The sequence below is a fragment of the Kribbella sindirgiensis genome (assembly GCF_004331435.1).
GTDB lineage: Bacteria > Actinomycetota > Actinomycetes > Propionibacteriales > Kribbellaceae > Kribbella > Kribbella sindirgiensis.
Genome location: NZ_SJKA01000005.1, coordinates 342,437 through 571,039, shown reverse-complemented (window position 1 = coordinate 571,039; position 228,603 = coordinate 342,437). Strand labels below are relative to the sequence as shown.

At 68.7% G+C, this 228,603-nt stretch carries 210 protein-coding genes, 3 tRNA genes, 1 other RNA gene, 3 pseudogenes and 1 riboswitch (2 of these 218 only partly in view); of the genes and pseudogenes, 121 read left to right on the top strand and 96 right to left on the bottom strand.

The genetic code is table 11. The features are described from left to right. Positions 1–452, top strand: the 3' end of a protein-coding gene (locus E0H50_RS17735) for a helix-turn-helix domain-containing protein (protein ID WP_131289531.1). Its footprint begins 1,075 nt before the window's first position; 452 of the gene's 1,527 nt are visible here — the last part of the coding sequence; its start codon lies beyond the left edge, outside the window; the stop codon is at positions 450–452. On the opposite strand, the gene E0H50_RS17730 is transcribed toward E0H50_RS17735, so the two are convergent. Further along, complete coding sequence (locus E0H50_RS17730; RefSeq protein ID WP_131289529.1) at positions 417–1,274, bottom strand: alpha/beta hydrolase; 858 nt, start codon at positions 1,272–1,274, stop codon at positions 417–419. The two genes, E0H50_RS17735 and E0H50_RS17730, sit on opposite strands and share 36 nt — an antisense overlap. A gap of 85 nt (positions 1,275–1,359) precedes the next feature. On the opposite strand from E0H50_RS17730, the gene E0H50_RS17725 reads away from it, so the two are divergent. Continuing rightward, on the top strand, positions 1,360–2,001 hold the full coding sequence (locus E0H50_RS17725) for a TetR/AcrR family transcriptional regulator (protein ID WP_238151029.1): 642 nt from the start codon (positions 1,360–1,362) through the stop codon (positions 1,999–2,001). Here the strand turns inward: E0H50_RS17725 and E0H50_RS17720 are convergent. Beyond that, complete coding sequence (locus E0H50_RS17720; protein ID WP_131289525.1) at positions 1,941–3,194, bottom strand: MFS transporter; 1,254 nt, start codon at positions 3,192–3,194, stop codon at positions 1,941–1,943. The genes E0H50_RS17725 and E0H50_RS17720 overlap by 61 nt on opposite strands. Then, the gene (locus E0H50_RS17715) at positions 3,191–3,733 is read right to left on the bottom strand and encodes a winged helix-turn-helix domain-containing protein (RefSeq protein WP_131289523.1); all 543 of its coding nucleotides are present in this window, start codon (positions 3,731–3,733) and stop codon (positions 3,191–3,193) included. Before E0H50_RS17715 ends, E0H50_RS17720 begins: the two co-directional genes overlap by 4 nt. Positions 3,734–3,806: 73 nt before the next feature. Here E0H50_RS17715 and E0H50_RS17710 point away from each other — a divergent pair, with 73 nt between their 5' ends. After that, positions 3,807–4,415 carry a dihydrofolate reductase family protein gene (locus tag E0H50_RS17710; RefSeq protein WP_131289521.1) on the top strand — a complete coding sequence of 203 codons (609 nt, stop codon included), beginning with the start codon at positions 3,807–3,809 and terminating at the stop codon, positions 4,413–4,415. Here the strand turns inward: E0H50_RS17710 and E0H50_RS17705 are convergent. Further along, entirely contained in the window at positions 4,399–5,124 is a 726-nt protein-coding gene (locus E0H50_RS17705; RefSeq protein WP_131289519.1) for a DUF899 family protein, read from the bottom strand. The genes E0H50_RS17710 and E0H50_RS17705 overlap by 17 nt on opposite strands. Positions 5,125–5,238: 114 nt before the next feature. Here E0H50_RS17705 and E0H50_RS17700 point away from each other — a divergent pair, with 114 nt between their 5' ends. Beyond that, entirely contained in the window at positions 5,239–6,468 is a 1,230-nt protein-coding gene (locus E0H50_RS17700) for a deoxyguanosinetriphosphate triphosphohydrolase (RefSeq protein WP_131289517.1), read from the top strand. Here E0H50_RS17700 and E0H50_RS17695 read toward each other — a convergent pair. Next, positions 6,430–8,286 (bottom strand): sialidase family protein, encoded by a 1,857-nt coding sequence (locus E0H50_RS17695; protein ID WP_131289516.1) that lies wholly within the window; start codon positions 8,284–8,286, stop codon positions 6,430–6,432. The two genes, E0H50_RS17700 and E0H50_RS17695, sit on opposite strands and share 39 nt — an antisense overlap. Before the next feature lie 99 nt (positions 8,287–8,385). Here E0H50_RS17695 and E0H50_RS17690 point away from each other — a divergent pair, with 99 nt between their 5' ends. Continuing rightward, complete coding sequence (locus E0H50_RS17690; protein ID WP_131289514.1) at positions 8,386–9,627, top strand: NAD(P)/FAD-dependent oxidoreductase; 1,242 nt, start codon at positions 8,386–8,388, stop codon at positions 9,625–9,627. On the opposite strand, the gene E0H50_RS17685 is transcribed toward E0H50_RS17690, so the two are convergent. Further along, a complete protein-coding gene (locus E0H50_RS17685) occupies positions 9,624–10,472 on the bottom strand; it encodes a TolB-like translocation protein (protein WP_131289512.1) in 849 nt (282 codons plus the stop codon). The genes E0H50_RS17690 and E0H50_RS17685 overlap by 4 nt on opposite strands. Positions 10,473–10,512: 40 nt before the next feature. Here E0H50_RS17685 and dnaG point away from each other — a divergent pair, with 40 nt between their 5' ends. Next, the gene (dnaG, locus tag E0H50_RS17680; RefSeq protein WP_131289510.1) at positions 10,513–12,432 is read left to right on the top strand and encodes a DNA primase; all 1,920 of its coding nucleotides are present in this window, start codon (positions 10,513–10,515) and stop codon (positions 12,430–12,432) included. Here dnaG and E0H50_RS17675 read toward each other — a convergent pair. Continuing rightward, the gene (locus E0H50_RS17675) at positions 12,429–13,031 is read right to left on the bottom strand and encodes a TetR/AcrR family transcriptional regulator (protein WP_238151028.1); all 603 of its coding nucleotides are present in this window, start codon (positions 13,029–13,031) and stop codon (positions 12,429–12,431) included. The genes dnaG and E0H50_RS17675 overlap by 4 nt on opposite strands. 91 nt (positions 13,032–13,122) lie before the next feature. Between E0H50_RS17675 and E0H50_RS17670 the strand changes: the two genes are divergently transcribed. Further along, entirely contained in the window at positions 13,123–14,235 is a 1,113-nt protein-coding gene (locus E0H50_RS17670; RefSeq protein WP_131289506.1) for an FAD-dependent oxidoreductase, read from the top strand. On the opposite strand, the gene E0H50_RS17665 is transcribed toward E0H50_RS17670, so the two are convergent. Both E0H50_RS17665 and E0H50_RS17660 read right to left on the bottom strand, forming a co-directional pair. Continuing rightward, positions 14,219–15,163 (bottom strand): phosphotransferase, encoded by a 945-nt coding sequence (locus E0H50_RS17665; protein WP_238151041.1) that lies wholly within the window; start codon positions 15,161–15,163, stop codon positions 14,219–14,221. The two genes, E0H50_RS17670 and E0H50_RS17665, sit on opposite strands and share 17 nt — an antisense overlap. 55 nt (positions 15,164–15,218) lie before the next feature. Beyond that, positions 15,219–15,755 carry a mycothiol transferase gene (locus E0H50_RS17660; RefSeq protein ID WP_131289502.1) on the bottom strand — a complete coding sequence of 179 codons (537 nt, stop codon included), beginning with the start codon at positions 15,753–15,755 and terminating at the stop codon, positions 15,219–15,221. 83 nt (positions 15,756–15,838) lie between these two features. On the opposite strand from E0H50_RS17660, the gene E0H50_RS17655 reads away from it, so the two are divergent. The 6 genes from E0H50_RS17655 to E0H50_RS42995 all read left to right on the top strand — a co-directional run bounded on the left by E0H50_RS17655 (position 15,839) and on the right by E0H50_RS42995 (position 24,247). Then, complete coding sequence (locus E0H50_RS17655; RefSeq protein WP_238151027.1) at positions 15,839–16,507, top strand: RNA polymerase sigma factor; 669 nt, start codon at positions 15,839–15,841, stop codon at positions 16,505–16,507. Next, positions 16,504–17,571, top strand: a complete 1,068-nt coding sequence (locus E0H50_RS17650) for a hypothetical protein (RefSeq protein ID WP_131289500.1) — start codon at positions 16,504–16,506, stop codon at positions 17,569–17,571. Before E0H50_RS17655 ends, E0H50_RS17650 begins: the two co-directional genes overlap by 4 nt. A 111-nt stretch (positions 17,572–17,682) precedes the next feature. Next, positions 17,683–19,377: a S8 family peptidase gene (locus E0H50_RS17645; protein WP_131289498.1), complete on the top strand. Its 1,695-nt coding sequence runs from the start codon at positions 17,683–17,685 to the stop codon at positions 19,375–19,377. 135 nt (positions 19,378–19,512) lie between these two features. Next, entirely contained in the window at positions 19,513–19,788 is a 276-nt protein-coding gene (locus E0H50_RS17640; RefSeq protein ID WP_131289496.1) for a YggT family protein, read from the top strand. Between the two features lie 31 nt (positions 19,789–19,819). After that, positions 19,820–20,395 (top strand): hypothetical protein, encoded by a 576-nt coding sequence (locus tag E0H50_RS17635; RefSeq protein ID WP_131289494.1) that lies wholly within the window; start codon positions 19,820–19,822, stop codon positions 20,393–20,395. Between the two features lie 366 nt (positions 20,396–20,761). After that, on the top strand, positions 20,762–24,247 hold the full coding sequence (locus E0H50_RS42995; protein ID WP_165547171.1) for a PKD domain-containing protein: 3,486 nt from the start codon (positions 20,762–20,764) through the stop codon (positions 24,245–24,247). A gap of 101 nt (positions 24,248–24,348) precedes the next feature. On the opposite strand, the gene E0H50_RS17615 is transcribed toward E0H50_RS42995, so the two are convergent. Continuing rightward, a tRNA-Ile gene (locus tag E0H50_RS17615) sits at positions 24,349–24,422 on the bottom strand. 128 nt (positions 24,423–24,550) lie between these two features. Here E0H50_RS17615 and E0H50_RS42990 point away from each other — a divergent pair. After that, a complete protein-coding gene (locus tag E0H50_RS42990) occupies positions 24,551–24,688 on the top strand; it encodes a hypothetical protein (protein ID WP_165546613.1) in 138 nt (45 codons plus the stop codon). A gap of 75 nt (positions 24,689–24,763) precedes the next feature. Here E0H50_RS42990 and E0H50_RS17610 read toward each other — a convergent pair whose 3' ends face one another. The 8 genes from E0H50_RS17610 to E0H50_RS17575 all read right to left on the bottom strand — a co-directional run bounded on the left by E0H50_RS17610 (position 24,764) and on the right by E0H50_RS17575 (position 29,937). Beyond that, positions 24,764–25,147, bottom strand: coding sequence for a hypothetical protein (locus tag E0H50_RS17610; protein ID WP_131289492.1), 384 nt, complete (start codon positions 25,145–25,147; stop codon positions 24,764–24,766). Between the two features lie 243 nt (positions 25,148–25,390). Next, positions 25,391–25,963 carry a DUF4232 domain-containing protein gene (locus E0H50_RS17605; protein ID WP_131289490.1) on the bottom strand — a complete coding sequence of 191 codons (573 nt, stop codon included), beginning with the start codon at positions 25,961–25,963 and terminating at the stop codon, positions 25,391–25,393. Between the two features lie 67 nt (positions 25,964–26,030). Continuing rightward, a tRNA-Asn gene (locus tag E0H50_RS17600) sits at positions 26,031–26,103 on the bottom strand. A 94-nt stretch (positions 26,104–26,197) separates the two neighbouring features. Next, positions 26,198–26,737 carry a hypothetical protein gene (locus E0H50_RS17595; RefSeq protein ID WP_131289488.1) on the bottom strand — a complete coding sequence of 180 codons (540 nt, stop codon included), beginning with the start codon at positions 26,735–26,737 and terminating at the stop codon, positions 26,198–26,200. Positions 26,738–26,797: 60 nt separating this feature from the next. Beyond that, positions 26,798–27,682 carry a sigma-70 family RNA polymerase sigma factor gene (locus E0H50_RS17590; RefSeq protein WP_131289486.1) on the bottom strand — a complete coding sequence of 295 codons (885 nt, stop codon included), beginning with the start codon at positions 27,680–27,682 and terminating at the stop codon, positions 26,798–26,800. Positions 27,683–27,786: 104 nt separating this feature from the next. Beyond that, on the bottom strand, positions 27,787–28,086 hold the full coding sequence (locus E0H50_RS17585) for an SRPBCC family protein (RefSeq protein ID WP_131289484.1): 300 nt from the start codon (positions 28,084–28,086) through the stop codon (positions 27,787–27,789). Next, positions 28,079–28,402 carry an ArsR/SmtB family transcription factor gene (locus tag E0H50_RS17580; protein WP_131289482.1) on the bottom strand — a complete coding sequence of 108 codons (324 nt, stop codon included), beginning with the start codon at positions 28,400–28,402 and terminating at the stop codon, positions 28,079–28,081. The genes E0H50_RS17585 and E0H50_RS17580 overlap by 8 nt, the downstream gene beginning before the upstream one ends. 47 nt (positions 28,403–28,449) lie before the next feature. Beyond that, positions 28,450–29,937 carry an amidohydrolase family protein gene (locus E0H50_RS17575; RefSeq protein ID WP_165547170.1) on the bottom strand — a complete coding sequence of 496 codons (1,488 nt, stop codon included), beginning with the start codon at positions 29,935–29,937 and terminating at the stop codon, positions 28,450–28,452. Between the two features lie 94 nt (positions 29,938–30,031). Here E0H50_RS17575 and E0H50_RS42985 point away from each other — a divergent pair, with 94 nt between their 5' ends. Genes E0H50_RS42985 through E0H50_RS17560 form a run of 3 tightly spaced genes read left to right on the top strand, consistent with a single transcriptional unit; the run spans position 30,032 to position 32,835 of the window. After that, positions 30,032–30,808, top strand: coding sequence for a uracil-DNA glycosylase family protein (locus tag E0H50_RS42985; RefSeq protein WP_165547169.1), 777 nt, complete (start codon positions 30,032–30,034; stop codon positions 30,806–30,808). Between the two features lie 31 nt (positions 30,809–30,839). After that, positions 30,840–31,709 (top strand): exodeoxyribonuclease III, encoded by an 870-nt coding sequence (locus E0H50_RS17565; RefSeq protein ID WP_131289478.1) that lies wholly within the window; start codon positions 30,840–30,842, stop codon positions 31,707–31,709. 1 nt (position 31,710) lies between these two features. Then, positions 31,711–32,835, top strand: a complete 1,125-nt coding sequence (locus E0H50_RS17560) for a hypothetical protein (RefSeq protein WP_131289476.1) — start codon at positions 31,711–31,713, stop codon at positions 32,833–32,835. On the opposite strand, the gene E0H50_RS17555 is transcribed toward E0H50_RS17560, so the two are convergent. Then, positions 32,828–33,328 (bottom strand): mycothiol transferase, encoded by a 501-nt coding sequence (locus tag E0H50_RS17555; RefSeq protein ID WP_131289474.1) that lies wholly within the window; start codon positions 33,326–33,328, stop codon positions 32,828–32,830. The genes E0H50_RS17560 and E0H50_RS17555 overlap by 8 nt on opposite strands. Positions 33,329–33,380: 52 nt before the next feature. On the opposite strand from E0H50_RS17555, the gene E0H50_RS17550 reads away from it, so the two are divergent. Both E0H50_RS17550 and E0H50_RS17545 read left to right on the top strand, forming a co-directional pair. Continuing rightward, complete coding sequence (locus tag E0H50_RS17550) at positions 33,381–34,406, top strand: aldo/keto reductase (protein WP_131289472.1); 1,026 nt, start codon at positions 33,381–33,383, stop codon at positions 34,404–34,406. Between the two features lie 4 nt (positions 34,407–34,410). Beyond that, positions 34,411–35,139, top strand: a complete 729-nt coding sequence (locus E0H50_RS17545) for a DUF5995 family protein (RefSeq protein WP_131289470.1) — start codon at positions 34,411–34,413, stop codon at positions 35,137–35,139. On the opposite strand, the gene E0H50_RS17540 is transcribed toward E0H50_RS17545, so the two are convergent. Both E0H50_RS17540 and E0H50_RS17535 read right to left on the bottom strand, forming a co-directional pair. Continuing rightward, positions 35,136–35,840, bottom strand: a complete 705-nt coding sequence (locus E0H50_RS17540; protein WP_131289468.1) for a M50 family metallopeptidase — start codon at positions 35,838–35,840, stop codon at positions 35,136–35,138. The two genes, E0H50_RS17545 and E0H50_RS17540, sit on opposite strands and share 4 nt — an antisense overlap. Before the next feature lie 38 nt (positions 35,841–35,878). Next, entirely contained in the window at positions 35,879–37,051 is a 1,173-nt protein-coding gene (locus E0H50_RS17535; protein ID WP_131289466.1) for a hypothetical protein, read from the bottom strand. 133 nt (positions 37,052–37,184) lie between these two features. Here E0H50_RS17535 and E0H50_RS17530 point away from each other — a divergent pair, with 133 nt between their 5' ends. From E0H50_RS17530 to E0H50_RS17520, 3 genes are all read left to right on the top strand, one after another. Then, on the top strand, positions 37,185–39,278 hold the full coding sequence (locus E0H50_RS17530) for a S41 family peptidase (protein ID WP_238151026.1): 2,094 nt from the start codon (positions 37,185–37,187) through the stop codon (positions 39,276–39,278). A 117-nt stretch (positions 39,279–39,395) separates the two neighbouring features. Continuing rightward, positions 39,396–40,610 carry an aconitase X gene (locus E0H50_RS17525; RefSeq protein WP_131289464.1) on the top strand — a complete coding sequence of 405 codons (1,215 nt, stop codon included), beginning with the start codon at positions 39,396–39,398 and terminating at the stop codon, positions 40,608–40,610. Then, entirely contained in the window at positions 40,607–41,011 is a 405-nt protein-coding gene (locus E0H50_RS17520) for an aconitase X swivel domain-containing protein (protein WP_131289462.1), read from the top strand. Before E0H50_RS17525 ends, E0H50_RS17520 begins: the two co-directional genes overlap by 4 nt. Here E0H50_RS17520 and E0H50_RS17515 read toward each other — a convergent pair. Next, complete coding sequence (locus E0H50_RS17515; RefSeq protein WP_238151025.1) at positions 40,967–42,166, bottom strand: MFS transporter; 1,200 nt, start codon at positions 42,164–42,166, stop codon at positions 40,967–40,969. The two genes, E0H50_RS17520 and E0H50_RS17515, sit on opposite strands and share 45 nt — an antisense overlap. Before the next feature lie 396 nt (positions 42,167–42,562). On the opposite strand from E0H50_RS17515, the gene E0H50_RS17510 reads away from it, so the two are divergent. Beyond that, positions 42,563–43,390, top strand: a complete 828-nt coding sequence (locus E0H50_RS17510; protein ID WP_202868183.1) for a phosphatase PAP2 family protein — start codon at positions 42,563–42,565, stop codon at positions 43,388–43,390. A gap of 14 nt (positions 43,391–43,404) precedes the next feature. Here the strand turns inward: E0H50_RS17510 and E0H50_RS17505 are convergent. Together E0H50_RS17505 and E0H50_RS17500 are read right to left on the bottom strand one after the other, a co-directional pair. Next, positions 43,405–45,351 (bottom strand): annotated as a pseudogene (locus E0H50_RS17505) (bifunctional SulP family inorganic anion transporter/carbonic anhydrase); the annotation flags it as partial. Between the two features lie 182 nt (positions 45,352–45,533). Then, positions 45,534–46,868 (bottom strand): nuclear transport factor 2 family protein, encoded by a 1,335-nt coding sequence (locus E0H50_RS17500; protein WP_131289456.1) that lies wholly within the window; start codon positions 46,866–46,868, stop codon positions 45,534–45,536. 129 nt (positions 46,869–46,997) lie between these two features. On the opposite strand from E0H50_RS17500, the gene E0H50_RS17495 reads away from it, so the two are divergent. From E0H50_RS17495 to E0H50_RS17485, 3 genes are all read left to right on the top strand, one after another. Further along, positions 46,998–47,378 (top strand): winged helix-turn-helix transcriptional regulator, encoded by a 381-nt coding sequence (locus E0H50_RS17495; RefSeq protein WP_131289454.1) that lies wholly within the window; start codon positions 46,998–47,000, stop codon positions 47,376–47,378. A gap of 8 nt (positions 47,379–47,386) precedes the next feature. Further along, positions 47,387–48,160 carry an SDR family NAD(P)-dependent oxidoreductase gene (locus E0H50_RS17490; protein ID WP_131289452.1) on the top strand — a complete coding sequence of 258 codons (774 nt, stop codon included), beginning with the start codon at positions 47,387–47,389 and terminating at the stop codon, positions 48,158–48,160. Between the two features lie 63 nt (positions 48,161–48,223). Further along, positions 48,224–48,613: a nuclear transport factor 2 family protein gene (locus E0H50_RS17485; protein WP_131289450.1), complete on the top strand. Its 390-nt coding sequence runs from the start codon at positions 48,224–48,226 to the stop codon at positions 48,611–48,613. On the opposite strand, the gene E0H50_RS17480 is transcribed toward E0H50_RS17485, so the two are convergent. Continuing rightward, complete coding sequence (locus tag E0H50_RS17480) at positions 48,592–49,344, bottom strand: DUF427 domain-containing protein (RefSeq protein ID WP_131289449.1); 753 nt, start codon at positions 49,342–49,344, stop codon at positions 48,592–48,594. The two genes, E0H50_RS17485 and E0H50_RS17480, sit on opposite strands and share 22 nt — an antisense overlap. 56 nt (positions 49,345–49,400) lie before the next feature. After that, a complete protein-coding gene (locus tag E0H50_RS17475; RefSeq protein ID WP_131289447.1) occupies positions 49,401–51,434 on the bottom strand; it encodes a fibronectin type III domain-containing protein in 2,034 nt (677 codons plus the stop codon). 204 nt (positions 51,435–51,638) lie between these two features. On the opposite strand from E0H50_RS17475, the gene E0H50_RS17470 reads away from it, so the two are divergent. Continuing rightward, positions 51,639–52,955: a lysyl oxidase family protein gene (locus E0H50_RS17470; protein WP_238151024.1), complete on the top strand. Its 1,317-nt coding sequence runs from the start codon at positions 51,639–51,641 to the stop codon at positions 52,953–52,955. A 132-nt stretch (positions 52,956–53,087) separates the two neighbouring features. Here E0H50_RS17470 and E0H50_RS17465 read toward each other — a convergent pair whose 3' ends face one another. Next, positions 53,088–54,608 carry an MFS transporter gene (locus tag E0H50_RS17465; protein ID WP_131289443.1) on the bottom strand — a complete coding sequence of 507 codons (1,521 nt, stop codon included), beginning with the start codon at positions 54,606–54,608 and terminating at the stop codon, positions 53,088–53,090. Positions 54,609–54,732: 124 nt separating this feature from the next. Here E0H50_RS17465 and E0H50_RS17460 point away from each other — a divergent pair, with 124 nt between their 5' ends. Next, positions 54,733–55,605, top strand: coding sequence for a LysR substrate-binding domain-containing protein (locus tag E0H50_RS17460; protein WP_131289441.1), 873 nt, complete (start codon positions 54,733–54,735; stop codon positions 55,603–55,605). A 103-nt stretch (positions 55,606–55,708) separates the two neighbouring features. Here the strand turns inward: E0H50_RS17460 and E0H50_RS17455 are convergent, their stop codons facing one another. After that, positions 55,709–56,512, bottom strand: coding sequence for a UbiA family prenyltransferase (locus tag E0H50_RS17455; RefSeq protein WP_238151023.1), 804 nt, complete (start codon positions 56,510–56,512; stop codon positions 55,709–55,711). A gap of 18 nt (positions 56,513–56,530) precedes the next feature. Between E0H50_RS17455 and E0H50_RS17450 the strand changes: the two genes are divergently transcribed. Genes E0H50_RS17450 through E0H50_RS17440 form a run of 3 tightly spaced genes read left to right on the top strand, consistent with a single transcriptional unit; the run spans position 56,531 to position 59,117 of the window. Further along, positions 56,531–57,577, top strand: a complete 1,047-nt coding sequence (locus E0H50_RS17450) for a type III polyketide synthase (protein WP_131289439.1) — start codon at positions 56,531–56,533, stop codon at positions 57,575–57,577. Then, a complete protein-coding gene (locus tag E0H50_RS17445; RefSeq protein WP_131289437.1) occupies positions 57,577–58,104 on the top strand; it encodes an isoprenylcysteine carboxyl methyltransferase family protein in 528 nt (175 codons plus the stop codon). The genes E0H50_RS17450 and E0H50_RS17445 overlap by 1 nt, the downstream gene beginning before the upstream one ends. Next, positions 58,101–59,117 (top strand): NAD(P)/FAD-dependent oxidoreductase, encoded by a 1,017-nt coding sequence (locus tag E0H50_RS17440; RefSeq protein WP_131289435.1) that lies wholly within the window; start codon positions 58,101–58,103, stop codon positions 59,115–59,117. The genes E0H50_RS17445 and E0H50_RS17440 overlap by 4 nt, the downstream gene beginning before the upstream one ends. A 218-nt stretch (positions 59,118–59,335) precedes the next feature. On the opposite strand, the gene E0H50_RS17435 is transcribed toward E0H50_RS17440, so the two are convergent. Continuing rightward, positions 59,336–60,874, bottom strand: coding sequence for a PucR family transcriptional regulator (locus E0H50_RS17435; protein ID WP_131289433.1), 1,539 nt, complete (start codon positions 60,872–60,874; stop codon positions 59,336–59,338). A gap of 102 nt (positions 60,875–60,976) precedes the next feature. Between E0H50_RS17435 and E0H50_RS17430 the strand changes: the two genes are divergently transcribed. The 3 genes from E0H50_RS17430 to E0H50_RS17420 all read left to right on the top strand — a co-directional run bounded on the left by E0H50_RS17430 (position 60,977) and on the right by E0H50_RS17420 (position 63,347). Further along, positions 60,977–62,251: an NAD(P)/FAD-dependent oxidoreductase gene (locus E0H50_RS17430; protein ID WP_131289431.1), complete on the top strand. Its 1,275-nt coding sequence runs from the start codon at positions 60,977–60,979 to the stop codon at positions 62,249–62,251. 219 nt (positions 62,252–62,470) lie between these two features. Continuing rightward, positions 62,471–62,872 carry a VOC family protein gene (locus E0H50_RS17425; protein ID WP_131289429.1) on the top strand — a complete coding sequence of 134 codons (402 nt, stop codon included), beginning with the start codon at positions 62,471–62,473 and terminating at the stop codon, positions 62,870–62,872. A gap of 40 nt (positions 62,873–62,912) precedes the next feature. Then, a complete protein-coding gene (locus E0H50_RS17420) occupies positions 62,913–63,347 on the top strand; it encodes a GNAT family N-acetyltransferase (RefSeq protein ID WP_165547168.1) in 435 nt (144 codons plus the stop codon). A 48-nt stretch (positions 63,348–63,395) separates the two neighbouring features. On the opposite strand, the gene trxA is transcribed toward E0H50_RS17420, so the two are convergent. Together trxA and E0H50_RS17410 are read right to left on the bottom strand one after the other, a co-directional pair. Continuing rightward, positions 63,396–63,785 carry a thioredoxin gene (trxA, locus tag E0H50_RS17415; protein ID WP_131289425.1) on the bottom strand — a complete coding sequence of 130 codons (390 nt, stop codon included), beginning with the start codon at positions 63,783–63,785 and terminating at the stop codon, positions 63,396–63,398. 161 nt (positions 63,786–63,946) lie between these two features. Then, a complete protein-coding gene (locus tag E0H50_RS17410) occupies positions 63,947–64,822 on the bottom strand; it encodes an aldo/keto reductase (protein ID WP_131289423.1) in 876 nt (291 codons plus the stop codon). 588 nt (positions 64,823–65,410) lie between these two features. Between E0H50_RS17410 and E0H50_RS17405 the strand changes: the two genes are divergently transcribed. Genes E0H50_RS17405 through E0H50_RS17370 form a run of 8 tightly spaced genes read left to right on the top strand, consistent with a single transcriptional unit; the run spans position 65,411 to position 75,775 of the window. Further along, positions 65,411–66,538 (top strand): conjugal transfer protein, encoded by a 1,128-nt coding sequence (locus tag E0H50_RS17405; protein ID WP_165547167.1) that lies wholly within the window; start codon positions 65,411–65,413, stop codon positions 66,536–66,538. A 49-nt stretch (positions 66,539–66,587) separates the two neighbouring features. Beyond that, positions 66,588–66,875, top strand: a complete 288-nt coding sequence (locus E0H50_RS17400; protein WP_130380595.1) for a hypothetical protein — start codon at positions 66,588–66,590, stop codon at positions 66,873–66,875. Continuing rightward, the gene (locus E0H50_RS17395) at positions 66,875–67,438 is read left to right on the top strand and encodes a hypothetical protein (protein WP_131289419.1); all 564 of its coding nucleotides are present in this window, start codon (positions 66,875–66,877) and stop codon (positions 67,436–67,438) included. The genes E0H50_RS17400 and E0H50_RS17395 overlap by 1 nt, the downstream gene beginning before the upstream one ends. Then, positions 67,435–70,620, top strand: a complete 3,186-nt coding sequence (locus E0H50_RS17390; protein WP_131289417.1) for an ATP-binding protein — start codon at positions 67,435–67,437, stop codon at positions 70,618–70,620. Before E0H50_RS17395 ends, E0H50_RS17390 begins: the two co-directional genes overlap by 4 nt. Continuing rightward, on the top strand, positions 70,617–72,653 hold the full coding sequence (locus E0H50_RS17385; protein WP_131289415.1) for a hypothetical protein: 2,037 nt from the start codon (positions 70,617–70,619) through the stop codon (positions 72,651–72,653). The genes E0H50_RS17390 and E0H50_RS17385 overlap by 4 nt, the downstream gene beginning before the upstream one ends. Positions 72,654–72,660: 7 nt before the next feature. Next, entirely contained in the window at positions 72,661–73,536 is an 876-nt protein-coding gene (locus E0H50_RS17380; protein ID WP_131289413.1) for a hypothetical protein, read from the top strand. A gap of 16 nt (positions 73,537–73,552) precedes the next feature. Next, positions 73,553–74,704 carry a VldE C-terminal domain-containing protein gene (locus tag E0H50_RS17375; protein WP_131289411.1) on the top strand — a complete coding sequence of 384 codons (1,152 nt, stop codon included), beginning with the start codon at positions 73,553–73,555 and terminating at the stop codon, positions 74,702–74,704. 21 nt (positions 74,705–74,725) lie between these two features. Then, positions 74,726–75,775, top strand: coding sequence for a M48 family metalloprotease (locus E0H50_RS17370; RefSeq protein WP_131289409.1), 1,050 nt, complete (start codon positions 74,726–74,728; stop codon positions 75,773–75,775). 232 nt (positions 75,776–76,007) lie between these two features. On the opposite strand, the gene E0H50_RS44215 is transcribed toward E0H50_RS17370, so the two are convergent. The 9 genes from E0H50_RS44215 to E0H50_RS17325 all read right to left on the bottom strand — a co-directional run bounded on the left by E0H50_RS44215 (position 76,008) and on the right by E0H50_RS17325 (position 80,099). Further along, the gene (locus tag E0H50_RS44215) at positions 76,008–76,199 is read right to left on the bottom strand and encodes a DNA glycosylase AlkZ-like family protein (protein ID WP_165547180.1); all 192 of its coding nucleotides are present in this window, start codon (positions 76,197–76,199) and stop codon (positions 76,008–76,010) included. Next, a complete protein-coding gene (locus tag E0H50_RS44520) occupies positions 76,118–76,507 on the bottom strand; it encodes a DNA glycosylase AlkZ-like family protein (protein WP_420323248.1) in 390 nt (129 codons plus the stop codon). The genes E0H50_RS44215 and E0H50_RS44520 overlap by 82 nt, the downstream gene beginning before the upstream one ends. Then, positions 76,473–76,715 (bottom strand): hypothetical protein, encoded by a 243-nt coding sequence (locus tag E0H50_RS17355; RefSeq protein WP_131289403.1) that lies wholly within the window; start codon positions 76,713–76,715, stop codon positions 76,473–76,475. The genes E0H50_RS44520 and E0H50_RS17355 overlap by 35 nt, the downstream gene beginning before the upstream one ends. Before the next feature lie 61 nt (positions 76,716–76,776). Further along, complete coding sequence (locus tag E0H50_RS43440; RefSeq protein ID WP_202868181.1) at positions 76,777–76,953, bottom strand: hypothetical protein; 177 nt, start codon at positions 76,951–76,953, stop codon at positions 76,777–76,779. Positions 76,954–77,006: 53 nt separating this feature from the next. Beyond that, on the bottom strand, positions 77,007–77,576 hold the full coding sequence (locus E0H50_RS17345) for an ATP/GTP-binding protein (RefSeq protein ID WP_131289400.1): 570 nt from the start codon (positions 77,574–77,576) through the stop codon (positions 77,007–77,009). Positions 77,577–77,643: 67 nt separating this feature from the next. Then, positions 77,644–78,000: a hypothetical protein gene (locus E0H50_RS17340; protein ID WP_131289397.1), complete on the bottom strand. Its 357-nt coding sequence runs from the start codon at positions 77,998–78,000 to the stop codon at positions 77,644–77,646. Next, positions 77,994–78,395 carry a hypothetical protein gene (locus E0H50_RS17335; RefSeq protein WP_131289395.1) on the bottom strand — a complete coding sequence of 134 codons (402 nt, stop codon included), beginning with the start codon at positions 78,393–78,395 and terminating at the stop codon, positions 77,994–77,996. Before E0H50_RS17335 ends, E0H50_RS17340 begins: the two co-directional genes overlap by 7 nt. A 559-nt stretch (positions 78,396–78,954) precedes the next feature. Then, positions 78,955–79,266 (bottom strand): hypothetical protein, encoded by a 312-nt coding sequence (locus E0H50_RS17330; RefSeq protein ID WP_131289393.1) that lies wholly within the window; start codon positions 79,264–79,266, stop codon positions 78,955–78,957. Next, positions 79,263–80,099, bottom strand: coding sequence for a hypothetical protein (locus E0H50_RS17325; protein WP_131289391.1), 837 nt, complete (start codon positions 80,097–80,099; stop codon positions 79,263–79,265). Before E0H50_RS17325 ends, E0H50_RS17330 begins: the two co-directional genes overlap by 4 nt. Positions 80,100–80,321: 222 nt before the next feature. On the opposite strand from E0H50_RS17325, the gene E0H50_RS17320 reads away from it, so the two are divergent. From E0H50_RS17320 to E0H50_RS17290, 7 genes are all read left to right on the top strand, one after another. Continuing rightward, positions 80,322–81,791, top strand: a complete 1,470-nt coding sequence (locus tag E0H50_RS17320; RefSeq protein ID WP_131289389.1) for a M36 family metallopeptidase — start codon at positions 80,322–80,324, stop codon at positions 81,789–81,791. Between the two features lie 49 nt (positions 81,792–81,840). Then, positions 81,841–82,770, top strand: a complete 930-nt coding sequence (locus E0H50_RS17315; RefSeq protein ID WP_131289387.1) for an oxidoreductase — start codon at positions 81,841–81,843, stop codon at positions 82,768–82,770. Positions 82,771–82,828: 58 nt separating this feature from the next. Beyond that, positions 82,829–84,418, top strand: coding sequence for a CocE/NonD family hydrolase (locus E0H50_RS17310; RefSeq protein WP_131289386.1), 1,590 nt, complete (start codon positions 82,829–82,831; stop codon positions 84,416–84,418). Continuing rightward, positions 84,415–85,485 carry a lactonase family protein gene (locus E0H50_RS17305; protein ID WP_238151022.1) on the top strand — a complete coding sequence of 357 codons (1,071 nt, stop codon included), beginning with the start codon at positions 84,415–84,417 and terminating at the stop codon, positions 85,483–85,485. Before E0H50_RS17310 ends, E0H50_RS17305 begins: the two co-directional genes overlap by 4 nt. A gap of 30 nt (positions 85,486–85,515) precedes the next feature. Then, positions 85,516–86,208: a LamG domain-containing protein gene (locus E0H50_RS17300; RefSeq protein ID WP_131289384.1), complete on the top strand. Its 693-nt coding sequence runs from the start codon at positions 85,516–85,518 to the stop codon at positions 86,206–86,208. Between the two features lie 79 nt (positions 86,209–86,287). Beyond that, entirely contained in the window at positions 86,288–87,118 is an 831-nt protein-coding gene (locus E0H50_RS17295; RefSeq protein WP_165547166.1) for an aldo/keto reductase, read from the top strand. 3 nt (positions 87,119–87,121) lie between these two features. Beyond that, positions 87,122–87,190, top strand: a riboswitch (guanidine-III (ykkC-III) riboswitch). A gap of 24 nt (positions 87,191–87,214) precedes the next feature. Next, entirely contained in the window at positions 87,215–87,463 is a 249-nt protein-coding gene (locus E0H50_RS17290; protein WP_131289380.1) for a CBU_0592 family membrane protein, read from the top strand. Here the strand turns inward: E0H50_RS17290 and E0H50_RS17285 are convergent. Beyond that, entirely contained in the window at positions 87,460–88,308 is an 849-nt protein-coding gene (locus tag E0H50_RS17285) for a hypothetical protein (protein WP_131289378.1), read from the bottom strand. The two genes, E0H50_RS17290 and E0H50_RS17285, sit on opposite strands and share 4 nt — an antisense overlap. 194 nt (positions 88,309–88,502) lie before the next feature. On the opposite strand from E0H50_RS17285, the gene E0H50_RS17280 reads away from it, so the two are divergent. The 5 genes from E0H50_RS17280 to E0H50_RS17260 all read left to right on the top strand — a co-directional run bounded on the left by E0H50_RS17280 (position 88,503) and on the right by E0H50_RS17260 (position 93,235). Then, entirely contained in the window at positions 88,503–89,537 is a 1,035-nt protein-coding gene (locus E0H50_RS17280; RefSeq protein WP_131289376.1) for an AAA family ATPase, read from the top strand. 29 nt (positions 89,538–89,566) lie between these two features. Continuing rightward, positions 89,567–90,529: a DUF58 domain-containing protein gene (locus tag E0H50_RS17275; RefSeq protein ID WP_131289374.1), complete on the top strand. Its 963-nt coding sequence runs from the start codon at positions 89,567–89,569 to the stop codon at positions 90,527–90,529. After that, complete coding sequence (locus E0H50_RS17270; protein WP_131289372.1) at positions 90,529–91,482, top strand: VWA domain-containing protein; 954 nt, start codon at positions 90,529–90,531, stop codon at positions 91,480–91,482. Before E0H50_RS17275 ends, E0H50_RS17270 begins: the two co-directional genes overlap by 1 nt. A 58-nt stretch (positions 91,483–91,540) precedes the next feature. After that, complete coding sequence (locus E0H50_RS17265) at positions 91,541–92,551, top strand: LacI family DNA-binding transcriptional regulator (RefSeq protein WP_131289370.1); 1,011 nt, start codon at positions 91,541–91,543, stop codon at positions 92,549–92,551. A 186-nt stretch (positions 92,552–92,737) separates the two neighbouring features. Continuing rightward, complete coding sequence (locus E0H50_RS17260; protein ID WP_131289368.1) at positions 92,738–93,235, top strand: DUF3145 domain-containing protein; 498 nt, start codon at positions 92,738–92,740, stop codon at positions 93,233–93,235. 217 nt (positions 93,236–93,452) lie between these two features. Here E0H50_RS17260 and E0H50_RS17255 read toward each other — a convergent pair whose 3' ends face one another. The 6 genes from E0H50_RS17255 to E0H50_RS17230 form a co-directional block, all read right to left on the bottom strand. Beyond that, complete coding sequence (locus E0H50_RS17255; RefSeq protein ID WP_131289366.1) at positions 93,453–94,901, bottom strand: acyl-CoA carboxylase subunit beta; 1,449 nt, start codon at positions 94,899–94,901, stop codon at positions 93,453–93,455. Positions 94,902–94,974: 73 nt separating this feature from the next. Then, entirely contained in the window at positions 94,975–96,210 is a 1,236-nt protein-coding gene (gene fabF / locus E0H50_RS17250; protein ID WP_131289364.1) for a beta-ketoacyl-ACP synthase II, read from the bottom strand. Between the two features lie 141 nt (positions 96,211–96,351). Next, positions 96,352–96,600, bottom strand: a complete 249-nt coding sequence (locus E0H50_RS17245) for an acyl carrier protein (RefSeq protein ID WP_130380551.1) — start codon at positions 96,598–96,600, stop codon at positions 96,352–96,354. Between the two features lie 75 nt (positions 96,601–96,675). Then, positions 96,676–97,665 carry a beta-ketoacyl-ACP synthase III gene (locus E0H50_RS17240; RefSeq protein WP_131289362.1) on the bottom strand — a complete coding sequence of 330 codons (990 nt, stop codon included), beginning with the start codon at positions 97,663–97,665 and terminating at the stop codon, positions 96,676–96,678. Continuing rightward, positions 97,662–98,855, bottom strand: coding sequence for an acyltransferase domain-containing protein (locus E0H50_RS17235; protein WP_131289360.1), 1,194 nt, complete (start codon positions 98,853–98,855; stop codon positions 97,662–97,664). The genes E0H50_RS17240 and E0H50_RS17235 overlap by 4 nt, the downstream gene beginning before the upstream one ends. A 78-nt stretch (positions 98,856–98,933) precedes the next feature. Then, a complete protein-coding gene (locus E0H50_RS17230; RefSeq protein ID WP_238151021.1) occupies positions 98,934–100,148 on the bottom strand; it encodes a PucR family transcriptional regulator in 1,215 nt (404 codons plus the stop codon). A 177-nt stretch (positions 100,149–100,325) separates the two neighbouring features. Here E0H50_RS17230 and E0H50_RS17225 point away from each other — a divergent pair, with 177 nt between their 5' ends. Further along, positions 100,326–101,369 (top strand): PHP domain-containing protein, encoded by a 1,044-nt coding sequence (locus E0H50_RS17225; protein ID WP_131289358.1) that lies wholly within the window; start codon positions 100,326–100,328, stop codon positions 101,367–101,369. Continuing rightward, positions 101,366–102,373: a pirin family protein gene (locus E0H50_RS17220; RefSeq protein ID WP_131289356.1), complete on the top strand. Its 1,008-nt coding sequence runs from the start codon at positions 101,366–101,368 to the stop codon at positions 102,371–102,373. Before E0H50_RS17225 ends, E0H50_RS17220 begins: the two co-directional genes overlap by 4 nt. Here E0H50_RS17220 and E0H50_RS17215 read toward each other — a convergent pair. The 6 genes from E0H50_RS17215 to aceE form a co-directional block, all read right to left on the bottom strand. Beyond that, complete coding sequence (locus E0H50_RS17215; protein ID WP_131289354.1) at positions 102,348–102,872, bottom strand: hypothetical protein; 525 nt, start codon at positions 102,870–102,872, stop codon at positions 102,348–102,350. The two genes, E0H50_RS17220 and E0H50_RS17215, sit on opposite strands and share 26 nt — an antisense overlap. 127 nt (positions 102,873–102,999) lie before the next feature. Continuing rightward, the gene (locus tag E0H50_RS17210; protein ID WP_131289352.1) at positions 103,000–104,637 is read right to left on the bottom strand and encodes a helix-turn-helix transcriptional regulator; all 1,638 of its coding nucleotides are present in this window, start codon (positions 104,635–104,637) and stop codon (positions 103,000–103,002) included. A gap of 195 nt (positions 104,638–104,832) precedes the next feature. After that, the gene (locus tag E0H50_RS17205) at positions 104,833–105,918 is read right to left on the bottom strand and encodes a flavin-containing monooxygenase (RefSeq protein WP_131289350.1); all 1,086 of its coding nucleotides are present in this window, start codon (positions 105,916–105,918) and stop codon (positions 104,833–104,835) included. Next, positions 105,915–106,223, bottom strand: coding sequence for a hypothetical protein (locus tag E0H50_RS17200; protein ID WP_131289348.1), 309 nt, complete (start codon positions 106,221–106,223; stop codon positions 105,915–105,917). The genes E0H50_RS17205 and E0H50_RS17200 overlap by 4 nt, the downstream gene beginning before the upstream one ends. Before the next feature lie 69 nt (positions 106,224–106,292). Next, positions 106,293–107,786 carry a peptide MFS transporter gene (locus tag E0H50_RS17195; protein WP_238151020.1) on the bottom strand — a complete coding sequence of 498 codons (1,494 nt, stop codon included), beginning with the start codon at positions 107,784–107,786 and terminating at the stop codon, positions 106,293–106,295. 109 nt (positions 107,787–107,895) lie between these two features. Then, on the bottom strand, positions 107,896–110,625 hold the full coding sequence (gene aceE / locus E0H50_RS17190) for a pyruvate dehydrogenase (acetyl-transferring), homodimeric type (protein ID WP_238151040.1): 2,730 nt from the start codon (positions 110,623–110,625) through the stop codon (positions 107,896–107,898). Positions 110,626–110,933: 308 nt separating this feature from the next. Between aceE and E0H50_RS17185 the strand changes: the two genes are divergently transcribed. From E0H50_RS17185 to E0H50_RS17170, 4 genes are all read left to right on the top strand, one after another. After that, entirely contained in the window at positions 110,934–111,377 is a 444-nt protein-coding gene (locus E0H50_RS17185; protein WP_131289344.1) for a DUF3052 domain-containing protein, read from the top strand. Next, positions 111,374–111,844, top strand: a complete 471-nt coding sequence (locus E0H50_RS17180; RefSeq protein ID WP_131289342.1) for a peroxiredoxin — start codon at positions 111,374–111,376, stop codon at positions 111,842–111,844. Before E0H50_RS17185 ends, E0H50_RS17180 begins: the two co-directional genes overlap by 4 nt. Positions 111,845–111,865: 21 nt before the next feature. Next, positions 111,866–111,937: transfer RNA gene (locus tag E0H50_RS17175), tRNA-Val, on the top strand. Between the two features lie 179 nt (positions 111,938–112,116). Then, complete coding sequence (locus E0H50_RS17170; RefSeq protein WP_131289340.1) at positions 112,117–112,563, top strand: hypothetical protein; 447 nt, start codon at positions 112,117–112,119, stop codon at positions 112,561–112,563. 120 nt (positions 112,564–112,683) lie between these two features. Here the strand turns inward: E0H50_RS17170 and E0H50_RS17165 are convergent, their stop codons facing one another. Continuing rightward, positions 112,684–113,769, bottom strand: a complete 1,086-nt coding sequence (locus E0H50_RS17165) for a serine hydrolase domain-containing protein (RefSeq protein WP_131289338.1) — start codon at positions 113,767–113,769, stop codon at positions 112,684–112,686. Between the two features lie 473 nt (positions 113,770–114,242). On the opposite strand from E0H50_RS17165, the gene E0H50_RS42970 reads away from it, so the two are divergent. Further along, positions 114,243–123,800: a non-ribosomal peptide synthetase/type I polyketide synthase gene (locus tag E0H50_RS42970; RefSeq protein ID WP_165547165.1), complete on the top strand. Its 9,558-nt coding sequence runs from the start codon at positions 114,243–114,245 to the stop codon at positions 123,798–123,800. A gap of 464 nt (positions 123,801–124,264) precedes the next feature. Here E0H50_RS42970 and E0H50_RS17125 read toward each other — a convergent pair whose 3' ends face one another. Further along, positions 124,265–125,194 (bottom strand): ROK family protein, encoded by a 930-nt coding sequence (locus tag E0H50_RS17125; RefSeq protein ID WP_131289336.1) that lies wholly within the window; start codon positions 125,192–125,194, stop codon positions 124,265–124,267. A 428-nt stretch (positions 125,195–125,622) separates the two neighbouring features. Between E0H50_RS17125 and nagZ the strand changes: the two genes are divergently transcribed. Then, positions 125,623–127,107 carry a beta-N-acetylhexosaminidase gene (nagZ, locus tag E0H50_RS17115; protein WP_131289334.1) on the top strand — a complete coding sequence of 495 codons (1,485 nt, stop codon included), beginning with the start codon at positions 125,623–125,625 and terminating at the stop codon, positions 127,105–127,107. A gap of 111 nt (positions 127,108–127,218) precedes the next feature. On the opposite strand, the gene E0H50_RS17110 is transcribed toward nagZ, so the two are convergent. Beyond that, positions 127,219–128,427 carry an ROK family transcriptional regulator gene (locus E0H50_RS17110; protein ID WP_131289332.1) on the bottom strand — a complete coding sequence of 403 codons (1,209 nt, stop codon included), beginning with the start codon at positions 128,425–128,427 and terminating at the stop codon, positions 127,219–127,221. A gap of 110 nt (positions 128,428–128,537) precedes the next feature. Here E0H50_RS17110 and E0H50_RS17105 point away from each other — a divergent pair, with 110 nt between their 5' ends. The 5 genes from E0H50_RS17105 (at position 128,538) to E0H50_RS17085 (ending at position 134,958) form a co-directional block, all read left to right on the top strand. Further along, positions 128,538–130,178 (top strand): glycoside hydrolase family 13 protein, encoded by a 1,641-nt coding sequence (locus E0H50_RS17105; protein WP_238151019.1) that lies wholly within the window; start codon positions 128,538–128,540, stop codon positions 130,176–130,178. 153 nt (positions 130,179–130,331) lie between these two features. Continuing rightward, positions 130,332–131,459 (top strand): Nif3-like dinuclear metal center hexameric protein, encoded by a 1,128-nt coding sequence (locus tag E0H50_RS17100; RefSeq protein ID WP_238151018.1) that lies wholly within the window; start codon positions 130,332–130,334, stop codon positions 131,457–131,459. Positions 131,460–131,520: 61 nt separating this feature from the next. After that, a complete protein-coding gene (locus E0H50_RS17095; RefSeq protein WP_202868180.1) occupies positions 131,521–132,234 on the top strand; it encodes a zinc ribbon domain-containing protein in 714 nt (237 codons plus the stop codon). After that, on the top strand, positions 132,231–133,349 hold the full coding sequence (locus tag E0H50_RS17090; RefSeq protein ID WP_131289324.1) for a bifunctional RNase H/acid phosphatase: 1,119 nt from the start codon (positions 132,231–132,233) through the stop codon (positions 133,347–133,349). The genes E0H50_RS17095 and E0H50_RS17090 overlap by 4 nt, the downstream gene beginning before the upstream one ends. A 175-nt stretch (positions 133,350–133,524) precedes the next feature. Further along, on the top strand, positions 133,525–134,958 hold the full coding sequence (locus E0H50_RS17085) for an RNB domain-containing ribonuclease (RefSeq protein WP_131289322.1): 1,434 nt from the start codon (positions 133,525–133,527) through the stop codon (positions 134,956–134,958). Positions 134,959–134,964: 6 nt separating this feature from the next. Here the strand turns inward: E0H50_RS17085 and E0H50_RS17080 are convergent, their stop codons facing one another. Further along, positions 134,965–135,519: a TetR/AcrR family transcriptional regulator gene (locus E0H50_RS17080; RefSeq protein ID WP_131289320.1), complete on the bottom strand. Its 555-nt coding sequence runs from the start codon at positions 135,517–135,519 to the stop codon at positions 134,965–134,967. A 51-nt stretch (positions 135,520–135,570) separates the two neighbouring features. On the opposite strand from E0H50_RS17080, the gene E0H50_RS17075 reads away from it, so the two are divergent. Then, a complete protein-coding gene (locus tag E0H50_RS17075) occupies positions 135,571–136,056 on the top strand; it encodes a GNAT family N-acetyltransferase (RefSeq protein WP_131289318.1) in 486 nt (161 codons plus the stop codon). On the opposite strand, the gene E0H50_RS17070 is transcribed toward E0H50_RS17075, so the two are convergent. Together E0H50_RS17070 and E0H50_RS17065 are read right to left on the bottom strand one after the other, a co-directional pair. After that, the gene (locus tag E0H50_RS17070) at positions 136,053–137,114 is read right to left on the bottom strand and encodes an alpha/beta hydrolase (RefSeq protein ID WP_165547164.1); all 1,062 of its coding nucleotides are present in this window, start codon (positions 137,112–137,114) and stop codon (positions 136,053–136,055) included. The genes E0H50_RS17075 and E0H50_RS17070 overlap by 4 nt on opposite strands. A gap of 96 nt (positions 137,115–137,210) precedes the next feature. Continuing rightward, a complete protein-coding gene (locus E0H50_RS17065; protein ID WP_131289314.1) occupies positions 137,211–137,636 on the bottom strand; it encodes a hypothetical protein in 426 nt (141 codons plus the stop codon). Positions 137,637–137,732: 96 nt separating this feature from the next. On the opposite strand from E0H50_RS17065, the gene E0H50_RS17060 reads away from it, so the two are divergent. Beyond that, entirely contained in the window at positions 137,733–138,464 is a 732-nt protein-coding gene (locus E0H50_RS17060) for a DUF899 domain-containing protein (protein ID WP_131289312.1), read from the top strand. Between the two features lie 39 nt (positions 138,465–138,503). Here the strand turns inward: E0H50_RS17060 and E0H50_RS17055 are convergent, their stop codons facing one another. Continuing rightward, positions 138,504–140,108, bottom strand: coding sequence for a TROVE domain-containing protein (locus E0H50_RS17055; RefSeq protein WP_131289310.1), 1,605 nt, complete (start codon positions 140,106–140,108; stop codon positions 138,504–138,506). Positions 140,109–140,850: 742 nt separating this feature from the next. On the opposite strand from E0H50_RS17055, the gene E0H50_RS17050 reads away from it, so the two are divergent. From E0H50_RS17050 to E0H50_RS17040, 3 genes are read left to right on the top strand one after another with little or no spacing between them, the layout of a single operon-like run. Beyond that, positions 140,851–141,831: an ABC transporter ATP-binding protein gene (locus tag E0H50_RS17050; protein ID WP_238151017.1), complete on the top strand. Its 981-nt coding sequence runs from the start codon at positions 140,851–140,853 to the stop codon at positions 141,829–141,831. Beyond that, positions 141,828–142,643, top strand: coding sequence for an ABC transporter permease (locus E0H50_RS17045; RefSeq protein ID WP_131289308.1), 816 nt, complete (start codon positions 141,828–141,830; stop codon positions 142,641–142,643). Before E0H50_RS17050 ends, E0H50_RS17045 begins: the two co-directional genes overlap by 4 nt. Next, a complete protein-coding gene (locus E0H50_RS17040) occupies positions 142,640–143,425 on the top strand; it encodes an ABC transporter permease (protein ID WP_131289306.1) in 786 nt (261 codons plus the stop codon). Before E0H50_RS17045 ends, E0H50_RS17040 begins: the two co-directional genes overlap by 4 nt. A gap of 55 nt (positions 143,426–143,480) precedes the next feature. Here the strand turns inward: E0H50_RS17040 and E0H50_RS17035 are convergent, their stop codons facing one another. The 3 genes from E0H50_RS17035 to E0H50_RS17025 form a co-directional block, all read right to left on the bottom strand. Continuing rightward, positions 143,481–144,041 carry a phosphotransferase-like protein gene (locus E0H50_RS17035; RefSeq protein WP_131289304.1) on the bottom strand — a complete coding sequence of 187 codons (561 nt, stop codon included), beginning with the start codon at positions 144,039–144,041 and terminating at the stop codon, positions 143,481–143,483. 25 nt (positions 144,042–144,066) lie between these two features. Continuing rightward, positions 144,067–144,465, bottom strand: an RNA gene (gene rnpB, locus E0H50_RS17030) — RNase P RNA component class A. Positions 144,466–144,475: 10 nt separating this feature from the next. Then, positions 144,476–144,844: a DUF952 domain-containing protein gene (locus E0H50_RS17025; RefSeq protein ID WP_131289302.1), complete on the bottom strand. Its 369-nt coding sequence runs from the start codon at positions 144,842–144,844 to the stop codon at positions 144,476–144,478. Positions 144,845–144,888: 44 nt separating this feature from the next. Between E0H50_RS17025 and E0H50_RS17020 the strand changes: the two genes are divergently transcribed. Then, a complete protein-coding gene (locus tag E0H50_RS17020; RefSeq protein WP_131289300.1) occupies positions 144,889–146,406 on the top strand; it encodes a S10 family peptidase in 1,518 nt (505 codons plus the stop codon). Here E0H50_RS17020 and E0H50_RS44515 read toward each other — a convergent pair. Both E0H50_RS44515 and map read right to left on the bottom strand, forming a co-directional pair. Beyond that, positions 146,394–146,618 (bottom strand): annotated as a pseudogene (locus tag E0H50_RS44515) (GNAT family N-acetyltransferase); the annotation flags it as partial. The gene E0H50_RS17020 and the pseudogene E0H50_RS44515 overlap by 13 nt on opposite strands. A 40-nt stretch (positions 146,619–146,658) precedes the next feature. After that, complete coding sequence (gene map / locus E0H50_RS17010) at positions 146,659–147,507, bottom strand: type I methionyl aminopeptidase (protein WP_131289298.1); 849 nt, start codon at positions 147,505–147,507, stop codon at positions 146,659–146,661. A gap of 55 nt (positions 147,508–147,562) precedes the next feature. On the opposite strand from map, the gene E0H50_RS17005 reads away from it, so the two are divergent. After that, positions 147,563–147,751: a hypothetical protein gene (locus tag E0H50_RS17005; protein WP_131289296.1), complete on the top strand. Its 189-nt coding sequence runs from the start codon at positions 147,563–147,565 to the stop codon at positions 147,749–147,751. Positions 147,752–147,828: 77 nt separating this feature from the next. Here the strand turns inward: E0H50_RS17005 and E0H50_RS17000 are convergent, their stop codons facing one another. Continuing rightward, positions 147,829–148,470, bottom strand: coding sequence for a histone H1-like repetitive region-containing protein (locus E0H50_RS17000; protein ID WP_131289294.1), 642 nt, complete (start codon positions 148,468–148,470; stop codon positions 147,829–147,831). A 295-nt stretch (positions 148,471–148,765) separates the two neighbouring features. On the opposite strand from E0H50_RS17000, the gene E0H50_RS16995 reads away from it, so the two are divergent. Then, positions 148,766–149,512 (top strand): helical backbone metal receptor, encoded by a 747-nt coding sequence (locus E0H50_RS16995; RefSeq protein ID WP_131289293.1) that lies wholly within the window; start codon positions 148,766–148,768, stop codon positions 149,510–149,512. A 63-nt stretch (positions 149,513–149,575) separates the two neighbouring features. Further along, positions 149,576–149,752: a hypothetical protein gene (locus E0H50_RS42965; RefSeq protein WP_165547150.1), complete on the top strand. Its 177-nt coding sequence runs from the start codon at positions 149,576–149,578 to the stop codon at positions 149,750–149,752. A 16-nt stretch (positions 149,753–149,768) separates the two neighbouring features. Here E0H50_RS42965 and E0H50_RS16990 read toward each other — a convergent pair whose 3' ends face one another. Further along, complete coding sequence (locus E0H50_RS16990) at positions 149,769–150,266, bottom strand: NUDIX hydrolase (protein ID WP_131289291.1); 498 nt, start codon at positions 150,264–150,266, stop codon at positions 149,769–149,771. 88 nt (positions 150,267–150,354) lie between these two features. Between E0H50_RS16990 and E0H50_RS16985 the strand changes: the two genes are divergently transcribed. Continuing rightward, positions 150,355–151,254, top strand: coding sequence for an aldo/keto reductase (locus E0H50_RS16985; protein ID WP_131289289.1), 900 nt, complete (start codon positions 150,355–150,357; stop codon positions 151,252–151,254). Here E0H50_RS16985 and panB read toward each other — a convergent pair. The 3 genes from panB to E0H50_RS16970 all read right to left on the bottom strand — a co-directional run bounded on the left by panB (position 151,251) and on the right by E0H50_RS16970 (position 156,743). Next, positions 151,251–153,758 carry a 3-methyl-2-oxobutanoate hydroxymethyltransferase gene (gene panB / locus E0H50_RS44405; RefSeq protein WP_337590382.1) on the bottom strand — a complete coding sequence of 836 codons (2,508 nt, stop codon included), beginning with the start codon at positions 153,756–153,758 and terminating at the stop codon, positions 151,251–151,253. The genes E0H50_RS16985 and panB overlap by 4 nt on opposite strands. A gap of 191 nt (positions 153,759–153,949) precedes the next feature. After that, on the bottom strand, positions 153,950–155,722 hold the full coding sequence (locus E0H50_RS16975; RefSeq protein WP_131289287.1) for an NAD+ synthase: 1,773 nt from the start codon (positions 155,720–155,722) through the stop codon (positions 153,950–153,952). 397 nt (positions 155,723–156,119) lie between these two features. Beyond that, positions 156,120–156,743 carry a GNAT family N-acetyltransferase gene (locus tag E0H50_RS16970; RefSeq protein WP_165547163.1) on the bottom strand — a complete coding sequence of 208 codons (624 nt, stop codon included), beginning with the start codon at positions 156,741–156,743 and terminating at the stop codon, positions 156,120–156,122. An 85-nt stretch (positions 156,744–156,828) separates the two neighbouring features. Here E0H50_RS16970 and E0H50_RS16965 point away from each other — a divergent pair, with 85 nt between their 5' ends. Further along, a complete protein-coding gene (locus E0H50_RS16965; protein WP_131289284.1) occupies positions 156,829–158,016 on the top strand; it encodes a DUF418 domain-containing protein in 1,188 nt (395 codons plus the stop codon). Here E0H50_RS16965 and E0H50_RS16960 read toward each other — a convergent pair. Beyond that, complete coding sequence (locus E0H50_RS16960; RefSeq protein ID WP_131289282.1) at positions 157,962–158,627, bottom strand: peptidoglycan recognition protein family protein; 666 nt, start codon at positions 158,625–158,627, stop codon at positions 157,962–157,964. The two genes, E0H50_RS16965 and E0H50_RS16960, sit on opposite strands and share 55 nt — an antisense overlap. 56 nt (positions 158,628–158,683) lie before the next feature. Between E0H50_RS16960 and E0H50_RS16955 the strand changes: the two genes are divergently transcribed. Both E0H50_RS16955 and E0H50_RS16950 read left to right on the top strand, forming a co-directional pair. Then, positions 158,684–159,154 carry a hypothetical protein gene (locus E0H50_RS16955; RefSeq protein WP_131289280.1) on the top strand — a complete coding sequence of 157 codons (471 nt, stop codon included), beginning with the start codon at positions 158,684–158,686 and terminating at the stop codon, positions 159,152–159,154. After that, a complete protein-coding gene (locus tag E0H50_RS16950; protein ID WP_131289279.1) occupies positions 159,151–160,068 on the top strand; it encodes an HTTM domain-containing protein in 918 nt (305 codons plus the stop codon). The genes E0H50_RS16955 and E0H50_RS16950 overlap by 4 nt, the downstream gene beginning before the upstream one ends. Here the strand turns inward: E0H50_RS16950 and E0H50_RS16945 are convergent. Further along, a complete protein-coding gene (locus E0H50_RS16945; protein WP_131289277.1) occupies positions 159,994–160,401 on the bottom strand; it encodes a hypothetical protein in 408 nt (135 codons plus the stop codon). The genes E0H50_RS16950 and E0H50_RS16945 overlap by 75 nt on opposite strands. 115 nt (positions 160,402–160,516) lie before the next feature. Between E0H50_RS16945 and glnA (E0H50_RS16940) the strand changes: the two genes are divergently transcribed. Continuing rightward, the gene (gene glnA, locus E0H50_RS16940; protein ID WP_131289275.1) at positions 160,517–161,857 is read left to right on the top strand and encodes a type I glutamate--ammonia ligase; all 1,341 of its coding nucleotides are present in this window, start codon (positions 160,517–160,519) and stop codon (positions 161,855–161,857) included. A 5-nt stretch (positions 161,858–161,862) separates the two neighbouring features. Here glnA (E0H50_RS16940) and E0H50_RS16935 read toward each other — a convergent pair whose 3' ends face one another. Beyond that, a complete protein-coding gene (locus E0H50_RS16935; protein WP_131289273.1) occupies positions 161,863–162,150 on the bottom strand; it encodes a YiaA/YiaB family inner membrane protein in 288 nt (95 codons plus the stop codon). Positions 162,151–162,202: 52 nt separating this feature from the next. Next, complete coding sequence (locus tag E0H50_RS16930; protein WP_131289272.1) at positions 162,203–162,697, bottom strand: hypothetical protein; 495 nt, start codon at positions 162,695–162,697, stop codon at positions 162,203–162,205. A gap of 165 nt (positions 162,698–162,862) precedes the next feature. Between E0H50_RS16930 and E0H50_RS16925 the strand changes: the two genes are divergently transcribed. Continuing rightward, positions 162,863–165,847, top strand: coding sequence for a bifunctional [glutamine synthetase] adenylyltransferase/[glutamine synthetase]-adenylyl-L-tyrosine phosphorylase (locus E0H50_RS16925; protein ID WP_131289270.1), 2,985 nt, complete (start codon positions 162,863–162,865; stop codon positions 165,845–165,847). A gap of 112 nt (positions 165,848–165,959) precedes the next feature. Next, a complete protein-coding gene (gene trmB, locus E0H50_RS16920) occupies positions 165,960–166,664 on the top strand; it encodes a tRNA (guanosine(46)-N7)-methyltransferase TrmB (protein WP_131289268.1) in 705 nt (234 codons plus the stop codon). On the opposite strand, the gene E0H50_RS16915 is transcribed toward trmB, so the two are convergent. Next, positions 166,642–169,230, bottom strand: coding sequence for a family 78 glycoside hydrolase catalytic domain (locus tag E0H50_RS16915; RefSeq protein ID WP_238151016.1), 2,589 nt, complete (start codon positions 169,228–169,230; stop codon positions 166,642–166,644). The genes trmB and E0H50_RS16915 overlap by 23 nt on opposite strands. Positions 169,231–169,384: 154 nt before the next feature. On the opposite strand from E0H50_RS16915, the gene E0H50_RS44510 reads away from it, so the two are divergent. The 6 genes from E0H50_RS44510 to E0H50_RS16890 are packed head-to-tail and all read left to right on the top strand — an operon-like array spanning position 169,385 to position 173,681. Beyond that, positions 169,385–169,483 carry a putative leader peptide gene (locus tag E0H50_RS44510; RefSeq protein ID WP_420323247.1) on the top strand — a complete coding sequence of 33 codons (99 nt, stop codon included), beginning with the start codon at positions 169,385–169,387 and terminating at the stop codon, positions 169,481–169,483. Between the two features lie 42 nt (positions 169,484–169,525). Beyond that, positions 169,526–170,443: a sulfite exporter TauE/SafE family protein gene (locus E0H50_RS16910; RefSeq protein ID WP_131289264.1), complete on the top strand. Its 918-nt coding sequence runs from the start codon at positions 169,526–169,528 to the stop codon at positions 170,441–170,443. Positions 170,444–170,473: 30 nt separating this feature from the next. Beyond that, entirely contained in the window at positions 170,474–171,541 is a 1,068-nt protein-coding gene (locus tag E0H50_RS16905; protein ID WP_131289262.1) for an ABC transporter substrate-binding protein, read from the top strand. A gap of 15 nt (positions 171,542–171,556) precedes the next feature. Further along, positions 171,557–172,330: an ABC transporter ATP-binding protein gene (locus tag E0H50_RS16900; RefSeq protein ID WP_131289260.1), complete on the top strand. Its 774-nt coding sequence runs from the start codon at positions 171,557–171,559 to the stop codon at positions 172,328–172,330. After that, positions 172,317–173,195 (top strand): ABC transporter permease, encoded by an 879-nt coding sequence (locus E0H50_RS16895; protein WP_131289258.1) that lies wholly within the window; start codon positions 172,317–172,319, stop codon positions 173,193–173,195. The genes E0H50_RS16900 and E0H50_RS16895 overlap by 14 nt, the downstream gene beginning before the upstream one ends. 36 nt (positions 173,196–173,231) lie before the next feature. Next, positions 173,232–173,681 carry a PLD nuclease N-terminal domain-containing protein gene (locus tag E0H50_RS16890; protein ID WP_131289256.1) on the top strand — a complete coding sequence of 150 codons (450 nt, stop codon included), beginning with the start codon at positions 173,232–173,234 and terminating at the stop codon, positions 173,679–173,681. Positions 173,682–173,716: 35 nt separating this feature from the next. On the opposite strand, the gene E0H50_RS16885 is transcribed toward E0H50_RS16890, so the two are convergent. From E0H50_RS16885 to E0H50_RS16875, 3 genes are all read right to left on the bottom strand, one after another. Next, entirely contained in the window at positions 173,717–174,010 is a 294-nt protein-coding gene (locus E0H50_RS16885; protein WP_130380423.1) for a WhiB family transcriptional regulator, read from the bottom strand. 239 nt (positions 174,011–174,249) lie between these two features. Beyond that, a complete protein-coding gene (locus tag E0H50_RS16880) occupies positions 174,250–174,804 on the bottom strand; it encodes a histidine phosphatase family protein (RefSeq protein ID WP_238151015.1) in 555 nt (184 codons plus the stop codon). A 38-nt stretch (positions 174,805–174,842) separates the two neighbouring features. Further along, positions 174,843–175,196: a hypothetical protein gene (locus tag E0H50_RS16875; RefSeq protein WP_131289644.1), complete on the bottom strand. Its 354-nt coding sequence runs from the start codon at positions 175,194–175,196 to the stop codon at positions 174,843–174,845. Between the two features lie 402 nt (positions 175,197–175,598). Here E0H50_RS16875 and E0H50_RS16870 point away from each other — a divergent pair, with 402 nt between their 5' ends. Then, positions 175,599–176,678 carry a 3-deoxy-7-phosphoheptulonate synthase gene (locus E0H50_RS16870; RefSeq protein ID WP_131289254.1) on the top strand — a complete coding sequence of 360 codons (1,080 nt, stop codon included), beginning with the start codon at positions 175,599–175,601 and terminating at the stop codon, positions 176,676–176,678. Positions 176,679–176,731: 53 nt separating this feature from the next. Beyond that, positions 176,732–178,816 (top strand): phosphocholine-specific phospholipase C, encoded by a 2,085-nt coding sequence (locus E0H50_RS16865; RefSeq protein WP_131289252.1) that lies wholly within the window; start codon positions 176,732–176,734, stop codon positions 178,814–178,816. Positions 178,817–179,255: 439 nt separating this feature from the next. On the opposite strand, the gene E0H50_RS16860 is transcribed toward E0H50_RS16865, so the two are convergent. Further along, positions 179,256–180,260, bottom strand: coding sequence for a LacI family DNA-binding transcriptional regulator (locus tag E0H50_RS16860; protein ID WP_131289250.1), 1,005 nt, complete (start codon positions 180,258–180,260; stop codon positions 179,256–179,258). A 157-nt stretch (positions 180,261–180,417) separates the two neighbouring features. Between E0H50_RS16860 and E0H50_RS16855 the strand changes: the two genes are divergently transcribed. The 4 genes and pseudogenes from E0H50_RS16855 (at position 180,418) to E0H50_RS16840 (ending at position 184,503) form a co-directional block, all read left to right on the top strand. After that, a complete protein-coding gene (locus tag E0H50_RS16855) occupies positions 180,418–181,416 on the top strand; it encodes a substrate-binding domain-containing protein (RefSeq protein WP_131289248.1) in 999 nt (332 codons plus the stop codon). 3 nt (positions 181,417–181,419) lie between these two features. Beyond that, positions 181,420–182,397, top strand: a complete 978-nt coding sequence (locus tag E0H50_RS16850; protein WP_131289246.1) for an ABC transporter permease — start codon at positions 181,420–181,422, stop codon at positions 182,395–182,397. Beyond that, positions 182,394–183,202: pseudogene (locus E0H50_RS16845) on the top strand (ATP-binding cassette domain-containing protein). The gene E0H50_RS16850 and the pseudogene E0H50_RS16845 overlap by 4 nt, the downstream one beginning before the upstream one ends. Next, the gene (locus E0H50_RS16840) at positions 183,199–184,503 is read left to right on the top strand and encodes a glycoside hydrolase family 32 protein (protein ID WP_131289244.1); all 1,305 of its coding nucleotides are present in this window, start codon (positions 183,199–183,201) and stop codon (positions 184,501–184,503) included. Before E0H50_RS16845 ends, E0H50_RS16840 begins: the two are co-directional and overlap by 4 nt. On the opposite strand, the gene ybaK is transcribed toward E0H50_RS16840, so the two are convergent. Together ybaK and E0H50_RS16830 are read right to left on the bottom strand one after the other, a co-directional pair. Further along, a complete protein-coding gene (ybaK, locus tag E0H50_RS16835) occupies positions 184,490–184,975 on the bottom strand; it encodes a Cys-tRNA(Pro) deacylase (RefSeq protein ID WP_131289242.1) in 486 nt (161 codons plus the stop codon). The genes E0H50_RS16840 and ybaK overlap by 14 nt on opposite strands. 9 nt (positions 184,976–184,984) lie before the next feature. Continuing rightward, on the bottom strand, positions 184,985–185,659 hold the full coding sequence (locus tag E0H50_RS16830) for a helix-turn-helix transcriptional regulator (protein ID WP_131289240.1): 675 nt from the start codon (positions 185,657–185,659) through the stop codon (positions 184,985–184,987). Between the two features lie 75 nt (positions 185,660–185,734). Between E0H50_RS16830 and folE the strand changes: the two genes are divergently transcribed. Then, positions 185,735–186,346, top strand: coding sequence for a GTP cyclohydrolase I FolE (gene folE, locus E0H50_RS16825; RefSeq protein ID WP_131289238.1), 612 nt, complete (start codon positions 185,735–185,737; stop codon positions 186,344–186,346). A gap of 22 nt (positions 186,347–186,368) precedes the next feature. Here folE and E0H50_RS16820 read toward each other — a convergent pair whose 3' ends face one another. Further along, positions 186,369–186,692, bottom strand: a complete 324-nt coding sequence (locus E0H50_RS16820; RefSeq protein WP_130380407.1) for a hypothetical protein — start codon at positions 186,690–186,692, stop codon at positions 186,369–186,371. 227 nt (positions 186,693–186,919) lie between these two features. On the opposite strand from E0H50_RS16820, the gene E0H50_RS16815 reads away from it, so the two are divergent. Together E0H50_RS16815 and E0H50_RS16810 are read left to right on the top strand one after the other, a co-directional pair. Next, positions 186,920–188,323: a 3' terminal RNA ribose 2'-O-methyltransferase Hen1 gene (locus E0H50_RS16815; protein ID WP_131289236.1), complete on the top strand. Its 1,404-nt coding sequence runs from the start codon at positions 186,920–186,922 to the stop codon at positions 188,321–188,323. Next, entirely contained in the window at positions 188,320–190,842 is a 2,523-nt protein-coding gene (locus tag E0H50_RS16810; RefSeq protein WP_131289234.1) for a polynucleotide kinase-phosphatase, read from the top strand. The genes E0H50_RS16815 and E0H50_RS16810 overlap by 4 nt, the downstream gene beginning before the upstream one ends. Before the next feature lie 179 nt (positions 190,843–191,021). On the opposite strand, the gene E0H50_RS16805 is transcribed toward E0H50_RS16810, so the two are convergent. From E0H50_RS16805 to E0H50_RS16795, 3 genes are read right to left on the bottom strand one after another with little or no spacing between them, the layout of a single operon-like run. Then, entirely contained in the window at positions 191,022–191,675 is a 654-nt protein-coding gene (locus E0H50_RS16805) for a hypothetical protein (protein ID WP_131289233.1), read from the bottom strand. After that, complete coding sequence (locus tag E0H50_RS16800; RefSeq protein WP_131289231.1) at positions 191,672–192,319, bottom strand: hypothetical protein; 648 nt, start codon at positions 192,317–192,319, stop codon at positions 191,672–191,674. Before E0H50_RS16800 ends, E0H50_RS16805 begins: the two co-directional genes overlap by 4 nt. A 38-nt stretch (positions 192,320–192,357) precedes the next feature. Beyond that, positions 192,358–192,990, bottom strand: a complete 633-nt coding sequence (locus E0H50_RS16795) for a hypothetical protein (protein WP_131289229.1) — start codon at positions 192,988–192,990, stop codon at positions 192,358–192,360. A 118-nt stretch (positions 192,991–193,108) separates the two neighbouring features. Between E0H50_RS16795 and E0H50_RS16790 the strand changes: the two genes are divergently transcribed. The 9 genes from E0H50_RS16790 to E0H50_RS16750 all read left to right on the top strand — a co-directional run bounded on the left by E0H50_RS16790 (position 193,109) and on the right by E0H50_RS16750 (position 202,881). Next, entirely contained in the window at positions 193,109–194,956 is a 1,848-nt protein-coding gene (locus tag E0H50_RS16790; protein ID WP_131289227.1) for a glycoside hydrolase family 127 protein, read from the top strand. Continuing rightward, entirely contained in the window at positions 194,956–196,653 is a 1,698-nt protein-coding gene (locus tag E0H50_RS16785) for an ABC transporter substrate-binding protein (RefSeq protein ID WP_238151012.1), read from the top strand. Before E0H50_RS16790 ends, E0H50_RS16785 begins: the two co-directional genes overlap by 1 nt. Continuing rightward, positions 196,650–197,597, top strand: coding sequence for an ABC transporter permease (locus E0H50_RS16780; protein WP_131289225.1), 948 nt, complete (start codon positions 196,650–196,652; stop codon positions 197,595–197,597). Before E0H50_RS16785 ends, E0H50_RS16780 begins: the two co-directional genes overlap by 4 nt. Then, on the top strand, positions 197,594–198,577 hold the full coding sequence (locus E0H50_RS16775; RefSeq protein WP_131289223.1) for an ABC transporter permease: 984 nt from the start codon (positions 197,594–197,596) through the stop codon (positions 198,575–198,577). Before E0H50_RS16780 ends, E0H50_RS16775 begins: the two co-directional genes overlap by 4 nt. Continuing rightward, positions 198,574–199,377 carry an ABC transporter ATP-binding protein gene (locus E0H50_RS16770; protein ID WP_131289221.1) on the top strand — a complete coding sequence of 268 codons (804 nt, stop codon included), beginning with the start codon at positions 198,574–198,576 and terminating at the stop codon, positions 199,375–199,377. The genes E0H50_RS16775 and E0H50_RS16770 overlap by 4 nt, the downstream gene beginning before the upstream one ends. Continuing rightward, positions 199,374–200,192: an ATP-binding cassette domain-containing protein gene (locus E0H50_RS16765; protein ID WP_202868178.1), complete on the top strand. Its 819-nt coding sequence runs from the start codon at positions 199,374–199,376 to the stop codon at positions 200,190–200,192. Before E0H50_RS16770 ends, E0H50_RS16765 begins: the two co-directional genes overlap by 4 nt. Further along, on the top strand, positions 200,189–201,466 hold the full coding sequence (locus tag E0H50_RS16760) for an alpha/beta fold hydrolase (RefSeq protein WP_131289219.1): 1,278 nt from the start codon (positions 200,189–200,191) through the stop codon (positions 201,464–201,466). Before E0H50_RS16765 ends, E0H50_RS16760 begins: the two co-directional genes overlap by 4 nt. A gap of 55 nt (positions 201,467–201,521) precedes the next feature. Then, entirely contained in the window at positions 201,522–202,208 is a 687-nt protein-coding gene (locus E0H50_RS16755; protein ID WP_131289217.1) for a GntR family transcriptional regulator, read from the top strand. 166 nt (positions 202,209–202,374) lie between these two features. After that, the gene (locus E0H50_RS16750) at positions 202,375–202,881 is read left to right on the top strand and encodes a hypothetical protein (RefSeq protein WP_131289215.1); all 507 of its coding nucleotides are present in this window, start codon (positions 202,375–202,377) and stop codon (positions 202,879–202,881) included. A gap of 24 nt (positions 202,882–202,905) precedes the next feature. Here E0H50_RS16750 and E0H50_RS16745 read toward each other — a convergent pair whose 3' ends face one another. Further along, a complete protein-coding gene (locus tag E0H50_RS16745; RefSeq protein WP_131289213.1) occupies positions 202,906–203,889 on the bottom strand; it encodes a carbohydrate kinase family protein in 984 nt (327 codons plus the stop codon). A 95-nt stretch (positions 203,890–203,984) separates the two neighbouring features. Between E0H50_RS16745 and E0H50_RS16740 the strand changes: the two genes are divergently transcribed. The 5 genes from E0H50_RS16740 (at position 203,985) to E0H50_RS16720 (ending at position 207,833) form a co-directional block, all read left to right on the top strand. Beyond that, positions 203,985–204,620 (top strand): O-methyltransferase, encoded by a 636-nt coding sequence (locus E0H50_RS16740; protein WP_131289211.1) that lies wholly within the window; start codon positions 203,985–203,987, stop codon positions 204,618–204,620. A 10-nt stretch (positions 204,621–204,630) separates the two neighbouring features. After that, entirely contained in the window at positions 204,631–205,275 is a 645-nt protein-coding gene (locus E0H50_RS16735) for an ABC transporter ATP-binding protein (protein ID WP_131289209.1), read from the top strand. Continuing rightward, a complete protein-coding gene (locus tag E0H50_RS16730) occupies positions 205,272–206,858 on the top strand; it encodes a DUF6297 family protein (protein WP_131289207.1) in 1,587 nt (528 codons plus the stop codon). The genes E0H50_RS16735 and E0H50_RS16730 overlap by 4 nt, the downstream gene beginning before the upstream one ends. A gap of 64 nt (positions 206,859–206,922) precedes the next feature. After that, on the top strand, positions 206,923–207,264 hold the full coding sequence (locus E0H50_RS16725; protein ID WP_131289205.1) for a PadR family transcriptional regulator: 342 nt from the start codon (positions 206,923–206,925) through the stop codon (positions 207,262–207,264). Continuing rightward, positions 207,261–207,833 (top strand): HAAS signaling domain-containing protein, encoded by a 573-nt coding sequence (locus tag E0H50_RS16720; protein WP_131289203.1) that lies wholly within the window; start codon positions 207,261–207,263, stop codon positions 207,831–207,833. The genes E0H50_RS16725 and E0H50_RS16720 overlap by 4 nt, the downstream gene beginning before the upstream one ends. Here E0H50_RS16720 and E0H50_RS16715 read toward each other — a convergent pair. Beyond that, positions 207,821–208,126: a nucleoside triphosphate pyrophosphohydrolase family protein gene (locus E0H50_RS16715; RefSeq protein WP_202868177.1), complete on the bottom strand. Its 306-nt coding sequence runs from the start codon at positions 208,124–208,126 to the stop codon at positions 207,821–207,823. The genes E0H50_RS16720 and E0H50_RS16715 overlap by 13 nt on opposite strands. A gap of 47 nt (positions 208,127–208,173) precedes the next feature. Between E0H50_RS16715 and E0H50_RS16710 the strand changes: the two genes are divergently transcribed. Beyond that, positions 208,174–209,079 carry a glycoside hydrolase family protein gene (locus tag E0H50_RS16710; RefSeq protein WP_131289201.1) on the top strand — a complete coding sequence of 302 codons (906 nt, stop codon included), beginning with the start codon at positions 208,174–208,176 and terminating at the stop codon, positions 209,077–209,079. A gap of 13 nt (positions 209,080–209,092) precedes the next feature. Here the strand turns inward: E0H50_RS16710 and E0H50_RS16705 are convergent, their stop codons facing one another. Next, positions 209,093–209,980, bottom strand: coding sequence for a peptidoglycan recognition protein family protein (locus E0H50_RS16705; RefSeq protein ID WP_131289199.1), 888 nt, complete (start codon positions 209,978–209,980; stop codon positions 209,093–209,095). A gap of 123 nt (positions 209,981–210,103) precedes the next feature. Next, positions 210,104–211,153, bottom strand: coding sequence for an LLM class flavin-dependent oxidoreductase (locus tag E0H50_RS16700; RefSeq protein ID WP_131289197.1), 1,050 nt, complete (start codon positions 211,151–211,153; stop codon positions 210,104–210,106). Positions 211,154–211,330: 177 nt separating this feature from the next. Between E0H50_RS16700 and E0H50_RS16695 the strand changes: the two genes are divergently transcribed. Then, positions 211,331–213,226 (top strand): glycoside hydrolase family 76 protein, encoded by a 1,896-nt coding sequence (locus E0H50_RS16695; RefSeq protein ID WP_131289195.1) that lies wholly within the window; start codon positions 211,331–211,333, stop codon positions 213,224–213,226. Here E0H50_RS16695 and E0H50_RS16690 read toward each other — a convergent pair. Continuing rightward, positions 213,223–214,236 (bottom strand): aldo/keto reductase, encoded by a 1,014-nt coding sequence (locus E0H50_RS16690; RefSeq protein WP_131289193.1) that lies wholly within the window; start codon positions 214,234–214,236, stop codon positions 213,223–213,225. The genes E0H50_RS16695 and E0H50_RS16690 overlap by 4 nt on opposite strands. A 109-nt stretch (positions 214,237–214,345) precedes the next feature. Between E0H50_RS16690 and E0H50_RS16685 the strand changes: the two genes are divergently transcribed. After that, positions 214,346–215,191 carry a helix-turn-helix transcriptional regulator gene (locus E0H50_RS16685; RefSeq protein WP_238151011.1) on the top strand — a complete coding sequence of 282 codons (846 nt, stop codon included), beginning with the start codon at positions 214,346–214,348 and terminating at the stop codon, positions 215,189–215,191. Here E0H50_RS16685 and E0H50_RS16680 read toward each other — a convergent pair. Further along, positions 215,188–215,778 (bottom strand): TetR/AcrR family transcriptional regulator, encoded by a 591-nt coding sequence (locus E0H50_RS16680; RefSeq protein WP_131289191.1) that lies wholly within the window; start codon positions 215,776–215,778, stop codon positions 215,188–215,190. The two genes, E0H50_RS16685 and E0H50_RS16680, sit on opposite strands and share 4 nt — an antisense overlap. Before the next feature lie 82 nt (positions 215,779–215,860). Between E0H50_RS16680 and E0H50_RS16675 the strand changes: the two genes are divergently transcribed. The 4 genes from E0H50_RS16675 (at position 215,861) to E0H50_RS16655 (ending at position 221,391) form a co-directional block, all read left to right on the top strand. Next, positions 215,861–216,742, top strand: coding sequence for an aldo/keto reductase (locus tag E0H50_RS16675; RefSeq protein WP_131289189.1), 882 nt, complete (start codon positions 215,861–215,863; stop codon positions 216,740–216,742). A gap of 438 nt (positions 216,743–217,180) precedes the next feature. Then, entirely contained in the window at positions 217,181–218,011 is an 831-nt protein-coding gene (locus E0H50_RS16670; RefSeq protein WP_131289187.1) for a hypothetical protein, read from the top strand. Beyond that, positions 218,008–220,230 carry a DEAD/DEAH box helicase gene (locus tag E0H50_RS16665; protein ID WP_131289185.1) on the top strand — a complete coding sequence of 741 codons (2,223 nt, stop codon included), beginning with the start codon at positions 218,008–218,010 and terminating at the stop codon, positions 220,228–220,230. Before E0H50_RS16670 ends, E0H50_RS16665 begins: the two co-directional genes overlap by 4 nt. A 27-nt stretch (positions 220,231–220,257) precedes the next feature. Continuing rightward, entirely contained in the window at positions 220,258–221,391 is a 1,134-nt protein-coding gene (locus E0H50_RS16655) for a hypothetical protein (RefSeq protein WP_165547162.1), read from the top strand. Between the two features lie 109 nt (positions 221,392–221,500). Here the strand turns inward: E0H50_RS16655 and E0H50_RS16650 are convergent, their stop codons facing one another. Together E0H50_RS16650 and glnA (E0H50_RS16645) are read right to left on the bottom strand one after the other, a co-directional pair. Beyond that, positions 221,501–222,697 (bottom strand): IS110 family RNA-guided transposase, encoded by a 1,197-nt coding sequence (locus E0H50_RS16650; RefSeq protein WP_202868176.1) that lies wholly within the window; start codon positions 222,695–222,697, stop codon positions 221,501–221,503. A 434-nt stretch (positions 222,698–223,131) separates the two neighbouring features. Then, positions 223,132–224,556 (bottom strand): type I glutamate--ammonia ligase, encoded by a 1,425-nt coding sequence (gene glnA / locus E0H50_RS16645; RefSeq protein WP_131289182.1) that lies wholly within the window; start codon positions 224,554–224,556, stop codon positions 223,132–223,134. Between the two features lie 190 nt (positions 224,557–224,746). Between glnA (E0H50_RS16645) and E0H50_RS16640 the strand changes: the two genes are divergently transcribed. Beyond that, complete coding sequence (locus E0H50_RS16640) at positions 224,747–225,208, top strand: RDD family protein (RefSeq protein WP_131289180.1); 462 nt, start codon at positions 224,747–224,749, stop codon at positions 225,206–225,208. Here E0H50_RS16640 and E0H50_RS16635 read toward each other — a convergent pair. From E0H50_RS16635 to lipA, 3 genes are all read right to left on the bottom strand, one after another. Further along, a complete protein-coding gene (locus E0H50_RS16635; protein ID WP_238151037.1) occupies positions 225,205–226,488 on the bottom strand; it encodes an SAM-dependent methyltransferase in 1,284 nt (427 codons plus the stop codon). The genes E0H50_RS16640 and E0H50_RS16635 overlap by 4 nt on opposite strands. Positions 226,489–226,660: 172 nt before the next feature. Then, a complete protein-coding gene (locus E0H50_RS16630) occupies positions 226,661–227,356 on the bottom strand; it encodes a DUF4191 domain-containing protein (RefSeq protein ID WP_131289176.1) in 696 nt (231 codons plus the stop codon). Positions 227,357–227,358: 2 nt separating this feature from the next. Continuing rightward, positions 227,359–228,297 (bottom strand): lipoyl synthase, encoded by a 939-nt coding sequence (gene lipA, locus E0H50_RS16625; RefSeq protein WP_131289174.1) that lies wholly within the window; start codon positions 228,295–228,297, stop codon positions 227,359–227,361. Positions 228,298–228,353: 56 nt separating this feature from the next. On the opposite strand from lipA, the gene E0H50_RS16620 reads away from it, so the two are divergent. Continuing rightward, positions 228,354–228,603, top strand: partial view of a sensor histidine kinase gene (locus E0H50_RS16620; protein WP_131289172.1) — the start only. The gene runs 1,103 nt beyond the window's last position; only the first 250 of its 1,353 coding nucleotides appear in the window; the start codon lies at positions 228,354–228,356; its stop codon lies beyond the right edge, outside the window.

Genomic DNA, 228,603 nt, shown 5'->3' with positions numbered 1-228,603 from the left:
ACGGCCGGACCCGGCTCGTCGACCTCACCACCCGGCCGTCGAAGCTGCATGCGCCGATCGACAAGATCCACCCGATGCCGTTCCCGGGCCTGAACATCGACAACCTGCCGTTCTTCGCGGTGATCGCGGCGACCGCCGCCGGGCAGACGCTGATCCACGACTGGGTCTACGAGAACCGCGCGATCTACCTGACCGACCTGAACAAGCTCGGCGGCCGGGTCAAGCTGCTCGACCCGCACCGGGTGATGGTCGAGGGGCCGACGCACTTCTCCGGCGCCGAGATCATGTGCCCGCCGGCGCTCCGCCCGGCCGTTGTCACGCTGATCGCGATGATGGCCGCGAAGGGTACGTCGGTGCTGCGCAGCGTCTACGTGATCAACCGCGGCTACGAGGACCTGGCGACCCGCCTGAACTCGCTAGGCGCTCAGATCGAGACCTTCCGGGACATCTGAGTCCTGATCGGGATCCTGGAGGAAGGCGACCGCTTCGGTGATGACCGCCGGGTCCGAGAGGATCCGGCGGTGGCCGAGGCCGGTTGTCGGCAGGAAGTGCGCGCGGGAGCCGTAGTTCCGCAGCAGGACCTGGGCCTGCGCCGGGTCCACGACCTCGTCCTCGTCGTTGTGGACCACCAGGAGGTCGAGCTTGCCGGTCGTCACCGAGAAGCGCGTCCAGATCTGGTCGTCGCCGTCGAAGTACCCGTGCTCGATCCGGCGCCGTAGCTGCTGGTTGATCTTCGGTCCCAGCCCGAGCTGGGCGCAGAACGTGTCGGCCAGGTAGCCGAAGTCGGCGACACCGCTGATCATCACCAGCCGCTTCGCCGCCACGCCCTCGCGGACGGCGTACAGCGCGAACGGGACGCCGAGCGAATGCGCGATCACGCCCTCGAACGGGCCGTGGCGTTCCTCCAGCGCGCGGATGATCCGCTGGTGGCCGAGAATCGACACGACCTCGCCATCGGAGTCGCCGTGCGCCGGAGCGTCGTACGACACCGGGCTGTAGCCGAGCTCGAGCAGCCGGGTGATGAATCCGGCGTACCGCGACGCGCGCGAACGCCAGCCGTGCACGAGGAGCACCGGGAGCTTGCCGTCACCCCACGCGTAGGTCTTCACATTGTCGACAATCTCGACGCGGGCGGCGTCGTGGACGGCCTGCTCCTCCGGGCGGACCCGGCCGCGGGCGAGCGGACGTCGCCACAGGTTGAACGCGAGCCGCCCTCCGAGCCGCGGTGACAACATTCCGATTGTCTGCAATCCGGCACTGACCAGCTTCTGCATGACATCCCCTCTGGCAAACTATACGAACGGTCGTATTATTAGTTTTGCACAGGCTGGGAGTCAACGGGACTTAGGATCGGGAATCGTGGAGTCCGGGAGCGTGGAGAAGGTCGACGGACGGTTGGCGCGGGGCGACCAGACCCGCCGGGCTGTCCTGCGCCGTGCCGTCGACATTGCGTCGGTCGACGGACTCGAGGGGCTGTCGATCGGGCGGCTCGCGACCGAGCTCGGTATCAGCAAAAGCGGGCTGTTCGCGCACTTCGGTTCCAAGGAGGAACTGCAGCTGGCGACCGTCCGGGCGGCGCGCCGGATCTACGCCGACAACGTCGTGGTTCCGGCGTACCAGATCGAGCCTGGTCTCGGGCGGGTGTGGGCGCTGAGCCGGCACTGGCTGGACTACTCGCGGAGCCGGGTGTTCCCGGGCGGCTGCTTCTTCCAGAAGGTCTCGCACGAGTTCTCGGCACGCGACGGTGCCGTGCACGAGTACCTCGCGTCCGTTCATCACGAGTGGATGGATCTGATCGAGACCGCGGTCGCCGAGGCTGTCGAGCGCGGCGAGCTGACGGCCGATCCGGTGCAGCTCGCGTTCGACCTGAACGCGTACTACGAGGCCGCGAACCTTGCGTCGATCCTGCACAACGACGACACGGGGTACGAGCGTGCGCGTCAGGCGGTGCGGATCCGGTTGGAGTCGGCGGTCGTCCCCGGTACGCCGGTGCCTTGGTGAGTCGGCAGATCGCGGCGCCGACGGATCGGTGACGCGAGCAGGACGAGACCGGCCAGCGGTACGCCGGCTGTCGTGATCCAAAGGGCCGGGGTGAGGCCGAGGGTTTGGCCGAGAGTTCCGCCGAGGAGCGCGCCGAGCGGGATGGTGCCGTAGTTGACGAAGGCGTTCGTCGCGGTCAGCCGGCCGAACAGGTCAGGTGGGCAGTAGGACTGCAGGAACGTCGCCTTCACGACATTTCCGCCGACGACGCCGAGGCTGACGCCGAACGCGCCGACCAGATAGAACCACGGGCTCGCGCCGCCCAACGGGATCAGCAACGCCAGTGTCGGCAGACCCAGTTCGCACAGCAGCAGCGCACGCGCCGTACCGAATCGCATGAACCTGCGGCCCACGAGTGCACCGAGAACACCGCCGCTGGATGCGGCCGCGATCAGGGTGCCGACCGTGCCCGCCGTGAGCCCGGCCTCGCGGACCAGGAACACGACGACGATCGCCTGGTATCCCATCAGGGCGAGGTTCGAGACCGCGCCGAAGATCGTCAACGTCCGCAGCCAGACGTCGTGTGCGACCAGGCTGACGCCCTCCCGGATCGCCCCGGCCCGCCTCGGTGTGTCCGTACGGCGTTCCCGGAAGCGGATCGCGGCGAGACAACCGAGGGCTACCAGGAAGCTGGCCGCGTCGACGAACAGTGCGTTCGCCGCGCCGGCGAACTGGACGAGGAGGCCGCCGCATCCGAGGCCCGCGATCTGCGCGGCCGAAGCGCTGCCGTGCAGTTTCGCGTTGCCCTCGGCGTGATCGGACGGATCCAGAAGCGTTGGGAGATAGGCGGTGTACGCCGTTTGGAAGACGACTGCGGCGGCTCCGACCAGGCCGGCGATGAGCAGGAGGAGCCCGATCGACAGTAGGTCGCCGGCCAGCGGGACCACGGCGAGCAGGAGGCCGGAGACGGCTGAGGAGGCGAGCATCGGCGGACGTCGACGGATCCGATCGATCCAGGCGCCGGTGGGCAGGCCGATCAGAAGCCACGGTGCCCAGGCCGCGGCAGTCAGTAGGCCGATCTCGAAGGTCGTTGCGTCGAGCATCGAAATCGCGACCAGCGGGAAGGCGACCGACGAGGTCGCGCTGCCGAACCGGTTGACCGTCTCGCCGATCCAGAACAGGCGGAAGTCGCGATGCGTGCGCAGCAGACTCATGAGCGCCGCGGAAACGATTGCAGTTGCACGATCACACGCTCAGCACCCTCTTCGGCCGAGCCGGCGTCGGTGTAGCGGTCGATGACTGCGGCGAGTTCCTCGTTGAGGGCTTGCAGTTGTGCCGGGGTCAGCCGGAGGTCTCGCCAGTCCGACAGGGCGGCCGCCTGTTGCCACTCGCCGGGCCAGTCCTCGTCGACGTACGTGCGGACGCGGTCGTAGTAGCGCTCCACCAGATCGCGCAGGTAGACGTCCAGCGCCCGCCGCGTCTCCGGGTCGTCGAGGAACTCGGACGGATCGAGGACGGTCCGGCCCGGGATCCGCCACCAACGCTCGCGCTTAGTGCCGCGGCCGGGGTCCTCCTCGAGGTACCCGTGCTCGGCGAGCAGCCGCAGGTGCCAGCTGATCGTGCCGGTGTTCTCGCCGAGCCGCGCCGCCAGCGTGCTCGACGTCGCGGGCCCGTCGAGCTCGATCGCCTCCAGGATGCGCATCCGGAGCGGGTGGGCGAGTCCGCGCAGGCTCCGGGCATCGATCCGTCGCATAAGTGCAGAGTAGTCTCTGCAGAGAAGTCTCTGCAACAAGATTCTGTCGGTGGCCGTCCCTAGGTTGGGAGACATGCGGCCTCATGTGGTGGCTCAGCTGGCGGTCTCGCTGGACGGGGTGACGTCGGGGTTCGACGTCGACCTCGCGCGGTTCTACGCGCTGGCGTCGCTGTGGCAGGAGGACGTGACGCTGATCGACGCCGGCACGATCCTCGCCCAGGAGAACGCCGTACTCGCGGCTCCCCGGCGCGGTCCGCGGGCCGAGGGTCCGCTGCTCGCGGTGGTGGACGAGCGGGCGCGCGTCCGCAGCTGGGACTCGTTGCGGGAGCTGGGCTACTGGTCCGGCGTCCTCGCGTTGTACGCCGATCAGACGCCGGAGCGCCCGCCCGACGCGACGACCCGCGAGCTGATCACCGGCTACGACCAGATCGATCTCGTCGAGGTGCTCGACGTCCTGGGGGATCGCGGTGTTCAGACCGTGCGCGTCGACACGTCCGGCGTACTGCTCCGATCCTGCCTGGCGCTCGGCCTGATCGACGAGCTCGCGCTTCTCGTGCACCCGCTGCTGATCGGCGGCGACCGCTGGTACGACACGGGACACCTCGACCTGCGGCACGCCGGCACCGAGGTCTTCAAGGACGGCGTGATCTGGATGCGCTACTGCGTCACGTCCGCCCGCTGAGATCGTCGTTGCGGTTCGCCTCGAGGCGGGACCACTGGGAGATCGGCCGTCCGTCCACTGTCAGGCCGCCGCATTCCCAGTCCTGCGGCCAGCCGGCCGGGGAATCCTCGTGCTCCTCCTGACGCCCGTAGACGGTCAGATCCATCAGCGAATAGCTGTTGTCCATCACCTCGACGCCACGCCGGGTCGTCCACCAGGTCTCGAACACGCGATCGCCGTCGCGGACGTATGACACCAGGTGCATCATGCCGGTCGTCCGTCCGACGAGGAGCTCGTCGAGCGACGGCAGAGCGGAGTACCACGGCATCGTCCAACCCATGAAGTCGCGGTAGCGAGCGCTCTCCTCGAACGGCCCTTGGCAGAACACCGCGAACGTGATGTCGCGGGAATGCAGGTACGACAGTTCGCCGACGTGGCCGGCGCACCAGGTGCAGCCCTGGCACTGCTCGGACGCGGGGTGCCCGGGATGCCACATGAAGTAGTACGCGAGGAGCTGCTGACGTCCTTCGAAGGCGTCGAGCAGGGTCAGCGGCCCGTCGGGTCCGGTCAGCTCCAGGTTCCCGTCGACCTCGACCATCGGGAGGCGCCGGCGGTCCGCGGCGAGTGCGTCACCCGCGCGGGTGTGCGCCTTCTCGCGGATGCGCAGCTCGTCCAGACGAGCCTCGAAGGTGGTGCGGTCGGTGACCTCGGGCAGGGTTCCGTGCGGCATGGTCGAACACGTCCTCTCCGTCGATTCCGCAGTACCCAGGTACGTCGGAGCCGACGCGAGCTCCTTGACATGTGTTCACGGAAATGTCGGTCGTCGCCGCTAGTGTGAGCGGTAATGAGGAAGCAGCATGAGTGGTACGACGAGCACGACGCCGAGCGGTGGGTCGCCGAGCCGGTCAAGCGGCCGGGGCGGACCGCGTTCGCTCGTGATCGCGCGCGCGTGCTGCACAGTGCGGCGTTGCGGCGGCTGGCGGCGAAGACGCAGGTCGTGACGGCGGGCAGCGACGACTTCGTGCGGAACCGGTTGACGCACAGCCTCGAGGTCGCGCAGATCGGCCGCGAGCTGGCGGCGACGCTCGGCTGCGACCCGGACATCGTGGACGCGGCCTGCCTTTCGCACGATCTCGGGCATCCGCCCTTCGGTCACAACGGCGAGCGCGCGCTGGACCAGGTCGCCGCGGAGATCGGCGGTTTCGAGGGGAACGCGCAGACCCTGCGGCTGCTGACCCGGCTGGAGTCGAAGACGTTCGACGCCGAAGGACGCAGCGTCGGTCTCAACCTCAGCCGGGCGACCCTCGACGCCGCGACGAAGTACCCGTGGCCGCGGCGGCCGGGTGAGCGCAAGTTCGGGGTGTACGACGACGACCTCGCGGTCTTCTCGTGGTTGCGCCAGGGCGTGGGGGAGCGGCGCTGCCTGGAGGCGCAGGTGATGGACTTCGCCGACGACGTGGCGTACTCGGTGCACGACGTCGAGGACGGGATCGTCGCGCACCACATCGATCTCGCCGCGGTCGACGCCGAGCCGGCGCCGTACTGGGAGACGGTCCGGCAGATGTACTTGCCGGAGGCAACCGATGCCGAGCTGGACGAGGGCTGGGCGCGGCTGAAGGCGCTGAACTACTGGCCGCGCGCCGAATTCGACGACAGCAGGCAGGCGCTGGGGGCGCTCAAGGACGTCACCAGTCAGCTCATCGGGCGGTTCGCGACCGCCGCCGAGCAGGCCACGCACGCGGTGTTCGGCCGGTCCCGCCTGATCCGGTACGAGGCCGATCTGGTCGTTCCGGACGGCATTCGCACCGAGATCGGGTTGCTGAAGGGCATCGGCATGTTCCACGTCCTCAACTCACCGGAACGCCAGGCCCGCCGCGCCACCCAGCGCGAGCTCCTCACCGAGCTCGTCGAGGCGCTGTGGAAGACCGCTCCACAACACCTCGACGTCCCGTTCAAGGCCGACTTCGCGGAGGCGACCGACGACAACGCCCGCCTCCGCGTCGTCGTCGATCAGGTCGCCTCCCTCACCGACCCCTCAGCTCTGGCCTGGCACGATCACCTTGTCGAGGGATAGGTCGAGACCCAGCCGGTTGTAGTTGGGTTTGTTGGTTTCGCGGATCTGCTGGAGCTCGCTGTCGGACAGCGCGCGGCGGTACACGCGGACCTCGTCGAGCGTCCCGCGGAAGCGGTTGACGCCATCGACCCGCTGGCCGACGTGGATGCCCTGTACACCGAACTCCTTGCCCGCCGTCACCGATCCGGCCGGTGCCGTCGTCGAACCGGCCTCGACGCCGTCGACCAGCAGCCGCAACTTCCCGCCGGCCCGCTGCAGTACGACGTGATGCCACTGGTCGTCGTTGTACGCCGACGCCGACTGGACCGTCACGTTGAAACGGTCGACCGACAGCAACGCACGGATCCGCTTGCTCTCCGGCTCCGCCCGCAACCACACCTGCGGCGTACTGCCGGAACCGGTCCGGTACGCCCACAGGATCGCGTGCGTCCCGGTCGTCGCGCCGTACTTGATCCACGCCATCATCGTGAAGTCGTCCGCGCCCAGATCGATCGACCGGTCGTACGGCACCTCGACGTAGTCGTCCACGCCGTCCAGCGCGAGCCCGTTCCCGAACTTGCCTGCGGCAACAGTCGCCCCACCCCGCACGTACGCCGGATTGTGGGCCGGCCCGGTGTCGGGCGTCAGCGGCCCGGGCGCGGGCGGACCGGGGATGCCCGGCGGCGTCCCGTTCGGCGTCGACAGATATGCCTCGTTGAACCGCGCCCAGCGGATCGACTCGTACGGGTTCGCGACGCCGGCCTCGTACAGCAACCCGGTCTCGTCACCACCCAGCCGCACCATGTCGGAGTACGCCGACGGGCCCCAGTAGAACACCTTGCCCTGCTGCCACGTGCCGAACGATCGCGCCTCGTCGTACGACGACCGCACGGTCATCACCTCGCGCGCTGCCGGATGCGCCGGTGCCGAGAACAGGATCCGGTGCTTGTCGTACCGCAGCAGCGACCCCTGGACGTCGGGCATCGCCAGCTTCGGGATGGTTCGGAACGGTGCGTCGAAGGTCGCTCCGCCGTCGCTGCTGACCGCGTACGCGCGGTTCCCGGGATCGGTGCCGCGTTCCCGGGCCAGCGCGTAGATCTGCCCGTTGTTGCGCTCGACCACGGTGACCTCCTGCGCGATCACCTTCCCGTCGTCGCGAGAGGTGGTCGCCCCGATGTGCCAGGTCTGGCCGGCGTCGTCGGAGTACAGCAGGTGGGTGCCGTAGACGTGCGGCCCGACCCCGTCGTACGTCTCGAAGCTGGCGCCGACGATCAGCCGGCCGGCGTGCGGCCCGTGTTCGAGTTGGATGCCGTGCATCGGGCCGGTCGCGTACCAGAAGTTCCAGCTGGGCAGCTTGGCGTCGGTCAGTTCGCGCGGCGCGGTCCAGGTGGTGCCGAAGTCGTCGCTGGTCTGGACGTACGGGTCGCGGTCGCACCCGTTCGTGCACGGCTCCGGACCGTTGTGTGTGGTGACGAGGACGATCCGGCCAGTCTGATTATCAACAATCGGCACCGGGTTGCCGTGCGTGCTGCCGTTGCCCTCCGACACCACCTGGAGCGGGCCCCAGGTCTTGCCGCCGTCGGTGGACCGCTTCAGCACGATGTCGATGTCGCCGTCGTCGCCGCAGTCCGCGACCCGGCCCTCGGCGAACGCGAGCACGTCGCCGTTCGTCGCGTGCACGACCGCCGGAATCCGGAAGCACGAGTAGCCCTCGGTCTTCTGCTGGAACAGCACGCTGTCGTCGACGAACGGCGCTGTGCCGGCGCTGGCCGGCGCTGTGAGGCTTGTGAACACCAGTAGAGCGGCGGCCGCGAGGCGGCCTGGTGTGAGAACGCGCATGGCTCTCCCAGGGAGGTCATAGGACGTATGATGTCCTGCGACAAGGTAGTCATCCGCGTCGTCGGCGACAAGGGGTCGTGGAGGACTATCGTTTCGGTCATGGCAGATGCAGAGCAGATCGTGATCGTCGGTGCGAGTCTCGCGGGAGCGACCGCGGCCGAGGCCCTCCGGAAGGGCGGCTGGAGCGGTGGCATCGTCCTGATCGGCAGTGAACAGGCACTGCCCTACGAGCGACCGCCGTTGTCGAAGGGCGTCCTGCTCGGCAAGGAACAGACCGAGTCGGCGCAACTCCACGACCAGCAGTGGTACGACGACAACAGCATCGACCTGCGCCTCGGCGCCACGGTCACCGCGATCGATCCGTCCGCGCACACGGTCACGCTCGACGACGGCTCCCACGTGTCCTACTCCAAGCTCCTGATCGCGACGGGCAGCCGCGTCCGCAAGCTCGACGTACCGGGGGCGGATCTGCCGGGCGTGCATTACCTGCGGACCGCCGAGGAGTCACAGGCGCTGACCGACGCGTACGCCGCGAAGGCGCGCGTCGTCGTGGTGGGCGCCGGGTGGATAGGGCTCGAGGCGGCGTCGGCTGCGCGCGAGCGTGGGTGCGAGGTGACGGTCGTCGAGCCGCAGTCCACCGCGCTGGCCGGGGTGCTCGGCGAAGAGGTCGGTGAGCTGTTCGCCGAGTTCCACCGGCAGCACGGGGTGCAGTTCCGGTTCGGGACCGGCGTGGAGGGCTTCGAGGGGACGGACAAGGTCACCGGGGTTCGCGTGGAGGGCGGCGAGGTGATTCCGGCGGACCTGGTGGTGGTCGGGGTCGGCGTCCAGCCGAACACCGAGCTCGCCGAGGAGGCCGGTATCGAGGTCGCGACGCGGGAGAACGGTTCCGGCATCATCGCCGGCGCGGACCTGCAGAGCTCGGTCGCGGACGTGTACGCCGCCGGTGACGTGGTCCGCTGGGACCACCCGCTGTTCGGGCGGTTCGTCCGGGTCGAGCACTGGCAGAACGCGAAGGACACCGGCAAGTCCGCCGCGAAGGCGATGCTCGGACAGGACGTGGCGCACGACGCGATCCCGTTCTTCTTCACCGACCAGTTCGACCTCGGGATGGAGTACGCCGGGGACATCCCGCGCGGAACGTCGTACCAGGTCGTCCTGCGCGGCGACCCGAAGTCCGGCGCCTACGTGGCGTTCTGGCTGTCCGACGACCACACGGTCCTGGCCGGTATGCACGTCAACACCTGGGGCGCGATCGACGCGGTCCAGAACCTCATCCGCTCCGGTAAGGAGGTCGACCCGGCCCGCCTGGCCGACACCTCGGTGGACCTCGCGGACGTCTAGAGCGGGTAGGCCACGTACGCGAAGGACGAGCTGTCCGGCGACCAGCTCGGCACGTTCATCGTGCCCTGGCCGCCGAACAGACTCGTCAGTTCGCGGATCTCACCGTCGTTCGTCAGGAGGTGCAGGCGGACGTCGTCGATGTCGGCCGGGTGTCCCTCGGTGCCGGGCGGGAAGCTGACGTACGCGACCGCGGACGAGTCCGGCGCCGGGTGCGGGAACCAGTTGACCCGCTCATCGGAGGTCAACTTCTCGATCGCACTGCCCTCGACCAGGACCCGGAACAGCTGGGCATGCCCGTCCCGCTCGGAGTTGAAGTAGATCCACCGCCCGTCCGGGCTGAACTCCGACCCGTCGTCCGCGAACTCGTCGTCCGTCACCTGGACGTCGGCGCCGCCCGCGGCCGGGATCGTCCACACGTTGGTGATCCGCTGCTCGCCGACCCATTCCAGCCCGATGTACGCGAGCGTCGTACCGTCCGGCGACACTCCGTGCAGGTAGTGGTGGAAGCCTTCGCCGCGATCGTTCGTCACCCGGCGGCCGGGTCCGCCTTCGATCGGTACGGCGTACACGTGGCCGTCGTTCGCCGAGACGTACACCGTCCGCCCGTCCGGGCTCACCACGTGATCGTTGTTGATCGGTGGTACGCCGCCGAGCTCGATCTCCTCGAGTTCGTCCGCCACCCGGAACAGCAGTCCGTTGCCGTTGACAACCAGAGTGCCGTCGGGGAGCCAGTTCGGCGCCTCGAACAGGACCTCGTCGGAGGTGAACACCAGCCGGTGGGTGTTGGTCGCGACGTCGACGACGTACAGCTCGGACCGCTGACCTGGGCGAAGAGTACGTGGCATACCCGCAAACCTACGTGATCGGCCCGGCTAGACTCGCGGGGTGGCAGGCCGGATCAAGGAAGAGGACATCGCGCTGGTGCGCGAGCGCGCCCGGATCGACGACGTCGTCGGCTCGTACGTGACCTTGAAGAACGCCGGCGGGGGCAACCTGAAGGGCCTCTGCCCGTTCCACGACGAGAAGTCGCCGTCGTTCAACGTCACCCCGTCCCGCGGATTCTTCTACTGCTTCGGCTGCCAAGAGGGCGGCGACGTCATCGACTTCGTCCAGAAGGTCGACCAGATCACCTTCTCCGAGGCCGTCGAGACACTGGCCTCGAAGGTCGGCATCCAGCTGCGGTACGAGGACTCCGGCGCGCCGGTGCAGCGCGGTCCGGGCAACCAGCGGCCACGGCTCGTGGAGGCGCACAAGGTCGCGGCCGAGTTCTACGTCGACAACCTGTTCGGCGCGGCCGAGGCGTCGATCGGGCGCCAGTTCCTGGACAAGCGCGGCTTCGACAAGGACGCCGCGGTGCGGTTCGGCGTCGGATTCTCGCCGCGGGGCGGCGAGGCCTTGGTGGCGCATCTGCGCGGTCGCGGTTTCACGAACGCCGAGCTGGTCGCGTCAGGCCTGGCCGCCGACGGGCAGCGCGGGCTGTACGACCGGTTCCGCGGCCGGCTGATGTGGCCGATCCGGGACGCGTCCTCGGACGTCATCGGGTTCGGCGCGCGCCGGCTCTTCGACGACGACCGGATCGAAGCCAAGTACCTGAACACCCCCGAGACGCCGATCTACAAGAAGTCCAAGGTCCTGTACGGCGTGGACCTCGCCCGCCGGGAGATCGCCAAGGGCCGGCAGGCCGTGGTCGTCGAGGGCTACACGGACGTGATGGCCTGTCATCTCGCGGGCGTGCAGACCGCGGTCGCCACCTGCGGTACGTCGTTCGGCGACGATCACGCGCGGGTGCTGCGGCAGCTGCTGCTCGACCACGACCAGTTCCGCGGCGAGGTGATCTTCACGTTCGACGGCGATGCCGCCGGCCAGCGCGCGGCGGTCAAGGCCTTCGAAGGCGACCAGGCGTTCGCCGCGCAGACGTACGTCGCGGTCGAGCCGGACGGGCTGGACCCGTGCGACCTGCGGCTGCAGAAGGGCGATGCCGCGGTCCGGGAGCTGATCGGGCGGCGCGTCCCGCTGTACCGGTTCGTGCTCGGGAACGTGCTGTCGAAGTACGACCTGGACCGCGCCGACACCCGGATCGACGCGCTGCGGGACGCGGCGCGACTGGTGATCAGCATCCGCGACCGGTCGAAGGTGGACGCGTTCACGCGCGAGCTCGCCGGGCATCTCGGGATGGACGAGGACCAGGTCCGGTCCGAGGTCTACAAGGCGGCGTCGCGGCAGTCGGCCACTCCGAGGCAGTCCGGGCCGGCTGCGCACGCGCAGCCGGCGGAGGCTTCGGGTGATGCGGGGCAGCCGGTGGTCCGGCGTACCGAGATCCCGTCGCCGCGGGACCAGCGGTTCGTGATCGAGTGGGACGTGCTGAAGGTCGCGATGCAGCATCCGGCGCTGGTCGGGGTCGCCTTCGACGAGCTCGACGACCACGACTTCACGCATCCGTGGCTGGGCGCGGTCCGGGCCGCGATGGCGAAGATCGGCGGGCCGTCAGCCGCGCCCCCCGGTGAGGCGTGGGTGGTCGCCGTCCGCGATGCCATCGGGAACGACCCGGCGGCCGCGGTCGTCGGCGCGCTGGCCGTGGATCCGCTGCGGCTGGGGCGGGAGCCCGACGAGCCGTATGCGCTCGCGTTGCTGGCGCGGCTGCAGGAGCTGACCTGCGCGCGACGCATCCAGGACCTGAAGTCGAAGCTGCAGCGGACGAACCCGATCGAGCGCGCGGACGAGTACAACCGGATGTTCGGCGAACTCATCGCGCTCGAGGCCTACAAGGCCGAACTCCGCAACCGCGCCATCTCCGGCGCGATCTAGTCCTCTTTGAGATGTGAGACCAACTTCGCCGTCTGGTCCGTGTACTCGGTGGCGAACTCCTCGCTGTCGGGGTCGAGCCCCAGGGCGCGGGCGATCTGCGGGAACACCACCGGCGCGGAGGCGAGGCCGAACAGCGCGAGCGCGGCATGCCTCGGATCGAGGTCGACGGCGAGCTCACCGAGGGCCTGCCGGCGCGTGATGTCCTCGACCATCTCCCTGAACCGCGCGCGCTGGCCCTCCTCGTCCTGGTTGTCGGGGATCCGCTCAACCGCCTGGCGCACGAGCATCCGGAGCATGTCCGGCTGCGCGATCGCGGCGCCCGCGTAGGCCCCGACGACGTCGCCCAAGGATTCCGCGTCCGCGGTGAGCTCCGGCTCGCCGGCCCGCCAGCGGTCGGCGACCGCGCGGTACAGACCCTCCTTGCCGCCGAAGTAGTACGAGATCAGTTGCTTGTTGACGCCTGCCCGGGCGGCGATCTCGCTGACCCGCGCCCCGCTGAACCCGTGCGCGCCGAACTCGACCACGGCCGCGTCCAGCAACTGCTGTTTGCTGCGCTCGGGGTCACGTTGCCGCTGCTCAGGATCCGGTGATCGCCGCACGAAAATCATCCTAGCGGACTTCCATCCGGCGTGCTAACTTAATCAACCAGACGGATGACAAAGTTTTCCACACGGATGATTGGAGTCGGAGATGAAGGTCGCGATCATGGGTGCCGGGATCGGTGGGCTGGCGCTGGCGCAGGGGTTGCTCGAGGCGGGCGTGGACGTCACGGTGTTCGAGCGCGATCCCTCCCCGCAGTACCGCAAGCAGGGCTACCGGATCCACATCAGCCCGGTCGGGGAGGAGGCGCTGGCCGCGATGCTTCCGGACGCCGTGCGGCGCCGGGTAATCGCCACGGCGACGCAGCCGGGTGACCTGGTGGCGGGCTTCGACCACCAGCTGAACCAGCAGTTCGAGCAGGTGTTCCCGATCGCCGGTCCGGACGCGGTGACGTCGGTGGATCGGTATGCGTTCCGCCGCGCGTTGATGACCGGGCTCGACGACGTGCTGCAGTTCGGCAAGCAGTTCGCGTCGTACGTCGAGACGCCCGACGGAGTCGAGATCGCCTTCGCGGACGGGACTTCCGCGGTCGCGGACGTGCTGGTCGGAGCGGACGGTGTCGGTTCGCGCGTGCGTGCTCAGCTGGTGCCGGAGCTCGACGTGCTGGACATCGGGGTGCGCTGCATCTACGGGAAAGTGCCGCTAACACCGGCCGTCCGCGAGACGGCGCCCGGAGCCTTTCTGCGCGGGTTCTGCTTCGCGAGCGACGGCGCCGGTCTCGGCGCGGCGTTCGCGCCGGTGGTGTTCCGGGAGCCGCCCGCGGAGTACGGCGACTATCTGATGGCGGTGCTGACCGGGACGAACGCGGTGCTAGGTGCGTCGGACGAGGAACTGTTCGCGATGAGCCCGGCCGAGCTGTGGGCGATCGTGGAGCGATCCGTGGCCGACTGGCATCCGACGCTCCGCGAACTCGTCGACGCGGGGGAGCCCGGCGCGGCGTTCCCGATCACGCTGCGGACCTGCATCACGGTTCCGTCCTGGTCCTCGTTGCGCGTGACGTTGCTCGGTGACGCCGTGCACCCAATGACCCCGGCCGCGGGCGCCGGCGCCAACACGGCGCTGTGGGACGCCGCGCGACTGACCCGCGCACTGACCTCGGACCAGGACCTCGTGACGTACCAGCAGGACGTGATCGCCAACTCCCAGCCGATCGTGACCGAATCCCTGCACAACGCCGAGCGCATGTTCAAGGTCTCGGTCTGAGTCGCTCCCGCAACAGGTCCTGTACGTCGGGCAGCCGCTCGAGCATCACGAGCGCGGCCTCGTGACGAGCCCGGGCGTAGAGCTCGAGCGACGGGGTCACGGCGGCGGGATCGTCGAGCGGTTCGGCCAGCGGATACGTCGACGCGAGCGTGTAGGCGCACCCCGTGGCGACCGAGGACACGAGGTCGTCGACGTGCGCCGCGGGATGCTCGTCGCGGTAGGCGAGCAGCAGTTCGGCGAGCCCGTCGATCCAGTCGTCGCCGAGCATCACGGTCCGCGGGTCGCAGCCGATCCGGGCGATCTCCCACGCGGTGAAGCGCGGGCTCGGCGGTTGGAAGTCGATCACGGCGGCGACCTCGTCGCCGCGCAGCATCAGATTCGGAGAGGCGAGATCACCATGAACGATCTGCACCGTCAGGTCCGGCAGCTCCGCCAGGATCGCGCCGGCCCGATCGAGCAGTCCCCGGCGCTCCTTGGCGGCCTCCCAGGCCCACTGCTCGAAGGGGCGGAGTCCTGCGCGGCTCGCGTACCCGTCGATGATCCGGTCGAAGGATCGCGGCGCCTTGCTGACATTGCGCACGCCGACGGCCGGTTGTCTCGTCGGCGTCGCCGCCAGATGTTCGGCCAGCCGTCGATGCAGTCGGCCCAGCACGGTGCCGACCGCCGGCCAGCGAGCACCGGCGAGCCCGCCCTCGGCCGTCACGCCGTCGACGAACTCCCACAACGACATCGGCACCCGTTCACACAGCACGTCGCCGTCGAGAGTTCGCCGTACAGCAGGCACCGGGACGTCGCCGCCGCGGGCGAACTCTGTCAGTTCGATCGCCGCGCGCTCGCGCCCGAGGTCGCCGCGGTAGATCTTGGCGAACCACCGCCGGCCGTTCTCGTCGACGACGCGATAGTTGACGGTGTTGGTGCCGGCGAGGATGTGGTGCAGTTCGGCTGCGTGGACGCCGTACGCATCGCGCAGGGCGTCCGTGATGTCAGTCAGGATCGTTTCCGGTCAGGCCGTCGACCGCCTCGCGCAGGACATCGGCATGCCCTGTGTGTCTGAGGTACTCCTCGAGCAGGTCGATCGCGATCCGCCTGCGGTTCGATGTCCAGGCCGGGTCGGGGTCCTCGACCAGGACGTCCAGGCCGCCGTCCGCACTCAGTTGTTGCCACGCGGCGCGGGAGCGCGCGGCAGCGGCGTACCAGAGCGCGTAGAGCTCGTCCGGGTCGTCGGTGACCGCGGATTCCCAGACCCACCGGTCGTTCTCGACCCAGCTGCGGGTGTCCCACGGCGGAGCGAGAGGCTGGTTGGCGGCCCGCCCGGTGAAGCCGTCCTCCACGAAAGACATGTGCTTGATGAGCCCCGCGAGCGTCATCGTCGACGGTGGATGCGTCTGCCGAAGTTGCTCGGCGGTCAGCCCGCCGGTCTTCCACGCGAACTGCCGCCGTACCCGGTCCAAGGCGAACTGCAACGTCTCCACCTCGGTGCCCCGCGGGCAATGGTCGATCGGCAGATCCTTCCAGTCCATGGCACCCCTTCGTCGACGGTGATCGGGTGAGCAGGCCCAGCATGCCGTACCCGACGGACCACGGCCCGTGCCAGACTCCGGCGATGGGGCGGGAACCGAAGTCGGCAGTGCGGGCAAGAACAGGTATGCAAACCGGTACGCAGCCTGCCGCCTCCGTGGATCCGCCTGGCGGACCGGAGCCGCCGACCGACGCCGAGCTGATCAGCGCAGCGAGCCGGGAGGAGTTCGCCCTCCTGTTCGACCGGCACGCGGCAAAGATCCACCGCTACGCCGCCCGCCGCCTGGGCACCACCGACGCCGACGACGTCCTCAGCCAAACCTTCCTCATAGCCTACGAACGCCGCCACCACTACACGCCCGCTGATCCTGGCGATGCACTCGATGGTGCGTTGCCGTGGTTGTACGGGATCGCGACCAACCTGATCCACCGACGACGCCGCTCCGAGGTGCGCCAGTACCGCGCTTACGCACGCTCCGAACCAGCCGGACGCCACACCCACGACGACCCACTGGCCGGCGAGGTCGCGTCCCGCGTGGACGCCGAGGCTGCCCAGCGAACTCTCGCCCGCGCACTGGCCCGCCTCCGCCCACCGGAACGCGACGTCCTACTTCTCTACGCATGGGAAGACCTCGGGTACGCCGAGATCGCCGCCGCTCTGGACATCCCGATCGGCACGGTCCGCTCCCGCCTCCACCGAGCCCGCAAATCCGTCCGCGCCACCCTCGGCCCAGCTTTCGAGGAGCAACCATGACCGACCTAGACCTGCTCAAAGACTTCCGCGCAGCCACCCCTGCGCCCACGCCCGAGGCTCTCAACGCCGCCCGCCGGCAACTCCTCACGCCACCGCCCGCCGCGCGCCGACAGACGCGCTCGCTCGCTGGACGCCCGCGGGTTCTTCTGGCCGGAGCACTGGCGCTCGTCCTGGCGGGTGGCTTCCTCGTCGCGGACGTGGTGACCCGGGACGGCGCGACGCCCACAGGGACCGTCGCCAACGCCAGCACGTTCCTCGCCGACGCCGCGACCGCGAGCGCTGCGGATCCGGACGACCCGATCCCGCCGGGGCAGTACCTGGAGATCAGCTACCGCACGACCCGGTTGACGCCACTCGGTTCCAACCCGAGTCTGCGCGCCACGCAGTACGGCGAACGGACCACGTGGATCGCGTCCAACCGCAAACCGCCGTACGTCACCAGCTCGAGCTTCATGACCCGTGTCGAGTTCGCGAGTCCCGAAGCACGCGCACTCGCGAAGACGACGGCGCCGTACCTCTTTCACCCGATGAAGCCGAGTGTCTCGCTCAACTCCTGCCTGGCCGTCGGTACCCGGCGATGGACGGTTGGTACCACGTCCTGCGAGCCGAGCTGGGAGAACGCGACGGATGCGTTCCTCGCCGCCCAACCGCGGGACCCGGACCTGCTGCTCGCCGCGCTCCGCAAGAACCCTCAGATCCCGTACCCCGACTCCGTGGCCTGGCGGCGGATCGGAGCCGTTCTGAGCTCCGGTCTCGTACCGGCCGATCTGCGGGCCGCCCTGTATCAGGCCGCGCGGAAGCTCCCCGGGATCAAGCTTCTCGACGAGGTCGTCACCGTCGACGGCCGCCGGGCCCGCGTGATCGGCCGTGACGCCGGCGAGTACCGCGAGGACCTCCTGATCGCCGAGACCGGCGGCCAGTTCCTCGGCCACCGCACTGTCGTGGTGAAGGACGGCCCCGGGGACATCAACGGCGACCCGGAGCTGTCGCTGCAACGCGGCGACATCCTCAACTCCGCGATCGCCACGGCGCGCATCACGTCGACGCCGCCGCCCACCAAGTAGCCGAGCAAGTAGTCCCGTCCGGATCTGACAACGTCGGCCCTCTTCTCGGTCGCGGCGCTCCGACCTACCGTGAGCCCCGTCACAACATTCTCCAGGGGAGGGGATCCACCAATGACGGACGTCCGGAGAAGTCTGATGGCGGTGACCGGGGCTACCGCTCTGATCGCCGCTGCGCTCGCGGCACCGATCACAGCCGGTGCCGGTGCCACGAGCGTTGCCGGGGGAGACACCGAGTATCTGGTCCTGCTCGAGACGGGTGCGGACCGTAACCAGGCCATCGCGGCGGTGAAGGCCGCCGGCGGTGAAGTGGTCAAGGAGAACGCGAACCTGGGCACGCTGACCGTACGCGCGGCCGCATCGGGCTTCGTCGGCCGCGTGTCCGCGTCGAGCGCGGTCGAGGGCGCGGCCCGCAGCCGGCCGATCGGCACCGTGCCGCAGCAGAAACCGCGCACCGTCGAGACTGAGAACGGCGGGACCGGCAAGGCCGCCACGGCGGGCAAGACGGCAGTCGGGATGGACCCGCTCGACGCGCAACTGTGGGGTCTGAAGATGGTTCGCTCCGATCTGGCGCGGACCGTCCAGCCGGGTAAGAAGTCGGTCAAGGTCGGCGTACTCGACTCGGGGATCGATGCGCGCAACCCGGACATCGCGCCGAACTTCGACTGGAAACTGTCCCGCAACTTCGCGCCGGACATCCCGGAGATCGATGGTGCCTGCGAGTTCCGCGGCTGTGTCGACCCGGTCGGCTGGGACGACAGCGGTCACGGTACCCACGTGGCCGGCACGATCGGTGCCGCGGCCAACGGTGTCGGTGTCTCCGGCGTTGCGCCGAACGTGACGCTGGTGGAGATTCGCGGCGGCCAGGACAGCGGCTTCCTGTTCCTCGGCCCGGTCACGGACGCACTGACGTACGCCGGTGACGTCGGACTCGATGTCGTCAACATGTCGTTCTACGTCGACCCGTGGCTGTACAACTGCACCGCCAACCCGGCCGACAGCCCCGAGGCACAGGCCGAGCAGCGCACCATCATCCGCGCGATGAACCGCGCGCTGAACTACGCGCACAACCGCGGTGTCACGCTCGTCGGCTCGCTCGGCAACAACCACGAGGACCTCGGCAAGCCGCGCACCGACCTCAGCAGCCCGGACTTCCCGCTGAACACGGCGTACCCGCGGCCGATCGACAACGCGACCTGCGTCGATCTGCCGGTCGAGGGCCCGCACGTGATCGGTGTGTCGGCGCTCGGTCCGTCGACGAAGAAGGCCGACTACTCCAACTACGGCCTCGAGCAGATCGAGGTCTCCGCACCCGGCGGCTGGTTCCGCGACTACTTCGGGACGCCGATGTTCCGGACGAACGAGAACCTGATCCTGTCGACGTACCCGCTGAACACGCTGCAGGCCGGCGGCCTCGTCGACGCGGCCGGAAACATCACGCCCGCCGGCGTCACGGCCGGCGCGCAGAAGCAGTGCCCGGCCGGTGTCACCGACTTCACCAAGTGCGGGTACTACTTCGTACTCCAAGGCACGTCGATGGCGTCACCGCATGCCACCGGCGTGGCCGCGCTGATCGTCAGCCAGTATGGCAAGAAGAGCCACGGCGACTTCGGGATGGACCCGGACAAGGTCGGCCGAATCCTCATGAACACAGCGCAGCCGCGCGCCTGCCCGAACCCGCCGCTGCAGACCTACATCAACGAAGGCCGCTCCGAAGAGTTCAACGCCCTCTGCGAGGGCACCCGAAACTTCAACGGCTTCTACGGCCACGGCATCGTCGACGCCTACGCCGCCGTAACCCGCCACTGACCCATCGCTGGGGTGCCCCTCGGGGCACCCCAGCCTGACAATCCGCTAAGAACACGGCGTTGAGGACATTCCTGCGCGGTCAGCACCGTTGATACTTGAGAGACGGTCATATCGGTGATCGCGGAGGAGTTGCTCATGAGCCTCATCGGAGACCTGGTCGGGTACATCCTGACGTTGTACATCCTGGTGCTGATCGCCCGGATGATCCTGGACTGGACAGGCGTCGTAGCCAACGGCCCCCAATGGGCAACCCGAGCCCGCACCCTGACCCACGCCTGGACAGAGCCGGTCATCAGCCGAGTACGCCGAGTCCTACCCCCGGTCCGCCTAGGCGGACTATCACTGGACCTAGCCTTCACCGCAGTCTTCCTCGCCGCCCTGATCCTCCGCTCCATAGCCTTCAGCCTGTAGCCCAACCCAACCCGGAGACAGGGGCGTGGGAGTGCGGGAGAGAGTCGTCGTCGCGGCGGCCGTGACCTTGGTGGCAATCTCCGTAATTGTCGGATTGCTGGTCCGGAACTCCGGCGAGCCGGGCAGAATCCACGAGGGTGACGCTTTCGGTGTCGAGGACGGCTCGTACGAGATCGGCATTCCGACGGCCCATGTCGACGATGACGTCTGGTACTTCGCGCCGGGGATCACCAACCGCTCGTCGGAGAAGGTGACACTCGAGGACGTTCGCCCGGGGACGCTGCCTGACGGCATCGCCTTCGTGGAGGCTCGCCTGTTCGACAAGGACGTTTTTGTCACTGGTGTCCCGATGTCCTGGGACAGCAGCGGCGGGTCGGCTGGTGACGATCCATCCAGCAAGCCGTCGACTGAAGTACGCGGGTACACAGTCCTGCCAGGTCAGACCTTGCCGGCCGAGAAGATCGTCTACCTGCACGTTCGGATCACCACCACCAAACGCCCGCTGATGTCTGAGGGTGTCGAGTTCATCTATGAACAGGACGGCAAACGCTATTCACAGACATTGAGCGCGAACCTCACTATCGCAGCCGCGTCTCCGAAGCGGTGATCGAGCTGTTGGCACCCGTGCGTAGCCATGGCACGAGCCACGCCACCTGCCACACGCCCCAACTTCAGGCGCCCAGCGTTCGAAGTCCTGCACTCGCCGTGCTCGAGGTGCCCTCCTGTCTAGCCGGCCGCCCTCTGACGACCACTACGCTCTGTATCCGCCGCGAGCCGTGCAGTCGCGCGATCCTTCCATTTCTCATCAATGAGCAATGAGATTTTGTCAATGAGTAATGGCGTCTTTCCGTAGCGTGATGAAGTCCATAACAAAACGGTTCGTGGCTGCATTTTTTCGCCTCCTTTTCGGTTGCCAGAGAGCGACTTGGGCTACGGTTCGCCGAAGGGGAGAGTCACAATCCGGGGGGCCGGCATGCAGAAACGTCTTGCGACCGCATTCTTCGTTCTCACGACTGCGGTCGTGATGGTGCTGGGCCTCGTCGGCCCGCCCGCGCAGGCAGCCGAGGGGGATCCGGCGTCCTCCGTTGTGGCGACGTGGTCCTGCACCAGCAGTCCGTGCCCGTGGGGCCCGTCGGACACCAGCAACGCGGCAGTTTGGCCGGCCGCGGCCGAGCCGGTCCGGGCCCGCTACGGCTATACCGTCTCCCACGACGTGTACGCCCCGGCGCCCAAGGTCGCGGGCTGGAAGATCACCGTCACGTCCGGCAGCGCCACGGTTTACGCGGGCCCGGCCGACGACTCGCACTCGTCGCTGGCCAGTCTGCAGGCCGGCGACAGCTACACCCTGCCCAGCACGCTGAGCAGCAGCAGCATCGTCAGCGTGCAGGACGGTGGGTCGTTCGAGTACACGATCACCCCCGGCGCCCCGACCGACCCGCCGCCGGCCTCCGGTGACAGCTCGGTGCTGGCCACCTGGAACTGCACCAGCAGCCCGTGCCCGTCGGGCCAGAGCTACACCAGCAACGCGGGCGTCTGGCCGGCCGCGGCCGAGCCGGTCCGGGCCCGCTACGGCTACACCGTCTCCGCCGACGTCTACGCTCCTGCGTCCAAGGTGGCCGGCTGGAAGATCACGGTCGTCTCCGGCAGCGCCACGGTCTATGCGGGCCCGGCCGACGACTCGCACTCGTCGCTGGCCGCGCTGTCGGCCGGCGAGAGCTACATCGTGTCGAGCACGCTGAGCGGCAGCAGCATCGTGAGCGTGCAGGCCGATGGCGCGTTCCGGGTCATCTTCACTCCGGGCGAACCGACCACGCCGCCGGCGTCCGGCTACGGTTCGGTGCTGGCCACCTGGAACTGCACCGGCACGCCCTGCCCGTCGGGTGCGAGCTACACCAGCAACGCGGCGGTCTGGCCCGCGACGGCCGAGCCCACTCGAGCCCGCTACGGCTACACCGTCTCCCACGACGTGTACGCCCCGGCGGCGAAGGTGGCCGGCTGGAAGATCACTGTCACCTCCGGCAGCGCCGCCGTGTACGCGGGCCCGGTTGGGGACTCGCACTCGTCGCTGGCCGCGCTGTCGGCCGGCGAGAGCTACACCGTGTCGAGCACGCTGAGCGGCAGCAGCATCGTCAGCGTGCAGGGCGGTGCCGCGTTTGAGTACACGTTGACCCCGGGTGAGCCGGTCACGCCTCCGCCAGCCGGCGACGGCGAGTCGCCCCGGGTGACCTGGACCTGCACCAGCAGCCCGTGCCCGTGGGGTCCGTCGGACAGCGGGTACGCCGCCGTCTGGCCGGCCGAGACTGACCCCAGCCGAGCCCGCTACGGCTACACCGCCTCGCACGACGTCTACGCGCCGGCCCCGCAGGTGGCGAATTGGAAGATCACCGTCACCTCGGGCAGCGCCACCGTGTTCTCAGGGCCGGTCGGGGACTCGCACGCGTCGCTGGCCAACCTGTCGGCCGGCCAGAGCTACACCGTGCCGACGACGCTGAGTGGTAGCAGCATCGTCAGCGTGCAGAGCGGTTCGCCGTTCGCGTACGCCTTCGTGCCCGGCCCGGAGGTCCCGCCGACGCCGCCCGCTTGCACCGACCCCACCACCTGCGACCCGGTCTCCTGGGTCAACGCCCGCTGGCGCTACGCCGGCACCGGCGAGAACCCCGGTGACTGGTACGGCGGCGTGATCACCTGGCCGGTCGGCACGGCCTACCAGGGCAACGGCCGCTCCGGCGACAACGCGCGCAACGTCTACTCGGACTCGGGCGTTCCGCTCTATCCGTACATGGGCGCCTGGGCCGACGGGTGCACCGTCCGCGTGGTCACCGGCCGGGTCCTGATCGTCGAGTGGGAGCGCGGTACGGACGAGTGGCGGGAGACCCGCGTGAACGCCGGCCAGGCGCACACCATCTCGCTCATCGGCTCCGAGGACGGCGCCATGATCGAGACGGACAACGACGTCGAGCCCTTCACGGTCTCGATCAGCAACTGCACCCCGCGGCCGCTCTCGGAGTCGAACAACCACCTCCCGGTGGCGAACGCCGGTGCGCCGCAGTCGGCCGTGGCCGGTACGACCGTGACCCTGAACGGGTCCGGCACCGACGCCGACGGCGACGCCCTCACCTACGCGTGGACCCAGACCGGTGGACCGGCGGTGACACTGTCCAGTACGACGGCGGCGCAGCCGACCTTCACCGCCCCGTCCGCGGCGTCCACGCTGACGTTCAGCCTGGTGGTGCGGGACGGCCAGGCCAACAGCGCGGCGGCGACCACCACGGTGACCATCACCCCCGTCAACCAGGTGCCGGTGGCGAACGCCGGTACGGCGCAGACGGTCAACACGGCTACCGCGGTGACGCTGGACGGCTCCGGCAGCCGCGACGCCGACAACGACCCGCTGACCTACACCTGGACCCAGACCGCCGGGCCCGCTGTGACGCTGTCCAGCTCGACGGTCCAGAAGCCGACCTTCACCGCCCCGGCCACACCGGCCACGCTGACCTTCAGCCTGGTCGTGCGGGACGGCAAGGTGGACAGCGCGGTGTCGACCACCACGGTGACCGTCACCGCTCCGAACCTGGCCCGCGGCAAGACCGCCACCCAGTCGAGCACCAGTGGTACCGCGGTGGCGGCCCGGGCAGTGGATGGCAACACCAACGGCGTGTTCGCGAACGGCTCGGTGACCCAGACCAACCTCTCCACCCAGCCGTGGTGGCAGGTCGACCTCGGTTCCGCGGCGGCCGTCTCCACGGTCACGGTGTGGAGCCGGACCGACGCGAACCGGATGGGCAGCGGCACGGTGTTCATCTCCTCGACCGACATGACCGGCCGGTCGATGTCCTCGCTGCAGGCCGACGCCTCGGTGAAGAAGATGTCGTTCTCGGCGTTCTCGTCCACCACCAACAGCCTGACCCTGAACGCGGGCAACGCCACCGGCCGGTACGTGCGGTTGCAGCTGTCGAGTATCTTCACCGTCCTGAACCTGGCCGAGCTACAGGTCGGCGGCACCACCGGCGCCGTGAACCTGTCCACCAGCCGGCCGGCCACGCAGTCGTCGACCGACGTCGGCACCGCCGCCCGGGCCGTGGACGGGAACACCAACGGCGTCTTCGCCGCCGGGTCGGTGAGCCGGACGGCGTCCAGCTCGCAGCCGTGGTGGCAGGTCGACCTGCTGACCAGTTCGCGCGTCAGCAACGTCACGGTGTACAACCGGACCGACGCCGCGACCGACAAGCTGAACAACGCGGTGGTGTTCCTCTCCACCGCCAGCATGTCGGGCCGGACCTACACCCAGCTGATGGCCGACTCCACGGTGACCAAGCTGAACCTCGGGCCGACGCCGGGGGCGGTCACCAGTCTGCCGACCAACACCGTGGCCCGCTACGTCAAGGTGCAGTCGCCGGCCACCAGCGCCGGTGTGATCAGCCTGGCCGAGGTCACGGTGACAGGCACCCAGCCCAGCTGACCCACGATCAGGGATCCGTCTCGGTGCCGACGTCGGAACATGTAAAGCCTCAGCCGAGGACGATCTGTCGCCCAAGAACCGAGGCCATACATTTGCGCGGGTAGGGCGGGCGGGACTCGAACCCGCGGCCCAGGGATTATGAGTCCCCTGCTCTAACCAGCTGAGCTACCGCCCCGTGTGCGGGTGATCGTATCTGGTGGGTGGGGGTGTGGTGCGAAACCAGGGGTGGGTCAGGGGTTTGACTGAGGGGTGGTTACCGCGGACCGGGCATGATGGAGGCAGGTCCGGACGAAGGGAACCCCGATGGGCTGGTTCATTTTCCTGGTGATCGTGGTGGGCGCGATCGCGGCGTACAAGTACCGCGTGCCGCTGCTCGCGAAGATCCTCGGTCAGCCTCAGCAACGTATCCAGCGAGCGATCGACCGGAAGAAGGGGAAGTAGACACCTCCTCCTGATGCATGACGAGACCCTGACCGCCGGATGCGGTCAGGGCCTCCTTGGTGAGCGGTTGGCTGGTCAGCCGATCAGGACTGCGACGACGGAGGCGGAGGCGGCGATCTCGCCGCTTCCGGCTGAGCCGGCGTCGTCGTTGTAGCCGAAGGCGAAGACCTCGACCGTGGTCGCCTTGTCGACGGTCACGACCTTGACCGTGGAGCCGGTCAGTTCGCGGTCCTTCGCGGGGGAGATCTCGGCGCCGAGGATCGTGCCGTAGTCGGTGCCGAACGCGGTCGAGTTCAGCAGCCAGGTGCCGGGCTCGAGCGTGAACTCGCCGACCTTGGTCTTGTTGGTCTTGAACGACCCACCGATCTTGTCGATCGTCACGGGCTTGAAGTCCACGGAGACCCCGGACTTGCCGTACAGGTCCGTGTTCTTGAGGAACGCTGCGCGGTCAGCCGGCACCAGCTTGCTGGCGGGAATGCTGTTGTCGACGACCTGCTTCGCGGCGACCGAGCGCGCGCAGAGCGGGTACGACAGGGTTTTGCAGTCCGGTCGTACGGCGCCGTTCGCCGCGACCGTGACACCGACCAGGACGCCGGACCCCCTTCCCCCTCCATCCCCGAGGCACCCTCGGGATTCTGCAGAGGAAAGTAGCCCAGTTGGCGGTCTAGGCCAATAGGTTGAGCGAAATAGATTCGTGGCGAATCAGTTCGGGAACTTCAGGCACCAGGCGGTCAGCGTGAGCTTGGCCGTCGTACCGAGGTCGGTGTCGACCGGCCAGATCGCCGGGCGGTCGCTGCGGTGGCGCGCGACGGCGAGATAGGTGCCGGAGGCCTTGTCTTCGGCAACTTCCACGGTGTTCGACCAGGAGACGGCGGCGAGGGCCGATTCTCCTTTGCGTAGGCGGATCTGGGTCGGGCCTGGGTCTCTTGCCATGTACGACGTGCCGTGGGTGATCGTCACGTTCGTCGTTCGTCGGCGGGCGTTGAGTACGGCAACGTCCGGGTAGCCGTTGACGGTGATCGGGGCGGTTCGGCAGTTCGTCAGCGTCAGTACGACGGCTCGATGTCCGAGCGCCGGTTCTACCGGGCCGACGGTGATCATCGCGCCCGATGCCGGACAGGTTGGTGGGGGAGGGGTGGGCGGCACGGTCGGAGTCGGCGTGGTCGCCCTGGGCGAGGTCGGGCCTCCGGCTGGTTCGGATCCGGCTGCTTCGGTTCCGCAGCCTGTCAGTAGTACGAGGGCGCCGATCAGCCCTGCCCACCCCCGGTACGTCATTTCACGAACTTACCCGGCCCGGGAAATGCAGAAGCCGGGCTCCTGTGGAGGCCCGGCTGATGTGTTGCTCCCGCGACTGGACTCGAACCAGTAACCTGCCGGTTAACAGCCGGCTGCTCTGCCAATTGAGCTACGCGGGATCGTGGTGGTGCTCAAGCCCTCGATCCCCGAGGACCTGAGTAGGTTAGCAGGCGGGCGGCGAACTACAAAAACGGGATTCGGGACGCTGCCGGGTCAGATTCCGAACTCGTCACGGACCTGTCGGAGGGCGGCCTCGGCCGCGTCCACGACGCCGGGCTGGGTGGGCTCCAATCCCTTGTCCAGAACGAAGTTCCAGGTGACGGCCGCGTCGGTGGCGGCCGGGTTGCGGCGGCCGACGATACGTACGCCGCGCTTGCCGGACAATGGGACGTGGCGCTGTACGACGATGCTCGCGTCGACGCGCTCGCGGAGGAGCTGGCCGAAGCGGCCCGGGTCCTCGACCTTGAGCTCGGTGGCGCGTAACGGGGTGCCGAAGTCGGTGGTCTCGTAGACGTGCAGGACCGAGGTCTCGGAGTCCCAGTTCGCGCGCTCGATCTTCTCCCAGCCCACGCGGCGGTCGGCGTCCGCGGTGTCCGACGGCAGGTAGACGGCGGCGCGGGTGCCGGCGACCCAGCGGCCGTTGGTCAGCTCGACGGCGGCCAGGACGTCTTCCTTGCTCCCGGTCGCCTCACGAGCAGCGGCCGACACAGCCGCCCCCAGCTCACGAGGCCAAGCAGTACGCAGCAGTCTCACCTCCCCATCATCCCAGCCACCCCAAGAACCCGATCAGCGCACCCCGGAGCGTGCTGGTGGTCAGGCGACGTAGTCGCGGAGGTGGGGTAGGGCTCGGCGCCGGAGTTGGCGTAGGGCTTCTCGTTCCAGGGCGCGGACCTTTGCGGTGTTCAGGTTCAGTTGGGTCGCGATCTCCTCGGCTGTTGACGGGATGTGGCCGTGCAACCCGTAGCGGCGGTGGAGCACGGTCTGATGCAGGTCGTCCAGGAACTGGAGGTGGTAGGCGAGGTCCCGGCGCAGCGCGGCGCGCAGGACGATCGGGTCGTCGTCGATCACCGGGTCGGTGTCGTCGACGTCGAGCGTTTCGGGCTGCATCCGCCACGCCTGCGCCCGCTCGATCCGCGCGATGCTCAGCCCGGTCGCCCGCGCGAGCTCCGGCGTACCGGGTTCACGTCCCAGCTCCTGGGTGAGGTCGTGGCGCGCCGACGCCACCCGGGACGCGTCGGCGTACGCCTGGGCCGGCATCCGGACCAGGCGGGAACGATCCGAGATCGCGCGCCCGATCGACTGCCGGATCCACCAGATCGCGTACGTCGAGAACCGGTGCCCGAGCCGGTGGTCGAACCGCTCGACCGCCCGCATCAGCCCGATGTTTCCCTCCTGGATCAGGTCGAGCAGCGAGATGCCCTTCCCGCCGTACCGCCGGGCGAGGGACACGACCAGCCGCAGGTTGCCCTCGATCATCCGCTGCCACGAGTGCCGCCCGAGTACCACGATCTTCTGCAGATCGACTGTGTCGTGGAGCTCCGGATCGCCGTTCAGCCGCTCCGCCGCCAGCAGGCCGGCCTCGATCCAGTACGAGTGCTCGTTCACCTCCTCCAAGGTCAGTAGTTCGTGTTGTCCGATGTCGCGCAGGTACGCCACCAGTGCGGTGATGTCCGCCGGTTCACAGTCGAGATCTCCCATTCCGGCCCCTTCGCCGCCAATCTCCCTTGCCAAAGAGAGTGCCGCGATTCGACCCGCCCCGGACCGGTGACTTCGAGTATGTGGATAACTACAGGAAGTCAGATTCAGCCGGGGTGCGACGGTGCGAGCTCGGCGTACCGGTCGGACCAGTCGGGGATCTCGGTGCCGTCGAGCCAGGCCTCGAGCCGGTCGAAGAACGCGTGTGTGCCGGGGATGAAGCCGCGGGCGTTCTGCTCGGACAGGCCGGTGCGCCCGTCGATCACGGTCTCGCCGAACCAGGCCTTGCGCTCGAGCGGATCGGTGAGCGCGGCCCAGACCCGCTCGACCGGGTACGGAAGGTGGCGCCGGAAGGTCATGGTGGTGCGATCGCCGTCGATGGCGAGCTCACCTAAGCGGCTACTCATGCGGATGCTCCTCAGGATTGTCGGCCAGATGCTGTTCGAGGGCGTCGAGGTGCCGCGGCCAGTACTTCCGGTACCGGCTGATCCAGTTCTCGATCTCGAGCAGCCGGTCGGCGCGCAGCACGTAGATCCGCTTCTGGCCCTCCGGCCGTACGTCGACCAGCCCGACCTCGCGCAGGATCCGCAGGTGCCGCGACACCGCGGGCTGGGTCAGCCGGTGCAGATGCTCGACCAGCTCACCGGCCGGCCGTTCCCGCTCCGCGAGCAGGTCGAGTACTGCCCGGCGGCTCGGTTCCGCGATCGCCTCGAACACGTCCATGCCGAGAAGTATTACAACAAGCGTATATAGAGCTCAAGTGATATATCTCAGGCGTACGCGCGGAGGCCGCTGAGCAGGCCCTGGTGGAACGGGTTGGCGTCGACCGTGTCGAACCAGGCCGTGCCGGTGGTCAGCGGCTCCAACGGCGGGATGGTGACGGGGTCGGGCGAGGGGGTAGGAGGTCCGCCGCGGAGGATCTCGTCGTCGACCTCGGGTGCGGGCATGTCGGGCAGCAGCACGAAGGAGTCGTCGAGACCGGCAGCACCGTCGGCGATCAGTGCGGCGAAGGTGGCGGCTGCGCGGGCGGACGCCCCGGCCGGATCGCTGCGGATCTTCTCCAGGTCCGCGACGACGGTCTTCCAGGTAACGGCCGGGTCGCCGTAGTCGATCGCGCGCGTCAGCCGGCCGACCTTGATCGGCGTCGCCGCCGGGGCGAGCGGTGTCATGAGTGACCGGAGGCCGTAACGGGCCCGGCCGCCGACGACGACCAGCCGGATGTCGGACTCGGTCGCCTCGATCACACTGCGATACGTGCCCGCGGCAGAGCGCCGTACGACGACCAGGTCCGCGAGTGCACCGGGTTCGAGCCGGCCGACCGGACGCGGCCAGACCCCGGACAACGCCTCACCGGGATTCGACGTCACCATCCGGACCAGTTCTTCGTCGGTGAAGACCGATTGCGTCTTGTTCCACAGATCGGCGACCTTCAACTCCCACAGGACATTTCGCGTCCCCGACGGACCCCAGTCGGAACCCAGGCACAACCGCACCCCGGCCGCGTGCGCGGCTTTCACATCCGCCGTCGCGCCGTACAGCCAAAGGTTCGAGAACGGCGACCAGACCAGGCTCGAATTCCCCGCCTTCAGCGCCGCGAAATCATCCGCATTCAGCGCCGCGCCGTGAATCGCGACCAGTTGCGGTTTCACCACACCGGCATCGGCCAGCAACCGGAACTCCGAGCGCAGTTTCGGATCCGATCCCTCCGCCGAATGCGCGATGAATCCACGCCCGGCCTGCACGGCGGCGGCGTACGGCGCGAGCGCGGCGGCGTTGTCGGCGACCAGCGTGCTGACCCGGATGAAATCGTCGTGGGTCCCGAGTTTCTCCGAGTCGACGTTCCGGATCAGGTCGTTGTCGGGCGGTACGGCGCCGCGCGGGTTCCCCTGGATCGACGTCGTACCGCCGACGATCGCGCGGGTTTCGACGTACCGGAGCAGCGCCCGCCCCGCGGTGGCGCCGAGCAGGCGGGCCGGTTGGCTGATCTGGCTGCTGTACGTCGGCGCGCGGCCCCACTGGTTGTGCGAGGTCCACGGAACGGCGCGCGAAGGCTCCGTCCACAACGGCAGGCTGTTGTACATCAAATGGTTGTGCAGATCGATCAGACCCGGGCAGATCAACCCGCCCACGGCGATCCGCGGCGCATTCGCGAATCCCGCCGGGACCGGATCCAACGGCGTGACCGCCGCAATCAGCCCGTCGTCGTCGACGTACACCGCGCCGCCGGGCAGAACGTCCCCGCCCGGTCGCATCGTCATTACGGTTCCACGCAGTACAAACATGGCCCACCCTCCCGTAGAATCCCCGTTGCCGCCCCGCTCAAGAGCGTATCGCCGAGGGGGAGGTAGTTCGATGGGTGATTTCGATCCCGGTCCGCCGGTCACCGTGGCGCGGCACTTCGCGAAAGTTCCGAGTTACGCGGACTTCCGGGAATTGTTCTGGCACGACTGGGGCCCGGTGTTCTACCGGGGGCGGCTCAATCGCAAGGCCCGGCTGCTCGCCATCGCGTCCGATCCTGGCCCGACCGAACGCGTCGCGGGCCGCACCTTGGTCGGCGACGCCGGTCAGCGCGTGCAGGGTTTCCTGGCCAAGCTCGGTCTGACCCGCAGCTACGCACTGGTCAACGCCTACGCCTACGCGCTCCGGCCGTCTCGCGCACAGCAAGCGGCACCGCTGCTCGCCCGGGCGGACCAGCTCGCGTGGCGCAACACCCTGCTCGACCTGATCACCGGCCCCGATCTCCAGGTGATCGTCGCGTTCGGCGCCCAAGCCCGCAAGGCTGTTCAGCTGTGGACCGACCGGCCCGACGTGCCGTTGTTCGAGGTGCCGCATCCGTCGAGCCGTAGCCCTAAGGTGCTGGTCGACAGTTGGCGCAATGCGATCGTCGAATTGCGTGCGATCGTGACGCCGGATCCGGACGGCGACGTCACGGTTCCGAACTACGGCGTGAAGTTCGCGGAGTCCGACTACGCACCGATCCCGCCGCGGGACCTGCCGTTCGGCGTACCGCCGTGGCTGGGGGACGACGCGTGGGGACGCAAGGACAAACCGCGGCACAACAACAGCGTCGAACGTCCCGGCACCGACCTCTTGAACACTCTCGTCTGGCGGGCGCCGAAGCTCGGCTGAAATGGTCCGTGGCGGGCGCTACCTTGGTCGGATGCGAGTCGCTACGTGGAATGTGAACTCGGTCAAGCAGCGGATGCCGCGGCTGCTGGACTGGCTGGACGAGCGGCAGCCGGACGTCGTGTGCCTGCAGGAGACGAAGCTCGCGGACGACGCCTTCACCAAGCTGCTCGGTGACGAGCTGACCGGCCGCGGCTACGAGATCGGTCTGTACGGCGAACCGCAGTGGAACGGCGTCGCCCTGCTGTCCAAGGTCGGACTCGACGACGTGGTGACCGGTGTCGCCGGCGCGCCCGGGTTCCCGAATCCCGAGGCCCGCGCGGTGGCGGCGACCTGTGGCGGCGTCCGGATCCACTCGCTGTACGTGCCGAACGGCCGCGTCCCCGACTCGGACCATTACCACTACAAACTCGCCTGGCTCGCCGCACTCACGGAAGTCGTGGCCGGTGGACCGGCCGATCAGATCGTCTGTGGTGACATGAACATCGCCCCGACGGACGCGGACGTCTTCGACCCGGTGGCGTACGTCGGCGAGACGCACGTGACCCCACCTGAGCGGCAGGCGCTCGCGGAGCTGATGGCCGCGAAGGACCTGCACGACGTCGTTCGCGACCGCTGGCCGGACAATCGCATCTTCAGCTACTGGGACTACCGCGCCGGCATGTTCCACCAGGACCTCGGGATGCGGATCGACCTGATGCTGGCCACCGTTCCGGTCGCCGAGCGGGTCAAGGCCGCGTGGATCGACCGCAAGGCCCGCAAGGGCACCGGTCCGAGCGACCACGCACCGGTGATCCTCGACCTCGACACCGCGCCGGACGGCGATATCGGTCCGGTCGTGCCACCGCCGTCCGCGCCGCGGACCGGCCGCAAGAAGACCACCAAGCTTCCGCAGAGCCGCTGACATGCGCCGCCTCGCTGCGGTCGCGATCCTGGTGCTCGCGACCCTCACCGCCTGCAGCGACGACACAGCCGACAAGCCCCAGCCGCTCGACGACTGGACCCAGGTCGACGTCAGCCCTGCCGAGCCGGTCACCCTGACCGCCCACGACAGCCAGCTGCTGGTAGGCCTGCGACACCGTGGCGCCAAGGTCGTCCCGGAGCTGATGTCCTACGACAGCACGGGCAAGCGCACGCCGATCACGGTCAAGCCCAACCCGGCCAGCCCGTATGCCTTCGAGGCGATCTGGTACTCGATCGCGTACGACGGCCAGCAACTCCTTGCGCTCGGTGGAGCCTCGGGCGGCGCGCACTCCAACACGCGCTGGACGGTCTGGACCGGCACGCCGCAGACCGGACTCGTCGAGCAGCCGCAGAACTTCTGGACCTTCGGCGGCCAGACCGCCGGCGACCTGTTCAGCGCGGTCCGTACGCCGAGCGGCGGCGCCCTCCTCGGCACCTGGGGCGGCGTCCAGACCGGCAACGACGCAATGGTCTGGCTGCCGCAGAGGGACGGCAAATGGGTGCGGCAGGACCCGACGAAGACAGCACTGCAAAGTACGCCGTCCCTCCTGGTCGGGCCCGGCTTCGGTACGACGCTCGGCGACAGCATCGTCCTCGTCGGTTCGCAGGTCCGGCTCGCGCCCAACACCGTCGCGCAGGAGGCCGCGGTCTGGCGATCGACCAAGTTCAATCAGGGCTGGACCCGGATCGTGCTGCCCGATCCCGGCAGCCGGAGCCAGGCCAACACCGCGACCTGCGCGAAGGACTGCGTGATCTCCGGGTACGTCGACGGTCAGCTCGCGATCTGGCAGCTCGACGCCTCAGGGACGGCGAAGCGGCTGCAGGGCGTGCCGTCGGTCCCGGTGGGGGACAAGGACAAGCTGCCACCGCCCATTCTCGACGGCGGCAAAGTCGTCCAGGTTGTTGCTCAGGACAACAAGGTGAAGGTCCTCACCGGCCGGGACGGCCAGTGGACCGTCCAGGACGCGCTAGGACCGGAGGGCAAGGTGACCGACGCTGTGCTGATGCCGGATCACAAGCTCTACCTGATCGCCGGCACTTCGCTCTGGTACACCACACTCAGCTGAGCAGACCTTTCACGTACGCCGCCTGGCCCGAGTGCTGCGCGCAGTCGTCGATGACGCTGACCAGCCGCACGCCGAGCGTGACCGGCGGGTTCCAGCGGCGGTCGACGATCCGGTCGAGGGCCTCGTCGGTCACGGTGCGCAGGAACTCCGCGGTCCGTGCGTGGACGGCGTCGTAGTACCCGAGCAGTTGATCCGCCGAGAGCTTCACGAGCCCGACCTGGTCGGATGTGTGCGCATATCCGGTGTCGGCCGCGTCGAGCGGCAGCCCGAGCCGCCCGAACCACCCGTCGGCGGTGTAGACCTGCTCGTACCCACCGGCGTCCGCCAGGTGATCGTCCTGGACCCGGGTCAGGTGCCAGACCAGCCAGGCGATCGAGTTCGCGGTGTCACCCGGCCGGGTGGCGAGCGTCTTGTCGTCGAGCCCGGTGACGACGTCGTGCAGCACCTCCTGCACCCGGCTGTGCGCGTCGAGGAGCAGTTCACTTGTCTTCATACCCGCCACCGTAGTCTTCGCTTCAGACAGTTCGAGGAGAGGGAGCATCCCCGTGGAATATCGCACTCTCGGCGCGAGCGGCGCCGTCGTATCGACGTACGCGCTCGGCACGATGACGTTCGGGAACGAGACCGACGAGGCCGGGTCGCACGCGCAGCTCGACCGGTACGTCGAGGCGGGCGGCAACTTCGTCGACACCGCGGACGTGTACACGGCCGGCGTGTCCGAGGAGATCGTCGGGCGCTGGCTGGCGAAGACGAGCTCCGACGTCGTCCTCGCGACGAAGGGCCGGTTTCCGACCGGTGACGGGCCGAATGACGTCGGTACGTCGCGCCGCCACCTCCGTAAGGCGCTGGAGGCGTCGCTGCAGAGGCTCGGCGTGGATCACATCGACCTGTACCAGTTGCACGCCTGGGATCCGGTCACGCCGCTCGAGGAGACGCTCAGTTTCCTCGAGGACGCCGTACGCGCCGGCAAGATCTCGTACGCCGGTCTGTCGAACTTCACCGGATGGCAGCTGCAGAAGGCGTGTGACCTGATCGCGTACCGCGGGTGGTCGCCGCTGGTCACGCTGCAGCCGCAGTACAACCTGCTGGTCCGCGAGATCGAGTGGGAGATCGTCCCGGCCGCGCAGGAGAACGGGCTGGGCCTGCTGCCGTGGTCGCCGCTCGGTGGCGGCTGGCTGACTGGGAAGTACTCGTTCGACGAGGAGCCGGCCGGTGCGACGCGGCTCGGTGAGAACCCGGACCGCGGCGTCGAGTCGTGGTACCGCCGCAGCCGCAACCAGCGCGTCCGCGACGTGGTCGACGCGGTTCGGGAGATCGCTGAGGCGCGTGGGATCTCGATGGCGCAGGTCGCGCTCGCGTGGCTGGTCGACCGGCCCGCGCTCACGTCGGTGATCCTCGGTGCTCGCACGCTGGAGCAGCTCGACGACAACCTCGCCGCCGCGGATCTGCACCTCACTCCTGAGGAGACGGCGAAACTCGACGAGGCCAGCGACCCGGGCGCAGCGGACTACCCGTACGGCGGACCGGGCGTGGCCCAGCGCGGCCGCCCGGTCAGCGGAGGACGTGCCTGATCCGATGACCGATCGTGGTCCGATCGCGGACGTGGTGGCTCGGATGCGGCAGCGGGTCGACGAGCTGCCGCCGGAGCTCGCGCACCGGCGGTTCTTCCTGGAGACGTATCTGCGGACGACCAAGGCCGTGGGACAGGCGATCGACGACGCGCGGTTCGAGGATCCGGCGTGGGTCGAGGTCTGGGACGTGCGGTTCGCGGAGCTCTACCTGCAGGCCCACGACGGTACGTCGGTGGCGCGTCCGTGGCGGTTGGCGTTCGAGGCACCGGCGAAGCTGCCGGCGTTGGCGCATGTGCTGCTCGGCATCAACGCGCACGTGAACTACGACCTGCCGCAGGCGCTGCTCGCGGTGATCAGCGACGACGACTTCCTGGATCCGCAGCTGATGGACCGACGCCGGCGCGATCACGAACGGATCGACGGTGTCCTTGCCGAACGCGTCGCCGCCGAGGACGGAGAGCTCGCCGCGACCGGTGCACGCAGCCTGGTCGATCGCGTCCTCACGCCCCTCAACCGGCTGGCGTCGCGGCGCTTCCTGCGCGAGTCCCGGCAGAAGGTCTGGCACAACACGACCGAGCTCCAGCAAGCCCGCGTACAAGGCACCTACGAGAAACGCCTGGCCGAGCTGGAGGTGCTGAGCGCCGCCAAGGTGGCTGACCTGCTCAGACCAGGACAGGTCTTGCTGCGACTGGCGGTGACCGGCTTCGGCGTCACACTGCCACCGCCGGACTAGCTAGGGAGTACGCCGGACCAGAGCACGCCCAACGCCAGGCAAGCCAGCGTGACCAGCCCGAACACACCGACCCACATCAACGCCGGTACGCCGGTGAGGCGCCGGAGCTGATCCGCATCGGAGCTACGCCCCTGACCGCGCCGCCGCGAGTGCTGCAACTCCAGCACGGCACGTGGTGCGGCCAGCAGCAGGAACCACGTGAGCAGGTGCGCGAAGGTGGACTGCACCGAGGGAGAGCCCCACCACGTCACGCCGAACACCACGGCGCCGAACACCAGCACCGACCACAGACCGAACAGGTTGCGGATCTGGAGAAGCAGGATCACGAGCGCCACCAGGAGTCCCCACAGCAGCGCAACGGCGTACCCGCGGCTGAGAACGAACGCGGCGGCGAGGCCGAACAGGGCGGGACCGGGATAGCCGGCCAGCAGTACGGCGATCATCCCGCCGCCGGTGGGCTTGCCGCGCGACACCGTGACGCCGGACGTGTCCGAGTGCAGCCTGATCCCGGACAGCTTGCGGCCGACCAGCGCGGCGATCAGTCCGTGCGCGCCTTCGTGCGCGATCGTCACGACCTGCCGCGTGTGCCTCCAGATCGGGCGCCAGGCGATCAGCAGCAGCGCGGCGACGCCCGTACCGATGACCAGTTGGAGCGACGGCTCCGGCTGAACCGACGTGATGTTGTCCCAGAACTCCTTCACCCGCCCATCCTTACAGGCGGGTGGTCGACTACCGTCAACTACGTCGGAAAGGGGATGTGGACGGTGACCCGTTCGCGGAGTTGTTCGCTGATCAGCCACAGTTCGCCGGTCGCGGGCCAGTACGACAGGTTCTCGGTGTTCTTCGGCGCTTTGGTCCAGACCGTTGTCGACGTACCGCCGACGCCCCGGTGCAGGCAACTCGGGTAGTCGATCCCGTCTCCGATGTTCCCGGCGTACTCCGGACAAACGCCGGCGATCACGAAGCTGTTGCCGTACGACGTCGCGCCCTGCATCCCCCACACGGGCGAGTCGAACGCCTCGACCGCGTGCACGACCCCGTCGGCCCCGGCGCGGAGCAGCCCGGTCGACTCGTCGAGCGGCCAGCGGACGATCCGCCCGCCGCCGCGCGTCGTGTGCTCCACCGCCACGAACGATCCCGTCCCGGCGTGGTCGATCCCGAGCGAGGCGAAGCACGGCTTGGTCCCGGTCGTGTTCGCACAGCCGCCGCCGGCGTACCAGTAGGCGCCGATCTGCGGCAGAGCGAATGCGTGCCACAACGCGTGATACTTGCCGTCGGCGCCTAGTCCGACTTCGCCGGTGCTGGTGTCCGTACTCCAGATGTGCCGCAGGTCGAAGACCCGTAGGACCGAACCGCCGGTCGCCACCACGAGCATGTTCCCCGACCAGAACAGGCCGTGCCCGTGCCCGGCGACGGCCTGGAAGTCGCCGTCCGCCGTGGGCTCGACCAGCAACACATGCCGGTATTTCAACGTCGCCAGGTCCAGGAACGACACGCGGATCGCCGTGTCGTTGCTGTTGTGCCAGCTCGCGACGACGACCCGGCGCGCACCGCCGGCCGGCTGCGCGTCGCCGGACCCGCTGACGCCCTGCGGGATCCAGACGTTCTCGTCGTCGTCCTCGCCGTCCTGCCAGCAGAACCCCTGTGGATTCAGCGCGGTCGCCAGGTACGTCTCATGGCACAGCGGCCGGCCCGTCCGATTGGATGCGGCGAGTACGGCGGTCACGTCAACAGGTGGGAGCTTCGTTTCCAGTTGCGCGACGCGAGCGCCGTACGTCGCGAACGTGTCACCGGACACGAGCTGGAACCCGCTCGCGTCGATGCGTGGGAAGGCTGCCGCCGCCTGCGCGGGCGCCGGGACGAGCACGCCGATCAGGAGGGCGGCCGTCAAGAACAAACGGCTGATCCGCATGCCTTCGATAATGATTGACAAGCGGCTGTGATGTCCTGGTGGAACGGCGTGGCGGGCCGTTGACATCGCCTGGTGAGCGGACCACGGTGGAGGGATCGCGGCCCGGGGAGGGGCTGCTGCTATTGGGGGAACGATGTCTCAACCACGCACGATCAAACGCCCAGCCAAGAAGACCGCCGCCAAGAAAACTGCCGCCAAGAAGACCACAGCCAAGAAGACAGCAACCAGAAAGTCCGCAGCGAAGAAGACAGCTGCGAAGCAGACAGCAGCGAAGCGGACGGCGGCCAGTACGACGGCCGCGCGTCGGACCGCGGTGCGGGAGACGGTCGGTACGGATGCGGCGGCCGCTGTCCCGTTGGCGGAGTTCCTCGACGCGGCCGGCACGCTGACGCTCGACCAGCGGAAACTCCTGGTGGATCAGGCGCTGCTGCTGCTCGGCGAGAACTACGTGCACCTGCCGCTGAAGGTCGCGATGCACGCCGTCAACCCGTTGCAGCGGCTGCGCGTGATGCGCGCGCGGATGGAGCGTCTGACGGCGGACACGATGGAGGACGAGTGGCTGTTCCATCGCGAGATGTCGAGCATCTTCCACTCGGTTCGCGACCTGCACACCAACTACCTGCTGCCGGTGCCGTTCGCCGGAAAGATCGCGTTCCTGCCGTTCATGATCGAGAAGTGCTACGACGAAGACGGTCAGGAGCACTACCTGGTCACCCGCACCATCACGGGCTACCAGGCGCCGCAGTTCGGTCCCGGCGCCGAGGTGACGCACTGGAACGGTACGCCGATCGCTCGCGCGGTCGCTCTCAACGGCGCCGTCTTCGCGGGGAGCAACGACGCCGCCAACCTGGCCCGCGGCCTGGAGTCGCTGACCCTGCGCCCGCTGGTCATCCAGTCCCCGCCCGACGAGGACTGGGTGACGCTGTCGTACGTCGGTCTCGACGGCTCGGACCAGGAACTGCGCGAGCAGTGGAAGGTCACGACGAACCTGCCGCCGATGACCGACCTCGACGCGATCAGCGAGGCCTCCGCGGTGATGGGTCTCGACCTCGACTCGGATGAGAAGTCGCGCGCGAAGAAGGCGCTGTACGTCCGCGACGTCGTCGAACTGGAACGTGGGCAGAGCTCGGCCGAGCTGGCTGCCCCGGCCGCGGTGACCGGCGCGGATCTGCCGACCACGATGCCCGGGGTGTTCCGGGCCCGTGAGGTCGTGACGTCGTCCGGGACGTTCGGGCACCTGCGGATCTTCACGTTCAGCGTGCCGGACCCGGTCGCGTTCCGGGACGAGTTCGTCCGGCTGGCCGCGATCCTGCCGCAGAACGGCCTGATCGTGGACGTCCGGGACAACGGCGGCGGGCACATCTACGCGAGCGAGTTCACCCTGCAGACGATGACGCCGCGGCGGGTCGCGCCGGAGCCGGTGCAGTTCATCAGTTCGCCGCTCAACCTGCGGATCTGCCGCCGGCACCGGGAGAACCCGGCCGGGATCGATCTCGGTCCGTGGTTCGACTCGCTGGACCTGGCGATCGAGACCGGGGCGCAGTACTCGGCGGCGAAACCGATCACGCCCGAGGACGGCGCGAACGACGTCGGCCAGACGTACCAGGGACCGGTCGTGCTGATCACCGACGCGCGGGTCTACTCGGCGACGGACATCTTCGCGGCAGGGTTCGCCGATCACGAGATCGGCACCATCCTGGGCGTCGACGACAACACCGGCGCGGGCGGCGCGAACGTCTGGACGCACGGTCTGCTCGCAGCGCTGCTGAACGAACCGCCGCCACCCGACGAGACGTCGCCGTACATCGCGCTGCCGAACGGCGCGAACCTGCGGGTCTCGATCCGGCGCACCCTGCGGGTCGGCAAGCTCGCCGGTACACCGGTGGAGGACCTCGGCGTCAAGCCGCACGAGACCCATCGGATGACCAAGGCCGACCTGCTCGAGGGCAATGTCGACCTGCTGAACCGGGCCGGCGAGTTGCTCGCCGCACTCCCGGTCCGGCGACTCGACCTGAAGACCTCGTTGAGCGGCACGACGCTGACCGTCGCGATAGATGCCCAGGGCATCAACCGCGTCGACCTCTACGTGGAAGGCCGCCCGATCAGCTCCGAGGACTACACCACCCCGCTGAGCATCGACATCCTCGAGGTGACCCCCGGACAGCTGCTGCGCGCGGACGGCTACGACGCGGGAGAGCTCGTCGCATCCAAACGGCAGGTCGTCTAGGCGGACGTCCACCACTCACCAACCTCGCACGAACCGTGTCCCGGGCGCCTGGACGAGCGTGAAGCGCGCCGCGTCGGGCAGGTTGGTGAGTGGTGCAGGTCCGGCTAAGTTCAACGCATGCAGACTCTCCACCTGACCGCCGTCGAAGAGGCGATGCTAGGCGGTCAGGAGGGGGACGGTGTGGCGCTCGCGATGCGGGTGATCGTCGGGCAGGCGCGGATCTCGGACGCGCCGCGCCTGGTCGAGATCACGTCGGCGCACGTCGACTCGTGCCTGTACCACGGTCAGGTCAGCCTGGATTTCGCGCACCGCCTCGTCGATCTCGGCGCCCGGGTGCGCGTGCCGACGACGCTGAACGTGGGATCCACGGACCTCATCCATCCGGGCCTCGTCCGGGATCACGAGCTCGCGGCGGCGGGACGGGAGCTGATGGCGGCGTACGTCGACCTCGGCTGTACGCCGACGTTCACGTGCGCGCCGTACCAGCTCCCGAACCGCCCCGCGTTCGGTGAGCACGTCGCGTGGGCGGAGTCGAACGCGATCGTGTTCGCGAACTCGGTCCTCGGTGCGCGCACGGATCGGTACGGCGACTTCCTCGACGTCTGCGCGGCGATCACCGGACGAGCGCCGTACGCCGGACTGCAGACTCCCGAGGCGCGGCGGGGGACCGTGGTGTTCGACTGCCGTGCGCTCGGCGAGTTCTCGGACCTGACGTACTCGTTGCTCGGTCACCACATCGGATCGGTCGTCGGAGCCGAGATCCCTGTACTGCTGGGGATTCCGGCCGACGCGAGCGAGGACGACCTGAAGGCCCTTGGCGCAGCGGCTGCTTCTGCTGGAGGAGTCGCGTTGTTCCACGCCGTCGGGGTCACGCCAGAGGCGCCCATGACGGTCGAAGGCCTTCCGGTGCGAGTGGTTGACCTCGAGACACTGCACCGCGTGCGGCGCGAATTGTCGACGGTTGCGTCGGAGCTGGACGCGATCAGCATCGGTACGCCGCACGCGTCGTACGCCGAATGCGTCCGGCTGTCCGAGCTGGTGGTGGGGCCGGCCTTGAAGTTGCCGTTCTACTTGTCGACCGCTCGCGCGACCCGAGAGCGCTTGGCCGAGAGCGGCGTACTGCAGGTGCTGGAGGCGGCTGGGGTAACGGTCGTCGTCGACACCTGCACGTACATCACAGCCATCCTGTCGCCCACCTGGAAGCACGTGATGACGAACTCGGGCAAGTGGGCGCACTACGCACCCGGAAACGTCAACGTCTCCGCGGTCCTCGGCTCGCTCGCCGAATGCGTCGCGTCCGCCCGTGCCGGCCACCTGGTCCTCGACGCATGATCATCCACGGCCGAACCCTCCACCCCGGCACCGCAACCGGTACGCCGATCCGCCTCACCGCGCCGCTGTCGTTCTGGGGCGGAACCGACAACGAGGGCCGCATCGTCGACGCGCATCACCCACAGTGCGGCGCCGTCCTCACCGGCCGCGTCGTCCTGATGGAGTCCGGCCGCGGCTCGAGCTCCGCGTCCAGCGTGCTCGCCGAACAGATCCGTGCTCGCACCGCGCCCGCCGCCATCATCCTGTCCCGCCCCGACCCGATCATCCCGCTCGGCGCCCTCATCGCCGCCGAGCTGTACGACCTCAACCTCCCGGTCGTCGTCGTGCCGTACGACGCCGTCCCCGCCGACGCCGTGCTACAGGTCTCGGCCGGCCCGGACCGAGCGACGATTGCGTGGTGACATCAGTACGGCGGTTGCCGCGAACAGGACCGCGCACGCGGTGAGCGCGAGCGGAAGCGTGGTGAGTCGAGCGATCGCGGAGATCGTGACGCCGCAGACGATCTCGCCCAGGTACTCAAGCTGTGCGAGGAACGAATGTGTCGTCGCGCGGATGTCGGCGGTCGTCCGGGCGTTGACCCAGATCGTGCTGATCACGCGAGTGAGCGGCGTGACGATGCCGTTCAGCAGTACGACGGCGACCGCACCGGTGACCGGATCGCGCGCGAACGCGAGCATCAGCATCGCGAGCACTCCGGCCAGGGCGGCCAACGCGTAGTCGGTCGCGGCGTGTGCGCCGTTGATCCGTTGCGTGACGAGCCGGAGGACGACGGCGCCGACGACCAGACCCGCGACGCCGAGGGCGGTGAACCAGACGATCGGGTCCGGCGCACTGGGCAGGCCCAGGTCGAGAAGTTGCTTCTGGGTAAGGCGTCCGGCGGCATCCGAGGCGCCGTTCACGAGGAAGGTCGCGGCGAAGATCAGCAGGATGGCGCGGCTGCGCCGTACCAGCGTGACGCCGCGACGGAACGTGGTCCAGGACGCCGACCAGCGGGCGGTCCGGGTCGGGACGAAGTTGTGCTCGGTGATCCGGAGTGCGACGTACAGCCCGAGGGCCGCCATCGCGGCGCCGGCGATCACGATCGTCAGGTCCCGCCGGGTTGCCCAGGCGAGGAGTCCGAGGAGGACGAGACCGGTCGCCGCGCCGGTCAGTTGCGCGCGGGCCGCGCGCGTGAGCACCAGGTTGATGCGACCGGGTTCGTTCAGTTCGTCGGTGATCAGCGCGACGTCGGATCCGCTCGCGAAGGTCCACGAGATACCCCACAGCACCTGCGTGGCGAGGAGCGCGGGGAACGAGGTGAACAGCCCGGTCGCGAGCATCGCCGTACCCATCAGGACCTGGGAGACGACCAGCGACCACTTGCGGCTGATCGTGTCGGCGATGACGCCGGCAGGCACTTCGAAGACCAGCGCGAACGCGCTCTGCACCGACCCGATCAGGACGAGTTCGGCGGGGGAGAGTCCGGCGTCGACGACCAGATAGACGCTGGTGACCAGCCACCACCCGTTGTGCAGGACCGCCCGGAGCCACGTCCAGCGGAGGAAGACCGTCACCATGCGAGCACTCTCCCGAGGCCCGCACCGCGCGTCGACCGATTTAGGTCCTGTCTGGTGGTCCATCGCCTACTGCGGGGCACTCGGCACGGCATCTCGCCGCACGGGTGCAAAGGCCACGATGCTCCGCATCGAGACCTTCGCCCCCGCGCGCCGAGCTACCGCACCGAGCACCTCCTCGCTACGGCGCTGGACCACCAGACAGGACCTAGCCGAGGCCTTCACCTTCGCCGGATGTGAGTTGCTTCATATTGTTCGCAACTATCAGCAGCTTGCGATAATTTGAAAGAGTGCCCAGGATCACAGTGGAAAACGAATGACCGTTCTTGATCTGTGGAAGGCCCGAGGCGCAGGGTGGAATTTCAGAGAACGAGCGTTCGGTTTGATGTGGGGGTCGGCATGGCGCAGATGACTCTGGAGCGGATAGGGCAACCGAGCCTGCCGGAGCTGGGGCGGCAGCGCGGCGGGATCTGGCGGATCGTCAAGGAGGTCGCCCTGCTCGCCGCCCTGTTCGGGGTCTACAACCTCGGCCGCTTCCTGTCCGCCGAGCACGCCGGCTCGGCGTTCCGGCACGCGGACGAGCTGATCCGCTGGGAGGCCTGGCTCGGGCTGCCGAGCGAGGCGACGATCCAGCACCACGCGCTGAAGATCGACGGCCTCGCCCAGCTCGCCAACGTGTTCTACGCGGGCGTGCACTTCCCGCTGACCGCGATCGTGCTGCTCTGGCTGCTGATCCGCCGCCCGGCCGAGTACGCGAAGGCGCGCTGGGCGCTCGCGTCCCTGACCGGGCTGGCGTTGATCGGGCACATGTTCTTCCCGCTCGCCCCGCCCCGGATGATGCCGGGCTGGGTGGACACGGGGGTGCTGCTCGGTCAGTCGGTCTACGGACCGAGCACGCACTCCGGGGTCGCGAACCAGTTCGCCGCGATGCCGAGTCTGCACGTCGGCTGGGCGCTGATGGTCGCGGTCTTCCTGATCCGGGCGAGCCGGTCACGCCGGCGCTGGCTGTGGATCGCACATCCGTTGCTCACGTTCACCGTTGTCGTGGTCACCGCGAACCACTACTGGCTGGACGGGTTGGTCGCGATCGCGCTCGCCGTACCGCTGCTTCTGATCTTCGACAGCTCCTCGTCGGCCCGGACGAGGAACGGCGCGCGGTCCAGGACCGAGCGTGCCGTCGCCGCACCGATGTCGAACCAGAGCCCGATCAGCTCGAGCCGGCCCTGATCCTCGGCCGCACGGACGCACGGGAAACTCCGCAGATTCTCCAGCTGTACGGCGACGTTCGCGACGGACAGCTTGTCGGCCGGCGACAGCCGCACACCGGTCGCCGGATCGACGATGTCGGGCAGTGCGACCGCCCGCCGTACCGACGGCTCCAGGTGCCGTAGCCAGTTCTGCAGCCCTGATCCTTCGGGTACGTCGGCCGCGAGCGCGGCGGCCGCGGCGCCACAGGACGAGTGCCCGCAGACCACAATCGACTTCACCTTCAGGACGTCGACCGCGTACTCGATCGCGGCGTCCACCGAGCTGCTGTTCGATCCCTTCGGCGGTACGAGATTCCCGATGTTCCGCACGCAGAACTGGTCGCCCGGGCCGCTGGTGGTGATCATCGTCGGCACGATTCGCGAGTCCGCACAGGTGATGAACAGGTGCGCCGGTTGCTGTCCCTCGGCCGCGAGCTTCGCCAGCAACGCCTTGATCGGGACCTCCTCCAACTGTTCGCCCGGTTGTTGGTCGCCGGCGCGGTACACCTCGACCGAGCCGCCGCGCGCGACGTGCCCGCGGCGCCAGTCCTCGATCGCCTCGGACGCCGCATGGTCCAGGTGATCCACGGTGAGATCGACCCGAACCGTCGCGCCTTGAGGGATCGACCGCAGCGTGCGTACCAGGGACGAGACGCCGAGGAACACCAGCGCACCACGGATCCGTACCGTCCACACGCCGTCCGCTTCGGTTGCTGTCACGGTGGCTCGCGCGAGCCGGTACAGCACCCGTGCGAGCGCGAGCACCAGACCGAGCAGCACGCCTTCGGCCAGTCCCAGTACGCCGACACCGACCGCGGTCACGACGTACACGAGTAGCTCGTCGTGCCGGCGCAGTGTGCGGATGTGGGCCAGCTGCACGAGGCGCAGGCCGGTGACGAGGAGTACGCCGGCCAGTGCTGCCATCGGGATCAGTTCGAGCATCGAGCCCGCCGCGAGGACGAACGCCGCGATCCACACGCCGTGCATGATCGCCGACGCCCGGGTTCGCGCGCCGGCCGCGACGTTCGTCGACGAGCGCACGATGACGCCGGTGACGGGCATACCGCCGAGCGCACCGGACACCGCGTTCGCGGCGCCTTGGCCGATCAGCTCGCGATCGAGATTGCTCCGCCGGCCGCGATGAAGCTTGTCGACGGCAACGGCCGACAGCAGCGACTCGACACTCGCGACGAGAGCGACGGTCAGGACGGCGGTGGCGATCTCGAGGGGTGTGCCTTCGGGCATCACCGGGAGGATCAGACTCTGCAGCGGGTTGTCCGGCAGGTCGACCCGGGTCACGTCGGGCATGGTGACCGCGGCCAGCGCCGTGACCGCCACAACCGCGACGAGCGGGGCCGGAACGACCTTTACTTTAGGGAGTCTCGGCCAGGTGAGCACGATCGCGACCGTGAGTACGCCGACCAGAACCGAGTGGCCGTGGTGGGCGATCAGTTGGGCGGGAAGTGCGGTCACGTTGGAGATCAGCGAGCTCTGCGCTGTGCCACCGAGCACCACGTGCAGCTGCTGGACGGCGATCGTGACGCCGATCCCGGCGAGCATGCCGTGCACGACGGCGGGGGAGAGAGACAGGGCCAGTCGCCCGATCCGGGTCACTCCCAGCAGGATCTGCAACAGGCCGGCGGCGCACGTGATGGCGGCGGTCGCGGCCCAGCCGAACTGGGTGATGAGTCCGGCGACGACAACGGTCAGGCCGGCAGCGGGGCCGCTGACTTGGAGTGGGGAGCCGCCGAGCGCGCCGGCGACGACACCGCCGACCACAGCGGCCACCAGGCCGGCGATCAACGGGGCGCCGGACGCGGCGGCGATTCCTAACGAAAGGGGTACTGCGATGAGGAAGACCACCAGCGAGGCCGGTAGGTCATGGTGGAGAACCGTCTTCCAGGTAACGGAAGACGGCGGGGAATGGGAAGGGGTCGGCACGGGGTCCTCCGGCGTCGGTGCTCAGGGCAACTGCTCGGGCATCAGGCGTCGAAACAAAGAGTGTCGATCTAGTTACTCATCGTACTGACCGGATCAAGCCCACAACAGGAATCTGCCGAAATCGTTGCCTGCAGCTCCGAAGGTGACGATTGCTCAGGGCATCGACGCGTCCGGAACTGTGCTTACTCTTCGCTCGCGAACAGCACGCGGCGGGCGTGGTCGGTGTCGAGATACTCCCGGACCGCGACGATCACACCGTCCCGAACGGTGAAGACTCCTCCGCACCGGTTGCCATAGGCATCGCCGTTCCGGGCCGTCGCCTGCGCCGTCCACTCGGCGAAGACCTGTTCGCCGTCGGCGATCACGTTGACCAGCGTGATCGTGACCGGTGCACCCGGCGCGAACAGGTTGCCCGCCGCCGCACCGAGGAACTCGTCGACGACCATGTCCCGGCCTTTCCAGTCACCGGACAGCGGCAGGTCACCCGGATAGGTCCAGACCACGTCCGATGCGAAGGCGGCCCGGATCGTCGCCACGTCACCCGCCGCCACCGCCTCGACGTACCGGGTCACGACCGTCCTGGGATCCATCGGCGTTGCCTCCTCGTGCACTGTGTGTGTCAGGGTCAGTACGGCGTTGCCGCGGATGCGACGGTGCCGCAGGTCGTCGAGGACGGCATCGGTCCGGGACCAGTCCTCGACGCGACCGAGCTCGGGGTGGAGCCGCCCGGACCCGACCAGCCGGACCAGCGTTGCCAGGTCTTCGTCGTCGCGGCCTTGGACGTAATGGAAGTGCCGGATGCGCGCGGCCTCCGGAGCGGTGAAGAAGTCGAAGAAGTCGAGCGTCACCGGTTGCCGACTGGCCTCGCCGAACCAGATGAGATCGCCGCCCGGCACCAGCTTCGACAACGCGACCGGCAGGCTCTCACCACCGACGGACTCCAGCACCAGGTCGAACGGTCCACGCGCGTCCGAGACGTCGTACACCAGGGTCTCGGCGCCGAGCTCCAGCAGCCGCTCGCCGCGGGCGGGGGATGAGACGACGGCTGTGACCGATGCACCGGCGCCGGCCGCGAGCTCGGTGACGTAGTGCCCGACGCCTCCGGCGGCGCCGGTCAGCAGGATCCGGCGGCCGATCACGCTGCCCGCCGTACGCAAGAGGCGCAGCGCTGTCAGCCCGGCGAGCGGAAGCGCGGCGGCCTGCTCGAACGAGATGCTGTCCGGCAGTACGGCGACCTGCGTAGCCGGTGCGGTCACGTGCTCCGCCCAGCCCGAGTGCGGCAGATGCGCGACCACACGGCTGCCGACCGGCGGACCGGTGGGTCCGGCTTCGATCACTCGACCGGCGATGTCCTTGCCAGGTCGCCACCCATCCTGCGGCGCCTCCAGCTGGAAGGTCTCGCCGCGGTTGATCGAGAAGGCCGCTACCGCGATCACCATCTCGCCCGCGCCCGGCCTCACCTCGTCGACCTCGCCGAACCCGACGTTACCGGTGTCCACCGGAACCACTGCTCTCATTGCGGTTTCACTCCTTCACCTAGACTCGGCCCTGGACATGACCTTGGACATGACCCGGGACATGACAAGGACGCTACGAACCGGTCGCGGCGGGCGGAAGACAGCACTAATTACTGCTATGGGCACCTAATGGATACCGACCAGGTCAGAAGCAGGTGGGACGCCACGAAAGGCGCCTGCCCGACGCGTCAGGTGCTCGGCCGGATCGGCGACACCTGGACGGTGCTGGTGATCAGCACGCTCGAGAAGGGCGGCACGCTGCGGTCCGGTCAGCTCAAGTCGATCATCGAGGGCATCACCCAGAAGATGCTCACCCAGACCCTGCGCAACCTCGAGCGGGACGGCGTCGTACGGCGTGATGTTGTTCCTACTGTGCCGGTGACCGTCAGCTATACGCTGACCCCGCTCGGCCTGAGCCTGGCTGCTGCCGTCGCGACGATGCGGACCTGGGCGTACGACCACATGGACGAGATCACCGCCGCCCGCGACGAGTACGACGCAAATCTCTGAGGAGTCACGTGGAGCTGGAACTGTCCGGGAAGACCGCGGTGGTCACCGGTGCGAGCAAAGGGATCGGGCTGGCGTGTGTCGAGGCGCTGGCGCGTGAGGGTGCGGTGGTCGTCGGCATCTCGCGGGACGCCGGCAACCTGGCGAAGGCGCAGGAGGAACTCGCCGCCCACGGCCTGAGCTTCCAGGCCGAAGCAGTCGATCTGACCGACGCTGACGCGACGCGCGCCGTCTTCGAGCGGATCGGCGTACCGGACATCCTGATCAACTGCGCGGGCGCGGCCCGGCGGACGCCGGTCGACGAGCTGGACAGTACGGCGCTGCACGCCGCGATGGACGCGAAGTACTTCACGTACATGCACGCGACCGAGGCGGTCATCCGCGGGATGGCCGAACGCGGCAGCGGCGCGGTCGTGAACGTCGTCGGCCAGGGCGGTCGCGCAGCGAACCCGTTGCACATCGGCGGCGGTGCGGCGAACGCGGCGCTGATGCTGGCGTCGGTCGGCTACGCGAAGGCGTACGCGGGCCAGGGCGTCCGGGTGAACGTCATCAACCCCGGGATGACGCGCACCTCCCGGGTCGACGAAGGGCTGGAGGCCGCCGTCAGGGCGACCGGCAAGCCGAAGGACGAGCTGCTCCAGGAGATGGTCCGCGAGATCCCGATCGGCCGCGCCGGCGAACCGCGGGAGGTCGCCGACGTCGCGATCTTCCTCGCCTCCCCCCGAGCCAGTTACGTCACCGCCTCGATCATCACCATGGACGGCGCCACCACCGCCGGCATCTGATCGCCTTGCGGGGGACGGCCGGCGGCGGCAGCATGGGGTGAACTGCGAGTGGGGGAGGGCGACGTGACGACGGAACTGAGTCAGCGGTCGGCGCGGGAAGTGCTGGACGACCATCTGAACATCGCGAACGAGTGGGTGGGAGCACCGTCGCTGGACGAGCTCCTCGCGGAGGACCTGCGGCGGAACGTGGCCGAGGACATCGTGATCCTGATGAATCGCGGCACCTTCCGGGGGTACGACGGCGTCCGGGAGCTCGCGCTGGCGCTGGCCGACGAGCTACCGGACCACGAGGCGTTCGAGTACACCTACGTCGCCGCGGAGGGCAACGTAGGTCTCCTCGAATGGTCCTACCAGGACTCGAAGGTGCAGGTCCGCGACGGGGTCGACTCCTATGTCATCGAGAACGGGAAGATCGTCGCCCAGACCATCCACTACACCGTCGAAGGTCGCTGAGCCGGGTTCGAGAACGGCGTGATCGGGCGGTCCTGGAGGACTCCGTCGATGGTGACGTCGACGTTCTCGTCGAAGAACGCGACGTGGCCGGCGACCGGAAGTAGTGGTGCTGTCGGGAAGTCGTAGGACCAGGCGACGTCGGGAACCGAGGGGACGGACCAGTAGGCCGAGGTGCGGCCCTTGTACGGGCAAGCGGTGACGGTGTCGCTCGGGGTCAGGTGCTCGAGACGCACGGATGTCCGCGGGAAGTAGTACCGCGGAGGCAGCCCGGTTTCGAACACGATGATCGTGGCGGTCGACTCAGCCAGAACCAGGCCGTCAGCGGCAACCTGGATATGGCGGGTGGACTTGACGGCGTCCACCCGGGCGTAGGGGTTTCTGGGATGGACGAAGACTTCCTCGTCCTCCTCGAACCAGCTGTCGAGCGCGTCCCATTGGAACCGTACACGGTCCTTTGCGACGCCCTCGTCGTACACCCAGGCGTGGCCCGATCCCGCGGCATGTACGCGCGCCACACCGTGGGCGAACTCCTTCGTCTCGCCGGTGTCGGTCAGTACGCCGTCGGCGACGTCCGCGAGCGGGACGTAGTACTGCGGGTACGGCGGGAACTCCCACAGGTAGATCGCGTCCGTCGTGTCGAGGACGACGCGGTCGTCGAGTATCGCGCGAATCCGCCGCGGCACCGGCGCGATGCCACCGGGCGGGACCAGAGGTTCGGGGTAGGCGCTCATTCGTCCAGTAAAGCGCGGGGCCGGCCCTGGTGGTGCCGGCCCCGCGGATCGTGGGGTTACACAGTGATCCAGTCGATGTCGGCGATGTAGCCGTTCGGGTTGCTGACCTTGATCGAGTTGGCGCCGGCGGTCAGCTTCATCGGGAGGTAGGTGACCTGCGGTGTGCCCCAGTCGTTGTCGCCGAGGCCGTGGAAGTTCACCCAGTAGCTGTCGGTGCCGTTGACCGTCAGCATGCTCTGCCGGCTGGTGTCGCCGTCGGTGTAGGCGATCTTCACCAGGTACGTACCTGTCGCCGGCACGGTGATGCCGTTGAGCGTCACCGTCGATCCGTAGCCGATGTTGCCGATCTTCGACCCGCCCGAGCACAGCGTGCAGCCGGAGACGCCGGCATCACCGGTCAAGGTGCTCGTCGGCGCCTCGGCTTCGTAGCGCACCGGTCCGCCGGACTTCGACGTGTACAAGGTGATCCCGGCGCTCGCGTCCGACGTACGGCCGTACTTCACACCCTGCACTGTGAACGTGTACTGCGTCTGCGGCTGCAGCCCGCCCACCACGGTGCCCGGCTTCGTGCTCGTCGCAACCTGCTTGCCGTTGGCAAATACCCGGTACGACGTCGCGCCCGCGCTCGGCCGCCAGTTCAGCGACACCGTCGTCCGGCTGACGTCCGTGGCCGTCAGATCGGCCGGGATGCTCACCGGCACGTTTCCAGGCGTGATCTTGTACAGCTTCGAACCGTGCGCGGGCAACGCCGCCGAGACCTGGCCGCTGACGTCGCGCGTGTTCGTGTCGGCCCAGATGTCGCGGACCGTGGCCTTGCCGCCGATCCCGAGCTGGTCGAAGCGACCGGTGACTGTGGCGGGGGAGTCGGCCAGGTTGAACAGGGCGACCGTCGTACTGCCGTCCGCGTTCTGCGCGTACCAGACCTGCTGCAGCTGGTCCTGGTTCAGTGGGCGCGCCGGGTTGCCGGACTGGTTGATCGCGATGACCTCGCGGTTCGTCAGCAGCTTCAGGCCGTACGCGTCCAGCTTGGTCAGGTCGTCGCCGGCGAACAGCGGCGCGGAGTTGATCGCCCAGAACGTCATGTAGGACTGGCGTTCCGCGTCCGTCAGGCCGTCCATCGCGCCGACGCCGACGTTGACCGCGTCCAGGTTGTTCCAGTGCCCCGGCCCGGCGTCGTCGATCCACTGCGCGACGTCCCACCAGCGCTGCTTCACCGAGCTGTCCCACTTGACGATCGTGTCGCAGTAGCACTCGACGTCGGTGTCGATCCGCCAGCCGTTCGAGTTCTGCTTCCACACGTCGGCGTACCGGTGGCTGAGCGACCACGACAGCGTGTACATCATCGGGCGCCCGGCGTTCTGCACCGCGCGCCACCAGGCCTCGACGTCTTCGGTGTTGTTGTGGTTCGGGTCGTCCGGCGCACCCTTCCAGGAGCCGGGGCCGACGCCGTCCATCTTGATGAAGTCGACACCCCAGGACGCGAACAGCCTGGCGATCGAGTCGGCGTACTTCTGCGCGCACGGGCTCTCGTAGTTGATCTTGTACGCCGCGTCCCAGCCGTTGGTCGTGCGCAGGTCCGGGTAGACGATGTCGCGCGTGAAGCAGCCGGGCGCGTCGTGGATCGGGGTGTTGCCGTCGCGGTAGACGTCCATCCCGAGGCCGACGACGGTGTAGATGCCGAACTTCAGGCCGAGCTTGTGGATGTCGTCGCCGACGGCCTTCATACCGCGCGGGAACCGCTTCAGGTTGGCGACCGGGCGGCCGTACTCGTCGCCGCCGTCCTGCCAGCCGGCGTCGATGTTGATGTACTCGTAGCCGTACGGCTTGAGCTTGGTGGCCAGGGCGTTCGCCTGGGTGAGGATGTTCTTCTCGCTGATGAAGCTGCCGGGGCCGTCGGGGTTGACCCCCGGGTAGTTGGTCGACTGCAGACTCCAACTGCTCCAGCCCATGTACGGCTTGGCGGCGATCTGCGGAACGGCGGGTTTCTGGTCTTGGACTGCATCGGCTGGGGCGGTCACGGCTGCCGTCGACACCAGGGCGACGGCGGCCAGGACGAGGGCGGTACGGCGTCTCAGGGACATCAGGGACATGAAAACGTCCTCCGGGGAGGAGTGAGCGGACGCCGCCGAGCCTAGGTCGGCTTAATTTACGCAGTCAAGTATTGAGGCTCTGTTACTTCGCGTGACAGGACTGCCATGGAACCTTGATCAACTTCGCTCCGCGCCCGGGTCGTCGTACCAGCAACGGGCCGGCTCGTGAGGACGCCGGCCGAGGCAGGAGGGGGTTCCGTCATCGTGAACCGGCACGTCGACGGCTACGGCGTCGACCTGGACCTCGGCACCCATGTGGTGGCCGGTAGCGCGCCCGTCGAGGTCCGCGCGACGAGGGCGTCGTACAGCTCGCCGGTGGTCGCGACGCAGTACGTGCACGGCAAGCCGGTCCGCCAGTTGCCGAAGGGGCTGGTCACGGACTTCTCCGGACTGGGGAAGTTCCTGCACGTCACGCTGACCGATGCCGCGGGCAAGAAGGTCCTCGAGAAGGACCAGACGATCTGCCTGAACGGTGACGGATCGCGGACCCGGCCGGATGCCCCGGCAACCTCGCCGTACCCGGACGGCTGTACGGCGAACCCGTTCACGCAGGGCGCGGTATGGGGGCTGCAGACCGGGTGGTCCGCGCGGACGTTCGGCGATCCGGCGCCGGTGCAACTCGCCGTCGGCAAGTACAAGGCGACGGTGACCGTGAACAAGGCGTACCGGGACTTCTTCAGGATCCCGGCGAAGGACTCGTCGGTGAAGCTGAACGTCACGGTGCAGAAGTCCGACGCATCACGAGCTCAGAAGGTGAGCGCGCACTCAGCAGGGCCGAAGCCGAATGCGGCGCGTCCGACCGGTAAGGCGAGCGTGCCGAAGGGCCCGAAGCCGGACCTGCGGCCGGTGCCGGCCTGGGGGATCGTTGCCGCGCCGGGCGAGGAAGGTACGCCGGACGCGAGCAAGGACTTCCTGCAGTTCTCGGCGACCGTGTGGAACGCGGGCCCGTCGCCGCTGGTGCTGGACGGGTTCCGGCGGCAGGGCAAGGACCTGATGGACGCGTACCAGTACTTCTACAACGCGCAGGGCAAGCAGGTCGGGTACCAGAACACCGGGACGCTGGAGTGGGACGGCCGGGACGGCCACAACCACTGGCACTTCACCGACTTCGCCCGTTACAGCCTGCTGAACGCCAAGCAGACCGAGGTGGTGCGCAGCCAGAAGGAGGCGTTCTGCCTGGCCGCGACGGACTCGATCGACTACACGGTGAAGAACGCGAACTGGCACCCGGACAACACCGACCTGCACACCGCGTGCGGCGACCACGGCTCGCTGTCCGTCCGTGAGGTCCTCGACGTCGGCTCCGGCGACACGTACGAGCAGACGCTGCCCGGCCAGTCCTTCGACATCACGAACCTGGCGAACGGCACCTACTACGTGCAGGTGACGGCCAACCCTGAGAACCGGCTGTTCGAGTCCAGCACGAAGAACAACGTCGCGCTCCGCAAGGTGATCCTCGGCGGTACCAAGCACCACCGCACCGTCAAGGTGCCCCCGGTCGGCGTCATCAACGCTCCCTGATGCCGCCACGCCGGCCCGCCCGCCGGCAGACTCGCGCCCCCGGCCACGATCCAGCCGGGGGCGCGAGTTCTTGGCTACCTGGGGCGGGGCCGGGAAGGCAGCGCAGCCCCGCCTCAGGAACTCAGTGGTGTCTCAGTGATGCTGTGGGCGGCGTTTTGTCCGCATCGGGCGCAGGTGTGAATTCATCCGTGCGTGCTGACGGCGGCCGAGGACGAACGGTCGTGACGTGCGGTTCGGCAGCGGGGCGCTCTTCGGGGCCGACAGCTGGATCTCGGTCTGCTGCAGGTTCAGGCGGATCGGGACCTGGTGCCACGGGGAGCGGGTCCGGACGAGGACCAGCCGGAGCCGGCCGTCGCGCCGCAGCCGGAGGCCGATCGCGACCGTCGCCACTGCGGGGACCAGGCCCGCGATCATCAGCGCCGAGCGGGCGCCGAAGTGCTGGGCCAGGAACCCGACCAGCGGCCCGCCGATCGCGCCGCCCCCGATGAAGACCAGGTTGTAGATCCCGGACACCCGCCCGCGCAGGCCGTCCGGAGTGGTCAGCTGGACCATCGACTGGGCCGCGGTCAGGAACATCAGCGTCGCCATCCCCATCGACGCCAGCACCGGGATGAAGGTCCACAGCGACGGCTGGATCGCGGCCAGTACCTCGGTGATCGTGAGCAGGCACGCGATACCGAGCAGGTTCCGCAGACGGGTCGGCCGGACGCGGCGGGCCGAGAGCAGTGCGCCGGCCAGGGCCCCGAAGGCGACCACCGAGTTCAGTACGCCGTACCCCGAGGCGCCGGTGTGGAAGACCCGGTCGGCGAACGCGGTCAGCGTCACCGGCAGGCTGATGCAGAACATCCCGTAGATCCCGACCAGCGCGATCGCCCAGCGGACGGCCGGCTCGTGGAACGCGTACCGGACGCCGTCCCGCAGCCCGTCCCGGATCCGCATCCCGGCACTCGCCTTGCGGGCGGCGTGGAACCCCGGCATCTCGCTCTCGCGCATCCGCAGCAGCGCGCTGATCGACGCGAAGAACGTCAGCCCGTTGAGCGCGAACGCCCAGCCGGCGCCGATGGTGCCGAGCAGTACGCCGCCGAGCGCGGGTCCGATCAGGCTGCCGAGCTGGAACGTCGACGACACCATGCTGATCGCGTTCCGGACGGTGTCCCGGGGGACGAGTTCGGTGACGAACGACTGCCGGGTCGGGTTGTCGACCGCGGTCGCGAGACCGAGGACGAAGGCCATCGTGTAGACGTGCCAGACCTGGACATGACCGGTGAAGGCGGTCAGCGCGAGGATGCCGGCGCAGGTACCCATCGTGATCTGCGTGACGAGCAGGATCTTCCGCTTCGGGAACCGGTCCGCGATCACGCCGCCGAACAGACCGAGCACGAGGGTGGGGAGGAACTGCAGCGCGGTCGTGATGCCGACCGCGGTGGCGCTGCCGGTGAGCGTGAGCACCAGCCAGTCCTGGGCGATGCGCTGGATCCAGCCGCCGGTCGAGCTGACCAGCAGTCCGCTGACCAGGAGGCGGAAGTTGCGGACCCGCAGTGCGCTGAAGGTGTCCTTGAAGCCCGGGCGCTGGTCCCGGAGCTTGGTCGAATCGGTGGGGCGGTGGAGATGGAAGTCGGTGGACGGGACAGTACCGGTGGCCCGGGTGTTCAAGAGCGATCCCTACGCGAGAGGTCTGGTCAGGGGAGGACACCTCCATCCTCACGGTTTGGTACTGAATCTCGATAGCGAATTACTCCTATTAGTCTTATTGCGTCACGTAATGGGAGGTGCATCGATGTACGACCCGGACCAGCTCCGGACGTTCCTCGCGGTCGCACAGTCGCTCAGCTTCACCCAGGCGGCCGAGCGGCTGGGGATCCGGCAGCCGACGGTGAGCCAGCACGTGCGCAAACTCGAGACGGCGGTCGGGCGGCCGCTGTTCGTCCGTGACACCCGCACTGTCACGCTGACCGCGGACGGCGAGGCGATGGCCGGTTTCGCCCGGACCATCCTGGCCGCGCACGAGGAGGCCGCCGGGTACTTCACCGGCTCGGAGCTGCGCGGCCGGCTGCGGTTCGGTGTCACCGACGACCTGGCGCTGACGCCGCTGCCGAGGATCCTGCGCGACTTCCGCCAGCTGTACCCGCGGATCGACCTGGAGCTGACCGTTGCCCAGAGCCCGAACCTGCTCCGCCGGGTCGAGTCCGGCCACCTGGATCTGGCCTACGTGAAGCACGGCGCCGGCGGCGGCTACGAGCCGAACGGCCGGCTGGTACGCCGGGATCCGATGGTCTGGGCCGGGATCGCCGGGACCCGGATCGCGCCCGACGTACCGGTCCCGCTGGTCACGTACCAGGCGCCGTCGCTGAGCCGGTCGCTCGGCGTGCAGACGCTCGAGCAGGCCGGTCGCACCTGCCGGATCACGTGCATCGTCCGCGGCGTCAACGGCGTACTCGCCGCCGTCCGGGCCGGCCTCGGGATCGCGATCTTCGCCCGCTCCCTGATGCCCGCCGACCTGGTCGAGCCCCCGCCCAGCGCCGGCCTGCCCGAACTCCCCTCCATCGACCTCGTCCTGATCACCAACCCCCGCGCCGCGAAGGAACCCGCCGAAGCCCTCACCGCCGCCATCCTCGGCAGCAACGCCCCGCTGAAACCGGACGCCGGGTGAGATCGGCAGCTCGACAGGAGGTGACCAGCCGGCCCGGCCGCGCTCACGCTCAGCGGGACGGCCGAGCCGGCGTAGTGGGCGTATACGTACTGTCGAGCTGCAGCTAGATCAGGGCGTCGCCGCGGAGGACCAGGGAGATGATGCTGACCGCGGCAATCGCGATGGTGATCAGGAACGGGGCGTTGCGCCAGAGCAGGATCGTCGCGAGCAGAGCGGCGACCACCGCGAGCGCGATCCAGCCGATCACGCCGATCGCTCCGGGCGGTGCGATCACCAGGAGACCGGTTGCTGTCGCCAACGGGAGCGGTGCGATCAGCCGGGCGTAGCGGCCGAGGCGTTGCGGCCAGCCGCGGACGCCGGTGGCCAGGTCGTCGGCGAGATCGGGTACGACGTTTGCCAGATGGGCACCGATCCCCAGAAGGGCACCCGCCGCCGTCGCCCACCACGGGGCCCAGACGTGCGCGGTGCCGAGCGTCACGAACGAGGGCAGTGCGCCGAACGCGACGGCGTACGGGAGCCAGGAGATCACGGTCGACTTGAGGCCCAGGTTGTACGCCCAGGCGCAGGCGACGAACAGCAGGTGCGTCAACCCGGACGCGAGCCCGTTGGCGAGGGAGACCGGAACGGTGACGACCAGCATCACGCCCGCACCGACCGCGAGCGTTCGGCGACTCACCAGTCCGAGCACCACAGGCTTGTCCCGGCGGTTAACAATGGTGTCGCGGGCGGCATCTATCGCGTCATTGCTCCAGCCGATCGAGAGGTGGCCGGTGAGGATCGTTGCTGCGACGAGGAGACACCCGGCCGGACTTCGCCCGGCCGACCACGCGACCGCGGTGACCAGAGCGGTCACGGCGACAGTCGGCCCGGGGTGGCAGGCGAGGGCCAGACCTTTGACGGTCTTCACCGACGTAACGATGCCACGATGACGCGGATCGCAGCGGTCCGGCCCGCGCTTCCGCCGTACCGGTATCCGCAGTCCGAGCTCACGGCCGCGTTCGAGTCGATCTGTCTCCCGGACGGCCGCGGTACGGCGTTGCTCCGCCGGCTGCACGCGAACGCGGGAGTCTCGTACCGGCATCTCGCGCTGCCGCTGGAGCAGTACGCCGGACTCAAGGACTTCGGCGCCGCGAACGACGCGTGGATCGCGGCCGCTGTGGACCTCGGCGCCGAGGCGGTCGCGGGCGCGGTGATGGACGCGGGGCTGACGCTCGACGATGTCGACGTACTGATGTTCACGACGGTGACCGGGGTGGCGGCGCCGTCGATCGATGCCCGGGTGGCGATGCGGCTGGGGATGCGGGAGGACGTGAAGCGGCTGCCGCTGTTCGGGTTGGGGTGTGTCGGGGGAGCGGCGGGGATCGCGCGGCTGCACGACTACTTGAAGGCTTGGCCCACGCACGTCGCCGTACTGCTGTCGGTGGAGTTGTGTTCGCTGACGTTGCAGCGCGACGACTCGTCGTTGCCGAATCTGGTGGGCGGCGCGTTGTTCGGGGACGGCGCGGCGGCGGTGGTGCTGACGGGGTCGGAACATCCGGCGGCGTCGGGGCCCTCGGTGGTCGCGACGCGTTCGCGGCTGTACCCGGACTCGGAGCGGGTGATGGGGTGGGACGTCGGATCGGGCGGATTCCGGATCGTGCTCGGCGCGGACGTGCCCGAGGTGGTGCGGACCTATCTCGGGGGTGATGTGCGCGCCTTCCTCGGGTCTTTCGGCCTGACCGTGCCGGACATCGGGACCTGGGTCAGCCATCCGGGTGGGCCGAAGGTGCTGGACGCGGTCGCGGAGACGTTGTCGCTGCGGCCCGGGGCGCTCGAGCTGACGTGGAAATCGCTCGATGCGGTCGGCAACCTGTCGTCGTCCTCGGTCCTCCACGTTCTCGGTGACACGCTCAGGCTGGATCCTTCGGGTATGGGTCTGCTGCTCGCGATGGGCCCGGGTTTCTGTTCCGAGCTCGTCCTCCTGGAGTGGTGATGACGCAATCGTTGTGGTGGTACGTCGCACTCGTCGTGCTGGTCGGATTCGAACGGGTCGCCGAGCTGGCGGTGTCGCTGCGGAACGCGAAGTGGAGTTTCGCCCGCGGTGGCGTGGAGTTCGGGAAGGGGCACTACCCCGTCATGGTGGTGCTGCACACCGGGCTGCTGGCCGGGTGCGTGGTCGAGGCGATCGTGTCCGGCCGGTCGTTCGATCCGGCGCTCGGCTGGACGATGCTGGCCGTGGTGGTCGCGATGCAGGCGCTGCGCTGGTGGTGCATCTCGGTGCTCGGGCATCAGTGGAACACCCGGGTGATCGTCGTACCGGGCCTCGGACGGGTCACCGGCGGCCCCTACCGCTTCCTGCGGCACCCGAACTATGTCGCTGTCGTCGGTGAGGGGATCGCGCTGCCACTGGTGCATTCGGCGTGGATCACCGCGCTCGTGTTCACGATCCTGAACATCCCGTTGCTGACGGTCCGAATCCGAACGGAAGAAACCGCGCTGCGCACCGTCCTCACCCGATGATCGACCTGCTCGTGGCCGGTGCCGGACCGGCCGGGGCCGCGACCGCGATCCGCGCCGCGCTCGCCGGGTTGTCGGTCGTCGTGGTCGAGCCGCGCCCGGCCCCGATCGACAAGGCCTGCGGCGAAGGCATCGCCCACAGCGCCGTGGCCTACCTCGAGCGACTCGGCGTGGAACTCTCCGGCCGCCCGTTCCACGGCATCCGCTACCTCGACGAAACCCACACCGTCGACGCCCACTTCACCGCCGGCCCAGGCCTAGGAGTACGCCGCACAACACTCCACGCCGCCCTGATGTCCCGACTAGCAGCCCTCAACGTCCCAGTCCTCCCAACTCGCGTCGGCCCCATCACCCAAACCCCCACCTCCGTAACCGCCGCCGGCCACACCGCCCGCTACCTGGCCGCCGCCGACGGCCTCCACTCACCGATCCGCCGCCAACTGTCCCTAACCACCCCGACCCCCGGCGCCGTGCGGCGCGGACTTCGGCGGCACTTTGCGGTTTCGCCCTGGACTGATCTCGTCGAGGTCTACTGGTCGAAGCTGGGGGAGGCCTACGTGACTCCAGTCGCCGACGACCTGGTCGGCGTGGCCGTCCTCACCTCCGCGCGCGGCACCTTCGACTCACACCTCGACGCCTTCCCGCTCCTCAAGCGCCGCCTGCAAGGCGCCGCACCGGCCAGCGCAGTGATGGGCGCCGGCCCGCTCCGTCAACGCGTCACCGCCCGAACCGCCGGCCGAGTCCTACTCGTCGGCGACGCCGCCGGGTACGTCGACGCCCTGACCGGCGAAGGCATCGCGGTCGCACTGCGAACTTCCGCAGAACTGGTCGACTGCATCCGCGCCGACCGTCCCCAGGACTACGAGGCAGCCTGGCGCCGCGTCTCCTGGGAATGCCGCCTACTCACCGCATCGTTGCTCTGGGCCCGCAACCGCCCACTGCTCGCCCCGCGCATCGTCCCCGCGGCGGCCGCGGTCCCGGGCATCTACCGCACCATAGTCAACCGGTTGTCCTAGGCAAGGTTCCGGAGAACGTCGTAGGGCCCGGCGATCGCTCAGACAATCGCCGGGCCCCACGGATGGCTCGAGCTTCCTGGTGAAAAGCTCGAACCCGCAGCCTTTCCGGCTCCCTGGTGAAGAGTCGGACCTGCTGACAAGGAAGACTCTGTCAGGCGGATGTTGCCCAACAGTTGCCGGAATGTGAAGCCTTGTTACATGAGGCTGTGGCGTAGATCTCAGTGCTCGGTCCGTACGGCGGCAATCTGCAACTGCAACGCCAACCGCTCCCGCGGATCCGCCAGATCGAGCTCCGCGATCTCCCCGATCCGTTTCATCCGGTGCCGCAACGTGTTCGTGTGCAGGTGCAGTTCCCGCGCCGCCCGCTGCGGCTGCCCCGGAAAATTCAGCCAGGCCTGCAACGTTTCCACGTATCCCGTGTCGTGCTCGATGTCGTGCCGCAGCAGCACCGCGAGCGGACCATCCATCTTGGTGGTATCAAGCGACGTGACTGCGCGGTGCACCGTCAGCACATGCCACGCCTCTTCGACCCGCAACGCCGGCCCCGGCGCGACACCGCGACGTACCAGACCGAGCAGCTCGACCGCCTCGGCGCGTGAGCTCGGCAGATCGGCCGGACCGCGCGCGGGACCACCGGCAGCGGCGTACGTACCGGCTGACTGCTCGAGGACGAGCTTCTGCAACCAGGTCCATGACCCTGGTCCGTCGGTGTCTGTAACCACAGCCAGCACCGTCCCGTCGAGGTCAGCCAGTTGCGGCTCGCTCCACCCGTGCCGGCGACCGGTCGACTCCCACAGGTCGAGTTGCTGCGGTACGTCGTACCCGTCCGGCGACCCGAGTGCCACAACTCGCCACGGCTGCCGCGGGAGCCGTACATCGACCGGGTTGTCCGGGGAGAACTGCCGCAGGATCGTCCGCAGCCGGTCAATCGCACTGCGACGCGCCACGTCGGCCTGAGCCCGCAGCCGCAGCAGGTGCAAGGCGAGAACGGAGGCGGCGTTGCTGAGCTCCGCCGTGACCGCATCACTCACCGGACCGTCGACAACAGCCCAGATGGACCCCAGCCACTCACCACCAGCCCTGACCGGTACGACGAGGCGCGGGCGAATGCCGTTGGGTCCGTCAGGTACCAGGAACGGCTCGCTGGATCGCGCCAGCCGTCGGAAGATGCCCCGTGCCCGGAAGTGTGCGATCACCTCGGGTGGTACTCGGCGTCCGACGATGGTCGACACCCGTGTGGGGTCAGTGAAGTCCTGGCCGGAGGAGTACGCCAGGACTCTGGACTGGTTGTCCTCGATCGTCACGGGCGCGTCGACGATCGCAGCGGCCGCGTCAGCCAATGCGAACAGCTCCTGGTGCACGCCGGCGTCGCCAGCGGCAGGGGAGTCCGGTGCGGCAGCACGGTCGAGTACACCGCGGAGCAGCCAGACCACGTGGGCCCACGTCACGCTTGGCTGCAGTGCTACGAGGGTCATGGCTTCCCGCTCCGCTGCAGCCACCACAGTTGGCTTGTGCGCTAGCGCCGTACGGAGGACCACCCCTGAGGCGTTGCCGGCGGCGCAGCGCTCTACTAGCTCGACGGCGTCCTCTGCGTCGCGTAGACCGAGTCCGAGCACCAGATCGCCGGGCTGACCCGTCGCAGGCTCCTGCGGGTCGGCCAGGAAGACGTCCCGGACCTCACGGTCGCCCTTGCCGGGCACCACGACCTCGAACAGCGCCGGACCGACGGCGACGATCAGGTCGGACGAGGAGATCATGCGTCCATTGTGCGGGTTATTGTGCGATGAGCACAGTCATTCGTCCCGGCAATGGTGTGATCGCACCATGACAGCGGCTGGTGGCGGCCGCACCATCGATACATGACCACAGCTGGTTCCGCTGGTAGCAACCACATCGTTCCCGACCGCGTCGCCGTCGTCGGCGCGGGCATGGTGGGCCTGGCCACCGCCTGGTTCCTCCAGGAGGCCGGTGTCGAGGTGACCGTGCTCGACCGTGAGGGCGTCGCCGCCGGCGCGTCCTGGGGCAACGCCGGCTGGCTGACCCCCGGCCTCGCCACCCCGCTCCCGGAACCAGCGGTCCTCAAGTACGGCGTCCGTGCGGTGCTGAGCCCTGCCTCACCGGTGTACGTTCCACCGACCGCGAGCCCGCGGCTCCTCAAGTTCCTCACCCGCTTCGCTCGCAACAGCACCGCCGGACGCTGGAAGACCGCGATGGACGCGCTGGTCCCGATCAACCGGCAGGCCCTGCCCGCGTTCGACTTCCTGGCCAAGGCCGGGGTCGAGGCGCAGACCTACGAGGCCAAGTCGTTCCTGGCCGCCTACCGGACGGCCGAGGAGCGCAAGGTGCTGCTCGAGGAGATCGAGCAGATCCACGCCGCCGGTCAGGGCATCGAGTTCGAGGCGATCAGCGGTGACGACGCCCGCGAGATCGAGCCGTCGCTGTCCGACGAGATCGGCGCGGCGATCCGGCTGCACGGGCAGCGGTTCATCAACCCGGGCGAGTACGTCCAGCTGCTCGCCGACTCGGTGATCGCCCGCGGCGGCCAGATCATCAGCGGTGTCGTCGTGAAGGACATCGTCGACGAGATCCGCGGCGTCCGGCTCGTCACCGGTGACGGCGAGACCGATCCGTTCGATGCGGTCGTGATGGCGACGGGCGCCTGGCTGGGTGACCTGGCGCGGCAGTTCGGCGTGAAGACCGTCGTACAGGCCGGTCGCGGCTACAGCTTCAGCGTGCCGATCGCGCACGTACCGGCCGGCCCGGTGTACTTCCCGGCGCAGCGGATCGCCTGCACGCCGCTGGGCGACCGGCTCCGGGTCGCCGGGATGATGGAGTTCCGCAAGCCCGAGGCGAAGCTCGACCCGCGCCGGATCGACGCGATCGTCGAGGCCGCCCGGCCGCTGCTACGGGACGCCGACCTGGACGCGCGGACCTTCGAGTGGGTCGGGCCGCGGCCCTGCACCCCGGACGGCCTGCCGATCATCGGCGCCACCGCCTCGCCGCGAGTGTTCGCCGCCGGCGGGCACGGCATGTGGGGTATCACGCTCGGCCCGATCACCGGCCAGCTGCTCGCGGAGACCATCACCACCGGCCGCACGCCGCGCGAGCTTCGTCCGTTCAACCCGCTCCGCTGACATTCGGCGTGGAGGGACCCCAACGACGTGGTCCCTCCCTCTCGCTGACCGTCTCTCCGAGCAGCCCTCCGGTGACCCTCCCCGGGCAGCACCTCACCTGCCCGCACATCCTCAGGCCACCACGTCGCCGCTCCGGTCAGCACTGAGAGCGGGCCCTGGCGTCTTTCTCCTGCCCAGGGCCCGCTCTTTTCTGTCGGTGGGCTGTGTCAGGGTCTTGGCATGGTGCTCAGGTGGTACACCGTCGTGATCGACTGCCACGACGTACGCAAGCAGGCGGCCTGGTGGGCGGAGGCCTTCGGCTGGAAGACGATCATCGCGACCGACGAGGAATGCGTGAACGTGCCCGGCTGGGTTGAGCCGGAGACCGTTCACGAGCTCCCCTGGGAGCGGGTCGGTCCCGGCATGGTGTTCGTCCCGGTCCCCGAGGGCAAGACCGTGAAGAACCGCCTGCACCTCGACTTCGCGCCCCACACCAGCCAGGACCGCGACGCCGAAATCGCCCGCCTCGAAGCCCTCGGCGCCCAACGCGTCGACGTCGGCCAACCCGAGGGCCCCGGCTGGACAGTCCTCGCAGACCCAGAAGGCAACGAGTTCTGCGTCCTCAGCTCCCGCGACTTCTGAACCCGGCGTACGGCAACAACCAGCCGCGAGGATGGGTGTCATGCTCACGACCGACTTCACGGTTCCGCAGCGCCGCGTCCAGGATCTGACTGACCTCATGCGTACGGCGTGGTGGATGACCGACCGGACGCCCGCGGACGTCCACCGCCTGCTCGACAACTCAGACCTGGTCGTCGCCATCACCCACGACTCGACGGACCGCCTGGTCGGCTTCGCCCGGGTGCTCACCGACTACGTGTACGTCGCCCTCGTCCTCGACGTCATCGTCGACGAGTCCCACCGCGGCTCCGGCATCGGCGCCGTACTACTGGACGCCGTCGTCACCCACCCGGCACTGGCCGACGTCCGGAGCGTCGAACTCGTCTGCCGGCCCGACCTGATCCCGTTCTACCGCCGCTGGGGTTTCACCGAGCAAGTCGGTACCTCCCGGCTGATGCGCCGCACGACCGATCCACGGCTGACCGACGGCCCGTGAACAAACAAGTCCGGGACCCCGATTCGGAGCCCCGGACCTGTTGGTGGATCAGTGGGTGTGCGGCTCGGTGCCGTGCTCGGCTTCGTGGGCCGCGATCTGGGCCTTGACCTCTTCCATGTCGACCGCGCGCAGCTGGCCGATCAGGTCCTCCAGGCTCGCGGCCGGCAGCGCACCGGCCTGGGAGTACAGGACGACGCCGTCGCGGACCGCCATCAGGGTCGGGATGGACCGGATCTGGAAGGCCTGCGCGAGCTCGCCCTGCGCCTCGGTGTCGACCTTGCCGAAGGTGATGTCACCGTGCGTCTCGGACGACTTCTCGAACACCGGCCCGAACATCTTGCACGGACCACACCACTCGGCCCAGAAATCCACCAGCACGAGACCGTCGCTACCGACCACCTCGTTGAAGTTCTCCTGGGTCAGCTCGACCGTTGCCACTACGACCTCCGAAAGTAGATGAGTACGTGGTAGTCAACACGGACCGGTGGCCGAGTTGTTCCCGCACCCCCGGCAGGTACGCCGGCCGATCTCGTACGCCGTACGACCTGACCGGAATGCGGAGTCTCGTTTGTGACCTGAGCCACGTTGTCAACCGTTTGTCAGATAGGCATGTCCACGAAGGGTGACGCGTAGTCCTGCACCTCGTCGAGGATCGAGGCCGCGGCCTCCGGCGTGAGATCGGCGCGCTCGCGCTCCGCGACGATCATCTGCTGCAGCAGCCGGGTCTCACCCGCGGTAGCCAGACCGGTGATCTCGGGATGCCCGTTCAGCAGCCAGGCGGTCGCGGCGGTGATGTAGCGCTGCTCGTCGAACGGCCGGTACCAGGTGTCGTACGACTTCTGCTCGCCCTCGGCCCAGTTCCGCCGGGCGATCATCTTGATCGTCATCAGCGCGGCGTCCGACGCCTGCACGGCTTCGACGAGGGCCGCGTAGTCGTCGGCGTACTGCGGGTCGGTGGACAGCTTGTAGTTCAGCGGCGTCAGCACACTGTCGAAGTCGAACCGGCGCAGTCCCTCGGTGTGCACCGACGGCGCCTGCGCGGTGTGGCCGGTGATGCCGATCGCGCGGACCATGCCTTCGTCCTTGGCCCGGATCGCGGCCTCCAGCGAACCGCCCTTGCCGGTCACGAGATCGAGGTTCTCCAGGTCGCACACGGCGTGCATCTGGATCAGGTCGACGTGGTCGGTCTGCAGCCGCTCGAGGGATCGGTTGATCTCGCTCCAGGCCTCCTCGAAGGTCCGGCGGCCGGTCTTGGTGGCGAGGAAGATCCGGTCCCGGATCTCCGGCATCCGCGGTCCGAGGCGGAGCTCGGCGTCGCCGTAGTCGGCGGCCACGTCGAAGTGGTTGAGGCCGGCGTCGAGAGCTTCCTGGATCGACGCGTCGGCGCGGTCCTGGTCGACGCTCCCGAGCGAAGCAGCGCCGTAGATCAGCACCGAGCTCTGGTGGCCGAGTCTGCCCAGTCGGCGAGTTTCCATCCTGGTCCTCCAGGGGTAGCAGGGATCACTCCGACCTTATGCCCGGAAGCGCTGTCGGCAAGCGGTTGTCCACAGCCGATTTTGACCCCTCGTCACGGGAGAGTTTTCCACAGGCGGACCGCACGATCGGTTACTATGAGTGATCGTTGGTGCGTTCTTTTACCATGTTGTTCGCACGGATTTTCGAACCTGTCCGCGGCGTGTGGCATGGTGTGCGCTGCCCGCCCGACCTGAGCGGGCATGAGAGAGGAGCTATGACGACGGTACCGAAGGTGTCACGCTTGGCCGGTAACAGTGACGGTGAGGGTGACACTGCCCGCGAGTGGGGTAACAGTATGGCAGCGGGGAGCGATGGACCATCCGGATCCTGGGCTCAGGTCTCCCGGAGTGCGGTCGCTTGCCGTATTCTCCCGGCTACTGTCCGCGTAACTGCTGTCTGAGGGGCGGGTAGGGATGAGTTGGTGGCGTACGGTGCTGAATCTGCCGCCAAAAGGTGAGCATTGGTCGGACCAGCGCCGAACCAAGAGGCCGGGCAAGGGTCGCCCGCAAAGTACCGCGCCGGAGTGGTGGGCCCACCCCGGCGGGCCGGTGTCACCTACCCCTCGCCAGGCGCAGGGTGTAGCAGCGCAGTACGCCGCTCCGCAGGGCCAGCCGCCGCAGAACCAGGCGCCGCCCGGTGGCGTGATGGCGCCACCCCGTCGTCCCGGCGGGCGTCCTTCGGAGGAAGCGCCGCAGGAGCAGCGGGGCCGTACTCCCGAACGTTTGAAACAGCGTTCGCCGCACGGTGCGCACGCGGCGCCCGGTCCGGTCCGCGAGGTACTGGAGCCCGGGCAGACGCCGTGGTCGACCGAACCGGAGTCCTCTTTCTCCACGTGGGCACGGCGGTTCTTCCGCGGCCTCGTGGTCGTCGTACTGCTGCTGGCTGCCATCAGCGGCATCCGCTCCTGGATCGCACCGAACAAGACGCCGGAGACGGTCGTCAGCGGGCAGAGCAGCTTCCCGTCCGCGGAGGCCAGCGCGGTCGCGACGCGGTACGCCGTGTCGTACCTGACCTGGGACGAGAGCAACCCCGATGCCCGCCCGGCGCAGATCGGACTGGACCTCGCCGCCGGCCTGGACAGCCGCGCGGGCTGGAACGGTCGCGGTAAGCAGACCGCCGACGTCGCCTACCCGGGAGAGGTCAAGGCTGACTCCAACGGCATCACGGCCGTGGTGGACGTCCGGGTCCGTGTCTACACGTTCACCAAGCAGGGCAAGAGCTGGGCCGCCGGCCCGATCACCTGGCAGCGCATCTCGGTCCCGGTCGCGCGGACCGCGTCGCGGGTGGTGGTCAGCGGGCCGCCGACGTTCGTACCGGACCTGCGGGCGCCGCTGCCGAGCAACATGCCGGACGCCGGCACGCCCGACGACGAGCTGACCACGGCCACCGAGAAGGACGCGGAGGCGTTCTTCTCGGCGTACGCCGAGTCCGACAACAAGGTGTCCGCGGTGACCGCGCCCGGCTCCACCATCCGCAGCCTGAACGGGGCGGTGAAGTTCGGTGAACTCAAGGACTGGCAGGTCTACACCGGCAACGACGACGAGCGGCGGGCGACCGCGGCCGTCACCTGGAACGGCGCGGGTGACACCACGCTGGACCAGACCTACACGCTCACGCTGAGGCGTACTGTCGCCACGGACGGAGCACAGCGATGGCAAGTGGCTGCCGTCGGATGAATCCAGCTACTGGCCATCGGATGACCGAGGCAACAAGGGAGACACCGCAATGACGACTCACGAACTGGCTGCGAGCGTGCTTCAGCTTGCCGTGCCCATGGCCGACCCCAATGTGCCGACGGGCGCGGACTTCAAGGACTGGGTCCTGGTCATCGCGGGGAACATCTTCATCGCGATCCTCGTGTTGCGTGCCATCGGCCACTACTTCAAGCGCGAGTGGGGCGAGCTGTTCGGCCACATCGCGGCCGGGGTCCTGGTCGGCGGGCTGATCTACGCCAACAACCAGACCATCAACGTGCTCAAGGGCTTCTGGGGATTGCTGTCCGGAGGTAATTGATGCGAGTCGGCCGCACCCTGACCCACCACTTCGAGATCGAGACCCGGCAGTACGACCTGCTCGGGATCGACCTCGGAGAAGGCGCCCGGCGCCGGATGATCATCTTCGGAGCGGTGATCATCGTGCTCTGGGTGGCGTTGCTGTTCCCGTTCATCGGCGTACCGAAGAAACCCACCGTCAGCCTGTACATCGTGCCGCCGTTCGTGATCACCGCGTTCGGCTGGCGCCCGGGCAAGTTCCACGAGCGTCGCCGCCGGGTGACCGAATGGGCGCTCGCCGTCCGGTACGCGTTGCGGGCGCACCGCCCGATCATCGGCCTCGGTGCGCGCGCCGCCGACAAGACGGAGTACCTGCCCTGGCGGGAGCGCATCTCGACCCGGAAGGTGGCCGATCTGGCCAAGGCCCGGGTCACGCCGGAGTGGGAACGTGAGGTCGTGGTCGAGCTCGACCCGATGGTCCGCGCGGGCGCGGACATCACCGTCAACCAGCGGGCCCGGCTGCTGGGTTCGGATCACGTACAACGGGTGAGTCGCAGGACGTCGTCAGGGAAGGGCCGCGAATGAAGATCGCTGACAAGCTCTTGAACCTGGTGGGGGTCGGCCGCGAGCGCGGCCTGCCGCCACCTCGTCTTGTGGCTATCGCCGACGGTCTGCTGGTGACCGAGCGCAGCGCCGAGGCGTGGTTCCTGATCTCGGTCGCGAACACCGACCTGGCCACCGAGGCCGAGCAGGACGCGGCCCTGGACGCCGCGGTCAGCGCGGCCGCGACGATCCTCGGCGACCGGCTCAGCCACCTGAAGGTGGTGTGGGGCCGCTCGACCGGTCAGGACTACATCGACTCGATGGCCGGCCACTACCGTCTCGGCGACCACGACGCGTGGGCGCAGACCCGGGCCGACCGGATCGACGAGATGCGGATGCCGGAGCGGTACGTCGCGCTCGGCGTACACCTGTCCGACCGCGACCCGCGGGCGACCGCGCAGGTCCGCGGCTCGATCAGCGACGCCCTCGGTACGACGTCCTGGCGGGTCAGCGCGCGCGAACTTGCGCACCTGGACGAGCGGGTGCGCAAGCTCGCTCGTCAGCTCGGCTCGACGGTCTGGCGGGCGCACACCGCGCCGGCTGAGGTGATCTCCTGGTTGATCAGCCGCGAGATGCACCGCGGTGCGGTCGCAGCGCCGCGACGCGGTCTGATCACCGGTGCCTCGCTGGCCCGGCTGACGTCCGGCCGTGTGGTGCCGTACACCGACCATCTGCGGATCTACGACACCCGTGGCCAGATCGCGGCGTACACGACTGTCCTCGCGATGACGGACTTCCCCGAAGAGCTCGAGACTCCGGGCGCGGGGGAGTGGCTGCGGACACTGTCGGAGATCAAGGCGATCGACGACGACGGCGAGGAGATCGACGTCACCGTCGAGGCCTCGGTCCGGTTCCGCGTCCTGACGAAGAAGACCGCGCGCCACCTGGTCGACGAGACCCGGAAGAGCGCGAAGGAACAGCGCCGTTCGGCCGCGAAGGGCACCGCGGAGGAGACCGCCGACGAGATCGTCGAGACCGAGCGCGTCATGCGTGAGGTCAAGCGCGACATCAACCGGAGCGGTCTGACACTGGTCGAGGACCACCCTCGGTTGCTGGTCAGCGCGGACACGCGTGAGGACCTCGAGGCGTACGTTGACGCGGTCATCGCGCACTACGCCGACCGTGGCATCACCGTTGCCGCTGGCGCGGACGAGCAGCGCGACCTGTGGCTGGAGTCCTTGCCGGGCGACCAGCTGCGCGTGCCGGACCTCGGACACGTACGTGAGTCGACCGCGTTCTTCGGGTCGTGGTTCTGGGGCGGTGCATCGATCGGTGACGCCACAGGCCCGGCCATCGGGTACCTGACGGGCTCCACACCCGGTCTGGTGCGCTTCGATGCCGCGGCTGGTTCTGCACTGGGTGACGCGACCACGACGCTGTTCCTCGGCCGTTCCGGTCGAGGCAAGACGACTGCCGCGATGCTGGGCGGTCTGGACTCCGCGTTCGCCGGTGCGTGGGTGCCGCTGCTGGACCTGAAGGGCGACGCCGCGGGCGTGTCCGCAGTCGCCGCCGAGTACGGCGTACCCACTGCTGTCATTGAGATCACGGCGCAGTTCTCCGGCGCTGCAGACCTCCTGCGGGTGCTGCCCGTTGACGACGCCCTACTGCAGGCCCCGTCGCAGCTGATGCTGCTGCTACCGCCTCATCTGCGTGGTGCGGCCGAGGCCCCGGTCATGGCCGCGACCCGCGCCGAGATCCAGTCACCCGACCCGTCGTCGTGGGGTGTCATCCAGCGGCTCTGCGCCTCCGAGTCGGAGACAGTGCGGACCGTCGGCTTCGCACTACGCGACCTGGTCGAGACAGGTCTCGGCTCCGTCGTCGCCGGCCCACCGTCCGGGCTGTCTTCGTTGACGACGAACCCAGGTCTCTGGGTCGTGCAGATGCCCGGCCTCACGCTGCCGTCCCCCGAGTCGGCTCCCGAGTCCTGGTCCCCGATCGAACGCGTCGGCATGGCCTGCCTCCGCGGCTGCCTGGCCTGGATGGTCCGTACGACGGGCCGCCGCGAGTTCCGCGGCCGTTCCAAGGTCGTCATCGTCCCCGAGGTCCACCTCCTGACGAAGACCCCCGACGGCGCGTCCTTCCTCGACTACATCGCCCGTGTCGGCCGCGCCCTCGGCGCCTCCCTGGTCCTCGACACCCAGGACCCCGCCTCGATCCTGAAACTCCCCGGCCTGGTCGAACAGATCACCACCCTGTTCGCCTTCAGCCTCCGCTCCCGCGAACAGGTCGACTCGCTCCTGGAACTCCTCGGCCGCCCCCAAACCGCCCCGTACCAAACCCTCGTCCGAGGCATCAACACCGCCGCCAACGGCAAATCCATCCGCCACGGCCACTGCATCATGCGAGACCGCTGGGACGAAGTAGCCACAGTCCAAATAGACATCCCCAGCCAACAGGTAGCCGCCCTCCTCCGAACCACCCCCGAATCCGAACACACGACCGCTACGGCCCGCGCGATTCCTGCGTACGAACCCGACGACCCCTTCGCGGACGAGGAAGAAGAGCTCCTCGAGCCGGCTTCATCAGCCCGGCTCCAGGACCACCGGACGTCGCCGCAAGACGCGCCGGTCATGCCGTCGGCCTCGAATGGCATCGCCCAGGGAACCCCAGCGGCACCGTCTGCCCCGGCGCCTCAGGTCAACCAGCCGCGCCCCACACCACCTGAGCCGGCTCCGACCTACACAGCCAACGCAAACTCCGCACCGCCTGCGCCGTCTCCTCAGACCGCGGGGATCGCCGACCAAAGGCCCGAGAGCACCGCAGACCCGTCGCGCCAGCCCTCCCCCCACGCAGACCGCGAGCCCGCTCCCGCCACACAACCGGCGCCTGGCTACTCAGCCACCGCAGAGCGAGCAAGCACAGAACCCGCAGTCCAGCCCTCCGCGACCCAAGAGGCGACGCCGCAACACGCGCCCTCTCAACCGTCCCAACCGGCACCCCCACCCGTGGCCCAACAAAACGGCCACCCGCCGATCCCGAACGGCCAAGACCCCTCCGAAGACCACAGCCACCCCCTGCGCTACGAGTCCCCGATTGGCCCAGACGAGGTCTACGACCAAGAAGCAGACGAGGCCGCCTACAACGAGGCGATGTACCCCGCCTACGGCGACGACGAGTCCCCGGACCCCGACCGCCCACCCACCAACAAAGAGCACGTCGCATGAGGTGGCGCCGCCGCCTCCGAACCGCGGCCACCGTCCTCTCCATCTCCCTGATCCTCACCTCCCAACTAGCCCTAGCCGCCGACCCCAACCAAGGCCCCACCAACCCGACCGGCTTCGGTGACCTTCTACCTACCCCTGACCTGACCCACGGCGACACGCGAACGCTTTTCGAGCAGTACAGCCCGACGGTCTATGGGCTGGACTACGAAACGAGCTTCCGCGATCCGATGGAGGCAGTGTTCAACGGCTACGCGCACATGGTCATGCTGTACATCATCGCAATCACCCGGGCAGCGATCTCTGTGGGCTGGTGGCTGTTCTCGTTCACAGACTTGAAGCCGTTGACCGACACCGCTTCGTCGGCCATCGGTTTGGTGAACACCCAACTGGCCGGATGGTTGCTGCCGTCCGCGTTGGCTTTCGGCGCCATTGCGGCGTATGCGCAACGGCGGGCCAGTGGCAGCTCGATGAGTCAGTTGGTGTGGGTCTTCGCCGCTGGGTTGTTGGCCACGAGTTTCGCTGTCGCGCCGGCGACCTGGCTACACGGCGTCGATGGCGCACGGCAGATTGGGTCCGATGCGGTTGTCGGAACGTCCACCGAGGTACTCGGCTCGACGACAAAGGTTCCGATCGAGTGGCCCGAACCTAGTTTTTCCGGCTCCAAGCGGGACACTTTGCTGCGAAAATCCGGCGACGCGACATGGCGAGCCTTCGCGGCGACCCCGTGGTGCATTGCTGAGTTCGGCTCCCTCCAGGCTTGTCAGCGCTATGGCAAGGCCATTCTCGACAAGGGCACCGACGGCGATGCCCGCAACAGCTACATCGACAAGGAGATCAGCAAGGCTGAGGGCGGCGGAGAGGCCCCAACAGTGAAGTGGGCGAAGGGCGACAATCCGTTCGGCCGCGTAGGCGTGCTGACTCTTGGTGCGATAGCGGCGACGCTGTTCGCGTTCCTGACGGTGTCACTTGCATTCACAGCCTTGATGGCATTCATCGGTTGTATGATCTTGCTGGTGGTCGGCGTCCTGTTCACCTGTCTGTGGGCTGTTCCCGGCCGGACCAGGCAATGGGGGATGAACTGGTTCGAGGCCCTACTCGGCCTGGTTCTGCAGTCGATTCTCGCGCTGCTGGTGTTCTCGACCACCTTGGCGCTGGTCACCGCGGTCTTCAGCCTGACCGACACGCTCGGATGGCTTCCTGTGAGTGGGCTCGCGATCGCGGTTCTCATCGCAGGGTTCCGGCTTCGGCGGCTCTTCGAGAGCATGAGTTCAATGATGCGACCAGGGATGGGAAGCCTGGTCATGGGAGGCCTCGCTCGTCGAGGAGCGATGGGCGCCGTCCGGCGTCTCATGGGCGTGGTCGGTAGCCGAGCTGCGAGCCCAACGGTCGGGGAGAAGAGCTCGAGAGGGTACGAGACGCAAGTCGAGCGAGCGTCATCCGTCCGAGTCTTCCGACAGGCGCCGGCGCTCGGGACGAACTATCGCATGGTGGCGGCACGACGGGCCCCGGCTCATGCGATGAGTTCTCCCGAACGACGAGCTATCGAGCAGGCAGGGACAAGTTCAACTCGGGCGGGTGCAGGCGGAGGTCAGGAGTCGAAGCTTTCACGTCTCAAGGACCACGCACAGACCTCCAATGGCGCGACATCGGTGACGGCCGGTGCTGCGACATCGGATGGCACATCCGGGCCTGCCGGTCGGCGTCGAGCAATCACAGTTGGCTTGTCGGGCACGCCGTCCGTTCGATCGGGTACAGCGAGCAGTGGATCGCAGTCGGGCGCGCCCGGCGGCGGATCTTCGAATGCCGAAGCCAGGCAGGCCAGGCACGCGAAGTCGACCAGAAAGGACAGTCGTCCCGCCTCGCACAGCAGATTTGAACCAAGAGCTCATACGCATTCGGCGAGCCTGCGCGACGGACCTCCCAAAGCAGTTCGCGATCGACGTAAGCCACCGTCGAGTTCGGGCAGGCGGTTCCGCGAGTATTCGAGCGTCACGAAGGACGGCGTGACGGTCATGGTGCCAATCCGCAGGTGATCGGACGATGAAGAGCGGCGGCGACTCCTCGCGGCGTGATCGCGATGACGATTCCGGCAGGGCCCGGCCCGATGAGCCGACGAACTGGCGCGACATGGTTCGGACGGACTACGACTATCCCGACGAGATTGACGAGCTGAGCCGGCGAGAACGTCGTCGGGCGAAGCGCACCTGGCGCCGTGACGATCAGGCACAACGGGTGGCTTGGCTCCGCCAGCAGCGACAAGCGGAGCCTACGAGCCCGGCGACGGTCATTGTCGCTGTTGTGATCCTCGCGATCGTCGTTCTCGGTCTCGGCGGCGGGCTGCCGCGTCTGCTGCGAGGAGATGAGCCTCCTGCCCGTGGCGATGTTGGAGTGCTGACTCCTTCTCAACCGCCCGACCAGGCGCAGTCTCCTGATGCACCACAGTCATCGACGTCGACTCCCTCAGGCCCAGCGACGTTGCAGAACTCCACTCCGCCGATCCTGACCGAGCGTCCGACGGCGGCTGCAACGACGGCCGCGACGAGTACGCTCAACGCTTGGGCACGGGTGTTCTACACGCGTGATCCGTCGAGGGAGACATATGCGAATCTCATCGACAAGACAGCTGCCTACATCACGTCTGAGCTCGGACAGAGCCTGCAGTCCGAAGGCGATTCGACCTACGACGCCCTGAAGTCCGATGGTGGGAAATCCACTGTGGCCTCCGTGAAGGTCGAGATGCCAAAGCCGGATTCAGCTCCGGTGGACACGCCGACGCGGATCAGCCGCCTGGTTTCCGTCACGATCGACGTCACGGGCAAGCGCCCCAACCGGATGGTGCTGCCGCTTCTGATCACTCTGGTACCCGAGGGAACCAGTTGGGTGATCAGCGACTTGAACGGCGGGACCGGTCCATGAGCGAACGGGGACTGTGATGTTCGTGGATCGCGGTGCAGGCGGTGTCCTCGGCTCGAGCGCGGGCAAACTCCTTGGCCTGAAGGCGCTTGGAGCAATGGCCGTAGTCGGATTGATGAGCTTTGTTCTGATCGTGCCCTTCGGTGCTGGAGGCGACCGGTTCCTTGCCAGTTGCCCGCCCGGAAGCGGTGATTCCCGGGTCGACGATCCGCCCGCGGATGCGCCGGTGCGAGCGAGGCAGGTCGCTTTCGCCAAGATCATCGACAGTGTCGCGGTGGCGCGTGGCCTTCCAGGCCGAGCGACCCTGGTCGCCCTGATGACGGCGCTGCAGGAATCGGGACTTGAGAATATCGACTACGGTGATCGTGATTCGGTCGGACTGTTTCAGCAGCGTCCTTCCGCAGGTTGGGGCACGGTCCAGCAGATTCTGGATCCGTCCTACGCTGCCGAGGCGTTCTTCGGTGGGCCGAATCCACCGAGCCCTCCAGGTCTGGTCGACATCGATGACTGGCCATCGATGTCATTCACCGAGGCTGCCCAGGCCGTTCAAGTCTCGGCCTTCCCCGATGCCTACGCGCGACATGAACGCACGGCGCGGCAGATCGCAGCGGAGGCAGGTATCGATCTCGAGCGGGCCGGCGATCCTTATGCGGGACGTTCCGGACCGAAACCCACCGTCGGCCCATCGCAGCCGACCGACATCGACAACAGCTGTGGCGCCGGAGGTGGCCTGATCGAAGGCCGTCCCATCAACGGCGTCTGGCCCCCGCAAACTGCAAGCGTCACAGATCCGACGGGCACAGGCGGGCTCGTCACCCCACGCACTGCTGCTTGGGTCGCGCAGGCTCGTGCTGCGCTGGCCAATCCGCCGATGAGCTGCTGGGACGCCCACGTCTGGAACCCGACGAGTGACCATCCGAAGGGGAAAGCCTGTGACGTCTTTGTCGGCGGGGACTCGCGCCGATCCGCGCCGGCAAGAGCGAAGGGGGATCGCATTGCGAACTGGGCGATTCAGACGGCGGGAACGACTGGGGTGCACTACCTCATCTGGTACGGGAAGATATGGAGTGCTCGCACCGGGCAGTGGACGCCGTACAACGGCGGCGGTGTTTACGATCCGAGTGACGCGACCGGTGGCCACTACGATCACGTTCACGTGTCCCTCTACTGATTCCAACTGCTGAGGCGGTACATGAACAACTCGCAGAACCGGGACGACCGTCCCGATGATGGCTCGCCAGAGCGTGGTTCTCGCGACTCGGCATCGAGTACACCGGGCGGGGACAATGCCGTGCCGCAGCTTCCATTCAACGGTCTGCATGGGCAGGACCAGCGTGGGATCGGCGGGCCTGCCGCATCGGGTGCAGTTGGTGGTTCTGGCATGTTCGCTGCTGAGTTCGTCGCGATGCTGCTCTGGGCTGCTGCGAGCTTCGTCATCATCTATTGGCTGTCGGGAACATTCGACTGGAACCCGGTCGTTGTCGTCGGCGCATGGCTCGTCACGGGGCTCGTCGTGTTCTGGCCGGGGTCGGACGGCCTGATCGCACGCTTCCTGCTCGGACTACGGCGTCCGACTATGGTGGAGAACCAGCGCCTCGCTCCCATCTGGTACGCCGTCGCGCAGAGGTCCGGAGTCGACCCGAGCAGGTTCACGGTGTGGATTCAACGGGCCGAAACCCCAACCGGTCCGGCGACCGGCGGTAACACGGTCTCGGTGACGAGTTGGGCGCTCTACACCTTGCCTCCGAGTCACTTGGAGGCGGCACTCGCTCATGACTTCTCAGTGCGTCGTCACGGCCACCTATGGCTCAGTCGCGTACTGCACTGGTATTCGGTTCCGGCGCGACTCGTCGGCTTCGTGGTCTGGCAACTGCTCAAGCTGAGCCGGACGATCCCGGCAGTCGGATGCACCATCATCGGGTTTCTCCTCGTCGCCTATCTGGGCTTGATCTTCGGCGCATTGATCTTCTACGACAGCCTTGCCGTGCCGTTGGCGTTTCTCGCGCCACTCTTCTCTCCATTGCTGTTCATCGGAGCGAACAAACTGGCCGAGCGGATGGCCGATCACGCGACGGCTGACCTTGGCTACGGCCGCAAATTCCTCGAGGTCCTCTACGGATGGCAAGCCCAGCACGAGGGCGGGCAGCGTCGAGGCGGCTTCGCGCAGCCCGACTGGCTCACAGGCCAGCCGTCGGTGGCAGAACGTATCAGTGCTCTTGAGGTATATCTGCAGCGCCGATGAGTTGCGATGGGCCTCGTGGAATGGGCAATGCGGCCGTCTTCTTGTTCTTCATGGTCAGTTTCCAGGGCGCGACAGGTTGGCCATTGTGGAGACTGCGCCCTGAGTTAGGACCTGGTGGAGCGTGAGGGCTCTCAAGGCGACGCTGAGATCAAGCGGGTGGGGGCTTCGGTTTCTCCGTGGGGGAGGGGAGGTCCGGGAGGTCGTAGAGGGTTCGGTCGGTGGTGGCGTCGGTCTAGGTGCGTAGGTCGAGGCGGTCGAAGGTTTCGGAGAGGCGGGTCAGGCCGGACCAGGGTTGGGCGTCGGCTACTGAGGCGGGGCCGTAGGTGGTGAGGTAGCGGAGGATCATCGCCTCCACAGTCGCGGTCGAGTCGTCGGTGGGTGTTGGGGAGCCAGAGGTTCGCGGTCGTGAGGGTTGGTTGGCCAGACTTGGTCCGGAGTCCTCTGGGCGGGTTTTGGATGGTGGGGAGGAGACAGCGGACCGCGTGCGCTAGGGGCGGCGGGGTCTCGGTCGGGGTAGGGCGGAGCCAGGTGGTCGCGGAGTTGGGCGGCGATGGCTGGGCTTTCGGTCATGCGGGCGATGCCGGCAGCGAGGACGGCGTCCATGTCCAGGCCTTCCAGGCGGTGCCGGCCGAAGGTCTGGTTCTGGTAGACCTCGCGTTCCAGCCGGGGCTGGATGAGCGGGCGGAACGCGAGGAAGTCACGGCTGGAGACCAGGTGGATGGTTGCCCGCATCATCGATCCGCGGACCGCGTGGCGAGTTTCCAGGGGGTGGGAAGTTCGTGAGCCGGGTCCAGAGGCCGACGTACGGCGCTTGCGGGGCTTGGGTCTGCATGCCGACGAGGTGTTCGATCGCCTCCAGGGTGGTCGCGTCGTGGCGTTCGAGGAGCCGCTGGCGGTCCAGGGTGACGCGGTTCAGGGCCTGCAGGCTCAGCTTGATCATGGCGGATCCTCTCCGATCGGCGGATCCAACAGTAGGCAGAGAATCGGCCAGTTCCGGTCCGCTACTCCACGGCGTCGAGGAGTTCCAGCCGGCTGGCCAGCGCGGTGCGGCGACCTCCAGCCGGCGAGTGTGGCATGTCCGGATACGGCGGCAGCCACTCCGAGGGATCCACGGTCGGCAGCAGGCCGCCGAGACGCACGCCGGATGACAGTGAGGTGCGTACGGCGCTCGGAAGCATCGCGCTGATCGTCTCCCCGGTGCCCTCGAGCTACCGGCGTACGGCGCCTGCCGTCAGCATTCCGGCGCGACTGGTGTGGTCTGGCCGCCGTCTCGATCGACGAGCACCGGTACTGCTTCGCCGATGCGGAGTTGGGTCGTGGCTTGCTGGGTCATGGCGATCTGGCCGGTGTCGCCAAGGGTGCTTTGCCAGGTGATGTCCCATTGCGCGACCGCTGCTACTGGGTACTTGCAGTTCGGTAGCTTCCGCGAGGTCTTCACGTACCGGTGCCCGCAGGTAGGCGAGGTCTTCACGCCCATCGACTTGTTGTAAGGAGTCCCCGGGCCCTCGCATCGAACCGTCTTGCCGTCGCCCATAGACCAGTTGATGGCCTTCACGTGAGCCGTCACGGTCACAGTCAACCCCGGCACGCGCGCACTTCGAACGATCGGGCCCCAGGTGTTCTCGGTCTTCGTCACCCACAACCAGACCGGCATGTTCACCAGGCCGATCTGACCGGGTGCCGGTGCCGTCTTGATGAGCGGCGGAGCCAGCTGCATCTCCCCAATTGCCTGATAGGCCAACGTCACTGGGTCGACCGCCTCGGTGTCGGGCCTACCAGGCAACCAGATCCACCGCGTCACGAACCGTATGCCCTGCTCGCGAATACAAGACCAGATGGCGCCGTCAGTGTGCCCCTGCCAGGAGGGGTCACTCCTCGGGGGGCTGCGGGGAGAGACGCTGCAGGTAGCACTGTTGGCTGTTCGACCAATTGCCCGGATCGGACGTGCAGGAGCGTGCGGCACCGCCGTCGAAGCAGGCCCGCTCCGGCCTCCGGGCCGTCGACTTGGCGGGCTTCTTCCCTGGCGTCTTCTCGCCCTGCGGGATCTCGATCGTAGAACGAGGAGCCCAGTAGCATCGGCCGTTCGGCAGGCACAGCGGAATGTAGTCGCCGTTAGGCTTTGGCGGCAGCTTCTTGCCTTCAGTCGCTGTTGCCGCGAAGGCAACAGTTGTCAGAGTCGTGCTGATGAGGAGGCCGGCGAATAGCCGGAGGACGAGCCTCAGCATTCGCCCGTGTCCTGCTGATCGACAAGGAACCACATCTCCTTGGTCTGCCCGTCCGGAGGCGTGAAGACCAGTTTTGCTTGTACCTTGCTTCGCCCGCTCGTCCCGGGCCCGAGAGGCACGGGCTTACGTGTCGCTAGGTATCGGAGTGTGACCTTGGTCGAGTTCAGGCACGCGCTGAGATTCACCTCGGGTTGCTCACCTGTGGTTTCGACCGACGTGGCGGTCATCGACTCCACGTGGACTTTGCCGTCTTGGTACCAGCCGCGCTGCTGGTTGAACTCGACGTTGCCCCACACCTGAATGAGCCAATTCCCGCCTGCACCGGCCTTCAGCAGTTCGGCGCGACTCGCGGCAGGAGGGTTGTTGAGCGCCTTGTCGATGGCGGCCCATGCCACAACGTAGCGCCTTGGCAGCCGCGACGGCAGCCTGCTCCGCCGTGGTCCGGGATGGCGTGGATGGCGCCGTAGCTGTCGGGCTTGTGGTCGGAGAGGTCGTGGTGGGGGTTGTGTTGGGCCGGCCGGCTTCGGGGGAGTCGTTGCAGGCGGTCAGCAGGGTGAGGCTGCTGAGCGTGGCGACGGCGGCGAGTAGCGGTCGGCGGGGCATGTGGTGGGGCTCCGTTCTTGTGTGCTGTTGGTGTAAGGGTGGCATACGGAGAGTGTTCGGCGGGGTGGGTTGTCCACAGGTTGCAGGTTGCTGCAGCGACGCGGTCCTGAACGGGCGGACAGGCAGCCGCGGCTGAATCCGAGCGTGGGGAGTCACGCGTCGAAAACATGGATCGCTGACTGGTGGCGGCTCGATTTGGGCAGGGCAGGGCAGGACGAAAAGCGGCGCGGAAGGGCGTTGGCGCAGAAGACCGGCGTAGGCAGGTTGTCCCGTCACGCAGGCTGGGCGTCGTGCCCGGCTCGTCCCGCGCCCAGCCTGCGAATGGCAGGGAGGGGATCGTCTCCGGCAGTTTCAGCGGTCGAAGCCGGCGACTATCGAGAGCACATCGGCTGGGTCGAGCGGCCTGGGATCGTCGCGCCACAGGGCTAGGACGTCGTCGTCCTCGCTCTCGTCGAATCGCCCGAGTCCGCCGTCGATCAGACGGCGCGCCTCGGCTGGACCGATCTCCTCGTAGGTGAAGTCTCGTTCCATGTAGTAGTCGTTGCGGAGGGCATAGTTGTCGTGGAACTTGCCTGTGTTCGCGACATAGCCGTACATGTTCTCGTTCGCGAGAGCAGCGACCCAGCGCGGCTCGCCCTGTTCCTTCACCAGAAAGAGTCTCATCGCATCATCCCGCCGTTCCTCCTGGTCATTGATTGCCCCACCGCTCGGCGCGAATCGACTTGGGAGTCCTGCCGACCGGGCGGTGGTGTATGCGCCCTCGAATCACTGTAGTTCTTGACCGTGACATCTTTTCCGCCCAATGCCGTCAACCCCTCGATTCCCGCGGGCGGCGAGAGCGTAGCCGAGAGGTCCACGCACTTCTGACGGGCGACATCGCGATCGTGGGTAGCTGCCCGTAGGCTGCGCTCGATCTCGTACCAAGGCGTCGTCAGCTCCTTGATCCTTGCCGAGGCCGCAGAGTGGAACTGAATCTCGACCCGAGCTCCGCCAGGCGCAGCCAGGTAGGCGTGGAGGCCCTTGTAGCGCGATCCGTCGGTGTATGAGTGCATCGCGTACACGACCCGCCAGCCGCGATCGGTCAGCTGGTCAACCGTGCCGCGCGCGGAGTCGACGAGGTCGTCCGGGGAGGCGGCCTGGACGGTGTACCGCAGAAGATCGTCCAGCGGTACGCGCCTGTGCTTGACCGCAGAGTCGCGAATCTTGCGGGCCAGCGACTCGGGGGACTTGACTCGGCGGGCGAGTTGGTACGGCGAGGCGGCGTCGGGGAGTGAGGCCAGGAAGTCGGCGGTGATCCGGGGCTCGATGGCGACGGCTTCTTCGAGGAGGCGGAGGCTCTTGCGGGTTGCCTTGGCGCCGTGGAGTCTGGCGATCTCTGCAGCAGAGAGCGGGTGATCGCCCCAGTCGAGCGGGCCGCCGATTGAGAAGGCACGGTGCAAGGTGGACGGCTCGGGTGGGCGGTCCGAAGCGGGTGGCATCTGTACTCCCCAGATCACGTCGGTCCTTCGACCGTAGGCGGGCGGGGAGGAGCGGTGGGGTGGGTTTCGAGATCTGTGGATAACTGCCGGCGCACGTCAGCGACTCTTTATCGAGTGACAGGTTTTCCCTTGCCCGGTGCGAATCTGGTGACGATCTGCTTCCCAGCGGGTACTCCGTGGAATTAGGGTTCCACGGACCGTAGTGGTTGCGTTACGCAACCTGGATGTGGGAGGGAACGGATGAGGAAACGCCGTCAGGCGCTCGTGGCCGTCACCGCAGGGCTGGCCACTGTCTCGCTCGGGTTGTCGTTCACCAGCGCCGCGGGGGCCGCGCCGGAAGCAGCGACGGCCAACCCGAACGGGCTGAAGCTGATCAAGACCAAGACGTCGCTGCTCGGCAAGCACTACTGGTATCAGCAGACCTTCAAGGGGCTGCCGGTGATCGACGGGTACTACGCCAAGCATGTGGCCAAGGACGGCGCGGTGCAGATCGCGGACGGGCGGGACGCCGTACCGGCGAACCTGGATGTCAGCGCAACACTGGCCGCGGCCTCCGCGACGCAGAAGGCCAACGCCGCGGTCACCGCGCGCGCGAACCGTGCCCGGATCGCCGGGCCGGACAAGAATGTCCTCACGCAGCCGGGCGCGACCAGTGGCGCCGCGCAACTCGCGGTGATCGGCGGGCCGAACGCGCGTCTGGTCTGGAACGTCACCAGCCGCTCGGCCGAGGGTGTCAGCCGTTCGCTCGTCGACGCGGACACCGGCTCGGTCGTCGAGTCGAAGGTGATCAGCGACAACGTCGACGGCCGCGGTTCGGTGTTCGACCCGAACCCGGTGGTCAGTGAGCAGAACGAGAAGCTGACCGACCAGAACGACAAGAACCAGGACGCGTTGTTCCTGGCGCAGAAGAATGTGATCCTGCGCAATCTGGACGGCTCCGGCAAGCTCAACGGCACGTACGTGAACATCGCCGAGGCCAAGGGCGGGCTGGCCCAGAGCAAGACGAACACCTTCGTCTACCAGCGCCAGAACGACAAGTTCGAGCAGGTGATGGTGTATTACCACATCAACCAGACGCAGGAGTACATCCACCAGCTCGGGTTCACCGAGGTCAACAACGAGTCGCAGGACTTCTCGGTCGACACGTTCTCCGGGGACAACTCGTTCTACGACCCGTCGACCGACATGATCACGGTCGGCGAGGGCGGGGTCGACGACGCCGAGGACGCCGAGGTGATCTGGCACGAGTACGGGCACGCGATCCAGGACGACGTGGTGCCGAACTTCGGCGAGTCGGAGGAGGCCGGCGCGATCGGCGAGGGCTTCGGCGACTACTGGGCCGTGACGATGTCGGTGCCGGTGAGCAAGGGGTTCGAGCTGCCGTGCGTGATGGACTGGGACGCGACGTCGTACACGACCGACGAGCCGCACTGCCTGCGCCGGACGGACACCGGCAAGACCACCGACGACAAGACCGGTGAGGTGCACGACGACGGCGAGATCTGGTCGAACGCGCTCTGGGACATCCACCAGGCGCTCGGCCGGACCAAGGCCAACAAGCTGATCCTCGAGTCGACGTTCTTCTACGACCCGGACACGTCGTTCGCCGCCGCGGCCCAGGACACCGTCCAGGCTGCACGGCTGCTGTACGGAAAGCCGGCCGCCGCGACGGTCGCGAAGGCCTTCCAGGACCGCAAGATCCTCCCGTAACAACCCCAGCAACAACACCAGGTCGTGCGCCCACGGCTACTGTGGGCGCATGACCTGGCGTACGGCGGACATTCCCGACCTCACCGGACGGCTCGCGCTCGTGACGGGCGCGACCAGTGGACTCGGGTACGAGACCGCGCTCGAACTGCTCAGACACGGCGCGGATGTGCTGGTCGCTGCCCGGAATCCGGAGAAGGCTGCGCAGGCGGCCGAGACCCTGACGCAGAAGGCCGGACGGGCGCCGACGGTCCTCGAGTTGGACCTGGCTGATCTCGCGAGTGTTCAGCGGGCGGCCGAGGAGGTCGTCAAGTCGTACGACAAGCTGGATTTGCTGATCAACAACGCCGGCGTGATGGCGCCGCCGTACCGGCAGACGCTCGACGGGTTCGAGTTGCAGCTCGGCACCAACCATCTGGGTCACTTCGCGCTGACCGGGCGGTTGTTGCCGCTGCTGGTCAAGGGCAGCCGGGTGGTCACGGTCAGCTCGTTCATGCACAGGACCGTTCGCGGCCTCGGTGAGGACGACCTGCGCCGGCCGGCGGGCAGCTACCGGAAGTGGGAGTCGTACGGGAAGTCGAAGCTCGCCAATCTGCTCTTCATGCTGGAACTCGACCGTCGTGCCCGTGCCGCCGGGGTCGATCTGCTGAGTGTCGGGGCGCACCCCGGGTACGCGTCGACCCACCTGCAGGCAGCCGGCCCCGAGCTCGCCGGGCGTGCCCTCCAGGCGCAGTTGTGGGCCGCTGCGACGCGGGTGGTCGCTCAGTCCGCGGCGGCGGGCGCGTGGCCGAGTCTGTACGCCGCGACGTACCCGGATCTGCGTCCTGGATCGTTCGTCGGCCCGAGCTTCTTCGAGTATCGCGGTACGCCGAAGGTGGTCCTGCCGAGCCGCGCCGCCCAGGACCCCGAGCTGGCGGAGCGTCTCTGGGCCTGGTCGGTCGAGGCAACCGGGGTCGATCCGGTACTCACCGTGCTGAAGTAGTGACATAGCGGGAACTTTCTGGTTACCCTCCGGTAATTCCAGTTGCGGAGGTTCTCCAGTGCGCAAGTTCGCGGCCGCCCTTGCAGTCGTCCTGACCCTGATCGCCGTGTCCCTGATCGCGAGGGGTCCGCGCGCGGACGCGAGCCAGAGCGCGCCGGGTTTCAGTACGTCGTACCAGCGCATCCCCGGCGCAGGCGGGATCGAGATCGGTGCGGTCGTTCTCACGCCGACCGGGCAGGGCGACGGGCCGTTCCCGCTCGTGGTGATGCCGTCCAGCTGGGGTGTGCCGAACGTCGAGTACATCGGTCAGGGCGCGAAGCTGGCCACCGCCGGGTTCCAGGTGATCTCGTACTCGAGTCGCGGCTTCTGGGACACCGGCGGCGGTATCGACATCGCCGGCCCGCCGACCGTCGCCGACGTCAGCAAGGTGATCGACTGGGCGGACGCGCACACGCCCGCGGACACCAGCCGGGTCGGCGCGGTCGGGATCTCGTACGGCGCCGGTACGTCGCTGCTCGCCGCGGCGAAGGACCCGCGGATCAAGGCGGTCGGGGCGATGAGCGGCTGGGCGGACCTGATCCGGTCGCTGGATCCGAACGGTACGGTCGCGCTCCAGGCCGTCGCCGGGCTGCTTGCCCTGGGCAACGTCACCGGCCGGCCGGGCCCGGAGATGGCGTCGCTGCAGACGAAATTCGTCACCGGGGACTTCGACGGTGCGATCGCGGAGGCGCAGCAACTGTCGCCCGTGCGGTCGGCGGCGACGATGGTAGACCAAATCAACGCGCGCAAGCCGGCGGTCTTTCTGGCGAACGCGTTCGAGGACTCGATCTTCCCGCCGTCGCAGTACACGGACTTCTTCACCGCCCTGACCGGGCCGAAGCGGCTCCTGCTGGCGCACGGCGATCACGCCACACCGGAGGCGAGTGGAGCGGTTGGTCTACCAAATGAGACGTGGGATGAGCTGGCCGGCTGGTTGCGGCATTACCTCACCGGCGTGGACAACGGCGCCGACACGGAGGCGCCCGTGCAGCTGAAATCCCAGCGCGGCACGTGGCGCGGGTATGCGAACTGGGCAGCAGCCGGCCAGGCGCGTACGTCGTACTTGACCAAGGCCGGTGCGTTGCAGGCGAACGCGTCGACCGGATGGAGCCGGGCGATCGGCGCTGGTATACCAACCATTGCCGACAGTGGCGCCGCGCTCGTATCGGGCGCTCTGCAAGGGCTCCTGTCGATCCCGACCGGGGTCGCGACGCCGCTCGTGTCCAGGTCGTTCGCAGGCGTCTGGTCCGGTCCGGCGTTCGATCGTGCGACTGTGGTCAACGGGTCGCCGGCGATGCATCTCACCGTGAAGCCGTCGGCGGCGAGTACGTCGCTGTTCGCCTACCTGTACGACGTCGACGCGCTCGGCGTCGGCTCGTTGATCTCGCACAAGCCGTACACGCTGCGCGGGGCGACGCCGGGTCAGGCGATCCCGCTGGACGTCCGGCTGGAGGCGACGAGCTGGGAGGTGCCGGCCGGGCATCATCTCGTGCTGGTGGTGGACACGGTCGATCCGCGGTACCTCGGGCGGAGCGTGGTCGGGTCGACGGTGACCTTCAGCTCGCCGGCGGGCGACCCGTCGTGGGTCAGCGTTCCGGTGGCCGCGTGAACCTCAGCCGCCGGGGCTTCCTCGGCTTCACCGCTGCCCTCGTCCCGCTGCACCAGTCCGCGACCCGCGAGGCCCCGGAACGTCTCGACCACGCGGGGACCGGAGGCCGGGGAGCACGCGACGAGCCGGGCGGCACGTTGTACCTCGGGAGGTACGGCGACGGGATCGGCATCGCGACGTACGACGCCGGCGGCAAGATCACCGGGACCGGAACGATCAATGGTATACCGGACCCGTCCTTCGTGATCCGGGACGGCAGCTTCCTGTACGTCGTGAACGAGCAGGACGCCGGCGCGGTGACGGCGATCGACATCTCCGGGACGCCGAAGGTCCTGAATCGCCAACTCACCAAGGGATCCGGGCCATGCCACCTGGTGAAGGTCGGCGACCACCTGCTCAGTGCGAACTACGGATCCGGCGACATCGCGGTCCATCCGATCGCCGCGGATGGGAGCCTGGGGCAACAAACCGACCTGGTCCGGCACGAAGGGTCCGCACCGCACGCGCATCAGGTGGTGCACGCCGGTGAGTACGTGCTGGCCGTCGACCTCGGCACCGACTCGATCTACACCTACACGCTCGCCGACGGGAAGCTCACCCTTCAGCATCAGGCCAATGTGAAGGCCGGCGCCGGGCCGCGGCATTTGGTATTCCATCCGTCCGGCAACTACGCCTACGTCGCCGACGAACTCGACAGCACCGTGACGATCTGCGGCTACGCGAACGGAGTACTCACGGTGCTCGACACGGTCCCGACCGGAGCGGGGGAGAATTACCCGGGCGAGGTGGTGATCTCCGCCGACGGCCGCTTCGTCTACGTGACCAACCGCGGCCACAACAGTGTCTCGATCTTCCGCACCAACGGGGCGGGACTCGAGCTGGTCGGTACACCGAGCTGTGGCGGGGACTGGCCGCGGCATGCCACGTTCGACCCGACCGGCCGGCTGCTGTTCGTCGCCAACCAGAAGTCGAACAACGTCGTCACGTTTTTGGTAGACCAAACGGCCGGCACGCTGACGCAGGCGAGTGAGTTCAGCACTCCGACCCCGGTCTGCGTGAATGTTTGATCGTGCGCGAGCTCTTGCGCTTTTGCCCAGGTGCGGAAAGTCAACGAGCAGATTGTCGACAATGCGAACGGCGACGGTAGCGGCGTCCCAGATCCCGGCCCGGGCACACCGGGGGCCGACGGCATCCACTTCTACCCGCTGGACGGGTCCGGCGAAGATGCCGTCGGCAACAACGACGCGACGCTCCGGCAAGGCGCGGTCTACGGGCCCGGCAAGACCGGCGAGGGCCTCGTGCTGAACGGAGCCGGCCAGTACGCCGACGCCGGCGCGGCGCTGCTCGACACCAGCAAGTACTACACCGCCGGCGCGTGGGTGAAGCTGAACAAGGCCGACGGCTCGTTCCAGACGTTCGTCAGCCAGGACGGCGATCGCGACAGCGCGTTCTTCCTGCAGTACTCCGGCCAGGACCAGCGGTTCGCGATGAGCTTCCCGGGGATCCAGGCGCTCTCGCCGACGAAGCCGAACCCTGGGCAGTGGTACCACGTCACCGGCGTCCGCGATGTCGTGAAGGGCGAGCTGAGGCTGTACGTCGACGGTCAGCTCGTCGCCGCCAAGTCCGCCTGCACGCTGGATTCGAGCTCGACCGGCACCACGGTGATCGGCCGGGCGAAGTTCGGCGGCAACCAGGTCGACTTCCTGGACGGGACGATCGATGAGGTGCACCTGCACGACCGGGCCCTGACCGACGCGGAGGTGCAAGCCCTGTACGAATCCGGCCGTTGAGGACAAGACCTGGTTCGAGATGCGCAGAAGCCGCCGAGCCACGATCCTGGTAGGTAACCGACCAGCGGAGGTGAAGGCGATGGCCGCACCAAGCCACCTCCTCGCCCCCAGCACCACGGCCCGCTTCCGGCCGCCACGGTTCGGGCTCGGCGGCTCCCATCTCGGCAACCCAGAGCCAGCAGACAACACAGCAGACAACACAGCAGACCAAAAAGCAGACGAGACCGCAGTCGCGACAGTCGACGCGGCGTACCAAGCCGGCATCAGGTTCTTCGACACGTCCCCGGCGTACGGCGACTCCGAGCGACGACTTGGTACGGCGCTGCAGCGGCGGCCACGGGGTGAGTTCCTGGTGTCGACGAAGGTGGTCGGCGACGACCCGGAGGGCTCGATCCGGGCGAGCAGCGAACGGCTCGGTCTCGCCGTGGATCTGGTGTTCGCGCAGGACGACGCGGCGTACCCGGTGCTCGATCGGCTGCGGCGCGACGGCGTGATCAAAGCACTGGGAGCAGTCTCGGACGACTGGCGCGAACTCGATCGACTGGTGCGCGACGTCGAACTGGACTGCGTGCTGCTCACCACGCACTACGAGCTGCTCGACCAGTCGGCCAAACCGTTGCTGGATCGCTGCGTCGCGCGGGGAGTGTCCGTGGTCGTGTCCGGCGTACTCACCCCGCAGGTGCTGCACGTGGAAACCATCCAGGCGCGCAGGCTCTTCGCGGTGTGCGAGCGGTACGGCGTCTCGCTGCCGCAGGCCGCGCTCGCCTTCCCCAGCAGGCATTCCGCGGTCACCTCGGTGCTGATCGCGGCGTCGTCACCCGCGGAGATCCGGGCCGACGCCGCCCTCGTCCGGCAGCCGGTGCCGGAGCGGCTCTGGAAGGATCCGGAGTTGCTGCGTTTGCTATCGTGAGAGGAGGAGTTCGCAGTTCAGCGGGCTCCCCGGACGAGCGGTGCCGTACCCGGTCGGAGAAGACGACGCCTAGCCCCTCAGGGAGGGGGTCGTCCCATGCATGCGATCGATGTCGTCGAAATCGTTGGCGCGCTCACCATTCTGGTGGCGTTCGCGGCCGCCCAGGCAGGAAAGCTGCAGCAGCGCACGATCACGTACCAGCTCCTGAACCTGCTCGGATCGGGGGTGCTGGCAACGATCGCGGCCGTGCAGCAATCCTGGGGCTTCCTGCTGCTGGAGGGCAGCTGGGCCGTCATCAGCCTGCTCGGCCTGCTGAACCTGCTACGACGCGAAAAAGCCGACTAGAACTTGTCGCCCGGGTTGGTCGCCGTACCTGGTGATCCGGTCGGCGCGATCGTCGGGATGCCGGTGCTCGGTGTGCTCGGCGTCGACGGGCCGGTCGTGGGGCTGGCGGAGCCGCTGCCGGTCCCGGGCGGCGGTGTGGTCGGTGTGACCGTGACCGTCGTGGTCCCGCTCGGCGTCGGGATGACCGGCTCCGGCTCCAGCGGCGCGGCGTGCCGGAACAGCAGCCACGCGAGGAACACCGCGAGCGCCATGATCACGGCCATCGTCAGCAACGCGAGCCCCAGCGCCCACCGCGATGCCGGGCGCAGCGCGTTCGGCCACGGCAGCGGCCAGATCCGGAACAGACCGGGACGCCGGCGGTTCTCCCAGTAGTGCCGGAAATCCGGCCCGCGGAGCTTCCCCGGCTGCGGGATCCGGTCCATCAGGACCGCGGACAGGATCTCCTCGCCGCGGCGTTCCGCGATCAGCCGCTCGTCGGACGCCGCGCTGGAGCCGTCGTCGGACCGGATCGGCCCGACCGCGACCCAGAGCGCGAGATCGTCGTCGTCGGAGTCGTTGTGCGCGAGTACGACGTCCTCGGGCAGCTCGTCGACCGCGTTCACGAAGCGCTCGCGGGCGGCGGCGTCGTCGGCCGACCCCTCGGTCATCATCGCGACGATCGCGTCCCGGCCGTCCTCGGAGCTGGCGGCGTACAGGTAGCCGGCCGCGTTCGCGCCGAGCCGGCCGCGGAGCCAGAACTCGCCGACCCGCGGCGGATCCTCCGGCAGCAGCGGGAGGGCGTCCGGAATCTCCAGCGCAGGCCGGTCCTCCGGCTGCACCTTCGGCTGGGATTCGGTCGCAGTCATCACCCCAATCCCACCACATCCCCGGTAGCACTGTCGCGACAGCTGTCCGGGGGCCCGGTATTTGGAGCGGCGGGGGAGGATAGGACGGGGCTCCGGGAGCGCTGGCCCCGGTGATCTGATGGAATGGCCGGTGTTGCGAAGTGGGGAACGACGGTGAATGACAAGGTCCGCGTGCGGGCCCCGGAAGGACAGGCATGACCGAAACCACGGTGCCGGCAGGAACGGTGACCCAGCAGTCCCGGCTGATCGGCGAGGCCCTTGGCGAGGTCAAGCGGGTGATCGTCGGCCAGGAGCACATGGTCGAGACCCTGATGGTGTCGCTGCTGGCCAAGGGTCACTGTCTGCTCGAGGGCGTTCCGGGGGTCGCCAAGACGTTGGCCGTCCGGACGTTCGCCAGCGTGGTCGGCGGCACGTTCGCCCGGATCCAGTTCACCCCGGACCTGGTCCCGTCCGACATCGTCGGCACCCGGATCTACCGGCAGACCCGCGAGGCGTTCGACATCGAGCTCGGCCCGACGTTCGTGAACTTCGTGCTGGCCGACGAGGTCAACCGCGCGCCGGCCAAGGTGCAGTCCGCGATGCTGGAGCTGATGGCCGAGCGGCAGGTGTCGATCGGCGGCCAGACGTTCCCGATGCCGAAGCCGTTCATCGTGATCGCGACCCAGAACCCGATCGAGTCCGAGGGCGTGTACCCGCTGCCCGAGGCGCAGCGGGACCGGTTCCTGGTGAAGATCGACGTACCGCATCCGCGCGGTCACGAGGAGTTCGAGATCCTCCGCCGGATGAGCGTCGACCCGCCGGAGCCGCGGCAGGTGCTGAAGCCGGAGACGATCATGGAGCTCCAGCGGTCCGCGGAGCAGGTCTTCGTCCACAACCTGGTCGCGGAGTACGCCGTCCGCCTGGTGATGGCGACCCGGACGCCGACCGACTTCCACCTGCCCGACCTGGAGCCGATCATCGAGCTCGGTGTCAGCCCGCGCGCGACCCTCGGCCTGATCGCCGCCGGCCGGGCGCTGGCGCTGATCCACGGCCGGGACTACCTGCTGCCGAGCGACATCCAGACCGTCGCGCTGGACGTGATGGGGCACCGGCTCGGCCTGACCTTCGACGCGGTCGCGGACAACATCGACCCGCGCGCGGTGATCGAGCGGATCCTGGCCACCGTCCCGCCGCCGCAGCCGGTCTGGCGCGACGGCACCGACGGCACCGGCCGCCCGGAGTTTGTGTAGTGCCCAACCGTCCTGACCCACGAGTTGCGATGACGATCTCGCAGCTCGCTCCCGAGCGTGCGTTGCGGCGGCTGGAGCTGACCGTCGTACGGCGGCTCGAGGGCTACCTGCACGGGGAGCACCTCGGTCTGCTCCCGGGGCCCGGCACCGAGCTGGCCGAGGCACGTGAGTACCAGGTCGGCGACGACGTACGGCGGATGGACTGGGCCGTCACCGCGCGGACCACGGTTCCGCACGTCCGCGACCTGATCGCGGACCGTGAGCTGGAGACCTGGGCGCTGGTGGACCTGTCCGGCTCGATGGACTTCGGTACGTCGACGCTCGAGAAGCGGGAGCTGGCGGTCGCGGCCGTCGCGACGGTCGGGTTCCTGACCCACCGGCTGGGCGACCGGTTCGGTGGGCTGATGCTGCGTGATTCCGCGCTCCGCCGGTGGCCGGCGCGGTCCGGGCGGCTCGCGCTGTACGGCCTGCTGCGGGCGCTGCTGGCCGAGCAGTTCAACGGCGACGAGGAGGCGCACCGCAGCGATCTGGCCGCGGCGATCGAGTCGATGGCGCGGACGCAGCGTAAGCGCGGACTGCGCGTGATCGTCTCCGACTTCCTCACCCCGCAGGACGGCGAGGTGGCCTCCCAGATCGAACCGTCCTGGGAGCGCGCGATGCGCAAGCTGACCGCGCAGCATCAGGTGCTGGCGGTGGAGATCGTCGACCCCCGCGAGCTGGAGCTGCCGAACATCGGTGTCGTCACGATCGGTGACCCGGAGACCGGCGAGGTTCGCGAGATCGACACCCGGCGACGCAAGGTCCGGGAGGCGTTCGGGACGGCCGCGCTCGCGCAGCGGGAACGAACGCGAGCCGCCCTGCGTAGGGTAGGTGCGGGGCACCTGGTGCTGCGGACCGACCGCGACTGGGTCGCCGACACCGTGCGGTTCGTGCTCGCCTACCGGCATGTCGCGGCCCGTCTGCACCAACCGCCGAAGGGAGTGGCTCGCTGATGGAGTTCTTGTCTCCGGGGCGGTTGTGGTTCCTGCTGCTCATCCCGCTGATCCTCGCGGGGTACATCTTTCTCCAGCACCGTCGCTCGCAGTACGCGCTGCGCTTCACCAACATCGCGCTGCTGGACCGGGTTGCTCCGCGGCGGCCGCAGTGGCGGCGGCACCTGGCCGTCGGGCTGGCGCTGCTGGCCGCGCTGACCTGCGTCGTGGCGTTCGCGCAGCCGAAGGACAAGGTGAAGGTGCCGCGCGAGCGGGCCACGATCGTGGTGGCGATCGACGTCTCGCTGTCGATGATGGCCACCGACATCGACCCGAACCGGCTCGAGGCCGCGAAGAAGTCGGCGAAGAACTTCGTCAACCAGCTGCCCGGCAAGTTCAACGTGGCGCTGGTGAACTTCGCCGGTACGGCCTCGATCATCGTGCCCCCGACCACCGATCGAGCGACCGTGCTGCGCTCGATCGACGGGTTGGAGCTGGCCGAGTCGACCGCGACCGGTGAGGGCATCTTCACCTCGCTGCAGGCGCTCACCCAGGTCCCGCCGGACCCCGAGCACCCGACCGAGCCGGCCCCGGCGCGGATCGTGCTGCTGTCCGACGGGAAGCGGACCGTCGGCCGGACCGCCCAGGAGGGCGCGCAGGCCGCGAAGGCGAAGAGCACCCCGGTGTACACGATCTGCTTCGGCACCGACTCCGGCTTCATCGAGATGGACGGCATTCGGCAGCGGGTCCCACCGGACCGCGCCGAGCTGCGGTCGGTCGCCGAGATCAGCGGCGGCAAGGCCTACACCGCGGAGTCCGCCGGCGAGCTCGAGGACGTCTATAAGGACATCGGCTCCTCGGTCGGGTACGACGAGGTCGACAAGGAGATCACCGCCCGGTACGCCGGGATCGCGATGCTCTTCACCCTCGCCGCAGCCGGCGCCTGCATCGCCCTCGCAACGCGCTTCCCCTAGGCGTCGGACCCGGGCGTGATGTTCTACGCTCGCCCTACGCCAAGAGTAAGGAACGCGGGTGGCCGACCTTTCCAGACGCCAGGTGACGCTCGACGAGGTCGCCGAGCGTGCCGGTGTGTCCCGGTCGGCGGCGTCGCGTGTCATCAACAACGCCCCGCACGTCAGCAAGGCGAAACGGGCCGCGGTACTGCGGGCAGTCGCCGACCTGGGCTACGTGCCCAACGCAACGGCGCGGGCGCTCGCGACGCAGCAGGCCGGTGCGGTGGTGCTGGCGATCTCCAGTGACAGTCCGCAGGTGTTCGCAGACCCGTTCTTCGCCGAGGTGGTGGTCGGGATCTCGGCGGCGCTGGAGGAGACCGAGCTGGAGCTGATGTTGCTGCTGGCAACGTCGTCGCGGGGACAGACCCGGCTCGAGCAGCTGCTCCGGACCCGGCAGGCCGCCGGCGTGATGCTGATGTCGATGCACGGCGACGACCCGCTGGCGCGGCTCGCCGAGAAGTCCGACGTACCGGTGGTGTTCGGCGGCTGCCCGATCGGCTTCGAACCGCGGTACTACGTCGACGCGGACAACCGCGGCGGCGCGCGACTGGCGACCGAACACCTGATCGCGAGCGGACGAACCCGGATCGCCACGATCACCGGCCGGATGGACGAGGGCGCCGGCAGCGCGCGGTACAAGGGCTTCCAGGAGGCACTGGCCGTCGCCGGGCTCGACGCGAGCCGCGTTGCCCACGGCGACTTCTCCGAGGACGGCGGGAGCGCGGCGATGCGCGAGCTGCTCGGTCGGCACCCTGACCTGGACGCGGTGTTCGTTGCGTCCGACCAGATGGCCGTCGGTGCGCTGCAGGTGCTGAAGGAGGCCGGGCGCTCGGTGCCGGGCGAGGTGGCGATCGTGGGGTTCAACGACATCGCCGGCGCCCGGCACATCGATCCGCCGCTGACCACCGTGGCTCAGCCGATCCAGTCCCTCGGCCGGGAGATGGCGCGGATGCTCTTGGCGCTCATCTCCGGGGAGACGCCGACACCGTTGATACTCCCGACCCGGCTGGTCCGCCGCGGCTCCAGCTGAGATCGCGACACGACGGTGATGTAGTTGACACGGCGAGGTTGCTGGTGTTGGAGGGGGCTGTGGTGCAAGATGTACCAGAGTTCCGCGGGGCGTCTTGTGATGCCTTGAGGGATCAGTACCGCCAGGACCGACAGGTAAGTGATCGAGAACGCTGGGGAAGGCGCCCCTCGAGCACAGGAGGTCCCGGTGGCGACGACTCGTGGCGTTCTGTACGTCCACACGGTGCCGTCAGCGTTGTGCCCGCATGTCGAGTGGGCCGCGGGCGGCATCCTTGGCGTGCCCGTGAAACTGGACTGGACGCCGCAACCGGCGGCCCAGGGTCAGTACCGGGCCGAGCTGTCGTGGCAGGCTGAGGCCGGCACGGCGGCGAAGCTGGCATCGGCGCTGCGCGGATGGCAGAAGCTCCGGTTCGAGGTGACCGAGGAGCCGAGCAACGGGGTCGAGGGCGAGCGGTACTCGTTCACTCCGGCGCTGGGCGTCTTCCACGCGACCACCGGCGTCCACGGCGACATCATGGTGCCCGAAGAGCGGCTGAAGGCGGCCATGCTGAAGGCGGCGAGCGGCGAAGCCGACCTGACCGAGGAGGTCGAGCGCTTGCTCGGCCGTCCGTGGGACGACGAACTGGAGTCCTTCCGCTACGCCGGCGACGGCGCCCCGGTCCGCTGGCTCCACCAGGTCGTCTGAACGCTTCCTGAGAAGTTCGGAAGAAAGCTGTGAAAGCCAGGGACTTCGCCGAACTTTTCGGTGAGACTGAGCATCAGACGTTCTACAAGGGTGGGAGGGGCCGTGGCCGCTGGGCCACCGGGTGTCGGGACACCCCCGGTGGTTGTTAACAACAGCGGCCGCACCACGTGAAGGGCACGGATCTTCGGATCCGTGCCCTTCAAGCCGTTTCAAGGACCTACAACGGGATGTTGCCGTGGGCGCCGCGGATCGGGCCGTCGGCTTCGGCCTTGGCCAGGGCGGTGGCGAGGGCGGTGGCGAGGGCGGTGCGGGTCCGGGCCGGTTCGACGACCTCGTCGACGACGCCGATCTCCCGGGCCCGGTCGATGCCGCCGGCAATCTTCTCGTGCTCCGCGGCCAGCTCCGCCTCGACCTGAGGGCGGAGCTCCGGGGCCACCTCGGCGAGCTTGCGGCGGTGCAGGACCCGGATAGCCGCCACCGCGCCCATTACGGCGACCTCGGCGCGCGGCCAGGCGAACACCCGGGTCGCACCCAGCGAGCGCGCGTTCATCGCGATGTACGCCCCGCCGTACGTCTTCCTGGTCACCAGCGTCACCCGCGGTACGACGGCCTCCGCGAACGCGTGCAGCAGCTTGGCGCCACGCCGTACGACGCCGTCCCACTCCTGACCGACACCGGGCAGATACCCCGGTACGTCGACCAGGACGACGAGCGGTACGCCGAACGCGTCGCACATCCGCACGAACCGGGACGCCTTCTCCGCGGACAGCGCGTCCAGGCAACCGCCCAGCCGGAGCGGGTTGTTCGCGATCACGCCGATCGTGCGGCCGCCGAGCCGGCCGAGGGTGGTGACGATGTTCGGCGCCCACCGCTGGTGGAGCTCGACCTGTGAAGACTCAGCATCCTCGTCGAGGACCCCTCCGACCAGCGGATGGACGTCGTACGCGCGCTTCGCCGACTCGGGCAGGAACCCGGACAGGTCGGTGTCCGGGATCGCGGTCGACATCGTGCCCTGATTGGCGAGCAGGTCGGCCAGCCGGCGGGCCTGCTCGAGCGCTGCCGCCTCGGTGTCGGTGGTGATGTGGACGACGCCGGACCGCCGCCCGTGCGGCTCGGGGCCGCCGAGGCGGAGCATGTCGACGTCCTCACCGGTGACCGAGCGGACCACGTCCGGGCCGGTCACGAAGATCCGGCCTTCGGGACCGAGGATGACGATATCGGTCAGCGCCGGACCGTACGCCGCGCCGCCCGCCGCCGGGCCGAGGACGACGGAGATCTGCGGGATCTTCCCGGAGGCCTGCGTCATCGCGTAGAAGATCTTGCCGACGGCGTGCAGGCTGAGCACGCCCTCGGCCAGCCGGGCGCCGCCGGAGTGCCACAGGCCGATGATCGGCACCTGCTCCGCCCGCGCCACCTCGTACGCCTGGACGACGACGTCGCAGCCCTCGTCGCCCATTGCGCCGCCCATCACGGTCGCGTCGGAACAGAACGCGACCACCGGCGCACCCTCGATGGTGCCGCGGGCCGCGACCATCCCGGACAGGTTGTCCGGCGTGAGCAGCTCGAGGCTGCCCGGGTCGAGCAGATTGGTCAGCCGGGTGACGGGGTTGCGGGGGTCGAGTTCCCGGGGGAGCTTGGCCGGTTTCGCCGGTGCGGTCGTGGTCATGCGGTCCTCCGGGGGGTGAAGGAACTTCGGGTGCCGCCCGGCAGGATCCCGCCGGGCGGCAAAGGCGGCCGCCCTAGATCGACTTGAAGGCGATGGCGGCGTTGTGGCCGCCGAAGCCGAAGGAGTTGTTCAGCGCGGCGATGTCGCCGTCGGGCAGCTTGCGCTGCTCGGTCGCGACGTCCAGTTCGATCTGGTCGTCGAGCTTGTCGACGTTGATGGTCGGCGGCGAGACCCGGTTCTTCAGCGCGAGCACGGTGGCGACCGACTCGACCGCGCCGGCGCCGCCGAGCAGGTGACCGATCATCGACTTCGGCGCGGTGGCGACCGCGTGGTCGGCATCCTTGCCGAGTGCCTGCCGGATCGCGATCGACTCGGCGATGTCGCCCTGCGGCGTCGACGTGGCGTGCGCGTTGATGTGGAAGATGTCGGCCGGGGTCAGGTCGCCCTCGGACAACGCCCGCTGCATCGCCCGCCGCGCACCGGAACCGGTCGGGTCGGGCTGCGCGATGTCGTGGCCGTCGGCGGAGATGCCGGCGCCGGCGAGCTCGGCGTAGATCTTCGCGCCGCGTGCCTTCGCGTGCTCGTACGACTCCAGGATCAGGATCCCGGCGCCCTCACCGAGCAGGAACCCGTCGCGGTCCAGGTCCCACGGACGCGAGGCCTTCTCCGGGTCGTCGTTGCGCTTGCTGAGCGCCTGCATCATCCCGAACGCGGCCAGCGGCAGCGCCATGATCGCGCCCTCGGCGCCACCGGCGACCACCACGTCGGCGCGGCCGAGCCGGATCTGGTCCAGACCCAGCCAGATCGCCTCGTTGCCGGATGCGCAGGCCGAGACCGGGGTGTGGACGCCGGCCTTCGCGCCGAGCTCGAGGCTGACGTAGGCCGCCGACGAGTTCGGCATCAGCATCGGGATCGCCAGCGGCGACACCCGGCGTGGGTTCTGCTGCAGGGCGTCGTAGTTCGACAGCGTGGTGTGCAGGCCGCCGATTCCGGAGGCCACCGCCACGCCGAGCCGCTCCTTGTCGAGCCCGGAGTCCTCCAGGCCGGAGTCGGCCCAGGCCTCGCGGGCGGCGACGACGGCGAGTTGCGCCGTACGGTCCAGACGGCGGGCCTTGACGCGCTCGATGACCTCGGTCGGCTCGACCGCGACCGGTGCGGCGATCTGCACCGCCAGGTTCTGCACCCACTCGTCGGTCAGCCGCCGTGCGCCGGAGCGACCGGCCAGCAACCCTTCCCAGGTGCTGGTCACGTCGCCGCCGAGCGGAGTCGTGGCTCCGAGTCCGGTGATGACGACTCGGGTCTTCGACATGGTTACCTCATCCTTCACATGAGCGTTCTGCGGTTGGGAGCGAGGGGTGGGTACTGCGTGGTGCTCATCGGACCGCCGGTGCCAGGACCGGTGCCAAGAAGGGCCCGATGAGCACCCGGGCCAGCACGGTGACGGCGGACGTCAGCCGTTCTGGGCGCGCTCGATGAACGCGACCGCGTCGCCGACGGTCTTCAGGTTCTTGACCTCGTCGTCGGGGATCTTCACGTCGAACTTCTCCTCGGCGGCCACCACGACCTCCACCATGGAGAGCGAGTCGACGTCGAGGTCGTCGGTGAAGGACTTGTCCAGCTGGACGTCCTCGACCGGGATGCCGGCGATCTCGTTCACGATCTCGGCGAGGCTGGAACGGATCTCTTCGGTGCTGGCCATCTCTTGGGTTCCCTTTCGGATTTCTGCTGACTTACTGCCGGTGCAGCCACCTGAGCTGCTCCGGACAACTATGGACTACGGCAACCGGATCACTTGGGCTGCGTAGACGAGCCCCGCGCCGAAGCCGATGATGAGCGCGAGGTCACCGCTCTTGGCCTCACCGGACTCGCGCATCGCGGTGATCGCGAGCGGGATGGAGGCCGCGGACGTGTTGCCCTGCCGCTCGATGTCGCGGGCGATCTTCACGTGCTCGGGCAGCTTCAGCGTCCGGCGCATCGCGTCGGTGATCCGCATGTTCGCCTGGTGCGGGACGAACAGGTCGAGCTGCTCCGCCTTCACACCGGCCACGTCCAGCGCCTGCTGCGCGGCCTTGGCCATCTCGAACGACGCCCAGCGGAACACCGGGTTGCCGTCCATCGTGAGGTGCGGCCAGTTGTGGTTGCCGTGCACCTCCACCCAGGATTCCTTCTGGCTGATCACCTGGTGCTGCGTGCCGTCGGAGCCCCACACCACCGGGCCGATCCCCGGTTCGTCGGTCGGTCCCACGATCGCGGCGCCGGCGCCGTCGGCGAAGATGAACGCCGTACCGCGGTCGGTCCGGTCGGTGATGTCGCTGAGTCGCTCGACCCCGATCGCCAGTACGTACTTCGCGCTGCCGCCGCGAACCAGGTCGTTGGCCATCGCGACGCCGTAGCAGAAGCCCGCGCAGGCCGCGGAGATGTCGAACGCTGCGGCCGTCGGGGCGCCGACCTCGACCGCGATCCGGGTCGCGATCGCCGGCGTCTGGTACAGGTGCGTGACGGTCGCGACGATCACGCAGCCGATCTCGGACGGGTCGATCCCGGAGTCGGCGAGCGCCTCCTTGGCCGCGTTCACCGACATCATCAGGACGGTCTCGTCCTCGCTCGCCCAGCGCCGCTCCTTGATCCCGGAGCGGGTCTGGATCCACTCGTCGCTGGAGTCGATCTGCTCGAGGATCTCGGCGTTCGGCACCGCCCGGCGCGGCCGGTACGACCCGATCCCGAGAATTCCGGCGTACTGCGAACCTGTCGACGCGGTGATCATGCGTTGCTCCCGGCGGGGTGAAGGCGGACGAGGGGCTGGCCGGGGGCGACCGGGTCGCCCTCCTCTACGAGCCATTCGACGACGATGCCGCCGTGCGGCGCGGTCACGTCGACCTCGTCCCGCAGGCTCGCCACCTTCGCGACGACCTCGCCGGCCTCGACGGTCGCGCCGGACTCCCGCAGTACGTCGACCTTGCGGGTGAAGGTGCCCTTGATCGGGGCGACCAGCAGTCGCCACGTGGGGGAGGCGTCGATCTCGGACGGGCTGCCGTGCTTCTCGACGAACGCGCGGGCGTCGTCGAGCTGGTCCGGGGTTTTGAGGGCGAACGTCTCGACACCCTTGAGGGCGCGCCGGGCGATCCCGGTCAGGGTGCCCGCCGGCGGGAGCTCCAGGATGCCGGTCACCTCGAGGTCGGCCATCGTCTGCATGCACAGGTCCCAGCGGACCGGCGCGTTCACCTGGTCGACGAGCCGCTGCAGGACGTCCCGGCCGTCGTGGACGACGTGGCCGTCGCGGTTCGAGATCAGGCGGGTCCGCGGGTCGTGGGTGCTGATCGCGGTCGCGTACTTCGCCAGCGTCTGGACGGCCGGCTCCATGTGCCGGGTGTGGAACGCACCGGCCACCGACAGCGGGATCAGCCGGGCCTTCGCGGGCGGATCGGCGGCCAGCGCGGCCAGCTCCTCGACGGTGCCTGCGGCAACGATCTGGCCGGGGCCGTTGTCGTTGGCGGGCGTCAGGCCGTGCTCGGCGAGCTTGGCGAGGATCTCGTCGCGGTCGCCGCCCAGCACCGCGGTCATCGAGGTCGGCGTCAGCGCGGCCGCCGCGGCCATCGCCTTGCCGCGCTCGCGGACCAGGACCATCGCCTGCTCGGCGGACAGCACACCGGTACCGGCCGCGGCGGCGAGCTCACCGACGCTGTGACCGGCGACCGCGCCGACCTTCGCCAAGGCGTCGGCCGGGTGCGGGAAGACCGCCAGCGCGGCCAGCACGCTGGCCGCGACCAGCAGCGGCTGCGCGATCGCGGTGTCCCGGATCGTGTCGGCGTCGGCTTCGGTGCCGTAGTGGGCGAGGTCGAGACCGGCGACCGCGGAGAGCCAGTTCAGCCGGCTCTCGAACACGGGATCCGCCAGCCACGGCTCGAGGAATCCTGGGGTCTGGGCACCCTGACCGGGCGCGACGATGACGAGCACGTGACCACTCTCCCTCACAGCTGCCGGTCGTGAGCGGAAAGGCGAGCACGAATTCTCCGGGACCGGTTTGTGGAGATCCTACAAAACGGTGCTTCCGGGCTCGGGATTGAGCAGGCGGCCCAAGGTCAGTGCGACACGCAACGTGAAACTGTCGCGGGGATCGAGCGGGTTGTACCCGGTGATGTCCGCCACACGCTTCAGCCGGTACCGGACGGTGTTGGCGTGGATGAACATCGCCCGGGCCGTCGCCTCGATCGAACCACCCGAGTCCAGGTACGCCGAGACCGTGTCGAGGAGCACGCCATCGCCTACGGTGAGCGGGCCGTAGACCTCGTTGGCGAGCTGCCGGCGCGCGTGGCCGTCTCCGGAGAGTGACCGTTCCGGGAGCAGTTCGTCGGCCGGCACGGGTCGCGGGGCGCCCGGCCAGGCCACCGCGGCGCGGAGTCCGGCGACGGCGGCCCGGGCCGAGGTCACGGCCGACATCAGGTCCTTCACCACCGGTCCCACCACGATCGGACCGGGTCCAAACCAGGGCGCGAGTTTTTGTACGATCTCGACAGGTTTGCTCGTACCGCCGAGTACCACCACCAGGCGGTCGCCCTGGATCGCACACAGAGCGTCAGCACCCGCCTCGCGGGCCGCGTTCCTGACCAGATCTGCGACGTTCGAGCCGGCGTTCCGTGCTTCGGCAGGTTCCGCGGCGGGGGCCCGGCCGACCACCACGGCGACCTCGGCCGCTCCCGTCGTACCGGCGACCCCGGTCCAGCCGAGGGCTGAGGCGCGGGAGCGGACCGACTCGTCGGCCTCACCGCGGATCACCGAGTCGACGAGGAGGGCTTCCAGGCGGGCGTCCCAGGCGCCGCGCATCTCGGCGGCCTGCGCGTAGACGGTGGCCGCGGCGAACGCGACCTCGCGGGCGTAGCGCTGGATGGCCTCGTGGACGATCGGTACGTCGGCCGGCGGCAACAGGGTGCCGATGGTGGTCTCGATGGTCTCGATCGTCGTCCGGACCAGGTCGACGGTCTGGTGCAGCGAGATCACCCGGGTGAACTCGCGCGGCGCGGAGCCGAAGATCCGGGTCGGCATCGACGAGTGCGCCTCGGGGTCGCGGAACCACTCGACGAACGCCGAGATCCCGGACTGCGCGACGAGCCCGATCCACGACCTGTCCTGCGCGGACAGGGTCGCGAACCACGGCAGCTTCGCCTCCATCGCCGCCATCGCTGCGGTCGCCAACGCGCCGGTCGCGCCCTGCAACCGGTCCGCCCGCGCCAGATGCGCCTTCGTCACCACCCCCCGACCCTAGCCCCCGCCAACTCTTCCGCATTTGGCTGGCCGACCCATCAGATCCGGGGTTCCTGACCCAGGTTCAGGGTCAGGAACCCCCAACTTGGTGGGTCAGCCAGGCAAATTGGTGGGTCGGCCAGGCAAATTGGTGGGTGGGCCAGGCAAATGGCGGAAGATGGGGGAATGACGGACAACGCGGGTGTGGCGGACGCGGTGGCGGCGCTTCGGGCGATCGGGTACTACCTCGAGCGTGACCGGCAGCCGACGCACCGGGTGAAGGCGTACCGGCGGGCGGCCGACACGATCGCCGCGTTGCCGGCCGCCGAGGTGCGCGCGCGGCGCCGCGCGGGGACGCTGACCGAGCTGCCGGGGATCGGGCCGAAGACCGAGGCCGTGATCGTCGAGGCGATGGACGGCGAGACCCCGGCGTACCTCGTCAAGCTGGAGGGTGCCGCGGGTGAGCTGACCGGAGCGGGCCAGGGTCTGCGCGCCGAGCTGAAGGCGGACCTGCATCTGCACTCGGAGTGGTCCGACGGCGGCAGCCCGATCGAGGAGATGGCGCGTACGGCGCACCGCCTGGGCCACTCGTACATGGCGCTCACCGATCACTCGCCGCGGCTGACCGTGGCCAACGGCCTGTCCCGCGAACGCCGCCTGCAGCAGCTCGAGGTCGTTGCCGAGCTCAACAAGAAGCTCCAGGACGAACTGGACGGCTTCACGATCCTGAACGGGATCGAGGTCGACATCAACGAGGACGGCTCCCTCGACTGCGACTCCGAGATCCTCGCCCGGCTGGACGTGGTGGTGGCGAGCGTGCACTCGAAGCTGCGGATGGCGTCCGAGCCGATGACGGAGCGGATGGTCCGCGCGATCGCCAACCCGCACGTGGACGTCCTCGGACACTGCACCGGCCGGCTGATCACCGGCGGGCGCGGGACCCGTCCCGAGTCCGAGTTCGACGCCGAGGTGGTGTTCGAGGCGTGCCGTCAGTTCGGTACCGCGGTCGAGATCAACTCCCGTCCCGAACGGCTCGACCCGCCCAAGCGGCTGCTGTCGATGGCGGTCGAGATGGACTGCGTGTTCTCGATCGACACTGACGCGCACGCGCCCGGCCAGCTCGACTGGCAGGTGTACGGCTGCGAACGCGCCGAGGACTGCGGCGTCACGGCGGACCGCGTCATCAACACCTGGGACCAGCACCAACTCGCGGAATGGACGGCATCATGAGCGACCTGGAGAAGGATCCGGCAGAGGTCGTCGGGACCGGGGACTGTGAGGGGCCTGCGCTGGAGATGCTCGAAGGGCGGGAGGTCGTGCTGGGGCGATCGACCACCGTGCGGCGGTTGCTGCCGAACAAGAATCGCCGGATGGTCGGTGCCTGGTGCTTCGTGGACCACTACGGACCGGACGACCTGGCGCGGCGCGTCGACTCGTACGACGTACCGGGGGAGCGCGGCATGCAGGTCCCGCCGCACCCGCACACGAGCCTGCAGACGGTGAGCTGGCTGTTCGAGGGCGAGATCGAGCACCGCGACAGCGTCGGCTCGCACGCGTTCGTCCGCCCGGGCGAGCTGAACATCATGACCGCCGGCAACGGCATCGCGCACTCCGAGGTCTCCACGCCGGACGCCCCGCCGAGGCTGCACGGCGCCCAGTTATGGGTCGCTCTGCCGGACGACGTCCGTACGACGACCCCGCCCGCCTTCAACGCGTACGCCGACCTGCCGCGCCTCGAACTCGACGGCGCCCAGATGACCGTGATGATCGGGACCGTCGCCGGTGTCACCTCACCCGCCCCGGCGTACACCCCGCTCGTCGGCGCCGACATCACGATCGGGCCGGGGCAGTCGCTTGACCTCCCGCTGACCCCTTCCAACGAGTACGCCGTGCTCGTGGTCGACGGATCGCTGACGGTCGGGGACCTCCACCCGGGGTTCGGCGAGATGACCTACCTCGGCGCCGGCCGGGACGCGATCGAGCTCGCTGCCTCGGACGATGGCGTGCGGTTCCTGCTGCTCGGCGGCGAGCCGTTCGAGGAGGAACTGGTGATGTGGTGGAACTTCATCGGCCGCTCGCACGAGGAGATCGTCGCCGCGCGGGACGCCTGGCAGGCCGCGATCGATGCTGCGGGCAACGACCGGTTCCCGATGGTGCCGGGGTACGACGGCGACCCGCTGCCGGCGCCGCCGCTGCCCGGGACGACGCTCAGACCGCGACCGCGGGCACGCTGACCCGCCGCCGGTAGTACGCCCAGGTGAGGACCAGGAGCGCGGGGCCCCAGAGCTGCAGCGGTGCGTAGCAGGTGATCATCAGCGCTGCCCACGGCGTGCTGGAGAACGGGATGAAGTCGTCGGTGAAGACGTCACGGAACCCGTACGTCCAGATCGCCATCAGGGACAGCGATCCCAGTACGGCGGGCACGATCGCGGCGTACGGATGCACCCGCCGGCCGCCGATGAGCGGGATCCAGCGCGGCGCGATCTCGCCCCAGCGACTGACCAGGCCCAATGCGGTCAGGGCGACCAGCTCGGAGAAGATCGACAGCGAGACGACGTACACCTTGGCGCCGAGACCGGTGAGGTAGATGTGGTTGCCGTTGTCGTCGAGCATGCCCATTGACGAACCGAACACCAGGCCGAGCCGCCAGAGGCCGGACGGCAGGGTCAGGAACGGGATCGCGTGGGCGAGGACGTAGGCCCAGCGGGGGACGGGACGCTCTGTTGTGCTCACGTTCCGAGCATCCGGCTCGGCGCGCGGCGCCGCCTCACCCGTCGGAGTGAAGTGGCTCCCTCCGAGGACCGATTCCTTGTTCCAGTACGTCGAACGCGCGGTGACCGGGCGGGTCCGCGCGCCGTCCTCAGAGCAGGTCGTGATCGCGGGCGTAGGCCGCGGCCGCGGTCCGGGACGGTACCTCGAGCTTCGCGAAGATGTTGGTGAGGTGCCGGGCGACGGTCTTGTCGCTCAGCACCAGCCGCTCCGCGATCTCGGCGTTACTGTTGCCCACCGCAACCAAGCGCAGGACGTCCAGCTCGCGCCCGGTCAGCCCGCCCGCGGTACTGCGGCCGATCAGCCGCTCGACGCCCTGCCGGGCCGGTTCCGCGCCGAGCCCGGCGAAGCTGCGGCACGCCGCGGTCAGCTCGGCGGTGGCCGAATCGTCGTCGCCGAGCAACCGGACCGCCTGCCCGACCAGCACCTTCGCGCGCGCCAGCTCGTACGGCGCCCGTAGCTCACTCCACAACCGCACGGCCGTCCGGGCGTGCGGCAGCGCCCGGTCCGGATCGTCGTCCGCCAACGCCACCAGGGCCGAGCAGTACGCCGCTGACGCCCGCAGCCCCTCGCATCCGAAGCCGGTGGCGATTGTCAACAATTCACCGGCCGCCGCTTCCGCCTCGGCGAACGCATCACCGGCGAGCAGCACCTCGACCGCACCCGCCAGCAACCGCGACCGATGTACCGGATCGCCCGTCTCCGCGAGCAACCGGCGTACGGCGGCCACCGCCCCCGGGACACGCCCGCGCGCGACCATCAGCAAGGCCCGCCCGGGTTGCGCCTCGTACCCGAACCCGGCCGCCGCGTCGTACGACGCATCCGCCCCGCTGAAGTCTCCGCGAATCCGCAGTACGTCGCCGCGCTCGCCCAACGCCAGCCCTGCCGCGACGTTCGACCCGGACGCCTCGTACCGCCGGCACGCGTCCTCGAACTCCGCCAGCGCCTCCGGGTACGCCGCATGCAGCCGCAGGATCTGGCCGCGGTGGACGGCACACTGCCCGGTGAACGGCACCAGGTCCGGCTGACTGTCGCACCAGCGCGTCAACGCCGCCGTCCACGCGGACGCCCGCCCGAAGTCGAGGACCTCCTGGCAGCCTTCGATCATCGCGCAGTACACACTGCCCGCGAAGATCGGTGACACCTCACCGGCGGCGACGCCGACCATCGCCTCGTCCATCAGCGCGAGCCCTTCCGGCACGCGGCCGGAGTACAGCAGCAGACGGCCCTTGCACACCAGGCCCTGGGCCAGCAGGTCCGAGTCCCCGTGCCGCCGGGCGATCGCGACGATGTCCTCTCCGACTTCCAGCGCGCCCTGGAAGTCCGCCTGGTCCAGGCACCGGAAGAAGTCGTGGATCCGCAGGTAGCCGCGCTCCACGACGTCCTCCGGATGGTCGACCATCAACCGCTCGGCGCGCGCCGCCCAGCCGTTGCCGACGGCTCCTTCACCGCGGTCGTTCAGCACCCGGGCCAGCCAGAACGCGAACCGGATCGCGCCAAGCGTGTCCTTGGCCTCGATCTGCTGACGGTAACCGCGCTGCAGCGCCCGGATACAGGCGTCGGTGTCGCCGAGCAGGTACGCGGCGGTGGCCAGGGTGCCCAGCTCGTCCGGCCCCAGACCGGTCGCACCCTGCTCCCGGTCGACCGCGGCGAGCTTCTCGTACGCGACCGCCCAGTCCCGCCGCTCGAACGCCGACCGGGCCCGCTGCAGATCGTCGACAATCCCCATGTAACCCCCCACCGAGCATGCGCCACTGAGGTCCTGTCTGGCAATCCATCGCCTACTGCGGGGCACTCGGCACGGCACCTCGCCGCACGGGTGCAAAGGCCACGATGCTCCGCATCGAGACCTTCGCCCCCGCACGCCGAGCTACCGCACCGAGCACCTCCTCGCTACGGCGCTGGATCACCAGACAGGACCTGGTCACGCGGCGGCAAGACTCCGGCCCGCGCTGGTGCGTGCCGTGATCCTCCGGGCGACGTACGCCGCGTCCCGGCCGACGCCAGGCAGGACCATCGAACTGAAGGCGTACTGGAAGCACAGTCCGCAGAAGAACAGCCCGGGCGCGTCCGCGGCGACCCCGCGGTACTCGCGCGGCCAGCCGTCAGCGCCCGCGACCGGGACCTTGATCCAGTCGAACACCTGCCGGAACCCGGTCGCCCACACCACGTTCGCCACGTCCAGCACCCGGCCGTCAGCCAGCAGCGGCCGGCCGTCCTGGACGCCGACGACCCGGTCGGGCACCCGCTCCACCCCGCGAGCCAGCAGGTCGGCCCGCTTGACCCGGATCATCGGACCGCCGTGGTACCGCAGGTCCTTCATCGCGACCTTGCCGAGCGGCGAGCGGCGGGTGAGGACGTGCCGCCCGACGAACAGGAAGATCGGCCAGAACACCTTCTGCCCCGCCCGTCCCGGCTTGAACGGCATCTGCCCGGGATCACGACCGCACAGCACGGTCGGGTGCGTCTCGGCGACCTCGTACGCGACGTCCGTACCGGAGTGCGAGCCGCCGACGACCAGCACCGGCCCGTCCTTGAGCTGCGCCGGCCGCTGGTACTCCGACGAGTGCAGTTGCCGGATCGCCGGGTCCAGGTCGACCGCGTAGTCCGGGAGGTACGGCGTGCGGCCGAACGTCCCGGTCGCGACGACGACGTTGTCGGCCGTGAGCTCCTCGCGCCCGACGGTGACGACCCACCGGTCGTCGCGGCGTTCGAGCCGGTCGACCCGGGCGTTCGGCCGGATCGGCAGCGCGAAGTGAGCGGCGTACGACGCGAGGTAGTCGGCCACCTCGTCCTTGCCGGGGTAGTGCCACGGATCGCCCGGGAACGGGAGTCCGGGCAGCCCGTCGTACTTCGCCGGTGAGTACAGCCGCAGGCTGTCCCAGTGCGACCGCCACTGGTCGCCGACCCGGGCGTTGCCGTCGAGGATCGTGAACGGCTCCCCGAGCCGTTGCAGCTGGTGACCGGTCGCGAGCCCGGCCTGACCGGCGCCGATGATGATGGTGTTCATGTAACAACCTCCCTGACAGGGCGTCCGACCTGGTGCCGGGAAGCGTGGAAGCGCAGCCACCACAGCAACATCAGCGCGGACGTCACGACGTAGAAGCCGTGCAGGATCCAGATCGGTCCCGGCGGCAGGTGCACCACGTAGATGCAGTGGACGGCGTTGCCGACGTTGGCCAGGACCAGGTTGGCCGGGCTGTACGACGCGAGGTCGCGGGTCCGGATCGCCCGGACCACCATCGGCAGGGCGCTCGACGCGAAGAGGATGGTGGACATCGTCCCCGCGAGAAGAGCAACGCTTGCGCCAGTCATGTCACGGACGCTAGGTCTCCCGGGTCGCCGCCCGCGTCGGACGGAATGCGCAACTCGCGAAGCCTGCGACTACGAGGTTTCTCGTACGCCAGAGCCTTCCCGGACGTCCGTGTGCCGCCGGATCCACGGCGCCAGCGCGAAGACGACGAACGCGACCACGATCGTCACGACCGCGAGACCGCCGAAGTACGCCGTGTCGGACGCGTCCTCGGTCGCCTGCACGAGCTGGGCGGTGATCGCCTGACCCGCGGCCGGGGCCAGGAACCACAGCGCCATCATCTGGCTCAGGAACGCCCGCGGCGCCAGGACCGTCGTCGCGGCCAGGCCGACGGGGGAGAGGAACAGCTCGCCGAGCGTCTGGATCACGTACACGCCGACCAGCCAGAGCGGTGACGCGAGGTTGTCCCCGGCAACCGACGAGGCGAGCGCCATCACCGCGAACGAGATACCGGCCAGCAGCAGACCGGTCGCGAACTTCTGCCCGATCGACGGGCCGCGGTCGCCGAGCCGGATCCAGATCACCGCGAACACCGGCGCCAGCACGACGATCGAGAACGGGTTGACGGACTGGAAGAACTCCGGCGAGATCTCGATCCCGAACAGATCCAGCTGCGTCCGGCTCGCCGCGAACGTCGTCAAGGTGGTCGCGGCCTGCTCGAACAGCATGAAGAACAGCATCGCCGCGACGAACAACGGGATGTACGCGCGGACCCGCTGCCGTTCGGCCGGCGTGACCAGCGGGCTCCGCAGCAGCATCACGAAGTACGCGATCGGCGCCAGGAAGCACACGTACGATGTCGCGTCCACGACCGGCCGCGGACCGACACCGCCGGACCGCCAGGCCGACCAGGCGAACACCACCGCGAGCAGCGCGAAGACCGCGGCCGAGACCTTGATCATCGTCGGCCGGTCGGCGGCGGTCAGTGGGTTCGGCGGGGTGTCGCCGCGGCCGTGCAGGGTCCGCCGGCCCAGCAGGTACGCCACCAGCGCCAGCGTCATACCGACCGCGGCCGCCGCGAACGCGACGTGGAACCCGAACTCGCGGCGCAGGAACCCGACCACGAACGGCGCCGAGAACGACCCGATGTTGATCCCCATGTAGAAGATCGAGAACGCCGAGTCCCGCCGCGTGTCACCCGGGTCGTACAGCGTGCCGACCATCGTCGACACGTTCGGCTTCAGCAGCCCGGTGCCGAGGGCAACCAGTGCGATCCCGGCGTACGCCGGACCGTTCGACGGCAGCGCGAGACACAGGTGGCCGGCGACGATCACGCTCCCGCCGTACAGGACGGTGCGACGGGCGCCGAACACGCGGTCCGCGAACCAGCCGCCGAGCACCGACAGCAGGTACACCGAGGCGCCGTAGATCGACACCACGGCCTGCCCGAGCGACTCACCGAGCCCGAGCCCGTGCGCCTGGTCGGTCAGGTACAGCAACAGGATCGCGCGCATCCCGTAGTAGCTGAACCGCTCCCACAACTCGGTCGTGAACAGCGTCATCAACCCACGCGGATGCCCGAAGAAGGTCTTCTCCTCGGCCTCGGCCTGTTGCAGTTCGGACACGCTCGACTACTCCCCGTCGTCGACAACCCTCAGCGCCGACCGTAGCAAACCGGGGACAGAGCAACGGGCCGCCCACCCCGGCTGGGGTGAGCGGCCCATTGGCACCGGATCAGGCGCCGGCGCCCTCCTGCTTCACGCCGGCGACCGCGGTCGGGTCGTCGATGCGGTACTTGCGGGCTGCCTCGGCGGCGACCTCCGGCTTCACGTCGCCGCGCTTGGCCAGGATCTCCAGCGTGGCGACGACGATCGACTCGGCGTCCACCTGGAAGTGCCGCCGCGCCGCGGCCCGGGTGTCGGCCAGACCCCAGCCGTCGGTCCCGAGCGACGTGTAGTCGTTCGGCACCCAGCGGGAGATCTGGTCCTGCACCGCGCGCATGAAGTCGCTGACGGCAACGACCGGACCCTTCGTGTCCTTGAGCTGCTCGGTCACGAACGGCACCTGCTCCGGCTCCTCCGGGTGCAGCAGGTTGTGCTGCTCGGCGGCGACGGCGTCCCGGCGCAGTTCGTTCCACGAGGTCACGGACCAGATGTCCGCGGCCACGGAGTATTCCTCCGCGAGGATCTGCTGGGCCTTCCGCACCCACGGCAGCGCGACACCGGACCCGAGCAGCTGCACCCGCGGTACGTCGTCACCCTCGGCGGTCTGGTACTCGTCGAAGCGGTACATGCCTTTGAGCAGCCCCGCGACGTCGAGGTTCTCCGGCTCGGCGGGCTGCGCCACCGGCTCGTTGTACACCGTGAGGTAGTAGAAGACGTCCTCGCCGAACGGCTTGTCCTTGTCCAGGCCGTAGCCGTACATCCGGCGCAGACCGTCCTTCACGATGTACGCGACCTCGTAGGCGAAGCCCGGGTCGTAGTGCACCGCCGCCGGGTTGGTGGAGGCGAGCAGCGGCGAGTGACCGTCCGCGTGCTGCAGTCCTTCACCGGTCAGCGTCGTACGGCCGGCCGTCGCGCCGACCAGGAAGCCCCGGCCGAGCTGGTCGCCGAACGCCCAGAGCGAGTCACCGGTCCGCTGGAACCCGAACATCGAGTAGAAGATGTAGAACGGGATCATCGGCTCGCCGTGCGTCGCGTACGCCGTACCGGCCGCGATCATCGAGCCCATCGCGCCGGCCTCGCTGATGCCCTCGTGCAGCAGCTGACCCTGCTCGGACTCCTTGTACGACAGCAGCAGGTTGCGGTCGACGGCCTCGTACGCCTGGCCGTGCGGGTTGTAGATCTTGGCCGTCGGGAACATCGAGTCCATCCCGAACGTGCGGTACTCGTCCGGGGCGATCGGGACGATCCGGTCGCCGATCTCCGGGTCCTTCATCAGGTCGCGGAACAGCCGGACCAGCGCCATCGTGGTCGCGACCGGCGAGTTGTTGCCCTTGGCCAGCGGCTTGTAGACGTCGTCACCAGGCAGCTTCAGCGAGGTCTTCGGCGCCACCCGCCGCTGCGGCAGTGAACCGCCGAGCTGCTTGCGCCGCTCCATCATGTACTGGTACTCGGGCGAGTCGGTGCCGGGGTGGAAGTACGGCGGGTTGTAGGCGTCCTCGAGCGCGGAGTCGTCGATCGGCAGGTACAGCCGGTCGCGGAACGCCTTCAGGTCGTCCGAGGTCAGCTTCTTCATCTGGTGGGTCGCGTTGCGGCCCTCCAGCGCCTCGATCGTCCAGCCCTTGATCGTCTGGGCCAGGATCACGGTCGGCTGCCCGACGTGCTCGGTCGCGCTCTTGAACGCGGCGTACACCTTGCGGTAGTCGTGACCGCCGCGGGGCAGCTTGCGCAGGTCCTCGTCGGACAGGTTGCTGACCATCTGCTGGAGCCGCTGGTCGCCGCCGAAGAAGTTGTTCCGGATGTACTCACCGGACTCGACCGAGTAGGTCTGGAACTGGCCGTCCGGCGTGGTGTTCATCTTGTTCACCAGCGCGCCGTCGTGGTCCTGGGCCAGCAGGTTGTCCCACTCGCGGCCCCAGATCACCTTGACGACGTTCCAGCCGGCGCCGCGGAAGAACGCCTCCAGCTCCTGGATGACCTTGCCGTTGCCGCGGACCGGTCCGTCCAGCTGCTGCAGGTTGCAGTTGATCACGAAGGTGAGGTTGTCGAGCTCCTCGCGCGCGGCCAGGCCGATCGCGCCGAGCGACTCCGGCTCACCCATCTCGCCGTCACCGAGGAACGCCCAGACGTGCTGCTGGCTGGTGTCCTTGATACCGCGGTGGTGCAGGTACCGGTTGAAGCGCGCCTGGTAGATCGAGTTCAGCGCGGCCAGACCCATCGAGACGGTCGGGAACTCCCAGAAGTCCGGCATCAGCCGCGGGTGCGGGTACGACGACAGGCCCTTGTGCGGGCCGCGCGAGACCTCCTGGCGGAAGCCGTCCAGGTCGTCGGTCGTCAGCCGCCCCTCGAGGAAGGCGCGCGCGTACATCCCGGGGGAGGCGTGACCCTGGATGAAGATCTGGTCGCCGCCGCCGGGGTGGTCCTTCCCGCGGAAGAAGTGGTTGAAGCCGACCTCGTACAGGCTGGCGGCCGACTGGTAGGTGGCGATGTGACCGCCGACCTCCAGGCCCTTGCGGTTGGCCTTGCTCACCATCACCGCGGCGTTCCACCGGATGAAGGCCCGGATCCGCCGCTCGATGTGCTCGTCACCGGGGAACCAGGGCTCACGCTCGGGCGGGATCGAGTTGATGTAGTCGGTGCTCCGCAGCGCGGGCACCCCGACCTGTCGCTCCCGGGCGCGCTCGATCAACTTGAGCATCAGGTAGCGCGCTCGCGCCTTGCCCCGTTCGTCCAGGACCGCGTCGAGCGATTCGACCCACTCCCGTGTCTCGTCGGGGTCGATGTCGGGGAGCTGGGTGGGCATCCCCTCGGTGATGATGGCTGGTGGTTCGTGTCCGGAAGCCACGTTGTCCTGCCGTTCTCTCTGGTTGTCTTCACCGCAATCCTGTCACCTGTTCGGTATGCGTTCTACTTCGCCTTCCCTTCCGGCCCGATTCCGGCTGCCCGGACCAGATCTGAGCGGACACGCCTCGTACCCGCCACGCGCATACCGGACACGTCACGGACCCCTGGTGCATACTTGCGCGACGCGGTACGACACGATGGACTATCGCTGAGCAGCAGGCTACTGACACCTACCCCCGGGTAAGCGGGGACCACGGAGGAGGACACGTGAGCGCGACCGCGGACCACGCGGACGGCAAGAGCGGAGTGCCGAACATGGCCTCCCGGCTCGGCCTGGAGGCCGGCTGGGTCGTCCAGGAGATCGGGTACGACGATGACTGCGACGACGAGTTCCGCGATGCGATCCGGGAAGTCACCGGCGAAGCCTTCGTCGACGAGGACACCGACGAAGTCGTCGACGTCGTCCTGCTCTGGTTCCGTGAGGACGACGGCGACCTGGTCGACGCGTTCTTCGACATCCTGACCGACCTCAAGGCCGGTGGCGTGGTGTGGCTGCTGACCCCGAAGGTCGGCCGCGACGGCTACGTCGAGACCAGCGACATCACCGAGGCCGCGCCGGTCGCGGGCCTGGCGACGACCAGCACCCTGAGCGTGACCGACGACTGGTCCGCCACCAAGTTGGTGGTTCCCAAGTCCGGCCGCCGGGGGTGAGCCTCCCGGCTGTCGGCAGCCGGGCCCCCGACTTCGAGACCCAGAACCAGTACGGCGAACCGGTCCGGCTGAGCGACTACGTCGGCCGGCGGGACGTCGTACTGGTCTTCTATCCGTACGCCTTCAGTCAGGTCTGCACCAGCGAACTGACCGAGCTGCGGGACCGCCCGTCGCTGCTGGCGGCCGCCGAGTTCCTGGCGATCTCCTGCGACCCGATGTTCACCCTCCGCGCGTACGCCGACGCGAGGGACCTGAACTTCGGCCTGCTGACCGATTTCTGGCCGCACGGCGCGATCGCCTCGTCGTACGGCGTCTTCGACGCGGGCCGCGGCTGCGCCCTCCGCGGCACCTTCGTGGTGGACCGCACCGGGATCGTTCGCTGGTCCGTCGTGAACCCGATCCCGACCGCCCGGAACCCCGATGACTACGCCGAGGCCCTGGCGAGTCTGGGCACAGATCTCAGGTAGACTCCTCCGGTCGTTTGATCCGGGCGAATAGCTCAGCGGTAGAGCGCTTCCCTTACAAGGAAGATGTCGGGGGTTCGATCCCCTCTTCGCCCACGTCAGTTGAACGCCGCGCCAGGCGTAGTACCCCGACGACGGCGCCGACGAGCCACAGCGCGAAGGCCACGGACGCCGTACCCCCGCTCCAGAAGCCGGACAGGCACAGTACGGCGACCGCGTAGGACGTCCAGATCGCCCACGTCGGAAGGGCGCCGGCCTGCTGGGCGATCCGCGTCGTGACGGCGACCAGGACACCGCCGCCGATCAGCCCGGTGAGCGCGAGGACCTGGCCCGCGGTGCCGAGGGCGCGGACCGTGTTCGGGTCGGGGGTGAACTCGTCCGACCAGGCCGCGAACGCACTTCCCACATCGAGCGAGACCCCGGTGATCATCAGCCCGCCGAAGAGCGCCGCTGCGGGTACGACCGCGTGCGCGAGCGGGTCGCCGCCAGAGAGCCGGTCCAGCACCTGCCGCAGACCTGTGGCGAACCAGAGCAGCATCGCGACGCCCGCGGCGAGCACTGGCATTCCGATGCCGGCGGCGGCCTGCCTCCCGTCGTTGCCGAGCCGCTCGAGGATGTCGGAGTCCGACATGCTCGGGTCGTCGACGCCGACCAGGTACCCCAGCGCCACCGCGACGCCGAGCAGCACGATGGAGGCGGCGCCCGCCCACCCCGCACGCTGAAGAGCCCGCGACTCGTCCATGAGCCCGAGCATGCGCCCAGCACCACGACTGGAGCGAGGGTTGGGGAGGATTTCCTCCCCGAATCGGGCAGAAATCCTCCCCAACCCTCCGTGACCAGGGCTACTGGGGCGCGCCGCCGAACACTGCGTTGACCAGGCGCTCGAGTGCCGGCGGGAAGACCTCGAGCAGGTTGATGTCGGCGTCTCCCATGGTGATCGCAGCGGTCAGCGTCTTGCTGCCGTCGGCCGAGCTGAACATCAGGGCGCCGTACCCGCCTGGAGCGCTGCCGTTGTGGTGGTAGATGGTCTCGGTGCCGGTGTCCTGCGCGAACAGGCCGAGGGCGTAGTTGAGCGGTCCGCTCTTCGGTTGCGGCGTACGCATCTCCGTCAGAAGTTCGGCGGGGAGCAGCTTGCCGCTCTGCAGCGCGGACATGAACTTGTGCAGGTCCTCAGTGGTCGACAGCATGCTGCCCGCGGCGAACAGCAGGGACGGGTTCTGCTCGGTGACGTCGACGACCTTCCACTCCTCGCCGTCCTGGTAGCGGAAGTACCCGTGCGAGTGCGGCCCCGGGATGTCGGTGCGGTCGCCGGGCTCGACGGTGCCCGTCAGCCCGAGCGGCTCCACGATCCGGCTGTCCAGCTCCTCGATGAGCGTCCGGCCGGTGACTGCCTCGATCAGGAGCGCGGCGACCGTGTAGTTGGTGTTCGCGTAGCTCCACTCGGCACCCGGCTCGAACCGCGTCGGCTTGGCCAGCGCGAACTCGACCAGTTCGTCCGGGGTATAGCCCTGCAGCCGGTGGTCCGCCCAGTCCTTGCCGGTTGCCGGGAGCCCCGCGACCACGGTGCCGTCGGGGAAGTACTCGCCGGTGTAGTTGAACAGGCCGCTGGTGTGGTCGAGCAGCATCCGTACCGTGATCCGCGGGTCCAGCTCGAACCGCGGCAGGTGGCCGGCCACTGCGCCGTCCAGCTCCAGCTTGCCCTCGGCCACCAGTTGCAGTACGACGGTCGACACGAACGTCTTGGTGACGCTTCCGACCCGGAACTGGCCGCCCACCGGCGGCTGCTCGGTGCTGCCGAGTTCGCGGATACCGGCGGTGCCGACCCACTCGCCGTGCTCGTCGTGCACCCGCAGTTCGAGACTGCCGAACCCGGCGTCGACGAACTCCTGGGCGGCCTTCTGCAGTTCCGGACGATCCTGGATCGACATGCTTTCGTGCTCCTCGTTCGAGTGCGGTGGTTGATGTGCACCACGCTCTCCGGGAGCCCTGACACGGCACCGCCACCGTACTGACGCGCTGTGGTCGTGACCGGCTTTCGTACGGGGCGTATCGGAACCCGCGGTCACTCGTTGGAACCATGTCGGTGGTCAGTGGTTCGCACGGAATTCTTAACCATCGGCTGGTGAGAACGGACTCCTCCAGGGCGGGTCGCGGCTGGTAGGGTTCACGGCTGTCGGTCGGCGTGATGACGCACCGGGTGTGCCCGGTCACGGCATCGTTCCGGCAGGCGGAGAACGGGGCTGCTGTCGGTGTGAAGTGAGGCGGGTCTGCCCAGAACCCGCCCCGTCGAGTTGGGGAGGCACGTGTCCGTGGGTCGCCAACCGGCCGAGCGCCCCGTCGTACCCGCGACCGTGGTCGACACCCCTGGGCGATCGGCGGCTCCGCTGGTGGTGGCATCGGCGTGAGAAGTGGTGCGGACCGGCCGGCGATCTCCACCGGGCCGGCGTTGATGATTCCCGCCGGGTACCCCCGCGACCTGCCGAGCGCGCTGCTCCGCGCCGCCCGCGACTTCGGCGGCGCCGGTGTCGTCGAGATCGGGGCGGACGGCCGCGAGACCAAACTCGACTTCCCGACGCTGCTCGAGCTGGCCGCCCGGATCCTGGCCGGCCTGCGAGCCAACGGCGTACGCGCCGGAGACCCCGCGGTCGTGCACTGCACCGAGCCGGTCGGCTTCTTCGCCGCGTTCTGGGCCTGCACCCTGGGCGGCATCCGCCCGCTCCTGGTCGCGCCGAACCCGGGCGGCGACCGCACCGAGGAGGGCCGCGAACGCCTCCGCCGGATCACTGACCTGCTCGGCTGGACCGTCCTGATCGGCCGCCCGTCCGACCTGCCGAACGACCTCGGCCTCCCGGTCCTCGACCCGGACGCGATGGCCGGGCACGAGCCCACCTCCGACTTCCACCGGCCCGCCGCGGACGACGTCGCCGTACTGATGATGTCGTCGGGCTCCACCGGTACGCCGAAGATCGTGCAGCTCACGCACCGCGGGCTGGTCGAGTTCGCTGCCGGTACGCCGGCGATGCTGCCCGTACGACCCGGGCAGACGACACTGAACTGGCTGCCGCTGGACCGCAGCGGCGCGTTCCTGCTCTACCACCTGCTGCCCGTGTTCACCGGCTGCACGAACGTCCACGTGAACACGGACTGGGTCCTGGCCAACCCGCTGCGCTGGCTCGACCTGATGGAGCAGCACCGGGTGAACCACTCGTGGTCGCCGAACTTCGGGTACCGGCTCGCGACCGCCGCCGTGGCCGGCGAACCGGACCGGCACTGGGACCTGTCCGCTCTGCGCAGCCTGGTCAGCGGCGGTGAGCAGATCACGGTGCCGGTGATGTCGGAGTTCCTGCGGGTGACGAACCGGTTCGGGGTGGTGCCGGAGACGTTCGTGGCAGCCTGGGGGATGACCGAGACGGTCACCGGCATCACGTTCGCCCGGCCCGGTCTGACGCCGAACGTGCACCGCGTCCGGATCCCACCGACCGGCGTCGTCGAATGGGTCGACCAGCGGCCGTCGTCCGGGAAGGTCGCGGTCGCGCGCCCCGGGAAGCCGCGGACCGAAGTACCAGGTGTGCTGTCGCTGGTGTCGGTGGGAGCGCCCGCCCCCGGTACGACGGTGCGCATCGTCGCCCCGAACGGCGCCGTACTGCCGGAAGGCCGGATCGGTCAGCTGCAGGTCGCGTCGGCCCGGGTGACGCCCGGGTACCTCGGGAACCTCGACGCGGACCGGTCCGCGTTCCCGATCGGGAACTGGCCGGCCCGTAAGTGGCTCGCGACCGGCGACCAAGGCTTCATCACCGGCGGCCAGGTTGTCATCACCGGCCGGGACAGCGAACGCATCATCATGTCCGGCAAGCTCCACTACGCCCACGACATCGAGTCCGTCGCCACCACCGTCGTCGGCGCCGAACACGGCCTCGTCGCCGCCTGCGGCATCGCCGACGAGGCAACCGGCACCGACCGCCTGGTCGTCTTCTACGCGCTCACCGCGGACTCGGTCCCCGGCATGGACCAAGCCATCCGCAGCCTGATCCAGACCCGCCTAGGCCTGTCGGCTCAAGTCGTCGGCGTCCCGCGCCGTGACTTCCCGACCACCCCCGGCGGCAAGATCCTCCGCCCATTGCTCAAGCAGCGCTGGATCGACGGCACCCTCCTGGAACCCGCCACCACCCACGTAGAACCCGCCGGCGCCACCCCCGCCTCCGGCCCCACCGGCCAAGGCCCCTCCAGCACCCCCGAATCCACCCCGTTCGCCGACGAAGAAGCCGCCGAACGCACCACCGAACTCCCGGTCGTCCGCCTGGCGTGGAAACGAGAACTCCAACAATCCATCCCCACCCCCCCCCAACGCCCCACCCTAGGCACCCCACCACCCCCCACCACGCCAGCTCCCGCGCCCACCGCACCAACCCCCGAGGCCCGCACCTCACCGGCACCCGAGCAAGCCGCCGGCACCGCGTCGGCACCTGAGCATGAGCCCGCCGTGACGGCACCCGCGCTCGGTCCCACGCCGCCGCCCCCGCCCGCGGCCTACTCGCCGCCCGCCTCCGCTCCGACGGCCACCGACTCGTCAGCTCCTGCCGTGCCCGACGTCGCGCCGGACCCCACCCCGCAGCCTGATGCCGCAGAGCCCACGGCCCCCACCGCCGAGCAGCCGTACGACGCCGCGCCCGCCGACGTACTGAACGAAGAACACACACTGCGTGCCGACGAGGATTCCGCCGAGCAGGAGCACAGCACCGAGCCGTCTGAGGCCGCCCAGTCGCACGCCGCGACCGACGTACCGGCGGACGAGCAGACGTCGTCAACGGATGAGGACTCCGTTGAGTCGGAGCCCACCGGCGGGCTGTCTGAGGATGCGCAGCCGTACGACGCTGCGGTCGTCGGCGCCGATGGACTGGTCGATGAGCGAATCTCGTCCGCGGACGAGGACTCGGATGAGTCCGAGCAGACCGCAGACCGATCCGAGACCGAGCAGCTGCACGACGCCGCGGCCGCGAGCGCCGACGTACCAGCCGACGACCAGACGTCGTCTGCGGATGAGGACTCGGCCGAGGCGGAGGACTCTGCTGGGCTGTCTGAGGATGCGCAGTCGTATGAGGCTGCGGCGGGTGGCGCTGAGGAGCCGGTCGAAGAGCAGACGGCGTCTGAGGACGACGACTCCGCGGGACTGTCGTACGACGAAGTTGCCGGCGGCGGCGACGACGAACTGGACGGAGATCAGACGTCGTCCGCTGACGAGAGGTCCGCCGACCTCGAGCCGCACGACACCGCGAACGAGTTGGACACACCGGACCCCGCCGACGCGACCGATGCCGCTGACATGACGGATGCGACCGATGCCACGGAGGAGACCGAAGCGGTCGATGCCACGGACGCGACGGATGCTGCGGAGGCGACGGACACCACCGACGCGACGGACACCTCGGACGCGACGGACACCACGGACACCACGGACGCGACGGACACCACGGACGCGACGGACACCACGGACGCGACCGAATCCACGGACCCGACGGACGCGACCGACGCGACCGACGCGACCGACGCGACCGACGCGACCGACGCGACCGACGCGATGGATGCTGCGGACGCGACGGATGCGGATGCGGTGGAGGCGACCGCTGCGGATGTGGCCGATGACGACGTCCGGGTTGAGGTTGCGGAGTCCTCGGCGGGTGGTTCCGCTGGTGAGGACGGTGGGGATGCGGCGGTCGAGGGTGATGCTGTCGCGGGTGCGTCGTACGGCGAGGTTGTGCCGTACCCGGGTGATGTGGACGCGGATGACGAGATCGATGCCGACCAGAGTCCTGCGGACGAGGTCGGTGCTGGTGAAGGGCGTGTGGTCGAACCCCGTGTCTACGAGGTTTTCGCGGACGGAGTAGTCAGCGAGATCGGTGCCGGCGATGAGTCTCGCGTGGTTGTGCATGAAGCGGCGTTGGATGCCGAGCCGGGTGAGGCTTCGGTGGTCCCGGCGGATGCGCACGAGTTGGAGCAGGCGAGCTCCGAGCAGAGCGCGCCGGACGAGGACGAGTCGAGTACGGCTGACGACGCAGAGCAGGAGCAGGAGCAGGAGCAGGAGCAGGAGCAGGAGCAGGAGCAGGAGCAGGAGCAGGAGCAGGAGGGTGCGGGGGCTGCGGCGCTTGTCGTGGTGGATGTGGATGGTGTCGAGTCCGCTGATGCTGGGAGCGTTGCGGCTGCCGTCGTACCGGACGCACAGGACGCGGCTGAGGGCAGCGCCGTCGGTGCGGAAGCTGCGCCCCCGGTCGGCAGGGTTGGGGTCGTGGAGCCGGTGGCGGTTGTGGGGGTGGCTGGGCGGTTTCCGGGGGCTGAGGGGGTGGAGCAGTTCTGGGAGAACCTCGTCGCCGGCGAGGAGAGCCTCCGGCGGGAATCGGGGGACGGGGTTGTTGCGGTCAGCGGTGTGCTGGAGCATGTCGAGTCGTTCGATGCGAAGTTCTTCGGGTTGAGTGATCGCGAAGCCGAGTTGATGGATCCGGCGCAGCGGTTGTTCCTCGAGGTTTGTCATCAGGCGCTGGAGCACGGCGGGTACGCCGGTACGACGAACCGGGTCGGTGTGTTCGCGGGCTCGGGCATGAACCTGTACAACCGCCAGCACCAGTCCCGCGATTCGATCGCCACCCGCGTCGCGTACCGGCTCGGCCTGACCGGCCCCGCGATCGGCGTACAGTCGGCCTCCTCGTCGTCGCTCGTCGCGGTGCATCTCGCCTGTCAGGCGCTCCGATCCGGCGACGCGGACCTCGCCCTGGCCGGTGCCGCGGCCGTACAGGTGCCGCAGGCAACGACGTACCACCCGACGCCGAACTCGATCCTGTCGCCGAGCGGTCAGATCCGCGCGTTCGCGTCCGACGCCGACGGGACGGTCGGCGGGAACGGCGTCGCCGCCGTACTGCTGAAGCGGCTGGACCAGGCGCTGACCGACGGCGACACGGTGTACGCCGTGATTCGCGGTACGGCGGTCAGCAACGAGGATGTGCCGGCCGGGAACCAGGCCGAGCTGATCGAGCGCGCGCTCGACCGCGCCGGGTTCGACGCCGACTCGCTGAGCTACATCGAGGCGCACGGGATCGGCAGCCCGGCCGCGGACGCCGCCGAGGTGAAGGCGCTGACGACCGCGCTCCGCCGGCACACCGACAAGGTCGGGTTCTGCACGCTGGGATCCGTGAAGCCGAACATCGGCCACCTGGACAGCGCCGCGGGCATGGCCGGTCTGATCAAGACGATCCTGATGCTGCAGCACCGGATGCTGGTGCCGACCATCAACGTCACCGAGCCGGACCCGGAGCTCGCCCTCGACGGCAGCCCGTTCGTGATCGGTACCGAGGTGCGCGAGTGGACGGTACCGCTGCTGTCCGGTGGTACGACGCTCCGCGCCGGCGTCAGCGCCCTCGACACGGGTGGCACGAACGCGCACGTGATCCTCGAGGAGGCCCCGCGCCAGATCCGCCGCGGTGACGACGGCCCCGTCGTACTGCCGGTGTCCGCGCCGGACCCGGACGCCCTCGCGGACCTCGTCGAGATGTACCGGTCCGACCTGGGCCACGGCACGGGCCACCGTCTCATCGATCTCGCCGGTACGGCGGCGCTCGGCCGGCCGGCGCACCGGCACCGGATCGCGGTCGCTGGCAGCACCGAGGCCGAACTTGTTACCGCTCTCGGCTCCGCCCAGCCGACCGAGGTGCCGCGCGGCGGACCCGGCCCGCTCGGCTACGCATTCACCGGACAGGGTGCAGCCCGGCGCGGAATGGCCGCCGGCCTGGCCGCTCGCTTCCCGGTGTTCCGTTCGGTCCTCGACGAATGCGACCGCGTCTACCACGAGGAGACCGGCGGCAGCCTGCTCGAACTGCTCCTCACACCGGCCGGTACGGCGGAAGGTGTGTGGCCGACCGAGACCGCGCAGCCCGCACTGTTCGCGTTCGAGCTCGCACTGGCCCGCCTCTGGCAGTCGTTCGGCGTCCAGCCCGCGCTCGTCGTCGGGCACAGCGTCGGCGAGTACGCCGCTCTGTGTGTCGCGGGCGCCCTCTCGCTGGCGGACGGCGTACGCCTCACCGCGAAGCGTGGCGAACTCATGCAGCGGGGCACGGTCCCCGGCGCGATGGTCGCGGTCCGCGCCGACGCCGACCGGGTCCGCGAGATCGCCCGGACCGCCGGCGTGGAGGTTGCCGCAGGCAACGGCCCGCAGTCGTTCGTGCTGACCGGGTCCGAGGTCATCGTCGGGCAGTTGGCCGCGCAACTCGATCAGCTGCAGGTCGCCTGGCAGCGGCTGGACGTCGACCGCGCGTTCCACAGTTCATTGGTGGACCCAATACTGGCCGACTTCGCGGAGATCGTCCGCGAGATCACGCTGAAGCCGCTGCGGACGCCGATGGTGTCGAGCTGGTCGGGTGATCTGCTCGAGTCCGGCACCGTGCTCGACAGCGACTACCTGGTCGGTCAGTTGCGGCAGCCGGTGCTGTTCGGTGACGCGGTCGAGGCGGTGACGGCGGCCGGTTGCCGCCGGTTCCTGGAGCTCGGGCCCGACGCCGTACTGAGTCCCGCGGGTCGCCGGATCGCGCCGAACAGCACGTGGATTCCCGCGCAGCGCCTCGGTCAGGACCCGGTGCTCGCGACGATGAACGGCCTGGCCGAGCTGTACGAGCAGGGCACCGAGATCGCGTGGGCGAAGGTGTACGCGGACGGCGGGCGGGTCCCGTTGCCGACGTACCCGTTCCGCCGGGTGCACCACCCGGTCGACCCGTCGGTGACGGTGCTGGCCGGTCCTGGTACGGCGGTTGCCGGGGACAACAATGTGCCTCGGCAGAACGCGTTCGAGCGGGCCGCGCGCGCACAGGCCGTGGTGTTCGAGCCGCCGTCGAGCGCCGCGGTGAAGCGGATCCCGCTGGATCCGCCGGAGCCGGTGCCGAGCGCGCCGGTCGAGCCGGTCGACGAGCAGGCGGAGGAGTCCGAGCGGTCGCCGTTCGCGTTGCCGGACGAGACGCATCAGATCGACGCGGACTACCTGGCCCAGGCCGGGTCGCTGTCCGGTGACGAGATGTCCGCGGAGCGGTACCGCGAGTCGCTGGACGTCGTACTCGACCTGACCTGCGAGGTGCACAACCTCGACCCGTACGACCTGACCGTCGACCACACGTTCGCCGAGCTCGGCGCGACGCCGGCGTCGATGGCGCCGGTGATCGACGAGCTCAAGAGCCGGTTCGAGGCCGAGTTGGCGCCGGACGACCTGTTCCTGACGTACAACACACCGCACAAGGTCGCGACCGCGGTCGCGATGCAGACGGTTGAGCCGGTTGAGCCTGTTGAGCCGCGGCACGAGGTCCCGGAGGTTGCCGAGGAGGTCGGGTCGGGGGAGGAGCCGGCGCCGGATGCGCGGACGGCGTTGGCCGTTCTCGGATCGGGGCTCGCGGAGCTGGCGGCGAAGGTCGACGAGGCCGCGGCTGCGACGAGTGCGGCAGACCTGCCTGGGAACGGGATGGCGGCGCTGATGTCGCAGCAGCTCCGAGTGGCCGGGCAGTTGGTCGACGGCGTCACCAAGCTCATGCGCGAGCAGCTCGCCCTCCTCGGCGAACCAGCTGAGCAAACGACTGAGCAGCAAACGACTGAGCAGGCAGCAGACAAGCAGGCGGCAGAAGAGCAGACCGTCTCGGCCGACGAGCTGCACGCCGACGACGTGCCTGTTGTGGAGTCCCGTCGTACGGCGGAGTCCCCGGCCGACCGGCAACGCCGCGACTTCACCTACTGGACCGAGGTCCTCGCCGGCGCCGAACCGTTGGTCCTCCCCGCGGATCGCGCCCGCGCAGCAGGCGACGACGCGGTCGCCTCGGTCGAGCACGAACTGGACAAGGACCTCAGCGAAGCGGTCCTCACCTACAGCCGCGACCGCAAGCTCAGCCCGGTGATGACGATGCTCGCCGCCACCGCAACCGTGCTCGGCCGGTTCGCCGCGCAGGACGACGTGACCATCGGCTCCGCGCTGCTCCGTTCGAAGGGAAGCCGCCCGCTCCCGCTGCGAATCGACCTCTCCGGCGAACCCGACCTCGGCGAACTGACGGAACGGATCCGCGACATCACCGCGGGCGCGTCCGACCACGCCGGCACCGACCTGAAGATCCTCGAACGCGATCCGCTGTTCCAGATCCAGGTCGAATTCGAGGAGGCGGACGACGACGACCTCCAGCCGAGCGTCGACCTGCGGTTCCGCCTGATCCAGCACCCGGCCGGCGTGACCTGTACGGCGGACTACCGCTCCGGCCTGTTCGAGCAGCCGACGATCGGGCGCCTGCTCGACTATCTGGCCGAAGTGTTGCGCAGGGCAACGACCACGCCGGATCTCCGCCTGCCCGAGCTGGTCCTCCCGATCGAGTCGGACGTCGAGGCGCTCCGGGCACTCGAGTCCGACGCCGACGCGAACGGGCCGATCGGCCGGGTACGCCGGGACGCGGTCGTCGCCGGTGAACTCAGCGGGCTGCACACCCTGTTCGAGCAGCAGGTCGCGCGGACGCCGGACGCGATCGCGCTGATCCAGGACGGCCGCGAGCTGACGTACGCCGAACTCGACCGCCGCTCGAACGCGGTCGCGTGGCAGCTCGCCGATCTCGGCGTGAAGCCGGGCCAGTTGGTCGCGGTCCGCGTGGCCCGCGGTACCGAGATGGTCGTCGCGGTGCTGGCGGTCCTCAAGTCCGGTGCGGCGTACCTGCCGCTCGACCCCGGTGTACCGGAGTCCCGGTGGGCGTTCATGGTGCAGGACGCGGCGGCCGTCGCGTTGGTCGGTGACGACGCGGCGCTGGCCGACCGCCTCAACCTGCGGCTCGTTCCGGTGGCCGGCGGCGATGGCGACACGCGGGCGAAGCAGGCGCCGCCGGTGCGGGCCGCGGCCGATGACGTGGCGTACTGCATCTACACGTCCGGATCGAGCGGCAACCCGAAGGGCGTCGTGGTCCCGCACCGCGGCCCGGTGAACCTGGTCCGGCACTACTTGCGGACCCGGCGATCGCTACGGACGCTGCAGTGGACGTCGTTCGGCTTCGACGTCCACGTGCAGGAGATGTTCACGACGCTGGCGTCGGGCGCGGCGCTGGTGCTGATCGGCGAGGACGACCGGTACGACCCGGACGCGGTCGTGGCGGCGCTGCGTGACCACGGGGTGCAGCGGTTGTTCATGGCATTCAGCCCGCTGACCGCGTTGCTGGCGACGATGCGCCGGCTGCCGGAGCTGCCCGAGTTGCGGGAGATCGTCGCGGGCGGCGAGGCGATGGTGCTGACCCACAAGGTGCGGGACTTCCTCGATGCGCATCCGGAGTGCCGGCTGTTCAACGAGTACGGACCGACCGAGGCGTCGATCGTGACCACGATCCACGCGGTCGACCCGGCCGAGGACCGGCCGTCGATCGGGCGGCCCATCGACGGTGTCGCCGTACGGCTGCTGGACGCCGCGCTGCGGCCCGTGCCGGTCGGTGCGGTCGGCGAGATCCACCTCGGCGGCGCCGCCGTTGCCCAGGGCTACATCGGGCGTCCGGAGGAGACCGAGCGCGCGTTCGTCGCGGATCCGGGCCACCCGGGCGCGCGGCTGTACCGCAGCCGGGACCTCGGCCGCTGGCGCGCCGACGGCACCTTGGAGTACCTCGGCCGCGCGGACGACCAGGTGAAGATCCGGGGCCATCGGGTCGAACCCGGCGAGACGGAGCACGTGCTGGCGGACCAGCCCGGCGTCGTCGACGCGGTCGTGGTCGCCTGTTCGGACCCGGGCGGTGACACCTGCCTGATCGGGTACGTCGTGCTCGAGGACAGCGACCCCGCCGTACTGGCACGGCTGATGCTTGACCTGGGCAAGGAACTGCCGATCTACCTGGTACCGGCGGACCTGATCCCGATCGAAGAGCTGCCGCTGGACGACAACGGCCGGCTGGACCGCTCCCGGCTGCCCGAGCCGGAGTGGCTGAAGCCCTAGGGCACGTCTCCCTAGGGGGTCCGGGCCAGGGCATCGGTTCTGCAACGAGGACGGTGGGCAAGTCGGTGGCAGCCCTCCCAAACAGCCACCGTCCGCCGTACGCGATGCAGAACCCGCGTTCGATCCCATCCCTCCACAGGATCGATCACGTTGAAGTAGTCGGACGCTGCCGTCGGCAGACTGGTTCCCGACCCTGAGGGTCACACGGTTGCGGCGGGAGAGTGCCCTCACCCGCCGCTCACGTGTTCCGGTTGACCAAAGCCCCCTCGATCTCCCGGTTGACGCCCGGCCTGAGCCCCCCTCGACCGGTCGTGGATGACGGTGCCCCCACCCCATCCATCCGTTGCATCGCGTGACGAAGGTCCCTCGTTACACGGATCGCGGAGATTCGTAAAAATTGCGCAAAGTTGCGCGGGAGAGGCCTTACCCAACGCGCAAAAGTGTGTGTACCGGGCGATGCCGGGTCAGGCCAGTGCAGCCCAGGCCTGGTGCGCGGCGCCGAGCAGGCCCGCATTGTCCAGTTGGGCGGGCACCACAGTGAGGTCCGTGACGAACGGCAGCTGCGCCAGCCGCTTCACCCACGCCTGCACCGGGTCGAACAGCACCGGTCCCGCCTTCGCGACCCCGCCGCCGATCACGACCGCGGTCAGGTCGACGGTCACGGCCGTCGCGACGATTCCCGCGGCCAATGCCTGCGCCCCGTCGTCGAACGCGGCCAGCGCGAGCTCGTCCCCGGCCGCGGCATCGGCGGCCAGTACTTCGGCATCCACGGTCTCGCCGGTCCGCCAGCCGCTGCGTTGCGCGCGGGCCACCATCCGCGGGCCGCTCGCGTACGCCTCGACACAGCCGAACGAGCCGCACACGCAGGCCTCGCCGTCCTGGTCGATCACCACGTGGCCGATGTGGGCCGCGTTGCCGGACTGGCCGATCAGTGGCTTGCCGTCGACGACGAGGCCGCCGCCGACTCCGGTCGAGACGACGATGCCGAGCAGGGTGTGGGCGTCGCGGCCGGCGCCGCCCCAGAACTCACCGAGCGCGAAACAGTGCCCGTCGAGCCCGAGCGCGACGGGGATGTCGCCGGTCATCGCGCGGACCCGGTCGACGATCGGGAAGTTGCGCCAGCCGGCGATGTTCACCGGGGAGACCAGACCGTGCTGCTGGTCGACCGGTCCGGCCGAGCCGATGCCGACGGCCAGCGGGGCCGCGTCGCCGCTCACCCGCTCGATCAGCTCACCGAGGGCGGCGAACACCTGGTCGGCGTCACCGGACGGGGTAGCGATCCGGTCACCGGTGAGAACCGTGCCGTCCGCGGACACCAAAGCGGCGGCCATCTTCGTGCCGCCGATGTCGATTCCCAGCACGGTTCCCCGCGCCTTCGCTGTGTCGTCGCTCATCGTCCCCCCGGTCAGGGCGGTCAGGTCGAGAGACAACGTTATCTGTAGTCGGCCCGAACAGACAGGGGTGATCCGTGGTAATCACGGAAAACCCGCAGGAAGGAGGCAGGTAACTGCCATGACAACGCCTGACAACGATGCCCCTCAAGCCCTCCCTCAACCTTCCCCGACCCCTCCACAACCCACCGCCCCACCACCTCCCGCGCACTCCCACCCACCTCCTCACCCACCGCCCGCCCACCTCCTCACCCACCGTCCGCCTCACGTCCCACCCACCGCCGGCCCGGGCGGCTTTGAGCTCCCACCAACCATTTCGCGGCCTTCGAAATGGTTGGTGGGGGCTCAAAGTGCGGAGGTTGGTGGCGGCGTGGGTGCCTGAGAGGGGGGCGGGGTGGCGGGGTGGGCCGGGTGGGGGAGAGGGTTGGGGGATGAGTGATCAACTGGATCGTGACGCGGCCGGCTCGTTGGTGGTCGGTTTTGCTGGGACTTCGGCGCCTGACGAGCTGCGGCGCGCCGTGGCGGGCGGGCTCGGGGCCGTCATCCTGTTCACCCGCAACGTGGCGGACGCCGAGCAGGTGGCGGCGCTGACGGCCGCCTTGCGGGCCGAGCGGCCGGATCTGATCGTGGCGATCGACCACGAGGGGGGCGAGTTCAGCCACCTCGCGCCGGCGAATCCGTGGCCCCTGGCCTCCCCGCGCCTGCTGGGCGACCTGGACGACGTCGACCTGACCCGCGCCGCGGCCCGGGACGCGGCCGCGACCCTGGCTGCGCTCGGGATCGACCTGATGCTGGCCCCGTCTGTCGACGTGAACAGCAACCCGGCGAACCCGATCATCTCCACCCGCTCGTTCGGCCGCACCGCGGACGTCGTCGCGCGGCACGGCGTCGCGTTCGTCGAGGGTGTCCACGCCGCCGGGATCGCCGCCTGCCCGAAGCATTTCCCGGGCCACGGCGACGTCGCGGTCGACTCGCACACCGACCTTCCGCGGGTCGACCGTTCGATCGAAGAGGTCGCGGCCGTCGAGCTCGCACCGTTCCGAGCGACCATCGCCGCCGGTGCCGACGTCGTGATGAGCGCGCACATCATCTTCTCGGCGTACGACGACCAGCCGGCCACGCTCTCGCACCGGGTGCTGACCGGACTGCTGCGCGAGGAACTCGGCTTCACCGGCGTCATCACCACCGACGCGCTCGAGATGCAGGCGATCACGAAGAACCGCTCGATCGAGGACGCCGCGGTCGCGTCGATCGGAGCCGGCGCGGACCTCGCGATGATCGCGGTCGGTACGGCGGACCCGCAGGCGCTGACCGCCCGCGTGGTCGACGCCGTCCGCACCGGGACTCTCCCGGCTGAGCGGGTCGCCGACGCCGCGTCCCGGGTCCGGGCCCTCGCCACCTCACTCGGGCAGCGCAGTCGGCAGCCGGGTCTCGACGGCGCTCCGATCCGCGAGGTCGCCGCGCGGGTGGTGGCCGGGCAGACGTTCCCGGCGTTCGGCGCGACGCCGTACGTCGTCGATCTGACGCAGGGCCTGCATCCGGCCTGGAATCCCTACTTCTCCGGGCTGCCCGAGATCTTCACGCGGGTCGCTCCCGGTGCCGAGGGCGTCGTACTCCGCGGTGAGCACCACCTCACGGACAACGGCGAGCCGCAGGACGACGCGATCGCGAAAGCAGCCAAGGCCGCGCAGGGCCGGCCGCTGGTGATCGCCGTGCAAGACGCCGGCCGGACGCCGTGGATGCGCGAGGCCCTCAACCACCTCGTCCAGGGCCACCCCGACAACGTCTTCGTACTCTGCACCGGCATCCCCGAGGACCAGGCCCTCGTCCCCGCCGGCACCCCCTCCGCCACCACCTCAGGCCGCAACGTCATCGTCCTGGAAGCGATCGCCAAGGCGCTGACCCGCGAAGGCTAGGCCGACGGCAGCTCGACAGGAGGTGTCCGGCCGGACCGGCCGGACGCACGCTCAGCGGGACGGCCGAGCCGGCGTAGTGGGCGTATACGTACTGTCGAGCTGCAGATGACCTCAGTCGGAGCGGCACCCCAGCTCGAGGTCCAGCGCATGCTCCTCGACGTGGTTGAGGGCGTGGCGGACGGCGCCGACCGAGACGATCGCGTCGCCGAGTGAGGAGACGGCGACGCGTGGGGGAGTGCTGGTGTAGTGCGCCAGGTTGGCTTCTAGGTCGGGAAGGAGAGCGGCAGCGGCCTCGGCGACGGCGCCGCCCAGGACCACCAGTTCGGGATTGAACAGGGCGCCGAGCGTCGCGACCACCCGCGCGGTCCGGCCGGCAATGTCCTGAAGGATGCTCTGGGCCACCTTGTCGCCGTCGGCGGCGGCGCGGAAAACCTGCTCGGCGGTCACCACGCCGTCGGTCGCGAGGTCACGCAGTGACGTTTCCACGGCCGCGTCCGCGACCGCCGCCGTACCGTTCTCGCGGGCGATCCGGGCGATCCCGTGGGTGTCGCCGACGCCCTCGACCAGCTTGAGGAACACCATCTCGCCGGCGCCGCCGCGACTGCCGTGCAGCAACCGGCCGGAGTCCATCAGACCCGACCCGAACCGTTCGCCGGCGAGCAGTACGACGAGGTCGTCGACGTTGCGCGCCTCGCCCCGCCAGTGCTCCCCGAGCGTCGCGAGGTTCGCGTCGTTCTCCAGCAGGACCGGCCACCCGTGCAGTTCGGTCAGCCGCTGCGCGAGCCCGGTGTCGAAGCGCCGCCAGAACTCGTCGTCGACGAGGATGTTCCCGTCGCGGTCGACAGGTGCCGCGACCCCCGCACCGGCGGCGAGGACCTGAGCGTCCGTCACACCCGCGGACGCGAGCGCCTCGACCACGGTCTCGTGCACGATCTCCGTCCGCTCACTCGGCGTCGTCACACCGGCGGCCGACCGCCCGGCCTTGGCCACCGTCTCGCCGCGCAGGTCGGAGACCAGCACCGTCGTCTTGGCGGCGCCGATGTCGATGCCGAGCACGTACCCCGCGTGGCTGTTGAACTCGAACCGCCGCGACGGCCGTCCGACCGACGTCCGGCCGGGGTCGAGCTCGACCACCCAGCCCATCGAGATCAGGTCGTTGCAGACCGCGTGCACGGTCGCGCGGGTGAGACCGGTGGCCTCGATCAGGCCGGTTCCTGTCATCACCCGGGCGCGGGTGAGCACGCCGAGTACCTTGCCCGCGTTCACCCGCCGCAGCATCGTCGGCGTGGCCGTGGGCGGCGTTGTCGGTGGTTTCGCCATGAAAGCCCCTTGACCTCGTCGTCGTACCGACCGCAGAATACATGCAGATTCTAAATTTAGAGCCTATATATAAACGCCGGGTTACCAACAGACTTCCGTGTGAGGCATCAGTGACCACTCCGCAGTCCACCGACCCCGACTGGTGGCGGCAAGCCGTCGTCTACCAGATCTATCCGCGCAGCTTCGCCGATGCCAACGGCGACGGTGTCGGCGACCTGCCCGGCATCATCAGTCGAGTCCCGTACCTGGTGGCGCTGGGCATCGACGCGGTCTGGCTGAGCCCCTTCTACCCGTCCGCGCTGGCCGACGGCGGGTACGACGTGGACGACTACCGCAACGTCGACCCGCGGCTCGGGACCCTGGAGGACTTCGACGAGCTGATCGCGGCGCTGCACGCGGAGAACATCAAGCTGATCGTCGACATCGTCCCGAACCACACGTCCGACCGGCACGAGTGGTTCGTCGAGGCGCTCGAGGCCGCGAAGGGCCACCCGGCCCGGGACCGGTACATCTTCCGCGACGGCCCGGAAGGCGGTGCCCCCGACCAGCCGCCGTCGGACTGGGACTCGGTGTTCGGCGGCTCCGCCTGGGCGCAGACCGACGACGGCCAGTGGTACCTGCACATGTTCGCGGCCGAGCAGCCCGACCTGAACTGGCAGCACCCCGAGGTGCGCGCGGACTTCCTGGACACCCTGAAGTTCTGGTCGGACCGTGGCGTCGACGGCTTCCGCGTCGATGTCGCGCACGCGCTCGTGAAGGACCTGTCCGAGCCGTTCCCGTCGAAGGCCACGCTGCCCCGGCAGTCGGAGTCGAACGGCAAGCACCCGCTCTGGGACCAGGACGGCGTGCACGAGATCTACAAGGACTGGCGCAAGCTGCTGAACACCTACGACCCGCCGCGGTCGGCGGTCGCCGAGGCGTTCGTACCGGCCGCTCGCCGGGCCCGCTACGCGAGTGCCGACGGGCTCGGGCAGGCGTTCAACTTCGACCTGCTGCAGGCCGACTTCGAGTACGAGAAGTTCCGCCAGGTGATCGAGGAGAACCTCGCGCTCGCCGCGGAGAACGGCTCGTCGTCGACGTGGGTGTTCTCGAACCACGACGTCGTCCGGCACGCCACCCGGTACGGCCTGCCGAAGAACCCGAAGGGCGGCTGGCAGGACGGTAAGGACTGGCTGCTGAGCAACGGCACCGAGCCGACTGTCGACGTCGCGCTCGGTCTGCGCCGGGCTCGCGCCGCGACCCTGCTGATGCTGGCGTTGCCGGGTTCGGCGTACCTGTACCAGGGGGAGGAGCTCGGGCTGCAGGAGGTCGGCGAACTGCCGGCCGCGAACCTGCAGGACCCGGCGTACTTCCGGTCGAAGGGTGCCGAGAAGGGCCGTGACGGCTGCCGCGTGCCGCTGCCGTGGACTGTCGGTGGCCTGTCGTTCGGCTTCGGTACGGGCGGGTCGCACCTGCTGCAGCCGAAGTGGTTCGGCGCGTACTCCGTCGAGGCGCAGCAGGACGACGCGGAGTCGACGCTGAGCCTGTACCGCAAGGCTCTCGCCGTACGGCGTGGGCTGCGCACCGGCAGCTCGCTCACCTGGATCGACGGCACCGACGACGTACTGCACTTCGTCCGCTCGGGCGGCTGGCAGAGCGTCACGAACTTCGGCGCGGCACCGGTCGAACTGCCCGACGCGGCGGTCGTGCTGTCCAGCGGTCCACTCGAAGGCGACAAGCTCCCCAGCGCCACGACTGCCTGGCTGATCTAGCCAGTCCCAAGACCCGCTCCGGTCTAGCCGTCTGCAGGCGGCCCTCCCCCTGTGGCCGGGGCGTTGATGGACGTGGCGGGGGCACCGGGCGGTTGCCCCCGTCACGATCCGTCCCAACTGCGGGCCAAACTGCGGGAATGTCAGGATAAGCGCGTGACGACGCTTGCGGACGTGATCGCGGTTCTCGATCGGCTCTACGACCCGGCCTGGGCGGAATCCTGGGACGCGGTCGGTCTGGTGACCGGCGACCCGGAGCAGGAGGTACGGCGGGTCCTGTTCGCTGTCGACCCGATGCGGGGGGTGATCGACGAGTCGATCGACGGCGGGTTCGATCTGCTCGTCACGCATCACCCGTTGCTGCTGCGCGGCGTGAACAGCGTGGCCGCGAGTACGCCGAAGGGCCGCGTGATCCACGATCTGATCCGCGCCGGTGTCGCGTTGCACGTCTGCCACACCAACGCCGACAACGCGAACCCCGGTGTCAGCGACGCGCTCGCCGCCGCGATCGGGTTGCGTGACACCCGGCCGCTGAAGGCGATGCCGGCCGAGCCGATGGACAAGGTCGTCGTGTTCGTCCCGGTCGCGGAGACCCAGCCGATGATCGACGCGCTGGCGAAGGCCGGCGCGGGACAGATCGGCGACTACGAGCGGGCCGCGTGGAGCGGCGCCGGCGAGGGCACCTTCCGGCCGCTCGCCGGCGCGAACCCCACGATCGGCTCCGTCGGGGACATCGAGGTCGTGCCGGAGAACCGGATCGAGATGCTGCTGCCGCGCCGCAAACGCCGCGCGGTCGTCGAGGCGCTGGTCGCGGCGCATTCGTACGAAGAACCGGCGTACGACATCTATGAGGTGGCCGCCCTGCCGAGCGAGCGTGGCGGCGGGCGGGTCGGCGTACTCGCGGAGCCGCTGCCGCTGGCCGAGTTCGCGCGGCTCGTCGCGGAGCGCCTGCCGCGGACCGAGCACGGGGTCCGGGTGTCCGGGGATCTCGACCGGACGATCGAGACCGTCGCGGTGGTCGGCGGAGCGGGGGACTCGGAGTTCGACCGGGTCCGCGCGGCCGGCGTCGACGCCTATCTGACCGCCGACCTGCGGCACCATCCCGCCACCGAGGCCCGTGCGTACGGCGATCCCGCGCTCGTCGACGTCGCGCACTGGGCCAGCGAGTGGCCGTGGCTGTCCGATGCCGGTCGCCTCCTGCAGGAAGGACTGGCGGCCCGAGGCAGTACCGTAGACACTCACATCTCAACGCTCTGCACGGACGCATGGACCCTGCGAATCTGAGCGCGCCGCCACCATTTCGAAGGAGCCGACTCTGAACGCCGAGCCCGCCGTCCAACGCCGGTTGCTGGACCTGCAGGATCTCGACCTGCAGCTGGATCAGGTCGCGCACAAGCGCGCGTCGTTGCCCGAGCACCAGGCGCTCAAGGAGCTGACCGCCGAGAAGTCCGTGGTCGACCGCGAACTGGTCACCGCCGACACCGAGGTCAGTGACCTGCAGCGTGAGCAGAAGAAGGCCGACAGCGATGTCGAGCAGGTCCGGCAGCGCAAGGCGCGCAACCAGCAGCGGATCGACTCCGGTCAGGTCACGTCGCCGCGCGACCTGGAGAACCTGCAGCACGAGATCGGTTCGCTCGACCGGCGGATCTCCGACCTGGAGGACGCCGAGCTCGAGGTGATGGAGAAGCTCGAGGCCGCGGAGGCGGTGCAGACCGATCTGCGCACCCGGGCCGAGGCCTTCGCCGGCCGGCAGTCGGAGCTGGAGACCACCCGTGACGCCGCGCTCAAGGAGCTCGACGAGCAGCGCGCCGAGCTCGGTGACAAGCGCTCCACAGTGGCGGCCGAGCTGCCGGAGCAGCTGCTCGCGCAGTACCAGCGGCTGCGGGAGCACAACGGCGGGATCGGCGCCGCACCGCTCGTCGGCAAGCGCTGCATGGGCTGCCGGATGGAGCTCGCACCGTCCGACCTGAACACGATCAAGGCGGCCGCACCGGACGCCGTACTGCGCTGTGAAGAGTGCGGACGGATCCTGGTACGGACGTCGGAGAGCGCCGCATGACGTACGACCACGTCATCGTCGAGGCTGACGGTGGATCGCGGGGGAACCCTGGACCGGCGGCGTACGGCGCTTTGGTGCGCGACCCGGTGACGCGGAAGGTGATCGCGCAGCAGGGCCGGACGCTCGGGATCGCGACGAACAATGTCGCGGAGTACTCCGGGCTCGTCGCGGGGCTCGAGCTCGCCGCGGAGTACGCGCCGAACGCGTCGATCGAGGTCCGGATGGACTCCAAGCTGGTCATCGAGCAGATGGCCGGCCGCTGGAAGATCAAGCACCCGGACCTGCAGCCGCTGGCGATCAAGGCGCAGGGGCTGGCGCCGTTCGGGACCGAGTGGACCTGGGTGCCGCGGGCGCAGAACTCGGCCGCCGACGCGCTCGCGAACAACGCGCTCGACGGTGTCGACATCCCGCTGACGCCGGCCGACCCGGTGGCGGCGCCGGCTCTGGCGAAGGACCCGTCGGATCTCGCGAAGGCGTTGCAGGGCTGGGGTCCGCAGGCCGAGCCGCCGACGCAGCTGATCTTCCTGCGGCACGGCGAGACGCCGCACACCGTGGAGAAGCGGTTCTCCGGATCCGGTGGTGACAACCCGGGGCTGAGCGAGACCGGCCGCGCGCAGGCGCTGGCGGCCGCCGAGTACCTGTCGCGGATCGGTGGAGTCGACGCACTGGTCGTGTCGCCGATGCGCCGTACCCAGGAGACCGCGGCGGCCGTCGCGGACAAGCTCGGGCTCGACCCGATCGTGGACGAGAACTGGCGAGAGGTCGCGTTCGGCGACTGGGACGGACACACGTTCGCGGAGATCCAGGAGAAGTGGCCGGACGCGATGAACGCCTGGCTGGAGTCGACCGCGGTCGCACCTCCCGGCGGTGAATCGTTCGACACATGCGCCCGGCGGGCCCGCTCGGCGCGCGACGGTCTGCTGACGCGGTACCCGGGCAAGACGGTCGTCGTGGTCACCCACGTGACGCCGATCAAGCTGATGGTCCGGTCGGTGCTCCAGGCCCCGATGTCCGCGCTGTTCCGGATGGAGTTGCGCCCGGCAACCCTGACCGAGATCCACTGGTATGCCGACGGTCTCGCGTCCTTGCGCTCCTTTAATGTGCAGCCCTCGTGAGGGCATGCCTCCCACTCTCACGCCTACTGCGGGGCACTCGGCACGGCACCTCGCCGCACGGGTGCAAAGGCCACGATGCTCCGCATCGAGACCTTCGCCCCCGCACGCCGATGCACCGCACCGAGCACCTCCTCGCGACGGCGTGAGAGTGGGAGGCATGCCCTAGTCTGACCCCATGCCGCTGCAGAGGGTTCGTTTCGCCGAGGCCGTTCCGGAGGTCTTCCGGGCATCGTTGCAGGACATCCGCCGGGAGCAGGAGGTGCCCGCGGAGTTCCCGCCCGAGGTGACGGCGGCGGCGCTGCAGGCTGCCCAGAACGCGCGGTTACCGGAACTCGATCGGACCGACCTCGAGTTCGTGACGATCGACCCGCCGGACTCCATGGACCTCGACCAGGCGCTGTACATCGAGCGCAGCGGCGACGGGTTCACTGTCTACTACGCGATTGCCGACGTGGCCGCGTTCGTCCAGGCCGGCGATCCGATCGACGCCGAGGCCCGGCGCCGCGGCGAGACCCTGTACGCCCCGGACAAGCGCACCCCGCTGCATCCGCCGGAGTTGTCCGAGGGCGCGGCCTCGTTGCTGCCCGACCAGGTACGTCCCGCGGTGCTGTGGACGATCACCGTGGACGCGACCGGCGAAATGACGGGCGTCACGTGCGAGCGGGCCCTGGTGAAGTCGCGCGCCAAGCTCAACTACGCCGGCGTACAGAAGGATCTGGACGCGGGGACGGCGTCGGAGTCGTTGCAGCTGCTGCGCGAGGTCGGGAAGCTCCGCGAGCAGCGCGAGCTGGAACGCGGCGGCGTCAACCTGCCGATCCCGGACCAGGAGATCGTCACCTCCAACCACGGCTGGGGTCTGGAGTTCCGGGCGCCGCTGCCGGTCGAGGGCTGGAACGCGCAGATCTCGCTGCTCACCGGGATGGCGGCCGCGCAGCTGATGACGAAGGGCAAGATCGGCATCCTGCGCACCCTGCCGGAGTCGCACGACGACCTGCGGCGCAAACTCGGCAACACCGCCAAGGCGCTCGGGATCGTCTGGGCCGACGAGGCGACGTACGCCGAATTCATCCACGGGCTTGACCCGAAGGTGCCGGCCCACGCGGCGATGCTCGCGGCGTGCACGGTGCTGTTCCGCGGCGCCGGGTACACGGCGTTCGACGGCCAGGTACCGGAGCGGTCGGGGCATGCGGCGATGAAGGCGGAGTACGCCCATGTCACGGCGCCGCTGCGCCGGCTGGTGGACCGCTGGGCGGGGGAGATCTGCGTCGCGCTGTCGGCGGGCGTCGACGTACCGGCCTGGGTACGTGAGTCGATGGACGAGATTCCGAAGATCATGGACGACGCGGACCGGCGGGCGCACGCGTACGAGCGCTCGATCGTCAGCATGGTCGAGGCGGGCCTGGTCGCGGACCAGGTCGGCGCCGAGTTCGACGGCGTGATCACCGACGTCGACGACAAGGAGAACACCCGCGGCATCGTCGCGCTGACCAAGTTCGCGATCGAGGGCCGGGTCACCGGTGCGGCGCTCCCGCTCGGTCAGCAGGTCCGCGTGAAGCTCGTCGAGGCCGACATCGCCAAGCGCACCGTCGCCTTCGAGCTGGTCCGGTAGGCAGTCCTAGCCGGCTAGGTAGTCCTCCACCGCGGCGGTGGTCCGCTTCACGTCGCCGGTCGCGAGTAGGTCGAGCAGGGCGCCGCGGAGCATCGCCAGTACGGCGGTACGTCGTGCCTCGGTCGCTTCGGGCCCGCTCGTCTTGAGCAGTTCGAGCCAGTCGTCGACGGTCGAGCGGGCGAAGTCGGACCACGGGCCTTCCGGCGCGACGAGCGAGCGCCCGTACGCCTCGACCCAGAACGTCATCAGCGGCCGGCGTTCCGGGGCGGCCAGCCAGGTCCACAGTTCCCGGGCGATCACGGTCAGGCCGGGCGGTTCGTCGTACCGCTGCTCGGTCTGACGGAGGAGTTCGAGCTGGTCGGCGCGGCCGCGGGCGAGCAGGGCGCGAATCAGGCCGTCCTTGCTGCCGAACAGGAACAGCAGCACGCGCGGGCTCGAGCCGATCGCGGTCGCCAGCGGGCGCAGCGAGAGATCGGCGAGCCCGTGGGTGAGCGAGTAGGCGTACGCGCGCTCGAGCAGTTCCTGTTCGCGGGCTGATGGAGCTTCCTTCGTGGACGGCACGGGGATAGTATGGCGTACTGAAACAGTCGTGTCAGTAGATCGGGTGGGTTGATGGAGAAACTGATCAGGAAGCTGGGGCAGCCTGGAGACCTCGGCTGGGTCGTGCAGTCGCACGCGGAGATCTATACGGCGGAGTACGGCTGGGGGCCGGCGTACGAGACGTTGATCGCGCAGATCGTGGCGGCGTACGCGTCCGACCACGACGACGAGCGCGAGGCCGCGTGGATCGCCGAGGTGGACGGGGAACGGGCCGGCAGCATCTTCTGCGTGCGCGGGCCGGACGAGACGACCGCCCAGCTGCGGTTGCTGCTCGTCACGCCGGCTGCTCGCGGTCTGCGGCTCGGCGGCGAGCTGGTCGACACGTGCCTGGCGTTCGCACGATCCGTTGGTTACAAGCGGATGGTGCTGTGGACGAACGATCCGCTGGTCGCGGCGCGGCACATCTACCTGGCGCGCGGGTTCCGCCTCACCGGTTCCGAAGTCCACGAGATGTGGGGCGACAACCTGGTCGGTCAGACCTACGAGCTCGACCTCTAAGACTTGCAGACCGGGGCGCCCGGGGCGGCAGTCTTGTGGATCGCGTGTGAGAGGAACGCGTTGACGTAGCCGTTGGTGACGGTCAGCGCGTGTCGCGGGCCGACGCTGCCGAGCGGCAGGAACCTGCGCAGCGGGTACGCGAGGTAGTAGGCGCCGTAGTCGGTGAAGTTGAAGTGCCGCGTGCCCGGGACCGTGGCGCACCACGACGCACCAGTGCTTGCCTTGAGCAACGAGAGGGCGCGGTCCCGGTCGTGGTCGTTCTTCGCGTCCGGGCCGCAGACGCTGGTGATACAGGAGTCGTCGGCGCCGAGCAGCATGATCGGCGCCTTCACGCCCTTCGTCACGACGTCACCGAACTGGATCCCGTCGAGGTCGACCGCGGCCGCACACCGTGCGTCCAGCCGGCACGCCTCGAGAGACGCCGCGCCGCCGAACGAGTGGCCGACGTACGACGCGCCGACCGTGGACTCGACCGAGTTCGGGAGCTCCTTGGCGACCATGCCGGCCGCGAACCGCGCGTCGGCGGCCCAGGTGCCGACCAGATGATCGCCGACCTGCCGTGCGCCCTCGGTGCTGTCGCCGAGGTTCGGCGGGTTCGCGTCCGGTTTGCTCTCGACGGTCTGCCCGCCGAGCACGGTGAGATTCGCGCTGTACGTCGGCGTGACGCCGGCGACCAGGTATCCGTGACTGGCGAGATCCTCCGCGAGGGCGGCGTACATCGGAGCGGACAGGCCCATACCGGGCATCAGTACGACGACCGGGAACCGCCCGGGGGCGACGGCGACGCGGTCCAGCGCACGGTCCTGGAGAGTGTCGAACGGTCCTTGGAACACGGAGATCGGGGCCTTGAGGTGCAGCCCGCTCCACTCACCCGGCGCGTACTGCACGCGACGGCCGGTGGTCTCCTTGGCCACCGGGTACCAGACCCAGACAGCAAGCCGCCGCGGACCGTCGACGAACGGGTCGCGGCGTGGCGTATCGGTCCATTCGTACGTCCGCCGCCCCACCTGAAAACTCCCCGTCGGCTCCGGCAACGACACCGGCTCCGACCGCTGCACCAACACCCACCCCACATACCCAGCCCCACCCACAAGTACAACCAGAAGCACAAACACGACCCCAGTCCGCACTCGCCGCCTCATGCCCCCACTTTCTCACCCCGCCCGTCCAACACCCCGCCGTACAACCGCCGAGTCGTGAGAATCGGCGCACGACTCGGCGGACGGGCGGGGCCAGGTCGGGAGTCCCCGGGAACCGGCGACCGCGAAGACGCGCGCACTGCCGGTCCGCGAGGTGACGTGCGCGGCCTCAGGCGACACATGGCCACCGCCCAGCACCACGTTGTCGCCAAGCCGGCCAACCACCTCACCGTACGGATCGAGCACCGCAGGCACTCCGTCGCGCACACCCATCGAACACCCTGGCGGCCAGGCGACCTCGATCATGCGGTTGTTGTCGAGGAGGACGACGCAACTGGTCGCCTCGTGCACGGCGAGAAGCCCTTCACGCCGTGCCGCCATGTTCTTCGCCGGGCGTTGCTGGACGGTCAGGTGCGGCAGGTGCAGCGAGTCGGCAGCCACGTTCTCGATCGTACGGCGTACTTGGTCGGGCGATGTCGAAGTCGGGAGGGTGGCTCCGACGTTTCGGGTGATTTGTTGGTTGAGGGAGGAGTGGTTATGGGGTTGCCGGATGTGGTGTCGCGGGTGGAGTGGGAGCGGGCGCGGCGGGAGTTGCTGGAGGTGGAGAAGGCGTTCACCAAAGAGAGGGATGCGCTGAACACGCGGCGGCGGGAGTTGCCGATGGTGCTGGTTGAGAAGGCGTACTCGTTCGACGGGTCCGGGGGCGCGGTGGGGTTGCTGGAGCTCTTCGAAGGGCGGGACCAGTTGGTCGTGTACCACTTCATGTTCCAGCCGGAGTGGGACGCCGGCTGCCCGAACTGCACGGGTTTCGTCGACGACATCGGGTCGACGCGGCTGCTCAACGCGGCGAACACCACGTTCGCGCTGGTCTCGCGAGCGCCGTACGAGAAGCTCGCGGCGTATCAGGCGGCCCGCGGCTGGGAGTACCCGTGGTACTCGTCGTACGGGAGCGACTTCAACTACGACTACCACGTGACGCTGGACGAGTCCGTCGTACCGTTCGAGTACAACTACCGCACCAAGCCCGAGTGGGACGCGCGGCCGAACAACGAGCACACCCAGACGCAGCAACCCTTCGACCTCCACGGCCTGAGCTGCTTCCTCCGCGTCGACGAGCAGGTGTACCACACCTACTCGACGTACGGGCGCGGCCCGGACGCGATGACCTTCACCGTCACCGCCCTGGACCTCACCGCCCTCGGCCGCCAAGAACCCTGGGAGAAACCCGCCGACCGCGCCGTACCGTCCCACCAGGACCACTGCCACTGAGCCGGAGGGGCAGCGGTCCTGTGACTGCTGCCCCTCACGTCAGCGAGCGAAGTCGCTGATCAGCCCTGGAACCGCGCTGTCGAAACCGGACACGTCCAGCATCCCCGGATCCGACGGATCGGCGATCGTGCTGCCGTTCGCGGTCATCGCGACCACGACGAGACGAGCCTCGATCCCGGTCGCCCGACGGTATTGCTGGAGGGCCTGGTGCGGGTGGATGTCCCCGTGCCAGGTCTCGTTGTCGGTGTAAACGAGGAACGTGTCGACCGACAGCTTCCGTCGCCGCGCGTACTGCATCGGCAGCGAGCAGTCCGTCCCACCGAACGGCAGCTCCGACACCGCACGGATCGCACTGTCCAGCCGCTGCCGCGGCGAGATCGGCAGTCGGGTCAGCGCCGTGTTCCGAAAACCGCCCTTGCTCGTGAAGCCGACGATCTCGTACGACGACTCCGTCGCGGCCGTGACGAGTGCGAGCGCTGCCGACGCCTCGCGGCACGTGATCGGCAGCCCTGACACCGGCGACGTCATCGACCCGGACACGTCCAGCGCGAGCAGCAGCCGCTTCCCGGTCGGCTCGACCGCGTCGTACGCCAGGTAGAAGGCGGCGTCGAGCGCGTCCACGATCGGCTGCGACGGCGTCCACTCACTCGCGCCCCGGGCGCCGCGGCCCGCGGAATAGGTGCGCTGGGCAACGAGTACGTTGACCGGGTGCACCCGCGCCTTCCGCAGGCGGGTGGCGTCGGTGAGCTGGTCCGCGACGATCCGCGTCCAGGAACCGAGCGGCTCGAGCAGCCCCAGCCGAGTCAGGCGGGGGAGCTGCCGCAGCAGCGCGGTCTGCGGAAGACCGTTCGCGAGCAGGGCTTCCCAGACCTTCGGCTCGATCAGGAACCGGTCGGGGATCATCTCCCACGACAGCCCCCGGTTGAGCGCGATGACGTCGGCGACCTCGGTCACGTCGGTCGCAGCTTGAATCCGCTCGAACGCACCCAGCAGCGGCAGTCCGGACAGGTCCGCCGGCCGGCCGTGGATCCAGTCGAACAGTTCCCGCCGTACCGGCTCCGTCGTCTTCGGGTGCGACAGCCGGAGCAGATCCGCGTGCGACCAGCCGTTGCGCTGACGGTACTTGAGCACCTGGTACGCGACCGAGTCGGCGCTGCGGTCAGGGTCGACGTACCAGTTGCCGATCGCCCGTCGCGTACCGCGGCCCCAGCCGCCGAACTGCTCCAGGTAGCCGGCGAAGCGGAACAGGTGGGTACCTGTGCGCGCCACAAGCGGTACGGCGGCCAGCGCTGCGCGGCGACCGTCCTCGTCGCCGAGCTTGGCTGCGGCCGCGAGAGCGAACAGAGCAGGGTCCTGCTTCGGGGCCCGTCCGGCAAGGGAGATGTCCAGTACGGCGGCCACGACGTCGGCTGCCTGCTTCCGCGCGAGCTCTACGACCAGTCCGGCGTTCTCCTGCGTCAGGTCGCGTTCGGAGGCGTAGTACGTGCCGCCGGTCGTGCCGAGCGTCAGGAACCGGTGCAGCCGGGCGACGTCGTCCTGGACGAACGTGTAGCCGCCGGCGCGGTTCTTCCGCTGCCGCGGGTCGGCCTGCTCGTCCTGTCGCGTCTGCCGGGTGCTGATCAGCGCCAGCGGATCTGTGGACATGTCCTTTCTCTCCTGTCGGTTTCGGGTACGACAACGGGCAGGCCTGGGTAGACGTGGTGCGTCGACCGGAAGCTGCTCTAGCCACCTGAGCTACGCCGAGCTCACACCCGACGGCAGGACTCGAACCTGCGACCCGCCCATGAGAAGTGGTAACCGATCAACTCCGGCCCACCCAGACCCGCCCTGTGAAGAACTGTACGGCCCGACACCTCCGAACCGCCAAGCAATTAACGGCCACCTGCCTTGGTAGCTAATGGCAACTATTTGCTCTGGTTGTGGACAGCCTGCGCCTTGTGGACAAGTGTGATGTCGCAGATCGTCTTGAAAATAAGGGCTTCTGTGGTTGGAAAACTGTCGGAGGGCGTGTCTGGAGTTGTGGGTAGGGAGGCCTGGCTGAAGACGCTGAGATGGCAACTCGTGGCAGAGCTGGACCAGTCGGGTACGCGAAAGAGATCGGTGCCGGTGACACCGCCGCCTGCTGACACAGCGCTACCGCCAAGACCTCAGACAAACCCGGCGCGACGTCCGAATCGCCACCCGCCTACCCACCTACCCAGCCACCACCGCATCCCTACCCGACCCGTGGCAGGAAATAAGCCGTTGGATGGCGTGTTTTCTCTCTACGGTCGCCTCATGAGCGTTCCCGAGGTGCCGCGTTCCACCCGCGCGCAGGCGGACTCGATTCATCTCGGACTTGAAATCGCTCGGACCCCATTCACTCCACCCGTCGGGAGACGTTCTGGTGACAGCTGTTGAAGTGGCAGAGCTCTGCATGACCTATCGGGCGCCGATCCGGGGGTCGGGCTGGAAGGAGACGCTGAGTTCGGTCTTCAATCGGCAGTACCGGGAGGTGCCTGCCGTACAGCACGCTTCCTTCGCACTTGCCCCCGGCGAGGTTGTCGGCTTCATCGGTCCCAACGGGGCGGGCAAAACGACGACGATGAAGATCCTCTCAGGGTTGCTGCACGCCACGTCCGGGCAGGTTCAGGTGCTCGGCTACTCACCCTGGCAGCGTCGGTCCGAGTTCCTCCGCCAGATCGCCTTCATCCGGGGCAGTCAGCCGGTAGGTGGATCTCAGGAGCTCACGGTGCTCGACACCTTGCAGTACCAGCGGTTGCTCTACGAGGTCCCGCCGGCGGAGTACCGGAGAAACCTCGACGAGCTCACCGAACTGCTCGATCTCAAGGAACTGCTGCAGCGTCAGCTCAGAGCGCTGAGCCTGGGCGAGAAGATGCGGGCCGGGCTGGCACTGTCACTGTTGTATCGGCCCGCGGTGATGTTCCTCGACGAACCGACGCTCGGCCTCGACGTCACCGGCGCTACCACGATGCGTCGTTTTGTTGCCGAGTACGCCGAGCAGACTGCAGCTACCGTGTTGTTGACCAGTCATTACATGGTCGACGTCGCCTCGCTCTGCCCGCGGCTCGTGCTGATCGACAAGGGCCAGGTCCAGTACGACGGCAAACTCGACGAGCTCGCGGCGAAACTCTCGCCGTACAAGCTCCTCCGCCTCACGGCACCGAACGCCGACGAGGAACGACTCCGGAGGGCAGGCGAAGTCCTCGAAGCGTCCGATGGGACCTGGGTCCTTCGGGTACCGCGCGACGCCGTTGCCCGAACCACCGCGGAGCTGCTCACCGAACTGGAGGTCGCGGATCTGTCCGTGGAAGAGGCTCCGCTCGAGGTGGTCATCGACCGCGCCTACCGGGAGGGCGTCGGATGACCATGCCCGCCGCGTCGTACCGCCGCCCCGCATTCCGCCCCCGGCGCCTGCTGCAGATGATCTCGCTGCGGACTCGCATGGAGGTGCTGGAATGGTCGGGCACGTGGTGGTTCCTCCTGACCCTGGTCGTTCAAGCGGTCCTGGGTCCCCTGATCGGCATGTTCGTGTGGTCCGCCGTCTATCCCGCCGACCCGTACGTCGCGACCTACTACGTCGCGCTGCTCCTGGTCACGGTGATGACGGAATCGTTCGAGCAGTTCACCTTTTCCGAGAAGATCTACGACGGAACGATCAGCCACGACCTCCTGCGGCCGCAGCCGGTGATCGTGAACACGATCGGGACCAACATCGCCATCCGGACCTGGCTCACGATCATGGGAGTCCCGGTGGCGCTGCTGACCGGGATCGCCTTCGGGATCTCGCTGACCTGGACCGCCATCCTGGCGGCCCTTCCAGTCTTCGTGCTCGGGGCGACACTCAACTTCTGCTGGATCTTCATGCTGTCCCTGACCGCCTTCTGGACCGAGCGGGTGCATTCCATCGTGGGCTTCGGCTGGACTCTCAACTCCCTGCTCGGGGGGACCATCGCACCGCTGGTGTTCCTACCTGAGCGCTTGCGCGACATCGGCCAGATACTGCCGTTCTACGGCATGCTCGGACTGCCGGCCGACGTCGTCGCCGGCCGCGTTCACGGCCTCGAACCGCTACTCACCGGACTCGGATACCAGGCAGTGTGGATCACCGTCTTCAGCACTGCCGCCGTTTTGCTCTGGCGCGCCGGAATCCGTCGATACACGGTGGTCGGAGCATGAAACTCCTCAGACTCTTCGCCGCCGGATTCGGCCGGTCCGCGCAAGCCACCCTCACCTACCGGATCAACCTGGTCTTCGATCTCGTCTTGTCGATCATCGGCCTGTTCGCGAGCCTCGCCACCGTCTTCATCGTGTACTCGCGGACCGACTCGCTGGCCGGCTGGACCGAAGCCGAAACCTACGTGCTGATCGGCACCTTCCAACTACTCAGCAGCCTGAAGAACGCCTTCATCGACCCGAACCTGTCCTGGTTCCCAGAAAACGGCATCCGCAAGGGCAAGCTCGACACCTTCCTGCTCCAACCCGCGCCGACGCTGTTCCTCGCCAGCCTGTCACGATCGACCCCCTTGTCACTCATCCAGTTCGTCCTCGGACTTGCCGTCATCGCATTCGGACTCAGCAACTACGGACGACTGCCGACGCCCACCGCGATCCTGGCTTGGATGCTGACTCTCGTCGCGGGACTCCTGGTGACCTGGGGAATGGGCGTCCTGCTCGCCTGCCTCGCGTTCTGGGCACCACGCCTGCAACTCGACGTCTTCTACGGCTCGGCATGGGAACTCGCCCGCTGTCCCACCGACATCTATCGCCGTCCCCTGCGACTGGTTCTGACCTATGTCTTCCCACTGACACTCATCGCCACTATCCCGACCACCACACTTCTCAACGGACCACGGTTGCTGGTCCTCGCACCAAGTGTCATCGGAGCGGCGATTGCCTGCCTGCTCGCCATCGGATGCTGGCGAGCAGGTCTACGCCGCTACACCGGCGCCACATCCTGACTCCCACGATGTGGCGGCGAGGTGCCCGTTCCTTCCACGATCCCGCAATCACTCGTCAGAGGGTGGCGATGGTGGTGGCTCGTTCGGTGGGGGTGAGGGTTGCGGCGTCCAGGACGAGGTCGAAGGGGCCGTCCATGCCGTGGCCGTAGTGTCCTCGTGCGTTGCCTAGGTGGCGCCCGTGGTGGCGTTCGAGCTCGCGTTCCTCGACCACCTTGAGCGGGGCCTGCAAGGCGACCCACCGTACGTCGTACCCGGCGAGGGCTTTCCGCCACGCGGGCATGATCGTGGCGTCGACCGGCATCTCGTCGAGGATGACGTTGTTGCCGGCGTCGAGCAGCGCCACCACGGCCGCCCGCATCCCACTCAGCAACCGCTCCCCGGCCACGCCGTAATGCGTGACGATCCGCGGCTTCCCGTCGTCGTCGGTCAGCACATCCTGCCAGAACCCGGGCCCAGGGCCGCGCCGATGACCGGCCCAGTCCTGCGGGAACATGTCGTAGAAGTGATCCAGCCCGACGACGAGATACGGCTCGGGCAGGAGTAGCTGCAGCTGCCGCGCGGTGGTCGACTTCCCGACGCTCGAGGTGCCTGTCAGGCCGATCAGGCGTCCGGGCATGTTCGTGCCTCTCGGGTCGGGTGGGGGAACGGGTCGGTCTGTAAGCCGGATTCTGTGGTGGCGATCATCCATCTACGGTGGCCGTTGCCGGACACCTCTAGCGGCCTACCCGCGAGCTCGGGCGGGCCGCCCTCGGACGCTCGCGCGGGTGGTGGTTTCCCACCGCCCTTCTTGGCCTTGCTCCACGTGGGGTTTACCTAGCCTCCGCAGTCACCTGCGGAGCTGGTGGTCTCTTACACCACCGTTTCACCCTCACCCGCACTCCTATGAACCACGGGGTTCATCGGAGCCGCTGGCGGTCTGTTCTCTGTGGCACTGTCCCGCGGGTTACCCCGGGTGGGCGTTACCCACCACGCTGCCCTGTGGAGTCCGGACTTTCCTCGGCGTCCTCTGCAAAGGACGACGCGATCGCCCGACCGACCCGTTCCGTACGATCAGGATACGGCCTCGGCGGTCACCTCGGGCCACAGGCCGTCCGGTCCCCGGTGGTACGGGCGCACATCGACCACCGCGTCCAGGTTCAGCGGCCCGTAGATGTGCGGGAAACTCATCCCGGTCCCGTCCAGGTCCTCGTCGCACAGCGCGGACACCAGCCGGGCGGTGTCGATCACCAGCAGGCACAGCGGCTCGGTCACGTCGTCGTACGCGAAGTTCGCGACCATCGCGACCTGGTCGGGGCGGGATGCGTGGATGAACGTCGCGCCGTCGTCGAGGCTCTTGCCGCGCGTCGACCACCGGTAGCTCCCGGCCCCGAGCGCGGCCTCCCACTGGTCCACGAACGCGATGTGCAGAATCGTCGCCATGAACCCAACGCTAGTGGGTGCGGCCGTGGATTAAGGTGCTCGACATGGCCAACGAGGAGCGCACCGACCCCGAGACCAAGCCTGAGTCCACACCGGAGAGCAAGCCCGCGACGCCGGTCGACGACCTGGTGACGACGCAGCACACGCTGATGGTCGACGAGCAGGAGCTGCGGTACACGGCGACCACCGGGCGGATCGTGCTCCGCGAGGAGGTGTTCACCGACGGCAAGTTCGACGGTCTGAAGCCGAAGGCGGAGGTGTTCCTCACCGCCTACACGCTGGACGACCCCGAGGGCACCGGCGCTGGGGAGCGGCCGGTGACGTTCGCGTTCAACGGCGGCCCGGGCTCGTCGAGTATCTGGCTGCACCTCGGTCTGCTCGGCCCGCGGCGCGTGGTCTCCGGTGACGTGGGTGAGCTCGCGCCCCCGCCGTACTCGATCGTCGACAACGCCGAGACGTTGCTGAAGTACAGCGACGTGGTGTTCATCGACCCGGTGTCGACCGGGTTCTCGCGGGCCGCGGAGGGGGAGAAGCCGGGGGACTACCACGGGTTCACGCGCGACCTCGAGTCGGTCGGTGAGGTGATCCGGCTGTGGACCTCGCGGAACGGGCGCTGGATGTCACCGAAGTTCCTGGCCGGCGAGTCCTACGGTACGACGCGTGCGGCCGGGCTCGCCGCGCATCTGCAGCAGCGGTACGGGATGTACCTCAACGGCGTCATGCTGATCTCGGTGGTGCTGGAGTTCGGGACGCTCGACTTCACACCGGGCAACGACCTGCCGTACACGTTGTTCCTTCCGTCGTACGCCGCCATCGCGCACTATCACGGGATGATTCCGGACCGGTCGCTCGAGGAGGTGCTCGCGGACGCGGAACGGTTCGCGGCCGGCCGGTACCCGAATGCGCTTGCCCAGGGCAACCGAATCCCGGCGGACTACCGCGCCGAAGTGGTCGGCCGGCTGGCGGCGCTGACGGGACTCAGCGAGGACTACATCGATCGCGTGAACCTGCGGATCGAGCACATGCGGTTCTTCGGTGAGCTGTTGCGGTCCCGGCGTCAGACGGTCGGTCGTCTCGACGGTCGCTTCACCGGATGGAACCCGGACTACGGCTCAGAGACTCCGGACCGCGACCCGTCGATGAACGCGATCACCGGGCCGTACTCCGCGGCGCTGAACCACTACGTGCGCGTCGAGCTCGGCTACGAGAACGACCTGCCGTACGAGGTCATCAACATGGACGCCGCGAAGAACTGGTCGTTCAAGGAGTTCGAGGGCGAGCAGATCTCGGTCGCGTCGAAACTGGCCGAGGCGATGCGCGTCAACCCGCACCTGAAGGTCCACGTCGCCTCCGGCCACTACGACGGCGCCACCCCGTACTTCGCCACCGAACACACCCTCGCCCGCCTCCAGATCCCCGCCGAACTCACCACCAACATCGAAACCAAGTACTACCCAGCCGGCCACATGATGTACGTCCACGACCAGTCCCGCATCCAGCAATCCGCCGACCTGGGCGCCTTCATCACCGCAGCCTCCAACCGAGGCACTCAGGAAGGGTAGATGCGGAAGCCGCTGAACGTGCGGTGTTCGAAGGACTGGTAGAAGTCCTCGGCTGTGTCGGTGACGACGTCTACGCGTTGGGCCCCGGTCAGAGGGGCCGCGTACTCGAGAAGGGCGCGGCCGACGCCCTTGCGTCGGTATGCGTGGTGGACGGCCATCTGCGACAGGTGGGCCTGGATATGACCGTCACTCTGCAGGTACGCGAAGCCGACTACCTGCCCGGTAGGTGGGTTTCCTTGTACTGCGTGATGGTCACGGGAGGGTTAGTACTTCGGCGCCGGTGTCGGTGACTACGAGGGTGTGTTCGAACTGGGCGGTTCGGGACTTGTCCTTGGTGGTGGCGGTCCAGCCGTCGTCCCAGAGGTCGTACTCGTAGGTGCCGAGCGTCAGCATCGGCTCGATCGTGAAGGTCATGCCGGGCTCGATCACGTCGTCGAAGCGTTCGTCGTCGTAGTGCGGGATGATCAGGCCGGAGTGGAACGACGTCGAGATGCCGTGGCCGGTGAAGTCGCGGACCACGCCGTACCCGAACCGCTTCGCGTACGACTCGATCACGCGGCCGATGATGCTCACCTGACGACCGGGCTTGACCGCCTTGATGCCGCGGTTCAGCGCCTCGAGGGTGCGCTCGACGAGCAGCCGGCTCTCCTCGTCGACGTCGCCGACCAGGAACGTCGCGTTGGTGTCGCCGTGCACGCCGTCCAGGTACGCCGTGATGTCGACGTTGACGATGTCGCCGTTCTCGAGCGGACGGTCGTCGGGGATGCCGTGGCAGATCACCTCGTTCACCGAGGTGCACAGCGACTTCGGGTAACCGCGGTAGCCGAGCGTCGACGGGTACGCGCCGCGCTCCACCAGGTACTCGTGGCCGACGGCGTCCAGCTCGTCCGTGGTCACCCCCGGCTTCGCGGCCGCACCGACCGCCTGCAACGCCTGCGCGGCGAGTTTGCTCGCGACCCGCATCTTGGCGACCAGTTCGGGCGACGTGACATAGGACCCGTCGTACGGCGTCGGCGCCGGCTTGCCGACGTACTCCGGACGCGGAATGGAAGCGGGTACGTCGCGGCGCGGCGAAATGACGCCAGAGGTAAGGATCGACATGGTGAGATCATTCTAGAGAGAGCTGCGACAAGACTCCCAGGAGGTGGTCATCCAGATGAGCGACGATCACAGCAACGAGTGGTACTACAACACCAAGACCGGGAAGGTCGAGCCGTACCAGGGTGCGAAGTCGGGCGACCGGCTGGGGCCGTACAGCTCGCCCGAGGAGGCCGCCCGCGCCCTGGAGAAGGCCCAGGAACGCAACGAGGACTGGGACAACGACCCGAAGTGGAACGACGACTGAGGTCGAGCTCCGAATGACGTGCCGAGGGGCACCACCGATCCGGTGGTGCCCCTCGACAGGTGCTGACTGACCAGACGTCAGCGGGCTACTCGCTTGGCCGCGGTCTTCCGGGCCGGTGCCTTGCGCGCCGGTGCCTTCTTCGCAGCCGTCTTCTTCACCGCGGACTTCTTCGCGGCGGTGCGGGCCGGCGCCTTCTTCGCGGCGACGCGCTTCGCGGGAGCCTTCTTGGCGGCGACCTTGCGGGCCGGCGCCTTCTTGGCGGCGACCTTCTTGGCCGGAGCCTTCTTCGCCGCGACCTTCTTCGCCGGCGCCTTCTTGGCGACGGTCTTCTTCGCGGGTGCCTTCTTCGCGACCGTCTTCTTGGCCGTCGTCTTCCGCGCTGCCGTCGTCTTCTTCGCGGCGGTCGCGCGCTTCGCCGGCGCCTTCTTCGCGACGGTCTTCCGGGCCGTGACCTTCTTCGCCGGAGCCTTCTTGGCCGCGACCTTCTTCGCGGGGGCCTTCTTGGCGGTGGTCTTCCGGGCCGGCGCCTTCTTCGCCACCGTCTTCTTGGCGGCGGTCTTCTTGGCCGCACTCACCTTCTTCGTCGCTGTCTTCTTTGCTGCGCTGACCTTGCGCGCGGTGGTCGTCTTCGCGGCGCTGGTCTTCTTCGCGACAGTCTTCTTGGCGGGAGAAGCCTTTTTGGCTGTCGCCTTCCCTGCGGCTGCCTTCTTGGCTGGCACTCTGCCTCCTTGGTGCGGCTGAGGAAAACCACGGTGGATTCCTCGTCGTCATGATGATGACAACACTTGTGCGCTACGTAAAGCACCGGAAACGTCCGCAGGTTAAGGAGAACTGGCGGCGTGTGTGCGCATAAATGCCGAAAATCCTTGTGCAGAAGGGATTCCGCCGCGCCCCGAGCATGCCGGATTGGCAGAATATTTTCTTGGCGACACGCGCACAATCTGCCCCGCAAACGCCCGGATCGACGAGTGTTGTCCTCGGCAACGTCCTGCGAACGTGAGGTGCAGCGAGCAGATGAAGAGTGCGTACGACGACCTGCGCAACGTCGTCGAACTACCCGCCGAGGTGCGTCGCGTGGTGAGCATCGTGCCGTCGTTGACGGAGTCGATCGCGGTCACGCATCCGGCCGAAATCGTTGGTGCGACCGACTGGTGCACACATCCCGCGGACCTCGACGTCGTCCGCGTTCGCGGTACCAAGAATCCCGATCTCGAACGCATCCGCGCACTGGCCCCGGACGTCGTCGTCGCGAACGCCGAAGAGAATCGCGCAGCCGATCTCGACGCGTTGCGATCGAGTGGAATCGCGGTCTGGGTGACGGCGCCGACGACGGTGCCCGAATCACTCGACTCACTCGGTCGCATGCTGTCCGCGATCATCGGCGGCGAACCGCAGTGGTTGCACGATGCGCGCGCGGTGTGGAGTACGCCGTACGACGGAATGCGCCGGCGGGCCGTGATACCGATCTGGCGACGGCCGTGGATGGCGCTCGGGCGGGACACGTTCGCGGGTGATCTGTTGTCGAGGATCGGCATCGACAACGTTCTGGTCGATTCCAGTGAACGTTATCCGCGGATCGATCCGGACGCGTTACCGAACTACGACCTCGCGGTACTGCCCGACGAGCCTTATCCGTTTTCTCCCGACGACGGCCCGGAGGCGTTCACGCAACCCGCACGCTGTGTGTCAGGACGGCATCTGACCTGGTACGGACCGTCACTCGTCGAGGCCCGCGATCTCCTGAGCGGACAGCTTTCGTGACCTCCGCCACGCTTACCGCCTGAGGTCTGGACGGGTTAGGTATGCCTCACCTACGCTCGCCGCGTGCCGTCGATGACCGCGAAGAAGAAGTGCTGCAAGGACAAGCCGAGGTGCAAGAAGTGCCCGGTTGTCCTGCTGCGCCTGTCGAAGGCAGGCTGCGCCGAGCGGCTCGATCGTCGGCACTACGACGTGGACAAGAAGGTCCCGAAGAAGGTCCTGAAAGAAGCCCGGCAGCGCTGATCGGACGTGGGCTGACTCAGGAGGCGCGGCGCAGCGTGATCACGTCCGCCGCGCGCCGGAGCATCCCGGGGATCGTGGCGTGCGCGGCCTGACCGGTCGCCTCGAGATCGTCGCCGTACCACCAGCCGTGCGCGCTGATGGTCTGCAGCTCCAGCTCCTCCTGGTTCGCGAACGTCACGTCGACACTGTCCACCGCGACCGCGAAGAACGTCTGATGCTGGACGATCCGGCACCCGCCCCACTCGAACTCGATCGTGTTCGTCGCGACCGGTGTGCCGAGCGCGTCGACCGGCAGCACGATGCCGACCTCCTCGCGCAGTTCGCGGCCGGCCGCTTCCGCGACCGTCTCACCGGATTCGACGCCGCCGCCGATCGTGAACCAGTACGGCGTCTGCGGTTTCAGCGGATCCCAGCCGTGCAGCAGCAGCACCTTGCCGTCCGGACGCACCGGCAGCACGCGGGCCGTCGTACGGTGCCGGACCGTTCCTGGTGGTGGCAACTGGGATTCGCTCACACCACAAAACGCTAAGGGACAGTGCGTGTTCCGCGTCGGGTGCTGCGGCGCGTCTCACATGGTTGCTGTGGACATCTACGATCGAAACATGGCAAGCATCGGTCTCGGTCTCGCAGCCCTCGGGCGTCCCGGCTACATCAATCTCGGGCACGACGAGGACCTGCCGCCGCGACGTGCGGTCGAGGACCTGCGGACGCGGACACACGAGCTGCTGGAGCAGGCCTGGCAGGCAGGTGTTCGGTACTTCGACGCCGCGCGTTCGTACGGTCTTGCCGAACAGTTCCTCGGAGAGTGGATCACACCAGAACGCCGTACCGCGATGACCGTCGGGTCGAAGTGGGGCTACACGTACGTCGCCGACTGGAGGCACGACGCGGACACGCACGAGGTGAAGGACCACAGCCTCGCGACGTTCGAACGTCAATGGCCGGAGACCCTGCAAGCGCTGGGTGGGCCTCCGGACTTCTACCTCGTCCACAGCCTGACGTCCGACAGTCCCGCCCTCGAGGACAAGCGCTTGCTCGATCGGCTGCGCGAACTCGCCGACTCCGGTGTCCGCGTCGGGCTCTCCACCAGCGGTCCACGGCAGGCCGAGACGCTGCGCAAGGCCTTGTCCTCCGGTACGCCGTTCTCCGCCGTACAGGCCACCTGGAACGTTCTGGAGACGTCAGTAGGACCTGCGCTCGCGGAGGCGCACGATGCTGGGTGGTTCGTCGTCGTCAAAGAGGCTGTCGCCAACGGCCGTTTGACGTCCCGCGCCGGCGAGACGCCGTTCAACGAGTTCGCCCACCAGCACGGCGTCGCACCGGACGCACTGGCCGTCGGCGCGGCGGTCGCTCAGCCGTGGGCCGACGTGGTCCTCAGCGGAGCAACCACGACGGCCCAACTGGCCAGCAACCTCGCGTACCGCACGGACGGCCCGCTCACCGAGTTCGTCCAGCAACCAGAGGAGTACTGGACGGAACGCTCCTCCCTGCCCTGGATCTAGAAGGTGTGTTCGTCTCCCGGGAAGGCGCCGGATGCGACCTCGGAGGCGTAGGTGGTGGCCGCACTGGTGAGGATGCCGCGGAGGTCGGCGTACTGCTTGACGAAGCGCGGCATGGTGCCGGAGCGCAGGCCGGCCATGTCCTGCCACACCAGCACCTGGGCGTCGGTGTCGCGGCCGGCGCCGATGCCGATCGTCGGGATCGGGATGCGTTTGGTGATCTCCGCGGCGACGTCGCCCGGGACCATCTCCAGCACCACCGAGAACGCACCGGCCTCGGCGAGCGCCACGGCGTCGTCGATCAGACCGGCCGCTTGATCGCCTCGGCCCTGCACGCGGTACCCACCGATGCTGTGCTCGCTCTGCGGGGTGAAACCGATATGCGCCATCACCGGGATGCCGGACTGCGTGAGCTTCTCGACCATCGGTACGACGGTCCGCCCGCCTTCGAGCTTCACCGCATGGACGCCCGCTTCCTTCATGAAGCGCACTGCGGTGTGGAACGCCTGCTCCGGGGACGCCTGGTACGAACCGAACGGGAGGTCCGCGACGACGAGGCAGTGCTCGACCGCTCCGGCCACTGCACGCGCCAACGGGATGAGCTCGTCAACCGTCACCCGGAGGGTGGTGTCGTAGCCGTACACGTTGTTCGCGGCGGAGTCACCGACCAGCAGGACCGGGATGCCGGCCTGGTCGAAGATCTCGGCGGTGTACTGGTCGTACGCCGTCAGCATCGCCCACTTCTCACCACGGCTCTTGAAGTCCCGCAAATGATGAATCCGATACCGCCGCGGCCGCTTCACCCCATCACCAGCAGGCTTCCCAGCACCACCGCCGTACGGCGAAACCTCACCCTCACCCGCCGCGACAGACGTACCAGCAGCCGACCCGCTAACCGCAGACGACCCGGCTGCTGACCCACCACCCGCAGACGAGCTGCTCGCGGCGACACCTGTTCCGTTGCTCGCAGACGTGTTGCTCGCACCTGCGCCCGGGCGCCCGCTGGACGCGGACGTGTTGCTCGTGCTTGGGGGCGCGCTGCTCGTGGACGCGTTGCCGGTGACTGCACCTGCCGGGCCTGCATCTGTTCTGTTGCGCGCAGATGAGTTGTCGGCGGGCGTGCTTGCCGGGGCTGGGTTGGCCGCGGTGCCTGAGCCGGTGTGGTCCGGGAGGTTTTGTGGAGTGGCTGCAGACGGGGTTGCTGCGTCGGCTGCGGCCGGTGGGCCTGCGAAGGGGTTGGGTGGGGTTGGTTGGGCGCGGCGGCCGGCTCGGTGGGAGGTTGCTTGTTCTGGGGAGATCTGGCTGGGGGCGTCCTGCTGGACGCCCGCGCGACGGCGGGCGCCGATCGGGCGTGCTGCGCCGGGTACGTGCGGCTGTTCGCCGGCCGGGGTCCCAACTGGTTCGTCGGTGACCGGTGCGTTGCTTTCGTACTCGGCACTCGGGTCCGACAGATACCCGTTGTCCCGCACACCAGCCGCGTCCGGCCGCAGCCGAATCTCCTGAGGCCGAGTCTCCTCACCCTGCCCCCGCTCAACCACACCCCGCCGCTGAGCCTCTTCCCGCCGTTGGGCTTCCTCGCGCCGTTGGGCTTCCTCGCGGCGTTGGGCGTCTTCGGTGTTGCGGGTGTCTTCCTGCCGGCGGGGTGGTTCGGGGATGCGGTCGTGGCTCCAGATGGGTTCTGGGCCTGGGCCCGGCTCGTAGCGGCGAGGTGGTTCCTGGCCCCGACCGGCTTCCTGGGCACGCGGTGCGTCGGGCGGCTGGAGCCGCTGCGGCGGCCGCGGCGGCTGCTGCGGACTCAACCCATTACTCAACCCATTACTCAGTCCATTACTCGACCCGTGCCCGTTGCTCGAGCTGTGGTTCAATCCGTTGCTCGGCGCCGGCGGCTGCGGAGCGAACGGGTTCTGCGGCGCCGGGCTGCCCCAGTTCGCGCTGCCGTTGGACGCCTGCGGCGGGCGCTGCGGCGTACCGCTTCCACCCGACGCCGGAGGCGCCGGCGGCTGAGCCGGCCGCGGCTGCCCCGCACCCGCCGCGCCATTGGACCCAGGCCCGAACGGACTAGGCCGCCCCTGCGGCGGTGCCTGCGGAGGCTGTTGCGCCGGCGGCTGCGGCCGGAACGGGTTCTGCTCCTGGTACTCCCGCCCGTACGACTCCTCCCGCGACTCCCCGTAGTACTCCCGCCGCTCCGGCTGCTCGGCTCGCTCAGTCCTCTCGACCCGCGGCGGCTGCTGCGCAGGAGGCGGCGCACTGGGCAGGTACGGCGGTTTCGGGACGTACGGCTGCTGCGGGACCGGCCCGCGCTCGTACGTCCGCGGTGCGTTCGGCAGCGACGGTGACGGGTCAAGACCCCACGAGGACCTGGCAGCGTCGTAGTCCGAGCGCCAGGTGTCGTCGTCGTCCGAGCGGCGGTGTTCCTCGGTTGCCCGGTTCGCCGGTCCGGTCCCGTACGGCGAGGGCAACTCCTCGTCGTCACCCTGGGTACCGGCCGACAGGAAGTTGTCAACCATGCCTTCATCGTCCCACCGATGCGGAGGGTGAGCGCCACCGCCTGTGGGTGAGCGATCGCTCACACCGTCGACACCGTCGCGGTACCGCTCTTTGGGCAGGCCGGACCGGTCGTGGGTCTCCTCGCCGGAGCCCCACGACTGATCCTGCACACCGTTGTCAGGCTGGGATGGGCGGTACCGCCAGGAGTCGCTCAGTGCTCGGCCGCCTTTCGTGCATCCTCACGCCACGCGTTGGTGATCGGCAGCCGACGGTCCCGACCGAACGCCTTGTGGGTGATCTTCGGGCCCGGCGGGTACTGCCGGCGCTTGTACTCGGCCCGGTCGACGAGCTGGATCACCTGGGTGACGAGCCCGGTCTCGAAGCCGGCCGCGACGAGCTCCGCACTGCCGCGGTCCTGCTCGACGTAGTCGTCCAGCATGTCGTCGAGCAGGTCGTACGGCGGCAGCGAGTCGGTGTCCTGCTGTCCGGGGCGGAGTTCGGCGGACGGAGGCTTCGCGATCGAGTTCGCCGGGATCGGCGGCTGCTGCCCACGGGCCTTCGCGTCGGCGTTCCGCCATTTCGCGAGCCGCCAGACGAGGGTCTTCGGGACGTCCTTCAGCGGCGCGTACCCGCCGACCGCGTCGCCGTAGATCGTCGAGTACCCCACGGACAGCTCCGATTTGTTGCCACAGGCAAGTACCAGGTGGCCGTCGGCGTTCGACAGCCCCATCCAGATCACCGCGCGGACCCGGGCCTGCAGGTTCTCCTCGGCGAGCCCGGTCAGGCCGAGCGTGTCCAGGAACGGCTGCACCATCGGCTGGATCGGTACGACCCGGTAGTTCAGGCCGGTGCGGGCGGCGAGGTCGGCGGCGTCGTCCTTGGAGTGGTCGCTGGAGTACACGCTCGGGTTCGAGATCCCGAACACGTGCTCGGCGCCGATCGCGTCGCAGGCGATCGCTGCGACCAGCGAGGAGTCGATGCCGCCGGACAGCCCGAGCAGCACCGACTTGAAGCCGTTCTTCTGCACGTAGTCGCGCAGCCCGGTGACGATCGCGCCGTACATCTCGGCCTCGTCGGACAGCCGCGGCGCGATGTTCGACTCGATCGCCTCGTACGGCGGGAGCTCGTCGTCCTGGAGGACGGTGTGCACGATCTCGATACCTTCGTGGGTGCCGGACGGCGTACCCGAGGCGGCCGGGAGGTCGAGGTCGACGACCATGCTGCCCTGCTCGAACTGCGGTGCGCGGGCGAAGATCGTCCCCTCGGCATCGGCGATCAGCGAGTCGCCGTCGAAGACCAGTTCGTCCTGGCCGCCGACGAGGTTGACGTAGGCGAGCGCGCAGCCGGCCTCGCGGGCGCGGCGCCGTACGAGATCACCGCGGACGTCGTCCTTGTTGGCTTCGTACGGCGAACTGTTGACGACGAGCAGGAGACCGGCACCGGCCTCGCGAGTGACCGCGACCGGGCCGCCGTCCTGCCAGAGGTCCTCGCAGATCACCAGCGCGACGTCGACGCCGTGGATGCGGACGACCTGCAGCGTGTTGCCGGGAACGAAGTGCCGGAACTCGTCGAATACGCCGTAGTTCGGCAGGTGGTGCTTGACGGCGCTCGTGACGACGCGGCCCTGGTGGATGACGGCGGCGGCGTTGGTGGGGGAGCCCTTCGGGCGGCCGAGGCGGTCGATGCCCATCGCCGTACCGCCGGCCCGGTCGAGGTATCCGCAGATCACCACGATGTCGCCGAGTCCTTCGTCGGCGAGCCGCTGTGCGAGCGTGTGGATCCGGTGCTGCGAGGCATCCACGAACGACGCGCGCAGGGCGAGATCCTCCACCGGGTAACCGGTCAGCCCGAGCTCCGGGAACGCGACCACGTGCGCGCCGCGCTCGACCGCGTTCCGGGTCCACGCGACGATCTTGTCGCTGTTCCCGTCGATGTCACCCACGGTCACATTGAGCTGAGCGAGCGCTACCCGAAGCTGAGGCACGAGAGCACAGTACTGGGTCGCCAGGCCCGACCCCACGCCGATCGCCGACCTCTTACGAATGCCTTAGGAAAGTCCGCACAAGTCCGAGGTTGCGTTCCACCGTCTCCATCGCGTCCACGGTCAGCCGCGCACTCTCCAACTGGGGGTACTCACTCCGCATCCGCAGTACGTGATCCCACCCCACCTCGTGCCACCCGGGAATGCCGCGCCGCCGCCCTTCGAGCCGCCGGCGGTGCTCGCCCTCGTCACTGCAGACGCACTCCACGATCCGCAACCGCCCGCCGTACCGCGCGGCCTCCAATGGGTTGACGTCCGAGATTCAGGGTTGGCCACCCGTATCCCGGGCGTAAACCCGGCATCTTGGAGGTAGACCCACCAGATGCGGCACACGTCAGGGTTATCCGGTCGTGCGGGCGACGACGAGGGGTGTGAGGGTGGTCCAGCCGAGGGACTTGTAGAGGTGGCGGCCTTCGGCGGAGGCGGCCAGGTAGGCGGTCGTGGCGGAGCGGCGTCGGGCGGCGAGTGCGAGGGCGGTCATGACGGCCCGCGCGAGACCGCGACGGCGATGGGCGGGATCGGTCTGGACCATGTCGGCGACGGCGCCGGTGTGCAGCACGGCCATCCGTCCGGTGGCCGCGATCTCGCCGTACCCGTAGGCCTGTGCCTCGACCACGGACGGCGTGGCGGAGAGTTCGAGTGCGTACGGCGGGGGAACGGGGTACGACACCTGGTCGGCGAGCCTGACGGTCATCAGCCAATTGGTGCGGACGATCTCGAGCGGCCCGAGGTCCGCCGCGACGCGATCCGCGGGGCCGGTGATCGTGAGCCACGACGTACCGGGCGGATTGCAGTCGGTCAGCGCGAGATGCGCGGCGGCCGTGGCGTGCTGCCCGGTCGCGACGTACTCGACCCGCCGCTGCGGCTCACCGACCCGGACGACGGTGACGTCGTCGATGCACTGGACGTCGGTCCACCCGCGGGAGGCCGACCAGCCGCGCTGCCAACGAGTCAGGGCCTCCATGGATCTATGGAACAGCGACGAAGGTTCACCTGGCAGGGACTTTCGTCGGATGCACCGCCGGCGCCGCGCGGATTCACTGGGAACCATGAGCACCCAGGGCGGACCGACCGGACTGAGCGAACGCGCGCTGGGCCCGGACCTCGCGCGCGGCTGCATGCTGCTGTTCATCGCCTTGGCGAACTCGCACTACTTCATTGCGGGCCGCGAGTACTTCGGCGGATTCCCGACCGATGGTTCGCCCGTCGACCGCGGGCTCGGTCTGCTGATCTCGACGCTCGTCGACGGTCGCGCGTTCCCGATGTTCGGTGTCCTCTTCGGGTACGGCGTCGCGCAGATCGTCCGCCGGCAACGCGAGGCCGGCCAGGAGTGGTGGCCGATCCGCAAGCTGCTGTGGCGCCGCAGCCTCGTCCTGGTCGTGCTCGGTTTCCTCCACGCGATGCTGCTGTACATCGGTGACATCCTCGCCGCGTACGGCGTGCTCCTGTTCCTCGGCGTCTGGGCCCTGCGCTGGAAGGACCGCTGGCTGTTTCTCGTCGCCGCCATCGTCCTCGTCCTCACCGCACTGCCCAGCGGTGACAGCTTGGCCGGCTCGAGTGACGGCCCCGATCCTTCGATGCTTCCGGCAACATTCTTCGGCCAGTTCCCGGACCGGCTGGTCGTGCAGCCGTTCATCGCCGGCCTCGGCTGGATCGGTTTCGTCACGCCGTTCCTGATCGGCCTGTGGGCCGGCCGCCGCCGGATCCTCGAACGCCCGGCCGAGCACCTCACCCTGCTGCGGACGACGGCGCTCCTCGGTCTCACGATCGCGATCCTCGGCGCGCTCCCGATGTCACTCGTCGTCGGCGGTGTCCTCACCCGGCCGAGCGACCACGCGGTGACGATCCTCGGACCGTTGCACGACGCAACCGGCGTCTTCGGCGGATTCGGGTACGCCGCCCTCATCGTCCTGATCGCGCATCGATTGGGCGACCGCCAAGGCCCCGTGACCGTGGCGATCGCCGCCGTCGGACAACGATCGTTGACGTGTTACCTGGCCCAGTCCGTCATCTGGGCGGCCGTGTTCACGCCGTACCTGCTCGACCTGTCGGACACCCTCACCACGACCACAACAGCTCTGCTCGCCGTCGCGACCTGGCTGGCGACCGTACTGCTCGCCGACCGGATGCGACGGGCGAACTACCGTGGACCGTTCGAGCTGCTGATCCGCAGGATCACCTATCAGCCGAAGAGGACGGCCGCGACGCGATCCCGCAACTCCGGGAGCCGCGCGTAGAACACGTCACCCGGGCACTGCGTCGTGTTGTAGTCCCGGTGCCCGACGATCGCGGCGTGCGGATCCAGGCCGTACTTCGTGCACAACCACGCGCACGTCAGCACGGACATGTCGAACAGCGCGACCGTCACGTCCTGACTCACGTAGATACCTTCGTGCTCGATGCCGATCGTGTGGCTGTTGTGGTTCGCGGTCTGCGCGCCGAGCACGTTCTGCCCGTTGTTGATCGCCGACAACGACTTGCTCCGGCCCTCCATCAGGAACCCGCCGCGGCTGATCGTCAACTGGTTGCCTATGTCGATCCAGCCGTTGGTGTCCATGTGCAGGTCCTGGATCCAGTGCTGGACCTTGTACGCCGCCGCGAGCGAGTAGTCGGTGACGTTCGGGCTCGCGGTGTGGTGGATGACGATGTGGTCGGGTTTGCCGATCACCTGCGTCGCGGACTTCGGCGGGCGCGCCGACCATTCGGTGCGCGTGTAGCAGCGCGGCGCGGGGGCGGCGTGCGCTGCGGTCGGGACGGTGAGGCCTCCGAGCAGTACGCCGCCGGCGGTCGCGCCGAGGATCGTCCGCCGGGAAACCCGGGCATGTTGGAAATTTTCTGGGGCGGTCATGTTATAGAAAATCCCCTACCGAGGAGCCCTGCAAACCGGAATGGTCTAATGACGTGGTGACAGAGGGTCAGGCACCTGACGTGGTGCGGGTGGGGCGGATCGGCAAGGGACTGCGGGTGCTCGTCGCGGTCGCCGGCGTCGGTCTGCTGATCAACGGTTCGGTGCGTGCCAGCGACGACGCCTGGCCGTTCGGACCGATGTCCCAGTACGCGATGTCGGTGCCGGACGACGCCAAGATCGACTACACCCGGGTCAGCGCGGTCACGGACGCCGGCACCACGGTCGACGTACCGCTGAACATCGAGGGCGCCGGGGTGGCCAGGGCCGAGATCGAGGCGCGGGCCGGGGAGATCGTGAAGAACCCGTCGTTGCTGCAGCAGGTCGCGGACGGGTGGGCCCGCAAACATCCTGACCAGCCGAAGTACGTGAAGCTCGAACTGATCCGCGACACGACCCAGCTGGTGAAGGGCCGGGTCGAAGGACCGCCGACGTCCCAGGTGCTCGCGACCTGGGAGGTACGCCGATGAGGCTCGCCAACTGGTTCACCCCGATGATCGCGCTGGCGCGGATCGCCTGGCTGCGGACGATCCTGTACCTGTTCGTCATCCTCGACATGCACGCGTTCGTCCGCGACACCCGCGACAAGGGCGAGCATCCGGGGCTCTACCAACCGTTGCTGCTGGCTCGTCTCCTCGACCTCCCGAAGCCCTCGGTCGCGAACACGACGGTCCTGTACGTCGTCCTCATCGTCGCGTGCCTGATCGGGGCGACGAACTACTTCCCCCGCGTAGCCGGCTGGATCGTCGCGCCGGCGTTCACGTGGTGGGTGCTGATCGGGATGAGCGACGGCAAGGTCGACCATGACCACCTCGCGCTCGTGATCGCGCTGTGGGTCCTGCCGACCGTGAAGGCGGGCCGCCGGGGCCGTCGTGGTCTGGCGTCGTACGGCGACCAGACCCGGTCGGAGGCGGCCGGGTGGGCGATCCGGTGCGTCCAGATCAGCGTGATCGCGACGTACTTCCTGTCCGCGGTCGCGAAACTGCGCAGTGCCGGTTGGGCGCTGAGCTGGCCCGGCAGCGCCGTACTGACCTGGGCGATCGTGCGGCGGCCGCACCCGGTCGGGGAGTGGCTGCTGCACTACCCGTGGGTGCTGCACGTGATGCAGTGGGTCGGCATCATCGGGGAGTTCTGCTCGCCGGTGATCCTGTGGCTCAAGGGGCGCTGGCAGCTGTTCGGGGCGCTGTTCTTCATCGGGTTCCACGCGGCGAACACGGCGATCCTGCTGATCCACTTCCTGCCGACGGTTGTCTGCTGGCTGGCGTTCGCGCCGCTGGAGCGGGTCGTGCCGTGGTTCCGGCAGCGCCGCTCAGACCGCGATGCCCGAGAGGCCGAAGACCAGGCCGAACACGGCCGGCAGGCCGAGCAGCAGGCCGGCGCGTAGCTTGAACCGGCGGCCGCCGGGCCCCGGGGTCCGGACGACCCGGGACAGCACGGCGCCGGCGTACCCGAAGACGAGCGCGGCGAGCAGGATCTGACGGGTCGGCAGGTTGTCGGCGTTGTGATGCGTCAGGCCGAGCGTGACGAGGCCCGGGCAGCAGAACGCCACCATCCCGAACCCGAGCTCCGGGATCGGCAGCCAGCGGCGCCCGAGCACGTCTCGCTCGGCAGGTCGCTTCCGCCGTAGCGACTGCGCGAACCGGGCAGTGCTGACGATCAGGTCGCTGAGGCAGAGGACCGCCGCCACGATCAGGGCGGCGTGGAAGATCGTCTGCACGGGGACACGCTAGGCCCTGGACGCGGTCATTTCCGCTGTGCCACGTAACGTCTGCTTAACAAGCGCGGGGCACACTGTGAGAGACGCCGAGTTTGAGCTCGTGAGAGGTGGACTGATGGACAAGCAGCAGGAGTTCGTACTGCGCGCGCTGGAGGAGCGCGACGTACGTTTCGTGCGGCTCTGGTTCACCGACGTGCTCGGGTTCCTGAAGTCGGTGGCCGTGGCGCCCGCGGAGCTGGAGAGCGCGTTCGCGGAAGGGCTCGGGTTCGACGGGTCCGCGATCGAGGGCTTCGCCCGGGTGACCGAGGCCGACATGCTGGCCAAACCGGACCCGTCGACGTTCCAGATCCTGCCCTGGCGCGGCGAGACCATGGGCACCGCGCGGATGTTCTGCGACATCAACATGCCCGACGGCTCGGCCTCGTTCGCCGACCCGCGGCACGTGCTGAAGCGCACCCTGTCCAAGGCGGCCGATCTCGGGTTCACGTTCTACACGCACCCCGAGATCGAGTTCTACCTGTTCAAGTCACTGGTCGGCGCGCCCGGTACGACGCCGGAACCGGTCGACTCCTCCGGGTACTTCGACCACACACCGCAGGGCATCGGCAACGACTTCCGCCGCGAGGCGATCACGATGCTCGAGTCGATGGGCATCTCGGTCGAGTTCAGCCACCACGAGGGCGGTCCCGGGCAGCAGGAGATCGACCTGCGGTACGCCGACGCGCTGTCGACCGCCGACAACATCATGACGTTCCGCGTCGTGGTGAAGGAGGTCGCGCTCTCGCAAGGGATCTACGCGTCCTTCATGCCGAAGCCGCTGTCGGACCAGCCCGGCTCCGGGATGCACACCCACATGTCGCTGTTCGAGGGCGACCGCAACGCGTTCTTCGAAGGCGGCGCGCAGTACCAGCTCTCGAAGACCGGGCGCGCGTTCATCGCCGGCCTGCTGCACCACGCAGCCGAGATCACCGCGGTCACCAACCAGTGGGTGAACTCGTACAAGCGGCTCGCGGTCGGGGACGAGGCGCCGTCGTTCGTCTCCTGGGGTCACAACAACCGCTCCGCACTCGTCCGCGTGCCGATGTACAAGCCGCACAAGGGCCAGTCCTCGCGGGTCGAGTTCCGCTCACTGGACTCGGCCGCGAACCCGTACCTCGCGTTCGCGCTGATGCTCGCCGCCGGCCTCAAGGGCATCGAGGAAGGCTACGAGCTGCCGGTCGAGGTCGAGGAAGACATCTGGTCCCTGACCCCCCGCGAACGCAAGGCCCTCGGCATCAAGCCCCTCCCCGGCAGCCTCGCCGAAGCCATCAGCGCAATGGAAGACAGCGAACTGGTCGCCGAAACCCTCGGCGAACACGTCTTCGACTTCTTCCTCCGCAACAAACGTGCCGAATGGCAGGACTACCGCCGCCAAGTAACCCCCTTCGAACTCAACAAACTCCTGCCTGTCCTGTAGGTCGGTCAGCCGTCGACCTTGAACGGGTCGTGGTCGGTGAGGAGTTTGTCGAGGCGCGCCTGGTCGACGCGGTTGGTGACAGCGGACAGCTCTTGCCGGTCCCGGACCACCTTGCACAGCACGACCGTCGACGTCACGACGTACAACAGTCCGAGGGCAAGGAACGCCCGTACCCAGGGCTGGGCCGGTAGGTACGCGAGGGCGAGCGCCATCGCCGAGATCGAGATCCCGAAGGACGCGACCGCCTGCGCGTAGAACGCTGCCGTCTGCTGTGGCTGGATTCTTTTCGTCATACCGGAATCGTCGACGGCCTCAGCCGCCGACACATCGGTAGAACCACTCGGTTCAGACGACGGCGGCCTGGGGTGGGGCGTCGTCGGAGGCGTGTTTGGACGTCCAGCGGGCGGCTGCGGTCGAGTGCCGGTACGGCGGCTCGGCGGCGGGCGGGGTGGCCTCGACGGCTGCTTCGAGCGACGGGGAGGCGAGCACGATCGGCGTACCGTCGGGGGCCAGGGCGTGGACCTCCTCGACGGTCAGGAGGCCGACGGGGCGGACGCCTTCGGTGATGATGACGATGCAGCCGGGGACCACCTGCTGGGCGCGGTTTCCCTTGGCGGGAACGAGAATTCCGTCGGCGGGGGTCCGCCAGGCGCCGGGCGAGAAGTGCCGTAGCGCGAGGCCGGCCTGGCCGTCGTCGGGGGTGCGCGGCGGGAGGTACGCGGTCGCCGTGTAGTCGTAGTCGTAGTCCGGTTCCGGCGGGCCGGAGACCCGTCCGCCCTGCTGGGGTGTCAACCACACCACCGTGCCGCGCACGGCGAGCGACCCCGTCATCATCACCATGGACAGTCATCATGCCCGACTACTGAGCGAGTTCGCTACACGACACCGTGTATTCACCGCAACCAACCCGAGATCCGGCCGCGACCTTGGGCCCCGGCCAACCATTCTGCGGCGCCGGAAACGGTTGGTGCGGGCTCAAGGTGGGGGATTGGGTAGCCTGCGGGGGTGGCTGACGGGCGTCGGGGGTCGTGGGAGGGCCGGCTGGTTCGGCTGGGATTCGAGGACCCGCGGCGGGCGGCCGGCATGCTCGAGGATCTGGACGCGCTGGGTTCGCACAGTCCGCTGGCCACCGAACAGCTGATCACGACGCTGTCGGAATCGGCCGATCCCGATCTCGCGCTGCAGAGTCTGTGCGGGATGGCCGAGGCGCTGCACCGCAACCAGCACGACCTCGCCGCGTTCGCCCGCACCCTCGAGATGGACGACGGCTTCCGCCGCCGGCTCGTGTACGTGCTCGGCGCGAGCGAGGCGCTCGGGAGGCATCTCGGCGTACACCCGCGGCACTGGTACGACCTCGCCGACCCTGCGCTCGCGGGTGCGCGGCCGTCGCTGGAGGATGTCGCCGCCAAGCTCGCGACGGCCGTCGACGCGGAGAACCCGGTCGACGCGCTGCGGGTCGAGTACCGCCGGCTGCTGCTCCGGCTCGCGGCCCGGGATCTCGCCGAGGGGTTGCTCGTCGACGAGGTCGCGGCCGTCCTCGCGGATCTCGCCGGGGGAGCGCTCGAGACCGCGTTGCACATCGCCCGCAACGAGTACTTCGCCGCGCATCCGGGCGCCGCCGGCTGCCGGCTCGCGATCATTGCCATGGGCAAATGTGGTGGCCGGGAACTCAACTACGTCAGCGATGTCGACGTGCTGTTCGTCGCCGAGCCGCTCGAGGGCGAACCGGAGTTGCCGGCGCTCAAGACAGCGACCCAGCTCGCCGCGGCCGCGATGCGGATCTGCTCCGCGCACACCGGCGAGGGCACGCTCTGGCCGGTCGACGCCGCGCTCCGGCCGGAGGGCAAGTCCGGTCCGCTCGTCCGCACCCTCGACAGTCACTTCGCGTACTACCAGCGTTGGGCTAAGACCTGGGAGTTCCAGGCCCTCCTGAAGGCCCGCCCGGTCGCGGGCGATCAGGAGCTCGGTCGCGAGTACTCCGAGAAGATCGGCCGGCTCACGTGGTCCGCCGCCGACCGCGAGGGGTTCGTCGCCGACGTCCAGGCGATGCGCCGGCGCGTTATCGACCACATTCCCGCCGCGGACGTCGACCGCCAGCTGAAGCTCGGTCCCGGTGGATTGCGCGATGTCGAGTTCGCCGTACAGCTTCTGCAGCTCGTGCACGGTCGCAGTGACGATTCGGTGCGCAGCGGTACGACGCTGGTCGCGCTGGAAGCCTTGACGGCCAGCGGGTACGTCGGCCGCACGGACGGTGCTGTACTCGCGGACGCGTACCGCTTCCTGCGGTCGATGGAGCACCGCATCCAGCTGTTCCGCTTGCGCCGTACGCATCACGTCCCGGACGACGAGGCCGACCTGCGGCGCCTCGGCCGCTCGCTCGGCTTCACCAAGAACCCGATCACCGATCTCACCGCGGCGTGGAAGAAGCACGCGCTCGAGGTACGGCGCCTGCACGAGAAGCTGTTCTACCGCCCGCTGCTCGCGGCCGTCGCGCGGATCCCGGGCGACGAGGTGCGCCTGACGCCGGAGGCGGCGAAGCAACGACTGACCGCCCTCGGGTATGCCGATCCGGGGTCGGCGCTGCGGCACATCGAGGCCCTGTCCGAAGGGGTCTCGCGGCGTTCGTCGATCCAGAAGGCGTTGCTGCCCGCGATGCTCGGCTGGTTCGCCGAATCACCCGATCCGGACGCCGGTCTGCTCGCGTTCCGCACGATCTCCGACGCCCTCGGCTCGACGCCCTGGTACCTGCGCCAGTTGCGCGACGAGGGCGCCTCGGCCGAGCGGCTGGCGCACCTGCTGGCCAGCGGCCGGTACGCCGTCGACCTGTTGCAGCGCGCCCCGGAAGCGACCGCGATGTTCGCCGACGAGCGGGAGCTGACCCCGCGTACTCAGGAGGCCCTGCTCGCCGAGATGTCCGCGGCCGCCCGGCGCCAGGACACGCCGGAGGCCGCGGTCGCCGCGATCCGCGCCGTACGGCGTCGTGAACTGTTCCGGACCGCCGCGGCGGATCTGTCCGGGCTGCTCGACGTCGAGACTGTCGGCGACGGGCTGACCGCTGTCTCCGTCGGCACGCTGACGGCCGCGCTCGAAGTAGCAAAGAAGGCAGTCGCCAAGGGTGAGCCGGAACCGACCCGGATGTCGATCGTCGCGATGGGCCGGTTCGGCGGTCACGAGCTCGGGTACGGCAGCGACGCGGATGTGATGTTCGTGCACGACCCGCTGCCGGGCGCGGACGAGAAGAAGGCGACGGACTTCGCGACCCAGGCGGCGACCGAGCTGCGCCGGATGCTGTCGCTCCCCGGTGCCGATCCGGCCGTCGTGATCGACGCGGACCTGCGCCCCGAGGGCCGGCAAGGACCGTTGGTCCGGACGCTGGCGTCGTACGCCTCCTACTACGCCCGCTGGTCGGCCGTGTGGGAAGCGCAGGCGCTGCTCCGCGCGGACCCGTTGTGTGGTGACGCCGATCTGTGCGCGTCGTTCCGCGAGCTGATCGATCCGCTGCGCTACCCGGTGCACGGGGTCAGCGAGCGCGACGTGATGGAGATCCGCCGGATCAAGGCGCGCGTCGACGCGGAGCGGCTGCCGCGCGGTGCCGACCGGAGTACGCACACCAAGCTGGGCCGCGGCGGTCTCGCCGACATCGAGTGGACCGTTCAGCTCCTCCAGCTCCGCGAGGCGCACCGCGTTCCCGAGCTCCGTACGACGCGCACGCTGGCCGCGCTCCGGGCCGGGGTCGAGGCCAACCTCGTCGACCCCTCCGAGGCCGAGACACTGCAAGCGGCCTGGGTGCTGGCCACCCGGATCCGCAACGCGATCATGCTGGTCCGCGCCCGCCCCGGCGACTCCCTGCCGCGCGATCCGCGCGACCTGGCCGCGGTGGCCCAGATCTGCGGCTACCCGCCGGGCGAGTCCGGCCGCTTCTCCGACGACTACCTCCGCACCACCCGCCGCGCCCACAACACCGTAGCCCGCCTGTTCTGGGACGACTGACCGTACCGAAGAACGGGTAATCCTCCCGCCCGACGTCCGACCGCCTCCAACCTGAAGACCTACCTGGAGACCTCCCGGACCCTGGAGATCGCCTTCTCCTAGAATTCGCCTGGTGGGACCAACGGATCAGATCAGGCAGCCAGGGGTGTACAGCACCGTCCGCCGCAGTGTGCGGATGACGGTCGGGCAGAAGCGTGTCTGGCAGTCCCACTGGTCCGACCTGGGGCGGACCCAGGAGGATCTGCCGCCCGGCACACTCGATCTGGCCGACTGGTTCGGACGTACGGCGCCGACCGTGCTGGAGATCGGCTCCGGGATGGGTGAGGCGACCGCGCAGCTCGCGGTCGCGGCGCCCGAGGTCAATCACGTGGCCGCGGAGGTCTACCCGGCCGGTCTCGGTCAGCTGATGCTGTGGGTGGAGAAGTACGGCCTCGGCAACGTCCGTCTGCTGCAGGGGGACGCGCTGGACTTCCTGCGTGATCACGTCGCTCCCGGCACGCTGGCCGGCGTCCGGATCTACTTCCCGGACCCGTGGCCGAAGAAGCGGCACCACAAGCGCAGGCTCGTCACGGCGCCGTTCGTCGCGCTGATCGCGGATCGCCTGCAGCCGGGCGGGACGTTGCACCTGGCAACGGACTGGGCGGACTACGCCGACCGGATGCTCGAGGTGTGCGCGGCCGAACCGTCGTTGCGCAACGAGTACGACGGCTGGGCCCCGCGCCCCGAGTGGCGGCCGGTCACCAAGTTCGAGTCCCGCGCGCAGGCGGAGGGTCGCGAGGTCCGCGACCTCATCTTCACGAAGCGGACCGGCTCGTGAAGGACCACTGCCCGGCGCCGACGGTGTAGACGGTGTAGCCCTCGCCGTACGTCGGCGTGCCCGCGAACGCCCGCGGCACCGCGTCGACGTCCGCGGCGCGCTCCGACGGCACCTGAACCTCGGCCGTGGTCCCGACCGGCACCTGCACGTCCAGCGACAGCACCCGTCCCGTCTTCTTCCACGAGACCGCCACCCGCCCGCGGATCGTCTCGGTGCGGATGCTCGCCGAGTCCACCTCGTCGCGGGCATCCGGCCGTACGACGATCCGCTCGCTGCCGGCGTCGACGACGCGCAGCCCGGCGACGTTCTCGAAGATCCACTGCACGACCGTGCCCTGGAAGTAGTGGTTGCGCGACCGCGAGTCGTCCTCCCACTTCTCCCACATGGTGTCCGCGCCGAGGTCGAACCAGTAGCCCCAGCTCGGGTAGCTCCGCTGCAGCGCGACCTTCGTCGCCACGTCGCCGTACCCGTGGGCGGTCAGCACCGGCAGCAGTACGCCGACGCCCAGGCAGCCGGTGTTGAGATGGAAGCCACGCGCCTCGACGTCGGCGGCCAGCCCGGCCGCGACCCGCTCGACGAACTCGTCCGGCACGATCCCGAACGCCAGCGGCACCGCGTTCGACGTCTGCCGGTAGTCCGGGTCGTCGGCCGACCGGTAGCGACCGGCCTCACGGTCCAGGAACGTCCGGTTCAGCCCGTCGGCGAGCCCTTCCGCCGCCTTCCGGTATTCGTTGGGCTGTCCAATCAGCTCACCGATCTCCGCCGCGACCACGAGCGCCCGGTAGAGGTACGCCGTACCCGTCAGCCGCCGGTCCTCGGGCGCCGGACCGCTCCCGAACCCGGGCGGCAGCCAGTCGCCGAGAACGCTCACCGACAACCCGTCCTCGACCCGGTCCAGCTCCCACGCGAGATACCGCGTGAGCGAGTCCCAGTGCTCGCGGAGCAGCCGCTCGTCGCCGTACCAGCGGTACATCTCGCGCAGCAGGAACGGATAGACGGTCGGCCATTCGGTCGCGGGGGAGAGGTCGGTGAAACCCCAGCCGCTGGTCGGCACGATGACCGGGAGCTGCCCGGAGTCCGCCTGGCTGTCCCGGATGTCGCCGAGCCATTTGGTGAAGAACCGCGCCAGATCGAGGGTCGCGAGCATCGTCGGCGCGCCGACCTGGGCGTCGCCGGTCCACCCGTTCTTCTCGAAGTACGGCGTATCGGTCGGGATCCCGTGCAGGTTGCTCAGGATCGTCCGCCGCATCGCCTGCTCGAACTGCTCGTACGGCGCCTGCGTCGACGCGAACCGGGTGACCGACGAGACGTCCGAGTTCACCACCCGCAGCTGGACGTCGGCCGCGGCGCCCTCGACCTGCACGTACCGGAACCCCTTGTAGGAGAACCGTGGCTCCCAGGTCTCCACCCCGGTCCCGGCCGCGATGTACTCGTCGCGCTGGATCCGGTCGCCGTCCACATGCACGTTCCACGCCGCCACGTTGCCATCGGCAACCGTCTCGCCGTGCGTGAGGCTGATCGTCGTCCCGGCCGGCGCGGTGGTCGTCAGCCTGGTCCAGCCGGCCACGGTCCGTCCGAAGTCCACGATCCACACGCCCGGGCGGACCTCGGTGACCTCGACCGGGTCGACGGTCTCGATCACGCGGATCGGCTCGTGGGCCTGCGCGGTCAGCTCCCCGTCGGGCGCCTCGACGACCGTCGCCGCGGACCACGCGGAGTCGTCGAACCCGGGCGCGTCCCAGCCGGGCAGCGCGCGTCGCGCGTCGTACGTCTCACCGGTGTACAGCGAGTCCGAGAGCGTCGGGCCGCCCGTGATGCGCCACGTCCCGTCCGTGACCACTTCGTCAACGCGACCGTCGTCGTACTCGACGACCAGCCGGGCGATCAGCCGCGGGTCGGCGGTCCACGGCGCGTCGTGCCAGCGCCAGACGTTCACCGAGGTCAGTCCGAAGAAGCCCCGCCCGAGTTCGGCGCCGACCACGTTGTCGCCGGCCCGCACCAACGAGGTCACGTCGTGCGTCACATAGAGCACGGTGCGGTCGTACGCCGTGAACCCGGGATCGAGGACCGCGTCACTGACCGCCTGACCGTTCAGCCGCAGGTCCGCGTAGCCGAGACCGCTCGCATACAGACGCGCGCGGCGCACGGTTCCGTCCACGACGAAGCCTCGTCGGAGCAGCGGAGCGCTGTCCGTCGTGCCGCCGATCCACTGCGCGGCGCCGAACCCTTCGTCGAGCAGTCCGGTCTCGAACCACGACGGCTCGGCCCACTCGCCGACCTCGTCCGGAGACCACAGCCGGACGGTCCAGTGGTAGCGCGTCCGCGCCGCCGCCGGTCCGTCGTACTCGATCCCGAAGGTCCGCGCCGACTCGACCTGGCCCGAGTCCCACACGTCGGCACTCTCCGGCGTCAGCAGCTCCGGCGCGGAGGCGACCAGGATCTGGTACGCCGTCTGCGTCGCGCCGTACCCGGGCGCGACGGCGACCCAGCTGAACCGTGGCCGGGGGACGTCGACGCCGAGCGGCTGGGCGGCGTACTCGGTCTTGAGAGATCGAGGAGTCAGCACGCTGAGGACCGTAGGCAGCCGCGCGCCCTGCTTTCAACCGTCTGACCAGATCCGGCCGATGATCACCTGTGATCGGTTGTCTCGGTAACTGATTGACAGGTCCACATGCTGAAACCTGAGCATCTTGCTCGACTTTGTCCGCTTTCATGGTCCTATGCAGCTGATCGCGAACGCGCCCGGAGACGCCCTCACACGGCGCCGGCACGTCGATCTGCTGCGCGTGAACTCCTCGGGTTGTCGGGCGACGGCGTAGTTCTCTCCGCCCGTCTCCTTCCCGATCCGTAGGAGTACTTCTGTGCGTCGTCTCATCCTGATCGCCTTGCTCGGCTCGATCGCCCAGCTCGTCGACGGCACCCTCGGTATGGCCTATGGCGTCACCGCCAGCACCGCCCTGCTGATCACCGGGATCACCCCGGCGATCGCGTCCGCCTCGGTCCACCTGGCCGAGGTCGGCACCACGCTCGCCTCCGGCCTGTCGCACTGGCGGTTCGGCAACGTGGACTGGCGCGTGGTCGCGCTGATCGGGGCGCCCGGCGCGGTCGGGGCGTTCGCCGGCGCGACGTTCCTGTCCAGCCTCTCGACCGAGTCGGCGTCCCTGTGGGTGGCCGGTCTGCTGCTCCTGCTCGGCGTCTACATCCTGGTCCGGTTCGGCACCGGGAAGGTCCGCGCGGTGATCGAGGGCCGTCCGGCCGGGAGGTTCCTCGGCCCGCTCGGTCTGGTGGCGGGCTTCATCGACGCCACCGGTGGCGGCGGTTGGGGTCCGGTCGCGAACTCCGCGCTCCTGTCCAGCGGCAAGCTGGCGCCGCGCCGGGCCGTCGGTTCGGTGAACGCCGCCGAGTTCCTGGTCTCGGTCGCCGCGAGCATCGGGTTCCTGTTCGGGCTGGGCGGGAAGCACCTGCCGTTCGACATCGTCGCCGCCCTCCTGATCGGCGGCGTGATCGCGGCCCCGCTGGCCGCCTGGCTGGTGTCCCGGCTGGCCACCCGTTGGCTCGGGGTCGGGGTCGGCCTGGTGCTGATCCTGACCAACGCCCGCACCGTGCTGAACGGCCTCGACGTGACTACCGGTCCCCGGTACGCCGTCTACGCGGCCCTCGTGCTGGGCTGGGCCGCGATCGTCGCGTACGGCGTCCGCGTCCAGGCCCGCCGTACCGCCAGTGCCGTACAGGAGGCCGAGCGTCTCCTCGACGAGAACGAGCTCGAGCCCGTTTCCTGAACTTCACCTCCCTTCAAGTCAGAGGTCCCTGTGAGCATCTCCGCCTTCCGTCCGTTCCGCCTGCTCGCTGCCGCCCTGGCGCTGACCGTCGCCGCTGCCGGCTGCTCGCGTGCCGAGGGCAACGAGTCCGCTGCCACGTCGGCCGACAAAGGTCCCGCCACCGAGTTGCGGCTCGGCTACTTCCCGAACGTCACCCACGCCGCCGCACTGGTCGGTCTCGGCAAGGGCCTTTTCACCAAGGAACTCGGCAGCACGAAGCTGGTGCCGACCAAGTTCAACGCGGGTCCCGAGGCCGTCGGCGCGCTGCTCGGCGGCTCGCTGGACGCGTCCTTCATCGGCTCCGGCCCGGCGATCAACGCCTACGCGAAGTCGAACGGAGAGGCGGTCCGCCTGATCGCCGGCGCCACGTCCGGCGGTGCTCAGCTCGTGGTCAAGCCGACGATCACCAAAGCGGCCGACCTGGTCGGCAAGACCGTCGTCACGCCGCAGCTCGGCAACACGCAGGACGTCTCGCTGAAGAAGTGGCTCGCCGGGAACCAGCTGACCGGCAAGGTCAAGGTGACGAACCTGGAGAACGCGCAGACGCTCGACGCGTTCAAGAAGGGTGACGTGGACGCGGCCTGGCTGCCCGAGCCTTGGTCGTCCCGGCTGGTCCTGGACGCGGGCGCGAAGGTGCTGCTCGACGAGGCGTCGCTGTGGCCCGACGGGCAGTTCCCGACGACTGTGCTGATCGTCCGGACGCAGTTCCTGAAGGAGCACCCGGCGACGGTGACGGCGCTGCTGAAGGGTCTGAACGCAGCGATCGACTTCAGTACGTCGGACGCCGCGCAGGCGAAGGCCGTGGTGAACGACCAGCTCAAGGAGGCGACCGGTAAGGCGCTGAAGCCCGCGGTCATCGACCGCGCGTGGGAGCACATCAAGATCACCGCGGACCCGATCGCCGCGACCTTCCCGCAGCTTGCCAAGGACCAGGTCACCGCGGGCATCGCGAAGGAAGCGCCGAACGTCGCCGGCTTCGCGGACCTGGGGCCGCTGAACGAGGTCCTCACCCAGGCTGGCAAGCCGGCGGTCGACGCCGCCGGCCTCGACGCGAAGTAAGTAGAGGAGAGCGCGATGACCGCCACTGTCGACGCACCGCCGAGTCAGCTCAGCCCAGTGCGGTTTCATCAAGTAGGGAAGGCGTTCGGCAGCGGCCGGAAGGCAGTCGTCGCGCTGGACGGCGTCGACCTCGAGGTCGGTGCCGGCGAGTTCGTGTGCCTGCTCGGGGCCTCCGGGTGCGGCAAGACCACGCTGCTCAACCTGGTCGCCGGTCTGGACCGGCCGACGAGCGGCCGGATCGAACTGAACTCGTCGCGGCCCGCGGTCGTCTTCCAGGAAGCCGCGCTGATGCCGTGGCTGACGGCGGCCGGGAACGTCGAGCTTCCGCTGCGGATGGCCGGCGTGCCGAAGGCGCAGCGGCGGGCCAAGGCCGCGGAGTTGCTGGAGCTGGTGCGGCTCGCCGGTCTCGGTGACAAGCGGCCGCACGAGCTGTCCGGTGGCATGCGGCAACGGGTCGCCCTGGCTCGCGCGCTCGCCTCCACGACGGACAGTGCGGACGCGGGGAAGCCGTCGTTGCTGCTGATGGACGAGCCCTTCTCGGCGCTCGACGCGATCACCCGTGACGTTCTCCAGGGCGAGCTGCTGCGGATCTGGCGTGCCACCGGTACGGCGATCCTGTTCGTCACGCACGACGTCCGCGAAGCGGTGCGGCTCGGGCAACGCGTCGTACTGCTGTCGTCGCGTCCCGGGCGCGTCGTACGGCAGTGGGATGTCGAGGACACGCCCGACGCGGTGGACGAGATCAACATCGCTCTGCGCAAGGTGATCAGCAGTCATGCCGCAGCTTGAGGTTCAGGACGAGGGCGCCGTCGAGGCCGGTCTGGACGCCCTCGACACCCCGGTCGTCGCGACCGAGGGCTCCCGGGTACGCCGGATCGCGGGCCGGGTACTGCCTCCGGTCGGGGCGATCGTCGTGTTCGTCGCGATCTGGCAGGCGTTGTGGGCGGCCGCGTTCTGGCTCGAGTTCAAACTGCCCGCGCCCGCCGCCGTCTGGGGACAGATCTGGCAGCTCGTGACCAGCGGCGACATCGTCGGGCTGTTCTGGGTATCGGTGCACCGGGCCGTCATCGGGTTCGCGATCTCGCTGCTGATCGCGGTCCCGCTGGGGCTCGCGATCGCGAACATCCGCGTCGTACGGCGCGGCGTCGGCCCGCTCGTGTCGGGGCTGCAGAGCCTGCCGTCGGTGGCGTGGGTGCCGGCGGCGATCCTGTGGTTCGGGCTGAACGACCGCGCGATCTACTGGGTGGTCCTGCTCGGCGCGGTGCCGTCGATCGCGAACGGGCTGGTGTCCGGTCTCGACCAGGTGCCGCCGATCCTGCCGCGGGTCGGCAAGGCGCTCGGCGCGGGCCGGTTCGGCGGGATCCGGTACATCCTGCTGCCGGCCGCGCTGCCCGGGTTCCTCGGCGGGCTCAAACAGGGCTGGGCGTTCTCGTGGCGGTCGCTGATGGCGGCCGAGCTGATCGCGACGTCGCCGGAGCTCGGCGAGGGCCTCGGGCAGTTCCTGCACAACGGGATGTCGCTGTCGGACATCTCGATGGTGTTCGCCGGGATCGTGCTGATCTTCGTGGTCGGCGTCGGCATCGAACTGCTGGTGTTCCGGCCGCTGGAGAACTCGGTGCTCCGCGCCCGGGGACTCACCGCCTCCGCCCGTTGAGACCACCTGTGCCCGTAGTGGCCGTACTGTTGGAGCGTGGTCCGATTTCTGCCGTTCCTGATCAGCCTGGTGCTGACTGTCTACGCGCTGTTCTCGTGCATCCAGACACCTGACGAAGACGTGCCGCATCTGCCGAAGCTGTTGTGGATCGTCCTGATCGTGTTCGTCCCGTTCGCCGGGCCGATCGTCTGGCTGCTGATGTCGCGCGCGTACGCCAACCGCAAGGAGAGCGTCGTACGGCGCGAACCGTCGAAGCCCGCCGCGCGGCCGCCGGCGCCCGACGACGATCCGGACTTCCTCAAGTCACTGGACCGCTACCGGGACCCGCGCACGACCGTGCGGCCGCCGGAGCCCGAGGAACCGGCGGACGAGCCGAAACCGCCCAAGGCACAGAAGGAACCCAAGGAACCCAAGGAACCGAAGGAACCCAAGGACACGAAGGGGTCCGAGGACTCCCCGTCCGAGACCGACGACGGTAAGGCCTGAGTTTCACCCAGGCCTTGCGACGCCGGTCTCGTGGACTAGGCGGACTTCCGGTGCTCGGGCAGCAGGGTGTTGTCGCGCTCGGATTCCGTGGTGCCGCCCCAGACGCCGTACGGCTCGCCGACGGCGAGGGCGTGCTGGCGGCACTCGGGCTGGACCGGGCAGGTGCCGCAGAGCGACTTGGCCACCATCTCGCGGGCGCGTTTGCGAACGCCACGCTCCGATTCGGGTGAGAAGAAGAGTTCCGGGTTGACGTCCCGGCATGCGGCTTGCGACTGCCAGTCCCACAGATCCATGAGCGGGCGGGGCAGGCGAGGCATCCCTCTCGACATGGCAACCTCCTATGACTCACCGTAAGCGCGGACGGGCGCTCGGTGAAAACTATGCTCATCTCAGAGCGAGTTCAACCCTTGTTGTCTCGAAGTTCGGGCCATTCGTTATCGCAGAAGTTGTGAAGAGTGCCGTCGCGGCCCGTGATCGGCGGATTTCAGGCGGCGGGGGTGTTCACGTCATCACCTGATGTGACATGAGTCACTTTAACGGTGCAAAGTCGTCTGCACGTGCAGATGCCTCAGGCACCGATTTCGGGGTCGAACCGGTGGTACTCGTGGCCTCCGTGCGGGGTGTCCCGTTCGCCGGTCAGGGCGCGGATCACGGTCGCGTGCGTGATCGCCAGGACGGGTCCGTCGGTGCCGGCGGTGTGCCGGGCGAGGCCGCCGCGGGCGCGTTCGCGGACCCGGGACAGTGGCTCCCAGGGTCGCTGGATGCCGTCCGGCCACTCTCCGTCGTACGCCTCGAACTCGGCCTGGGCCGCGCGGACGTCGGCGGCGCTGCGCCACAGACCGGTGTGGTCCGGCAACCAGTCGCGCAGGTCGTAGTCGACCTTGACGCCGAGTGCGAGCCGGTGGCCGATGATCGCGGCGCTGTGCAGTGCCCGGGTGAACGGGGAGCTGACCAGGTACGTCGCGCGGATGCCGCCGAGCAGGTCGGCGAGCTCCTCGGCCTGCTTCATCCCGAGGGCGGTGAGCGGAGCGGAGTCGGCCGCCATCCCCGGCCAGCCCCGGGAGTCGACCGGCTCGTAGTCCGGCTCACCATGCCGGACCAGGTAGATCTGTGTCACGGACATGGGCGCTGCCTCGAGTGGATCTGTGTCACGGGCATGTTCTACCTGAGGTGGCGGGCCCCCGCCCATCCACGAGCGTGGCCGGGCGGCGGCGAGTCGGACAGGGAGGTCGGCGGCCGCACCTGGTGCAGCTCGTCGAAGAGGTTGTCGAGACCGGCCCGTGGCACGGTCGGCGAGGTCTGGGCGTCGATCCAGCGGATCTCGGTCGCACCCTGGTGGCCGTGCACGGCCAGGATCGCGTCGACGTTCGGCCAGACAGCCGTCGCCGGGTTGTCGCCGCGCCAGCGCAGGGCCACCGAGCCGTCGGTGAACTCACACCCTTCCGCCACCACGCCGGTCCCGGACACGCCACTGGGATCCCGGTACCGAACCAACTCGAAGGTCCGCGGCCTCACCACCTGCTGCACTCCCCGATGTCTCGATCCGGTCTTGCAGCGATCAACGAGGCCACCGGTCAGGTGGTTACTCGCGAGCAACCGCCCGCCGCCTGAACCGTTGGTGGGTTGACGTCCGAGATGCAGGGTTTGCGACCCAGATCCCGGGCGTAAACCCTGCATCTCGGACGCCCACCCACCAGAATCCGGTCCGGCGGGGGTGCTATTGTCGTCCTCGTGACGCGTAGCTATTGGCGATTTTTTGAGTGGCCGGCCCTGGTGCCGGGCGACTCAGCCGATTGCTGACGCCCTACCGCAGACACCAGAGCCGGCACGAAGGCAAGGACAACCGTCCTTGCCTTTTCTCGTTCCCAGCCGGCTGACTGCGTCGCACGCATGCGGACCGGCGGAAAGGTCCCCAGAATGAACACCCTCCCCAAGCCGAGCGAGCAGTCCCGCGTCGTCGACCGACGGATCGAGAAGACCGTCCCGTTGGTCACTCCGCTCGCGCTGCACGACGAGTTCCCGCTCAGCGACGACCTCGCCCGGACCGTGGCCGACGGCCGCCAGGCGGTGACCGACGTACTGAACGGCGTCGACGACCGGCTGATGGTTGTCGTCGGCCCGTGCTCGGTCCACGACGCCGACGCTGCCCTCGAGTACGCCGAACGCCTCCGCCCGGTCGCGGAGCGGCTGTCCGACGGCCTGCTCGTCGTGATGCGGGTGTACTTCGAGAAGCCGCGCTCGACGCTGGGCTGGAAGGGCCTGATCAACGACCCGGGCCTGGACGGCTCCGGTGACGTGAACCGCGGTCTGCGGATCGCCCGGCGGCTGCTCGTGCAGGTCAGCGAGCTCGGTCTGCCGGTCGGCTGCGAGTTCCTCGACCCGATCACCCCGCAGTACATCGCGGACACCGTCGGCTGGGGTGCGATCGGCGCCCGGACCGTGGAGAGCCAGGTCCACCGGCAGCTGTCGTCCGGTCTGTCGATGCCCATCGGGATGAAGAACCGTCCGGACGGATCGATCGCGACCGCCGTCGACGCGATCAAGGCGGCCGCCGTACCGCACGTCTTCACCGGTATCGACCACGACGGCGCCCCCGCGATCCTGCACACCCGCGGCAACCCCGACTGTCACCTGGTACTGCGCGGTTCGGACAGCGGCCCGAACTACGACGCGGAGTCCGTGGCGGGCGCTGTCGAGCTCCTGCAGAAGGCGGGCCTGGCCGAGCGCGTCGTCATCGACGCCAGCCACGGCAACAGCCGGAAGGACCACCGCAGGCAGCCGGTCGTGGCCGAGGAGATCGGTGCGCAGGTGGCCGCCGGCAACCGGGCGATCGTCGGCGTGATGCTGGAGTCGTTCCTGCAAGAGGGTCGCCAGGACCTCGACCCGACGCGGGAGCTGGTCTACGGCCAGTCGATCACCGACGCCTGCATGGGCTGGGAGACGACCGAGCAGACCCTTCAGCAGTTGCGGGATGCAGCAATCGCTCGACGCGGATAGCTGTTCATCTCGAGGTCTCGCTTCGGCTACGGGCCGCCCCTAAGGTCCGGACCATGACTGAGATCTCTCGGCGTCTGGTGCTCGGTTCGGTGGCGGGTGGGGCAGCGGTGTCGCTGCTCCCACCGTCACTGCACACCGCGATGGCGCAACCTGTGAGGCGTGGTGGGCTGCGCGCGATCGAGCACGTGATCGTGCTGATGCAGGAGAACCGCTCGTTCGACCACTACTACGGTGCGCTGCGCGGAATCCGCGGGTACGGCGACCGGCAGCCGCTGCGGCTGCGCAACGGCAAGAGCATCTTCCACCAGCCGAAGACGGGCGGCGGCGAGGTGCTGCCGTTCTCGCTCCGGAAGGCCGCCGCCGACGCGGGCCGCAACCCGGACGACATCCAGTACCTCGGCGCGCTGGCGCACGGGTACGGCGACGCTACGCAGGCCTGGGCGGGCGGCTGGAACGACGACTGGGTGCAGGCCAAGACGGCCGCCACGATGACGTACTACGACCGCCGCGACATCCCGCTGCAGTACGAGCTCGCCGAGACGTTCACGATCTGCGACGCGTACCACTGCTCGGTCAACGGTTCGACCAACCCGAACCGCAACTACCTGTGGTCCGGCACGGTCGGCTACGAGCCCGGTACGACGCAGCGCGCGGTGACGAACGCGGCGTACTCCTACGACCACAAGGGCTACGACTGGACCGCGTACCCGGAACGGCTGGAGCAGGCCGGTGTCTCCTGGCAGATCTACCAGGAGTGGGACAACTTCACCGACAACGCGGTCGAGTACTTCAAGACCTTCAAGGAGATCGGGCACCGGATCCTCGAGAACGTGCCGGGCGGCTACCGGACGACCGAGGAGTTCTACGACAAGCTGTTCGCGAAGACCGACGCCGAGCGGGCCGTCGCGCTGCGGCAGCTGGAGGCGGCGGTCGGGAAGCTGCCCGCCGGCGAGCAGGCGCTGTTCCACAAGGCGATGTACCGGTCCGAGCCGGAGTCGCTGGTGCCGCGGCTGCGCGCCGACATCAAGGCCGGCACGCTGCCGAAGGTGAGCTGGCTGGTGCCGTCCGCGGTCGACTCCGAGCACCCCGGCTCGTCCACCCCGGTCGGCAGCGCGAACCTGATCTACGACGTGCTCGACGCGATCGCCTCCGACCCGGAGACCTGGTCGAAGACCGTGCTGCTGATCAACTTCGACGAGAACGACGGGTACTTCGACCATGTCCCGCCGCCGGTCGCGCCGCGGCCGGAGTCGGGCGAGGGCGACGACTGGTACGCCGGGAAGCCGATCGGGCTCGGCCCGCGCGTCCCGATGACCGTCGTGTCACCGTGGTCGGTCGGCGGTCACGTGAACTCGCAGGTCTTCGACCACACCTCGGTCCTGCGCTTCCTCGAACTCTGGACCGGTGTCCGGGAGCCGAACATCAGCTCCTGGCGGCGGACGGCCTGCGGCGACCTGACCTCGGCGTTCGACTTCGACCGCGGTTACCGGCAGCCGTCGGTCGACAAGCCCGGCCCGGTTCCGGCGCCGATCAACCGCTGGCACCCGGCGCCGCCGACCGACCAGGCGGTTCCGGTCCAGGAGCCCGGCCGGCGTCCGGCCCGCGCACTCCCTTACGGGCCGGCGGTTTCGGGATCGGTGGCCGACGGCAAGCTGATGCTTGCCCTCAGCAACCACGGCTCCCAGTCGGCGCACTTCGCCGTCTATCCGTACGGCGGTGAACTCCCGGCGCCGGCGCACTTCGACGTCCACCACAAGCACACCCCGACCGTGGTCGCGATGCCCGTCAACGGACCGTTCGAACTCGCGGTCCAGGGCCCGAACCGGTTCTGGGCGGACGTCGCCGGTTCGACCGACGGTGCGGCGGCAGCCCTCGACGTACGGATCGAGAACCGCGCCGGTGCGCTGCAGTTGCACCTGGTCAACGGCTCGCGGAAGCCGCTGACGATCAAGCTGAAGGCCCGCGGCTACGGCAGCAAGACCACGACGGTCGAGCTCCGCGGCAAGCAGTCCCGCCCGCTCTTCTGGCCGACCGACAGCGGCTGGTACGACGTCGAGGTCACGACCCCCGACGATCCGACGTACCGCCGCCGGCTGTCCGGCCACCTGGAAACGGGCAAGCCCAGCATCACCGGCTAGTGCCCTGAGTCGGAAGTTCGCGAGATAAGTCCGGCCCGAAGCCCTCATCACGGCTGGCCCGCGGCACGTTCCCCAGCACGACCAGCGCCGACGGCATCTTTGTGCACCCACCAACCATTTTTCCGGCCGGTTTCTGGTCGAGCCGTGCACAAAGACGAACAGGCAACCTCCCCAAACCGGTTTGGGGAGGTCCGTGGACGGAACCGGGGAGCTCTACAGCCCATTTCGGGAGGGTAAACCTCCCCAAAGCCCCGTCGCGTCGCGGCGCTTCTTTGTGCACGGCTCAACCACGCAACCGCCCGGAGAACGGTTGGTGGGTGCACAAAGATGCCGTCGGCGCTGGTCGTGCTGGATGAGGTGCCGCGGGCCGGCCGTGATGAGGGCTTCGGGCCTGGACTTGGCTCACGAACTTCGGGCGCAGGACACTAGGGCAGGACAGCTAGGGCGTACATCCGCAGGACTCGCGGTGCATGATCTCCGCAGGCAGTCTGACTGCCTGCGGAGGTGCGCCGGGGTCGTTCATCCGGCGCAGCAGCAACTGCACCGCGCGGGCGCCGATCGCGGCCGACGGCTGGGCGACCGTCGTGAGGCCCGGGCTGAACAGGTCCGCCCACGCGAAGTCGTCGAACGCCGCGATGGCGAGGTCCCGCGGGACCTTCACCCCGGCCGCACGGAAGGCGGCGAGGGCGCCGATCGTCATGTTGTTGTTCGCGGCGAACACGGCGGTCGGCGGCCGGTCCAGTTCGAGCAGTTCCCACGCCGCCCGGCGGCCGCCGTCACTTGTCGACAATCCGTCGACCAGCAGGGCCCGATCGACGGGCAGGCCGGCCCGCTGGTGCGCGGCGTGATACCCGCGGAGCCGCTCGCTGCTTGTCGACAATCCTTCGATCCCCAGCAGCATGCCGATCCGGGTGTGTCCGAGCGAGATCAGATGGTCGACCACCGCCGCGGTCGCCGCCTCGTTCTCGACGCCGACCTGGTCGACCCGGAGGTCGGGGTCGATCCGGTCCACGACGACGTACGGGATCGGATGGTCGCGGAGCAGCGGGAGGGTGACGTCCCGCCAGCCGACCGCGGGGGCGATCACCAGGCCCTCGATGTGGTGGGCGATCAGGTTCGCGACCGCGGCCGCCTCGTGCCGGGCGTCGTCGCGGGTGTCGACGATGATCAGGTTCAGGCCGGCCCGGGTGGCCTCGCCGTCGATGCCCTGGATCAGCTCGACCCAGTACGGGTTCGAGGCCGCGGTGATCGCGAGGCCGATGGTCTGGTTCGATCCGGCGGCCAGTGAGCGCGCGGTGGGGTGGTGCTGGTAGCCGAGGACCCGCATCGCGTGCTGGACCCGTTCCCGGGTCTTCGGCGCGACCAGGCGGGTGCCGTTGACGACGTGCGAGACCGTGCTCACCGATACACCGGCGGCGCGGGCGACCTCGGTCATCGTGACCATCCGTCGTATGTTCGTTGCTCTGTGTCGCTTTGCGCAAGGCTTTGCGCAAAGCCAGCGGCGACCGCGCGGGGCGGTCTAGCTTCGCTCCTCAGACCTTCGCCCGGGTCTGCGCAGTGCGGCAGTGCCCGGGCCTACCCCCATCCGGGAGGGCAGCCCCGTGAGAAGAACCGTCCCCGTGATCCTGCTGGCCGTAGCGCTCGCCGGTACGTCGGCGTGTACGAAGACCAAGTCCGGCGAGGGCGCCGGCGACAGCAGTGGACCCGTCAAGATCGGGCTGGTCACGAAGACCGACACCAACCCGTACTTCGTGAAGCTCCGCGAGTCCGCCAAGGCGCATGCGCAGGAGAAGGGCGCCGAGCTGATCGCGGTGGCCGGGAAGTTCGACGGCGACAACGAGGGGCAGGTCGCCGCGATCGAGAACCTCGTCCAGCAGGGCGTGAAGGGAATCATGATCACGCCGAGCAACTCGACCGGCATCCTCGGCGCGCTCAAACAGGCCAAGGAGCAGGGCGTTCTGGTGATCGCCCTGGACACCGAGACCGACCCGAAGGACGCGGTCGACGCGACGTACGCGACGAACAACGTGACCGCGGGCGAACTGCAGGGCAAGTACGTCAAGGCCACGCTCGGGTCGACGGCGCCGAAGCTGCTGATGATGGACGGTACGCCGGGCGGCACCGTCGACGAGCAGCGGCACCGCGGATTCCTGCAGGGGATGGGGCTGAAGGACGGCGATCCGGCGATCCTCGGGACGGCCCCGACGAACGGCGACCAGAACAAGGCCCAGGCCGCGATGGAGAACCTGCTGCAGCGGGACTCGTCGGTGAACGCCGTCTACACCCTGAACGAACCGGCCGCGCGGGGCGCCGTCGCGGCGCTCACGGCGAAGGGCCTGGCCGGGAAGGTTGCCGTGGGCTCCATCGACGGCGGGTGCCAGGGTGTCGCCGACGTCAAGGCCGGTAAGTACCTGGCCACTGTCATGCAGTTCCCGAAGAAGATGGCCGAGCAAGGTGTGGACGCGGTCGTCTCGTTCGCGAAGGACGGCAAGAAGCCGACCGGTTTCATCGACACCGGCGCCCAGCTGATCACCGACAAACCCCTGGCGGGCCTGGACTCCAAGGACACCACCTGGGGCGCCCAGAACTGCTGGGGCTGACCGATGCAGACAATCACTCTGCGGAACCGATCCGCGGAAGCCTTTGTCCACAATCCTGCACTCGGGCCGCTCGCCGCGCTGGTCCTCGCCGTGGTCGTGTTCTCGGCGACCACCAGCACCTTTCTGACTGTCGACAACATTTCACTGGTGATGCAGCAGTCGTTGGTGGTGGCGACGCTGGCCCTCGGGCAGACGCTGATCGTGCTGACGGGCGGAATCGATCTGGCGAACGCGGCGGTGATGGTGCTCGGGACGATGGTCCTGGCGCGTCTGGTGACCGACGGGAGTCCGTCCGGAGTCGCGTTGCTGGTCGCGTTCGTGGTGTGCGCGGGGCTGGGCGCGGTGTCCGGTGCGCTGGTGACACTGCTCAACCTTCCGCCGTTCATCGTGACGCTCGGCATGCTGACCGTCGTACTCGCGGCGGGCCGTCTCTACTCCGAGGGAAACTCCTACCCCGTCACCAACGACGTCCTCGGTGTCCTCGGCGAAGGCGGCTACCTGTTCGGCCAGCTCAAGGTCACCCACGGCATGACACTGGCCGTGGTGATGTTCGCCGTCGCCTGGTACGCGCTCACCCGAACCGCCTGGGGTCGTCATGTGTATGCCCTGGGCAACGATCCCGAGGCGGCCCGGCTGACCGGTATCCACGTCGGCCGGACCCGGTTCAGTGTGTACCTGATCGCCGGCGTGATCTACGCGTTCGCCGCCTGGCAGGCGCTTGGCCGGATCCCGAACGCGGACCCGAACGCCTTCCAGACCGGCAACCTGGACAGCATCACCGCGGTCGTGATCGGCGGCACCAGCCTGTTCGGCGGTCGCGGCAGCGTCCTCGGCACGGTGGTCGGGGCGCTGATCGTCGCCGTACTGCGCAGCGGTCTGACACAGGCCGGTATCGACAGCCTGTACCAGGACGTCGCGACCGGTGTCCTGGTGATCGCCGCCGTCGCGTTCGACCAGATCGTCCGACGGAGGTCGCGATGACCGAACCCGCTCTCAAGAGCCCAGCGCTGCAGGCCCGCGGTCTCGTCAAACGCTACGGCCGGGTGACCGCGATCGACGGCGCCGACTTCGACCTGTACGCCGGTGAAGTGCTGGCCGTCGTCGGCGACAACGGCGCGGGCAAGTCCAGCCTGATCAAGGCGCTGTCCGGGGCGCTGATCCCGGACGCCGGCACGATCCTGCTCGACGGCCAGGTGACCCATTTCCACTCACCCCTCGACGCTCGCCACAAGGGCATCGAGACGGTGCACCAGACCCTCGCGCTGGCTCCGGCGATGGACATCGCGACCAACCTGTTCCTGGGCCGCGAGATCCGTCGTACCGGACCGCTCGGGTCGACGCTTCGGCTGCTCGACCGGTCCGCGATGCGAGCGCGGGCCCAGGAGCAACTGGATGCCCTGGGCATCGAAACCGTGAGCACATCGGCCAGTTGGTCGAGACGCTGTCCGGCGGTCAGCGGCAGGCGGTCGCGGTCGCGCGGGCGGCGATGTTCGGCAGCCGGCTGGTGATCATGGACGAGCCGACCGCCGCGCTCGGCGTCAAGGAGTCCCGTCAGGTCCTCGACCTGATTCGCCGGATCCGCGACCGCGGCCTGCCGGTGGTGCTGATCAGCCACGACATGCCGCAGGTGTTCGAGATCGCCGACCGCATCCACGTGCACCGGCTCGGCCGCCGTGCCGCGGTGGTCAGCCCGGAGAACGCGTCGATGAGCCAGGTGGTCTCGCTGATGACCGGCGCGCTGCGACCCGGCGACGCGGACGCGCCTCGTGATTTGGTGGACCAATGACGCCCGACGATTTCCCGTATCCGGACACGAACTACCAGGAGGACAACCGCGGGCAGTTCCACTTCAGCACCCGCGGCGGCTGGATGAACGACGTGAACGCGCCGCTGTACTACCGCGGCGTGTATCACCTCTACTACCAGCACAATCCGTTCAGCCTGGTCTGGGACACGATGCACTGGGGCCACGCGACCAGCACCGATCTCGTGCACTGGACACAACGGCCGATCGCGCTCGACCCGCACGTCCATCCCGGCGACCTGTGGTCCGGCGGCGGCGTGGTCGACACCGGGAACGCGAGCGGTCTGAAGAACGGTGACGACGACCCGATCATCGTCTACTCCGGTACGAACGGCGTCACGGTCTTCTACAGCCTGGACGGCGGCGCCACGTTCACGGCGTACGCCGACGGGAAGAAGGTCGTGACGCCCGGTGGCACGAGCCGCGACCCGAAGGTGTTCTGGGATCCGGTGTCGAAGCAGTGGGGCATGGTCGTGTGGTCGGACGAGGGCGGTAACGGCGTCGACTTCTCCACGTCCGCCAACCTGCTCGACTGGACGTTCGCTTCGCGCTACCGGGCGGACTGGTTGTTCGAGTGCCCGAACCTGATCCGGATGCCGATCGACGGCGGGTACCGCTGGCTCCTGCACGGCGGGAGCGGCGAGTACCAGGTCGGCGACTGGGACGGTACGGCGTTCCGCACCGACTGGACCGAACCGCAGAAGATCAACCAGACCGCCACGCACGCCGGGAGCGGGTACTACGCGGCGCTCAACTTCGAGAACCTGCCGAACGACCGGGTCGTGTCGATGGCCTGGCAGGGCGAGAACAAGGGATCGATCTGGACCGGCAACGCGTCCTTCCCGGTGGACCTCGCCCTGCATCACACCGACGACGGCCTCCGGGTGTTCAGCACCCCGATCCCGGAGCTTGCGTCGCTCCGCGAAAGCACGCAGTCCCGGGCGAACCTGACGGTCGAGGACGGCGTTCAGCAGATCCCGGCCGGCAGCACCTACGAGCTGGAGGCAACGATCGACGTCAGCCAAGCTACGCGTTTCACGCTGAAGGTCGGGCGCGCGGTGACGTACCAGGATCAGCGGCTCGACGGCGCCGAACTCCTACCGGTCAACGGGAAGATCAAGCTCCACCTGCTGGTCGACCGCGATCAACTGGACGTGTTCGGGAACGAGGGTGCGGTCTACCAGAGCTACAACGTCCGTCCGGCCGAGCTCGAGCTGGTGGCCGAGGGGCGGGCGGTCGTCGAGCAGTTGACGATCCACCAGCTCAGGTCTATCTGGCGATAGCCGCCGTACGGGCCTTGGTCACGGTGATCAGGTCGACGGGGGACAGGCCGATGTCGAGACCGCGCCGGCCGCCCGATACGTAGACAGTCGGGTGGTCGGCGGCGGTGCTGTCGACGACCGTGGGGAGGGCGCGCTTCTGGCCGATCGGGCTGATGCCGCCGACGACGTACCCGGTGGTGCGCTCGGCGGCGGCCGGGTCGGCCATCACCGCCTTCTTGCCGCCGGCCGCGGCCGCGATCGCCTTCAGGTCGAGCTGCTTGTCGACCGGTACGACGCCGACCGTGAGCTTCCCGTCGACCTCGACGAGCAGGGTCTTGAACACCTGCTCCGGCGCCAGCCCGAGTGCTTCGGCGGCCTCGAGCCCGAACGACTTGGCCGCCGGGTCGTGCTCGTAGGCGTGCGTCGTGAACTCGACCTTCGCCCTCGTCAGCGCAACGGTCGCGGGTGTTCCCTGACTCTGTCTCTTCGCCACAGGGTGAGCTTAGTGAGAGCTCGTGATCCGGACACAACAGTGGCCGGGAGTGGGGGCGAGTACGGCCTGGAGCGGGGCGTCGAGGCTGGTCAGGAGGCCGGCGACCAGGTGCAGGTTCATGCCGCAGACCAGTTGCGCATGGTCCTTCGCGAGTCGTCGGAACGGGCAGTTCGCCAGGGCGATCCCGTCGTACTCCGGGCGCGGCTCGAAACCGTGCGCCTCGAGCACCTGCACCAGCACATCCCCGTCAGCGCGGTCGCGGGCGGCGCGGCCGAGCGCTTCGCCGTACTCGTGGGCTCGGCGGTTGACTGCCTCGCGGGGCGTGAGGCCGGTGGTTTCGGCGTCCTGGATGGCAGCGGCGAGGAGGTGGCCGGCGATCGCGTACTGGCGTTCGGGGAGGGTGATCTCGATCTCGCGGTCGGAGCGGTGGTACAGCTTCGCGGGGCGTCCCGCGCCCGGGCCGGTGCGACCGGTACGCCGCTCGTAGCAGGTGTCGAGCAGCCCCTCTTCGGTGAGCTTGTCGAGATGGAACGCGGCCGTCGTCCGCGGGATCCCGAGCGCGCCGGCGGCGTCGTCCCGGCTCACGGGCTCGGGCCGGCCGACGACGTACTCGTAGAGCCGGCGACGGGTCGGCTCCTCCAGTACGGCGACCGCCTGAACAGCGGCATCCCAGGACAGGTCCACGGAATGATTCTATCGACAACATCAGTTGGTCAAACAGTATGATGTCAGTTCGTTGATCTCTCAGGGAGTGTGCAGATGGCGATCTCGGCCGACCTCGAGTCCGTCCCCCTCCATATCGTCGCGCGCCGGGCGGAGATCGACCTGCCCGCCGCGCAGCGGGCAGTCGCGGACCTGCTGACCGCGCTCGGGCGGGACCCGCACAGCGCGCACCTGGCGGACACCCCGCGCCGGGTCGCGAACGCGTACGCGGAGATGCTGACGCCGCGGGAGTTCGAGCTGACCACGTTCCCGAACGACGAGGGGTACGACGAACTCGTCCTGGCCAAGGACATCCCGGTGCAGTCGCTCTGCGAGCATCATCTGCTGCCGTTCCAGGGCGTCGCCCACGTCGGGTACCTGCCCGGCGACCGGATCCTCGGGCTGTCGAAGCTGGCCCGGGTGGTGGAGCTGTTCGCGCGCGACTTCCAGGTGCAGGAGCGGCTGACCAAGCAGGTCGCCGACTGGCTGCAGGACCACCTCGCACCGAAGGGCGTCGGTGTCGTGATCGAGGCCGAGCATCAGTGCATGTCGTTGCGCGGTGTCCGTGCCGCGGGTTCGCGCACCGTCACGTCCTCGCTGCACGGGATCCTGCGCGAAAGCCCCAGTTCGCGGCAGGAGTTCTTCGCACTGACCGGCCTCACCCCGTAAGGGCAGCCAGACGAAGTTCTGGTCAGGCCGACGCGGCGGCCGACGGGTGGTGGTGGGTGCGGCGGCCGGTGGCCAGGATGTGCGTGAGCTCGCCGGGCAGCAGGTCGGTGCCCGGCACCGGCTCCATCTCGGAGACGTCCAGCCACCGTACGACGGTGGCGCCGCAGTGGCCGTGGACGGCGAGGATGGAATCCAGGTCCGGCCAGACGGCCGTCGAGGGGTTCGCGCCGTGCCAGCGCAGGGCGACCGAGCCGTCGGTGAACACACAGCCTTCGGCGACGACGCCGGTCCCGGAAACCCCACTGATGTCGGTGTAACGCACGAGTTCGAACGTCTGGGGTTTCACCGGCGACACCCCGTGTGGCGTGAAAGAGCTGCCATGATCCTTTCCCCGTAGCGGCTGGTGGTGACAGAGTTGGGCTCTCGCCACAAACCGGGGACATGTACCGACTGTCAGCGGGGAAGGACGGTCTGTAGCGACTCATCTTCTCAAGACAAGCTAGAACCATTCCCCCGAACACGCCAGACCTGAATCCGCGTGTCTCAATCCTCGACCCGTGATCGAATACCACGGTGTTCCTGACGATTGGCACCGATCTGGCCGGAGTGGACGCGCCCGCGAGTGATTTCGGGTTCCTGTTGCACAAGAACCCGGCCCGTCCGCAGGCGATCGAGGTCACCGGGGGATCGGCCCATGTGTTCTACCCGGAGGCGACCGGCGAGCGCTGTACGGCGGCGGTGCTGCTCGAGATCGACCCGATCGGCCTGGTGAAGGCCGGCCGTGGCAAGGCGGCCGAGGGCTTCACGCTCGGGCAGTACGTCAATGACCGCCCGTACGCCGCCTCCAGTCTGCTCGCCGTCGCGCTCGGAAGACTCTTCCGTACGGCGATGAACGGCCGCTGCGACGCCCGCCCGGACCTCGCCGCCCGCCCGATCCCGCTCGAGGTACACGTCCCGGCGCTGCCGTGCAACGGCGGTGCCGACCTCGCGGAGCGGTTGTTCGCCCCGCTCGGCTGGACCGTCGACGCCCGCCCGGTGCCGCTCGACCCGGAGGTCCCGGCCTGGGGTGATTCGCGGTACGTCGACCTGCGGCTGACCGGCGTGCTGCGGCTGGCCGACGCACTCAAGCACTTGTACGTGATGCTCCCGGTCCTCGACGACGCCAAGCACTACTGGGTCGGCTCGGACGAGGTGGACAAACTCGTCCGCGCCGGCGAGAACTGGCTGGCCGCTCACCCCGAGAAGGACCTGATCTCGCACCGCTACCTCGCGCACCGGCGCTACCTCACCGATGCCGCCCTCGAACGGCTGGCCGAGGTGGACGGGGTCGAACTGCCCGAGGAGGACGCGGAGGACGAGGGGCCGGTGTCGCTGGCCGTCGAGCGGCGTACGACGGTGGTCGACGTACTGCGGGAGCTCGGTGCGCGGCGGATCGCGGACGTCGGATGTGGCGAGGGCGCGCTGGTCGGCGAGCTGCTCAAAGACCCCATGATCGGTGAGCTGATCGGGACCGATGTGTCGGTGCGGGCGCTGATCGCGGCCAAGCGGCGGCTGCACTACGACGACCTGCCGGATCGCCAGCGGGACCGGCTGACGCTCCTGCAGTCGTCGGTCACGTACGCCGACGAGCGGCTCGCCGGGCTCGACGCCGTCGTACTGATGGAGGTCGTCGAGCACGTCGATCCGCCGCGGCTGCCTGCGCTGGCGGACTCCGTCTTCCGCGCGGCACGGCCCGCCGCGGTCGTCGTCACCACTCCGAACAGCGAGTACAACGTGCGCTTCCCGTCGCTCCCGGCCGGCAACTTCCGGCACCCGGATCACCGCTTCGAGTGGACCCGCGCGGAGTTCCGGACCTGGTCGCAGCAGGTCGCGGACCGCTGCGGGTACAGCGTGCAGTTCCGGCCGGTCGGCGCCGAGGACCCTGAGGTAGGACCGCCGACCCAGTTGGCGCTGTTCCGCCGGGAGGAGGCCCGATGAAGATCGACGTACCAGCGCTGTGCCTGGTCGTGCTGGTCGGCGCGAGCGGCTCCGGCAAGTCGACGTTCGCGCGCAAGCACTTCCTCGGTACCGAGGTGATCTCGAGCGACTTCTGCCGCGGGCTCGTGTCGGACGACGAGAACGATCAGAGCGCTTCGAAGGACGCCTTCGAGGTGCTCAACTTCATCGCCGGGAAGCGGCTCGCCGCCGGGCGGCTGACGGTGGTCGACGCCACCAACGTCCAGCCGGACGCCCGCAAGGAGCTCGTGAACCTGGCCCGCGAGTACGACGTACTTCCGGTCGCGATCGTGCTCGACCCGCCGGAGCGGGTGTGTGTCGAGCGGAACGAGCAGCGGGCCGACCGGCAGTTCGGGGCGAAGGTGGTCACCCGGCAGCGCTCGCAGCTGAAGCGTGGTCTGCGCAGCCTGAAGCGGGAAGGTTTCCGGACGGTACATGTCCTGGACAGCGTCGAGCAGATCGATGCCGTCAGCATCGAACGGACGCGGCTGTACAACGACCTGACCGACCGGAACGGCCCGTTCGACATCATCGGCGACGTGCACGGGTGCCGTCCCGAGCTGGAGCGGCTGCTCACTGATCTCGGGTACACGCTGACCCGCGACGACGCCGGTCGACCCATCAACGCCGTCCACCCGGAGCGGCGGGCGATCTTCGTCGGCGACCTCGTCGACCGCGGCCCCGATTCGCCCGGCGTACTCCGGCTCGTGATGGGAATGGTTGCGGGCGGCAACGCCTACTGCGTGCCCGGAAACCACGAGGACAAGCTGCTGCGCGCGCTGCGGGGCAAGAACGTGAAGGTCAGCCACGGCCTCGAGACCACGCTGGAGCAGCTGGCCGCTGAGTCTGCCGAGTTCCGTGATCAGGTCGCGGCGTTCATCGACGGGCTGATCTCGCACTACGTGTTCGACGACGGCAGACTCGTCGTGTCGCACGCCGGCCTCGTCGAGCGGATGCACGGCCGTACGTCGGGACGCGTCCGCTCGTTCTGCCTGTACGGCGAGACGACGGGGGAGACCGACGAGTTCGGGCTGCCGGTGCGCTACCCGTGGGCGAACGACTACCGGGGTCGCGCGATGGTCGTCTACGGTCACACACCGACGCCGGCGCCGGAGTGGATCAACAACACGATCTGCCTGGACACCGGCTGTGTGTTCGGCGGATCGCTGACCGCGCTGCGCTACCCGGAGCGGGAGCTGGTGGCGGTGCAGGCGGCCGAGGAGTACTACGCGCCGGCGAAACCGTTGCATGTGGCAACAGCGCCGGCGCGCGAGCCCGACGTGCTCGAACTGACCGACGTGACCGGTCGCCGGGTGATCGAGACCGCTTCCCACGGACGGCTCAGCATCCGGGCAGAGCAGGCCGGCGCTGCGCTGGAGGTGATGAGCCGGTTCGCGATCGACCCGCGGTTCCTGCTCTACCTGCCGCCGACCATGAGCCCGATCGCGACGTCGCCGGAGCCGGGGTTGCTGGAGCACCCGCGGCAGGCGTTCGAGACGTACCGGGGCCAGGGTGTCACCGAGCTCGTGTGCGAGGAGAAGCACATGGGTTCGCGGGCGGTCGTGCTGCTGACGCGGGACGACGACGTGGCCGAGAAGCGGTTCGGTCTGGCCGGGCGCGGCGCGATCCACACGCGCACCGGCCGGTCGTTCTTCGACGCCGAGCTGACCGACGAACTGCTGCTCCGCCTCCGCGCGGTCGCCGCTGCCGCCGGTGTCTTCGACGAGCTCGACACGTCCTGGCTGCTGCTCGACGCCGAGCTGCTGCCGTGGAGCGCGAAGGCCGAGGACCTGCTGCGGAACCAGTACGCCGCTGTCGGCGCGGCCGCCCGTACGTCGTTGCCAGCAGCAACCGCCGCGCTTCGAGCAGCTGCTGCTTCCGGGCTGGACATGGGCGATCTGCTGTCGTCGGCCGAGCGGCGTACGGCGAACGCGGAGCGGTTCACGGCGGCGTACCGACGGTACTGCTGGCCGACCGACGGGCTCGACGGGGTACGCGTCGCGCCGTTCCAGGTGCTGGCGTCCGAAGGGGCGACGTACCAGGAACGACCGCATGCTTGGCATCTCGGCATCGCGGACCGGATGGTTGCCGCGGGCCCGGAGTTGATCACGCCGACGCGGCGGCTGTTCGTGGACGCGGACAGCTGGGACGCCGGTATCGCGTGGTGGGAGGAGCTGACCGGGGCCGGGGGAGAGGGCATGGTGGTGAAGCCCGCGGCGAATCTGACCCGCACGGCGAAGGGTCTCGCCCAGCCGGGGCTGAAGGTGCGCGGGCAGGAGTATCTGCGGCTCATCTACGGACCCGACTACACCGAGCCGGCCAACTTCACCCGCCTCCGGGATCGCAACCTGGGCCACAAACGCTCCCTCGCCCTTCGCGAGTACGCCCTCGGCCTGGAGTCCCTCGACCGCGCTGCCCGCGGCGAACCGTTGTGGCGCATCCACGAATGCGTCTTCGCCGTACTCGCCTTCGAGTCCGAACCGATCGACCCGCGCCTCTAACCCCACGCGCAGGCGGACTGGGCTCCGGACCTGTTCCCAGCCACCAGCACCTGTCCTCACGCCCCGGCAACCGGCGGACTGTGGCTACCCGTGGGCGCGGTCAGCCGGTTGCCGGGGGAGAGACACCTTCTGGGTGCTGCGGACAGGGAATACCAGGTGCGAGCCCACCACGACCTGTCTCACGACCCCGGAGTCCACCGCACGCGTTCGCGTCGGCGCACGGCGACGAGGGTAAGGACGCCGATGGTGAGCATGGTCGCGGGGAGCGCCATGAGTGGGATGAGCGGGTCGTTGTTGATCAGGAGTGCGTTGCCGACGGCGGTCGGAGCGAGGCCGATCACGACGGGTACTGCTGCCTGCCGATCGCCGCGATGCACGACGTACAGGATCAGTGGCGTGAACAGCCAGGCGACGAGCAGAAGCAAGAAGGCGACTTCCGCAGCGTCGAAGCTGAGGCCGGCGCCGTTGTCCAGTAGCCAGCCGAAACTGCCGACGGCGAGCGTGACGATGGCGACCGCCGCCGGTGACCACCGCAGAGCGGTGCGCAGATCGAGCGACCGGCGCGCTGCGGCGATGGCGAGATAACAGGCGATCACCACGAGCTCGGCGAGCGCGGCCGCGAGAACGAGGTCCAGCGGCTCGGCGGTCCGTCGCACCACGTCGGTCGACGGCGGGCAAGCATGGTCCTGGCACGGGATGTGATCAGGCGGAACGACCAGGTAGGCGACCAAGAGCAGGGGAATGCTGAGGAAACTCACCGCGGCGGTGACCCGGAACAGGCTGCCGGCGGGCCTGGTCGGCGAGCGGCGGAGGTCGAGGCGCGGGGCGGTCACGACACCACGACGGCGTGCTGACGTCGACGCAGGAGCAGGACGGTGGTCAGCGCGATGATGAGCATCGCGGTCGGCAGTGCGGCGATCGGGCTGTCCTCGAGCGCGAAGAGGCCGGCGACGGCGGTGGGTGCGAGGCCGATCGACACCGGTAGGACCGCACGCCGGTCACCACGGTCGACGACGTACAGAACCAGTGGCGTGAGCAGCCAGAGCGCGAGCAGGAGCAGGTAGCCGAAGCCGGTGGAGCCGAGGTCGCCCAGATCGACCTGACTCTCGTTTAGCAGCCAGCTGAAGCCGCCGGTCGCCAGCGCAACGGCGGCGACCGCGGCCGGCGACCAGCGCAGGCCGGTGCGGAGGTCGAGCGTCCGCCGTGCGGCGGCGCGTGCGAGGTAGGCAGCGATCACGACGAGTTCGACGGCCGCCGTGATGACGAGGACGGCCGCGCTGCTGACCGACATGCCCATCGAGTCCACAGACGGGGGACAGGGTTGCACGACGCAGTTGACCTCGACGGAATTCGGCAGCACCACACGGAGCCCCCAGAACAGGGGAAGAGTCAGCACGCTCGCCGCGGCGGTGACGCGGAACAGGTTGCCGACGGGCCTGACAGGCCGACGGTCGAGGTCGAGGCGCGGGTCGGTCACAGGAACCACGATGACGTGCCAAGGGTCCACCCAGCGGCTCACTCGCGTCGGCGCACGACCACAACGGCGACCACCGCGACGACGAGCATGACGGCCGGCAGGGCGCCGATCGGGGCCTCCGGGACGACGTACGCGTTGACGGCCGCTGTCGGCGCGAGACCGATCACGACCGGGATCACCGCACGCTGATCACCGCGATGAACGCCGTACAAAGCCAGTGGGGTGAACAGCCACAACGCGAACAGCAGGACGAGGCCGGGTCCTACGGAATCCGGGCCGCTCAGGTCGCCCCCGTCGATCAGCCAGCCGAAGCCGCCGACGGCCAGAGCGACGATGCCGATCGCGATCGGCGACCAGCGGAGCCCGGCGCGCGGGTCGAGAGTCCGGCGGGCGGCGGCCCAGGCCAGGTAGCAGGCGATTACCACGAGTTCGACGCAAGCCGTCGCCAGGAGGGGCCCCAGTTCGTTGAGGAATCCGCCGGCTGTGTCGAGGCTCAGGGGACAGGGCGCATTACCGTCTCCGGTGCACGATTCGAGCTCGGCCAAGGGGAACAGCAGGTAGGCCTCCCAGACCAGGGCGAAAGACAGGAAACTCACCGCGGCGGTGACGCGGAAGAGGTTGCCGGCGGGTTTGGTCGGCGGGCGGCGGAGGTCGAGGCGTGGGGCGGTCACGGAAACACGATGCCGTCGCGGAGGGCCACCAGGTCGTGACGGGGTGGATCGTTTCCGGCGTGTAAACGTCTTTCGTCGGGGGTTGGCAAGGTGTGACATTGCACTTAAGGTCTGTGCAATGTCACACGGTACAGACGTCAGCGTCGAGCTGACCGGAGGGTTGCTGCACGACTGGCAGCAGCGGAACCGGCGAGCGACGATCCCGCACGCGATCGCCGAGCTGCGCAAGGCCGGGAACCTGGAGAACCTCCGGCGGCTGGCCGACCCGTCGGTCGGGCCGTACCGCGGGCGGTACCCGTTCCTGGACACCGACCTCTACAAGACGCTCGAGGGCCTCGCCTACGAGGTGGATCGCGAGGACGGGGCGCCGGCCGGCGCGCGGGAGTTCTTCGACGAGGTCGTCGAGCTCCTCGAGCAGGCGCAGGCCGACGACGGCTACCTGAACTCGTACTTCCAGGACCCGGACCAGCCGAAGCAGCCCTGGTCGGACCTCGGCTGGGGTCACGAGCTCTACAACCTCGGCCACCTGATCCAGGCCGCCGTCGCGGCGCAGCGTCGATTGTCGGACGGCCGATTGTTGACAATCGCCCGGCGGTTCGCGGACCTCGTCGTCCGGACGTACGGCGTCGACGGTACGGAGATTGTCGACGGTCATCCCGAGGTCGAGATGGCGCTGGTCGAGCTTTATCGTGAAACTGGCGACGAGGACTACCTCACACAGGCCCGCCTGTTCGTCGACCGGCGTGGTCAGGGGAAGCTCGAGCACACGATCTTCCCGGGGGAGTACTTCCAGGACCACGTGCCGTTCCGCGAGCTGCCGTCCGTCACCGGGCACGCGGTGCGGATGGCGTACCTCGCGGCGGGCGCGGCCGACGTACACCTGGAGACCGGGGACCCGACGCTGCTGGCTGCGCTCGAGCGGCTGTGGGACGACATGGTCGCGACGAAGCTGTACCTCACCGGCGGGCTCGGCAGCCGGCACTCCGACGAGGCGATCGGCGACCGGTACGAGCTGCCGTCCGAGCGGGCGTACGCCGAGACGTGCGCGGCGATCGCGACGATGCAGTGGGCGTGGCGGATGTTCCGCGCCACGGGCAAGGCGTCGTACCTCGACGTGTACGAGACGGTGCTCTACAACGCTTATGCCGTTGGGCTTTCGGCCGAGGGTACGGCGTTCTTCTACGACAACCCGCTGCAGCGGCGGCCGGATCATGAGCAGCGCTCCGGGGCGGAGGACGGTGGCGAGCTGTTGCGGCGCGCGTGGTTCGGCTGCCCGTGCTGCCCGCCGAACATCATCCGCTGGATGTCCGAACTCCAGGACCACATAGCAGTTGCCCGCGACAACGTTCTGTACGTCGGCATCTACGCCGGCGCCCGGATCACCGCGGACGGTCTCACCGTCAACGTCTCCACCAACTACCCGTGGGACGGCGAGATCACGCTGACCGTCGAGGACGCGCCGGCCGAGGAGCGAGCAATCGCCCTGCGCATCCCGCGCTGGGCTTCGGAGGCGCAGCTCGACGGACAGCCCGTAGACGTCGGCTGGGCAGTAACCACCAGAAACTTCAAGCCTGGCGACGTGCTGCGGCTGACGTTGCCGATGGGACCTCGGGCGCATGGGTCGCATCCGTATCTCGATGCGACCCGGGGTGCGATCGCCGTGGCGCGAGGCCCGCTGGTCTATTGCGTCGAGCAACAAGACGTCGAGGCCCCGGTGGACGACCTGTTGCTGACACCGGCCGCTGTGCACCGAGCGGTCCCGCGGGAGCGGGACGGCCACCTCGTCCTCGAGCTGACGGCCGGTGTCGCGCCGGCTCCGGCGCCCGAGCTTTACCCCGTACTCACCGACCAACCCCAGGAATCCGCCTCTCATGAAGTGCCGGTGACATTCACGCCGTACTTCCTCTGGGGAAACCGTCAGGCCCTGGCCATGCGTGTGTGGCTGCGAACCGAAAGAGACGACTGATGAAGAGAACTTCCATGCTGGTGGGGCTCGTGGCATCGGCGGCGCTCGCGCTGACCGCGTGCGGCGGCAACGCCTCCGGCGGTGCGAGCGGTGAGTCCGCCGGCCCCGGTGCCAAGGCCGCGCAGGGCGGCACGCTGCAGGTGCTCGCGAACGCCGCGTTCTCGCACCTCGACCCGGCCCGCGGTTTCGACGGCGGTGTCAACAACTTCTACCGGCTGATCTACCGCACGCTCACCACCCAGGGCGCCGCACCGGGAGCCGACGGCACCAAGATCGTGCCGGATCTCGCCACCGACACGGGCAAGCCGTCCGACGGCGGCAAGACCTGGACGTTCACGCTGAAGGACGGCCTGTTCTTCGAGACCGGTGCGCCGATCACGAGCGCCGACGTGAAGTGGGGTGTCTCGCGGGCGTGGGATCCGGAGATCGGCATCGGTTCGCCGTACGCGAAGCAGCTGATCGACGCGCCCGCGTCGTACCAGGGCCCGTACAAGTCCGGTGAATTGCCGACAATCCTCACACCGGACGCGAAGACGATCGTGTTCCACCTGAAGAAGCCGTACGCCGACTTCGGCAGCGTGGTCGCGCAGAACACGTTCACGCCGGTGCCGAAGGGGCAGGGCGCGGGCAACGCGCTGGACAGCAAGCCGATCGCGTCGGGACCGTACAAGGTCTCCGAGTACAAGCCGGGCGCGGCGCTCAAGCTGGTCCGCAACGACAAGTGGGACAAGAAGACCGACGACGTACGGCAGGCGAACCCGGACGCGTTCCAGTGGACGTTCGGCCTCGACCCGGCGACGATCGACGAGCGGATGATCGCCGGCCAGGGCACCGACGCCGACGCGATCGCCGGCACCATCCAGGCCGCCACGGTGGCCCGGGTCCAGACCGCGCAGCTCAAGCAGCGCACGATGAGCGGTCTCGGCGGCTGTACGACGTACATGGGGCTGAACTCCACGAAGAAGCCGCTGGACAACGTGAAGGTGCGGCAGGCGATCAACCTCGCGGTCAACAAGCAGACGGTCCGCGACGCGGTCGGCGGATCGACCCTCGCCGACATCGCCACCAGCATCCAGCCGCCGACCATCGCCGGCCGGGTGGACTACGACCCGTACCCGAGCCCGGACCACAAGGGTGACGTCGACGGCGCCCGCAAACTGCTCACCGAGGCCGGTTTCGCGGACGGCTTCACGATGACGCTCGACACCCGCGCGCAACCGAAGATGCAGGCGATGGCGGTCGCCATCCAGCAGGCGCTCGAGCCACTGAAGATCACCGTGAAGATCAACACCATCGACACCGCGACGTACTACGAGGTGATCGGTACGACGTCACAGCAGCACGACGCGGCGATCACCGGCTGGTGCCCGGACTGGCCGTCCGGTGCGACGTTCCTGCCGCCGCTGTTCGACGGCCGCAACATCACCCCGAAGGGGAACAGCAACCTGGCGCAGCTGAACGACCCGGGCGTGAACGCGAAGATCGACGAGATCGCCAAGCTGACCGACGTCCAGGCCGCGAACAAGGCGTACGGCGAACTGGACAAGCAGATCATGGCGCTGGCGCCGGTCGTCCCGCTGCTCTACGAGAAGGTCCTGATGATTGTCGGCAGCAACATCGGTGGCGCCTACCTGCACGACGGTTTCTCCGGCGGCATCGACCTGGTGTCCGTGGGTCTGAAGGACGCCGGGAAGTGACAGCAACCCCGGCACTCGTCGAGGTCGAGGAGGCGGCGCCGTCATCGGCGCCGCCCACCTCGGGCAAGCGAGTTCTCACCAGGATCACGCGGGACAAGGGTGCGCTGGCCTGCCTGGTGTTCCTGGCGATCGTGGTCCTGATGGCGGTCGCCGCGCCGCTGATCACCAAGATCAGCGGCTGGGGGCCGTACCAGTTCGACTCGGCGGCGATCAACTCGGACCTCGGCGGCGTCCCGCACGGCGCACTCGGCGGGATCAGCGGCTCGCACTGGTTCGGCGTCGAGCCGCAGAACGGCCGCGACCTGTTCGCCCGGATCGTGTACGGCGCCCGCGTCTCGATCACCATCTCCTTGTCTGCAACCTTGCTGACCGGGATCCTCGGCGTCGTGCTCGGCATGCTGGCCGGGTTCTACCGCGGCTGGGTCGACCAGGTCATCTCCCGGCTGATGGACTTCCTGATGGCGTTCCCGGCGCTGATCTTCATGATCGCGATCCTGTCGTCGCTGCCGTCCGGGAACCGCCCGGTGCTGCTGGTCGTGGTGATCAGCGCGTTCGGCTGGCCGTACCTCGCGCGGGTGATCCGCGGTCAGACGATGACGCTGGCGAACCGTGAGTTCGTCGAGGCGGCGCGGGCGTCCGGGGCGAAGGACTCCCAGGTGGTGTTCCGGGAGATCCTGCCGAACCTGCGCGGCTCGATCGTCGTGATGACGACGCTCGCCATCCCCGGCTACATCGGCACCGAGGCGGGTCTGTCCTTCCTCGGTGTCGGTGTCTCGCCGCCGACCGCGTCCTGGGGGCAGATGATCTCGAGCTCGGTGAGCTGGTACTCGGTGGATCCGATGTTCTTCGCGATCCCCGGCCTGTTCCTGTTCCTCACCGTGCTCTCGCTCACCGTCCTGGGCGACAAGATCCGCACCCTTATCGACCAGGGAGAAGCCGCATGACGCGCTATGTCCTGGGCCGGCTCGGGGGCGTCGTACTGATCCTGCTGGCCGTGTGCCTGTTCACGTACCTGATCTTCTTCAAGCTCTCGCCGGATCCCGCGGTGATGATCTGCGGCAAGACGTGTACGCCGGAGCGCATCGACTCGATCCGTACCGTGCTCGGGCTCAACCAGCCGTTGCTCACGCAGTTCTGGGAGTTCCTGAGCGGGATCTTCGCGGGCCGCGACTACGGCTCGGTGCACTGCTCGGCGCCGTGTCTCGGGTACAGCTTCCAGACCAACGAGTCGGTGTGGAGCATGATCACCGCGCGGCTTCCGGTCAGCATCACGGTCGCGGTCGGTGCCGCCGTACTGTGGCTGCTCGTCGGGGTGATCGGTGGTCTGGTCAGCGCGGTCAAGCAGGGCACGTGGTGGGACCGGTCCGCGATGGGCCTCGCGCTCGGCGGTGTGAGCGTGCCGAACTACGTGCTCGCGCTGGTGCTGCAGTACGTGCTGGTCGTGAAGCTCCAGGTGCTGCCGTTCCCGTCGGCTGTGTCGTTTGTTGACAATCCGGCAGTCTGGTTCGAGTCGTACCTGATGCCGTGGGTCGTGCTCGCCGTCGGCTACGCCTGTCTGTACGCACGGTTGACCCGGAGCAATGTCATCGACACGTTGGCCGAGAACTACTACCGGACCGCGCGGGCCAAGGGACTGAGCGGCGCGCTGATCATGCGCCGGCACGCGTTACGTCCCGCGCTGACACCGATCACCACGATCTTCGGGATGGATTTCGCCGGCCTGCTCGGCGGTGCACTGATCACCGAGACCGTGTTCGGGCTGAACGGGATCGGGAAGATGGCCGCCGACTCGATCGCCAAGAACGACCAGCCGGTGATCATGGCGGTCACGCTGCTCGCCGCCTTCTTCGTTGTCATCGGCAACGTCGTGGTGGACCTGCTGTACACGGCCCTCGATCCACGGGTCCGGGTGGTGTCGGCATGAGCGACGAATTGTTCGTTGTCGACAATCTGACGGTCACCTTGCCGACCAGCCGGGGACCGGTCGACGTGGTGAAGAACGTGTCGTTCACGGTCGGCCGGGACGAGACGGTCGGGATCGTCGGCGAGTCCGGATCGGGCAAGTCGATGACCGCCCTCGCCGTCCTCGGGCTGCTGCCGCGCGGCGCCCGGACGTCGGGCAGTGTCCGGCTGGACGGCGCCGAGCTGCTCGGGCGCTCGGACCGCGACCTCAGATCCGTGCGGGGTAACGCGATCTCGATGGTGTTCCAGGACCCGCTGTCGTCGCTGAATCCCTACTACACGGTGGGTCTGCAGATCGCCGAGATGTACCGCACCCACCGCGGTGGATCGCGGAGCGCGGCGCGGAAGGTCGCGATCGAGGCGCTGGAGCGGGTGCACATCCCGGACGCGGCGCGCCGGGTCGACCACTACCCGCACCAGTTCTCCGGCGGGATGCGGCAACGGGTGATGATCGCGATGGCGCTGTGCTGTTCGCCGTCGCTGCTGATCGCGGACGAGCCGACGACCGCGCTGGACGTCACCGTGCAGGCGCAGATCCTGGAGCTGCTCGCCGAGCTGCAGTCGACGACCGGGACCGGAATGATGTTCATCACCCACGACCTCGCGGTGATCAGCTCGATCGCCCAGCGGGTGCTGGTGATGCAGTCGGGTGATCCGGTCGAGTACGGGACCGCGGAGCAGGTGTTCTCGGACCCGCGGCACGAGTACACGCGGATGCTCCTGGACGCCGTATCGCGAATCGATGACGAGGTGCTGTCGTGACGTTGTTGAAGGTGCAGGGCGTGACGAAGGAGTTCGTCACCCGCGGCGATGGCGCGATGGCCAGGAAGTCGACGTTCACCGCGGTCGACGACGTGAGCTTCGAGGTCGAACTGGGCGAGACGCTCGCGATCGTCGGTGAGTCGGGCAGTGGGAAGTCCACCACGGCACGGATCGCCGCGCGGCTGCTGGAGCCGACCAAGGGCAGCGTGGTGTTCGACGGGCAGGACGTGACGCGGGCCAGCGGCAAGGAGCTGGCCACGTTCCGGAACAACGTGCAGGTGGTGTTCCAGGACCCGTTCTCGTCGCTCAACCCGCGATACACGGTCGAGCGGATCATCACCGCGCCGCTCACGTACCAGGGGATCGCGCCCGCCAACGGCCGGCGCGCGTTCACGCAGGAGCTGATGGAGCGGGTCGGGCTGAACCCGGACCACTGCCGGCGCTACCCGGCGCAGTTCTCCGGCGGGCAGGCGCAGCGAATCGGGATCGCCCGGGCGCTCGCGGTCAACCCGAAGCTGGTGATCTGCGACGAGGCGGTGTCGGCGTTGGACGTGTCGATCCAGGCGCAGGTGCTGGAGCTGCTGATGCGGCTGCAGCGGGAGAGCGGGTTCAGCTACGTCTTCATCGCGCACGACCTGGCCGTCGTACGGCAGATCGCGCAGCGCGTCGCGGTGATGAACCGGGGCAGAATCGTCGAGGTGGGGACACGGGACCAGGTCTTCGGGGATCCTCAGGACTCCTATACCAAGACGCTGCTGGCCGCCGTACCGCGGATCAACCCGGAGTGGGACGCCAAACGAAGGCAGGCTCGATGACCAGCTACACGATTCCAGGTATGCACGTCCGCGAGCACGAGATCGCGGTGCCGCTGGACTGGGCGAACCCGGGCGAGTCGATCACCGTGTTCGCGCGGGAGCTGATCGATCCGGTGCGGAAGCACGAGGACCTGCCGTGCCTGCTGTTCCTGCAGGGCGGTCCCGGCGGGAAGGGACCACGGCCGACCGGTGTGTCGGGGTGGATCGAGCACGCGTTGAAGAAGTACCGGGTCGTCCTGATGGACCAGCGCGGCACCGGACGGAGTACGCCGGTCAGCGGCCGGCGGATGGCGTCGATGTCGGCCGCGGAAGGCGCCGACTACCTGGCGTGCTTCCGGGCGGACTCGATCATTTCGGACGCCGAGCAGCTGCGGACCAAGGTCTTCGGCGGCCGCCGCTGGTCGACGCTCGGCCAGAGCTACGGCGGGTTCCTCACGCTCACCTACTTGTCCAAGGCACCGGACGCCTTGACCGCGTGCTACGTGACCGGCGGGCTCGCGTCGATCGACCCGTCGGCGGCCGAGGTGTACCGGCGGACCTATCCGCGGGTGGCGGCCAAGAACCGGGAGTTCTACCGGCGGTACCCGCACAACGTGGAGCGGGTCGGCCGGATCGCGGACCGGCTGGCCGAGTCCGACGTACGGCTGCCGGACGGCGATCGGCTGACGGTACGGCGGCTGCAGTCGCTCGGGATCGACTTCGGGATGAAGCCCGGGTACGAGCGCATCCACTGGCTGATCGACGAGGCCTTCGACGGCGACGAACTGTCCGACGGGTTCCTCGGTCACGTGCTGGGAGCGTCGTCGTACCTCGACGGACCGCTGTTCGCGGCGCTGCAGGAGAGCATCTACGGATCCGGTGACGGCGCGACCGGCTGGGCGGCCGAGGCGGAGCGGGCGCGGCATCCGGAGTTCGCCGAGGACGCGCGGCCGCTGCTGTTCACCGGCGAGATGATGTACCCGTGGATGTTCGCGGAGATCCGCGGGCTGCGGCCGTTCCAGGGCGCGGTCGAGGCGTTGGCACAGCGGTCGCGGTGGTCCGAGCTGTACGACCTGGAGCGGCTGGCCGCGAACGACGTACCGGTGGCGGCCGCGGTGTACTTCGACGACATGTACGTCGACTCCGGGCTGCAGCTGGACACCGCGCACCGGGTCGGCAACGTGCAGGCATGGGTGACGAACGAGTACGAGCACGACGGGCTGGGCACGCAGCGGGTCTTCGAGCGGCTCACCGAGCTGGTCGCCGCCATCGGGGGTGGCATCCCTGACCAGTGACGACCGGTGCTTCACAATAGGCCACGAAATCTTGCCGGGCCCCAGGAGGTGAACCATGGCTGCCGATTCGATCGGACCGCTGCCGAGCGTACGGCGGCTGGCGCACCGCGAGAACCTGCGCGACAGCGTGGCCAACGCGCTGCGGGCGGCGGTGATCTCCGGCGAGCTGAAGCCGGGGGAGGTGTACTCGGCGCCGACGCTCGGCGCGCGGTTCGGGGTCTCCGCGACGCCGGTCCGCGAGGCGATGCTGGACCTGGTCCGCGAGGGCCTGGTGATCTCGCTGCGGAACAAGGGCTTCCGGGTCACCGACGTGTCCGACGAGGACCTCGACAACCTGGCCGCGCTGCGCCAGCTGATCGAACCGCCGACGATCCGGGACGTGGTCCCGGCGATCCCGGCGAAGGACTACCCGCGGCTGCGGCAGCTCGCCGAGGACATCGTGACGGCGGCGCAGGCCGGCGACCTGATCGCGTACATCGAAGCGGACCGGGTCTTCCACGTCACGCTGCTCGCGTACTCCGGCAACCAGAAGCTGGTCGACGTTGTGTCGGACCTGCGCTCCCAGACGCGCCTGCTCGGCCTCACCCCGCTGGTCGAGAGCGGCCGGCTGGTGCCGTCCGCCACCGAGCACCACGAGCTGCTCGACCTCGTGGAGGCCGGCGACGGCGAAGGAGCCGAGCAGCTCATGCGGCGCCACATCGGCCACGTCCGGGGCCTGTGGGCCCGCTCGCAAACCAACTGACAACCGGCGCGGGGACACCCTTTGGGGTCTGGGCACAGGCTATTTCGTGTCTCCACACACCAGCGCCTGTTCCCGGTCCGAACCGCCGTCCCGGCGGGGCATCGGGCCGGTGACAGGTTGCGGCCACTCGGGTCACTGACGTCTGGGGTGTTGGGACGCTGGCGGTATGGGTGAGCTGCGGTGGGCCGGTGCGGTAGGTGCGGTAGGCGTGGTGGGTGCGGCGTTGGTGCTGGCGGGATGTGGCGGTGGCGGGTCTGGGACCTGGTCGGACGCTGGGTCGGCGCCGGACAGCAGTACGCCGACGTCCGTCGTCACGCCGCCGCCCGCACCCACGCCGACTCCCACGCCGACTCCCAAGCCGACCGTAAAGCCCACGCCGACTGTGAAGCCGAAGCCGGTGGTGCCCGAGGCGGACTGCACCGGGACGCTCAAGGACGGCCGGTTCGACTTCTCGGGCACCAACATCTTCATCTCCGACCAGGGCTTCACCTGCAACGGCGGGCAGATGGTCGGGTACGAGCGGCACAAGACCGCCGTCACCTTCTACGTCGGCAACAAGCACGTCACGCTCGGACCGAAGAAGTCCGCGGCGATCGGCGGCTACCGGATCCGGGTCAGCATCGCGAACAGCAAACAGGCCACGTTCACGGTCGACCGGATCACCTCGACCTAGAACGAGACCTAGAACGAGACCTGGCTAGGAGATCGCCCCCAGCGCCTGCTTCGCGGTGGCGGCAGCGTCGGCGCCGTACGTGCCGGTGAGCCGGTCGAGGAAGCTCGGGTGGTCCAGGCTGTACTCCTGGGTGCCGACCGTCTCCAGCACCGTGGTCGCCAGCGTGCAGCCGAGGTGGGCGGCCGCCTCGTGGTCGAGGCCCCCGGCGCGACCGGTGAGGTAGCCGGCCCGGAAGGCGTCGCCGCCGCCCGTCGGGTCGACCAGGTTCGGCGCGGGTACCGCCGGGACCTTCGCGAGGATGCCCGTGGAGTCCTCGATGACGACGCCGTCGCCGCCGTGCGTCGTGACGCGTACGCCGACCCGCTCGAGGATCTCCTCGTGACTCCAGCCGGTCTTCTGCACCATCAGCCCGGCCTCGTACTCGTTGCTGAACAGGTACGCCGCACCGTCGACGAGCTTGCGGATGTCGTCACCGTCCATCCGCGCCATCTGCTGCGACGGGTCGGCCGCGACCGCGATCCCGTGCTGCTTGGCCAGCTCGGTGTGCTTGAGCATCGCGGCCGGGTCGTCGGCGCCGATCAGCACCAGGTCGACACCGCCCGCGGCCTGATGGATCGCGCCCAGGTCGAGTTCGCGCGCCTCGGCCATCGCGCCGGTGTAGAACGAGGCGATCTGGTTCGCGTCGAGGTCCGTCGTACAGGTGAACCGGGCGGTGTGGACGCCGCTGCAGACGCGGACGTGCGAGATGTCCACGCCGGCCGCCGTCAGCGCCGCGCCGTACTCGGCGAAATCGGCGCCGACCGAGCCGACCAGCAGCGACGGGAACCCGAGCTGGGCCATGCCGTAGCAGATGTTCGCGCCGACGCCGCCGCGGTGCACGACCAGCTCGTCGACCAGGAACGAGAGGGAGACCTTGTGCATCTGCTCCTCGAGGAACTGGTCCTTGAACCGTCCCGGGAACGTCATCAGGATGTCGGTCGCGATCGAGCCGGCGACGGCGATGCGCATACGGGGTGCTCCCTCGAGGTGGGGTGGGTGTCAGGCATGAGAACAACCCATAGAGACTACAGGCGACCGATCTAATACACGGAGGGGTGACTTTTATGGGCCATCAGGTACCGGTGACCGAGGAACTGCACGACTACATGCTCGCCCACGGCATGCCGCTGGACGAGATCGCCACCGAGCTGCGCGCCGAGACCGAGAAGCTCGGCAGCCCCGCGGGGATGCTGACCACCGCCGACCAGGCCGGTCTGCTGACCACGTTGACCCGCCTGATCGGCGCCCGCCGCGCGGTCGAGATCGGCACCTTCACCGGGTTCTCCGCGCTCGCGATCTCCCGCGGGCTGCCGGACGACGGCGAGCTGATCTGCCTGGACGTGAGCGACGAGTGGACCTCTATCGGCCGCCCCTACTGGGAGCGGGCCGGGGTCGCGAGCAAGATCGACCTTCGGATCGGCGACGCGCACGAGTCGGTGGCGAAGCTCGACGGCGAGTTCGACCTGGCCTTCGTCGACGCAGACAAGGACTGGTACATCCGGTACTTCGAGACAGTGCTGCCGCTGATCCGGTCGAACGGGCTGTTGCTGTTCGACAACACGCTGGCCGGCGGCCGGGTGGTGGACGCGGACGGTCCGGCGGACCGCAAGGAGTTCAACGCGCACGTCGCGAAGGACGATCGGGTCGACGTGATCATGCTCGGGATCGGCGACGGGCTGACGCTGGTCCGGAAGAAGTGAGCCGCACCAGATGAGCAAGAAGGCGGCGCCCCGGCTGGCGGTGACGGATCTGCAGCACAAGTACGGCGACCGTCCGGTGATCGAGGGCCTCACGTTCACGTTGCGTGCCGGCCAGGCGATCGCGCTGGTCGGTCCGAACGGTGCCGGCAAGACGACCGTGCTGAAGTGCATCGTCGGCGCGGCCGAACCGGCGGCCGGGAAGATCCTGCTCGACGGTCAGCCGATCGACGAGCGCGCCGAGGCGGTCCGCCGGGACGTCGCCACCCTGCTCGACGACCTGGACTTCTTCCCGGACCTGACCGCGGCCGAACATCTCGACCTGCTCGCCCGCGCGCACGGCAACTCGTCACCCGAGGACCTGGTCGACACGACGCTGCACGACATCGGTCTGCTGCCGGCCGCCGACCAGTTGCCCGGTTCACTGTCGTCGGGCCAGCGCCGCCGGCTCGCGCTGGCCACGGCCCTGGTCCGCCCGCGCAAGCTGATGGTCCTCGACGAACCCGAGGCCCGTCTCGACACCGGCGGCGTGCAGTGGCTGTCCGACCGGCTCGTCGAGGAGAAGAAGGCCGGTACGGCGATCCTCTTCGCCAGCCACGACCCGGCCCTGGTCGAGACGGTCGCGGACTCCGTCGTCACCCTCACTCCGCTGCCATGAGCGCTGCCGACGGGCCGGTGCGGTTCGACCCTTCGGACTTCGGGACGATCCCGTCGTCGCGGGCGCTGCGGTCGTGGATGCGGACGACGCGACGGCAACACGCGGACCGTTCGTTCTGGGAGATCTTCGAGGACGTGTACCTGGTCCTGTTCACCCTGGCGATGGTCGGCGCGACGGGCGGCAACGTCGTACGGCACCTGAACTCGAACGCGGCCGGCTGTACGTCGTCGACGTGCGGGCAACTGACCGCGTGGATCCCGTGGATCGTCCTCCCGTTGCTCCTGGCAACCACGATCCGCGTGCTGCTCGCCGTCGGCCCCGTGTCGGCATCCCGCGCAACCGGCTTCTGGCTCCTCGCAACCCCGGTCAACCGAGCGGCCCTACTACGCCCGGCGTACCGCCTGGTGATTGCCTCGATCGCGGTGATTGCCTCGATCGTCGGTGCGGTCATCTGGGCCTTGCTGGGTGCCCCGTGGTTCGACGTGTTCACGGCGGCACTGTTCATCGGGTCGTTGCTCGTGTTCGCCGGGCTCGTCACGGTGTGGGCGCAACAGACCGCACGGCGGGCGCGGTGGACGCTGCGCGTCGCGGACCTGCTGCTGCTCGCCGCCGTCGTACCAGCGGTGGCGCTCGCCCTCCGCCCGCGACCGAGCCCAGGCATCACCACCGCGAACGTGATCGTCTCGACCTTTACCGGTGACGCGCCTCGCACTCAGCTGGGGCTTCGGGCCCTCAGCGACGCCGACGCGGTGACGTCCGGGCAGTTGAGCTTCCTGATGGTGTGCGCAGTGCTGGTCGCGGTGTGCGTCGTCCTCGCCATCCTGGTCTCGCAGACTCTGGATCGGTTGGGTCGGGTGAGCGTGATTGCCGGGGGTGAACTGCTGGCGGGGCTGGCTGGGGCGGCTAGCAGTCTTGATATCAGCATGCTGGGTGACGTGATCGCCAGTCGGCACTGGCGGTTGAAGGGGCGGGTGCGCTCGCGTCGCGGTCGGGGTGCGGACGGCGCGGCGATCGTGCAGCGCGAGTTCCATCGGATTCTGCGCTGGCCGCGGCGGATCGCGGTCGCGTTCGGGCTGCTCGTCGTCCCGTACGCAGTGCACGGCGCCGGCTTCCACGTCCTGGTACCCATCGCGGCCGCGATCGCCGGCTTCATCGCCGTACGGCCGATGCTCGACGGCCTCCGCACCGCGTGCCGCTCGACCGGCCTGGTGCGCGCGCTCGGCTGGGACCTCCGCGAGTTGCGCGTGGTGATGGCCGTCGTACCCGGCCTGTTCACGATTGTCTGGGCGGCCTGCGCCTATCCCGCGATCGGCAGCGCGACCTCCTGTTTCGCCGTCGCTGCCGGCGTCATTTCCGGGACCGTCCGGCAGGCGTCCGCCCGGCCGCCGTCGTACGCCGGACCGCTGGTCACGTCCCCGATGGGCGCGATCCCGCCCGGCCTGTTCTCCCAGCCTGCCCGCGGCTTCGACCTCCTGGTGTTGTGCCTGGCCCCAGTCTTGTTCAACCTCAACAGTCTCTGGGTCATCCTGATCCCGACCGTCGTCCTGATGCTGATGTTCGCGATCCGCCCCAAAACCGGCTGACCAAACTGACTGACCGGTCAGTGGTGGTTGCAGGTTCTTGGTGCGGACAGGTACCTTGTGTCGCATGGTAGCGGAGAAGGTCTTCACGCAGCTGCGCCGCGGGACGCTGGAGTTCTGCGTCCTCGCGCTGTTGCAGGGAGAGCCTCGTTACGGTTTCGAGTTGGTGAAGGCGCTGGGCGAGGTCGATGGTCTGGTGACCACCGAGGGGACGATTTACCCGCTGCTGGCCCGGCTGCGACGCGAAGGTCTGGTCGAGACGAGCTGGCGCGAGTCCGAGTCCGGCCCACCGCGGAGGTACTACACATCGACGGCCGAAGGCAGCCAGGCGCTGGCTGCGTTCACCGCGGACTGGCAACGGTTCTGCGCCTCGGTCGACGCGATCCTGGAAAGAGGGAGACGGGGATGAACGTGGAGCAGGACAACGACCGGCTGGTCGACGCGTACCTGAAGGAGCTCGCGAAGGCAGCCGAGGCGTTGCCCGTCGCGCGCCGGACCGAGCTGATCGACGACATGAAGACGCACATCGCCGAGGAGCGCGCGGCCGGTGCCTCCTCGGAGAGCGAGATCCGGCAGATCCTGCAGCGCCTCGGCGACCCGCAAGAGATCGTTGCCGCGGCCACCGAGGGGCTGGTTCTGGTGGAGGTCCCACCGAAGCTGCGCCCGAGCGACATGGTCGCCCTCGCGCTGGTGTTCCTCGGTCCGTTCCTGCCGGGCATCTGGGTGCCGGTGTTCGCCTACGTGATCGGTATCGGGATGCTGTGGTCGTCGAACCGCTGGACCGTCGCGTGGAAGCTCCTCGGCACGCTCAGCTGGCCGCTCGCGTACGCCGTCCTGCTCGGGATGGAGGTCACCATCCAGCCGCCGTTGGCGCTGAGCATGACTGTTGACATCCTGATCGGAGTCGCCCTGCTGGTCGGCATGGTGCTGGCGGCAAAGGCGCCCGCCAAGGTGCAGCCGGCCGGTCAGGCCTCGTAGACCAGCCACTTCCGTTCGATCTCCTGCGAGAGGTCGACGTCGTGCTGGTGCGCGAAGAGGAGGAGCTGGCACAGTACGTCGGCGAACTCCTGGTGGAACGTACCGCGGATGTCATCGGGCGTCGCGCCCTTGGCCCGCGCCCGGCCGGTGTGCTGGAGATAGGCCTGCGTGAGTTCGCCGACCTCCTCCTGCAGCTTCAGCAGGAACCAGTCCGGGTCGCGGTCGAACCCCAGCCGCTCGCCGTACCCGACCGAAATCTTCTCCAACCGCTGCGTCAACTCCAGGAGATCCACTCACCTATCCAATCAGCTCGCACCGACAGTCGGGTCAGAATGGGGAGATGGATGCGGTGGCGTGGCTACTGGAGTCGAGCGAGCCGGCGGTTCGGGGGATGGCCCGACGGGACCTGCTGGGGCAGGAACACGGGGAGGATGTGCTGAGCGGCGCGATCGTGCGTCGCTTGCTGACCGACGCCTGCGCGGACAAGAGGGCGTACAAGAAGTGGACCGGCGCGCACTGGCGGATCGTTTCGCTGGCAGAGCTGGAGGTCCCGGCGCAGGAGCCGCGGGCGGTGGCCGCGGCCGAGTACGACCTGGTCGAGGTCATGCGTTCGCTGAAGTACGGCGTGGCTGTCGTCGACGGGCTGGTGCGCAGGTGCGGGTCGATCGAGGGCAACACGCTCGGCGCCTGCAGCCGGTTCGGCATGACGGCCGATCCGCGGGTGCAGCAGTTGGCGGAAGGGCTGATCGAGTGGCAGTGGCCGGACGGCGGCTGGAACTGCGACCGGACGGCGTCCGGCCGGCGATCGTCGTTCCACGAGACGCATGCTGCCGCTTGGGGACTCTACGAGTACTACCGAGCCACGGGTGAGACGGCGGCGCGGGACGCCGCGCTGCGGGCCGGCGAGCTGTTTCTGGAACACCGGCTGTTCCGCAGCCTGGCGACCGGCGAGGTCATCAACGCGCGGTGGTTACGCCCGAGCTATCCGCCGTACTGGCATTACGACATCCTGCAGGCCCTGCTCGTCTTGTCACGGATGGGGCTGGCGAAGGACGAGCGCGCCACTGACGCACTGGACGAGCTGGAGCGCCGGCGTCGCCCGGACGGACGGTGGAACGCGGGTACGCCGTGGTGGGGTCCGCTCGGCGGCAACCGTACGCCGGACGTCGTCGACTGGGGGCGCAGCGGGCCGAACGAGATGATCACGCTCAACGCCCTGCGGGTCCGGAAGGCCGCAGGGCGTTGACCGCGCGTCAGGATCAGGCCGTCGGCTGGTCGCCGTTGGGGGCCGGCTCCTCGGCGGCTGGGGTGTCCGGGAACGGGTCGAGGTCCGGGAGGCTGAGGTCCGGGTCCATGTTCGGGTCCGGCGCGGTGGGCTGTTCCGGGGCCGGGGTGCCGCCGACCTGCAGGCTCGGCGGAGCGGTCGCCCAGACCGCGGCGGCGGCGCGGGCGGCGTCGGCGGCGTCGGTCTGGCGCTCGTAGTTCTTGATGTCGAGCGCGTACGCCTTCACCACCGCCGACAGGTCCTTGCGCAACTGCCGGTGGGTCCAGAGCGCGTAGGCCTGCGTCCTGGCCTCGATGAAGTTCTTCAGTTCCTGCATCTGGGCCGGGGTCATGTCGTCGTCCTCCGAGTGGCCTGGGGTGAATTCGCCGCGGGCGATCGCGGCGCGGGCGGCGTCGCCGGGACAGTCGGTCCCGTCCGGCCGGACCGCGGAGTGCGGGCGGATCGCCGTACCTCGCGGATAGATCCTGCGGAAGTCGGCGATCACCGCACGGGTGGTCGCCTTCATGGCGGCGGTCGGCTGCTCGCCGGTGACGAGCACCAGCAGGATCGCGCCGTACCGCTCGTTGAGATCGCTGTTGCCATTGGCGCCGGACTGGGTCCGCAAGCCGCGCAACGTCCAGGCGCGGCCGGCCTGGTCGACCGCGATCTGGTAGGCGATGTCCGACCAGCCGCGGGTGTCCATGTGGTAGTTCTGCCAGCCACGCAACGCGGACGCGACGGCCGCCTTGGAGTGGATGACACTCGTCGATCCGGTGCCCGGCCAGTGGATGACCGCGCCTTCGACCCGCGACACGGTCAGGTTGCCCGGTCCGCCGTTCGGCGGGCGCGCGTTCCACGCGGACCGGGGCAGGTATTCGACCATCAGTGCTCCTCACATGCCTCACAGCGCCACATACCCACCGTTGGCGCTCGGTAATCAACCGATCACACTCGGCATGCGTCCGTCAAGCGATGGTCACATCCAATCAGTCCGAGGGGTTCCCCGTCAGGACAACAGCGGGAGGAGTTGGTCGCCGACGCGGATGATCTCCTCGCGGTACGGCGTGTCGGACAGGATGAAATGTGTGATGCCGAGATCGCGGTACTTGGCGAGGGACTTGGCGACGTCGTCGGGGGAGCCGACGAGCCAGGTGGTGCCGGCGCCGCCACCGCCGTACTTGCCGGGGGCGGTGTAGAGGTGGTCGTCGAGGACCTCGCCGCGTTCGGCGAGGTCGAGGAGGCGTTGCTGGCCGACGGCCTTGAACCAGCGCTGGTCCCGCGAGCCTTGCGTTTCGGCCATTTTCGCGACCTTCGCCTCGGCGTCGGCCCAGGCCTCGTCGCTGGTGTCGCGGACGAGTGTGGTGATCCGCAGCCCGAACTCCAGCGGCGGATGTTCGCGACCGAGCTCGTTCTCCAGGTCCCGCAGCCGAGCGATCCGCGCCGCGACACCGTCGAGCGGCTCACCCCAGAACAGCTGTACATCGGCATCGGTCGCGGCGACCCGTTGCGCCGCATCCGACGCGCCGCCGAAGTACAACCGCGGATGCGGGCGGCCTTCCCGTACGACGGGACGGGTCGCGACCGTGGAGCCGGTGACGGAGAAGTACTCGCCTGCGAACGTCACGTCCTCCTCGGTCCACAAGCGCCGTACCAGTTGGAGAAACTCCTTGGTGCGCGCGTACCGCTGCGGCTGGTCGCCCTCGCTGTCGCCGTACGCCGCGAGGTTGTCCTGGCCGGAGACGATGTTGATCAGCAGGCGCCCGCCGGTGAGCTGGTCGAGCGTGCTCGCCGCGGACGCGAAGTGGGCGGGATGCCAGTACCCGGGCCGGATCGCGGCCAGCGGCTGGAACGTCGTCGTCCGCGCGGCCAGCGCCGTCGCGACCGTGAATGTGTCCGGCCGGCCCCACCCGGTGCCGAGCAGCGCGCCGGACCACCCGTGGTCCTCGGTGAGCCGGGCGAGCTCGGTCAGCCGCTCGATGCTGTTGTGTCCCTGGACGGCGTCGTCCCCGCGGTGACCGGGGTCGACCTGATTCGGGATGTACCAGAGAAAGGTCATGAGAAGTAGGTTAAGTCTACTCAATTAGTCGACTTCAGAAGTGTCTCGCGGGTCGGTCACCCGAGGCATTGACATCGTTGTCTGGGGCGGCGACGATACCGTCTCGAAACGTTTCCACCCCTAGTTTTTCAGCCCCTCGGTGAGCCGAGCCGCCATGAAGCATCTCGAGGAGATCGTGTGAATCGTCGTGCGCAGATTCTGAAGGTTCTGACAGCCGGGGCGATCCTGCTCGCCGCGGCCCTGGTGCCACAAGCCGCCGGCGCCGCGGGTTCGTCCGGCGCCGCGGGTTCGTCCGGGTCCGCCGGTGCGACGGCGACCGCGCGGGCGCGGGTCGCGGCCGATGTGCTGATGGGCTCGTACGAGCCGAACAAGGCCTGGTTCCCGTCCAGCTGGTGGAACTCGGCTGTCGCATTGCAGACAATCGGCGACTACATGCAGCGCACCGGCGACCGGCGCTACCTCGGGCAGCTGGACAACACGTTCGAGAAGGACAAGGGCAAGTTCCCGGCCGGCTACCTGTCCGGCGACGAGCTGCTCGGCAACTTCACCAGCCGCGCCATCGACGACTCCGAGTGGTGGGGCCTGACTTGGATCCAGGCGTACGACCTGACCAGGAACCGCAAGTACCTCGACATGGCGGTCACGATCGCGGAGTACGTCGAGGGCTACTGGGACCCGAGCTCGTGCGGCGGGGGAGTGTGGTGGGACGGCGAGCGCACCTACAAGAACGCCGTCACCAACGGCCTGTGGATCCGCCTCACCGCAGAGCTGCACAACCGGCTGCCTGGTGACAAGCGCTGGCTCGGCCGTGCGCAGGAAGGCTGGAACTGGTTCACCGGCAGCGGCATGATCAACTCCGCCGGCCTCGTGAACGACGGCCTGAAGAGCAACTGCGAGAGCAACGGCGACACGGTCTGGAGCTACAACCAGGGCCTCGCGATCGGTGCCGGCCTCGAGCTGTGGCGCGCGACCCGCAACCCTCAGCTTCTGACCACGGTACGGCGCTTGGCGGACGCGGCGATCGCACCCGGCGGACTGGTGACCGACGGCGTGCTGACCGAGGCCTGCGACGCGCCGGGCCGCACGTGTGACGACAACGGCAAGCAGTTCAAGGGCATCTTCATGCGCTACTGGATGGATCTCGCCGACACCACGCACGAGCGCCGCTACACCGACTTCGTCGCGCAACAGGCCGCCACGATCTGGGACAACAACCACGACGCGGCCGACCGGCTCGGCGTGCGGTGGTCCGGCGCGACCCCGAACGTGTTCGACTGGCGTACCCAGGCCAGCGCGTTGAGCGCACTGATCGCCGCCGTACCGCAGACGCCGCCGGTGCGATCGTTGTCCGCGACAACCGATCCGGCTCTGCCTGTGGTGATGCCCGCGACCGGCAGCACCACCCACGTGAAGGTGAACGTCGGCGTACAGGCCACCGCCCCGGTCGGTGACGTGATCCAGGCCGTGGTCAAAGCCACCGCGCCATCCGGCTGGACCGTCACGCCGAGCCGGACGACCGTGACCCTCCGGACGCGTGGAAACGCCGTACCTGTGGAGAAAACTGTGCAGCTCGACGTAACGATCCCCGCCGGTACGCCGGACGGTCTGCATTCGGTGACCGCGTCGGTGACGTCCGGGTCGCAGCTGTCGTTCACGACCCGGTCCGACATCCTCGTCGCGCACACCGCCGACTTCGACACCGGTACGGCGGCCGAGACGCCGTGGCTGTGGGACGCGGACGGGTCGCAGAGCAACGGCGTACAGAACCGGTTCGCCGACGGGCACTCGTACTTCGTCTACCGCTTCCCGTTCCCGTCCGACACCACGTCGGCATCCGTATCGTTGACAATCGACAATCAGTTTGTCGTCCAGGTCAGCGGCGACGGCCAGAACTGGACCACAGTCGCGACCGAGACGACGCCGTACCACGACGGCGAGAACAAGGCGGTCCGGACGTTCGACCTGACGCCGTACCTCGGCACCGCCAAGGCCGGCTACGTCCGCATCTCCGACTCGTTCCCGGACGACGGCTGGGGCGGCCGCGTCTACCACGTAACCGCTACGTACAACTAAGCCGCGGAGCGATCGTCCACCGGGCGGCGGCGCAAGCCGGCATTGAGAACGGCCGGGGTGTCGTAGTCCATGTCGAGCCGGCCGACGTCGGTGCCCGGTGGGACGATCTTGTCGATCTGGTCGAGAACGTCGTCGCCGAGTACGACGTCGGCGCCGGCCAGCGCGTCGTCCAGGTGCTCCATCGTGCGCGGACCGATGATCGCGGACGTGACCGCCGGGTGCGCGATCGCGAACGCCATCGCCAGATGGGTCAGCTTGAGCCCGGCCGCGTCGGCGACCGGGATCAGCTGCTCGACGACCTCGAGCCGCCGCTCGTCGGACATGTGCCGGAAGATCGCCGTCCGCCGAAGGTCCGCGGGCGCCCGTCCGGTCAGCTGCCCCTGCGCGAGCGGGCTCCAGACGAGCGCGCCCATCCCGTACTTCTGCACCATCGGAAGCACCTCGCGCTCGATCCCGCGGTTCAGGATCGAGTACGGCGGTTGCTCGGTCCGGAACCGCTCCAGGCCGCGTCGTTCCGCGACCCAGTGCGCCTCGACGAGTTCACTGGCCGGCATCGTCGACGTACCGATCGCGCGGACCTTCCCGCTGCGGATCAGGTCGGTCAGCGCCGAGAGGGTCTCCTCGATGTCGGTGTCCGGATCCGGGCGGTGCATCTGGAAGAGGTCGAGGTAGTCGGTCTGCAGCCGGCGCAGCGAGTCCTCGACCGCGGTCATGATCCAGCGCCGGGAGTTGCCGCGCTGGTTCGGGTCGTCGCCCATCGGCAGGTGCGACTTGGTGGCCAGCACGACGTGCTCCCGGCGGCCCTTCAGCGCCGCGCCGACGATCTCCTCGGAACCGCCGTGCGAGTAGAAGTCGGCGGTGTCGACGAAGTTGATCCCGGCATCGAGGGCCTTGTGGATGATCCGGATCGACTCCTCGCGGTCGTCGTTGCCGACGGCACCGAACATCATCGCGCCGAGGGCGTACGGGCTGACCTTGATACCGGTCCGGCCGAGCGTGCGGTAGTGCATGGTGTTTCCTCCTTGGTGTTGTCTCCACCTTGGAGCGGCCGGTAGCGGGGGAGAAGGCCCACTTCATCCACGGACAGGTTGTCCCTGGATAGCGCACGGGACGTCACGCATGATGGAACGTGTGATCGATCGTGACGGCCTGGCCGACTTCCTCCGCCGGCGCCGCGAGCTGCTCCGACCGGCGGACGTCGGCCTTCCGGACGGTGCGCGCCGCCGTACGCCGGGACTGCGCCGGGAAGAGGTCGCGCAGCTGGCCGGCATGTCGACGGACTACTACTCGCGGCTGGAGCAGTCCCGCGGCGCGAACCCGTCGGAGCCGATCGTCGCCAGTCTTGCCCGCGCGCTGCGCTGCGACCTCGACGAGCGCGACCACCTGTACCACCTGGCCGGTCTCGCGCCGCCGCTCCGGCTGGCCGGACGGCACCTCGGTCCGGGCCTGATCGGTCTGGTCGAGCGACTCGACGACATCCCGGTGTTCGTCGCCACCGACCTCGACGAGGTGCTCTGGCAGAACGCGCTGGCCGACGTACTCATCGGCCACCGCTCCGGCACCGGCCGCGCGCGGAACCTGACGTGGCTGTGGTTCACCGATCCGGCGATCCGGCAACTGTTCCCTGAGGAGGACTGGGACGCCCACTCGGCCGCCCACGTCGCCGACCTGCGCGGTACCTACGCGCGCCGGATGGGCGACCAAGACGTCACCAGCCTGGTCGAGGACCTCGTCGACAGGAGCGAGGAGTTCCGCGCGCTGTGGGACCTCCACGAGGTCGCCGTACGCCGCCTGCCGCGCAAGCGATTCTTCAACCTGGAGGTCGGCAACCTCGACCTCACCTGCGAAACCCTCCTGACCCCCGCGGCCGACATACGAGTCCGCGCCTTCCTCCCCATCGAAGGCACCGACGCCCGCGAAAAACTCGACCTCCTCCGCGTCATCGGCACCCAGACCTTCGCCTAACGAGCGCGCAGACCTTCAACGAGCAGCTCGAGCAGTCGCTCGGTCTGGTCCCGCTGCTGGTCCGGGTCGGCAGCGATCACGGCCCCGGCCATCGCCGCGACGACGTCTCCCGGAGGTACGTCGCTCCTGAGCACACCCGACGCCGCCCCGGCCTCGAGGAAGTGTGCGATCGCCGCGGTCAGCCGGGCGCGGGTGTCCGACTGGGTGACAGCGCCTGAGGCAACCATGGCCCGGAGGCTGATTCCCATCGCGCGCTTGGAGTCGACGAAGTCGATGTACCGGTGCATCCAGGCGAGCAGCGCCGCATCCGCGGGAGCCGACCCGGCCATCTCGGGCGCGGCCGCGCACAGCCGGGCCAGTTCCTGGTGGTAGACGGCCTCGAGGAGTGCCTCCCGTGTGGGGAAGTGCCGGTAGAGCGTGGCGATGCCGACACCGGCGCGGGTGGCCACCCGGTCGAGCGAGAGGCGGGCCGGCTCACCGTCGCGCGCGGCCAGGGCAAGGTCAGCCAGCTCCTCGCCGGCCGCTGCCACCACCTGCGCCCGTTTCCGCGCCGCGTCGGCCCGCAGCGGTCGCGTCTGCCCACCCATAAATGGAGAAACCTCCAGTTAGTGCTACGGTCGAGTTAAACGGAGAAAACTCCAGTTAGCCTACCTGAGGACGGCACAGCTGATGACATCCGAACGACCGGGCGGCCCCGGTGGCATGGTCAAGCTCGGGCAGTACGAGATCGCGCGGATCGGGTACGGCGCGATGCAACTCGAACACGTCGACGCAGCCACGGCCGGCGCGGTGCTGCACCGGGCCCTGGAGCTCGGCATCAACCACCTCGACACCGCGTCGTTCTACGGGCACACCACGGTCAACCGGCACATCCGGGCCGCCCTGCACCCGTACCCGGACGACCTCGTGATCGTGAGCAAGGTCGGCGCCCGCCGAGTGGACGCACCGGTCCCACTGGCCCTGGCGCAGCGACCGGAGCAGTTGCGCGAGCAGGTCCACCTCGACCTGACGTCGCTCGGGCTGGAACAGGTACCCGTGGTCAACCTCCGCCGGGCCGACCAGGGACCGGGGCTGATCGCCGAAGGCGACGACATCGTCCCGCTCGACGACCAACTCGCCGAGTTGATTGCCCTCCGCAATGAAGGCCTGATCGGCGCGATCGGCCTCAGCAACATCAGTACCGAGCAACTGGAACAAGCGCTACCCGCCGGAATCGTCTGCGTCCAAAACGCCTACAGCCTCCTGGACCGCTCGTCCGAGCCCCAACTCCAACTCTGCGCCGCGAACGGTATCGCCTGGATCCCGTACTTCCCCCTCGGCTCAGCCTTCGACCAATTCCCGTCTCCCACCGAGCACCCCGTCGTACAGCAGATCGCCACCCAACTCGGAGCCACCCCGGCAGCCATCTGCCTAGCCTGGATCCTCGCCCACAACAACCACACCGCCCTCATCCCAGGCACCCGCAGCATCAACCACCTCGAAGACAACCTCCGCGCCGCCGACATCCACCTCGACACCGAGACACTCGCGAAGCTCGACACCCTGTCCTGAAAACGAAGCAGCCCACCCGGACGGACCGGGTGGGCTGCTGACGTTCGACTACGACTCAGACGTCGTCAGTAGCAGCACCGGCAGATCGGGTGCGCGCCAGTTCGAACAGGTCGGCTTGGCCGGTATCGTCAAGCAGATCGAGGCCACGGCTCATCTGATCCAGCCCTCATGACGCCGAGCCTCTCCCCTGATCGAGCGAGCCGCCCGGGCCTGACCGGTCCGCCGACGTCGAGCCCACCCGTGCGATCGGAGCCGCTAGCGTCGGCCACACGAACAGCTAGCAACGCTGACGACCTGCAACGCTCTGTAACGATCGGACCTCCGCGGCGATGTAGTAGCGGTAACCGGGTGCGAGACGTTGTGGGCATCAGCCGGGTGGCCGAGGGGCTGCTGGGTCTGGCTGGGCGTGCCCCGCACCGATACGGAGGGGGACAACCAATGGGTGAGCCGTTTACCGAGTATCGAGAAGTCACCGCCGCTGATCCGTTGCGTCAGGGCGATGTGCTGGAGGCCGTGGATCCAGGTGCGACGATATGGGACCGCCATCTGGTCGTGATCACAGCAGACTGCGATCTGGCGTTTGACAAACATCGCGGTCGGGTGACCTGCGTGCCGCTGCTGGCAGAAGACGACTACCTGTCCGAAATGCAGATTCCGAAGATCCGCGACCGGCTGGTGGCAAGAGCAATCGTGGATCTGCAGGCAACCATGGCACGGCTTGGTCTGCCGAAGGTATCGACCCACCGCCTTCGGGAATGGGTTGGTGAGGAGGAGCCGGCCGAGATCGTTGCGTTGCTCAAGTTGCGCGATCGAGAGGCGGAGGCGGTGCGTCGGAGTCTCGAATCCATCCGCAGGATGGATTCCGAGGCATTGACTCTCAATGAGGCTGTCGAAGCGCTAGTTGACGGCCAACTAATGGGACCAAACCCGCCAAAGCGTGAAAATGCGCTTGGTCGGGTGATGCCTCCGTTGCGCAGCAATTACACGCAACCTCCTGGCGATGCATTCTTCTTGGGGTCCATCGCACCGGGGCAGGCCGCTGGTTACTTCGCGTACCTACGTTATCTCAAGCAGATCTGGGAACCGTGCATCGCGCTCGGTCCGAAGCGGCAAGAGGTGACGTACCGACGGATTGCGCGTCTGCGTGACAAGTTCACGCACGCGCTCGTGCAAAGGTTCGCGTTGGTCTTCATGTCGATTGGTCTGCCAACAGAATACGAGGACGTACGCGACCTGCATTCGGAAGTTTTGGAGGCCACGTTCTCGTGAAACCCTTGATCGTAACTGTTGACGCACTGCGGGAACTGGCGACCGGGCTGTCGCCAGAGGCGATTTCGGCCTCGCCGATCCTCTTCGAAATCGACACCCCGGAGGTCGATCTGCTGATCTGCTCGACTGATGATCACTCCGCCCAGCGAGTCGTCCTGCTGCGGGAGAAGAATCTGAAGGAGCGCTACGTTCCCGAACATCTCGCGTTGCACCGCAGGAACGTGCTGAGCCGGATGGCGTCGTTCGCTGAGCGCGCACGGATTAGCGGCCCGCTTTCGCTTCCGACCGGGTGGCATCAGTACAAGTACAACCACCTGATCGCGTTCTACGCGGTGCCCGGCCTCGACGCGCAGGCCAGCAGATGGATCGCCGAGGTGTTGCCGGGCGACCGGTCGGACGTCGTGTTTTGGTTGACCACCACATCGAACAAGAAGGAAACACTCGAAGAGTTCGCGCGGTCCCCGCACCCACTAGTACCGCAGATCGACGCCGCATGGACTCAGGCATACCAAGCCGCCAAGCGGTATTTCGACCATGCGCGCGGACCGGCGCCGTCGGATGTCGAGATGTCGCTTGCGGCGCGGGAGGAATCGACAACTAAGGGTTGGTCGTACGACCAGTGGCTGAGATCGGTCAGCGAGGACCAGCGAGCTTTCATCGAGACTGGAACTGACAAGTCAATTCGGCTGCGCGGTCCGGCAGGGTCTGGGAAGACGCTGGCACTCACCATCAAGGCCGTCCGCGAGGTAATGGCCGCTCGAGACGCTGGCGACGAGATTCGGGTCCTCGTGGTGACGCATAGTTGGGCGTTGGCGGCGCAGATTCAGGACTCGATGGACTCGATGGGTCTAGGCATTCTGAATGAGATCGACGTCTTTCCTCTACTCGAGATTGCGAAGACGGTGTCGCCGCATTACCTCACGGACACCTCGGGGTTTAGCCTCATCGGCGAGGACAGCTATAGCGGCAAGCGGGCCCAGCTCGACGAGATCCGGGGCCTGCTCGACGATTTCGTGGCGGAGGATTGGATCACCTACCGGGCGTCCGTGGGCGAGACTCTTTGCGCGCGGTTCGACTCTACGGACGAGGAGGACCGACTTGCGCTGGCTTGGGACCTGCTCGTCGAGTTCGGGTCGGTAATCGGCGCTGCGGCAATCTTCCCGGGAGCAGGGTCAGACCTTCGCTACTTCCAGCTGCCACGCGCATCTTGGATGCTCCCGCTCGCATCGAGGGACGAGATGCGGGTCGTGTTCGAGCTGTACTTGCGGTACATGAGGAACCTGGAGGCCCGTTCGAAGATGACGTCGGACCAGGTCCTGGCCGACTTCCTGAGTCATCTTGAGACGCATGCCTGGAACCGTACGCGCAAATCGGTTGGGTATGACCTTGTTTTCGTGGATGAGTTCCATCTCTTCAGTCCACTGGAGCGCCAGGTACTTCACTTCCTGACCCGTGACGTTACGTCTTATCCGCGCGTGTTCATGGCGCTAGACCCTCGCCAGTCACCATCGGAGGCGTTCATCGGGATCGCGGCGAAGGAGACCAGGTCGTCCACATCGGCGGCATCTGACGACGACCTGGGTGACGTCACGAACTTCGAGCTCACCACCGTGCACAGGTTCACTCCGCAAATCCTGGCGTTGATCAAGCATGTGCATCTCAAGTTCCCAACGTTCGACCTTGGGCATGACTGGGATATCGACTTCAGCTCGGTCGAATCAGCGCAGGACGCGGGTCCCCTACCCCGGCTGATCACGTCAGGAACGAGGGCTGCCGAGGAGAATGATCTATTCCGAGCGATTCGTGACCTGTACTCATCGGGCCGAGTTGCCGTCGCGGTTGTCGACAGCCGCCAGTGGCCGCGGTTCACTGAGTTCGCATCCAGGATCGGGCAGCCTGCCAACTTTCACGTTTCAACGATCTCAGGGCGATCCGACATCGAGGGACTCGGCTATCGGCGACGGGGCGTTGTCGTGGCGCCGGCCGAGTACCTGGCGGGTCTGCAGTTTGACACCGTCCTGGTCACTGGCATACCCGATATCGAGGCACCGTCGACGAACGAGCGCACGAGGCTTTTGTCCTTCCTCTACCTAGCGCTCAGCCGCGCCCAGAGAGATGTACGTGTCTATGTGAACGAGGACGATGGGGGTGCACCTGAGGTGCTCCTATCGGCCGTTGCCGGACATCACATGACGGCGGAGAAGGGAAGCCCTGTCTGATTCGAGGCTGGCAGTATGCCAGCGTCGATGGCCAACTTGGTGCGCGCCGAGCTGTTCGCCATGAGGTGCGTACACCTTCAGAGTGAAGCCGGGGTCGGCGCGTCCGAGGTACTCGCTGACGGCCTTGATCGACGCACCGGCGTCAAGCAGCCTGCTCGCGTAGACGTGGCGGTGGGCGTGGCAGCCGTTCTCGCGGGATCTCGGGATACCGCAGTCGTCGAGCGGGGCAGGTGTGGTCGAGCGTGGGTGCTAGCCGATCGTGGGGTGCTAACTGGTGCACCGAGCGCGACGGCACGTGAGGGCTGGCTTGGCACGTTGGTTCAACAATTAGGGGGCAGGAACGTGGATGTACCGACGTGGATCGGCGTCATCACTGGCGTCGTTGGTGTGACTCTTTCGATCGTGGCGATTTGGTTCGCCCTGGCGGTGGACAAGCGGTCGCAGGCTGTCACTGAGCAAACCATCAAGAGCCTGCAGAAGATTGAGACCTCTGTCGAGAGGCAGTCGAGTGACACCCAGAACCTCATCAAAGCGGGTTGGGATCGCTTGCTCGGCAATGCAATTCCAGGGCCTTCGTTGATCGCATCCGGCGCTCAAGACGTCAAGGCGCTGGCCAGCGGTATTGCGGCCGAGCTGAAGACAGAGCTGGCTCCAGCCGCAAACGCGGAAGGCGACTCTGCCGCCAGCAATGTCGACCGAGAAGCAGTAGAAGAGGCCCTTCAGAACGCACTCGCCTCCCTAGACGAACTCACCCGGCAACCATCCGCTGGCGGTAGCACCTCCAGCCGAGTCGACCGTTTGATGGAAGAGCTAGCCGAGTTGGACCCGTTCACCTTCGAGTTGGCCCGAGCGATCGGCCAGTACGGAGTGCACCTGGAGAGGAACCAGTACGTACGACTCCTGAACAGCGGAGCGAGGAACGCGGTGCGAAAGCTCCGTGCCGTCGGCATCCTCTCGCCTCTTACTCCCCACGGGGACCAGAACGGAAAGCCGGTCTACTGGTATCCACCGAGCGTCGCCAGCACAATCAACGTCGCGTTCGCTCTCCTCAACCGTGTGGAAACCGACGCGGCCACAGCGGTGCGCGAGGCGCTCGTAAAGGCGGGGTATCTGAAGCGCGACGGCGATGACTACGTGCTCTACAAACAGGTCCAGGCGTAGCCGCTGCTAGCGGCATTGCCAGCACCGCAAACAGGGCTCGTCCCACGAGCGATTGGCGAGCGAGGACAACGGGGTAGCCGGGTCAAGGGGGGTGTCCCTATGGATTTCGTCAAGCGGCTGACGGGGTTGGGCGTTGGTAGAGGGTGCCGGTGCGGAGCATGGCGTGGAGGACATCGATTCGGCGTCGGGCGAGGCATATGAGGGCGGCGTTGTGTTTCTTGCCGGCGGCTCGTTTGCGGTCGTAGTAGGCCCGGGAGGTGGGGTCGGACAGGGCGGCGAACGCGGCGAGGAAGAAAGCCCGCTTGAGTTGTTTGTTCCCGCCGCGGCTGGGGTGCTCGCCGCGGATGGAGGTGCCGGAGCGGCGGGTCACGGGTGCGAGCCCGGCGTAGGCCGCGAGGTGGCCGGGGGTGGGGAACGCGGTGCCGTCGCCGACCTCGAGGAGAATCCGTGCTCCGGTCCTGACGCCGATCCCCGGTATCGAGGTCAGGACCTTGGAAAGAGGGTGTGCATCGAGCATCTCCTCGATCTGCCGGGCGGCGTCGGCTCGTTCGGTCAGCAGGCCGGCCAGAGCGGCCGCGAGCCGGGGCAGGACATGTTCGGCGGCGCGGGTGCCGGGGACGGTGACGGTCTGCTCGGTCAGTGCCTGCTGGACGGCGGTGACGAGCTTGTCGTAGGAGCGTGGGGCGCGGGTCTTGGTGGCGGTGATGAGCTGGCGCCGGGTCGCGCCGGCGAGGCCTTGGGGGCCGCCGAACCGGGTCAGGAGCTCGAGTACGGCGGGGTGCTGGATCTTGGGACCCAGGACGCGTTCCAGCGCGGGGTGGATCTGGGTGAGCAGACCGCGGATGCGGTTGGCGATCCGGGTGCCCTCGCCGGCCAAGTCGTCGTCGTAGCCGACGACAACTTCCAGATCTGCCAGCGCTTCGTCGCCGGTGTCGACCCGGCGCAGCGCGTGCGGCATCGAGCGGGCGGCTTCGGCGATGATGTAGGCGTCGCGGGCGTCGGTCTTCGCCGAGCCGGGGTGCAGGTCGGCGATCCGGCGCATCGCCAAGCCAGGCAGGTAGGCCACGTCAATGCCCAAGTCACGTGCGACGGTCACTGCCAGCGCGCCGATCGAGGCCGGCTGATCGACGATCACCAGCACCGGACCGTGTGCCGACAAGGCCTCCAACACGGCGCGGATCTTCGCCTCCGACTGCGGCAGCGGCTTGTCGTGTACCCGTTCACCGTCGCCATCCAGGCCGCAGGCGTGGTGTTCTTCCTTGCCCACGTCCAGACCGAGGAACACGCCGTACTCCGGGCGACTCACAGACTGCCTCCTCACATCGAACCAACCTGGTCACCAGATCAGGCGAAGGATGCCGGCACCCACGTTACGAAGAGACCTACCCAGCAGGCGGCCCTGTCCCTATCAGCGGTCAACCAACGCCACCAGGCCCGGCGACAACACCCCCGGATCATGCACACGACAGGGGCAGTAAGTCATACCGGACCCAGCGACCAGGAGCCTTGCTTCAAGGCCCACGAAGAAGGTAACGGGGGGGGCGCACTCGGCGGACACCGTCTCAGACCTGCGACCAGACGGTGAGCGCGCAACCGACCGGTCTTCCAAGCTGGCTGCGAGTACACATCGGTTACACAGTCCAATGCGGAACGGCGGCAGACCGTGAGAGACGTCGGAAGGACGTTTCCCAGGTCTGCCGCCGTTCCGGCCACCTACCCGCGTGCTAGCGGGCTACGAACTCAGACGTCGTAGTAGAGCTCGAACTCGTGGGGGTGGGGGCGGAGCTGGATCGGGGCGATTTCGTTGTCGCGCTTGAGGTCGATCCAGGTTTCGATCAGGTCCTCGGTGAAGACGTCGCCCTCGAGCAGGAAGGCGTGGTCGGCCTCGAGGGCGTCGATCACGGCCGGCAGCGAGGTCGGGACCTGCGCGATACCCGCGTGCTCCTCCGGCGGCAGCTCGTAGAGGTCCTTGTCGACCGGGTCGGCCGGCTCGATCTTGTTGCGGATACCGTCCAGGCCGGCCAGCAGCTGCGCCGCGAACGCCAGGTACGGGTTCGCCGACGGGTCGGGGCAGCGGAACTCGATCCGCTTCGCCTTCGGGTTCGAGCCGGTGATCGGGATCCGGATGCAGGCCGAGCGGTTCCGGGACGAGTAGACCAGGTTGACCGGCGCCTCGAAGCCCGGCACCAGGCGGTGGTACGAGTTCACGGTCGGGTTCGTGAAGGCCAGCAGCGACGGGGCGTGCTTGAGCAGGCCGCCGATGTACCAGCGGGCGGTGTCGGACAGGCCGCCGTACCCGGACTCGTCGTAGAACAGCGGGTCGCCGTTGCTCCACAGCGACTGGTGGCAGTGCATGCCGGAGCCGTTGTCACCGAAGATCGGCTTCGGCATGAAGGTCGCGGTCTTGCCGGCCTTCCAGGCGGTGTTCTTGACGATGTACTTGAACTTCATCACGTCGTCGGCGGCCTTGAGCAGCTCGTCGAAGCGGAAGTTGATCTCCGCCTGACCCGCCGTACCGACCTCGTGGTGGGCGCGCTCGACGGTCAGGCCGGACCGCTCCAGCGCCAGCGTGATGTCGTCGCGCAGCTCACCGAAGTGGTCGGTCGGCGCGACCGGGAAGTAGCCACCCTTGTAGCGGACCTTGTAGCCGCGGTTGCCGCCGTCCTCGACCCGGCCGGTGTTCCAGGCGCCGGCGATCGAGTCGATCGAGTAGTGCGAGGAGTTCGCCTTGGTCTCGAACCGGACGTCGTCGAAGACGTAGAACTCGGCCTCGGGAGCGAAGAACGCGGTGTCCGCGATGCCGGTCGACTTCAGGTACTCCTGCGCCTTGCGGGCGATGTTGCGCGGGTCGCGCGAGTACGCCTCGCCGGTCAGCGGGTCGTGCACGAAGAAGTTGACCACCAGCGTCTTGGCGCTGCGGAACTCGTCGACGTACGCGCTGGTCGGGTCCGGCAGCAGCTTCATGTCGGACTCGTGGATCTGCTGGAAACCGCGCACCGACGAACCGTCGAAGGCGAGGCCGTCCTCGAAGACCTCGGGACCGAACGACGACACCGGGACGGTGAAGTGCTGCATGATGCCCGGCAGGTCGCAGAACCGGACATCGACGATCTCGACGCCCTCGTTCTTGACGTAGGCGAGCAGCTCCTCAGCGCTGGAAAACATACGTACTCCTAGGGTGGCTCAGAGATTGCATCTGAACGTAGGGCCCGCCGGTTTCTCCGTCGTGACCCTGATGTTTCGCGGATGTTACGCCCAGCGTGTCCGCGCTGACCCACTGGTGTACGGCGGTGACGCCCTGAGATCTCGCAGTCCGCGTGAGACCGTCCCGAGGCGTGTCCGTAGGCTAGACATCATGGCATCATCCTCGGCAGCCGCAACCGGACCCACCGAAGAATTCCGTTACCCGGGCAATCGGCTGGGTCTTCCCGAGGACGGTCAGGGCTCGGTCGCGACCTGGGGCCGCCGCCTGCTCGCGCTGCTGATCGACTGGCTGATCGCGGGACTGATCGCGTCCGTGGTGATGGGCCGCCCGATGTGGGCGGGCGGTAGTGACTTCGGTGTGATGCACTCGGCCCTCTTCGCGGCGACGACCGGGATCCTGACCGGTTTCGCGGGCGGCAGCATCGGCCACCGGATCTGCGATCTGCGGGTGCTTCCGGTCCGCGACGGCAAGACGTTCACCGCGCCGCCCGGTCTGCTGGCGGGCATCCTCCGCGCGCTGCTGGTCAGCCTGCTGATCCCCGCGGTGATCTTCGACCGCGACCGGCGCGGACTGCACGACCTGGCCGCGCGGACGATCGTCGTACGCCGCTAGCGCCGCGTCAGGAGCAGCTGGACGTCGTCCAGGTACCCGGTCCGGAAGCCCGCCTCGGAGTACGCGAGGTAGAACTCCCACATCCGCCGGAACGTGTCGTCGAACCCGAGCGCCGCGATCGCCGGCCAGTGCTCGATGAACCGGTTCCGCCAGACCCGCAGGGTCCGCGCGTAGTCCGGGCCGAGATGGCGGATCACCTCGGCCCGCAGGCCGGTGTGCTGCGCGGTGACGTCCTCGATCACCTTGATCGACGGGATCAGCCCGCCGGGGAAGATGTACTTCTGCACCCAGGTGAACGTGTTCCGGGTCGCGAGCATCCGCTCGTGCGGCATCACGATCGCCTGCACGACGCCGACCCCGCCGGGCGCGAGGCGCCGCTCGATCGCGTCGAAGTACACCGGCCAGTACTTCTCGCCGACCGCCTCGATCATCTCCACGCTCAGGACCGCGTCGAACTCGCCGATCTGGTCGCGGTAGTCGCGCAGTGCGACCTGCACCCGGTCGCCGACCCCGGCCTCAGCGATCTTTCGCTGCGCCAGCAACGCCTGCTGCGAGGCGATCGTGATCGCGGTGACCCACGCGCCACGCTGCGCGGCGCGGATCGCCAGGCTGGCCCAGCCGCAGCCGATGTCGAGAACGCGTGACCCGGACCGCACGCCGGCCGCGTCGAGGATCGAGTCGAGCTTGCGCAGCTGGGCGGCGGTGAGTTCGTCGTACGACGCGGTCGCGAGATCGGCCGTCGGGTCGCCGCCGCCGAAGTACGCGGCGGAGTAGGTCAGCGTCGGATCGAGGAACTCGGAGAACATCGGGTTGCTCAGGTCGTAGTGCCGGCTGATGTTCTCGCGGGCGCCGGCCCGGTCGTTCTCCTGCTCACCGGGCTGCGACCGGGTGACCAGCCAGCGCAGCGACTGCGCCCACTTCGGCAGCAGGTGCCGGGTCTCCTCGTTGCTGAACCGCTCGGCGAACGGAACCAGCAGGTCGGCCAGGTCGGTGCCCGGCTCCGGGTCCCAGTCGCCGGCCAGGTACGCCTCGCCGAACCCGGAGCCGGCGTCCTGCCCGAGCCGGTCCAGGAACGCCGACGTCCGGTGCACCCGCATGGCGGGGCCGCCGAGGCCGTACGACCGGTTGCTGTCGAGGTGGATCGTGGCCGGGAGATCCTTGGCGATCAGCCGGATCGCCGTCGCGGCGCCGTACCGACGGACCGGATTCGACCGTGGCCGGGCCAGTGTCGGCCAGGTTTCGGTCTCCGGCGCGTGTACAGGATGCTGCACGCGCGGCATCACATCCGTCATCTCTACCCCTGTATCGATCCGTCCTGGTCGCACCTTAAGGCCAACCAGCCACCCCACAGCGCGACACGGAGGCACACACGTGCCACGTCACGACAGATCAACTGCCTGAGCGGCCACCGGGTTACCGGTGTCTCACTCAGAGATACCCCCAACAGCTGTTTCAGCGACCCCGCATCGCCTGCCGGGCGCCCTTCAGACTCGTCGGCACCGGGCCCTTCGGCATCGGCACCTGCGGCCGGACGGCGTCCAGCGCCTTCAGCCGCTGCAGCAGGTCGGTGATCTCGCTCGGCTGCATCACAGCCGGCAGCTTCATCACGTACTTGGTCAGCTTGCGGATGTCGATCTCGCCCTCGCCCTTACCGGCCACGATCTGGGTGACCGGCGCGCCGCCCGCGACCCGGTTGTGCTTCTTGGCCTCGGCCGCGAGCAGGTTCTTCACCCGGCTCGGCTGCCCCTCGCCGACCAGGATGATGCCGGGCTTGCCGACCACCCGGTGGACGATGTCGGAGTTCTTGGTGACCGCGACCGCGGGGTCGACGCTCCAGCCGCGGCGCAGCGTCTGCAGCGCGGACGCGGCCGCACCGGCCTGCCCCTCGATCTGGCTGTACGCCGCCTTCTCGACCTTGCGGCCGAAGACGATCGTGGCGGCCAGGAAGCCGAGCGCGACGCCGAGCGGGATCCACACCAGCAGCGGGCCGAGCAGGAATCCGCCGAGCACGGCGAGACCGACGATGCCGAGGAAGATCCCGGCCAGCACCAGGCCGACCAGCGGCTCGGACTTCTTGGTCAGCTGGTACGCCGACCGGATCTGCTTCAGCCGGCTGGTCTTCTCTTCGGGAGCGTCGTTCTTGGCCATCTCTACCTGTCCTGGTTGTTCATACGTGACTCAACGGCCTGACGGTACAACCGTCCGGCGCGGTACGAGGACCGTACCAGCGGACCGGACATGACTCCGGCGAAACCGATCTCCTGCGCCTCGGCGTCCAGTTCGACGAACTCCTCGGGCTTCACCCAGCGCTCGACCGGGTGGTGCCGCACCGAGGGCCGCAGGTACTGCGTGATCGTGATGATCTCGCAGCCCGCCGCGTGCAGGTCCTTCAGCGCCTGGCTGACCTCGTCGCGGGTCTCGCCCATGCCGAGGATCAGGTTCGACTTGGTGACCAGCCCGTAGTCACGGGCCTGGGTGATGACATCCAGCGAGCGCTCGTACCGGAAACCGGGCCGGATCCGGCGGAAGATCCGCGGCACCGTCTCGACGTTGTGCGCGAACACCTCCGGCCGCGACGAGAACACCTCGGCCAGCTGCTCGGGGACGGCGTTGAAGTCCGGCGCGAGCATCTCCACGCCGGTGCCCGGGTTCAGCTCGTGGATCTGGCGGATCGTCTCGGCGTACAGCCAGGCGCCGCCGTCGTCCAGGTCGTCGCGGGCCACGCCGGTCACGGTCGCGTACCGCAGGCCCATGGTGCGCACCGACTCGGCGACGCGGCGCGGCTCGTCGCGGTCCAGCGCTTCCGGTTTGCCGGTGTCGATCTGGCAGAAGTCACAGCGCCGGGTGCACTGGTCGCCGCCGATGAGGAACGTGGCCTCGCGGTCCTCCCAGCACTCGAAGATGTTCGGGCAGCCGGCTTCCTGGCACACCGTGTGCAGCTGCTCGGACTTCACGAGCTTCTGCAGCGCCTGGTACTCCGGGCCCATCTTGGCGCGGGTCTTGATCCACTCGGGTTTGCGCTCGATCGGGGTCTCCGCGTTGCGCACCTCGAGCCTGAGCAGTTTCCGTCCTTCTGGGGCGATGGTCACGCCCTCAAGGGTACGCGTCCCCGCTCAGGGCCGTCCCACCCGTACGCTGATGAGCTATGTCCACCGTTGAGCTGCGTACGGATGCCGAACCGCTAACGCCGCCGGTGTCCGGTACGGCGGTGCGCGGCTGGACCCGTCCCGCGCCGACGGCCCGCGAGCAGCGGTACGACGTACTTCTCGGTCTCGGGATGGCGCTCGCGGGCGTGCTCGGGACCGAGCTCGCCCGCGGGGCCTCGTCGACGCACGTGGACCTGGGACTCGGCGGCGTCGAGCCGTACGTACTGAGCGCGGCCGCCGCGCTGCCGC

Excerpts from the sequence above, each read along its gene's own strand:
- E0H50_RS17510 (WP_202868183.1), top strand. The coding sequence starts at position 42,563 with ATGGCGCAGATGACTCTGGAGCGGATAGGGCAACCGAGCCTGCCGGAG.
- E0H50_RS16640 (WP_131289180.1), top strand. The coding sequence starts at position 224,747 with ATGGCATCATCCTCGGCAGCCGCAACCGGACCCACCGAAGAATTCCGT.
- E0H50_RS17655 (WP_238151027.1), top strand. The coding sequence starts at position 15,839 with ATGGGGCGGGAACCGAAGTCGGCAGTGCGGGCAAGAACAGGTATGCAA.
- E0H50_RS17710 (WP_131289521.1), top strand. The coding sequence starts at position 3,807 with ATGCGGCCTCATGTGGTGGCTCAGCTGGCGGTCTCGCTGGACGGGGTG.
- E0H50_RS17225 (WP_131289358.1), top strand. The coding sequence starts at position 100,326 with ATGACGGACAACGCGGGTGTGGCGGACGCGGTGGCGGCGCTTCGGGCG.
- E0H50_RS16860 (WP_131289250.1), bottom strand. The coding sequence starts at position 180,260 with ATGGTCACGATGACCGAGGTCGCCCGCGCCGCCGGTGTATCGGTGAGC.
- E0H50_RS16740 (WP_131289211.1), top strand. The coding sequence starts at position 203,985 with ATGGGCCATCAGGTACCGGTGACCGAGGAACTGCACGACTACATGCTC.
- E0H50_RS16895 (WP_131289258.1), top strand. The coding sequence starts at position 172,317 with ATGCCGCAGCTTGAGGTTCAGGACGAGGGCGCCGTCGAGGCCGGTCTG.
- E0H50_RS17575 (WP_165547170.1), bottom strand. The coding sequence starts at position 29,937 with ATGACGATGCGACCGGGCGGGGACGTTCTGCCCGGCGGCGCGGTGTAC.
- nagZ (WP_131289334.1), top strand. The coding sequence starts at position 125,623 with ATGAGTGATCAACTGGATCGTGACGCGGCCGGCTCGTTGGTGGTCGGT.
- E0H50_RS17045 (WP_131289308.1), top strand. The coding sequence starts at position 141,828 with ATGACCATGCCCGCCGCGTCGTACCGCCGCCCCGCATTCCGCCCCCGG.
- E0H50_RS17035 (WP_131289304.1), bottom strand. The coding sequence starts at position 144,041 with ATGCCCGGACGCCTGATCGGCCTGACAGGCACCTCGAGCGTCGGGAAG.
- E0H50_RS44520 (WP_420323248.1), bottom strand. The coding sequence starts at position 76,507 with ATGCGGGCAACCATCCACCTGGTCTCCAGCCGTGACTTCCTCGCGTTC.
- E0H50_RS17200 (WP_131289348.1), bottom strand. The coding sequence starts at position 106,223 with ATGACTGGCGCAAGCGTTGCTCTTCTCGCGGGGACGATGTCCACCATC.
- E0H50_RS17005 (WP_131289296.1), top strand. The coding sequence starts at position 147,563 with ATGAGCGACGATCACAGCAACGAGTGGTACTACAACACCAAGACCGGG.
- E0H50_RS17715 (WP_131289523.1), bottom strand. The coding sequence starts at position 3,733 with ATGCGACGGATCGATGCCCGGAGCCTGCGCGGACTCGCCCACCCGCTC.
- E0H50_RS16960 (WP_131289282.1), bottom strand. The coding sequence starts at position 158,627 with ATGACCGCCCCAGAAAATTTCCAACATGCCCGGGTTTCCCGGCGGACG.
- E0H50_RS16870 (WP_131289254.1), top strand. The coding sequence starts at position 175,599 with ATGAACACCCTCCCCAAGCCGAGCGAGCAGTCCCGCGTCGTCGACCGA.
- E0H50_RS17580 (WP_131289482.1), bottom strand. The coding sequence starts at position 28,402 with ATGGACGTGTTCGAGGCGATCGCGGAACCGAGCCGCCGGGCAGTACTC.
- E0H50_RS17060 (WP_131289312.1), top strand. The coding sequence starts at position 137,733 with ATGGGGTTGCCGGATGTGGTGTCGCGGGTGGAGTGGGAGCGGGCGCGG.
- E0H50_RS42995 (WP_165547171.1), top strand. The coding sequence starts at position 20,762 with ATGCAGAAACGTCTTGCGACCGCATTCTTCGTTCTCACGACTGCGGTC.
- folE (WP_131289238.1), top strand. The coding sequence starts at position 185,735 with ATGGCGATCTCGGCCGACCTCGAGTCCGTCCCCCTCCATATCGTCGCG.
- E0H50_RS17355 (WP_131289403.1), bottom strand. The coding sequence starts at position 76,715 with ATGATCAAGCTGAGCCTGCAGGCCCTGAACCGCGTCACCCTGGACCGC.
- E0H50_RS16770 (WP_131289221.1), top strand. The coding sequence starts at position 198,574 with ATGAGCGACGAATTGTTCGTTGTCGACAATCTGACGGTCACCTTGCCG.
- E0H50_RS16630 (WP_131289176.1), bottom strand. The coding sequence starts at position 227,356 with ATGGCCAAGAACGACGCTCCCGAAGAGAAGACCAGCCGGCTGAAGCAG.
- E0H50_RS17020 (WP_131289300.1), top strand. The coding sequence starts at position 144,889 with ATGGCCAACGAGGAGCGCACCGACCCCGAGACCAAGCCTGAGTCCACA.
- E0H50_RS17700 (WP_131289517.1), top strand. The coding sequence starts at position 5,239 with ATGAGGAAGCAGCATGAGTGGTACGACGAGCACGACGCCGAGCGGTGG.
- E0H50_RS17205 (WP_131289350.1), bottom strand. The coding sequence starts at position 105,918 with ATGAACACCATCATCATCGGCGCCGGTCAGGCCGGGCTCGCGACCGGT.
- E0H50_RS17640 (WP_131289496.1), top strand. The coding sequence starts at position 19,513 with ATGAGCCTCATCGGAGACCTGGTCGGGTACATCCTGACGTTGTACATC.
- E0H50_RS17025 (WP_131289302.1), bottom strand. The coding sequence starts at position 144,844 with ATGGCGACGATTCTGCACATCGCGTTCGTGGACCAGTGGGAGGCCGCG.
- E0H50_RS17165 (WP_131289338.1), bottom strand. The coding sequence starts at position 113,769 with ATGTCGATCCAGGATCGTCCGGAACTGCAGAAGGCCGCCCAGGAGTTC.
- E0H50_RS17560 (WP_131289476.1), top strand. The coding sequence starts at position 31,711 with ATGCGCCGCCTCGCTGCGGTCGCGATCCTGGTGCTCGCGACCCTCACC.
- E0H50_RS17500 (WP_131289456.1), bottom strand. The coding sequence starts at position 46,868 with ATGAGAGCAGTGGTTCCGGTGGACACCGGTAACGTCGGGTTCGGCGAG.
- E0H50_RS17475 (WP_131289447.1), bottom strand. The coding sequence starts at position 51,434 with ATGTCCCTGATGTCCCTGAGACGCCGTACCGCCCTCGTCCTGGCCGCC.
- E0H50_RS17125 (WP_131289336.1), bottom strand. The coding sequence starts at position 125,194 with ATGAGCGACGACACAGCGAAGGCGCGGGGAACCGTGCTGGGAATCGAC.
- E0H50_RS16710 (WP_131289201.1), top strand. The coding sequence starts at position 208,174 with ATGGATGCGGTGGCGTGGCTACTGGAGTCGAGCGAGCCGGCGGTTCGG.
- E0H50_RS42985 (WP_165547169.1), top strand. The coding sequence starts at position 30,032 with ATGGGTGATTTCGATCCCGGTCCGCCGGTCACCGTGGCGCGGCACTTC.
- E0H50_RS17445 (WP_131289437.1), top strand. The coding sequence starts at position 57,577 with ATGACGCAATCGTTGTGGTGGTACGTCGCACTCGTCGTGCTGGTCGGA.
- E0H50_RS17585 (WP_131289484.1), bottom strand. The coding sequence starts at position 28,086 with ATGAGTAGCCGCTTAGGTGAGCTCGCCATCGACGGCGATCGCACCACC.
- E0H50_RS17645 (WP_131289498.1), top strand. The coding sequence starts at position 17,683 with ATGACGGACGTCCGGAGAAGTCTGATGGCGGTGACCGGGGCTACCGCT.
- map (WP_131289298.1), bottom strand. The coding sequence starts at position 147,507 with ATGTCGATCCTTACCTCTGGCGTCATTTCGCCGCGCCGCGACGTACCC.
- E0H50_RS16720 (WP_131289203.1), top strand. The coding sequence starts at position 207,261 with ATGAACGTGGAGCAGGACAACGACCGGCTGGTCGACGCGTACCTGAAG.
- E0H50_RS16750 (WP_131289215.1), top strand. The coding sequence starts at position 202,375 with ATGGGTGAGCTGCGGTGGGCCGGTGCGGTAGGTGCGGTAGGCGTGGTG.
- E0H50_RS17280 (WP_131289376.1), top strand. The coding sequence starts at position 88,503 with ATGACCGAAACCACGGTGCCGGCAGGAACGGTGACCCAGCAGTCCCGG.
- E0H50_RS16810 (WP_131289234.1), top strand. The coding sequence starts at position 188,320 with ATGAAGATCGACGTACCAGCGCTGTGCCTGGTCGTGCTGGTCGGCGCG.
- E0H50_RS17525 (WP_131289464.1), top strand. The coding sequence starts at position 39,396 with ATGCAGACTCTCCACCTGACCGCCGTCGAAGAGGCGATGCTAGGCGGT.
- E0H50_RS17320 (WP_131289389.1), top strand. The coding sequence starts at position 80,322 with ATGAGGAAACGCCGTCAGGCGCTCGTGGCCGTCACCGCAGGGCTGGCC.
- glnA (WP_131289275.1), top strand. The coding sequence starts at position 160,517 with ATGGACAAGCAGCAGGAGTTCGTACTGCGCGCGCTGGAGGAGCGCGAC.
- E0H50_RS17590 (WP_131289486.1), bottom strand. The coding sequence starts at position 27,682 with ATGGGAGATCTCGACTGTGAACCGGCGGACATCACCGCACTGGTGGCG.
- E0H50_RS16995 (WP_131289293.1), top strand. The coding sequence starts at position 148,766 with ATGAAGAGTGCGTACGACGACCTGCGCAACGTCGTCGAACTACCCGCC.
- E0H50_RS17450 (WP_131289439.1), top strand. The coding sequence starts at position 56,531 with ATGACGCGGATCGCAGCGGTCCGGCCCGCGCTTCCGCCGTACCGGTAT.
- E0H50_RS44510 (WP_420323247.1), top strand. The coding sequence starts at position 169,385 with ATGCAGCTGATCGCGAACGCGCCCGGAGACGCCCTCACACGGCGCCGG.
- E0H50_RS16725 (WP_131289205.1), top strand. The coding sequence starts at position 206,923 with ATGGTAGCGGAGAAGGTCTTCACGCAGCTGCGCCGCGGGACGCTGGAG.
- E0H50_RS16635 (WP_238151037.1), bottom strand. The coding sequence starts at position 226,488 with ATGCCGCGCGTGCAGCATCCTGTACACGCGCCGGAGACCGAAACCTGG.
- E0H50_RS17290 (WP_131289380.1), top strand. The coding sequence starts at position 87,215 with ATGCATGCGATCGATGTCGTCGAAATCGTTGGCGCGCTCACCATTCTG.
- E0H50_RS17720 (WP_131289525.1), bottom strand. The coding sequence starts at position 3,194 with ATGAGTCTGCTGCGCACGCATCGCGACTTCCGCCTGTTCTGGATCGGC.
- E0H50_RS17520 (WP_131289462.1), top strand. The coding sequence starts at position 40,607 with ATGATCATCCACGGCCGAACCCTCCACCCCGGCACCGCAACCGGTACG.
- E0H50_RS17440 (WP_131289435.1), top strand. The coding sequence starts at position 58,101 with ATGATCGACCTGCTCGTGGCCGGTGCCGGACCGGCCGGGGCCGCGACC.
- E0H50_RS17400 (WP_130380595.1), top strand. The coding sequence starts at position 66,588 with ATGACGACTCACGAACTGGCTGCGAGCGTGCTTCAGCTTGCCGTGCCC.
- E0H50_RS16735 (WP_131289209.1), top strand. The coding sequence starts at position 204,631 with ATGAGCAAGAAGGCGGCGCCCCGGCTGGCGGTGACGGATCTGCAGCAC.
- E0H50_RS42990 (WP_165546613.1), top strand. The coding sequence starts at position 24,551 with ATGGGCTGGTTCATTTTCCTGGTGATCGTGGTGGGCGCGATCGCGGCG.
- E0H50_RS17370 (WP_131289409.1), top strand. The coding sequence starts at position 74,726 with ATGAACAACTCGCAGAACCGGGACGACCGTCCCGATGATGGCTCGCCA.
- E0H50_RS17340 (WP_131289397.1), bottom strand. The coding sequence starts at position 78,000 with ATGCTGAGGCTCGTCCTCCGGCTATTCGCCGGCCTCCTCATCAGCACG.
- E0H50_RS16655 (WP_165547162.1), top strand. The coding sequence starts at position 220,258 with ATGGCCAACTTGGTGCGCGCCGAGCTGTTCGCCATGAGGTGCGTACAC.
- E0H50_RS17075 (WP_131289318.1), top strand. The coding sequence starts at position 135,571 with ATGGAGAAACTGATCAGGAAGCTGGGGCAGCCTGGAGACCTCGGCTGG.
- E0H50_RS17515 (WP_238151025.1), bottom strand. The coding sequence starts at position 42,166 with ATGGTGACGGTCTTCCTCCGCTGGACGTGGCTCCGGGCGGTCCTGCAC.
- E0H50_RS16785 (WP_238151012.1), top strand. The coding sequence starts at position 194,956 with ATGAAGAGAACTTCCATGCTGGTGGGGCTCGTGGCATCGGCGGCGCTC.
- E0H50_RS17565 (WP_131289478.1), top strand. The coding sequence starts at position 30,840 with ATGCGAGTCGCTACGTGGAATGTGAACTCGGTCAAGCAGCGGATGCCG.
- E0H50_RS17090 (WP_131289324.1), top strand. The coding sequence starts at position 132,231 with ATGACGTACGACCACGTCATCGTCGAGGCTGACGGTGGATCGCGGGGG.
- E0H50_RS17210 (WP_131289352.1), bottom strand. The coding sequence starts at position 104,637 with ATGGGGATTGTCGACGATCTGCAGCGGGCCCGGTCGGCGTTCGAGCGG.
- E0H50_RS16745 (WP_131289213.1), bottom strand. The coding sequence starts at position 203,889 with ATGCGCATCGCCGTCGCCGGCTCGATCGCGACCGACATCCTGATGACG.
- E0H50_RS17670 (WP_131289506.1), top strand. The coding sequence starts at position 13,123 with ATGAAGGTCGCGATCATGGGTGCCGGGATCGGTGGGCTGGCGCTGGCG.
- E0H50_RS16755 (WP_131289217.1), top strand. The coding sequence starts at position 201,522 with ATGGCTGCCGATTCGATCGGACCGCTGCCGAGCGTACGGCGGCTGGCG.
- E0H50_RS17390 (WP_131289417.1), top strand. The coding sequence starts at position 67,435 with ATGAAGATCGCTGACAAGCTCTTGAACCTGGTGGGGGTCGGCCGCGAG.
- E0H50_RS16965 (WP_131289284.1), top strand. The coding sequence starts at position 156,829 with ATGAGCACCCAGGGCGGACCGACCGGACTGAGCGAACGCGCGCTGGGC.
- E0H50_RS17425 (WP_131289429.1), top strand. The coding sequence starts at position 62,471 with ATGGTGCTCAGGTGGTACACCGTCGTGATCGACTGCCACGACGTACGC.
- E0H50_RS17275 (WP_131289374.1), top strand. The coding sequence starts at position 89,567 with ATGACGATCTCGCAGCTCGCTCCCGAGCGTGCGTTGCGGCGGCTGGAG.
- E0H50_RS17545 (WP_131289470.1), top strand. The coding sequence starts at position 34,411 with ATGACCGATCGTGGTCCGATCGCGGACGTGGTGGCTCGGATGCGGCAG.
- E0H50_RS17495 (WP_131289454.1), top strand. The coding sequence starts at position 46,998 with ATGGATACCGACCAGGTCAGAAGCAGGTGGGACGCCACGAAAGGCGCC.
- E0H50_RS17480 (WP_131289449.1), bottom strand. The coding sequence starts at position 49,344 with ATGAGCGCCTACCCCGAACCTCTGGTCCCGCCCGGTGGCATCGCGCCG.
- E0H50_RS17420 (WP_165547168.1), top strand. The coding sequence starts at position 62,913 with ATGCTCACGACCGACTTCACGGTTCCGCAGCGCCGCGTCCAGGATCTG.
- E0H50_RS17435 (WP_131289433.1), bottom strand. The coding sequence starts at position 60,874 with ATGATCTCCTCGTCCGACCTGATCGTCGCCGTCGGTCCGGCGCTGTTC.
- E0H50_RS16690 (WP_131289193.1), bottom strand. The coding sequence starts at position 214,236 with ATGCACTACCGCACGCTCGGCCGGACCGGTATCAAGGTCAGCCCGTAC.
- E0H50_RS17220 (WP_131289356.1), top strand. The coding sequence starts at position 101,366 with ATGAGCGACCTGGAGAAGGATCCGGCAGAGGTCGTCGGGACCGGGGAC.
- E0H50_RS16680 (WP_131289191.1), bottom strand. The coding sequence starts at position 215,778 with ATGGGTGGGCAGACGCGACCGCTGCGGGCCGACGCGGCGCGGAAACGG.
- E0H50_RS17240 (WP_131289362.1), bottom strand. The coding sequence starts at position 97,665 with ATGATCACCGCGTCGACAGGTTCGCAGTACGCCGGAATTCTCGGGATC.
- E0H50_RS17695 (WP_131289516.1), bottom strand. The coding sequence starts at position 8,286 with ATGCGCGTTCTCACACCAGGCCGCCTCGCGGCCGCCGCTCTACTGGTG.
- E0H50_RS17650 (WP_131289500.1), top strand. The coding sequence starts at position 16,504 with ATGACCGACCTAGACCTGCTCAAAGACTTCCGCGCAGCCACCCCTGCG.
- E0H50_RS16685 (WP_238151011.1), top strand. The coding sequence starts at position 214,346 with ATGATGGAACGTGTGATCGATCGTGACGGCCTGGCCGACTTCCTCCGC.
- E0H50_RS17385 (WP_131289415.1), top strand. The coding sequence starts at position 70,617 with ATGAGGTGGCGCCGCCGCCTCCGAACCGCGGCCACCGTCCTCTCCATC.
- E0H50_RS16760 (WP_131289219.1), top strand. The coding sequence starts at position 200,189 with ATGACCAGCTACACGATTCCAGGTATGCACGTCCGCGAGCACGAGATC.
- E0H50_RS16865 (WP_131289252.1), top strand. The coding sequence starts at position 176,732 with ATGACTGAGATCTCTCGGCGTCTGGTGCTCGGTTCGGTGGCGGGTGGG.
- E0H50_RS17330 (WP_131289393.1), bottom strand. The coding sequence starts at position 79,266 with ATGAGACTCTTTCTGGTGAAGGAACAGGGCGAGCCGCGCTGGGTCGCT.
- E0H50_RS17055 (WP_131289310.1), bottom strand. The coding sequence starts at position 140,108 with ATGTCCACAGATCCGCTGGCGCTGATCAGCACCCGGCAGACGCGACAG.
- E0H50_RS16985 (WP_131289289.1), top strand. The coding sequence starts at position 150,355 with ATGGCAAGCATCGGTCTCGGTCTCGCAGCCCTCGGGCGTCCCGGCTAC.
- glnA (WP_131289182.1), bottom strand. The coding sequence starts at position 224,556 with ATGTTTTCCAGCGCTGAGGAGCTGCTCGCCTACGTCAAGAACGAGGGC.
- E0H50_RS16775 (WP_131289223.1), top strand. The coding sequence starts at position 197,594 with ATGACGCGCTATGTCCTGGGCCGGCTCGGGGGCGTCGTACTGATCCTG.
- E0H50_RS16935 (WP_131289273.1), bottom strand. The coding sequence starts at position 162,150 with ATGACGAAAAGAATCCAGCCACAGCAGACGGCAGCGTTCTACGCGCAG.
- E0H50_RS43440 (WP_202868181.1), bottom strand. The coding sequence starts at position 76,953 with ATGCTTCCGAGCGCCGTACGCACCTCACTGTCATCCGGCGTGCGTCTC.
- E0H50_RS17410 (WP_131289423.1), bottom strand. The coding sequence starts at position 64,822 with ATGGAAACTCGCCGACTGGGCAGACTCGGCCACCAGAGCTCGGTGCTG.
- E0H50_RS16790 (WP_131289227.1), top strand. The coding sequence starts at position 193,109 with ATGTCACACGGTACAGACGTCAGCGTCGAGCTGACCGGAGGGTTGCTG.
- E0H50_RS16700 (WP_131289197.1), bottom strand. The coding sequence starts at position 211,153 with ATGACCTTTCTCTGGTACATCCCGAATCAGGTCGACCCCGGTCACCGC.
- E0H50_RS17460 (WP_131289441.1), top strand. The coding sequence starts at position 54,733 with ATGTACGACCCGGACCAGCTCCGGACGTTCCTCGCGGTCGCACAGTCG.
- E0H50_RS16930 (WP_131289272.1), bottom strand. The coding sequence starts at position 162,697 with ATGGTGATGATGACGGGGTCGCTCGCCGTGCGCGGCACGGTGGTGTGG.
- E0H50_RS16705 (WP_131289199.1), bottom strand. The coding sequence starts at position 209,980 with ATGGTCGAATACCTGCCCCGGTCCGCGTGGAACGCGCGCCCGCCGAAC.
- E0H50_RS17535 (WP_131289466.1), bottom strand. The coding sequence starts at position 37,051 with ATGCGGATCAGCCGTTTGTTCTTGACGGCCGCCCTCCTGATCGGCGTG.
- E0H50_RS16880 (WP_238151015.1), bottom strand. The coding sequence starts at position 174,804 with ATGTCCGTGACACAGATCTACCTGGTCCGGCATGGTGAGCCGGACTAC.
- E0H50_RS17375 (WP_131289411.1), top strand. The coding sequence starts at position 73,553 with ATGTTCGTGGATCGCGGTGCAGGCGGTGTCCTCGGCTCGAGCGCGGGC.
- E0H50_RS17685 (WP_131289512.1), bottom strand. The coding sequence starts at position 10,472 with ATGCCACGTACTCTTCGCCCAGGTCAGCGGTCCGAGCTGTACGTCGTC.
- E0H50_RS17395 (WP_131289419.1), top strand. The coding sequence starts at position 66,875 with ATGCGAGTCGGCCGCACCCTGACCCACCACTTCGAGATCGAGACCCGG.
- E0H50_RS17040 (WP_131289306.1), top strand. The coding sequence starts at position 142,640 with ATGAAACTCCTCAGACTCTTCGCCGCCGGATTCGGCCGGTCCGCGCAA.
- E0H50_RS16670 (WP_131289187.1), top strand. The coding sequence starts at position 217,181 with ATGGGTGAGCCGTTTACCGAGTATCGAGAAGTCACCGCCGCTGATCCG.
- E0H50_RS16885 (WP_130380423.1), bottom strand. The coding sequence starts at position 174,010 with ATGTCGAGAGGGATGCCTCGCCTGCCCCGCCCGCTCATGGATCTGTGG.
- E0H50_RS17690 (WP_131289514.1), top strand. The coding sequence starts at position 8,386 with ATGGCAGATGCAGAGCAGATCGTGATCGTCGGTGCGAGTCTCGCGGGA.
- E0H50_RS17245 (WP_130380551.1), bottom strand. The coding sequence starts at position 96,600 with ATGGCCAGCACCGAAGAGATCCGTTCCAGCCTCGCCGAGATCGTGAAC.
- E0H50_RS17605 (WP_131289490.1), bottom strand. The coding sequence starts at position 25,963 with ATGACGTACCGGGGGTGGGCAGGGCTGATCGGCGCCCTCGTACTACTG.
- E0H50_RS16970 (WP_165547163.1), bottom strand. The coding sequence starts at position 156,743 with ATGGAGGCCCTGACTCGTTGGCAGCGCGGCTGGTCGGCCTCCCGCGGG.
- E0H50_RS17660 (WP_131289502.1), bottom strand. The coding sequence starts at position 15,755 with ATGGACTGGAAGGATCTGCCGATCGACCATTGCCCGCGGGGCACCGAG.
- E0H50_RS17430 (WP_131289431.1), top strand. The coding sequence starts at position 60,977 with ATGACCACAGCTGGTTCCGCTGGTAGCAACCACATCGTTCCCGACCGC.
- E0H50_RS17380 (WP_131289413.1), top strand. The coding sequence starts at position 72,661 with ATGAAGAGCGGCGGCGACTCCTCGCGGCGTGATCGCGATGACGATTCC.
- E0H50_RS17315 (WP_131289387.1), top strand. The coding sequence starts at position 81,841 with ATGACCTGGCGTACGGCGGACATTCCCGACCTCACCGGACGGCTCGCG.
- E0H50_RS16900 (WP_131289260.1), top strand. The coding sequence starts at position 171,557 with ATGACCGCCACTGTCGACGCACCGCCGAGTCAGCTCAGCCCAGTGCGG.
- E0H50_RS17530 (WP_238151026.1), top strand. The coding sequence starts at position 37,185 with ATGTCTCAACCACGCACGATCAAACGCCCAGCCAAGAAGACCGCCGCC.
- E0H50_RS17270 (WP_131289372.1), top strand. The coding sequence starts at position 90,529 with ATGGAGTTCTTGTCTCCGGGGCGGTTGTGGTTCCTGCTGCTCATCCCG.
- E0H50_RS17730 (WP_131289529.1), bottom strand. The coding sequence starts at position 1,274 with ATGCAGAAGCTGGTCAGTGCCGGATTGCAGACAATCGGAATGTTGTCA.
- E0H50_RS17705 (WP_131289519.1), bottom strand. The coding sequence starts at position 5,124 with ATGCCGCACGGAACCCTGCCCGAGGTCACCGACCGCACCACCTTCGAG.
- E0H50_RS17255 (WP_131289366.1), bottom strand. The coding sequence starts at position 94,901 with ATGACCACGACCGCACCGGCGAAACCGGCCAAGCTCCCCCGGGAACTC.
- E0H50_RS17285 (WP_131289378.1), bottom strand. The coding sequence starts at position 88,308 with ATGACTGCGACCGAATCCCAGCCGAAGGTGCAGCCGGAGGACCGGCCT.
- E0H50_RS16840 (WP_131289244.1), top strand. The coding sequence starts at position 183,199 with ATGACGCCCGACGATTTCCCGTATCCGGACACGAACTACCAGGAGGAC.
- E0H50_RS17110 (WP_131289332.1), bottom strand. The coding sequence starts at position 128,427 with ATGGCGAAACCACCGACAACGCCGCCCACGGCCACGCCGACGATGCTG.
- aceE (WP_238151040.1), bottom strand. The coding sequence starts at position 110,625 with ATGCCCACCCAGCTCCCCGACATCGACCCCGACGAGACACGGGAGTGG.
- E0H50_RS16730 (WP_131289207.1), top strand. The coding sequence starts at position 205,272 with ATGAGCGCTGCCGACGGGCCGGTGCGGTTCGACCCTTCGGACTTCGGG.
- E0H50_RS16950 (WP_131289279.1), top strand. The coding sequence starts at position 159,151 with ATGAGGCTCGCCAACTGGTTCACCCCGATGATCGCGCTGGCGCGGATC.
- E0H50_RS17555 (WP_131289474.1), bottom strand. The coding sequence starts at position 33,328 with ATGAAGACAAGTGAACTGCTCCTCGACGCGCACAGCCGGGTGCAGGAG.
- E0H50_RS17295 (WP_165547166.1), top strand. The coding sequence starts at position 86,288 with ATGGCCGCACCAAGCCACCTCCTCGCCCCCAGCACCACGGCCCGCTTC.
- fabF (WP_131289364.1), bottom strand. The coding sequence starts at position 96,210 with ATGTCGAAGACCCGAGTCGTCATCACCGGACTCGGAGCCACGACTCCG.
- E0H50_RS17085 (WP_131289322.1), top strand. The coding sequence starts at position 133,525 with ATGCCGCTGCAGAGGGTTCGTTTCGCCGAGGCCGTTCCGGAGGTCTTC.
- E0H50_RS16675 (WP_131289189.1), top strand. The coding sequence starts at position 215,861 with ATGACATCCGAACGACCGGGCGGCCCCGGTGGCATGGTCAAGCTCGGG.
- E0H50_RS16850 (WP_131289246.1), top strand. The coding sequence starts at position 181,420 with ATGCAGACAATCACTCTGCGGAACCGATCCGCGGAAGCCTTTGTCCAC.
- panB (WP_337590382.1), bottom strand. The coding sequence starts at position 153,758 with ATGGTTGACAACTTCCTGTCGGCCGGTACCCAGGGTGACGACGAGGAG.